At 65.0% G+C, this 227,622-nt stretch carries 197 protein-coding genes, 3 tRNA genes and 1 pseudogene (2 of these 201 only partly in view); 100 read left to right on the top strand and 101 right to left on the bottom strand.

Features of this window, described 5'->3' with window-relative positions; genetic code table 11:
- Positions 1-304, bottom strand: the 5' portion of a protein-coding gene (locus tag AC3ANW_RS04080; protein WP_488343927.1) for a VOC family protein. The gene continues 110 nt to the left of window position 1, outside the view; only the first 304 of its 414 coding nucleotides appear in the window; the start codon lies at positions 302-304; the stop codon falls past the left edge of the window.
- A gap of 41 nt (positions 305-345) precedes the next feature.
- A complete protein-coding gene (locus AC3ANW_RS04085) occupies positions 346-1,302 on the bottom strand; it encodes a 2-hydroxyacid dehydrogenase (RefSeq protein ID WP_488343928.1) in 957 nt (318 codons plus the stop codon).
- 91 nt (positions 1,303-1,393) lie between these two features.
- Here AC3ANW_RS04085 and AC3ANW_RS04090 point away from each other — a divergent pair, with 91 nt between their 5' ends.
- The 17 genes from AC3ANW_RS04090 to AC3ANW_RS04170 all read left to right on the top strand — a co-directional run bounded on the left by AC3ANW_RS04090 (position 1,394) and on the right by AC3ANW_RS04170 (position 23,644).
- Positions 1,394-2,263 carry a LysR family transcriptional regulator gene (locus AC3ANW_RS04090; RefSeq protein ID WP_488343929.1) on the top strand — a complete coding sequence of 290 codons (870 nt, stop codon included), beginning with the start codon at positions 1,394-1,396 and terminating at the stop codon, positions 2,261-2,263.
- A gap of 393 nt (positions 2,264-2,656) precedes the next feature.
- A complete protein-coding gene (gene tssB, locus AC3ANW_RS04095; protein ID WP_488345352.1) occupies positions 2,657-3,169 on the top strand; it encodes a type VI secretion system contractile sheath small subunit in 513 nt (170 codons plus the stop codon).
- Between the two features lie 22 nt (positions 3,170-3,191).
- A complete protein-coding gene (tssC, locus tag AC3ANW_RS04100) occupies positions 3,192-4,694 on the top strand; it encodes a type VI secretion system contractile sheath large subunit (protein ID WP_488343930.1) in 1,503 nt (500 codons plus the stop codon).
- A gap of 61 nt (positions 4,695-4,755) precedes the next feature.
- Positions 4,756-5,241: an Hcp family type VI secretion system effector gene (locus AC3ANW_RS04105; protein ID WP_488343931.1), complete on the top strand. Its 486-nt coding sequence runs from the start codon at positions 4,756-4,758 to the stop codon at positions 5,239-5,241.
- A 53-nt stretch (positions 5,242-5,294) separates the two neighbouring features.
- Positions 5,295-6,650: a type VI secretion system baseplate subunit TssK gene (gene tssK, locus AC3ANW_RS04110; RefSeq protein ID WP_488343932.1), complete on the top strand. Its 1,356-nt coding sequence runs from the start codon at positions 5,295-5,297 to the stop codon at positions 6,648-6,650.
- A complete protein-coding gene (gene tssL, locus AC3ANW_RS04115) occupies positions 6,647-7,897 on the top strand; it encodes a type VI secretion system protein TssL, long form (RefSeq protein WP_488343933.1) in 1,251 nt (416 codons plus the stop codon). Before tssK ends, tssL begins: the two co-directional genes overlap by 4 nt.
- A gap of 42 nt (positions 7,898-7,939) precedes the next feature.
- Complete coding sequence (gene tssM / locus AC3ANW_RS04120) at positions 7,940-11,995, top strand: type VI secretion system membrane subunit TssM (protein ID WP_488343934.1); 4,056 nt, start codon at positions 7,940-7,942, stop codon at positions 11,993-11,995.
- Between the two features lie 3 nt (positions 11,996-11,998).
- The gene (locus tag AC3ANW_RS04125; protein WP_488343935.1) at positions 11,999-12,610 is read left to right on the top strand and encodes a TagK domain-containing protein; all 612 of its coding nucleotides are present in this window, start codon (positions 11,999-12,001) and stop codon (positions 12,608-12,610) included.
- Positions 12,585-15,239: a type VI secretion system Vgr family protein gene (locus tag AC3ANW_RS04130; protein WP_488343936.1), complete on the top strand. Its 2,655-nt coding sequence runs from the start codon at positions 12,585-12,587 to the stop codon at positions 15,237-15,239. The genes AC3ANW_RS04125 and AC3ANW_RS04130 overlap by 26 nt, the downstream gene beginning before the upstream one ends.
- 12 nt (positions 15,240-15,251) lie before the next feature.
- Complete coding sequence (locus AC3ANW_RS04135) at positions 15,252-17,579, top strand: hypothetical protein (RefSeq protein ID WP_488343937.1); 2,328 nt, start codon at positions 15,252-15,254, stop codon at positions 17,577-17,579.
- Positions 17,576-18,106, top strand: a complete 531-nt coding sequence (locus tag AC3ANW_RS04140) for a hypothetical protein (RefSeq protein WP_488343938.1) — start codon at positions 17,576-17,578, stop codon at positions 18,104-18,106. The genes AC3ANW_RS04135 and AC3ANW_RS04140 overlap by 4 nt, the downstream gene beginning before the upstream one ends.
- 438 nt (positions 18,107-18,544) lie before the next feature.
- Complete coding sequence (locus tag AC3ANW_RS04145; RefSeq protein ID WP_488343939.1) at positions 18,545-18,862, top strand: hypothetical protein; 318 nt, start codon at positions 18,545-18,547, stop codon at positions 18,860-18,862.
- A 14-nt stretch (positions 18,863-18,876) separates the two neighbouring features.
- A complete protein-coding gene (gene tssE, locus AC3ANW_RS04150) occupies positions 18,877-19,413 on the top strand; it encodes a type VI secretion system baseplate subunit TssE (RefSeq protein WP_488343940.1) in 537 nt (178 codons plus the stop codon).
- Between the two features lie 73 nt (positions 19,414-19,486).
- Entirely contained in the window at positions 19,487-21,370 is a 1,884-nt protein-coding gene (tssF, locus tag AC3ANW_RS04155; protein WP_488343941.1) for a type VI secretion system baseplate subunit TssF, read from the top strand.
- A gap of 65 nt (positions 21,371-21,435) precedes the next feature.
- A complete protein-coding gene (gene tssG, locus AC3ANW_RS04160) occupies positions 21,436-22,515 on the top strand; it encodes a type VI secretion system baseplate subunit TssG (RefSeq protein WP_488343942.1) in 1,080 nt (359 codons plus the stop codon).
- The gene (locus AC3ANW_RS04165) at positions 22,512-23,372 is read left to right on the top strand and encodes a type VI secretion system protein TssA (RefSeq protein ID WP_488343943.1); all 861 of its coding nucleotides are present in this window, start codon (positions 22,512-22,514) and stop codon (positions 23,370-23,372) included. The genes tssG and AC3ANW_RS04165 overlap by 4 nt, the downstream gene beginning before the upstream one ends.
- 116 nt (positions 23,373-23,488) lie before the next feature.
- Positions 23,489-23,644, top strand: coding sequence for a hypothetical protein (locus tag AC3ANW_RS04170; RefSeq protein ID WP_488343944.1), 156 nt, complete (start codon positions 23,489-23,491; stop codon positions 23,642-23,644).
- Here AC3ANW_RS04170 and tssJ read toward each other — a convergent pair.
- Entirely contained in the window at positions 23,634-24,314 is a 681-nt protein-coding gene (tssJ, locus tag AC3ANW_RS04175) for a type VI secretion system lipoprotein TssJ (protein ID WP_488343945.1), read from the bottom strand. The two genes, AC3ANW_RS04170 and tssJ, sit on opposite strands and share 11 nt — an antisense overlap.
- 226 nt (positions 24,315-24,540) lie before the next feature.
- Between tssJ and AC3ANW_RS04180 the strand changes: the two genes are divergently transcribed.
- Complete coding sequence (locus AC3ANW_RS04180) at positions 24,541-25,515, top strand: 3-hydroxyacyl-CoA dehydrogenase (protein ID WP_488343946.1); 975 nt, start codon at positions 24,541-24,543, stop codon at positions 25,513-25,515.
- 16 nt (positions 25,516-25,531) lie between these two features.
- On the opposite strand, the gene AC3ANW_RS04185 is transcribed toward AC3ANW_RS04180, so the two are convergent.
- Complete coding sequence (locus tag AC3ANW_RS04185; protein ID WP_488343947.1) at positions 25,532-26,395, bottom strand: metal-dependent hydrolase; 864 nt, start codon at positions 26,393-26,395, stop codon at positions 25,532-25,534.
- 69 nt (positions 26,396-26,464) lie between these two features.
- Between AC3ANW_RS04185 and AC3ANW_RS04190 the strand changes: the two genes are divergently transcribed.
- Positions 26,465-27,115, top strand: a complete 651-nt coding sequence (locus AC3ANW_RS04190; RefSeq protein WP_488343948.1) for a TetR/AcrR family transcriptional regulator — start codon at positions 26,465-26,467, stop codon at positions 27,113-27,115.
- A gap of 18 nt (positions 27,116-27,133) precedes the next feature.
- On the opposite strand, the gene AC3ANW_RS04195 is transcribed toward AC3ANW_RS04190, so the two are convergent.
- The 8 genes from AC3ANW_RS04195 to AC3ANW_RS04230 form a co-directional block, all read right to left on the bottom strand.
- Positions 27,134-27,322: a hypothetical protein gene (locus tag AC3ANW_RS04195; protein ID WP_488343949.1), complete on the bottom strand. Its 189-nt coding sequence runs from the start codon at positions 27,320-27,322 to the stop codon at positions 27,134-27,136.
- Positions 27,323-27,547: 225 nt separating this feature from the next.
- Entirely contained in the window at positions 27,548-28,852 is a 1,305-nt protein-coding gene (locus AC3ANW_RS04200; protein ID WP_488343950.1) for a tryptophan--tRNA ligase, read from the bottom strand.
- Between the two features lie 53 nt (positions 28,853-28,905).
- Complete coding sequence (locus AC3ANW_RS04205) at positions 28,906-29,574, bottom strand: site-2 protease family protein (protein WP_488343951.1); 669 nt, start codon at positions 29,572-29,574, stop codon at positions 28,906-28,908.
- A 12-nt stretch (positions 29,575-29,586) separates the two neighbouring features.
- Entirely contained in the window at positions 29,587-30,228 is a 642-nt protein-coding gene (locus AC3ANW_RS04210; RefSeq protein ID WP_488343952.1) for an L-threonylcarbamoyladenylate synthase, read from the bottom strand.
- 44 nt (positions 30,229-30,272) lie between these two features.
- Positions 30,273-31,157: a DMT family transporter gene (locus tag AC3ANW_RS04215; RefSeq protein WP_488343953.1), complete on the bottom strand. Its 885-nt coding sequence runs from the start codon at positions 31,155-31,157 to the stop codon at positions 30,273-30,275.
- Positions 31,154-32,008: a 3',5'-nucleoside bisphosphate phosphatase gene (locus tag AC3ANW_RS04220; RefSeq protein ID WP_488343954.1), complete on the bottom strand. Its 855-nt coding sequence runs from the start codon at positions 32,006-32,008 to the stop codon at positions 31,154-31,156. Before AC3ANW_RS04220 ends, AC3ANW_RS04215 begins: the two co-directional genes overlap by 4 nt.
- A 9-nt stretch (positions 32,009-32,017) precedes the next feature.
- The gene (gene recJ / locus AC3ANW_RS04225; protein ID WP_488343955.1) at positions 32,018-33,745 is read right to left on the bottom strand and encodes a single-stranded-DNA-specific exonuclease RecJ; all 1,728 of its coding nucleotides are present in this window, start codon (positions 33,743-33,745) and stop codon (positions 32,018-32,020) included.
- Positions 33,742-34,683 carry a phosphoglycerate mutase gene (locus AC3ANW_RS04230; protein WP_488343956.1) on the bottom strand — a complete coding sequence of 314 codons (942 nt, stop codon included), beginning with the start codon at positions 34,681-34,683 and terminating at the stop codon, positions 33,742-33,744. The genes recJ and AC3ANW_RS04230 overlap by 4 nt, the downstream gene beginning before the upstream one ends.
- 138 nt (positions 34,684-34,821) lie before the next feature.
- On the opposite strand from AC3ANW_RS04230, the gene AC3ANW_RS04235 reads away from it, so the two are divergent.
- Together AC3ANW_RS04235 and lolD are read left to right on the top strand one after the other, a co-directional pair.
- The gene (locus AC3ANW_RS04235) at positions 34,822-36,078 is read left to right on the top strand and encodes a lipoprotein-releasing ABC transporter permease subunit (protein WP_488343957.1); all 1,257 of its coding nucleotides are present in this window, start codon (positions 34,822-34,824) and stop codon (positions 36,076-36,078) included.
- Positions 36,071-36,781, top strand: coding sequence for a lipoprotein-releasing ABC transporter ATP-binding protein LolD (lolD, locus tag AC3ANW_RS04240; protein ID WP_488343958.1), 711 nt, complete (start codon positions 36,071-36,073; stop codon positions 36,779-36,781). The genes AC3ANW_RS04235 and lolD overlap by 8 nt, the downstream gene beginning before the upstream one ends.
- Before the next feature lie 4 nt (positions 36,782-36,785).
- Here lolD and AC3ANW_RS04245 read toward each other — a convergent pair whose 3' ends face one another.
- From AC3ANW_RS04245 to AC3ANW_RS04255, 3 genes are all read right to left on the bottom strand, one after another.
- On the bottom strand, positions 36,786-38,147 hold the full coding sequence (locus AC3ANW_RS04245) for a HipA domain-containing protein (RefSeq protein WP_488343959.1): 1,362 nt from the start codon (positions 38,145-38,147) through the stop codon (positions 36,786-36,788).
- On the bottom strand, positions 38,144-38,434 hold the full coding sequence (locus AC3ANW_RS04250; RefSeq protein ID WP_488343960.1) for a helix-turn-helix domain-containing protein: 291 nt from the start codon (positions 38,432-38,434) through the stop codon (positions 38,144-38,146). Before AC3ANW_RS04250 ends, AC3ANW_RS04245 begins: the two co-directional genes overlap by 4 nt.
- Positions 38,435-38,571: 137 nt before the next feature.
- Positions 38,572-38,787, bottom strand: a complete 216-nt coding sequence (locus tag AC3ANW_RS04255) for a hypothetical protein (protein WP_488343961.1) — start codon at positions 38,785-38,787, stop codon at positions 38,572-38,574.
- A 384-nt stretch (positions 38,788-39,171) separates the two neighbouring features.
- On the opposite strand from AC3ANW_RS04255, the gene AC3ANW_RS04260 reads away from it, so the two are divergent.
- Complete coding sequence (locus tag AC3ANW_RS04260) at positions 39,172-39,324, top strand: hypothetical protein (RefSeq protein WP_488343962.1); 153 nt, start codon at positions 39,172-39,174, stop codon at positions 39,322-39,324.
- Positions 39,325-39,390: 66 nt separating this feature from the next.
- Positions 39,391-41,991: an ATP-binding protein gene (locus AC3ANW_RS04265; protein WP_488343963.1), complete on the top strand. Its 2,601-nt coding sequence runs from the start codon at positions 39,391-39,393 to the stop codon at positions 41,989-41,991.
- Here the strand turns inward: AC3ANW_RS04265 and AC3ANW_RS04270 are convergent.
- The 3 genes from AC3ANW_RS04270 to AC3ANW_RS04280 are packed head-to-tail and all read right to left on the bottom strand — an operon-like array spanning position 41,988 to position 43,965.
- Complete coding sequence (locus AC3ANW_RS04270; protein WP_488343964.1) at positions 41,988-42,965, bottom strand: CAP domain-containing protein; 978 nt, start codon at positions 42,963-42,965, stop codon at positions 41,988-41,990. The two genes, AC3ANW_RS04265 and AC3ANW_RS04270, sit on opposite strands and share 4 nt — an antisense overlap.
- A 12-nt stretch (positions 42,966-42,977) precedes the next feature.
- Positions 42,978-43,523, bottom strand: coding sequence for a DUF924 family protein (locus AC3ANW_RS04275; protein ID WP_488343965.1), 546 nt, complete (start codon positions 43,521-43,523; stop codon positions 42,978-42,980).
- Between the two features lie 49 nt (positions 43,524-43,572).
- Complete coding sequence (locus AC3ANW_RS04280) at positions 43,573-43,965, bottom strand: response regulator transcription factor (protein ID WP_488343966.1); 393 nt, start codon at positions 43,963-43,965, stop codon at positions 43,573-43,575.
- Between the two features lie 289 nt (positions 43,966-44,254).
- On the opposite strand from AC3ANW_RS04280, the gene AC3ANW_RS04285 reads away from it, so the two are divergent.
- Positions 44,255-45,355, top strand: coding sequence for an NADH:flavin oxidoreductase/NADH oxidase (locus AC3ANW_RS04285; RefSeq protein ID WP_488343967.1), 1,101 nt, complete (start codon positions 44,255-44,257; stop codon positions 45,353-45,355).
- A gap of 16 nt (positions 45,356-45,371) precedes the next feature.
- On the opposite strand, the gene AC3ANW_RS04290 is transcribed toward AC3ANW_RS04285, so the two are convergent.
- The 6 genes from AC3ANW_RS04290 to AC3ANW_RS04315 are packed head-to-tail and all read right to left on the bottom strand — an operon-like array spanning position 45,372 to position 50,983.
- On the bottom strand, positions 45,372-46,367 hold the full coding sequence (locus tag AC3ANW_RS04290; RefSeq protein WP_488343968.1) for a Bug family tripartite tricarboxylate transporter substrate binding protein: 996 nt from the start codon (positions 46,365-46,367) through the stop codon (positions 45,372-45,374).
- A 12-nt stretch (positions 46,368-46,379) separates the two neighbouring features.
- A complete protein-coding gene (locus tag AC3ANW_RS04295) occupies positions 46,380-47,159 on the bottom strand; it encodes an HpcH/HpaI aldolase family protein (RefSeq protein WP_488343969.1) in 780 nt (259 codons plus the stop codon).
- A 39-nt stretch (positions 47,160-47,198) separates the two neighbouring features.
- Positions 47,199-47,978 carry an SDR family NAD(P)-dependent oxidoreductase gene (locus AC3ANW_RS04300; RefSeq protein WP_488343970.1) on the bottom strand — a complete coding sequence of 260 codons (780 nt, stop codon included), beginning with the start codon at positions 47,976-47,978 and terminating at the stop codon, positions 47,199-47,201.
- Between the two features lie 38 nt (positions 47,979-48,016).
- Positions 48,017-49,060 carry a 4-hydroxythreonine-4-phosphate dehydrogenase PdxA gene (gene pdxA, locus AC3ANW_RS04305; protein WP_488343971.1) on the bottom strand — a complete coding sequence of 348 codons (1,044 nt, stop codon included), beginning with the start codon at positions 49,058-49,060 and terminating at the stop codon, positions 48,017-48,019.
- Positions 49,057-50,187, bottom strand: coding sequence for a four-carbon acid sugar kinase family protein (locus tag AC3ANW_RS04310; protein ID WP_488343972.1), 1,131 nt, complete (start codon positions 50,185-50,187; stop codon positions 49,057-49,059). Before AC3ANW_RS04310 ends, pdxA begins: the two co-directional genes overlap by 4 nt.
- Positions 50,177-50,983, bottom strand: a complete 807-nt coding sequence (locus AC3ANW_RS04315) for a DeoR/GlpR family DNA-binding transcription regulator (RefSeq protein ID WP_488343973.1) — start codon at positions 50,981-50,983, stop codon at positions 50,177-50,179. The genes AC3ANW_RS04310 and AC3ANW_RS04315 overlap by 11 nt, the downstream gene beginning before the upstream one ends.
- Before the next feature lie 156 nt (positions 50,984-51,139).
- Here AC3ANW_RS04315 and AC3ANW_RS04320 point away from each other — a divergent pair, with 156 nt between their 5' ends.
- Positions 51,140-52,141, top strand: a complete 1,002-nt coding sequence (locus AC3ANW_RS04320; RefSeq protein WP_488343974.1) for a Bug family tripartite tricarboxylate transporter substrate binding protein — start codon at positions 51,140-51,142, stop codon at positions 52,139-52,141.
- 5 nt (positions 52,142-52,146) lie between these two features.
- Here AC3ANW_RS04320 and yccS read toward each other — a convergent pair whose 3' ends face one another.
- The 4 genes from yccS to AC3ANW_RS04340 form a co-directional block, all read right to left on the bottom strand.
- Positions 52,147-54,384 carry a YccS family putative transporter gene (gene yccS / locus AC3ANW_RS04325; protein WP_488343975.1) on the bottom strand — a complete coding sequence of 746 codons (2,238 nt, stop codon included), beginning with the start codon at positions 54,382-54,384 and terminating at the stop codon, positions 52,147-52,149.
- A 54-nt stretch (positions 54,385-54,438) separates the two neighbouring features.
- Complete coding sequence (nrdR, locus tag AC3ANW_RS04330; RefSeq protein WP_488343976.1) at positions 54,439-54,891, bottom strand: transcriptional regulator NrdR; 453 nt, start codon at positions 54,889-54,891, stop codon at positions 54,439-54,441.
- 12 nt (positions 54,892-54,903) lie between these two features.
- Positions 54,904-56,148, bottom strand: coding sequence for a serine hydroxymethyltransferase (gene glyA / locus AC3ANW_RS04335; RefSeq protein ID WP_488343977.1), 1,245 nt, complete (start codon positions 56,146-56,148; stop codon positions 54,904-54,906).
- Between the two features lie 260 nt (positions 56,149-56,408).
- Positions 56,409-57,281, bottom strand: coding sequence for a transglycosylase SLT domain-containing protein (locus AC3ANW_RS04340; RefSeq protein WP_488343978.1), 873 nt, complete (start codon positions 57,279-57,281; stop codon positions 56,409-56,411).
- A gap of 396 nt (positions 57,282-57,677) precedes the next feature.
- Here AC3ANW_RS04340 and AC3ANW_RS04345 point away from each other — a divergent pair, with 396 nt between their 5' ends.
- Both AC3ANW_RS04345 and AC3ANW_RS04350 read left to right on the top strand, forming a co-directional pair.
- Positions 57,678-61,358, top strand: coding sequence for a DUF748 domain-containing protein (locus tag AC3ANW_RS04345; protein WP_488343979.1), 3,681 nt, complete (start codon positions 57,678-57,680; stop codon positions 61,356-61,358).
- Between the two features lie 159 nt (positions 61,359-61,517).
- Complete coding sequence (locus AC3ANW_RS04350) at positions 61,518-64,259, top strand: DUF349 domain-containing protein (RefSeq protein WP_488343980.1); 2,742 nt, start codon at positions 61,518-61,520, stop codon at positions 64,257-64,259.
- Positions 64,260-64,357: 98 nt separating this feature from the next.
- Here AC3ANW_RS04350 and efp read toward each other — a convergent pair whose 3' ends face one another.
- Positions 64,358-64,912, bottom strand: a complete 555-nt coding sequence (gene efp, locus AC3ANW_RS04355) for an elongation factor P (protein WP_488343981.1) — start codon at positions 64,910-64,912, stop codon at positions 64,358-64,360.
- 168 nt (positions 64,913-65,080) lie between these two features.
- On the opposite strand from efp, the gene AC3ANW_RS04360 reads away from it, so the two are divergent.
- A complete protein-coding gene (locus AC3ANW_RS04360; protein WP_488343982.1) occupies positions 65,081-65,869 on the top strand; it encodes a fumarylacetoacetate hydrolase family protein in 789 nt (262 codons plus the stop codon).
- 12 nt (positions 65,870-65,881) lie between these two features.
- On the opposite strand, the gene AC3ANW_RS04365 is transcribed toward AC3ANW_RS04360, so the two are convergent.
- Complete coding sequence (locus AC3ANW_RS04365; RefSeq protein ID WP_488343983.1) at positions 65,882-67,276, bottom strand: glycosyltransferase family 4 protein; 1,395 nt, start codon at positions 67,274-67,276, stop codon at positions 65,882-65,884.
- Positions 67,277-67,304: 28 nt separating this feature from the next.
- Here AC3ANW_RS04365 and AC3ANW_RS04370 point away from each other — a divergent pair, with 28 nt between their 5' ends.
- Positions 67,305-67,913 carry a hypothetical protein gene (locus tag AC3ANW_RS04370; protein ID WP_488343984.1) on the top strand — a complete coding sequence of 203 codons (609 nt, stop codon included), beginning with the start codon at positions 67,305-67,307 and terminating at the stop codon, positions 67,911-67,913.
- On the opposite strand, the gene AC3ANW_RS04375 is transcribed toward AC3ANW_RS04370, so the two are convergent.
- Entirely contained in the window at positions 67,834-69,570 is a 1,737-nt protein-coding gene (locus AC3ANW_RS04375; protein ID WP_488343985.1) for an aminotransferase class III-fold pyridoxal phosphate-dependent enzyme, read from the bottom strand. The genes AC3ANW_RS04370 and AC3ANW_RS04375 overlap by 80 nt on opposite strands.
- A gap of 69 nt (positions 69,571-69,639) precedes the next feature.
- Here AC3ANW_RS04375 and asd point away from each other — a divergent pair, with 69 nt between their 5' ends.
- Together asd and AC3ANW_RS04385 are read left to right on the top strand one after the other, a co-directional pair.
- Positions 69,640-70,515 carry an archaetidylserine decarboxylase gene (asd, locus tag AC3ANW_RS04380; protein ID WP_488343986.1) on the top strand — a complete coding sequence of 292 codons (876 nt, stop codon included), beginning with the start codon at positions 69,640-69,642 and terminating at the stop codon, positions 70,513-70,515.
- A gap of 82 nt (positions 70,516-70,597) precedes the next feature.
- A pseudogene (locus tag AC3ANW_RS04385) lies at positions 70,598-71,098 on the top strand (hypothetical protein); the annotation flags it as partial.
- 98 nt (positions 71,099-71,196) lie between these two features.
- Here AC3ANW_RS04385 and AC3ANW_RS04390 read toward each other — a convergent pair.
- Together AC3ANW_RS04390 and AC3ANW_RS04395 are read right to left on the bottom strand one after the other, a co-directional pair.
- Positions 71,197-71,679: a GreA/GreB family elongation factor gene (locus AC3ANW_RS04390; RefSeq protein ID WP_488343987.1), complete on the bottom strand. Its 483-nt coding sequence runs from the start codon at positions 71,677-71,679 to the stop codon at positions 71,197-71,199.
- Between the two features lie 57 nt (positions 71,680-71,736).
- On the bottom strand, positions 71,737-72,903 hold the full coding sequence (locus AC3ANW_RS04395; RefSeq protein ID WP_488343988.1) for a GGDEF domain-containing protein: 1,167 nt from the start codon (positions 72,901-72,903) through the stop codon (positions 71,737-71,739).
- Between the two features lie 402 nt (positions 72,904-73,305).
- Between AC3ANW_RS04395 and AC3ANW_RS04400 the strand changes: the two genes are divergently transcribed.
- Positions 73,306-74,472, top strand: coding sequence for a glycosyltransferase (locus AC3ANW_RS04400; RefSeq protein WP_488343989.1), 1,167 nt, complete (start codon positions 73,306-73,308; stop codon positions 74,470-74,472).
- Positions 74,473-74,489: 17 nt separating this feature from the next.
- Here the strand turns inward: AC3ANW_RS04400 and AC3ANW_RS04405 are convergent, their stop codons facing one another.
- The 11 genes from AC3ANW_RS04405 to earP all read right to left on the bottom strand — a co-directional run bounded on the left by AC3ANW_RS04405 (position 74,490) and on the right by earP (position 87,090).
- On the bottom strand, positions 74,490-75,365 hold the full coding sequence (locus AC3ANW_RS04405) for a UDP-2,3-diacylglucosamine diphosphatase (RefSeq protein WP_488343990.1): 876 nt from the start codon (positions 75,363-75,365) through the stop codon (positions 74,490-74,492).
- Between the two features lie 87 nt (positions 75,366-75,452).
- Positions 75,453-76,232 (bottom strand): SDR family oxidoreductase, encoded by a 780-nt coding sequence (locus AC3ANW_RS04410; protein ID WP_488343991.1) that lies wholly within the window; start codon positions 76,230-76,232, stop codon positions 75,453-75,455.
- Between the two features lie 8 nt (positions 76,233-76,240).
- Positions 76,241-77,707 (bottom strand): FAD/NAD(P)-binding protein, encoded by a 1,467-nt coding sequence (locus AC3ANW_RS04415; protein ID WP_488343992.1) that lies wholly within the window; start codon positions 77,705-77,707, stop codon positions 76,241-76,243.
- A gap of 13 nt (positions 77,708-77,720) precedes the next feature.
- Positions 77,721-78,491, bottom strand: coding sequence for an SDR family oxidoreductase (locus AC3ANW_RS04420; protein WP_488343993.1), 771 nt, complete (start codon positions 78,489-78,491; stop codon positions 77,721-77,723).
- Positions 78,488-79,477 carry an NAD-dependent epimerase/dehydratase family protein gene (locus AC3ANW_RS04425; protein WP_488343994.1) on the bottom strand — a complete coding sequence of 330 codons (990 nt, stop codon included), beginning with the start codon at positions 79,475-79,477 and terminating at the stop codon, positions 78,488-78,490. Before AC3ANW_RS04425 ends, AC3ANW_RS04420 begins: the two co-directional genes overlap by 4 nt.
- Positions 79,474-81,162 (bottom strand): dipeptide ABC transporter ATP-binding protein, encoded by a 1,689-nt coding sequence (locus AC3ANW_RS04430; RefSeq protein ID WP_488343995.1) that lies wholly within the window; start codon positions 81,160-81,162, stop codon positions 79,474-79,476. Before AC3ANW_RS04430 ends, AC3ANW_RS04425 begins: the two co-directional genes overlap by 4 nt.
- Positions 81,159-82,007, bottom strand: coding sequence for an ABC transporter permease (locus AC3ANW_RS04435; protein ID WP_488343996.1), 849 nt, complete (start codon positions 82,005-82,007; stop codon positions 81,159-81,161). The genes AC3ANW_RS04430 and AC3ANW_RS04435 overlap by 4 nt, the downstream gene beginning before the upstream one ends.
- Positions 82,004-83,035, bottom strand: a complete 1,032-nt coding sequence (locus AC3ANW_RS04440; RefSeq protein WP_488343997.1) for an ABC transporter permease — start codon at positions 83,033-83,035, stop codon at positions 82,004-82,006. Before AC3ANW_RS04440 ends, AC3ANW_RS04435 begins: the two co-directional genes overlap by 4 nt.
- A 127-nt stretch (positions 83,036-83,162) precedes the next feature.
- Complete coding sequence (locus tag AC3ANW_RS04445; RefSeq protein ID WP_488343998.1) at positions 83,163-84,776, bottom strand: ABC transporter substrate-binding protein; 1,614 nt, start codon at positions 84,774-84,776, stop codon at positions 83,163-83,165.
- 220 nt (positions 84,777-84,996) lie between these two features.
- On the bottom strand, positions 84,997-85,938 hold the full coding sequence (locus AC3ANW_RS04450; protein WP_488343999.1) for a LysR family transcriptional regulator: 942 nt from the start codon (positions 85,936-85,938) through the stop codon (positions 84,997-84,999).
- An 81-nt stretch (positions 85,939-86,019) separates the two neighbouring features.
- A complete protein-coding gene (gene earP, locus AC3ANW_RS04455) occupies positions 86,020-87,090 on the bottom strand; it encodes an elongation factor P maturation arginine rhamnosyltransferase EarP (protein WP_488344000.1) in 1,071 nt (356 codons plus the stop codon).
- 62 nt (positions 87,091-87,152) lie between these two features.
- Between earP and uvrC the strand changes: the two genes are divergently transcribed.
- The 8 genes from uvrC (at position 87,153) to AC3ANW_RS04495 (ending at position 97,725) form a co-directional block, all read left to right on the top strand.
- The gene (gene uvrC / locus AC3ANW_RS04460) at positions 87,153-89,096 is read left to right on the top strand and encodes an excinuclease ABC subunit UvrC (RefSeq protein WP_488344001.1); all 1,944 of its coding nucleotides are present in this window, start codon (positions 87,153-87,155) and stop codon (positions 89,094-89,096) included.
- Between the two features lie 34 nt (positions 89,097-89,130).
- Positions 89,131-89,697 (top strand): CDP-diacylglycerol--glycerol-3-phosphate 3-phosphatidyltransferase, encoded by a 567-nt coding sequence (gene pgsA / locus AC3ANW_RS04465; protein ID WP_488344002.1) that lies wholly within the window; start codon positions 89,131-89,133, stop codon positions 89,695-89,697.
- Between the two features lie 296 nt (positions 89,698-89,993).
- Complete coding sequence (locus AC3ANW_RS04470) at positions 89,994-90,266, top strand: HU family DNA-binding protein (RefSeq protein WP_488344003.1); 273 nt, start codon at positions 89,994-89,996, stop codon at positions 90,264-90,266.
- A gap of 16 nt (positions 90,267-90,282) precedes the next feature.
- Positions 90,283-90,358: transfer RNA gene (locus tag AC3ANW_RS04475), tRNA-Val, on the top strand.
- 96 nt (positions 90,359-90,454) lie between these two features.
- A complete protein-coding gene (locus tag AC3ANW_RS04480; protein ID WP_488344004.1) occupies positions 90,455-92,380 on the top strand; it encodes a SurA N-terminal domain-containing protein in 1,926 nt (641 codons plus the stop codon).
- Between the two features lie 41 nt (positions 92,381-92,421).
- Positions 92,422-92,497, top strand: a tRNA-His gene (locus AC3ANW_RS04485).
- Positions 92,498-92,944: 447 nt separating this feature from the next.
- Complete coding sequence (putA, locus tag AC3ANW_RS04490) at positions 92,945-96,772, top strand: trifunctional transcriptional regulator/proline dehydrogenase/L-glutamate gamma-semialdehyde dehydrogenase (protein ID WP_488344005.1); 3,828 nt, start codon at positions 92,945-92,947, stop codon at positions 96,770-96,772.
- Positions 96,773-96,933: 161 nt separating this feature from the next.
- Positions 96,934-97,725, top strand: a complete 792-nt coding sequence (locus tag AC3ANW_RS04495; protein WP_488344006.1) for an acid phosphatase — start codon at positions 96,934-96,936, stop codon at positions 97,723-97,725.
- Positions 97,726-97,752: 27 nt separating this feature from the next.
- Here AC3ANW_RS04495 and AC3ANW_RS04500 read toward each other — a convergent pair whose 3' ends face one another.
- Positions 97,753-98,145: a RidA family protein gene (locus AC3ANW_RS04500; RefSeq protein ID WP_488344007.1), complete on the bottom strand. Its 393-nt coding sequence runs from the start codon at positions 98,143-98,145 to the stop codon at positions 97,753-97,755.
- A gap of 157 nt (positions 98,146-98,302) precedes the next feature.
- Between AC3ANW_RS04500 and AC3ANW_RS04505 the strand changes: the two genes are divergently transcribed.
- From AC3ANW_RS04505 to AC3ANW_RS04545, 9 genes are all read left to right on the top strand, one after another.
- Complete coding sequence (locus tag AC3ANW_RS04505; protein ID WP_488344008.1) at positions 98,303-99,865, top strand: ABC transporter substrate-binding protein; 1,563 nt, start codon at positions 98,303-98,305, stop codon at positions 99,863-99,865.
- Between the two features lie 10 nt (positions 99,866-99,875).
- A complete protein-coding gene (locus AC3ANW_RS04510) occupies positions 99,876-100,817 on the top strand; it encodes an ABC transporter permease (protein ID WP_488344009.1) in 942 nt (313 codons plus the stop codon).
- A 3-nt stretch (positions 100,818-100,820) separates the two neighbouring features.
- On the top strand, positions 100,821-101,669 hold the full coding sequence (locus AC3ANW_RS04515; protein ID WP_488344010.1) for an ABC transporter permease: 849 nt from the start codon (positions 100,821-100,823) through the stop codon (positions 101,667-101,669).
- Positions 101,670-101,672: 3 nt separating this feature from the next.
- Positions 101,673-102,701 carry an ABC transporter ATP-binding protein gene (locus AC3ANW_RS04520; RefSeq protein WP_488344011.1) on the top strand — a complete coding sequence of 343 codons (1,029 nt, stop codon included), beginning with the start codon at positions 101,673-101,675 and terminating at the stop codon, positions 102,699-102,701.
- Positions 102,698-103,672 carry an ABC transporter ATP-binding protein gene (locus AC3ANW_RS04525; protein WP_488344012.1) on the top strand — a complete coding sequence of 325 codons (975 nt, stop codon included), beginning with the start codon at positions 102,698-102,700 and terminating at the stop codon, positions 103,670-103,672. Before AC3ANW_RS04520 ends, AC3ANW_RS04525 begins: the two co-directional genes overlap by 4 nt.
- 42 nt (positions 103,673-103,714) lie before the next feature.
- A complete protein-coding gene (locus AC3ANW_RS04530; protein WP_488345353.1) occupies positions 103,715-104,974 on the top strand; it encodes an amino acid deaminase in 1,260 nt (419 codons plus the stop codon).
- Positions 104,975-105,005: 31 nt separating this feature from the next.
- Positions 105,006-105,905, top strand: coding sequence for a MurR/RpiR family transcriptional regulator (locus tag AC3ANW_RS04535; RefSeq protein WP_488344013.1), 900 nt, complete (start codon positions 105,006-105,008; stop codon positions 105,903-105,905).
- The gene (locus AC3ANW_RS04540; protein ID WP_488344014.1) at positions 105,898-107,388 is read left to right on the top strand and encodes an N-acyl-D-amino-acid deacylase family protein; all 1,491 of its coding nucleotides are present in this window, start codon (positions 105,898-105,900) and stop codon (positions 107,386-107,388) included. The genes AC3ANW_RS04535 and AC3ANW_RS04540 overlap by 8 nt, the downstream gene beginning before the upstream one ends.
- 89 nt (positions 107,389-107,477) lie before the next feature.
- Entirely contained in the window at positions 107,478-108,635 is a 1,158-nt protein-coding gene (locus AC3ANW_RS04545; RefSeq protein ID WP_488344015.1) for a GNAT family N-acetyltransferase, read from the top strand.
- A 61-nt stretch (positions 108,636-108,696) separates the two neighbouring features.
- Here AC3ANW_RS04545 and AC3ANW_RS04550 read toward each other — a convergent pair whose 3' ends face one another.
- From AC3ANW_RS04550 to AC3ANW_RS04590, 9 genes are all read right to left on the bottom strand, one after another.
- A complete protein-coding gene (locus tag AC3ANW_RS04550; RefSeq protein ID WP_488344016.1) occupies positions 108,697-110,088 on the bottom strand; it encodes an MFS transporter in 1,392 nt (463 codons plus the stop codon).
- 42 nt (positions 110,089-110,130) lie between these two features.
- Positions 110,131-111,519, bottom strand: coding sequence for an amidase (locus AC3ANW_RS04555; RefSeq protein ID WP_488344017.1), 1,389 nt, complete (start codon positions 111,517-111,519; stop codon positions 110,131-110,133).
- Positions 111,516-111,767 carry a hypothetical protein gene (locus tag AC3ANW_RS04560; RefSeq protein WP_488344018.1) on the bottom strand — a complete coding sequence of 84 codons (252 nt, stop codon included), beginning with the start codon at positions 111,765-111,767 and terminating at the stop codon, positions 111,516-111,518. Before AC3ANW_RS04560 ends, AC3ANW_RS04555 begins: the two co-directional genes overlap by 4 nt.
- A gap of 9 nt (positions 111,768-111,776) precedes the next feature.
- Complete coding sequence (locus AC3ANW_RS04565; protein WP_488344019.1) at positions 111,777-113,546, bottom strand: acyl-CoA dehydrogenase; 1,770 nt, start codon at positions 113,544-113,546, stop codon at positions 111,777-111,779.
- On the bottom strand, positions 113,543-114,775 hold the full coding sequence (locus AC3ANW_RS04570) for an MFS transporter (RefSeq protein ID WP_488344020.1): 1,233 nt from the start codon (positions 114,773-114,775) through the stop codon (positions 113,543-113,545). The genes AC3ANW_RS04565 and AC3ANW_RS04570 overlap by 4 nt, the downstream gene beginning before the upstream one ends.
- Positions 114,759-116,018: a CaiB/BaiF CoA transferase family protein gene (locus tag AC3ANW_RS04575; RefSeq protein WP_488344021.1), complete on the bottom strand. Its 1,260-nt coding sequence runs from the start codon at positions 116,016-116,018 to the stop codon at positions 114,759-114,761. The genes AC3ANW_RS04570 and AC3ANW_RS04575 overlap by 17 nt, the downstream gene beginning before the upstream one ends.
- A 12-nt stretch (positions 116,019-116,030) precedes the next feature.
- Positions 116,031-117,530, bottom strand: a complete 1,500-nt coding sequence (locus AC3ANW_RS04580; protein ID WP_488344022.1) for an MmgE/PrpD family protein — start codon at positions 117,528-117,530, stop codon at positions 116,031-116,033.
- A gap of 14 nt (positions 117,531-117,544) precedes the next feature.
- Positions 117,545-118,549 (bottom strand): Bug family tripartite tricarboxylate transporter substrate binding protein, encoded by a 1,005-nt coding sequence (locus AC3ANW_RS04585; RefSeq protein WP_488344023.1) that lies wholly within the window; start codon positions 118,547-118,549, stop codon positions 117,545-117,547.
- Positions 118,550-118,621: 72 nt separating this feature from the next.
- The gene (locus AC3ANW_RS04590) at positions 118,622-119,377 is read right to left on the bottom strand and encodes a GntR family transcriptional regulator (protein ID WP_488344024.1); all 756 of its coding nucleotides are present in this window, start codon (positions 119,375-119,377) and stop codon (positions 118,622-118,624) included.
- A gap of 94 nt (positions 119,378-119,471) precedes the next feature.
- On the opposite strand from AC3ANW_RS04590, the gene AC3ANW_RS04595 reads away from it, so the two are divergent.
- From AC3ANW_RS04595 to AC3ANW_RS04605, 3 genes are read left to right on the top strand one after another with little or no spacing between them, the layout of a single operon-like run.
- On the top strand, positions 119,472-120,320 hold the full coding sequence (locus AC3ANW_RS04595) for an HpcH/HpaI aldolase/citrate lyase family protein (RefSeq protein ID WP_488344025.1): 849 nt from the start codon (positions 119,472-119,474) through the stop codon (positions 120,318-120,320).
- Between the two features lie 29 nt (positions 120,321-120,349).
- Positions 120,350-120,868: a MaoC family dehydratase gene (locus tag AC3ANW_RS04600; protein ID WP_488344026.1), complete on the top strand. Its 519-nt coding sequence runs from the start codon at positions 120,350-120,352 to the stop codon at positions 120,866-120,868.
- Position 120,869: 1 nt separating this feature from the next.
- Positions 120,870-122,042 (top strand): acyl-CoA dehydrogenase family protein, encoded by a 1,173-nt coding sequence (locus AC3ANW_RS04605; RefSeq protein WP_488344027.1) that lies wholly within the window; start codon positions 120,870-120,872, stop codon positions 122,040-122,042.
- 118 nt (positions 122,043-122,160) lie between these two features.
- Here the strand turns inward: AC3ANW_RS04605 and kce are convergent, their stop codons facing one another.
- Genes kce through AC3ANW_RS04640 form a run of 7 tightly spaced genes read right to left on the bottom strand, consistent with a single transcriptional unit; the run spans position 122,161 to position 128,914 of the window.
- Complete coding sequence (gene kce / locus AC3ANW_RS04610; RefSeq protein ID WP_488344028.1) at positions 122,161-123,108, bottom strand: 3,5-dioxohexanoate:acetyl-CoA acetone transferase; 948 nt, start codon at positions 123,106-123,108, stop codon at positions 122,161-122,163.
- Positions 123,109-123,143: 35 nt separating this feature from the next.
- A complete protein-coding gene (locus tag AC3ANW_RS04615) occupies positions 123,144-123,863 on the bottom strand; it encodes an ABC transporter ATP-binding protein (protein WP_488344029.1) in 720 nt (239 codons plus the stop codon).
- Positions 123,860-124,615 (bottom strand): ABC transporter ATP-binding protein, encoded by a 756-nt coding sequence (locus AC3ANW_RS04620; protein ID WP_488344030.1) that lies wholly within the window; start codon positions 124,613-124,615, stop codon positions 123,860-123,862. The genes AC3ANW_RS04615 and AC3ANW_RS04620 overlap by 4 nt, the downstream gene beginning before the upstream one ends.
- Complete coding sequence (locus AC3ANW_RS04625; protein ID WP_488345354.1) at positions 124,612-125,889, bottom strand: branched-chain amino acid ABC transporter permease; 1,278 nt, start codon at positions 125,887-125,889, stop codon at positions 124,612-124,614. The genes AC3ANW_RS04620 and AC3ANW_RS04625 overlap by 4 nt, the downstream gene beginning before the upstream one ends.
- Before the next feature lie 5 nt (positions 125,890-125,894).
- Positions 125,895-126,836, bottom strand: coding sequence for a branched-chain amino acid ABC transporter permease (locus AC3ANW_RS04630; protein ID WP_488344031.1), 942 nt, complete (start codon positions 126,834-126,836; stop codon positions 125,895-125,897).
- A 19-nt stretch (positions 126,837-126,855) separates the two neighbouring features.
- Positions 126,856-128,103, bottom strand: a complete 1,248-nt coding sequence (locus AC3ANW_RS04635) for a branched-chain amino acid ABC transporter substrate-binding protein (protein WP_488344032.1) — start codon at positions 128,101-128,103, stop codon at positions 126,856-126,858.
- A gap of 22 nt (positions 128,104-128,125) precedes the next feature.
- Positions 128,126-128,914 carry an SDR family oxidoreductase gene (locus AC3ANW_RS04640; RefSeq protein WP_488344033.1) on the bottom strand — a complete coding sequence of 263 codons (789 nt, stop codon included), beginning with the start codon at positions 128,912-128,914 and terminating at the stop codon, positions 128,126-128,128.
- Between the two features lie 192 nt (positions 128,915-129,106).
- Here AC3ANW_RS04640 and AC3ANW_RS04645 point away from each other — a divergent pair, with 192 nt between their 5' ends.
- Positions 129,107-131,083 carry a helix-turn-helix domain-containing protein gene (locus AC3ANW_RS04645; protein WP_488344034.1) on the top strand — a complete coding sequence of 659 codons (1,977 nt, stop codon included), beginning with the start codon at positions 129,107-129,109 and terminating at the stop codon, positions 131,081-131,083.
- A 55-nt stretch (positions 131,084-131,138) separates the two neighbouring features.
- Here AC3ANW_RS04645 and AC3ANW_RS04650 read toward each other — a convergent pair whose 3' ends face one another.
- The 8 genes from AC3ANW_RS04650 to AC3ANW_RS04685 all read right to left on the bottom strand — a co-directional run bounded on the left by AC3ANW_RS04650 (position 131,139) and on the right by AC3ANW_RS04685 (position 139,264).
- Positions 131,139-132,251 carry a catalase family protein gene (locus tag AC3ANW_RS04650; protein ID WP_488344035.1) on the bottom strand — a complete coding sequence of 371 codons (1,113 nt, stop codon included), beginning with the start codon at positions 132,249-132,251 and terminating at the stop codon, positions 131,139-131,141.
- A 57-nt stretch (positions 132,252-132,308) separates the two neighbouring features.
- Entirely contained in the window at positions 132,309-134,573 is a 2,265-nt protein-coding gene (locus tag AC3ANW_RS04655; RefSeq protein ID WP_488344036.1) for a xanthine dehydrogenase family protein molybdopterin-binding subunit, read from the bottom strand.
- Positions 134,574-134,575: 2 nt separating this feature from the next.
- On the bottom strand, positions 134,576-135,592 hold the full coding sequence (locus tag AC3ANW_RS04660; RefSeq protein ID WP_488344037.1) for an FAD binding domain-containing protein: 1,017 nt from the start codon (positions 135,590-135,592) through the stop codon (positions 134,576-134,578).
- Positions 135,589-136,116, bottom strand: coding sequence for a (2Fe-2S)-binding protein (locus AC3ANW_RS04665; protein WP_488344038.1), 528 nt, complete (start codon positions 136,114-136,116; stop codon positions 135,589-135,591). Before AC3ANW_RS04665 ends, AC3ANW_RS04660 begins: the two co-directional genes overlap by 4 nt.
- Positions 136,117-136,281: 165 nt before the next feature.
- Positions 136,282-136,536: a hypothetical protein gene (locus AC3ANW_RS04670; RefSeq protein WP_488344039.1), complete on the bottom strand. Its 255-nt coding sequence runs from the start codon at positions 136,534-136,536 to the stop codon at positions 136,282-136,284.
- 213 nt (positions 136,537-136,749) lie between these two features.
- Positions 136,750-137,703, bottom strand: coding sequence for an AraC family transcriptional regulator (locus AC3ANW_RS04675; RefSeq protein ID WP_488344040.1), 954 nt, complete (start codon positions 137,701-137,703; stop codon positions 136,750-136,752).
- Positions 137,704-137,706: 3 nt separating this feature from the next.
- Positions 137,707-138,558 carry an oxidoreductase gene (locus tag AC3ANW_RS04680; RefSeq protein WP_488344041.1) on the bottom strand — a complete coding sequence of 284 codons (852 nt, stop codon included), beginning with the start codon at positions 138,556-138,558 and terminating at the stop codon, positions 137,707-137,709.
- A gap of 100 nt (positions 138,559-138,658) precedes the next feature.
- Positions 138,659-139,264, bottom strand: a complete 606-nt coding sequence (locus tag AC3ANW_RS04685) for a DUF2242 domain-containing protein (RefSeq protein ID WP_488344042.1) — start codon at positions 139,262-139,264, stop codon at positions 138,659-138,661.
- A gap of 205 nt (positions 139,265-139,469) precedes the next feature.
- Between AC3ANW_RS04685 and AC3ANW_RS04690 the strand changes: the two genes are divergently transcribed.
- On the top strand, positions 139,470-139,904 hold the full coding sequence (locus AC3ANW_RS04690) for a hypothetical protein (RefSeq protein WP_488344043.1): 435 nt from the start codon (positions 139,470-139,472) through the stop codon (positions 139,902-139,904).
- Between the two features lie 12 nt (positions 139,905-139,916).
- Here the strand turns inward: AC3ANW_RS04690 and AC3ANW_RS04695 are convergent, their stop codons facing one another.
- The 7 genes from AC3ANW_RS04695 to AC3ANW_RS04725 form a co-directional block, all read right to left on the bottom strand.
- Positions 139,917-140,231, bottom strand: a complete 315-nt coding sequence (locus tag AC3ANW_RS04695; protein WP_488344044.1) for a hypothetical protein — start codon at positions 140,229-140,231, stop codon at positions 139,917-139,919.
- Positions 140,232-140,234: 3 nt separating this feature from the next.
- Positions 140,235-140,810: a potassium-transporting ATPase subunit KdpC gene (gene kdpC, locus AC3ANW_RS04700; RefSeq protein ID WP_488344045.1), complete on the bottom strand. Its 576-nt coding sequence runs from the start codon at positions 140,808-140,810 to the stop codon at positions 140,235-140,237.
- A 20-nt stretch (positions 140,811-140,830) separates the two neighbouring features.
- Complete coding sequence (gene kdpB / locus AC3ANW_RS04705; protein ID WP_488344046.1) at positions 140,831-142,945, bottom strand: potassium-transporting ATPase subunit KdpB; 2,115 nt, start codon at positions 142,943-142,945, stop codon at positions 140,831-140,833.
- A 17-nt stretch (positions 142,946-142,962) separates the two neighbouring features.
- Positions 142,963-144,741: a potassium-transporting ATPase subunit KdpA gene (kdpA, locus tag AC3ANW_RS04710; RefSeq protein ID WP_488344047.1), complete on the bottom strand. Its 1,779-nt coding sequence runs from the start codon at positions 144,739-144,741 to the stop codon at positions 142,963-142,965.
- Between the two features lies 1 nt (position 144,742).
- Positions 144,743-144,841: a K(+)-transporting ATPase subunit F gene (gene kdpF, locus AC3ANW_RS04715; RefSeq protein WP_488344048.1), complete on the bottom strand. Its 99-nt coding sequence runs from the start codon at positions 144,839-144,841 to the stop codon at positions 144,743-144,745.
- A 225-nt stretch (positions 144,842-145,066) separates the two neighbouring features.
- Positions 145,067-145,429: a hypothetical protein gene (locus AC3ANW_RS04720; protein WP_488344049.1), complete on the bottom strand. Its 363-nt coding sequence runs from the start codon at positions 145,427-145,429 to the stop codon at positions 145,067-145,069.
- Positions 145,430-145,511: 82 nt separating this feature from the next.
- Complete coding sequence (locus AC3ANW_RS04725; RefSeq protein ID WP_488344050.1) at positions 145,512-145,820, bottom strand: hypothetical protein; 309 nt, start codon at positions 145,818-145,820, stop codon at positions 145,512-145,514.
- Positions 145,821-145,939: 119 nt separating this feature from the next.
- On the opposite strand from AC3ANW_RS04725, the gene AC3ANW_RS04730 reads away from it, so the two are divergent.
- The 5 genes from AC3ANW_RS04730 (at position 145,940) to AC3ANW_RS04750 (ending at position 151,295) form a co-directional block, all read left to right on the top strand.
- A complete protein-coding gene (locus AC3ANW_RS04730; protein WP_488344051.1) occupies positions 145,940-146,143 on the top strand; it encodes a hypothetical protein in 204 nt (67 codons plus the stop codon).
- Between the two features lie 145 nt (positions 146,144-146,288).
- Complete coding sequence (locus AC3ANW_RS04735; RefSeq protein WP_488344052.1) at positions 146,289-148,775, top strand: putative bifunctional diguanylate cyclase/phosphodiesterase; 2,487 nt, start codon at positions 146,289-146,291, stop codon at positions 148,773-148,775.
- Positions 148,776-148,827: 52 nt separating this feature from the next.
- Entirely contained in the window at positions 148,828-149,643 is an 816-nt protein-coding gene (gene surE, locus AC3ANW_RS04740) for a 5'/3'-nucleotidase SurE (RefSeq protein WP_488345355.1), read from the top strand.
- 76 nt (positions 149,644-149,719) lie between these two features.
- Entirely contained in the window at positions 149,720-150,433 is a 714-nt protein-coding gene (locus AC3ANW_RS04745; RefSeq protein ID WP_488345356.1) for a protein-L-isoaspartate(D-aspartate) O-methyltransferase, read from the top strand.
- Positions 150,434-150,443: 10 nt separating this feature from the next.
- Positions 150,444-151,295, top strand: a complete 852-nt coding sequence (locus AC3ANW_RS04750; RefSeq protein ID WP_488344053.1) for a peptidoglycan DD-metalloendopeptidase family protein — start codon at positions 150,444-150,446, stop codon at positions 151,293-151,295.
- On the opposite strand, the gene AC3ANW_RS04755 is transcribed toward AC3ANW_RS04750, so the two are convergent.
- Positions 151,292-152,200, bottom strand: coding sequence for a LysR substrate-binding domain-containing protein (locus AC3ANW_RS04755; RefSeq protein ID WP_488344054.1), 909 nt, complete (start codon positions 152,198-152,200; stop codon positions 151,292-151,294). The genes AC3ANW_RS04750 and AC3ANW_RS04755 overlap by 4 nt on opposite strands.
- A gap of 190 nt (positions 152,201-152,390) precedes the next feature.
- Here AC3ANW_RS04755 and AC3ANW_RS04760 point away from each other — a divergent pair, with 190 nt between their 5' ends.
- From AC3ANW_RS04760 to AC3ANW_RS04770, 3 genes are all read left to right on the top strand, one after another.
- Complete coding sequence (locus AC3ANW_RS04760) at positions 152,391-153,590, top strand: acyl-CoA dehydrogenase (RefSeq protein ID WP_488344055.1); 1,200 nt, start codon at positions 152,391-152,393, stop codon at positions 153,588-153,590.
- Positions 153,591-153,662: 72 nt separating this feature from the next.
- On the top strand, positions 153,663-154,910 hold the full coding sequence (locus AC3ANW_RS04765) for a CaiB/BaiF CoA transferase family protein (protein WP_488344056.1): 1,248 nt from the start codon (positions 153,663-153,665) through the stop codon (positions 154,908-154,910).
- A gap of 124 nt (positions 154,911-155,034) precedes the next feature.
- Complete coding sequence (locus AC3ANW_RS04770) at positions 155,035-155,448, top strand: DUF2177 family protein (protein WP_488344057.1); 414 nt, start codon at positions 155,035-155,037, stop codon at positions 155,446-155,448.
- An 18-nt stretch (positions 155,449-155,466) separates the two neighbouring features.
- Here AC3ANW_RS04770 and AC3ANW_RS04775 read toward each other — a convergent pair whose 3' ends face one another.
- Positions 155,467-156,552, bottom strand: coding sequence for a YihY/virulence factor BrkB family protein (locus AC3ANW_RS04775; RefSeq protein WP_488344058.1), 1,086 nt, complete (start codon positions 156,550-156,552; stop codon positions 155,467-155,469).
- Positions 156,553-156,775: 223 nt separating this feature from the next.
- On the opposite strand from AC3ANW_RS04775, the gene AC3ANW_RS04780 reads away from it, so the two are divergent.
- Positions 156,776-157,153 carry a hypothetical protein gene (locus AC3ANW_RS04780; protein WP_488344059.1) on the top strand — a complete coding sequence of 126 codons (378 nt, stop codon included), beginning with the start codon at positions 156,776-156,778 and terminating at the stop codon, positions 157,151-157,153.
- 46 nt (positions 157,154-157,199) lie between these two features.
- Positions 157,200-157,400: a hypothetical protein gene (locus tag AC3ANW_RS04785; protein WP_488344060.1), complete on the top strand. Its 201-nt coding sequence runs from the start codon at positions 157,200-157,202 to the stop codon at positions 157,398-157,400.
- Positions 157,401-157,422: 22 nt separating this feature from the next.
- Here AC3ANW_RS04785 and AC3ANW_RS04790 read toward each other — a convergent pair whose 3' ends face one another.
- The 5 genes from AC3ANW_RS04790 to AC3ANW_RS04810 all read right to left on the bottom strand — a co-directional run bounded on the left by AC3ANW_RS04790 (position 157,423) and on the right by AC3ANW_RS04810 (position 162,062).
- Positions 157,423-157,863, bottom strand: a complete 441-nt coding sequence (locus AC3ANW_RS04790; protein ID WP_488344061.1) for a surface-adhesin E family protein — start codon at positions 157,861-157,863, stop codon at positions 157,423-157,425.
- 79 nt (positions 157,864-157,942) lie between these two features.
- Positions 157,943-159,550 (bottom strand): methyl-accepting chemotaxis protein, encoded by a 1,608-nt coding sequence (locus tag AC3ANW_RS04795; RefSeq protein ID WP_488344062.1) that lies wholly within the window; start codon positions 159,548-159,550, stop codon positions 157,943-157,945.
- Between the two features lie 354 nt (positions 159,551-159,904).
- Positions 159,905-160,621, bottom strand: a complete 717-nt coding sequence (locus tag AC3ANW_RS04800; protein ID WP_488344063.1) for a queuosine precursor transporter — start codon at positions 160,619-160,621, stop codon at positions 159,905-159,907.
- A 46-nt stretch (positions 160,622-160,667) separates the two neighbouring features.
- Complete coding sequence (locus AC3ANW_RS04805) at positions 160,668-161,894, bottom strand: NAD(P)/FAD-dependent oxidoreductase (RefSeq protein WP_488344064.1); 1,227 nt, start codon at positions 161,892-161,894, stop codon at positions 160,668-160,670.
- An 83-nt stretch (positions 161,895-161,977) separates the two neighbouring features.
- A tRNA-Leu gene (locus tag AC3ANW_RS04810) sits at positions 161,978-162,062 on the bottom strand.
- 41 nt (positions 162,063-162,103) lie between these two features.
- Here AC3ANW_RS04810 and cysM point away from each other — a divergent pair.
- The 3 genes from cysM to AC3ANW_RS04825 are packed head-to-tail and all read left to right on the top strand — an operon-like array spanning position 162,104 to position 163,811.
- Positions 162,104-163,006 carry a cysteine synthase CysM gene (gene cysM / locus AC3ANW_RS04815; protein WP_488344065.1) on the top strand — a complete coding sequence of 301 codons (903 nt, stop codon included), beginning with the start codon at positions 162,104-162,106 and terminating at the stop codon, positions 163,004-163,006.
- 10 nt (positions 163,007-163,016) lie between these two features.
- Entirely contained in the window at positions 163,017-163,556 is a 540-nt protein-coding gene (locus tag AC3ANW_RS04820) for an NUDIX domain-containing protein (RefSeq protein WP_488344066.1), read from the top strand.
- Positions 163,557-163,583: 27 nt separating this feature from the next.
- Positions 163,584-163,811: a sulfurtransferase TusA family protein gene (locus AC3ANW_RS04825; protein WP_488344067.1), complete on the top strand. Its 228-nt coding sequence runs from the start codon at positions 163,584-163,586 to the stop codon at positions 163,809-163,811.
- 78 nt (positions 163,812-163,889) lie between these two features.
- On the opposite strand, the gene galU is transcribed toward AC3ANW_RS04825, so the two are convergent.
- From galU to hemC, 6 genes are all read right to left on the bottom strand, one after another.
- The gene (gene galU, locus AC3ANW_RS04830) at positions 163,890-164,771 is read right to left on the bottom strand and encodes a UTP--glucose-1-phosphate uridylyltransferase GalU (protein ID WP_488344068.1); all 882 of its coding nucleotides are present in this window, start codon (positions 164,769-164,771) and stop codon (positions 163,890-163,892) included.
- Positions 164,772-164,874: 103 nt separating this feature from the next.
- The gene (locus AC3ANW_RS04835; protein WP_488344069.1) at positions 164,875-167,775 is read right to left on the bottom strand and encodes a valine--tRNA ligase; all 2,901 of its coding nucleotides are present in this window, start codon (positions 167,773-167,775) and stop codon (positions 164,875-164,877) included.
- A gap of 101 nt (positions 167,776-167,876) precedes the next feature.
- Entirely contained in the window at positions 167,877-169,157 is a 1,281-nt protein-coding gene (locus tag AC3ANW_RS04840; protein WP_488344070.1) for a heme biosynthesis HemY N-terminal domain-containing protein, read from the bottom strand.
- A gap of 3 nt (positions 169,158-169,160) precedes the next feature.
- Positions 169,161-170,243 carry a uroporphyrinogen-III C-methyltransferase gene (locus AC3ANW_RS04845; protein ID WP_488344071.1) on the bottom strand — a complete coding sequence of 361 codons (1,083 nt, stop codon included), beginning with the start codon at positions 170,241-170,243 and terminating at the stop codon, positions 169,161-169,163.
- Positions 170,244-170,253: 10 nt separating this feature from the next.
- Positions 170,254-171,063, bottom strand: coding sequence for a uroporphyrinogen-III synthase (locus tag AC3ANW_RS04850; RefSeq protein ID WP_488344072.1), 810 nt, complete (start codon positions 171,061-171,063; stop codon positions 170,254-170,256).
- Between the two features lie 22 nt (positions 171,064-171,085).
- Entirely contained in the window at positions 171,086-172,003 is a 918-nt protein-coding gene (gene hemC, locus AC3ANW_RS04855) for a hydroxymethylbilane synthase (protein ID WP_488344073.1), read from the bottom strand.
- Between hemC and ppc the strand changes: the two genes are divergently transcribed.
- Positions 171,932-174,982, top strand: a complete 3,051-nt coding sequence (gene ppc, locus AC3ANW_RS04860; protein WP_488344074.1) for a phosphoenolpyruvate carboxylase — start codon at positions 171,932-171,934, stop codon at positions 174,980-174,982. The genes hemC and ppc overlap by 72 nt on opposite strands.
- Positions 174,983-175,001: 19 nt before the next feature.
- Here ppc and AC3ANW_RS04865 read toward each other — a convergent pair whose 3' ends face one another.
- Together AC3ANW_RS04865 and AC3ANW_RS04870 are read right to left on the bottom strand one after the other, a co-directional pair.
- Positions 175,002-175,475 carry a hypothetical protein gene (locus tag AC3ANW_RS04865; RefSeq protein WP_488344075.1) on the bottom strand — a complete coding sequence of 158 codons (474 nt, stop codon included), beginning with the start codon at positions 175,473-175,475 and terminating at the stop codon, positions 175,002-175,004.
- Positions 175,475-178,135, bottom strand: coding sequence for a GAF domain-containing protein (locus AC3ANW_RS04870; RefSeq protein WP_488344076.1), 2,661 nt, complete (start codon positions 178,133-178,135; stop codon positions 175,475-175,477). Before AC3ANW_RS04870 ends, AC3ANW_RS04865 begins: the two co-directional genes overlap by 1 nt.
- A gap of 219 nt (positions 178,136-178,354) precedes the next feature.
- Between AC3ANW_RS04870 and AC3ANW_RS04875 the strand changes: the two genes are divergently transcribed.
- Together AC3ANW_RS04875 and AC3ANW_RS04880 are read left to right on the top strand one after the other, a co-directional pair.
- Positions 178,355-179,680, top strand: coding sequence for an MFS family transporter (locus AC3ANW_RS04875; RefSeq protein WP_488344077.1), 1,326 nt, complete (start codon positions 178,355-178,357; stop codon positions 179,678-179,680).
- A 74-nt stretch (positions 179,681-179,754) separates the two neighbouring features.
- Entirely contained in the window at positions 179,755-181,167 is a 1,413-nt protein-coding gene (locus tag AC3ANW_RS04880; RefSeq protein ID WP_488344078.1) for a mannose-1-phosphate guanylyltransferase/mannose-6-phosphate isomerase, read from the top strand.
- On the opposite strand, the gene AC3ANW_RS04885 is transcribed toward AC3ANW_RS04880, so the two are convergent.
- Positions 181,152-182,102, bottom strand: a complete 951-nt coding sequence (locus AC3ANW_RS04885) for a LysR family transcriptional regulator (RefSeq protein ID WP_488344079.1) — start codon at positions 182,100-182,102, stop codon at positions 181,152-181,154. The genes AC3ANW_RS04880 and AC3ANW_RS04885 overlap by 16 nt on opposite strands.
- A gap of 123 nt (positions 182,103-182,225) precedes the next feature.
- On the opposite strand from AC3ANW_RS04885, the gene AC3ANW_RS04890 reads away from it, so the two are divergent.
- From AC3ANW_RS04890 to AC3ANW_RS04900, 3 genes are all read left to right on the top strand, one after another.
- Positions 182,226-183,182, top strand: a complete 957-nt coding sequence (locus AC3ANW_RS04890) for a hydroxymethylglutaryl-CoA lyase (RefSeq protein ID WP_488344080.1) — start codon at positions 182,226-182,228, stop codon at positions 183,180-183,182.
- On the top strand, positions 183,179-184,411 hold the full coding sequence (locus AC3ANW_RS04895) for a CaiB/BaiF CoA transferase family protein (protein ID WP_488344081.1): 1,233 nt from the start codon (positions 183,179-183,181) through the stop codon (positions 184,409-184,411). Before AC3ANW_RS04890 ends, AC3ANW_RS04895 begins: the two co-directional genes overlap by 4 nt.
- Positions 184,412-184,500: 89 nt before the next feature.
- Positions 184,501-185,487: a Bug family tripartite tricarboxylate transporter substrate binding protein gene (locus tag AC3ANW_RS04900; protein WP_488344082.1), complete on the top strand. Its 987-nt coding sequence runs from the start codon at positions 184,501-184,503 to the stop codon at positions 185,485-185,487.
- Between the two features lie 56 nt (positions 185,488-185,543).
- On the opposite strand, the gene rpoD is transcribed toward AC3ANW_RS04900, so the two are convergent.
- Positions 185,544-187,943: an RNA polymerase sigma factor RpoD gene (rpoD, locus tag AC3ANW_RS04905; protein WP_488344083.1), complete on the bottom strand. Its 2,400-nt coding sequence runs from the start codon at positions 187,941-187,943 to the stop codon at positions 185,544-185,546.
- 326 nt (positions 187,944-188,269) lie between these two features.
- Positions 188,270-190,333: a DNA primase gene (gene dnaG, locus AC3ANW_RS04910; RefSeq protein ID WP_488344084.1), complete on the bottom strand. Its 2,064-nt coding sequence runs from the start codon at positions 190,331-190,333 to the stop codon at positions 188,270-188,272.
- Positions 190,334-190,611: 278 nt separating this feature from the next.
- Here dnaG and uppS point away from each other — a divergent pair, with 278 nt between their 5' ends.
- From uppS to AC3ANW_RS04975, 13 genes are all read left to right on the top strand, one after another.
- Complete coding sequence (uppS, locus tag AC3ANW_RS04915) at positions 190,612-191,313, top strand: polyprenyl diphosphate synthase (RefSeq protein ID WP_488344085.1); 702 nt, start codon at positions 190,612-190,614, stop codon at positions 191,311-191,313.
- A 305-nt stretch (positions 191,314-191,618) separates the two neighbouring features.
- Positions 191,619-193,889: an SLBB domain-containing protein gene (locus AC3ANW_RS04920; RefSeq protein WP_488344086.1), complete on the top strand. Its 2,271-nt coding sequence runs from the start codon at positions 191,619-191,621 to the stop codon at positions 193,887-193,889.
- Positions 193,889-195,082, top strand: a complete 1,194-nt coding sequence (locus tag AC3ANW_RS04925; RefSeq protein ID WP_488344087.1) for a Wzz/FepE/Etk N-terminal domain-containing protein — start codon at positions 193,889-193,891, stop codon at positions 195,080-195,082. The genes AC3ANW_RS04920 and AC3ANW_RS04925 overlap by 1 nt, the downstream gene beginning before the upstream one ends.
- A 26-nt stretch (positions 195,083-195,108) precedes the next feature.
- Positions 195,109-196,389, top strand: coding sequence for an oligosaccharide flippase family protein (locus tag AC3ANW_RS04930; RefSeq protein WP_488344088.1), 1,281 nt, complete (start codon positions 195,109-195,111; stop codon positions 196,387-196,389).
- Between the two features lie 136 nt (positions 196,390-196,525).
- Positions 196,526-197,515: a hypothetical protein gene (locus AC3ANW_RS04935; protein ID WP_488344089.1), complete on the top strand. Its 990-nt coding sequence runs from the start codon at positions 196,526-196,528 to the stop codon at positions 197,513-197,515.
- The gene (locus AC3ANW_RS04940; protein WP_488344090.1) at positions 197,502-198,269 is read left to right on the top strand and encodes a glycosyltransferase; all 768 of its coding nucleotides are present in this window, start codon (positions 197,502-197,504) and stop codon (positions 198,267-198,269) included. The genes AC3ANW_RS04935 and AC3ANW_RS04940 overlap by 14 nt, the downstream gene beginning before the upstream one ends.
- A complete protein-coding gene (locus AC3ANW_RS04945) occupies positions 198,266-199,300 on the top strand; it encodes a polysaccharide biosynthesis protein (protein ID WP_488344091.1) in 1,035 nt (344 codons plus the stop codon). Before AC3ANW_RS04940 ends, AC3ANW_RS04945 begins: the two co-directional genes overlap by 4 nt.
- Positions 199,301-199,302: 2 nt before the next feature.
- On the top strand, positions 199,303-200,415 hold the full coding sequence (gene wbjC, locus AC3ANW_RS04950; RefSeq protein ID WP_488344092.1) for a UDP-2-acetamido-2,6-beta-L-arabino-hexul-4-ose reductase: 1,113 nt from the start codon (positions 199,303-199,305) through the stop codon (positions 200,413-200,415).
- A complete protein-coding gene (wecB, locus tag AC3ANW_RS04955) occupies positions 200,412-201,554 on the top strand; it encodes a non-hydrolyzing UDP-N-acetylglucosamine 2-epimerase (RefSeq protein ID WP_488344093.1) in 1,143 nt (380 codons plus the stop codon). The genes wbjC and wecB overlap by 4 nt, the downstream gene beginning before the upstream one ends.
- 3 nt (positions 201,555-201,557) lie before the next feature.
- Positions 201,558-202,781: a glycosyltransferase family 4 protein gene (locus AC3ANW_RS04960; protein WP_488344094.1), complete on the top strand. Its 1,224-nt coding sequence runs from the start codon at positions 201,558-201,560 to the stop codon at positions 202,779-202,781.
- Positions 202,778-203,389 carry a sugar transferase gene (locus AC3ANW_RS04965; RefSeq protein ID WP_488344095.1) on the top strand — a complete coding sequence of 204 codons (612 nt, stop codon included), beginning with the start codon at positions 202,778-202,780 and terminating at the stop codon, positions 203,387-203,389. The genes AC3ANW_RS04960 and AC3ANW_RS04965 overlap by 4 nt, the downstream gene beginning before the upstream one ends.
- Positions 203,390-203,492: 103 nt before the next feature.
- A complete protein-coding gene (locus AC3ANW_RS04970; RefSeq protein ID WP_488344096.1) occupies positions 203,493-204,668 on the top strand; it encodes a DegT/DnrJ/EryC1/StrS family aminotransferase in 1,176 nt (391 codons plus the stop codon).
- Between the two features lie 20 nt (positions 204,669-204,688).
- Complete coding sequence (locus AC3ANW_RS04975) at positions 204,689-206,653, top strand: polysaccharide biosynthesis protein (protein WP_488344097.1); 1,965 nt, start codon at positions 204,689-204,691, stop codon at positions 206,651-206,653.
- Positions 206,654-206,700: 47 nt separating this feature from the next.
- On the opposite strand, the gene AC3ANW_RS04980 is transcribed toward AC3ANW_RS04975, so the two are convergent.
- From AC3ANW_RS04980 to AC3ANW_RS04990, 3 genes are all read right to left on the bottom strand, one after another.
- Positions 206,701-209,556, bottom strand: coding sequence for a YjbH domain-containing protein (locus AC3ANW_RS04980; RefSeq protein WP_488344098.1), 2,856 nt, complete (start codon positions 209,554-209,556; stop codon positions 206,701-206,703).
- Between the two features lie 55 nt (positions 209,557-209,611).
- A complete protein-coding gene (locus AC3ANW_RS04985) occupies positions 209,612-210,274 on the bottom strand; it encodes a YjbF family lipoprotein (RefSeq protein WP_488344099.1) in 663 nt (220 codons plus the stop codon).
- An 83-nt stretch (positions 210,275-210,357) separates the two neighbouring features.
- Positions 210,358-210,621: a hypothetical protein gene (locus AC3ANW_RS04990; RefSeq protein WP_488344100.1), complete on the bottom strand. Its 264-nt coding sequence runs from the start codon at positions 210,619-210,621 to the stop codon at positions 210,358-210,360.
- Between the two features lie 246 nt (positions 210,622-210,867).
- Between AC3ANW_RS04990 and galE the strand changes: the two genes are divergently transcribed.
- Both galE and AC3ANW_RS05000 read left to right on the top strand, forming a co-directional pair.
- Entirely contained in the window at positions 210,868-211,887 is a 1,020-nt protein-coding gene (gene galE / locus AC3ANW_RS04995) for a UDP-glucose 4-epimerase GalE (RefSeq protein WP_488344101.1), read from the top strand.
- Between the two features lie 4 nt (positions 211,888-211,891).
- Complete coding sequence (locus AC3ANW_RS05000; protein ID WP_488344102.1) at positions 211,892-212,671, top strand: YdcF family protein; 780 nt, start codon at positions 211,892-211,894, stop codon at positions 212,669-212,671.
- Positions 212,672-212,678: 7 nt separating this feature from the next.
- Here AC3ANW_RS05000 and AC3ANW_RS05005 read toward each other — a convergent pair whose 3' ends face one another.
- Complete coding sequence (locus AC3ANW_RS05005) at positions 212,679-214,268, bottom strand: alkaline phosphatase D family protein (protein ID WP_488344103.1); 1,590 nt, start codon at positions 214,266-214,268, stop codon at positions 212,679-212,681.
- A 134-nt stretch (positions 214,269-214,402) separates the two neighbouring features.
- Between AC3ANW_RS05005 and AC3ANW_RS05010 the strand changes: the two genes are divergently transcribed.
- From AC3ANW_RS05010 to AC3ANW_RS05040, 7 genes are all read left to right on the top strand, one after another.
- On the top strand, positions 214,403-214,549 hold the full coding sequence (locus tag AC3ANW_RS05010) for a hypothetical protein (protein WP_488344104.1): 147 nt from the start codon (positions 214,403-214,405) through the stop codon (positions 214,547-214,549).
- A gap of 92 nt (positions 214,550-214,641) precedes the next feature.
- The gene (rfbB, locus tag AC3ANW_RS05015) at positions 214,642-215,721 is read left to right on the top strand and encodes a dTDP-glucose 4,6-dehydratase (RefSeq protein ID WP_488344105.1); all 1,080 of its coding nucleotides are present in this window, start codon (positions 214,642-214,644) and stop codon (positions 215,719-215,721) included.
- The gene (gene rfbD / locus AC3ANW_RS05020) at positions 215,718-216,605 is read left to right on the top strand and encodes a dTDP-4-dehydrorhamnose reductase (RefSeq protein ID WP_488344106.1); all 888 of its coding nucleotides are present in this window, start codon (positions 215,718-215,720) and stop codon (positions 216,603-216,605) included. The genes rfbB and rfbD overlap by 4 nt, the downstream gene beginning before the upstream one ends.
- 14 nt (positions 216,606-216,619) lie before the next feature.
- Positions 216,620-217,507 (top strand): glucose-1-phosphate thymidylyltransferase RfbA, encoded by an 888-nt coding sequence (gene rfbA, locus AC3ANW_RS05025; RefSeq protein ID WP_488344107.1) that lies wholly within the window; start codon positions 216,620-216,622, stop codon positions 217,505-217,507.
- Positions 217,504-218,052, top strand: a complete 549-nt coding sequence (rfbC, locus tag AC3ANW_RS05030; protein WP_488344108.1) for a dTDP-4-dehydrorhamnose 3,5-epimerase — start codon at positions 217,504-217,506, stop codon at positions 218,050-218,052. Before rfbA ends, rfbC begins: the two co-directional genes overlap by 4 nt.
- A 271-nt stretch (positions 218,053-218,323) precedes the next feature.
- On the top strand, positions 218,324-218,605 hold the full coding sequence (locus AC3ANW_RS05035; protein ID WP_488344109.1) for a hypothetical protein: 282 nt from the start codon (positions 218,324-218,326) through the stop codon (positions 218,603-218,605).
- A gap of 108 nt (positions 218,606-218,713) precedes the next feature.
- Positions 218,714-219,493, top strand: a complete 780-nt coding sequence (locus AC3ANW_RS05040; protein WP_488344110.1) for a TerC family protein — start codon at positions 218,714-218,716, stop codon at positions 219,491-219,493.
- Between the two features lie 19 nt (positions 219,494-219,512).
- Here the strand turns inward: AC3ANW_RS05040 and AC3ANW_RS05045 are convergent, their stop codons facing one another.
- A complete protein-coding gene (locus AC3ANW_RS05045) occupies positions 219,513-220,619 on the bottom strand; it encodes an aromatic ring-hydroxylating oxygenase subunit alpha (RefSeq protein ID WP_488344111.1) in 1,107 nt (368 codons plus the stop codon).
- Between the two features lie 742 nt (positions 220,620-221,361).
- Here AC3ANW_RS05045 and AC3ANW_RS05050 point away from each other — a divergent pair.
- From AC3ANW_RS05050 to AC3ANW_RS05070, 5 genes are read left to right on the top strand one after another with little or no spacing between them, the layout of a single operon-like run.
- Entirely contained in the window at positions 221,362-222,411 is a 1,050-nt protein-coding gene (locus AC3ANW_RS05050; RefSeq protein ID WP_488344112.1) for a 3-oxoacyl-ACP synthase III family protein, read from the top strand.
- Complete coding sequence (locus tag AC3ANW_RS05055; protein WP_488344113.1) at positions 222,404-222,625, top strand: acyl carrier protein; 222 nt, start codon at positions 222,404-222,406, stop codon at positions 222,623-222,625. The genes AC3ANW_RS05050 and AC3ANW_RS05055 overlap by 8 nt, the downstream gene beginning before the upstream one ends.
- A gap of 4 nt (positions 222,626-222,629) precedes the next feature.
- Positions 222,630-223,697, top strand: a complete 1,068-nt coding sequence (locus tag AC3ANW_RS05060) for a 3-oxoacyl-ACP synthase III family protein (RefSeq protein WP_488344114.1) — start codon at positions 222,630-222,632, stop codon at positions 223,695-223,697.
- Positions 223,694-224,482 (top strand): SDR family NAD(P)-dependent oxidoreductase, encoded by a 789-nt coding sequence (locus AC3ANW_RS05065; RefSeq protein ID WP_488344115.1) that lies wholly within the window; start codon positions 223,694-223,696, stop codon positions 224,480-224,482. Before AC3ANW_RS05060 ends, AC3ANW_RS05065 begins: the two co-directional genes overlap by 4 nt.
- A gap of 5 nt (positions 224,483-224,487) precedes the next feature.
- Complete coding sequence (locus AC3ANW_RS05070) at positions 224,488-225,144, top strand: acetyltransferase (RefSeq protein WP_488344116.1); 657 nt, start codon at positions 224,488-224,490, stop codon at positions 225,142-225,144.
- A 48-nt stretch (positions 225,145-225,192) separates the two neighbouring features.
- Here the strand turns inward: AC3ANW_RS05070 and AC3ANW_RS05075 are convergent, their stop codons facing one another.
- Together AC3ANW_RS05075 and AC3ANW_RS05080 are read right to left on the bottom strand one after the other, a co-directional pair.
- Complete coding sequence (locus AC3ANW_RS05075; protein ID WP_488344117.1) at positions 225,193-226,626, bottom strand: NAD-dependent succinate-semialdehyde dehydrogenase; 1,434 nt, start codon at positions 226,624-226,626, stop codon at positions 225,193-225,195.
- Positions 226,627-226,714: 88 nt separating this feature from the next.
- A protein-coding gene (locus AC3ANW_RS05080; RefSeq protein ID WP_488344118.1) for an SMP-30/gluconolactonase/LRE family protein crosses the window boundary here: on the bottom strand, positions 226,715-227,622 show its 3' portion. It continues 238 nt past the right edge of the window; the window shows 908 of its 1,146 coding nt (coding positions 239-1,146); the start codon falls outside the window, past its right edge — the gene reads right to left on this strand; its stop codon occupies positions 226,715-226,717.

The following is a 227,622-nucleotide window of genomic DNA, read 5'->3' on the forward strand; positions in this document are numbered from 1 at the left end:
GGCCTTGCGGCTTCAGCACGAAATCGGTGCCGGCGGCGGTCAGCCGGTCGGCCATGGCCTGCCATTCGGGCAGCGCCATGATCAGGCCGAAATGCGGCATCGGCACCATCTTGTCTCCCACCTTGCCGGTGGCGGCCGTGCTGAAGGGCTGGCCCAGATGCAGCGAGATCTGGTGGCCGAAGAAGTCGAAATCGACCCAGGTATCGGTGCTGCGGCCTTCCTTGCAGCCGAGCACGTTTCCATAGAAGGCGCGCGCCTGGTCGAGGTCGGTGATGTTGAAGGCGAAATGGAAGATGGCTTGCATGGTGTGGTTCTTCTGGTTGTTCGGTGTCGGTTCGGGATTTTTCAGTAGCCGCGGGCGGTGTCGACCACGCCGCGCAGCGGTTCGCCGGCCAGCGCGGCACGCACCTTTTCGCTGATCTGAGCGATGGATTCGTGCACCAGCGTCTGGGCCGACACATGGGGTGTCAGCACGATCTGCGGGGTCGTCCAGAAGGCGTGCTCCGGCGGCAGCGGCTCCTGCCGGGTGACGTCCAGCGCGGCGCCTGCCATGTGGCCTTCGTCGATCAGCCGGAGCAGGTCTTCTTCGACCAGTTGCGAGCCGCGTGCCACGTTGATCAGGTAGCCGCCGGGTTTCAGTTTCGACAGCGACCGGTAGTTCAAAATGTCCCGCGTGGCATCCGTCAGCGGCAGCAGGCAGACCAGCACCCGGGTCTCCGACAGGAACTCGTCGAACTGCCCGGCACCCGACAGGCACTGCACGCCCTCGATGGACTTGGCCGACTGGCTCCAGCCGAACACCGGAAAGTCGAAGGCCGCCACGCTGCGTGCCACCCGCTGGCCCAGGGCACCCAGGCCCATCACGCCGACCGGGAAATCCTGGCGCCTGCGGGGGCCACGCGGCGCCCATTTCTGTTGGGCCGCGCTCTGCGCATACACATCGAATTCGCGGAAGTGGCGCAACAGGGCATGGCATACGTAGTCGGCCATCTGCACCGCCATGCCGCCGTCCTCGATACGCACGACCTGGGCGTTCGCGGGCAAGCGCAGGCGCATCAGCGCATCGACGCCGGCGCCCATGTTGAAAATCAGTTTCAGGTCCGGATGGGCATCCATGAAAGCCTGCGACGGCGACCAGACCACGGCGGTCTGCGCCCGGGCCGAAGCCGCCGGCCACACGCTGACCTCGGCATTTGGCAGGGCGGCGTGCAGGCCGTGTTGCCAGGCCTCGGTATCGGCAGGGTTGCAGCAAAGGGCGATGGGGAGCGGCTGCGAAGTCTGGAAAGGCGTTGGCGCGTTCATGCATTTGATCTTAAAAAGATTAATTCATGAAAACACGAAAAATCATGGGGTAAAACATAAAAGTTATTCATGATCTTCTGAAGGCCGACCCATGATCCGCTACCTGGAAACCCTCTCTGCCGTCGCCCGCCACGGCACATTCTCGGCAGCCGGCGATCGGCTGGGGCTGACGCAGTCGGCGGTCAGCATCCAGATGCGCAAGCTGGAGGAAACGCTGGGCATCGAACTTTTCGACCGCAGCGGCCGCACCGCAGTGCTCAGCGAAGCCGGCCGGCGTGCGCTGGTGCATGCGGAGCAGATCGTGCAACTGTTCGGTCAGATGACCCACGGCGTAGCAGATGCCGATGTGACCGGCACCCTGCGTGCCGGAGCCATCGGCACGGAATTGCTGGGCCGGGTGGTCGATGCGCTGGTGCTGTTCGGCCAGCGATTCCCGAATGTGGATGTGCACCTGACGCCGGGCAGTTCTCTGGAACTGATGGCGCTGGTGGAAAAGCAGCAGCTCGATTGCGCGCTCATCGTCAAGCCGGCCTATCCGCTGGAAGGTGTGCTGCAGTGGCGCACCTTGCGGCGTGAACCTTTCGTGCTCATCGTGCCGGCGGACGAAACGTCGAGCGAAGTGGCGTGGCTGCTGGCGCACCGGCCGTTCGTCCGCTACGAACGCCATTCGCACGGCGGCAGCCTGGTGGAGCGGTTTCTGCGGCGGCGTAAATACACGGTGCGTGAATCGGTGGAAACAGACTCCATCGAGGCCATCGCCCTGCTGGTGGCGCGCGGCGCGGGCGTGGCCATATTGCCCACCACACCCGCCTTGGTGGTGATCGGTGCGAAGGTCCGCGCCATTCCGCTGGAAACGGACACCTTCTATCGCGAGATCGGCATGGTCGAAAGAATCGATAACCCGCATGCCCACCTGAATGGCGACTGGTGGCGGGCGGTAGCCGATATTCATGCCGAATAGTTGAAAGTCCTTTTTATCCTGTGTGATCAGGTTTCAACCCGTATAAAAGGAAATTATTTTCAGCTAAAGGAAACTCTAATAATTAATCAGGAAGCGGGTCCCAACTATTCATACACTCCGCGGTCTTAAACATTTGTTTCAACACCGCGCATGAAAATAATAAGGGTCGACGTCAGCTTGCCGCACCGGCGGTGCAAGTCTGTCCGCCTGGGGTCGATTATCCAAAGCCAGGTAATCGAATCTTTTCCTCCGCATTCGCCGGAATCTTGTCTTTTATTGCCCTCGCGTCGTCAGCCGAGGCACAAATCAACGTAATGAAACCCCGCGGTCGCCACACCGCCGGCCTGTTTCGTCGTCCTCCCATCCCGGCCCCTTCTTTCCAAACCCACAGGAATATCCGTGAGCAACGCCAGCAGCCAGAAATTCATCGCCCGCAACCGCGCACCGCGGGTCCAGATCGAATACGACGTGGAGGTCTACGGCTCGGAGAAAAAAGTCGAACTGCCTTTCGTGATGGGTGTCATGGCCGACCTTTCCGGCCGCCCCGCCGAGGCGCTGCCGCCGGTCGCCGACCGCAAGTTCCTGGCCATCGACGCCGACAACTTCGACGAACGCATGAAGGCGGTGCGGCCCCGCGTGTCCTTCGCCATACCCAACACCCTGGGCGGAGGCGGACAGCTGGCGGTCGACATGAGCTTCGACAGCATGGACGACTTCTCGCCGGCACAGGTCGCCCGCAAGGTGCTTCCGCTCGCGCGCCTGCTCCAGGCCCGCAGCGAACTGGCCAACCTGCTGACCTACATGGACGGCAAGGCAGGTGCCGAAAGCCTGCTCAACCAGCTGCTGCAGCAACCGGCGCTGATGCGTCTGCTGGCCGACCCACAGGCCGCCGCCGGCGCCGCCTGACCCCCCATCACCTGAGACACCCATGAACGTCCTGCAGCAAAACGCCGTCCTGCCCGTCCTGCCACCGGCCGTCGCCGACCGTGACCAGTTTTCCAACCTGCTCGACCGCGAGTTCAAGCCCCGCACCGACGAAGCCCGCGGCGCCGTCGAAGCCGCCGTATGCACCCTGGCCCAACAGGCCCTGCTGCACGGCACCACCATGACCGACGACGCCTACAGCACCATCGAAGCCATCCTGGCGGAAATCGACCGCAAACTGTCCGAGCAGGTCAACCTGATCCTGCACCACCCGGATTTCCAGCAGATGGAGTCCGCCTGGCGAGGCCTGCAGCACCTGGTCTTCAACACCGAGACGGACGAGAAACTCAAGATTCGTTTCATGAACATCTCGAAGGACGAGATGCGCCGCACGGTGCGCCGCCACCGCGGCGTGGCCTGGGACCAGAGCCCCATCTTCAAACGCATCTACGAAGAGGAGTACGGGCAGCTGGGCGGCGAGCCCTACGGCTGCCTGGTGGCCGACTACAGCTTCGACCACTCTCCGGCCGACGTCGAACTGCTGGCGGCCCTGGCCCGTATCGCGGCTGCCGCACATGCGCCGTTCATCGCCGGCGCGTCGCCTTACCTGCTGGGCATGGAGTCGTGGCAGGAACTGGCCAATCCGCGTGACCTGGCCCGCATCACCGCCAACCTGGAACACGCCACCTGGTCGGCTTTGCGCGAAACCGACGACGCCCGCTATGTGGGCCTGGCCATGCCGCGTTTCCTGGCGCGCCTGCCTTATGGCGCCAAGACCCATCCGGTGGACGAATTCGACTTCGAGGAAGAAACCGACGGCGCCGACCACCGCAACTTCGTCTGGACCAACGCGGCCTATGCCATGGCGGTCAACATCAATCGCAGTTTCAAGCAATTCGGCTGGTGCACCATGATCCGCGGCGTCGAATCGGGCGGTACGGTCGAGAACCTGCCTTGTCACACCTTCCCCACCGACGACGGCGGTCTCGACATCAAGTGTCCCACCGAAATCGCCATTTCGGACCGGCGTGAATCCGAGCTGGCCCGGGCCGGCCTGATACCGCTGGTGCACCGCAAGAACACCGGCCATGCGGCTTTCATCGGCGCCCAGTCGATCCAGAAACCCCAGGCCTACACCGACCCCGATGCCACCGCCAATGCCCAGCTGGCGGCACGCCTGCCCTATCTTTTTGCCAGCACCCGGTTTGCGCATTACCTGAAATGCATCGTGCGCGACAAGGTCGGCAGCTTCGCAGAACGCGAGGACATGCAGCGCTGGCTCAACGAATGGATCATGTTCTACGTCGATGCCGACCCCGCCAACTCCTCGCAGGAAACCAAGGCGCGGCGCCCGCTGGCGGCTGCCGAAGTGGTGGTCGAGGAACTCGCCAGCGACCCCGGTTTCTACAGCGCCAAGTTCTTCCTGCGGCCGCATTTCCAGCTCGAGGGCCTGACGGTCTCGCTGCGACTGGTCACCAAGCTGCCGTCTCTCAAGCAACTCGCCTGAACGCCTTGCGTTTGCCTTCTGCCGCCTTTCCTTTCCCTTCTTCCTAACAAACGGAGCCACCATGGCACAAGACATCTTCCTCAAGATCGACGGCATCGACGGTGAATCGCCCGACACCGGCCACAAGAACGAAATCGACGTGCTGTCGTTCAACTGGAAAGTGCTGCAGTCGTCTTCCATGCATGCCGGCTCCGGCGGCGGTGCGGGCAAGGCCACGGTCGAAGATTTCGAGTTCGAGCATTACATCGACCGCTCCAGCCCCAATCTCATGAAGTACTGCCTCACGGGCAAACACGTGGCCGAGGCGAAGCTCACGGTCCGCAAGGCCGGCGGCAATCCCCTCGAATACCTGCGGCTGGTCTTCACCGACGTCATCGTGACCTCGGTGGCGCCTTACGGTGGCAGCGCCGACGAACTGCGCATCCGCGAAAAGGTCCGGCTCTCTTTCTCGAAGATCCAGCAGGAATACGCGGTGCAGAACGCGCAGGGCGGCAGCGGCGGCGCGGTGACGGCCAGCTACGACATCAAGGGCAACAAGGAGTCCTGAAACCGCATGCCGTAACGCCATCAGCACACAAGCACCATCGGAAATCCGTCGCCATGACCAGGTTCAACAAGATCGTCTGGAGCGAAGGCCTGTTCCTGCGGCCCCAGCTTTTCCAGCAACAGGAACGGTACCTGGAGCAATATGCCCACCGGCGGGCGTTGGCCGGTGGTCCCTTCTTCTGGGGTTTCCGCCACCAGCAGATCCAGCTTCATCTGCTGGCGCTCGGCATGGTCGGACTGGACGCCTGCAAGGGGATTTTCCAGGACGGCACCCCATTCGAACTGCCGGCCGACGGGCCCTTGCCCGCGCCCCTCAAGGTGGGGGCGCTGGATGTGGGCAAGGTGGTCTGCCTGGCCTTGAGCGTGCCCGGCGGCACCGGCGAGGAAACCACTTTCGAGGGCTTCGACGCGGCGCCGGCATCGCTCGCCCGCTTCGCGGTGTTCGATGCAGAACTGCGGGATTCCAACTCTGTCGGCCAGGGGCCGCAGCCGGTGCAGATGTCGCAGTTGCGCACGCGTCTCATGGTGGGCGACCAGAAAGACGATTCGTGGCTGGCCTTGCCCCTGGCCCGCATCCACAGGGTCTCCCAGGATGGCTGCGTCGAGCTGGATCCCGACTTCATACCGTCCGTCAGCGGATTCGGTGCCAGCGAGGTGCTGGTCCGCTGGCTGAAGAACCTGCATGAAACCTGCCACATGCGGGCCGAATCGCTGGCGACCCGCCTGAGCGCAAGCGACGGCCAGGCGCAGGACACCGCCGAAATATCCGACTTCCTGCTGCTGCAGATACTCAACCGCAACGAACCGCTGCTGGAGCATCTGCTGCAGGTGGCCGCCACGCCGCCCGAACAGGTCTACACCCTGCTGCGCGGCTTCTGCGGAGAGCTCTCCAGCCTGGTGCGGTCCGAGTCCCGCCGACCCTTGTCGCATACGGCTTACCAGCATGGGGATCTCCAGCGCTCTTTTCAGGCGCTGATGGTTGACGTGTCCGCCTTGCTGAACGATGTGCTGGTCCGCAGCGCCCGTCGCATTCCGCTGCAGCCACGTGCCAACAATGTGCTGTTCGGCAGCATCGAACCCGACGAGTTGCGCAATTTCGGCAGCCTGGTCCTGACGGTAACGGCCCATTGGCCGGTGGCGCAGATCGCCAGCGAATTTCCGGCGCGCTGCAAGCTGAGCCCGGTGGACCGGCTGGGCGATGTCATCCGCGCCCACATCCCCGGCATCGGCCTGCTGCTGCTGCCGGTGCCGCCGCGACAACTGCCTTTCCAGGCCGGCCGTGTGTATTTCCAGCTGGAGCCGCTTGGCCTGCAGTGGGAACACCTGCTGACGCATGGCGGCCTGGCCATGCACATCGGCGGTGACATACCCGGCATGCGGGTCGAGTTGTGGGGAGTGCAGCGCACATGAGTCCTCTACCCCCGGACAGCGGGAGCGGGGACGACGTCGTGCTGCCCCCGGGCCTGCCCCAGGCGCAGCGCCTGGCATCCGTGCTGGCGGCGGCCAACCCGCTGTTCGAGGCTGCCATGCCCTTGCTGCGACTGAGGGCCGAACTTCCGCCTGAACTGGATCCGCGCGGTGTGTCGGTACTGAACCGGCTGCTCGAGCGGGAGGTGCAGAACTTCCAGGCCCTGTGCACCGGCGCGCAGATCCGCCATGAATACCTGGTGGCCGCCAGTTATGCCTTGTGCACTGCCATCGACGAGGCCGCCACCAGCACCCGCTGGGGTGGTGGCAATGGCGGCGAACAGGTGGGGGTGTGGTCCAACCACCAGCTCGCCATGCGTTTCCATGGCGACAACCGGGGCGGTGACAAGGTCTTCCTTCTGATCGGCAAGCTGGCGGCCAGTCCGCAGCAGCACATGGACCTGATCGAGCTGGTTCACGCCATCCTTTGCCTGGGTTTCGAAGGGCGTTACGGCGCAGCCCTGGCCAGCGAAGGACGGCGCCAGCTTGAAACCATCCGACACCGGCTCTTCGTGCTGCTGTCCGCCGCCCGGGGCGAGGTGCCCGCCCGGCTTTCACCCCATGCGCAGGCCGCCACCAAGGGGCGCTTCAGGCCGCTGCACATCATTCCGCTGCGCGGTGTCTGCGGCCTGCTGCTGCTGGTGCTGGCCGGTCTGTTCTGCAACTACAAGATCCAGCTGGTGCGGCGTGGTGCGGAAGTGCTGGAGCAGTTGAAGGCCCTGGGTACGCTGCAGGCGCCGGTGCTGGTGTCCCGGGTCCGGCCGATGCGCCTGAAATCCCTGCTGGAGGCCGAGATGGAACGCGGCACCGTCACGGTGGACGAAGACGAGACCCGCAGCGCCGTCAGTTTCCGGGGCGACGACATGTTCGCGCCCGGCCAGGCACGGCTCAATCCCCGCACCGTGCCCTTGATCGGCAAAGTGGCGCGCGAGCTCAACGAGCTTCCCGGTCGTCTGCTCGTCAACGGCCATTCGGACGACCAGCCGATACGCACCCCCGAATTTCCCGACAACCAGCACCTCAGCGCGGCCCGGGCGAACGCCGTTGCCGTGGCGCTTCAGGCCGAGGGTGTCGAGAAGTCACGCATCCAGGTCCAGGGCATGGGCGCCACCCAGCCGCTGGCCGACAACCGTACCGCGGCCGGGCGTGCACGCAACCGGCGTGTCGACCTGATCCTCAGCGCCGACTAGGCACGGATTGCCGATTGCCACCTCCGATTTGCCGAGTTCCCCATGCCAATGCTCGTTTCATTCCTGAACCTCGTCTTCTCCCGCATCACGCTGCTGCTATGCGGCCTTCTGCTGGTCGGCATGGCCGTGTGGTTCGGCGGCCCACTGGTCGCGCTGGATGGCGTACAGCCGCTGGCTTCGGGTTCAGCCCGGCTGGTGGTGCTGATGCTGCTGCTGGCCACCGCGCTGCTGTCGCTCACCGGCGGACCCTTCGGCCTGCTGGTGGTGATCGGCCTTTGCCTGTGCATCTGGATGGCGGGCCCCTTGTTGTCTCTGGGCAGCCTGAAGCCACTGGTTTCGCGAGAAGTGCGCATCCTCTGCATCGTGGGACTGCTGTTGGTGTATGCCGGCTACTGGCTCCACCGGCTGCTGGGCAAGGTTTCGGAAGACCCGCAATTCCTGTCCAGGTTCTTCCGTTTCCGAAAAATCGACGAAGACGGCGCGGCACGGAAACGTGCCTTGGTGCAGATCGACCTGAAGCTCCAGCGCGCACTGTTCCGGTTGCGGGCCATGCGCGACGGCGGCCTGTGGCGCCGCTGGTTCCAAAACCGCCGCCATCTGTATGCCTTGCCGTGGTTCATGGTCATCGGGCCGACAGGTGCGGGCAAGACGGCGCTGCTGCGGCAGTGCGGACTGCAGTTTCCCCTCACACGAGACAGCAGCAACCCGGTCCAGGACGCGCACCCGACCGAGGATTGCGACTGGTGGCTGAGCAACCAGGCGGTCATGCTGGACACCTCGGGTCGTTATGTCGAGACAGGTCACTCCGCGCCCACCGATCCAGCGGAAACCGCCGAGCTGCGATTGCAACCGCAATGGCAGTGGCAAGGCCTGCTGGGGCTGCTGCGCAAGCACCGGCCGCGTGCACCGGTCAACGGCGTGCTGCTGGTCGTGAGTGTTGCCGAACTGGTCGAGACCGATGCCTCGGAAAGGGCCCGGCAGGCGAGCGTCCTGCGTGACCGGCTGGCCGAACTGCGGCGCGGACTGGGCATCGCCTTCCCCGTCTACCTGGTGGTATCCAAGGCCGACCAGATGCGGGGGTTCCGCGAATTCTTCCAGTCCCTCACGAGCGAGGGCCGTACCCAGGTCTGGGGCTTCACCCTGGCGACGCCGAGGCCCGCAGTGCCTTGGCGACGCGCCGGTCTGCCGGATGGTGATCGCCACAGCGTGAAGCGCCAGGTCGGCGAGCAGCTGGACCGGCTGAAACAACGGCTGGAAGCGGGCCTGCGGATCCGCCTGAACGAGGAATTCGAACTCGACCGCCGGCAGCAGCTGTTCACGCTACCCCTGGAAATGGCGGGGGTGAGCGAGTCGGTGGCGCGTCTGGTCGACGACGTCTTCCTCGATTCCCGTTTCGACGAAACCCCTGACCCCCACACCCTGCGCGGCGTGTATTTCTGCAGTGCCGAACAGGGCGATGTCCCGCGGTCGATGCAGACCGCCACGGTGCTGCAGCAACTCGCCGAGGCGACGAACCAGCCGCCGCCGCCTGCCAAGCCCCAGCCGGCGGAGCACCAGTCCTTTTTCCTGCACGACCTGCTGACCCGGATCGTCATCCCCGAGGCGCATCTTGTACGACCCAATCGCCATTGGGAGTTCAGGTTCCGCATGCTGCGCCTGCTGGGGCACAGCCTCGCCTTGCTGATATTCGGCTGGCTGGCATTGGCTTTCACCACCAGCTGGCGCAACAACCTGGCCTACCTGGACACGGTGCAGGCCCGCACCGTCGAACTGCGCGGCAAGGTGATGCAACTGCTGGCCGAACCCACCCGCGCCAACGTGCCGGCGGTGCTCGACTCGGCCCGACGGGTTCCGGTCCATCCCGCGCTGGGCGAGGGTGGCCCGCCCGCCAGCTTCGCGTATGGCCTGTTCGTGGCCGAGCCGGTGATGGCCGCATCGGCGCAGGTCTATTCCGGACTGCAGGAGCACCTGCTCCTGCCCGTCGTACTGCAGCGGCTGCAGGTGGTGCTCGCCGCCCGCCTGCGCGAGCAGGATGCGCCCGGTGTCTATGCCGCCTTGCGGGTCTACAAGCTGCTGCACGACCAGGACCGCTACATGGCCGAAGGCGCGGCGCGGGATGTGCGTGAATGGGTGCTGGCCGACATCACCACCGGGCAGGGCGCCGCGGCGCTGGGCGTGGGCGACGCCACCGCCGCCCATCTCCGCTCTTTGTTTTCGGGTGCCCGGCCCATGCAGGCGGCGTCGCCACCCAGCCAGACGCTGATCCGCGAGGCGCAGGCTTTCCTGGACAGCCGCACCGCCGGTCAAAGGCTGTACGAGCGGGCGCGCACGGCCTTCCAGAAAGACGCGCCACCCGACTTCACCCTGGTACGGGCGGTAGGCCCCCAGGCCGGCACCGTGTTCTCGCGCGAAGGCGGGCTCTCGCTCGAATCCGGCGTGCCCGGCCTCTTCACCTACGACGGTTATCACGGCCTGTTCGACAAACGCCTGGCAGCCTTCGTGGGCCGAGCATTCCCGGAAGATGCCTGGGTCATGGACCGCAGCGATTCGGAGCAGGCACTGGCCGGCCGGTCGGCGCCCGATCCAGGCATTTCAGCCTCGCCGGCCGCCGATGCGATGGTGGAGGAAGTGAGGCGGCAATACCTGTCGGAATACGTCGAACACTGGGACCGTTTCCTGGGGTCGATCCGCGCCGTCGGCACCGCCAGGGCCCATCCGCCGATCCCGTCGAACACTTCCGCCGAGCTGGTCGGTCCGGCAGGTGGCAGCCTGGGTTTCGACCTGAGTGTGCTGCGCCAGTTCGCCGCACCCGATTCGCCGCTCATCCGGCTGGCCCGTGCCGCAGCGCGTGAAACCACGCTGGCGCAGGCGGCGCCCGGCCGCTCGCTGGAGATCGTCCCCGCAGCGATTCCGTCCTCGGCCCCGGCGCCCGTCGCCCGGCGTAGCGACTTACCGGAACGAACCCTGGTCGATCAGCATTTCGCAGCCCTGCACGAACTCGTCACCGGCCAGGCCGACACCGCACCTGCCGGCGACGGGGGCCTGGTCGCGGCGGCCGCCGCCAGGCCCGGGCTGGACGCGGTATCGGTGGTGGTCAACGATTTCTACAACCAGCTGGTGGTGGCCGACACGGCCCTGGCGGCCGGTTCGCTGCCACCCGCCGGCGGCGATGCCGGAGCCCGTCTGTTGCTCGAAGCCGGCAAGCTGCCACCACCCCTGCGGGAAGTCCTGCTGGCGCTGGCGCGCAATGGCAGCAGCCGGGTGGGCGAGGGCGCCGGCACCATCCTGCGCCGCCAGGCCCAGCAGCAACTCGACCGGCTGCTCGGCCTGCTGGCGCAGAACGTGGGCGAGCCCTGCCGGCGCGGCATCGAAGGCCGCTACCCCTTTGCAGCTTCCAGCCAGGACGCCGCCGTCGAAGATGTCACCCAGCTCTTCGCTGCAGGCGGCGCCACGGACGAATTCTTCCAGCGCCACCTGGCCATGTTCGTGGACACCAGCGCTCGTCCCTGGCGATACCGCGCGGCCGGCGGCGTCCTGCCTTCCATGCTGGCCGCGCTCGACAACGCAGCCCCTGCCGGCACCGGCCCCACGCTGGCGGGCGAGTGGCTCAAGCTGCTGGCGCAGGGCGGCCCCGACCTCGACACCTTCTACCGTGCGCAAAGGATCCGCGAGCTTCTTTTCCGCGAAAACGGCGGCAAGAAGCTCGGCTGGAAGGTCGAGGTCACCGTGCTCGACCTCGACCCGACCATCACCGACCTGGTCATCGACATCGACGGCCAGGCGCTGCGTTACCGGCACGGGCCGCCGCAGCCGCTGAAGGTCGAATGGCCCGGACCGCGCGGCGGGTCGACAGCGGCGCTGACGGCCAACCCGCAGATTTCCGGCGCCACCTCGGTCCTGTCGGTGGACGGTCCGTGGGCCTTGCTGCACCTGCTGGAAAAAGGCCGTGTGCTGACCAGCGCCACCGCTGGCCGGGTCAGCGTCGAATTCGGCTTCGACGGCCGCAAGGCCTTGCTCGGCATCAGCGCCGGCAGCCAGCCCCATCCGTTGAACAGCGACGTGCTGCGCGGGTTTCACTGCCCCGGAACGGCGACCTGAGCCATGGCGGACAACGCTTCCTATTCGCCGGGCCTGGATGCCGACATCCTGTCCGCCCTCGGCATCACCGGACCGGTCGACCCGACGGTCGCGGGCGGCTTCGGCGATGCATTCTCCGATCTGCCGCGAAGCCTGCCATCCCTGCACCGGGCAGCGCCGGACGAACACCTCGTCGACGCCTTGCGCCGCGAGTTCGACCGGGTCGTCGCCGACCCCTCGCAACTGCTGGGCACCACCGACTGGCCGGCCCACAAGGCCAGACGCCATGAGCCGGCGCCCGACTTCGAGGCCCTGGGTGCGCTGGCCAAGCCTTTTGTGCATCTGCGTGACATGGTGCTGCCGCCGCTGAGCATCGACACCTGCATCGCCGGTTTCGATTCCGACGAACCGGCCGGCGCGCCAGGTCTGCTGAGCATGCCCGTGCCACCCGAAGTCCTGCGCCTGTTCGCGCCCGAAACACCGTTGATCGGCGCCATGTTCGGCCTGCCCGCCGAAACCCGCCGCGACCACCACCAGTTGACGACCGGCACCGTCATGAGACCCGGGCGTTTCACCAGTCCGGCACCCATCACAGCACCACAGGCCCGCCATGATCCAGATGCAGCGACCCCTTGAAGTCACCTGTCCGGCCATCCCGCTGTTCCTCGGGCAGCCGGCGCTGGAACCCGTCAGCCTCTCGGGCACCGAAGGCCTGAACAGCCTGTTCCGTTATGAGCTGGTGGTGCAGACGCTCGAAGGCATGAGCCACCACGCCGCAGGCATCACCGACTGGTCGCTGCACACCTTCATCGGCGCAGAAGTCCAGTGCCGCATCCAGCTCGACGGCTCCGGCCGATTCGAACCCGGCACCGTCGGGTCCGCAGTCGACCGCATCGGTGCCGGCGTGCGGCAGATCAATGCCATCGTCACCCACATGGAACTGGCCGGCGACGACGGCCGGGACCTGCAATTCCGGCTCACGCTGGAGCCCTGGCTGCACCGAGCCACCCTCAACAGCGACTGCCGCATCTTCCAGGACCTGAGCGTCATCGAGATCCTTGGCGAACTGCTGGCCGCCTACCCGTTCGAGGTGCAGCAGCGCCTCATCCACACCTACCCCCGGCGCGACTTCCAGGTCCAGTTCAACGAAAGCGACTTCGCATTCTTCTGCCGCCTCACCCAGGAATACGGCATCCACTACGGCTTCGAACATGAAGACGGCCGGCATCGCCTGGTGCTGGCCGACCACATCGCCGCGTACACAAGCAGTCCCAGGGACAACCCGGGACACAGGCCCGGCGCCTACGACCGCATCGACTACCGCCCCGCCGGCTGGAAGGCCGATGCCGAGTACTTCCACCGCTTCGCCCCCGCGCGCGCGATGACCGGCAACCACTACAGCACCACCGACCACGACTACCACCAGCCGGAAGCCGACATGCGCCGCTCCAGCGGCGAGCCGGCAGCCGACCGGCCATCCGACCCGCGCGCCTGGCGGCCGGCAAGACCGCTGCTGGACACCTACCAGTGGCACCACCCGCTGGGCGGCAGCCACTTCGCCCAACCCGCGGCAGGCACCGACGATCCCGCGGCCAATGCGGCCTACGACCAGGGCGCCGCCTTCGCCCGGGTGCGGCTGGAGGCCCTGACCAGCCACGCAGCCCTCGCTACCGCCAGCGGCAACCTGCGTGGTGTAGTCCCCGGCCGAGTCTTCCGCCTGGCCAACCATCCCCTGCGCTCGGCCGAAGGCGACTACCTGGTGCTCGACACCCGGTTCGCCATCGAGAACCCGGCCTATGCCAGCCAGTCGGTGCCGTTACACGGAAGAGCGCAAAACACGGGCGCCGACAAAAAAGGGCAGTGGCGTGTCCAGGTCGACATCACCGCGCACCCCGTGTCCCAGCCGCTGCGGCCTGCACTCACGCAGCCCAAACCCCAGGCCAACGGCGTCCACACCGCGCTGGTCGTCGGCCCGACCGGCGCCAACGTCTGGACCGACGACCTGGGCCGTATCAAGCTGCAGTTTCCGTGGGACCGGCTGGGGCACAAGAACGAACGGTCCAGCTGCTGGATCCGTGTGCGCAACGACTGGGCCGGCTGCCAGATGGGCCAGGTCCACATCCCCCGCATCGGCCAGGAAGTGCAGGTCGCCTTTACCAGCGGGGACCCCGACCTGCCGGTGTGTATCGGCAGTGTCCACAACCCGCAGAACGCACCGCCGTGGATGCTGCCCAGCCAGAACGCGCTGTCCGGCATACGCAGCCGCGAACTCGGCCACGACCGCAATGGCGAGGGCACCGGCAACCGTGCCTGGGGCCGCAGCAACCACATCGTGCTGGACGACACCGAGGGTGCCATCCAGGCCCAGATCAAGAGCGACCACCAGCACAGCCAGCTGAGCCTGGGCGCCATCTGCCGCATCGAGGACCATCAGGGCCGCAAGGATGCAAGAGGCGAGGGTTTCGACTTGCGAACCGACGGTCACGGCGTGATGCGGGCCGGTGCGGGTCTGCTGATCACCTCCGAAAAACGCCAGGCCGCACGCAGCCATGCGAAGGACATGCCGGAGACCACGCAGCGCCTGCAGCGGGCGCAGGAACAGCACACGGTGCTGGGCCGGTCGGCCCGCCAAGGCACGGCGCAACCCGCAGGCGAACAGGAGTCCGTGGCAGCCGACCTGAAGACACAGAACCGGGAGATCCAGGGAAGCCAGGGAAGCCAGGGAAGCCAGGGAAAAGGCAAACCATCCGGCGAACTGACCCAGCCCCATGTCGTCATCGCCAGCGCCGCCGGCATCGCCAGCACCAGCGTCGGGCCGACCCACCTTGCGAGCGAGGAAGCCATCGCGCTGACCAGTAGGGCCGACACCAGCATCAGTGCCTTCGGGCACTTGCTGGCCAGCGCGCAGGAAGCCATCCGGCTGTTCGCCTTCCGGGCCGGCATGAAGCTGGTGGCGGCCGCCGGCGACATCGAGATATCGGCCCTGCAGCACAGCATCAGGCTGCTGGCGCAGCTGGATATCCGCATGGAAGGCGACCGCATCGAACTGCGGGGCCGCAAGGAGGTGGTGATCAACGGCGGCGGCAGTTACCTGCGGCTGGATGCTGCCGGTGTGACGGTGGGGACGGCCGGGACTTGGAGCGTGCGTGCGGGCAAGCATGGGGTGACGCCGGAGCACAACGTGCCTGTAGAGACCACGCTCTTGCCGCGAGTTGATTTGAAGCTTGGGGATGCTGCAGACGGCAGCGTGTCGATATCGAACTAACAGAGGAATCTCATGGTCATCAGCCCCCCCTTTCTTCCTGTCCGCGACTCAAATGAAACCGAAACCCAATGGATAGATCGGGCAATGGAGCAACAGAAGGCGCTAGCAAACGGCGTTGACACGCAAGAAGGATCATTCCCAATCGGTGGCCGTTTCATGTGGCACACCGGATTGCACTTGTCAGCCCCTTACGTCAACAGTCACCACCTGCCTGCGCGCGCTGTCGCGGATGGCACTGTGATCTACATACGCCAAGCCACAAAATACACAGAGGATCCCAACCACGCGTTGAATTACTCGCCCAGCAACGATGGCCCGAAATGGACGGACGACGGTTGCGTGATCATCCGGCACAGTACCGAAATCGGGGCCAAAGGTGACGTAGTAACCAGCTTTACCTACTTCACGCTGACTATGCATCTGTGTGAGGTGGACCTCGCCGTAACGCTTGGCAAATCAGTCTACAGAAAAGACGTTATTGGCAGGCCAGGAAAAATCTATGCCGCACCGGCTGACATCCACTTCGAAGTTTGTTGCGACGAGGCGCAACTTATCAACCTGACAGGTAAAAAGCCAGAGTGGCAACCGCCTTATGACATCGGCAGGCCGAACACCCCGACTGCTGATGGTCGTATAGACGCTGTCTTTGGAGACCTCTACATCTATCTGCCGGCTGGGACCGCAACCGCATCGTATCTACCCAAGAACCACTTGCGTTCTGGCAGCCACACAAGTCAAACGCTGGGTTCAGCGCAATGGGTCCGTATCCGTTACGAGTTAGGTCAGGGTTATCTCACAAGCTTGGATCTTTCGGGAAAAATCATTGGCGCGGTGAAGAAAGCTGACGACTTTGAATATCAACTGTACGAACATGCTTGTGCTATCCATAAACAAGTCAGTTCACAGACCTTTGTAGGCCTGAGTAGCCCCAGCGGCTGGTACGATTTGCTGCGCTTCGGCAGGAATTTGGGACCAGACCCGTTGCCGATTGATGCAGCTCACTGGCGAGAAATTCCAACTGCCAGTGGGACCGTTTGGGCGGATCTGAATTCATCCGGAACCTTCAAGCTGAGCGAAGCTGATTTTCCATATATAGGCGAATGGAACTTTTTCTCTGACGATGCCGCGCATCATGATCAGCGATGCCAGTCGGAAAATATGAAACGCTGGATCGCAAATTCCAAATTAAAACAGGAGGAACGATTCGAGTCCGAGGAGTTGGCGAAACGAATTGGCGTTGAAGACGTAAAAACGCGATTGAGGCGCGCCATATGTTTTTTTCCTACGGAATGGGACCGTTCCACCATTGAAGCCCGACATGGTTGGCTGCGGCATCCGATAAATGCTGAAAAACCTATCAGCGAAAAGAAGTGGGCCGAGGTCAAGCGTCATGCGGAAGCAATTTCAGTGGGAGATCTGCCTGAGGAGTATAAGAGTGCCAAATGGAGATTTCATCCGCAGGAGTTTTTGGCGACAATGCGGCGGGTGGGATGGTTAAGTAAGCGCGAATTTTTACAAACCATTCCGCGTCATCCGAATTATGAGACGAAGAATAATCCGATGGTGGCGAGCGAAATCGGAGTGGAGAATATCATTACCGTAAAAATGGCTGAAGACCGTCTCGGTTTATATCACATTCCATTGAATCGCGTAGCGCGAAAGTACTCAATCAATACCGCTGCGCGATGGGTGAATTTTTTAGCGCAGGTCATGTTGGAGACGGCGCAGTGGAGACCATCTTCAGGTCCAATGAGACAAAAAATGGAAGAGTGGTTTTTTGGTAAGGCCCAAAGTGGTAATGCGTTGGTGGAGAAGTATTCCGCATTTTATGGCCGTGGGGTCATGCAGTTGACATGGGCGGGAAACTACGAAGAGTACGGCAGATTTCGATCAAAGCTTTCGCTGCCAGATCATTTTGGACCCTATGTCGAGAAGTTGACGCCAACTCGGCCGCGAATTACTGAAGTGTCCAAGCATTGGACTGGAAATCCTGCTTCCAAAGCAAGTCAACAAACACAGTGGTCACCCAAATACGATCCAGACATTGTGGCATCAGATCCATACTGTGCATGTGACTCGGGTGGTTTTTATTGGGTGTCAAAACATCATGAAGGCCATATTAATATAAATCGAAAGTCAGACTGGGGCGTTGGTATCGATATTGTTAATCGCGTTAGCGTTTTGGTGAACGGAGGGGGAAATGGAAAATTTGAGCGACTGGCATATGCAGCCTATATAAATCATGTTTTGGGTGACACGCTTTCCCTCTCCATTGAACTTAATATTTCACTTTCGCCCGATAAACTAATACGGGTTAATTTGCTAAGGCCGAAGCAATGACTTTCAATTTAAATTTCTTCGTATGGATATTGGTTGTTTCCTCTGCTTCATTCATGCCCGCGTTCGCGGGGCAACGTGGTCCTGTAGATTCAGACTTGACGCGCCAAATGATTGACGCACGGCGTTATGAGCACTCATTCATCTTTGCCAAATACGATTTAAAAGTTGTTCGTGCTTTCGATTGGTATTATAAAAGTGCGCATGGAACGGTTTTACTCGCGCAACCGCGTGGCCCAGCTGATGATATGGCATGCATTGTTTTTAACGATTTTAAAAATAAAATTCGTTATGTAGATGAAAGCCAGCCGCGAACACTTTGCCGCTGGGGTTCCGAAATGGCGCGTGCTGAAGTTAAAAATGGACGCTTGACGATGAGAGTCGCACATGAAATTAATTTTGGGTCGTCGCCTGACAGCTTTGTAAAAGCAAACTTCACCCTAATTTATGATCGGGCGCGAGGGATCTTTTGTGCGATAAGTGAAAATCCCAAAGTGGCGTGCCCAGTGAGTTTCCAGTCAAATCATTGATTTGTGCTGAGTATGATATTGATATCTTTGGTGTTCCGATCCGTTCGTTGGGATTGTAGTCATGGGGGAAAAGGTTAAACATTCTTGTGCCGCCGTTACGCTCACACAATCCTTGTTAAGTATATCCTAGAGCCGCCTGCGGGTTCACATAAATAAGGCGCGATAATGAAGACTGAAAGCGTATTGATGGCGTCAAGTGGGATTTTGATTTTTCGGTGGTGTTTGCATTTATCGAGAATGAAGTTTCGAGCAAAAGTGTCGGGAATAATCTTGTTGGGCGGGATGCATGGGATGGAGGTTTTCGCGGCGTCACCAGCCGAAGCACCGACCCACTGTATAGCTTCCGAATACACTTATTTCTCTTGCCGCCTGCGAGGGTCGGAGACTGTTATTTCGCTCTGCGGGTCAGCAGTTAATCCTCAATCTGAGGATGCCGACATGCTTTTGAACTACAGGTCGGGTCCTTTGGGTAAGGTGAATATAAGATTTCCGGAAACTGCGGTCTCTGCAAAGAGCGGAATATTCCTTGGCACTTTCCTCAAGCCTTACGGCGGCGCTATTGTTTTGGAGTCGATCGAGTTTTCTGGCAAGGGAGTACTTCGCGTCTTGACAGATATGGACGGTGAAAGCAAGTTTGTTGGATTGAATACACGAGTCGGAAAAAACGTGAGGGAATATAAATGTTTGTCAAAAACCACCACTAGCGCGATGCAGAGTTTGATTCTTCGGTATTTACCTGAAGCTCCTCGGAGTTAGACGTTAACCTGTTAATGACCTACCTCCCCACAACCTCCATAGGCACCTCTCCCCGCCGAGGCCGGCAATCCCTTCTCCCGACCCTTTTCGACCGCCTCCAGGACGACAACCCCTCCCAACCCGCCGAACCCCCATCCGACTACGCCCACACCGCCGACACCCTCCGCCAGTCGATCCGTCGTGACCTGTCCTTCCTCCTCAACACCCTGAACGCCGACGGCCTGATCCACCCAGCAACCTATCCGCACGCCGCCGGTTCCTGCCTCAATTTCGGTATCCCACCCCTGGCCGGCCAGCATGTGCAGGAGGGTCAGTGGGAGCAGGTCGAAATCCTGATCCGGGAAGCCGTGAAACAGTTCGAACCGCGGCTGGACGAGCGGTCGATCGCGGTCACTCCCTTGCCCACGCGCGAGCAATCGGCAGGGCAGGGCGGTGGCCATTTGTTGCGCTTCGAAATCCGTGCACAGATCAACGCCAGGCCCTATCCGCTGGCGTTTTTGGTGCAGAGCGCGGTCGATCTCGAAACCAGCCGGCTGGGCGAGTTCGCCTGACCTCGGGTCGCCCCAAAAAGCAGCCATTCCAGCCATCCCGAGCCCACCCCGATCTAACTGACACACCGACCCCATGGACCCGCAACTCCTCGAATACTTCAACCGCGAACTGGCTTACATGCGCGAGGCCGGCGGTGAGTTCGCGGCGGCCCATCCCAAGATCGCGCGCCGGCTCGGCATGCACGGCACCGAGGTCGACGACCCTTATGTCGAACGGCTGATCGAATCCTTCAGCTTCATGTCCGCCCGGGTGCAGATCAAGCTGGACGCAGAATTTCCCCGCTTCACCGAGCGCCTGCTGGAAACTCTCTACCCCAACTACCTCTGCCCCACGCCGTCGATGGCGGTGGCACGTCTCCAGCCCAAGGGCGGCCTGTCCAATGACATGACGGCTTATCCGGTGCCTCGGCATTCGGTCTTCACCGCACGGCCGGCGCCGGGCGAAAAGACCGCATGTCGGTTCCGCTCCAGCCAGCCGGTGGTTCTGTGGCCCATCGAGATCGTCGAGGCCCGACTCACCGCCGCGCCGCCGGACCTGGCGGGCATCCACCGGTTTTTGCCAGCCCACGTGCAGCTGGCCGGCGCCTTGCGGCTGCGGTTGCGGCTGACGACGGAGACCGGCAGCTTTGCCGGCCTGAAGGGTCTCGACGAACTGCCGGTCTACCTGAGCGGCAGTGAAGAGGTGGCTTCCCACCTGTTCGAATTGCTGCATGCCTCGGCAGTCGGCACGGTGATCGGCACGCCCGGCAAGCTGACGGCGCAATCGTCGCTGGCGACCGAGGGTGCGCTGGTGCACGAGGCGCTGGAGCCGGGCCAGGGGCTGCTGCCGCTGCAATGGAACACCTTCCACGGCCACAATCTGCTGCACGAGTTCTTTGCCTGCCCGCAGCGGTTCTGGTTTTTCAGGCTGACGCAGTTGCGCGCCGGCCTGGCGACCATCGACGGACCGGAAGCCGAGATCGTGGTGCTGCTGAGCCGGCCGCCGGGCGCATTGCAGCCGCTGGTGGACGCGGCGCAGTTCGCCTTGTTCTGCACGCCTGTCATCAATCTCTTCGAACACCAGGGCGCACCGGTGATGTTGAATCCGGCCCAGTCCGAATTCCATCTGGTGCCTGACACGAACCGACCGCTCGACTTCGAAGTGCATTCCGTCCAGGCCTTGTCCCAGCCGATCGACAAGGACCTGAGCCCGGCGGTCTTTCGCCCCATCTACGAGACACGCAACGAGGACGAAGGCAATCACGGCCGGTACTTCTCGGTGCGGCGCGAGGCGCGGCTGCCTTCCGACAATGCGCGGCGGTACGGCACACGAATGCCTTATGTCGGCAGCGAGTTGTTCGCGTCGCTGGTGGACCAGGACGAGGCGCCTTATCCGGAATCGCTGGCGTCCCTGTCGATGACGGCGCTGCTGACCAACCGCGACCTGCCTGGCCTGGTGCCGCGCAACGGGGTGTCCGACCTGACGTTCGAAGGGGGCGCGCCGCTGTCCGGCGTCGGCCTGATCCGCGCGCCGTCCACCCCGCGGCCGCCTTTCGCCCGAAAGGAATTGTCGTGGCGCCTGATCCGGCAACTGGGTTTCAACCATCTTCCGCTGCAGGACCTGCCGCAGCGCGAGGGAGCATCGGCCTTGCGCGACATGCTCAAGCTGTTCGTCGACCCCGGCGATGGCGCGGCCTTGCGGCAGATCGACGGCCTGGTCGCATCCTCGGTGAAGCCGGTCACACGCCGCCTGCCCGGCAAGGGGCCGCTGTTGTACGGGCGCGGCGTGGAGTGCACTCTGACGGTGGACGAAACCGGTTTCTCCGGTGCCAGTCCCTACCTCTTCGGCCTGGTGCTGGAGCGTTACCTGGCGCGCCACGTCAGCCTGAATGTATTTACCGAAACCGTGCTGGTGTCGGTACAGCGGGGCACGGTCGCCCGCTGGTCGACCCGGATGGGCGGCAGGGGCATCGTGTGAAACGCAGCACCCGGTTTTTTCTCGATGCCGGGCCACGGCAACCATTGCTGCATCAGGTGCGCGCCATGCCATGGCGCTTTGGCTTCCTGCCCCTGCTGCGCCGGTTGATGGCCCGGCAGGGCGGCGCGGTGCCCATCGGCCAGGCGCGCCGCCCGCAGCAGGAGACGACGTTTCGGCTCGGGCAGGCCGCCGACCTGGCGTTCGCTCCGCGAGAAATCGCCGAAGTCGTGTTGCCGGAGGACCAGGCTTCGCCCGAGCTCGCCGCCCAGCCCTTGCGCGGCAACCAGCCCGCGCTGCCGCTGATCCGTTTGTTCGGCCTGGGTTTGCTGGGTCCCCAGGGTCCGTTGCCGCTGCATTACACCGAATGGGTACGGGAGCGCAGCCATCAGCACCGCGACGGAACGCTGGCCAATTTTCTGGACCTGTTCCATCACCGGTATCTCACCCATTTCTACCGGGCCTGGTCACAGGCCCAGGCCGCCGCCGGGTTGGACAGCAAGGACGACGAACGTTTCAGTGCCTACATCGCCCGCCTGACCGGGCACGACCCGCTGGAGATCCGCGACTCGGTCTTGCCGAGCCATGCCCGGCTGTCCGCCGCCGCACACCTGGCGCCCGACACACGCCACGCCGACGGCCTGCTGCAGACGCTGCGCCATTTTTTCGGTGTGCCGGTGCAGTTGCGCGAGTTCATGCTGCACTGGATCGCCATCGATCCCGCCGACCAGTGCCGGCTGGCGCGTGCACAGTCGGCGAATTCGCTGGGGCAGGGCGCCATGCTGGGCGCCAGGGTGGCCGACCGACAGAGCCGCTTCCGCCTGGTGCTGGGTCCGCTGCCGCTGGACCGTTACCTGCGTTTCACGCCCGAAGGTGTCGACCTGCCCTTGCTGGTTGCCTGGGTCCGCGCCTTCGTGGGACATGAATTCTTCTGGGACCTGGAACTGCAGGTCCAGGCCGAAAGCGTCCCGCCGACCCGGCTGCTGGCACAAGCCCAGCCGGGGCCCCGCCTCGGCTGGTCGACCTGGCTGGCGGCACCGGGCCGGGCGCAGCCGCATGCCACCGGCATGGTGTTCGAGCCGGAAATGCTGAGCCGTGATGTCGAACGATCTCCCGAACGCCCTCCCGAACGCCCTCCCGTCCCATGAACACTGAAAACCCATCCTCCAGACCGCCGGATGTCATGGCTTGCGGCCCGAGCCTGGAATACGAACCCGACTACCTCTTGCTGCTGGCGCGGCTGGCGCCCGGTGTCGAGGTGCAGTACGGCGACTTTGTCGGCAGCGGTGAGGCACCCGACTGGACGGCCATCGAGCGGGAGGCCAGGCGATTGCTGGCGCGCAGCCAGGACATCGTGTTGTGGAACTGTGTCTGCCGTGCGGCGGTCCGGCTGCGGCATGCGGCTGGTCTGGCCGACGCACTGGCCGAGTTGTATTCGGTGCTTCTGACCTGGCCGGATGCGGTGCACCCGCAAGCCTGGACCGATGGCGAGTTCGACCCGGTGCCGCGCGCCAATGCGCTGGCGATGCTGTGTGATCCGCTGGGTTTGCTGGGTGACGTAGGCGCCATGCTTGCTTTTCCGGTGAAAAACGAACATCTGCCGGCCCTGGTGGAAGCAGCAGAAAACTGGTCCTGCATCGTCGATTGGGTCGATCGCCAGCTTCTGGAAGAAGCGCCGGACCTGCAGCGCATGTCGCGTTTGCTCAATGATTTCCTTGTCGAACCGACGGCCGATCAACCAGAGTCTTTTCCTGCGATGACACAAGCCACGGAAACCGCCACGGCCAGCGGGCCGATCGCTGTCAGCCGGGCCGACATGCGTGCCGTGCTGGCACAGGCCCGCCAATGGTTCGAACACCACGAACCCAGCAGCCCGGTCGCCCTGTTGCTTCTGTATGCCGAGCATCTGATTGGCAAACCCTTCGCCGACCTGGTCGATGCGATACCGCCGGACTGCCTGCGCAAGTGGCACGCGGTGGCAGGGCGCGGCGGGGTGCCGGTTTGAGACCGGCGCTTTTGCTGGCCGGTGTGGGAGTAGCTGCCGCGGTGGGCGCCGGATGGTGGTTTGCGCGGCGTGTCGGCAGGGTCAAGCGATTCGAATGCGCCGCACGGTCTGCTGCCATGTCCCCCGTTTCGGCTTTTTCGCCGGTTTCGTTCTCGGGTACCGCGCACGAGACCGAGCTTTCCGACGCCGAGATCGATGCGCTGCCACCGGAGCTTCCAACCGCTCCGGCCCGGGGGCGGGGCAAACCGGCGATCCCCAGCGTCAAGGTTTGAGGTCGGGCACCGCAGGAAGCTGCGGCATATTCGGCGGCGGCGGCATCGCTGACACGGCTGGCGGATCCCGGAGTGGCATCGACGGCGTCGGTGGCGATACTGCCGACTCGCGGGCACGGTGGGCCAGGGCGGGATCTGACAAGTCGTCCGCGTCTTTCACCAGAAGCCCCCGCGCCTGGACCGAGACAGCCAGCCGCAGCCTGGCGGCCTTGCGGTACCAGTGCGCATCTGCAGCGGGCGCCAACGCATGGCTGACACGCCAGACCGAGGCCGGCAAGTCGCGGTAGGCGGCGAACACGCCGATGGCGGTTGCGCCGGCCTGGGCCTTGCGGCGGATGCTGCGGGTCTCGCCCGGCCGAAGCATGAAGACGTCGGTCGATAACAAGTCACTGCCGAGCGTGATTTTCTCGCGGTCCTGTATCGAGAAAAAATCTGCTTCCAGAAAACCCACGTCAGATGCCAGTTCGTATATTCGAAGCAATATCGGTGCGCCGCGTTCATGGATATCGATATTGGCGTTGCTGTCGGCCGCAAGGGAAATCTCCAGCAGGCGCGGCTGTTTGGGGTTCGGTTCGTCGCTTCCGCCGAGGACGCTGCAGGCGGAGGGCAGCACGGACAAGAGTGGCGGGGCGGCAGATCGGAGTATCCAGTCGCGTCGGGAAAATGTCATGGGTTAATGCTTCAGTGGATTATTGAAGGCGTCCATTAGAGCATCGATCCGATAATCTGGCGGACAAGATTTCCGAGTCGAAATAATCAGCGATCGACTAATATCCATGCGGATTTTTGCGATTTGATGCATCAAACCCAAGCTTTGCAGCCGCAGGTCGGCTGCCAGCGGTCGATAATCAGCGGTTTCCACCTGTCCATCCGCTCTCATGACATCCGTTCCCGATATGCCCACCACCCCTGACTCCGCCGCCGCCCCGTCGCCGAAGACCGCCGCTGTCATCGGCGGTGGCAGCATTGGCGTTGCCTTTGCCCTGGTGCTGGCGCGTGCCGGCTGGACGGTGCGAGTGCAGGATCCATCGGCTGAGCGTCGTCGGGTGGCGCCGGCCGAATTGCACGAACGGGCCGAAATGCTGCAGCGGTACACATTGCTGCGGGAACCCGTCGACACCCTGACGGCGCGGGTTTCCATGGTCGAGACCATCGAGATCGCCGCGGCCGGCGTGGCGCTGGCCATCGAATGCGCACCCGAGCGGGTCGAGGTGAAGCAGGCGGTTTTCGCCGCGCTCGATGCCGCCGCGCCGGCCGATGCCGTGCTGTGCAGTGCATCGTCGGCACTGCCCATATCGCAGGTTTGCGCCGACCTGCCGGGCCGGGCCCGCTGCCTGGTGGCGCATCCGGGCAATCCGCCGTACCTGATTCCGGTCATCGAGCTGGCGCCTGCGGACTTCACCAGCCCGCAAGCCGTGGAGCGCTGCCGCGCCCAGTTCACCTCGATGGGCATGAAACCGGTGGTGGTGCGCAAGGAGATCGAGGGTTTCCTGTTCAACCGCATCCAGGGTGCCGTGCTGCGCGAGGCCTACTGCCTGGTGCGCGACGGCATCGCATCGGTAGAAGACATCGACACGGTGGTGCGCGACGGCCTGGGCCTGCGCTGGTCGTTCATCGGCCCGTTCGAAACGGTGGACCTGAACACCCGTGGCGGCATCGAGTCGCATGCGTCGAAGATGGGCCCCGCCTATGCCCGCATGGGCGCCCAGCGCGGCCAGAACGATCCCTGGACCCCCGAGCTGGTCGGCGAAGTTGCCGCACAACGCCGTGCCTTGTTGCCCCTGGAAGAGTGGGAGCAGCGGGTGCAGTGGCGCGACTCCCAGCTGATGGCGATGGCGCAATTCCGCCAGCAGGACCACGAGAAATCCTGAAAAAGCGGCAGCCGGTTCAGCGTATCACCCGGTATTGCCCGGCATTCGCTGCCAGCCAGCCGGCGGCCAGATGTCGGGCCGTTTCGACATGGCGGTCCTGCGACGGGTGGAAGTCGCGCCTCAGGTAGTCCGCCACTGGGCGCGCGCAACGCCACACCAGGCCGTCGGCTCCCAGCAGAAGGCGGGCTGCATTCCACCAGGTCGACGGCCGCCACAGGCTGCCGTCGTGGTGCAGGTTCAGAACGGTCTGGCCGGTGGCGTCGCGCAAAAAGCTGAAACATACGTAGAGGTACCAGCGCAGGCGCATGCCGTAGCTGCCGCCGAGGGCGTTGTACAGGTCGAAGGCGACCGCGTTGTGTTCGGTTTCTTCGGCTGCGTGCCAGCGCCACACGGTCTGCATGTCGGCCTCCGCACCGTCGAGCCAGCGCGGATAACGCAGTGTTCCGTCGGCCAGCAGTGCGGTGAGATGCTCGAACGCGCAGGTGGCGGCCAGCGCATGGCGCGCATCCAGCGCGGGGCGGCGGGCGCGCAGACGGGCCAGGCGTGCTTCCGCCCAGTGCTGCCAGCGGTTCACCAGGCCCTGTTTTTCCAGCTGGATGTTGTACAGGCCGTGGATATGGCGGTGGGTCGCTTCCTGGCCGATGAAACCGGCAATGGTCTGGCGCAGCGCCGCGTTATGCGGTGTATCGGGCAGCAGCCGTGCGGCGTCTCGGACCGAGTCGATGAAAAATTGCTCGCCCACTGGGAAACTCATCGACAGGGCGTTGAAGAACTGGGTGCGGAATGCATCCCCGGCAAACCAGCGGCGGCCGAACCCGCGGCGCAGATCGACTTCGAGCTTGCGGATAAGCAAGGGCGGCGAGGCATGGACTGGGTTCATACCTGAGCATTATTCAGTTTCAAGTGCTGACCGCCACTCGCCTTAAGCTCAGTTTTACAGGAGCCTTCCATGAAACCTGCAAACGAAGCCAAGTCCGCGTCCGCCATGAGAAAAGCGCCTTCCCAGGCGCGTGCGCAGGCGACGGTAGAGACGATTTTCGACGCCACTGCTCGCATTGTGGAAAACGAAGGCGAAACCGCCTTGACCACCAACCGCATCGCCGCCGAGGCCGGTTTTTCCATCGGCACGCTCTATCAGTACTTTCCTTCGAAGGAAGCTGTGGTGCTGGCGATGATCCAGCGCCAGCGGGTCCGCGCACAGGTGGACATCCAGTCCCTGCTGGACAAGGCGCTTGCCGAAAACCTGCCGGTACAAGAGGTGGTGCGCCAGTTGGTCCGGCTGATGGTGAAGGTGTTCGGCGGCGAATCCAGCAACCGTCGGCGATTCATTCGTTTGGGATGGCGACTGGACCACCATGACAACGTGACGCAGGCATTGAGAGAGGGCGCCGAGCGTCATGCCGTAGCGCTGGCGCAACTGGTGGAAAAGGGCGGTGCGACCGATGTGCGACCGCCGCATCCGGCCATGATCTTTGTGGTGACGCGGGCGGTAATGGGCACCATCCGCAGTGCCTGCTTGGAAGATTCTTCCCTGTTGGGAAGCGCCGCCTTCGAGGACGAGTTGGTACGGCTGGTGTGGGGAATGCTGAGAACGGACTGAGGGGCCGAGGCCAGGAAATCAGGGCTCGAAGGTGCCGGCACCAAAAATCTGGTCGATCTGGATGATGCCCAGATCGGTCGCTTCTGCCGCCTGGTCCGGCAGCAGCACTGCGGCCGCTGCCGTCACGGCGACCAGCACCGTGGCGGAAAAGAAGGCAAATGCCTGCCGGAGAGAACGGCGTGAGGGTCGGCGTAGAGATCGGCGCATGGTGGGCTCCTTACCGGGCGATACGGCATTGGAGCTCAACTGGATGCAGGGTGTTGCAGGACATCGCGCCGCTGCCCTTGGGCTGGGCACCTACGAAACCTGAAGGCCTGTATGTTCATTCCGGGCCAAGTGCTTGTCGGCGCAGACGTTTGTCGGCCGTCGGCGCCCTTTTGCAGGTATGGGGCGGGGCGGGCAGCTCAGGGAATATCCTGAGCCGTCCGGGCATCAGGATTCGCGAGCGGCGACCAGCAATGCCATGGCACCGGCGATGGTTGCGGCGTCGGCGGTGAATCCGGTTTCCGCCGCGTCCGTCAGCAGCGCTGCCACATCGGCACCGGGCGCCTGCAGGGCCGCGATGGCTTGTGCAGCGTCGCGCGGTGCGGTGTAGCCCCGGCTCTGCAGCAACAACTGGCCCCTGGCATCCTGCAGCTTGAAGCGGAACTGGCCGTCTGAATCGCGGTATTGCTTGAAGCTCGGCAAGGCGGCGCGGCTGGCTTTTTGCTGCACCTGAGGTGTGGTGGGCGTGGCCAGGCGGCGCAGGCCGACGGCCTGACGCGCTTCGGCGATCAGCGGCGTGGCGATGCGGCGGGCCTTGGCCGCACCGGCCAGCAGCATTTCTTCGAGCCGGGCCGGGTTGTCGATCAGCGACTGGTAGGTGTCGCGCATCGGCGCGACTTCATGGTCGATGCGCTCGAAGAGTTTCTGCTTGGCATCGCCCCAGGAAATGCCGTCGGCATAGGCCTGGCGCAATTCGGCGGTTTCTTCGGCCGATGCGAACGCCTGGAAGATCTGGAACAATGCCGACCCTTCGGTTTCCTTGGCCTCACCCGGCGCGCGTGAATCGGTCACGATGCCGCCGATACGCCGCTTGAGTTCGGCCGGCGGCAGGAACAGCGGAATGGTGTTGTCGTAGCTCTTGCTCATCTTGCGGCCGTCGAGGCCGGGCAAGGTGGCGACCGACGCCTCGATCACCGCTTCTGGCAGCACCAGGTGTTCGCCATACAGGTGGTTGAAGCTGGAAGCGATGTCGCGGGCGATCTCGATGTGCTGCACCTGGTCGCGGCCGACGGGAACCTTGTGCGCCTTGAACATCAGGATGTCCGCCGCCATCAGCACTGGGTACATGTACAGGCCCACGCTCACGTCCGCGTCCGGGTCGTTGCCGGCGGCGGTGTTCTTGTCGACCTGCGCCTTGTAGGCGTGGGCCCGGTTCAGCAGGCCCTTGCCGGCCACGCAGCCCAGGATCCAGTTGAGCTCGGGGATTTCCGGAATGTCCGACTGGCGGTAGAAGGTGACCTTTTCCGGGTCCAGTCCGGCCGCTACCCAGGTCGCAGCGATCTCCAGCGTGGAGCGGTTGATGCGCTCAGGTTCGCCGCAGCCGATCAGTGCGTGGTAGTCGGCCAGGAAATAGAAGCTCTCGACACCCGGCTGGCGGCTGGCGGCGATGGCCGGCCGGACGGCGCCGACGTAGTTGCCCAGGTGGGGAGTGCCGGTCGGCTTGATGCCGGTGAGAACGCGTTGAATGCTCATGGGAAGAAATCGACAGGGACAGGAAAGACAGAAGAAGGCGGCTCGGCTGGCGGTCAGCGCAGCAGGGCGGCGATCGGCATCAGCAGCGTCGCCAGCACCTCGTTGCCGACGGTGATCAGCGGGAGCATCCAGTAGCTGGCCACCACACCGGCCAGCACCAGCGCCATCACGATGTAGAAACCAAACGGCTCGATGCGGTCGAGCACCTGCGATGCGCGCGGCGGCAGCAGGCCGGCCAGCACCCGGCCGCCATCCAGCGGCGGCAGCGGGAACAGGTTGAAGGCCCACATCACCAGGTTCCAGCGGATGCCCGACTGCGCCATCTCGACGAAGAAGCGCTCGCGCCAACCCAGGCTCAGCATCACCACCAGGAGCGCCGCCCACAGAAAAGCCTGCAGGAAATTGGAGGCGGGTCCGGCCAGCGCCACCAGCACCATGTCGCGCCGCGGTTGGCGCAGCCGCCCGAAATTGACCGGCACCGGTTTGGCATAACCGAACGCGAAGGCGCCGCTGGTGGCGAAGAACATCAATGCCGGCATCAGCAGCGTGCCGACCGGATCGATGTGTTTGATGGGGTTGAGCGTGAGCCGGCCCATGCGCCAGGCGGTGTCGTCGCCCAGGCGCCGTGCGGCATAACCGTGGGCCGCTTCGTGCACCGTGATCGCGAAGAGCAGCGGCAGCGCGTTGACCAGGACGGTCTGTATCAGTTGGGAGATATCCACCGGTGGATTGTCTCAGTCCGACAGGCCGAGCACATCGAGCGGTCCCTGGCCCTTGCGCACCAGTTGCGGGTCGCCGCCTTCGTCCATGGGTGTCAGGTCGACCACCGTGGTGGGCTGCTGCGAACAGGCGCCGGCATCGACCACCGCGGCCAGCACTTTTTCGTAGCGGGTGCGGATTTCGGCAGCGTCGTTCAGCGGCTCGTCTTCACCCGGAGGGATGAAGGTGGTGGCCAGCAGCGGCGCGCCGTATTCGGCCAGCAGCGCCTGCAGCACCTTGTGGTCGGGCACCCGCAGGCCGATGGTCTTGCGCTGCGGATGGCTGACCCGGCGCGGCACTTCCTTCGTCGCTTCGAGCAGGAAGGTGTAGGCGCCGGGCGTGGCGGCTTTCAGCAACCGGTATTGCCGGTTGTCCACCTTGGCGTAGCTCGACAGCTCGCTCAGGTCGCGGCAGAGCAGGGTGAGGTGGTGTTTGTCGTCCACCTGGCGGATGCGCCGCATCAGCTCGACCGCATCGCGGTCGTCCAGGCGGCAGGCCAGCGCGTAGCTGGAATCGGTGGGAATGGCGGCCACGCCGCCGCGTTGCAACAAGGCGACCGCCTGTTTGATGAGGCGCGGCTGCGGGTTGTCGGGATGAAGTTCGAAATACTGGGCCATCCCTTATTGTCCCCCGGCCCGCGACATGGCCGGGAGCCGCGGCCTCAAGCCTCTGCCGGCTGTACGACTATCCGGCTTTCGCGCACCGTCAGCCAGGCTCCGAGTGCGCTGGACACCGCGATCATCACGATGCCCGCCAACGCGATGGCGTCCGGCACATGGCTGAACACGATGAAGCCGGCCATCATGGCGAAGCCGATCTGCGCATAAAGAAAGGGCATCAGCGTGGCAGCCGGGGTGCGGCGGTAGGCGATGGTCAGCAGATGGTGGCCCAGGGTGCCGGCCAGCCCCATGCCGATGAGCTTGGCCCAGGTGAGTGCATCCGCCGGCATCTGCCAGCCGAACGGCAGCAGCAGCGCCAGCAGCAGCGTGCCCACCCAGCCGCCGTAGAACTGCATGGCCATCGGACTTTCGGTGCGTGCCAGACGGCTGGTCAGCACTTGAAACCACGCATTGCAGGCCACTAGCGCCAGCGGCAGCAGGGTCGCCCACTGGAAGGCGTCGCTGCCGGGCCGCAACACCACCAGCGTGCCGCCGAAACCCAATGCCACCAGCACCCAGCGCAGGCCCGACACCTGCTCCTTCAGCACCACCGATGCCAGCACGGTGATGGCCAGCGGCGTGACCATCACCACCGCGGTGAACTCGCCGACCGGCATGTGGCGCAGGCTGAAGAAACCCAGCACGCTGGTCGACAGCAGCAGAACGCCGCGCAGCAACTGGAAACGCGGGTGGTCGGTACGCAGCGCCGCCAGGCCGCGGGTGGGCAACAGGGCGGCGCTGACCACCACGGCCTGCACCAGGTAACGGATCCAGATGATGGTGACGATGGGCAGCGTCGCGCCCATCAGCTTGACGCTGCTGTCGAGAGTGGCAAAACAGGCGGTGGCCAGCACCGCGCAGCCGATCCCGACCAGTGCCGGACTCACTGGACGCGCTCTGCGACCAGGTCCCATACGGTCGGCAGGTCGACCGGCAGGAACGGCAACTTGCCCAGGTCGGTATGGGATTCGTCCGGGCTGTGGAAGTCGCTGCCGCGCGATGCGGCCAGGCCGAATTCGCGTGCCATGTCGGCATACACCAGGTATTCGGGCGGCGTGTGGCTGCCGGTCACCACCTCGACGCCCTGGCCGCCGTGCGCCTTGAATTCACTGAACAGCGCGTATTCGGCGGTGGCCGAAAACTTATATCGCCCCGGGTGGGCGATGACCGCCACGCCACCGGCCCGGGTGATCCAGCCTACCGCGTTGGCCAGCGTCGCCCAGCGGTGGGGCACGTAGCCGGGTTTGTTGTCGGTGAGGTATTTGCGGAAGACTTCGCTGGTGTCGCGGCAGTAGCCGGCTTCGACGAGGTATCGCGCGAAATGGGTGCGGGAGATGAGTTCGGGGTTGCCGACGTAGCGCAGCGCGCCGTCGTACGCATCCTTGATGCCGACCTTGGCCAGCTGGTCGCTCATTTCGCGGGCTCGTTGGCCACGACCGCCGCGGGTGGCGGCAAGGCCGGCCTTGATGGCCTGGTCATCGGCATCGAAACCCAGGCCGACGATGTGCACCGTCTCGTCGGCGAAGGTGACGGAAATCTCGACGCCGGTGAGGTAGGGCAGGCCGATTGCCCGGGCCGCTGCGGCTGCGCGGTGACAGCCGCCGATCTCGTCATGGTCCGTCAGGGCCCACAACTCGACGCCGTTGGCCTTGGCGCGCGCCGCCAGGACCTCGGGTGTCAGGGTGCCGTCCGAAACAACGGAATGGCAATGCAGATCGGCGTTTTGGTAGGTGGGCACCGGACCATTTTAGGCCGAAGGCAGCTCTGCGGCCTCCACCAGGAACTGAACCTTGCGTTCTCCGCGCCATTCGTTGACGTCCAGCCGGAAGGCCAGTGTCACCCGGGCGGGCAGCATTTCGGTATGTCCGAACCAGATGCCGTCCACCGGATGGCCCTGGTGCAGCAGCTTCAGCGACAGGTGGCGGTCCTCGCCCACCAGGCGCTGGTTAAGCACCTCCACCTCTTCGCTGAAGGTGGGCGCGGCAAAACCCTGGCCCCACACGGCGCTGTGCAGCGCGTCGATCATTTCGGCGCGCCGGTATTCCGCGGCCAGCGGTCCGTCGGTCTCGATGCGGCGGGTGAGTGTGGCTTCGTCCAGCCATTCATCGGCGACTTTCGCCAGCGCGTCGCGGAAGGTCTCGAACCGGTCGCGGGCGATGGTGCAGCCGGCCGCCATGGCGTGGCCACCGAACTTCAGCAGCACCCCCGGGTGGCGTTTGGCCACCAGGTCGAGCGCGTCGCGCAGATGGAAACCGGGTATGGACCGGCCCGAGCCCTTGAGTTCCGTCTCCTTGCCCGGCGCGGCACTGGCGGCGAACACGAAGGTCGGCCGGTGCATGCGGTCCTTCAGGCGCGAGGCCACGATGCCGACCACACCTTCGTGGAAGTCCGGGCCGAACACGCAGATGGCGGACGGCGGGCCTTCGTCGCTGCCGTCCAGGCACAGCGCTTCGGCCATCGCCATGGCGTCGTCGCGCATGCCGCCCTCGATGTCGCGGCGCTCCCGGTTGATGGTGTCCAGCATCCGCGCCAGTTCGTCGGCCCGGGCCGGGTCGTCGGTCAGCAGGCATTCGATGCCGAGCGTCATGTCGGCCAGCCGGCCGGCGGCGTTGATGCGCGGGCCGAGGGCGAAACCGAAGTCGAAGGCAGTGGCCATTGCGGGCTTGCGGCCGGCAGCGGTGAACAGCGCCGCGATGCCCGGCTGCATGGCGCCGCGCCGGATGCGCTGCAGGCCCTGCGCCACCAGGCGGCGGTTGTTGGCGTCCAGCCTGACCACGTCGGCCACGGTGCCCAGTGCGACCAGCGGCAGCAGCGTGTCGAGCTTGGGCTGCGGCGCATCCGCGTACAAGCCGCGCGCCCGCTGTTCTGCGCGCAGGGCCAGCAGTACATAGAACATCACGCCGCAGCCGGCGATGCATTTGCTGTCGAAACCGCAGGCCGGCTGGTTGGGGTTGACCAGGACGTCGGCCGTCGGCAGTACCGGGCCGGGCAGGTGGTGATCGGTCACCAGCACCTTCAGGCCCAGTGCATGCGCGGCGGCCACGCCTTCGACGCTGGCGATGCCGTTGTCTACCGTCACCAGCAGGTCGCAGCCCAGTTCGGCGACCCGGCGGGAGATCGGCGGTGTCAGGCCGTAGCCGTCGACGACCCGGTCGGGCACCAGGTAATCGACATGTCTCGCACCCAGCAGACGCAGGCCGCGCACGGCGACCGCACAGGCCGTGGCGCCGTCGCAGTCGTAGTCGGCCACCACGCAGATGCGCTGGTCGGCGGCTATGGCGTCTGCCAGCAGACGCGCCGCTTCCGCCGCGCCCAACAGGCCGGCGGGCGGCAGCAGACGGGCCAGTCCGTCGTCGAGTTCTTCATGCGAACGCACGCCGCGCGCCGCATACAGCTGCGCCAGCAGCGGATGAACGCCGGCCTGCGTCAGCGCCCAGGCCGAACGCGGCGGCACGTCGCGGGGGACGATCTTCATAAGCTGGCAGCCCAGTCCTGCAGGCGGGGTTTGCTGCCGAACAGGCCGCGCAGCCTGTCCATCAGCCCGGTCTTGCGGGCGGTGAAGTCGAAGGCCGAACGTTCGCCGCACAGCGTCAGCATGACCGGCTGGCCGTCGTCCAGCGCCTTCAGTGCAGCGGCACATTCACGCCGGTCGATGGCCTGCCAGGCCTCGCGCCAGGCCGACCAGTCGTCATGCAGCGCCGCTTCGCGCAGGCCTTGCGGCGCGAGCAGGTCGGCCGGCATCGGTTTCACGCCTTCGGGCAGGACACCGGTGCCGCTGATCCAGAACGCATTGACGGCGGGCAGGCCGCGCGCGTTGCGTTCGTCGGTCATGGCGTGGGTGTAGAGCAGCATCTGGAACTCGGTCTGCAAACGGCGCAGCGGCCGGGCGGCCGGGCCGTCGGGCATCCACAGGTCGAGGCTGCGGCCGTTCACCCGGTCGAGCGAGGCGCTGGCCATGTCCCTGAAGATATCGCCGCGCGCCCGCCAGGTGGTGGGCGCGACATATTCGAGAAAGATCCCGTCCTCGGTGAAGTAGGGGTCGACCAGCGCCAGCACCGCACGTGATTCGGCCTCGGTCAGACCCAGCGCTGCCGGGTCGGTCAGGGCGATGTGATCGGGCGCGATGTTCCAGTGGCAGGGCGTCACCCAGGCCCAGCCGTCGGTGCCGGGCCGGCCGCCGCCGTCGGCCAGCGCGACGGCGGCCCAGGGTTGCCGGCCGTGCTGCGCAGGCAGGCCGCGCAGACGGGCCAGGGCGCGTTCGTGCGGCGGCGTCAGGACGAATTCGTCGGCTTCGTCGGCGCCGGCGGGGCTCAGCCGGGACAGCAGGCGTTGCAGGTTGGGCAGTTCCAGGTCGCGCTGGGCGGCCTCGCAACCCGGGGCCAGGGCGCTGGCGTACGGAACAAGAAGATGCATCGCCGGATTGTCCCATTCCGCCCCCGGCCGCGCCTGCGGGGCCGGCCGCTACCGTTGGACACCAGGGCCATTGCTCCATCGCGCACAATCCCTGCGCCTCGCCACACCGGCCGGGCACTGATGACGAGCACTCTCTACATGCAACTCCCCTACGAGCTGGTCCTGGGCTGGCGCTACACCCGGGCCGGCCGCGCCACCCGGCGCAACGGTTTCATCAACTTCATTTCCGGCGTATCCATGCTGGGCATCGCCCTCGGCGTGGCGGCGCTGATCATCGTGCTGTCGGTGATGAACGGGTTCCAGAAGGAAGTGCGCGACCGCATGTTGTCGGTGGTCTCGCACATCGAGATCTTCGCGCCCAACGGCGGCGCCTTGCCCGATGCCCGCAAGACCATGGAAGAAGCGCGCCGCAACCCCGAGGTCGTCGGTGCCGCCACCTTCATCTCGGCCCAGGCGCTGATCGCCCGCGGCGAGGACATGCGCGGCGCCCTCATCCGCGGCATCGACCCGGCGCACGAAAGCGAGGTCACCGACCTCGGCAGCGCCACCCAGCCCGGGGTGCTCGAAAAACTCAGGCCCGGCGAATTCGGCGTGATCCTCGGCATCGAACTGGCGCGTGCACTGGGCGTGCGCGCCGGCGACCCGGTCACCCTGGTGTCGCCCAACGGCCAGGTGACACCGGCCGGTGTGGTGCCCCGCCTGAAGCAGATGACCGTGGTAGGCACCTTCGACTCCGGTCATTTCGAATACGACTCCTCGCTGGCGCTGGTGCACGAGGAAGACGCGGCCCGCATCTTCCGGCTGGAAGGCCCGAGCGGGGTGCGCCTGCGCCTGCGAGACCTGCACGAAGCCCCGCGGGTGGCGCAGGAACTCGCCAACAGCCTGAGCGGCGACGTCTTCGTGCGCGACTGGACCCAGCAGAACAAGACCTGGTTCGCGGCAGTGCAGGTTGAGAAACGCATGATGTTCATCATCCTCACCCTGATCGTGGCCGTGGCCGCATTCAACCTGGTGTCCACGCTGGTGATGACGGTGACCGACAAACGCGCCGACATCGCCATCCTGCGCACCCTGGGCGCCAGCCCGAAAAGCATCATGGGGATCTTCGTGGTGCAGGGCGCCATGGTGGGTGTCATCGGCACCCTGGCCGGGCTGGGCCTGGGCCTGCTGGTCGCCTTCAACATCGACGTCATCGTGCCGGCGCTGGAGCATCTGTTCCATGCCAGTTTCCTGCCGAAGGACGTCTACCTCATCAGCCGCATGCCCAGCGAACCGCAAGAGGCCGACATCGTGCCCATCGCCGTCATTTCCCTGGTGCTGTCCTTCGTGGCAACCCTCTACCCCAGCTGGCGCGCCAGCCGTGTGAACCCGGCCGAGGCGCTGCGTTATGAGTGATCTGAATCTTCAAGAAAAGCCGCCTGCCGGCGTGGTGCTGTCCGCCCGCGGACTGTCCAAACGTTTCATCGACGGCCGCATCGACCTGACCGTGCTGCACGGCGTCGACCTCGACATCCGGGCCGGCGAAACCCTGGCCATCGTCGGCGCCAGCGGATCGGGCAAAAGCACGCTGCTGCACCTGCTCGGCGGGCTCGATGCGCCCACCGCCGGCCATGTCACCTTGCTCGGCCAGCCGATGGACAGGATGAGCCAGGCCGAACAGGGCCGCATGCGCAACAAGAGCCTGGGTTTCATCTACCAGTTCCACCACCTGCTGCCGGAATTCTCGGCGCTCGACAACGTCGGCATGCCGCTGCGCATCCGGCGGGACTCGAAGGAAGCCTGCGATGCGGCGGCGACCGAGACACTGAAGTCCGTGGGCCTGGGCGAGCGGCTGCTGCACCGGCCGGCCGAGCTGTCCGGCGGCGAGCGCCAGCGTGTGGCCATCGCCCGGGCGCTGGTGACCAAACCGGCCTGCGTGCTGGCCGACGAGCCGACCGGCAACCTGGACCGGTCCACCGCCGACGGGGTTTTCGACCTGATGCTCAAGCTGGCGCGCGACCGCAACACCGCCTTCGTGATGGTCACCCACGACGATGCGCTGGCGCAACGGTGCGACCGCAAGATGCGGCTGGTGTCGGGGCGCTTCGTCGAAGGCTGAAGGCTCAGAACGAATCGCGTGTGAACCGGGCGATGTCTGCGACCTGCACCAGCAGCCGATCGGCCCGGTCCACCGTGTAGTCGGCCAGCGTGCGCACGAAAGCGCGCTCTTCGTCGACGTAGTCGGGCGCTTCGGCCTGCGAGCGCGCCTCTTCCCGTGCCCATTCGCACAACTGCTTCAACTCCCGGGCAAACGCAGCTCGTGGAAAGCCCAGCCGCTCGCAGAAATCGGCCAGCGCGAACGACTTCACCGCCGCCAGGCTGAACTCGTCTCCAAATGCCATCGCCAGTTCGTGGTCGATGTGCTGGCCGTCGTAGACCGAGACGCTGACCAGGTCGTAGAAGGGCGCGACCGCCAAGGTGTCATTGCCGCCGAAGAACGAGATGTTCTTGCCGTGGGCATCGCTATTGCCCAGCAGCAGCGTGGTGATGGCCCAGAAGCCCAGTTGCCGGATACCGGTCGCCGGGTTGGACAGCCGTGCCCGCAAGGTGGCCAGCGCCTCGAAGCTGGCGCCGTCGCGCATGTGCCGCACATCCTCGCCATTGCCCAGCGAGCGTTCGTATTTGGCCGCGACCGGCAGGTTGAGCGCCTGGCAGCCGTCGATCACATGGAGGCGTTGCACCTGGTCGCCGATCCGGCGCCGGTCGAACCGCGTGATGCACAGGACCGGCGAGGGCACCCGCAGGATTTCAACCTCGGCGGCCCAGTCCTGCTTCATGCGTCGCTGCCCGAGGCGATTGGCAAGACACATGCAGAAGTGCTCGTTCGCCACCATGTACCGGAGCCTGTCGTTCAGCGGTTCCGGCTTGAGGATATGGGTGGACGACAGCGCACCGTCGACCAGGAAAAGGTCTTCGTTTTCCTTCAGTACCAGCAGCTTGTCCTGGTAGCCGGCGACCGACGTGCGCACCTTGCCGTCCCACACCGTGAACGGCATGCGGTTGCGGTCGCCGATGCGTTGCTGCAGTTCGGCCGGGGACACCGCGCGGCGTTGTTCCGGCAGTTGCTGCGGTCGTTCGCCGGCAGGCAGGAAACTCAATGCGCCGGCCGTGTCGCGGCCCAGCACGCGGATCAGGCCGAAGAGATTGGTTTTCTGGACATTGGTGAAGCTGCAAACGATGTCCAGCGCCCGGCCTTCCGGCAGCAGGTTGTCGATGAAACGCCGTACCGCCACCGGGGAAATCTCACCCCTGAACGGCAGGTGCGGGGACAGCTGGAACCGATTCCTGTTGGTCAGCCATTGCGGGTGGTACTGGAAGTCGATCCGGTCGGCCGCGGTATCGAAGTCGAGCCTTCCGACCGTCTGGTCTGCACAGAAAACGTCCAGTGAACGGCCGACGTTTGCGGTGGCTGCGGTGGCTGTCACGCTGCGTCTTCCTGCGCCAGGTCACGCAGTTTCAGGGCCTGGCTTCGCGGCACCACCAGCAATTCCAGCCCAAGCCCGGACAGCACTTTCAGCAACCGGTCGGTGGTGACCGGCTTGCCGTTTTCCAGCCTCGACAACATGTCGGCGGAGACTCCGACGAAAGCGGCCGCGTCATCGATCCGGAGTTGCGCGTGGGCGCGGGCGTTGCGTACCGCCACGCCCAGGCCGGACAGGTCCTGGACCTGCGGGTCGGCTTTTGCGTTTGCCGGAGGAAGGTTGCGTGCCATGGCTGTTTGTTCCGTTATGACGGAATTATCCGGCCATCAGCTTGTTTTATCCAATTGTTTCGGTATGTCGAAAGAATCGCCTCGATGGAGATTTACGGCGCTTTGTTCCGTTATGGCGGAACTATGCTTTCTTCACTTCAGGCAAACACATCCAGCAACCGACCGGCGGCGGCCTGCCCGGCCAGCACGGCGACACCGGTACCGACCGGCATGGATCCGGTCATGACGGCGGCTCCGACCACCACCTTGGCGATGTCGGCAGCGTCGCCATCGGTAGCCCCGCGCACGGTGTCCTTCACCACATTCCAGGCGGAGGCGGCGGTATGGCTGGCAATGGATCCGATGCTGGACATGACTATTTCCTGAAGACTGAAAAACGGCGCGTGGCTACAAACCGGCGCGAAATGCAAAAACTGTAGCGGCTTCAGAGCGGTTTGGTAAAGGTCGAATGACGCCGCTTTACCGTTCGGCTAAAGTCCGCCGTCGCGCAAAAAAAGCGCGGCCGGGATTGGCGTCCTGGACATTTTTCTGGCTTAGGCCGCAAGACCGCAATTGGAAATGCGGCCTTCTTGTTCGAACCGTTTTCTGGCGGCTCGGATGGGAGGGCTCGCGCCCTGCCGGTTTTTCGCCAGAAAAATGTACGGTACGCCAACCTGTTCGAGCCGCCGCCACTTCATCACCCTCAATGACGGAGCGCCGGTTTCTCTTTGCAGAGCCGAACCCTCAGGAAGGCCAGCATGAATACTCCCCCGCAATCCCCGGTCCCCGGCACCCGCGCCATCACCGCGCTTGCCATCGAACAGGCATGTGGCCTGCTGCGTGAACTGGGGTCCATCGCCAGCGCCTGCCGGAGTGACCCGCGGGATACCTCCGAATGCTGTCTGCGCTGACATCCCGGTGACAGGAGGTCTGTTAACTTGCGGCGGAAATCGACGCCGCTGCCGCAAGTTCCGTCCATGCCAACTGCCTTGCCGACCGACCTTCCTCCGTTTCTCGACTGCGCCTCGGCAATGGCCGGGCGCATCGCGGCCTTCGACTGGTCGCAAACCCCGCTCGGCCCGATCGAGTCCTGGCCCGACGCGCTGACCGTTCCCGTCGGCAACATGCTGCGGGCGGAGGTGCCGATGACCATCGTATGGGGCGAGGAAGGTGTGCTTCTCTACAACGACGGTTATGCCGACTTTTCAGGTTCGAGGCATCCGGACATGCTCGGCCAGGACATCCGGCAGGCCTGGCCCGAGATTGCCGAGTTCAATGAATTTGTCATCCGCACCGTGCTGGACGGCAAGACCCTGCGATACCAGGACCGGCCTTTCGTGCTGGACCGCAACGGTACGGCCGAGCCGCTGTGGGTCGACCTGCATTTTTCGCCGCTGGTCGATGCAAGCGGCCGGCCGGCCGGCGTGCTTGCCCTGGTGCTGGACGTGAGTGCGGGTGTGTCGGCCCGGCGCACCCTGGTCGCAGAACGTGAGCGGTTTGCCAAGCTGTTCGACCAGTCACCCAGTTTCATGGCCATGCTGGAAGGGCCGGAACACCGCATTGCCTTGGCCAACCCCAATTACCTGCGGCTGGTGGGACATCGGCCGGTGCTGGGCCGCACGGTGGCCGATGCGCTTCCGGATGCGCTGGAGCAGGGGTATGTCGAATTGCTCGATTCGGTCTTCACCACCGGCGAATCGTTCAGCACCTACGGATCCCTTTACGAGATGCAGGCCGAGCCGGGCGGGCCGGTGCAGGAACGTTATATCGACGTCGTCTTACAGCCGATCCGCGACGCGGCGGGCGCCATGTCGGGCATCTTCGTCGAGGGCGTGGACGTCACCGAACGGATGGTGGCCGAGCTGCGGCGCGAAGGGCTGGCGGTGTTTACCAACGCGCTGCGTTCACTGGATTCCGTAGAGGACATCAGCCACGCCGCCGCAACACTGCTGGGCCAGACCCTGAAGGTGGGCCGCGCCGGTTACGGCACGGTGGACGCCGCCAGCGAAACGTTGAGCATCGCCCGCGACTGGACGCTTCCCGGCGTGCCGTCCCAGGCCGGCACGGTGCAGCTGCGCGACTACGGCTCCTTCATCGACGACCTGAAACGCGATGAACTCGTGCAGGTCGACGACATGCGGCTGGACCCCCGCACCGCCCGCGCCGCACGGGCGCTGGCATCGCGCGGTTCCATGTCGTTCATGCTGGTGCCGGTGACCGAACGCGGTGAACTGGTGGCGGTGCTGTTTGTCAGCCACGGCGAACCGCGGCCCTGGATGCCGGAAGACGTGGCCTTCATGCGCGAGGTCGGCGGGCGCACCCGCACGGCGGTGGAGCGAGCCCGCTCCCAGCAGGCACTGCGCGACGCCAACGATCGGCTGGAAGCCCGCATCCAGGAACGCACCCGCGAGCTGATGGAAGTGGAAGCCAAGCTGCGCCAGTCGCAGAAGATGGAAGCCATCGGCCAGCTGACCGGCGGCATCGCGCACGACTTCAACAACCTGCTGGGCAGCATGAGCGCCAGTCTGCAGGTGCTGGAAAAACGGGTGGCGGCGAAGAAGCTCGACGGACTGGAACGCTACACCGGCATGGCCCAGGATTCGCTGCGCCGGGCGGCATCGCTGACCCAGCGGCTGCTGGCGTTTTCACGCAGGCAGACGCTCGACCCCAGGCCATGCGACGTCAACCGGCTGATCGCCGGCATCGAGGACATGGTGCGGCGCACGGTCGGACCGTCGGTAGCGGTCGAAGTGGTGGGCGCTGGCGGGCTGTGGCCGACACGTGTGGATGCCTCGCAACTTGAAAACGCGCTGCTCAATCTCTGCATCAACGCTCGCGACGCGATGGCGCCGGACGGTGGCCTGCTGACGCTCGAAACCTCCAACAAATGGTTCGATGAAGGCATGGCGGCACAGCGGGAAATGACGCCCGGCCACTACATGGCGGTCTGCGTGACCGACACCGGCGCCGGCATGTCGCCGGAGGTGGCAGAGCGTGCGTTCGATCCCTTCTTCACCACCAAACCCATGGGGCAGGGCACGGGGCTGGGGCTGTCGATGGTCTATGGATTCGTGCGCCAGTCGGGCGGCCAGGTGCGCATCCATTCGGAGCCGGGCCAGGGCACGACGGTGTGCCTGTACCTGCCGCGGTTCGTGGGCGAAACGCCGCCTGACGAACCGCCGCCGGCCGCCTTCGGCGATGTCCGTGGCGATGGCGAGGTGGTGCTGTTCATCGAGGATGAAACCACCATCCGGCAGCTGGTCGCCGAACAACTGGAAGACGCCGGCTATACCGTCATCGCAGTGGCCGACGGGCCGGCCGGCCTTCAGGTGCTGGAGGGCGGGCAACGCATCGATCTCCTGCTGACCGACGTGGGCCTGCCTGGTGGATTGAACGGCCGTCAGGTGGCCGATGCGGCGCGGGTCACGCGCTCCGCGCTCAAGGTTCTCTTCGTCACGGGTTATGCCGAAAACGCGGCGGTGGGCAACGGCCTGCTGGCGCACGACATGGAGGTGATCACCAAACCCTTCGACGTGACGGCGCTGGTCGAGAAGGTGCGGTCGATGCTGGACCGCTAGTTGCGGAACAGCTGGGTGACCATCAGCCCGCGCCGGCCGCCGTCCACGATGCCGATGCCGAGCCGGCCGAACGCCGGGTTGAGGATGTTGTCGCGGTGGCCGGGGGATTTCATCAGGCCTTCATGAGCGCTTTCGAGCGTGGGCGACAGCGCCAGGTTTTCTCCGGCGGTGCGGTAGCGGATGCCTGCGGCGCGCAGGCGGTCGAAAGGACTGGCGCCCTCGGGCGTCTCGTGCGAGAAATAGCCGCGGGCGAACATGTCACGGCCGTGGGCACGGGCGACATCCACGGTTTCGGCGTCGGCCACCAGCGGGCGGCCGCCGGCACGCACACGTTCGGCGTTGACCAGGGCGAGCATGGCGGCTTCGAGTTCGGGTCGCGCGGCGGCCTTGGCGACCGTGAAGGGCAGCTTGACGGCGCCGTGGCCGGGCGCACCCGCGGGCCTGGCAGGCGGTGTCATCAGCCGAACCATGCGCTGAAACGCCGGGCTGAAGACAGGCGTCAGCTGCGCATCCGCCCAGTCGATGGGTTCGGCCAGGGCTGCCACCACCACGCTTTCCTGCGCCGCCCGGTTGAGGTTCTTTTCGAGCGGCAGCGTGGTCAGCAGCACGACGAGAACCATCACCGCGACAGCGCCTTTGACCAGGCCGGGCAACACGCCGAAGGCATGGTCGACGGCCCGCGCGGCATTGCTGCGGGGCCGGCCGGCGACGGCCCGGGACAGCATGCCGCTGACCGGCACCAGCACCACGAACAAAATCAGCAGGAAGGCGGCAGGCGATACCCAGGGTTCCGGCAGCCAGCCCAGCCGGGCGGCCGGTTCTGCCAGGTAAGGCGTGCCGGCCCATGCTGCGGCCAGTGCCGCAGCCACGCTGCCGACGCTGGCGGCACCGACCAGAAAACCGGTGCGCCAGCCCTTGAAAAGCGCCAGCGCGAAGATCAGCGCCAGCAGTACATCGACCAGGTTGAAACCCATGTTGTGTTCCGGTCAGCCGGCGAATCCGCCTGATGCCAGGAAGCGCCTTTCAGCTTCGGTGGACAGGCGCGCCAGGGCTTCGTTGCGGTGCGGGAAACGACCGAAGCGCTGGATGATGTCTGCATGCAGCCGGGCGAAACGTGCGGTTTCCGGGTCCAGCGCATCGCAGAGCTGCACCGCCATACGCTGGTCGTCGGCGTCTTCGGAATGTTCGAACGGCAGATAGCAGAAGGCGCGCAGTGCGATGTCGACCTGCCGGTCCAGGCCGCGCTCGATCATCTGGCGGGCGTACAGGCGGGCCAGCGGATCGGTGGCGAACATGTGGGCGGTGTCGCGGAAAGCGTTACGGGGATATTGGTCCAGCAGCAGCAACAGGCCCAGTGCGCCGTCGGCGTCGTCCATCCAGTGGGCGAGCTCGCGCCGGGCGGCGGACTGGTGGGCTTCGAAGAACCGGTCGCGGAAGGCGGCGTCGAAGGCCGGGTCTTTCTTGAACCATTTCTGCGGGCCGGCGTCACGCCAGAACTGGAGGATGGCTTGCGGCTGGGCGGGTTCGGGCATGGTGGACCGGTGGTGAAGATGGGGGCGCCATCGTCCCACAGCCATCGGCTCAATGTCGGGAAGGGGCGTCGCCGGCCGGTTCGAACATGTGGCGGCAGTGGTCCAGGAAATCTTCCAGATTGTCGGCCTTGTCATACACCGCCTCGGCACCCAGCAGCAGGCAGCTGCGGCGCAGCAGGCTGGTGGCGCTGTTGGTCAGCACGATCACCCGCAGGCCCAGCGACAGCTGTCGGATGCGGGCCAACACACCCAGTCCGGTGCCTGCGTTCAGGAACAGGTCGAGCACCACCACGTCGGGCAGCTCGTGGTGGCGCAGCCACTCGACAGCGTCGAGCTCCGACTCGGCGAAACCCACCGTCACGATGCCGGCCGACTCGGCAAGTGCCACGGTCAGGGTTTCGCGGGCGGGGGGACTGTCTTCGACGAGAAATGCTGAGTGCATCGGGCGGGGATCCTGGAACGGAAGAGGCAGCCCGGGCGGCTGCATCGAACAAAAGTCTGGGAGCATGCCACCGGATGGACTAGCACTCGGTCGGACGGAGTGGGTGCCGACTGTAGGGCGATGACCGACTCTCGGCAGGCGGCGGGTGCCAGCACGATTTTCGATGGACCTGGCACGGAGCCGCGGGAAAACCCTGGTGTCGCGGGGCGATCCTTGCAGCGCGCTACCGCTGTCATCTGCAGTGCCTAGACTCGCGCCTCCTTTGCACATTGCCTGCCGCATCCACAACATGTCCGATCTCTTTTCCGTCTTCAAGCTCAAGGACGCCACGCTGCGCAACCGCATTGCCGTGCCGCCCATGTGCCAGTACAGCGCCGTCGACGGCCTGGTCAACGACTGGCACCTGTCGCATTACGCCAGCCTGGCGCGCGGCGGTGCCGGCCTGGTGATCGTCGAGGCGACGGGCGTGTCGCCCGAAGGCCGCATCACCCCCGGCTGCCTGGGCCTGTGGAACGACACCCAGGCCGACGGGCTGGCGGACATCGCAGCTGCCATCAAGGCCGGCGGCGCGGTGGCCGGTATCCAGATCGGCCATGCCGGCCGCAAGGCCAGCGCCAACCTGCCGTGGGAAGGCGACGACCACATCGCGGCCGGCGACCCGCGCGGCTGGGACACCATTTCTCCCTCGGCCGTGGCTTTCGGCGCCAACCTGCCCAAGGTGCCGAAAGAGATGACGCTGGACGACATCGCCCGGGTGAAGGCCGATTTCGTGGCGGCCGCAAAACGCGCGCTGGCCGCCGGCTTCGAATGGCTCGAACTGCATTTCGCCCACGGTTACCTGGCGCAGAGTTTCTTCTCGGTGCATGCCAACCAGCGCACCGATGCTTATGGTGGCGACTTCGTCGGCCGCAGCCGTTTCCTGATCGAGGCCCTGGCCGCGGTGCGTGAGGTGTGGCCCGAGAACCTGCCGCTGACGGCCCGTTTCGGCGTCATCGAATACGACGGCCGCGACGAACAGACGCTCGAAGAATCCATCGCCCTGACCCAGGCCTTCAGGCGCGGCGGGCTGGACATGCTGAACGTCAGCGTGGGTTTTTCGACGCCGGCCGCCAACATTCCCTGGGGCCCGTCCTTCCTGGCGCCCGTCGCGGAACGGGTGCGCACCGAAACCGGCCTGCCGGTGGCGTCTTCGTGGGGCATCGATTCGCCGGCGCTCGCCAACGCCGCGATCGAAAAGGAGCAGATCGACCTGGTGATGATCGGACGCGCCCACCTCGCTAATCCGCACTGGTCGTACCACGCTGCCCTGGCGCTGAAGAAGGACCGTCCTTCGTGGGTGCTGCCGGCGCCTTACGCCCACTGGCTGGAGCGTTATCGCCTCAACCAGTGAACCTGTGCGGCCTGGCCTAACCGGCCTGAATGCTGTTCTGTCGCGCGACGGCTTCCCAGCGTTTGCGTTCGGACGCGAAGAAGGCGTTCATCTCGGCCGGCGACTTGACCGAAACCTGGGCGCCCTGGGCCAGCACCCGGGCACGAAGGTCGGTGTCGAGCATCACGCCGGCAAGCGCTGCGTGGATACGCGCCACCACAGCGGCGGGCACGGCCGACGAGGCCATCACGCCCTGCCACGATCCGGATGAAAAACCCGGCGCGCCGCTTTCGTCCAGCGTCGGAATCTGCGAGACCAGTGCCATGCGTCCGCGGTTGGACAGGGCGATGGGCCGCAGGCGGCCGCTCTGCACATAGGGCAGGGTGGGCGCCAGGCTGTTGATGATCATCTGGGTCTGGCCCGAGATGGTGTCGGTCATGGCCTGCGAGCCGCCCTTGTAGGGCACGTATTCCCACTGTGCGCCCATCAGCTTCTGCAGCTGGACGCAGGCCAGGTGCGGCGGGCTGCCGACGGCCGAAATGGCGCAGCTGACCTGCTGACGTTTCGACAGCGCCACCAGTTCGGCCAGGTTCTGCGCCGGCAGGTCCGGGTGCACCGCGATCAGGTGCGGCGCATAGGTCAGCATGCAGACGCCCTGCAGGTCGGTCGAGGGGTCGAATCCCAGTTTGCCGTAGACGGCCGGGCTGGCCGCCTGGCCGACGACGTCGGTGACCAGCAGCGTGTGCCCGTCGGATCCGGACTTGGTGACGATGTCCGCGCCCAGGTTGCCGTTGGCGCCGGGTTTGTAGTCGACGATGACCGGCTGGCCGATGGCCTGCTGGAGCGCGGTGCTGACAGTGCGGGCTGCGACGTCCGATGCGCCACCGGGCGTGAAAGGCACGATCAGCCGGACCGGTTTTGTGGGCCATCCGGACGACGGTGCGGCGGCAAAAACCTGGCTTCCGTAGCTGCCCAGGCCGGCCAGTGAACCGGCGGCCAGCCACTGGCGGCGGGAGAGTTTGAAGTGGTCCATGTCCGTTGCTCCTCAGGCCGCAGCAGTCTTGAAACGAGCCGCCAGCGCATCGGCCGCTGCCACCAGCAGGTGCAGGTCGCTGCCCACGCCGACCATGGTCGCGCCCTGTTCCAGGTAGGGCTCGCCCTTGCCGTCCACCGTCAGGATGCCGACTGCCTTGCCGCAGGAGATCGCGGTGGCGATGGCCTTGCCGATGGCCGCCTGCACATCAGGATGGCCGGGCTGGCCGCGATGGCCCAGGTCGGCCGCCAGGTCCGAAGGGCCGATGAAGACGGCGTCGACGCCCGGCACCGCGCAGATGGCTTCGAGTTCGGCCAGCGCCTGGCGCGACTCGATCTGCAGGATGACCGCGATCTCGTCGTTGGCGCGCGCCATGTAGTCCTTGAATCGCGTATAGCCGCCGGCCCGGGTGCTGCCGGCCACGCCGCGCAAGCCCTGAGGCGGGAAGCGGGTCCACGAGACGATCTCGGCCGCCTCGGCCGCGGTGCGGACGTTGGGCACCATCAGGTTCGAGGTGCCGGTGTCCAGCGCGCGTTTGATGGTGCCCATGTCTGCGATGGGCACCCGCACCACCGCGGCCGACGGTGTGCCGCGCAGGGCCAGCAACTGGCTGCCGATGATCTGCAGGTCGGTGGGGGTGTGCTCCATGTCCAGCAGCAGCCAGTCGAAGCCGGCGTGGGCCAGCGACTCGACGGTCGGCAGCGCCGCGTAGTTGCACCACAGGCCGATCAGCCGTTCGCCGGCGACCAGTGCGGAGCGGAAGGTGTTGTGGGGAAAGCTCGGTGTCGTCATGTCTGTCTCCTGTCTTCTTGTCGATATGCGTTGCCGCGTTCAAGGCATCAATTGGCCGCCATTGACCTCGATCACCTGGCCGGTGATGTAGCCGGCCAGCAAGTCGTCGGCCAGGAAGAGGTAGGCGCCCACGCAGTCGTCGGATGTGCCGGTGCGGCCCATGGGAATGCTCTTGCGGGCGCCTTCCAGCTGTTCGGGCGTGGAGTTGCGCACATGGAAGTCGGTCAGGATCACGCCCGGTGCCACCGCGTTGACCCGGATGCCGTGCGGCGCCATTTCGCGGGCGAAGACCCTGGTCATGGTGCTGGTGAAGGCCTTGGCCGCGCCGTACAGGCCTACGCCCTCGCCGCCGCCGGTGCGGGCTGCGATGGAGGTGGTGTTGATCATGGTTCCGCCGCCGGCAGCGCGCATCAGCGGTGCGGCGGCGCGGCACACAGCGAATGCGGCGTGCACGTTGAGCTGAACCACCCGGTCGAAGTCTTCGTCGGTGGCGGCTTCGAGCGGACGGCGGCCGAACATGTCGCCCGCGTTGTTGACGAGTATGTCCAGCCCGCCCAGCGCCTTGGCGGCATCGCCGACCAGGCTGCCGGCGACGGCGCGGTCGAGCAGGTCGCCGCCCAGCACATGGGTCTGGCCGCCCAGCTGCGCGATCTGGTCGGCCACGGATTGCGCGCCTTCGCGGTTGCGCGAGTAATGCACCGCCACGTGGGCGCCGGCCGCACCGAATGCCAGCGCCACCGCCGCGCCGATGCCCGAGCCGCCGCCGGTGACCAGCACCTTCCTGCCCGCGAAGTTGAGTGCCTTTTTCGTATCGATCATGGTGAAACGTCTCCTGTCCTGTTCTGGATAAAACCGGGTCAGCCGGCCACGGGCTCGGCCTGCGCTGCCTGTTCGGCCGCCACGCGCCGCAGCCCCTCGACCAGGTTCATGGCGTATTCGGCGGCGTCCACCATCGACGCCGGATTGGCCAGGCCCTTGCCGGCGATGTCGAAGGCGGTGCCGTGGTCGACCGAGGTGCGCAGGATCGGCAGGCCCAGGGTGACGTTGACGCCGCTGACCGATTTCCAGCGGCCGGTGGCGGGGTCGATCTCGAAACCCAGCAACTTGACCGGGATGTGGCCCTGGTCGTGGAACATGGCCACCACCGCGTCGAACTGGCCGGCGCGCAGCTTGATGAACACCGTGTCGCCGGGCCAGGGGCCGGTGATGTCGTGACCGGCGGCAATGTATTCCTCGATCACGGGGCGGATCACCGCGCCGTCTTCCTTGCCCAGGATGCCGCCTTCGCCGGCATGCGGATTGAGGCCGCAGACGGCGACGCGCGGCTTTTCGATGCCGAGCGCGCGCAGGGCGGCGATGGTCACGTCCAGCACCCGGTGCAGGCGCACCGGGGTGACGCGGCCGGGCACTTCCGACAACGGGCAGTGGGTGGAGACATGGCTGACCCGCAGCCCGCCGTGGGCGAGCATCATCACGCCGTCGCGCATGCCGCTGAGGTGGGCCAGCAGCTCGGTGTGGCCGTCGAAATGGTGGCCTGCCATGTGCAGGGCTTCCTTGCACAGCGGGGCGGTGACGATGGCGTCGGCCTTGCCGCCCATCACCATGTTCACCGCCTCGACCACCGCCCGGTAGCTCCATTCACCGCCAGCGGCGGAAATCTCGCCCATCACGATGTCGCCCTCGACCGGGCCGACATCGACGATGGTCAGGGGCACATCTGCGGTCGTCAGTCCCAGCTGCTCGGTGGCGCGGTTCAGTGCCTTGGCACTGCCCAGGGCCAGCAGTTCGATGCGGCCGGCGTCGATCAGCGAACGCATCTGGCGGGCGGCCTGGACGATGATTTCCGGGCCGATGCCGGCAGGGTCGCCGACGGTCATGGCAAGGCGGATGGCTTGGGTCATACGGTGCTTTCCTTGGGGTGCGGGTTACTGGCGTGGACGGCTTGTGCGGCGTGTTCCGGCATGAGTCGGGAGGTCAGTTCGACGAGGTCGTGCGGCGAGCCGAAGGCGCCGGAGCGCGAAAGGCAGGTGACGCCGTTCCAGGCTCCGCCCTCGATGACCGCCTGGCCCCAGCCGGGCCGGGCGCAGGCGCCGGCCGTCAGGGCGCTGGCGCCGCCGGCCCGGCACAGGGCCAGCAGGGTGTCGCCACCCACCACCAGCAACAGGCCGGGGCGCGGCAGACGGGTCACCAGGTCGTGCGCACGGTGCTGCAACAGCGCGTCGGCATGTTCGGCAGACAGGGTCCGGGATGCGGAAAGGTCGTGCAGGTCCAGGCCGTCGGGCAACTGGTTCTGCAGCCGGCCGAGCTGGTCGCGGAGCACCGGATGGCGGCTGCAGGTGACCAGCAGCAGGCCTTGCCCGGCGGGGCAGTGCGGCAGCACCGCGGCGGATTCGGCCGGCTCGTGCTGGCGGGCCAGGGCCTGCGCCAGGCCGGCGCTGCCGGCCCACAACCAGTCGTCGGTCTGCGGCTGGTGCGACCAGGCGGCGATGCGGTCGAGCGCGGCGTCGTCCGCGACGTCGGGGATCAGCACCGTGGGGCCTTCGCCGGCAGCCGAGAGGCAGTCGTCGAGCGTGCTGCCGACAACGGCGCGCAGCCCGTGTGCGGCAAAGGCCTGGCTCAGATTCTCGACGACGGTGTCGCCCGCCCGGTGACGATCGCCGCCGGTGAAACGTCCCTGGGCCGGATAGGCCGGTGCGAAGACGATGCGGCGAAAACGCCGGGGCCGCTGCGTCTGCAGCCAGGCCAGTTCGGCGACGGTGTTGCCGCGCAGCAGGCTGTCCACTTTCTTATAGGCCAGGTCGCCGTCGGCCAGCCAGTCGATGCAGGGCGACAGACCTTCGGGCAGTGCCTGCGGCGATGTGTCGCGGGTGGCGGTGGCCACCGCGGAAAGCTGAGCGCCGCCGTCACCCGGCCGACCGATGAACACCGGCACCGGCATGCCGCCGCCCATGACCGCAGCGGTATCCAGCGCGCCGGTCAGGTCGTCGGCCAGCACCCGCCAGCGGGCCTTTTGCAGCTCAGCCGACATGGACCCGCTCCACCGACAGGCCGGCCTGCCGCATGGTTTCGGCCTGGTCTTCCGGCAGTCCGCTGTCGGTGACCAGCTGGTGGATGTCGGCCAGCGCGCAGAACTGCATGAAGGCGCGCGGCCGGAACTTGGAACTGTCCACCAACAGGCGATGCGCAGTGCTGGCACGAAGGAAGGACCGCTTGACTGCGGCGACTTCGGCATCGGTTTCCGACAGCACGTCGCCGGTGACCGCATGCGCGCCCAGCAGCAGCACGTCCGCATGCAGGCTGGCGGCACCATGGAGCACGCCCTCGCCGATGAGCGTGTTGCTGCCCGGGCGCAGCTGGCCGCCCAGCACATGCACCCGCACCGACGAACCGGTGCCCAGCAACTGCGCGATGGCCAGGTCGTTGGTGGCCGCCACCAGCGGGATGCGGCGCTCCAGCGCGGCGCGGGCCGCTTCCAGCACGGTGCTGCCACTGTCGAACAGCACGCTCTGGCCGGGCAGCAGCGCAGCGGCGGCGGCGGTGCCGATGGCGCGTTTTTCGCGCGGCGACAGTTCGCCCGCTGCGGCCGCGTCGGGTTCGAAGGTGGCGTATTGCTGTTGCCGCAGGATGGCGCCGCCGTGGGTGCGGTCGAGCACGCCTTCGGCTTCCAGGCCGTCGAGGTCGCGCCGGAGGGTGGAAACCGATGCGTCCAGTGCTTGCGCCAGCTGCTGCAGGGTGACCGCACCGTGGCGCTGCAGGAACTGCACGATTCGTTCGCGCCGCTGGGCCGGAAGCAGGGCGATGGAAATCAGGTTGGTGCTTGTCATTGGTAGATTTTGATAGATATTGAAATAGTTGGCTAGTCGAAATTGATAGGTGAAAGCGCTCTTGGTAGAAACGCCAGCAAGTTTTCGTGGAATACCGTGAAAGAATTTGATCGAGTCTGGAAAGCAAGCATCGATCACTATTAGGAGACATGAGCCATGGTGGATTTCACAGGTCGTTTTGGCCGCCGCGCGGTGCTGGGTGCCACCGCCGCACTGCTGGTTTGCGGAACTGCGCTGGCGCAGGGGCCGGCAGCCGGCGCGTACCCGCAGCGGCCGGTGACGCTGATCGTCCCGTACCCTGCGGGCGGTGCCAACGACGCCATCGCGCGGCTCATCGGCCAGAAGCTGTCGGACGGCCTGGGTCAGCCGGTGATCATCGACAACCGGCCCGGCGCCGGCACCACCATCGGCACCGCATTGGCGGCCCGTGCGCCGGCCGACGGCTACACGCTGGTGCTGGGTTCGCTTGCCAGCCATGCCGTGGGTCCGCACCTCATCCCCAAGGCGGGTTACGACCCGGTGAAGGACTTCGCGCCCATCGGCCTGATCGGCACCGCGCCCATCGTCGCCACCGTCGCCAAGGACTCCAAATACACCAGTCTCAAGGGTTTGGTGGACGACGCCCGTGCCCATCCCGGCGACGTGATGTACGGCTCGTCCGGCAACGGCTCGCCGCTGCACCTTGCGGGTGAACTTTTCAACCAGGATGCCGGTGTGAAGATGGTGCACGTCCCCTACAAGGGCGGCAATGCACACACCATGGACCTGATCGGCGGCCGGCTGGCGGTGATCTTCGATACCAGCACGGCGGCGCTGCCGATGATCCGCGGCGACAAGATCCGTGCGCTGGCGGTGGCCGCGCCGCAGCGGCTGGCCGACCTGCCCAACGTGCCGACCTTCGCCGAACTGGGCTACCCCAAGTTCGACGTCAACGGCTGGTACGCGTTGTATGCGCCGGCGCGCACGCCGCAACCGGTGCTGGCCCGACTGGGCGCCGAACTGAACAAGGCGATGGCGCTGCCGGACGTGCAGGAAAAGCTGCGCGGATTCGCGGTGCGTCCGGCCGGTGGCAGTTCGCAGGAACTGGCCAAATTCACGCAGTCCGAATACGAGCGCTACGGCCAGGTGATCCATTCGGCCGGCATCACCGCCGACTGAAAATCTCAGGCGGAGGTCGCCTCTGCAGGCGCAGGCAGCTGCGTCGGCACCAGCTTGCGCACCGCCTTCTGCAGCAGCGGCAGCTGGCGGCTGACCAGGGCCAGCTGGGCCAGGGCATTGGCGTCGTCGTGCAGTTCGAGTTCGGCCGCCACCGTGAGGGCCACGCTGTCGTCGCCCTCTGCGCCCAGGGCGTCCAGGTCTTTTTCACGCAGGGCGTAGGCCATCTTGTCGAGCTGGCCGCCGAGCTTGGCCGATGCCTGCTGGAAGATCGCCTGTTCTTCGGCGCTGCCGCCTTCGCCGCGGTGGGCGCCCAGCGCCGAAAGATAGTTGAGCAGCGTGTGCGATTGCACCAGCACCCGGATGCCGGCGTCGATGCCGCCTCGCACCAGGCCGGGCTCCTGCAGCACCAGTGAAACGGCGGTCGACAGGGCTGCGTCGGCATCGTGTGCGTTGCGCCTTGCCACCCGGTAGGCCAGATCGTCACGTTTGCCGCCGCCCACCTGCGCGCCGATGGCCTGCAGGTAACGCGCGGCCGTGGTCATGGCGGCAGCCGCAGCGGGCCGCAGCCGGCGAGCACGCCAGTCGGGCAGGATGCCGATGACAGCCGCCGAGGCGATCAGCGCGCCCAGCACCGTATCGACCATGCGAGGCAGGATCAGCTCGGCGGCATTGCTGGTCTGGTTGTTGCCCATCAACACGACCAGCGTCACTGCGGCGGTGGCAAAACCATAACGCGTCTTGTTGAAGGCGAAAAACACCATGCCCGCGGCCACCGCCACCGCCGACTGGATCAGCAGGTCGGGGAACAGCACCAGCAATGCCCAGCCGGCGACCAGTCCGCAGAAGGTGCCGATGACCCGTTCCAGCACCCGTCGGCGGGTGGCGCCGAAACTCGGCTGGCAGACGAAGAGCGTGGTCAACAGCACCCAGTAGCCGTGGTCGGCGTGCAGCAGGCTCAGGCCGACGAAACCGGCAGCCAGCGCCAGCGACAGCCGCACCGCGTGGCGGAAGATGGGCGCTTCCAGCCGGCACTGCCCGCGCACCCTGGCGAAGGCTTCGCGCAGGGTGCGGGGCGTGGAATCGAACAGGGTTTCGCCCAGGCTGGCGGGCTGCGGTTCACCGGCGCCGGCCAGTTGCTGGTCGAGCGACTGCAGGTTCTGCCTGAGCGCCTGCAGCGAACGTAGCTGCCGCGCACGTTTGGACAGGCGGCCCGGACCTGCGCTGTTCAGCTGTTCGTCCTCCAGATGCGCCAGAGCGCCGGTCAGGTCGGCCAGTGCCTGGGTGGTGGCGCCGTCGTCCTGCCATCCACGGCGCAGGCGGATGGCCTGCGCCAGCTCGGCGCAGACACTGCCCTGCAGCGCCAGGGTGCGCTGGCAGCGGAACATCACGTCGCTGTGAAAGAAGGCATCGGCCAGTTCGGCATACGCCACGTGCGACGAGCTGGCGCGTTCGTGCACGTCCTGCGCGATGAAGTACTGGGCCAGCAGCAGCCGGCTTTGTTCGTTACCTTCGTCGGGCGGCACACCGGTGGCCGGATCGACGGGCGGCAGACGTCGCAGCAGCGCGTCCTTGGCCAGGTTGAGCGCCTGCACCACGTCGACATTGCGATGGGCCAGGGCGATGCGGCGGCGTTCCATGTCCACGCCGCGGATCGGTTCGAACATGGCGGCCTTCAGCCACAGGTACTGCGCCAGCATGTCGTAGACCTGGGCGATGCGGCGGCGCACCGGGTTCAGTTCGAAGATGCGGGCCCATGCGACCGACACCACGCCATAGGCCGTGGCCCCCGACAGCAGCAGCGCCGGCTGAAGCCACAGCAGTTCGCTATGGCCGTGGGTCTCGATGCCGGTGGCGCTGTAGAGCGAAAGCACCAGCGTGGACCAGGCGATGGCCCGGTAGCGTTCGCTGATGGCGCCCAGCATGGTCAGCACGAAGGCGGCAAGGCAAAGCGCGGCAGCAAATGCCCAGTGGCGGTCGAACAGCAACTGCACCGTCAGGGATGCGACCGAAAAACTCAGCAATGTCACCAGCACGGTGCGCAACCGTCCGCGCCAGCCGTCGTCGGTCTCGCCGATGCCGCCAGCGATCACTCCGAGGAACATCGGCATCACGTAGTCGAGCCGGTCGTAGTGCCAGCAGGCCGCCATGATGGCGGCGAGGACGATGCCCACCCGAGCCCCGGCTACACCGGAATCGTGGGCCCACAGTCGCTTGAGCAGCGTGTGGGGAGCGGTACGGAACATCGGAGGCGTCACAGGGTAAACCCTAGTTGTACGCAAGAACCGTGCGCGCGGGTTTCAGGTTCGCACCACCTCATCGACCAGCGTCTTGAACTCGTCGATGTCTTCGAAACTTCGGTAAACGCTGGCAAACCGCACATAGGCCACCTTGTCGAGACGGCGCAGTTCGCGCATCACCAGTTCACCGAGGCGGTTGGATGCGATTTCGCGCAGGCCGGTGGTCAGCAGCGCTTCTTCGATGCGTTCGACCGCACTGTCGACCTGCTCGACGCCGACCGGCCGCTTGCGCAGGGCGAGGTCCATCGAGGCACGCAGTTTTTCAGGCTTGAAGTCGACCCGCCGGCCGTCCTTCTTGACGATGGCCGGAAAGCTGAGGTCCGGCCGCTCGTAGGTGGTGAAACGTTTATCGCAGGCGCCGCAGCGGCGCCTGCGCCGGATGAAGGTCGCGTCCTCGGCCACCCGGGTGTCGATCACCTGGGTGTCCGCGTGGGCGCAGAAGGGGCACTTCATCCGGGCAGCCGATTACTTGTAGACCGGGAAACGCGAGGTCAGCGCGTGCACCTTGGCGCGGACCGCTTCGATGTTCGCGGCATCGCGCGGGTTGTCCAGCACGTCGGCCACCAGGTGGGCGGTGGCGCGGGCTTCCTCGTCCTTGAAACCACGGGTGGTCATGGCCGGAGTGCCGATCCGCACGCCGCTGGTCACGAAGGGCTTTTCGGGGTCGTTCGGAATGGCGTTCTTGTTGATCGTCATGTGGGCGCTGCCCAGCACGGCTTCGGCTTCCTTGCCGGTGATGCCCTTGCTGCGCAGGTCGACCAGCATGACGTGGCTCTGCGTGCCGCCGCTCACGATACGCAGGCCGCGGGCAGTCAGCGTTTCGGCCACGATGCGGGCATTGGCCACCACCTGCTGCTGGTAGGCCTTGAACTCGGGTGTCAGGGCTTCCTTGAACGCCACTGCCTTGGCGGCGATGACATGCATCAGCGGGCCGCCCTGCAGGCCGGGGAAGATCGCGCTGTTGATGGCTTTCTCGTGCTCGGCCTTCATCAGGATGATGCCGCCGCGCGGGCCACGCAGGCTCTTGTGGGTGGTCGAGGTGACGATGTCGGCGTAAGGCACCGGGTTGGGATACACACCCGCGGCGATGAGGCCGGCGTAGTGGGCCATGTCGACCATGAAGATCGCGCCGACTTCCTTGGCGATTTTTGCGAAGCGCTCGAAATCGATGTGCAGCGAATAGGCCGAGGCGCCGGCGACGATCAGCTTGGGCTTGTGTTCGCGGGCCTTGGCTTCCATCGCGTCGTAGTCGATGGCTTCGTTCTTGTCGAGGCCGTAGGAAACCACGTTGAACCACTTGCCGGACATGTTCAGCGGCATGCCGTGGGTCAGGTGACCGCCCTCGGCCAGGCTCATGCCCATGATGGTGTCGCCGGGCTTCAGGAAAGCCAGAAACACGGCTTCGTTGGCCGAAGCGCCGCAATGCGGCTGCACGTTGGCGGCATCGGCGCCGAACAGCTGCTTGACGCGGTCGATGGCCAGTTGCTCGGCGATGTCGACGAATTCGCAGCCACCGTAATAACGCTTGCCCGGATAACCTTCGGCGTACTTGTTGGTCAACTGGGTGCCCTGGGCCCACATCACGGCCGGCGAAGCGTAGTTTTCGCTGGCGATCAGCTCGATGTGCTGTTCCTGGCGCAGGTTCTCGGCCTGGATGGCGGCAAAGATTTCGGGGTCGGCTTGTTCGACAAGAATGGAACGGTCGTACATGGCGTGGCAGTCCTTCAGACGAATGAAAGTCCCTGTGTGGAAACGAGGGCTGCCCAGGCGAACGGCTGAAACACACCGGTCATCAGCCAAAGGGCCGCTGTTCCGGGCGGTACGCTTCCCAGTGGTTGTCGGGGCGTTGCCCCGCATGGATTCCACGTCAGCGGCAGCGGAGCCAGCGGCCCGCCGCGCCTATCGCCAGTCGCGTACGGCGGCTATTTTAACGGTTTCGAAAGAGACGTCCGCCGTCCGCCTGCATCAACTTATTGCGCAGCCGCGATTTCCAGGTGCGACAGGGTGGCGGTCGCTACCTTTTCCGGCGTGGCGGCGGGGCCTTCGGCCGGAGCCGCCACCGGGATCGGACGGATCGGCAGAACCTGCATCGGTGCCGGCGTGATGATGGCCGGCGGCAGCACCGGCACCTGGCGGCCGGCGGCGACCTGCTGCAGGCGGCTGTGTTCGGCCAGCACCTTGGCGGCATAACCGCCGTCCTCGATGTTGGCGGCGCCGACGTAATAACGCAGGCCGCCCTCGAGCGAACCGGCGCGTGCGATGCATTCCTGCAGCACCCGGACGCCCACCCGCAGGTTGCTCACCGGATCGAAGGCCGCGAAATGGCCGCCGAAGGTTTCGTACTTGTCGCTGTGCACCGTGGTCATGACCTGCATCAGGCCTTGCGCGCCGACGGGGCTCTGGGCAAACGGGTTGAAGCTGGATTCGACCGCCATCACCGCCAGGATGATGGTCGGATCGAGCTTGTTCTTGGCGCCCAGCGTAAAGGCCTCGGCCACCAGCGCACTGATGGGTTCCGGCGCCACGCGGTACTTGCGGCTCAGCCAGTACGCCACCGCGGCCTGCGCCTTGGGCAGTTCCTTCGGATTGGCGGCCGTGGCCCGGTCGACCGCGTCGAGCTGGATCGGCAGGCCGATCAGGGCGACCTGGCGTTCCTGCAGCCAGCCGCGGAGCTGGTCCTCTCCGGCGGTGCGCAGGTCCGGGCGGGCGCCCAGGATGGCCACGGCTATGACCATGAACAAGCCCAGCAGGGCAAAACTGTTGTGGGTGACTTCGAAGAGACCTTCGGCGACATCGGATGCGAAGGTTCGCAGGGCCGAAGTCGTCTGTCCTAACACTGTCATCGCGGTGTTCCTTTTCTACGCGGGGTCCGCCGTGCGGCACGTCTCCGGTTAGGAAGTCGCGATGCCTGGAAGATTGCCTCGGTTGGATTGGATTCGCCATCGGATCTGCGCGTTCGCCGATGGCTCGATGGCCCGGTGGCGATGGTGAGGCTGCAGATCCGACTGTGCCGTTGGGTCGGCAAGCGCTACGTGTGGCTCCCGGTTGAATAGGGGAGCGGGGCGGATTCTAGGGTGTCGAAATATCGCGTCAAGTATAAGGAAATGCTTTTATATGCAAAAAATTGTGAGTAAAGATCAAAAAACAGGCGCTCACTAAGCTGTCGCACGGCGTCAGGCGCTGCGGTCGGGCCCGGTCCCGTTCATCGCCCGCACGGTTTTTATGGTTACCCTCGGTCCATGCCTTCCGCGCCTTCCACATCCCGCCCGTCCTGGCTTCGCGCTTCCGTCGCAACGGCCTGGCTTCTGGGCGGCCTGGTCTTGCTATTGACATTGGCCTGGATGGGCGTTCCGCCCCTGGCGCGCTGGCAAATCGAAACACGCGGAACCGAGAAGCTGGGTAGGGCGGTAACCGTCGCCAGGGTCGGTTTCACGCCCTGGAATCTGCGCACCACCCTGGAAGGCCTGGAGGTAGCCGGCTTGCCGGATGCCAGGGTGCCGCAACTGCGGATTGGGCGGGTGAGTTTCCGCACGGCCCTGTCGTCCCTGTGGCAGGGCGCGCCCGTGGTGGAAGAACTACAGATCGATGCACCGCAGGTTCACCTTGCCCGGCTGGCGGCCGGCCGCTACGACATCGACGACCTCGTCACCCGGTTGTCGACGCCGACCTTGCCGGACCGTCCGCCGGCCCGTTATGTATTACGCAACTTCCGGCTTTCCTCGGGCAGCGTCGATTTCGAGGACCGCGCCGTCGCCGGACAACCAGCACGACACACGGTGCGCGACCTGCAACTCGCGCTGCCGGCGCTCAGCAGCCTGAACGCCGACCGCGACAGCGAAGTCGCCCCCACGCTGGCTTTCACTCTCGACGGCAGCCGGTTCGACAGCAGCGTCGAAGCCCTGCCGTATGCCGAACTGCGTAAGGGGGAAGCCAGCCTTCACGTGGACGGGCTCGACCTGGAGCGGCTGCAAGGCTACTGGCCGGCAACGCTGCCACTGCGTCCGCAATCCGGTTTGCTGGACGCGCGGCTGAAGGTGGCCTTCGTGCAGAACCCCCGACCCGCCGATGCGGTGTTCGATATTTCCGGCGACCTGGTGTTCAGGGGGCTGTCGCTGCAGGCGGCCGACGGCCACGAGGCGCTGGCTGCGGATTCGTTGTCCGTGCAGATCGCCCAGTTGGCGCCGCTTCGGCAAAAGGTGCAGCTCGGCCACATCGAGCTGGTGAAACCGCGGCTGAAAGTCGCACGTGATGCCGCCGGGCGTATCGACCTGCTGCCCGCCGCCGCGCCGCCTGCCGCCGGACCCGAGGCCGCATCGCAGCCCTGGACGGTCGATGTCGCCCGTTTTGTCGTGAAGGGCGGCCAAGTCGACTGGCTCGATGCCATGGCGGCCAGTCCGGTTCAGATGACGCTGCGATCCCTCGAGCTGGACGCTGCCGCCATCGCCTGGCCGATGAAGAAGCCCGCCGAAGTGCGTGGCAGCGCCGAACTGCCGGGTTCAGGCGGCCCGGCGCGGCTGGATTGGTCCGGCAGCGCAGGTCTGGAAAGCGGCCGGATGAAACTGCAGGCCAAGGGCGTGCAACTGGCCTGGGCGCAGCCTTATCTGCAAGGCCGTCTCAAACCTGCGCTGCAGGGAGCCCTGGGTGCGGACGCCACCGTCGCCTGGTCGCCGGCCGGCGTTCGGATTCAGGCGTCGGCCGTCACGCTGGAAAAATTCGCGCTGGTGCAGGCCGGCAAGGCGCTGGTCGGCGCAAGCCGGGTGGCACTGAAAGACCTGGTGCTGGACACCGCCCAACGCAGCGTGGACATGGGCCGGCTCGACGTCACCGCGCCGACAGGTCTGGTCGCGCGTGACGCCAAGGGCGGCTTCATGTTCGCGGACTGGCTGGCATCGCCCAGGGCGACTGCGGCGAACGCAGCAACCGCATCGAACAGCGAAAAAGCCGGCGCGCCCTGGCGCATCGCCCTGAAGGCGCTGCAGTTGCAAGGCGGACAGCTCGGCTGGCGTGATGCGCGGACCAGCCGCCCGGTGGCGCTCGACCTGTCGTCCTTCAACCTGCGGGCGGCCGATCTCGCCTGGCCGCTGCCGGCCGGCAACCGCGGTTATGCGGTGCAGCTCGAAACCCAGGTCGCAGCCGGCCAGACGTCGCCGGGGACCCTGAAATTCAAGGGCACGGTCGCGCCCGACCCGCTGCTGCTCGATGGCCGGCTGGACACCACTCGCCTGCCCGTCCAGCTGCTCGAACCGTATTTCGGCGACACGTTGAACGTGCAGCTGGTGCGCGCCGACCTGGGTTTTGCCGGCACGTTGCGGCTGGCGCTGCCGCCCGCCGGCATGCAACTGCTGGTGAAGGGCAATATCGACATCGACAACGGCCGGGTCGACAACGCCACACCCGACACGCCGGCCGCCTCGCCCGGTCCGGTGGTCCGGGCCGGCGGCGTGCTGACCCCCGGCGCCCGCCGGGCCGCCAGCCTCTTCACCTGGAAGACGCTGCAGTTCCGCACCGCCACCATGAAGATCGCGCCCGGCCAGCCGCTGTTCTGGGGTGTCTACGAAACCTCGCTGGGCGACTTCTTCGCACGCCTGGCCATCGACGAGAACGGTCGGCTCAACCTGCGCCAACTGACCCGCGCGCCGGCCGGTAAACCCGTCGGAACGCCTGCGCCGGCATCGAAACCGGCAAGGGAAGTCGGCCCGCCGGAACTGCATTTCGGCGAGATCCACCTGGCCAACGGACGGGTGCAGTTCACCGACAACTTCATCAAGCCTTCCTATTCGCTCTCCCTGAGCGAACTCGAGGGTGTGCTGGGCGCCTTCGATTCGGTGGGCGCGGTCTATCTTGAACCCGCCATGGCCACGCTGGACCTGCGCGGCAAGGCCGAGGGTTCGGCCAGCCTGGAGATCAAGGGAAAACTCAACCCGCTGGCCAATCCGCTGGCGGTCGACGTGGTGGCCAGGGTGAACGACCTCGACCTGCCCGCGCTGTCTCCTTATTCGGTGAAATACGCCGGCTACGGCATCCAGCGCGGCAAGCTGAGCATGGAAGCGCATTACCAGATCCAGCCCGATGGCCGGCTCACCGCCACCAATTCGCTGCTGCTGCGCCAACTGGTGTTCGACGAACAGGCCGACGGCGCAAAAAGCAATCTGCCGGTGCGGCTGGCCGCGGCGCTGCTGGCCGACAGCAATGGCGTGATCGACCTCGACCTGCCCATCAGCGGATCGCTCAACGACCCGCAGTTCAGCCTGGGGCCGGTGATCGGCAAGGCCTTGCTGAACCTGTTCACCCGCATCCTCACATCGCCGTTTTCGCTGTTGAAGAGCGCTTTCGCCGGTTCGTCGGCCGCGACGGAAACCGTCGCCGTGCCCTTCGCCGTCGGCAGCGCCGAGCTTTCGGTCGATGCGCAGAAGGGGTTGGACGGCATCGCCCGGTCGCTGGCCGCCAAACCGGTGCTGCAGCTGACCGTGTCCGGCACTGCCAGCAGCGAAACCGAGGCCGACGGTTTCCGCCGCGAGCGCCTGCGCCAACTGGCCCGGTTCGAGAAACGCCGCGCCCTGATCGCCGCCGCGCCCACGGCCACGCCGCCCGCCGTCGCCCAGGTAACGATGACACCGGCCGAATATCCGGCGCTACTGAAGAAGGTCTACGCTGCCACCGACATGCCCAAGCCGCGCAATCTGGTCGGTCTGGCCAAGGATGTGCCGGTCGAAGAGATGGAGCGCCTTCTATATGAGCAGATCGACGTGACCGACGAATCGCTGCGCGGGCTGGCCCTGCAGCGCAGCGTGGCGGTGCGCGATTACCTGTCGGCGCACGGCGTTCCGGTGTCGCGGGTTTTTCTCGGGGCCGTTCGGCTCAACGAAAAAACCGGCGACGGATGGTCGCCCAGCGCGCAGCTGCGCCTGTCGCTGCCCTGAAACCAACTCCTGGCGGGGTCGTTTTTTTGCATGCCGGAACGTCGGTTGCAGAGCGTCATCCCCAGGCTTTGAAATAACAGCGAAAATAGACGGTTCCGCGTAATGGCTTAGCCGCCATCTACGACCGAGTTTTGGCTCCCTTTCCCCTCTCGAATCATCATGTCCGACGCATCCGACGCCAATCAGGCCCAGGCCAAGAACACCGAGGCGCATCCTCTCGACGCGCTGACCGGCGGGGCGTTTTCCGCGCCCACGTCCGGCGAACGCGCCGCCCGCGTGCGCGAATGGCTGGCCGGCAATCCGTCCACCGAACAGATCCAGGAAGTCTTCAAGGAACTGAGCGTGCGCGACAAGGGCGCCGCCCGCGCACTGCGCGAACGCCTGGACGAACTCAAGCGTGCCAAGGGCCAGGAAGCCATCGCTGCCGAATGGGCCGAAAAAGCCCACGCGCTGCTGGCCGCTCCCAAGCTCAACATCGCCGACGCCATGGGCTGGCAGCGTGACGCCGCCAAGGCCGGAGCGCCGCTGAGCCGCGAACCGCTGGCTGCTCTCAAGGCCCAGGTGGCCGAACGCATCCGCACCATCGAAGACCTTCAGCACCGTGTGCAGGTGCAGCGCGAAGCGGCCGTGCTGCTGTCGCAGCGCATCGACGTGCTGTCGACCAAGCCCTGGCGCGATGCGCAGACGGCCATGGAAACCCTGCGCAACGACGTTGCCCACTGGCAGCAGCAGGCCGAAGGCCTGACCGGCGACGCCAGCTGGGCCAGCGTCGAAGCACGTTTCCCGCCGCTGCTCGACAGCTCCAAGGCCCAACTGCTGGTGGTGTGGGATGCGTTCCAGGGTGCCGTCACCGCCACCGAAACCGCCGCGGCAGATGCCGCCGCGCCGCTGCCGCCGGTGCCGGTCTGGGCCGATGAAATCACCGTCGCCCGTGGCGGCGTGCCGGTCGCGCTGCAGTCCGCAACGCCTGGCGATGCCCCCGCCGCCCGCGAACCGCGTGAACCCCGCGAGCCGCGCGCCCCGCGTGCGCCCCGTGGTGAAACCGACCCGGCCGTGCGCGAAAAAGCCGAGACCGCCGTGCGCGAAGCCCTGGTCAAGCTTGAAAAAGAAACCGCCGAAGGCCACGGCAAGGCCAGCGTCGGCGCTGCCACCGCCCTGCGTGCGGTGCTGAAGGAACACGGCCGCCATGTCGGCGACGCCATCGAGGCGCAGGTGCATGCGGCGCTGACGGCGGCAGGCGAACTCGAAGGCTGGTCGCGCTGGCGTTCGGACCAGCTGCGCGAGGAGCTGGTGACCAAGGCCGAAGGCCTGATCAACCGTCCTGAAGGCCAGGCCCTGGGCGGCCGCAAGATGCAGGAAACCCTGCGCACCCTGCGCGAGCAGTGGAAACAGACCGACCAGACCGGCCCGGCCAACCACGCGCTGTGGAAACGTTTCGACCACGCCTGCAACGAAGCCCACAAGGTGGTCGAAGGATGGCTGGACAAGGTCAAGGCCGACGCCGCCGAACATCGTTCGCAACGCCTGGCCCTGATCGAGGAGTTGAAGGCCTGGGGCGCCGAGCAGGCTTCCGGCACCGACTGGAAATCGCTGCAACGCGGCCTGCACCAGTTCGCCGACCGCTGGCGCGATGCCGGCCATCTCAGCGAGAAGGCCTTCGGTGAAATCATGCCGCAGTGGAAGCAGGCTTTCGCCGCCGCCGCTGCCCCGCTGGAAACCGCGCAGAAGCAGAGCAACGAACGCCGTCAGGCGCTGATCGAGGAAGCCGTTGCACTGGGCGCTGCGCCCATGCTGCGTATCGACGCGGTGCGCGCGCTGCAGCAGCGCTGGCAAGCCGAGGCCCAGGCCGTGCCGCTGGACCGTCGCCACGAGCAGAAGCTGTGGGACGCCTTCCGCAAGCCGCTGGACGAAGCCTTCCAGCGCAAGGGTGCGGAACGTGAAAAGGCGCAGGGAGCCGTCAGCGACCACGACCGCATCGTGCTGCAGGCGTCCGACGCCCTGCGCGCCGCCAACGACAGCGGTGACGTGCAGCAGATCCGCACCGCCATGGCGGCGCTCGAAGCCGCCATCAAGGGCCAGCAGGCCGCAGTGGCCGCTGCCGGTCCTGCGCCAGTCGCTGCCGCTGCCGCTGCTGCCGTTCCGGCAGAAGACGCAACACCTGCCGAAACATCGGGTGAGGCATCGGCAGAAGGTGGCGAAGCACCGGCCGAGGCCGCTGCGCCGGCACCCGCAGCCAAGGCCGCACCCAAGCCGGTGGTGGCCGTGCGCCGCGCCGACGACCGTCCGGGCGGCCCGCGCGCCGAGCCCGCAGCCGCTGCGCGTGGCGGCAAGTTCGGCAGCCGTGATGGCGGACGACCGGGTGGCCGTGACGACCGTGGTGGTCCGCGTTCCGGCTCCGACCGTCCGGGCCGTTTCGGCGACGCACCGCGTGAAGACCGTGGTCCGCGGCTGGGCGACGCCGCCTTCCGCGCACAACGCGACGCCATCGAAAGCGCCCAGGCGGCCCTCCGCAAGCTGGCTGCCCAGGCGCACGGCGAAGCCCTGACACAACTGCTGTCGGCATGGGAACAGCGCGACGCAGCCCAGTTGCCGGGCGTCCAGGCCTTCGGCAACCGCGTCAGCCCGGCGGCCCGTGCGGCCTGGGCCCAGGCGGTCGCTGCCGAACCCAAGGCTGTCGCCAAGGAAGCGCTGCTGCGCCTCGAAATGGCGGCCGAAGTGCCGACTCCGGCCGACCAGCTGGAAGCCCGTCGCATGCTGCAACTGCAACTGCTGACCCGCCGCAACGACCCGCCGCCGGCCCAGACCTGGGCCGTGGACACCACCGCGGTGTTGTCCGGCGCCAGCGATGCGGCCACCGCTCGTCGCCTGCAGAACGCACTGAAGGCGCTGCTGCGCAGCTGAGGCGAAGCCGGTCCGAAACCCCTGTGAAAGGGGTTGCTGGATCCGCCAAACAAAAAGGGCTCCCTCGGGAGCCCTTTTTTGTTGCCGAAGCAGACGTCTTAGACGCGCTTGCGGTATTCGCCGGTGCGGGTGTCGATTTCGATGCGGTCGCCCTGGGCGACGAACAGCGGCACGGGGATTTCGAAGCCGGTGGCGATCTTGGCGGGCTTCAGCACCTTGCCCGACGTGTCGCCCTTGACGGCGGGTTCGGTCCAGGTGATTTCACGTTCGATGCTGGTCGGCAGTTCGACCGAGATGGCCTTGCCGTCATAGAACACCACTTCGACAGCCATGCCGTCTTCCAGGTAGTTCAGCGCGTCGCCCATGTTTTCGGCTTCGACTTCGTACTGGTTGTAGTCGGTGTCCATGCAGACATACATCGGGTCGGCGAAGTAGGAATAGGTGCATTCCTTCTTGTCGAGGATGACCTGGTCCATCTTGTCGTCGGCCTTGAAGACCACTTCGGTGCCGAAGTTGGCGATCAGGCTCTTGAGTTTCATGCGGACGGTGGCCGAATTGCGGCCGCCGCGGCTGTACTCGGTCTTCAGGACGACCATCGGGTCCTTGCCGTGCATGATGACGTTGCCGGCGCGGATTTCTTGAGCGATTTTCATAACGTTGTCTGCTGGTTGGCCGCAGGGCGGCAGGCCCTGAGAACCGTCACGGCACCGGTTGGTCACCGGGTCGAACAGCGGGCTGAATTTAGAAAAGCCTCTGATTTTACCGCTTTCACGCGTTGAGGTCATTTCGGGCAGACTGTCGGGCGTTTCCTTGACTCCCGCATGGATTTCATCTTGACCCAGACAGCACTCGAAGACATTGCCGCAGCCCTGGTTGCGGCCCGCCGCAGCGGCATCCCCGCCGACGAAGCCCCCTGGTCCGCCACATTGCTCCCGCAGTCGGATGTGTACCGCATCCAGGATCTTGTTTCGCAAGCCATGGGCTGGAATGCCGACTCCGGTCAGCCCACGCAGTGGAAGGGCGGCGGCCCCGGCCCGGGTTCGGTCGCAGCATTCGCCCAGGTTCCTCCGCCGTGGACGGCAGCGTCACCGGCCACCCTGAAAGCCACCGACTTCAACCGGCTCGGCATCGAGATCGAAGTGGCCTTCCGCCTGGCCCGCGACATCGGCCCGGAAGACCTGGCCCTGCGCACCGCACACGACCCGGCGGCCTTCCTGGACGCCATGGCGGTCAGCATCGAGCTGGTCGATTTCCGCTGGAAGGGCCAGCAAGAGGTGCGCGCCGAATTGCGTTCCAGCGACCTGCAGTCCAATGCCGCCCTGGTGGTCGGCGAATGGACGCCTTTCCGCCCGGTCGACTGGGCCGCCCAGGTCGCCACGCTCGAGGTGAACGGCCGGCAGGTCGGCCGATACCGGGGTGCGCATGCGGCCGGCGACCCGCTGTGGTTCGCGCCGCAGTGGCTGGAACACGTGGTCGCCCGCCACGGCAGCCTACGTGAAGGCAGCGTGCTGACCACCGGTTCGTGGTGCGGCATGGTCTGGCTCGACGGGCCTTCGGTCGTCAAGGCCGGCTTCGACGGCATCGGCGAAGCGCAGCTGACGCTCGCCTGATCGCCCGGGCTGCTAGCCGACCGTCTGCCGGGACGACCGAAAACTGCCTTCGGTCGCGGTCTGCGCCGCGCCGGCAACGGTGGACAGCACACCTTCGAAACGGACGATCACGCTGTCCCAGTCCAGCGCCTGGGCGCTGGTGCGTGCGGCCAGGCCCATGTGCAGACGCAGGCCGGCGTCGGCTGCCAGGGCCCGCGCGGCCGACACGAAGGCGGCGCGGTCACCCATCGGCGCCAGCAAGCCGTTGTGACCGGATCGAATGAGTTGCGCCGCGGCCGCGTAATCGAAGGCCACCAGGGGCAGGCCGCTGGCCATGGCCTCGGTGGTCACGTTGCCGAAGGTCTCGGTCAGGCTGGGGAACAGGAACATGTCGGCCGACGCGTAATGTGCCGCCAGGTCTTCGCCGTGGCGCTGGCCCACGAAGATGGCGGCCGGGCAGCGCGCCTGTACCTCGGCGCGTTGCGGCCCGTCGCCCACCATCAGTAGCCGGGCGCGGGGCTGGTCGCCACGGATCGTCCCGAACGCGGCCAGCAGCGTGTCGAGGTTCTTTTCCTGGGCGATGCGGCCGACGTGCGCCACCACCAGGTCGTGCGGCGCCACACCCCATGCACCGCGCTGCGCGGCGCTGCGGCGCTGCGGCTGGAACTGCCGGGTATCGACCCCGCGTGTGACCACCATCAGGTTGCGGAAACCTTCTGCCTGCAGTTCGCGCCGCAACGCCTCGGTCGGCACCATGGTGCAGGCGCACAGGTTATGGAACTTGCGCAGGTACGCCATGATGGGTTTGCGCAACCAGCCCACGCCGTAGTGGCTGCTGTAGGCGTGGAAATTGGTGCGGAAGTCCGAACACACCGGCAGCTTCAGGTGCAGCGCAGCCTGCAATGCGGACCAGCCCAGCGCACCCTCGGTGGCGATGTGCACCACGTCCGGCCGGTTGCGCGACCACAGCTGCACCAGCGCCCGTTTGGACGGCACACCCATGCGCAGGTCCGGGTAACGCGGGATCGGCAAGCCGCGCATCAGCACCTCGTGATAACCGGCATGGCTGGCAGCGGCATCCACCCGGTCCTGACGAGGGCGGATCAGCTGCACGTCGTGGTTGCGGCCGTGCATGCCGCGCACGATGCGCGCCACCGTCATCGCCACGCCGTTGACCTCGGGCGGGTAGGTCTCGCTGACAAACGCCACCCGCAACGAGCGCTGAGCCGCCGGATAGTGTTCGACGACGAGTCCCCCGGGCGCGGTGGCTGTGGCGATGTCGAATGCGGGCGGCATGCCACGAATGCTGCGCGGCTTGTGCAACAGAACGGTGACGTTCGCGCGTCTTTTGCTCAAAACCGCCGTCACGCCGCTTTCATCCGGGCTGGCCATCATTTCGTCACGTCGGCCGCGCCGGTCGGCGGCCATCCAACCGTTCCATCCATCGAGGTGTGCCGTGAACGAATTCTTCAAGACAGTCGCCGTGCAGCGCTGGGACGACCACCGCTTCTATCACCACAGCCGCATCAACCAGAGCCTGCATCTGCTCAGCGCCGTGTGTTTCGTCATCGCCTATGCATTGCTGTTCGTGCACCCGGCCTGGGCCGCGTTACTGGCCTGGTGTGTGTCGATGACCAGCCGCCAGGCCGGCCATTTCTTTTTCGAGCCGCGCGGCTACGACCATGTGAACCAGGCCACCGACGCCCACAAGGAAGACATCAAGATCGGCTACAACATCCGCCGCAAGGTGGTGCTGATGGCCATCTGGGTGTTGATCCCGGCTGTCGTCTGGTGGCAGCCCACGCTGTTCGGCCTGATCGAGCCGGGCGCCGATCTGATGGCTTACCTGGACCACGTCGGCCTGGCCTGGCTCACCCTGGGTGTCGCCGGCCTGGTCTTCCGGATGCTGCAGTTGTGGATGCAGCAGGGCCTGATGACCGGCCTGGCCTGGGGCTACAAGATCGTCACCGATCCGTTTCATGACATCAGGATGTACCACCGCGCACCGCTGCACCTGATGCGCGGCGAACTGATCGACCCCATGCTGCACGTGCGGCATGGGTGAGAGGTTTCAGGAACCGTTCCTTCAGCATTTCCTTCAGCAGGCCGCGGCGGATGCCGCGGTTGCTGAGCCCGGCGTCCTGCCACCACCAGCCGTCCTGCTGCATGCGCGTGGCGGCAGCGACGAAACGCTGCAATACCGCGTCGAAATCGGCATCGCTGTAGTTCAGGCTGAAGATCAGCCGGCCGGTGCCCACCCAGCTCAGCGCCAGGCCTTGCTCCCGCAGGTAGTACTGCAGCATCCAGTTGTAGCGAGAGGGTTCGGTATAGAGCACCGTCCAGATGGACGACAGGTTGGCCACCCGCACCGGCAGGTCCGCCGCCGACATGGCCTGGTTGAAACGCGCGGCCCGGCCATCCCAGCGGGCATCGAGGCCTTCGTAGATCTGCCGGACGGCCGGCGTCTCGATGCGGTCCAGAAAAGCCTTCATCGCCCCCATCACATACGGATGCGCATTGAAGGTGCCTCGGGCAAAACAAATGTCGACCGGCCGGTCTTCGCGGAACCTTCTCATCAGCGCCCCCCGGCCGCACACGACACCCACCGGCAGCCCGCCACCCAGCGTCTTGCCGTAGGTGACCATGTCGGCCTGCACACCGAAATATTGCTGCGCGCCGCCTGCAGCCAGCCGGAAGCCCACGAACACCTCGTCGAAGATCAGCACGATGCCGCGCTCGGTGCAGACCTGGCGCAACCGGTGCAGCCAGGCGGTGTAGGCCGCGCGGTCGAAGGCCGCTTTTCGGCTGCTGTCCAGCAGCGAGGAATCACCGGGCGCGCCGATGTTGGGATGCAGCGCCTGCAGCGGGTTGACCAGCACGCAGGCGATGTCGCGCCGGCTGCGCAGCACCTGCAGACTGCGCTCTTCCATGTCCTTGAGTGTGTAGGTCTCGCGCGGCGGCAGCGGGTTGCCGGGGCCTGGCTGAACGTCTTCCCACCAGCCGTGGTACGCACCGCAAAAACGCACCAGGTGTTTGCGCCGGGTGTGGTACCGGGCAAGGCGCACCGCCTGCATCACCGCCTCGGTGCCGGACATGTGGAAAGACACCTCGTCCAGCCCCGAAATCGCCTGCAGCCGCTCGACGTTTTCCGCCACGCAGGGGTGATAGGCGCCCAGCACCGGCCCCAGCGGCGCAGCCAGGGCAGATCCTTCGGCGATGCAGTCGCGGTAGAAGTCCACGCCGAACACGTTGACGCCGTAAGAGCCGGTCAGGTCATGAAAACGCCGGCCGTCCAGGTCTTCCACCATCACGCCGTCGGCCGCCTGCAGAAAGCTCCCGGTCGGCAGCTGTTCGCGGAGGTAGGGGCTGTATTGGAAGGGCACGCGGTAGCTGCCGGTGAACTGCAGGTCCGAAATGCCTGCGCGGGCCCGGGCCGTCATCGCGATGCTGCGTTTGTGGCGGTCGGTCAGCACGGCCGACAGCCGGTTGAAACCGGCCAGCCGCTGCTGCTGCACCGCCAACGGCGCGCCGTCCGATCCAAAAAATCGAGCCTCGTCGTAGGCATATCCGGGAATCCATCCCGCCAGCCGCTTGGCCATGCGCGAATGCCCGCCCAGCGAACGGTGTTTGGCACGCGAAAGCTGCAGGCGCCGGCGCGCGGCAGGCAATGCCCAGGCCATGGCGGCGAGGGCGACGGCAGAGAGAGCGAATGTTTCGTTCATGGCTTCGAGTGGCCTCTTTGTTCAGCGATCTCCCACATGTATCCGTATTGATTGACAGGACCGTGAAAAATGAATGCCTTGCGTCGAATCCTCCAGCAGGAAGACCTCAACTTCCTGCTGACCAATCGGGTGCCGCGCCTGCTGATCACCCGCTGGATGGGCTGGTTCAGCCAGATCCGCAACCCGCTGGTCTGCCGGATTTCGATCGCCGTGTGGCGGGTGTTCACCGACCTGGATCTGTCGGACGCCCGCAAGAAGAAGTTCAGCAGCCTGCACGACTGCTTCATCCGTGAACTGGTTCCAGGCGCGCGGCCGGTGGACGCCGACGCCGATGTGTTGACCAGCCCCTGCGACGCCATCGTCGGCGCCTGCGGTTCCGTGCAGGCAGGCCAGGTCTTTCAGGCCAAGGGTTTCCCGTATGCGATGCAGGACCTGTTCGGCAGCAGCCAGGACAGTCGCGTTTTCGAGGGCGGCCGCTACGTCACCCTGCGGCTGACATCCGCCATGTACCACCGATTCCACGCGCCGGCCGACTGCACCGTGGACCATGTGACTTTCATCCACGGCGACACCTGGAACGTCAACCCCGTCGCCCTGGCACGTGTCGAACGGCTGTTCTGCCGCAACGAAAGAGCGGTGCTGCGGGCACGTCTGGAGAAGGGAGGGCACACCATCGCCATCGTGCCGGTCGCTGCGATTCTGGTAGCCAGCCTGCGCCTGCATTTTCTGGATCTGCTGCTGCACCAGCGTTATCGCGGCGCCGACGAACTCCCCTGCAAGGCCCGCTTCGCCAAGGGAGAGGAGATGGGCTGGTTCCAGCACGGCTCGACCATCCTGGTGTTCGTGCCTGCCGGGTTCAGCCTGTGCGATGGCATCGAGCCCGGCGCCCGCATCCGCATGGGGCAGGCGTTGCTGAAGGCCGCGGCGCTTCGGCAGACGTACTGAAACAAGTCCCCGGAAGTTGCGGTGAACAATTCCGGTTGCTCCCGCCGCCGGCGTCCTGGAGCGACTCCGAACCGAGGTCCGCTTGAAACTTCTGATGCGCCTGTTTTCCGTGATGCATGGGCTGATGGCCCTGCTGTTCGCCTGTGCCAGTTTCGTGCTGGTCGCCATCGCCGCACATGTGGGATGGGGCGCCGTCTCCGCCGGCTGGGACGAGACCGCCGCGCAGACCATCATCGAAGCCCTCGGCCTGCTGGCGGCCGCCGTCGTGGCGCTGCAGGTGGCAGAGACCATCGTGGAAGAAGAGGTCGTCCGCGAGGCCGACATCAGCGCGCCGACGCGTGTGCGGCGCTATCTGTCGCGGTTCTTTGTGGTGCTGCTGGTGGCGCTTGCGGTCGAAGGCCTGGTGGCCACCTTTCAGGCGCTGCATGAAGACGTCGCGCAGCTTCCGTACGCTGCCGCCCTCATCGCCGCCACCGCGCTCCTGTTGGCCGCCTGGGGTGTGTTCGTCTACTTCAACCGTGCGGCCGAAGAGCTGGAGCCGGAGGCGATGGCCGATGCGAAGGAAGAGGACGACGAACTGGAAAGCGATGAGTCCGCAAAGCAGCCGGCCGAGGTGCCGGAGCGTACCCGGCCTGAGACGTCGAAGCGCGGCACCGGCGGCTGACGCTGCGAGGCAGCGGCTCAAAGAACCCGCAGCACCTCGAACTGATGACGGTTCGGCGGGATCTGTATCCATACCTCGTCGCCCTCGCATTTGCCCAGCAGGGCCCTGCCCAGAGGCGCATCGCTGCTGATGACCTGAACCGGATGGTCGGCGCTCACCAGCTTCATGCTGCCCCCGTCCGGACCAATGAAAAGCCGCTGCTGCCGGTCGTCGCAATCGACCAGGCAGACCAGCGCGCCGACTTGTATGCCCAGGCTGGCGTCGTACGGACGCGGGCGGAACTGCCGCCACTCGGTCATTACCTGCCGGATGGCTTCGGCTCGCCGGGCCTGGGCGGTGGCCAGATAGGCGGCTTCGAGTCCCAGTGTGTCGTACTTGTTTTCGGCGATGTTCTCTTCGTGGGTCGCGGTTTCGTGGGCAGCCAATGCGGCCTGTTCGACTTGCAGCAGGTCTTCGGCAAGCCGTTGCAGCACCTGCTGCTGCAGCAGGAATTTATCCATGGTGAAAGGTGGGGTGGGCATCGTGATCCGGGCGGAATACCTATCGGGTGGAACGCATCATCCGTGCGCCCGCTCCGCCGGATACGGGACGAGTTCCATCCGGTCCCTTCCGGTGCGCTTCGATGCGTAGAGGGCTTCGTCGGCCCGCTTGAGCCAGTGCGAAAGCTCCAGCTCGGGCTGGTCGAACATGGTCGCGCCGATGCTCAGGGTCACCGGCTCAGGCGTCGCGAACATCGAGCGCGCCTGCAGTGCGAACGCCTCGCGCAACTTTCGGCCCAGCGCCTGCACCGCCGTGGCGGTGACGCTGGGCAGCAGCACCACGAATTCGTCGCCGCCCAGCCGCGCGGCCAGGGCGCCGCCGGGCAGGGAGTCGCGGACCAGGTCGCTCAATGTCACCAGCAGGCGGTCGCCGGCATCGTGACCGTGCAGGTCGTTGACCTGCTTGAAATGGTCGATGTCGATCAGCAGCAGCGCGCCGGGGCTGGCAGGCGAGGCCTGGCGCAGCAGATCCGGTGCGCGCTGATGGAGCGCGCGGCGGTTGTCCAGGGCGGTGAGCGGGTCCCGGGCGGCGATCTCCGCGATGCGTTCCTCGCGGCGATGGCGCTCGGTGCCGACCATGGACATCGCGAGCAGCATGACTGCCAGCGCGCCTTCCACCAGCGAGACCAGGATCACCGCGCCACGGAAGCTGGCCAGGTTGACAAAGGCGTCCAGCGCCACGGTCGAGCCCGCCTTAGCGAGGTAGAACAGGCCGTGCGCCAGCAGGACGAAACGCAACTGCGCCGCGCCCAGACTCAGCGCGCCGCCGTGCGGCCGCAGCAGAAGCCCGGCGCGCAAGGTCGTCCCTGCGATCAGCAGCGACTGGATGCCCAGCATCGCCTTGGACCACCAGGGACCGGCGGGCAGAAACAGCATCGCCAGCCAGACGGCGGCCAGCAGCCACCAGGCGCGGGCCAGCCGAACGCGCACGAACCCGGCAACGCCGGCCAGGAACAGCCAGTGGGCGGCGATCAGCAGGCCGTTGGGAAACCAGATGCCGAACAGCACATAACCACGCGAACGCAGCAGGGCCAGAACACAGCCCACGGCAATGATGGCAAACCCGCCGCTCCAGAGCAGCAGCGAGCGTTCGCGAACGCCGTTCCATTCCGCGGCCAGGTACAGCGCCGATGCGGCGGCCATGGCCGAGGTGAGGACGAGCAGGGTAAAGGGGTTGAGAACCATGGTCGATGGATGAAAAAATGTGCTGCGCGCCGGTCTTGGATGGTGGGCGCTGGCCATGATCAGCCACGCTGATCGTATTTATCTCACCGGAATATCCGCAGCCAGTCCGCCATGAAGTCAGGAATGCCGGCGGCGATGGCCTCGGTCTGCCGCTGCAGTGCTTCGTTCAGGAACTGGAGCAGGCAACCGGGTTCGCAGGGCTCCGGATATCTATCAAGACATGGTTTGCCAATAAAGCTTCTGGACGGGGAGCACTGCTACGACCGCCGCCTCTCGAAAACGAGGGGTGGCAGCCCGATCGGGTGGGAAGACCGGAGGGAAATGGCGAGCGGATTCTAAGGCTCCGCCACTCCACGAAGCCGTGTCACGCCCGGGTCATCCAAACCACCGATGCTGGCCTCCATGAGGCGCACCGTTGACCTGATCTATTTCAATGCCGGTGGCGGCCATCGTGCAGCGGCTCAGGCGCTGCAGGAAGTCATCCGCAACCAGGGCCGGCCCTGGGACGTCCGGCTGGTCGACCTCTTCGAAGTGCTCGACGGCAAGGGCCTGTTCCGCAAGGTGACCGGCGCGGCGCCGGAGGCCTATTACAACCAGCGCCTGGCGCGCGGCTGGACGATGGGCCTGGCGCAGGAACTCAAGCTTCTGCAACGCCTGATCCGCTTCTTTCATCCCGCGCTGGTGACCCGGCTCCGCCGGCATTGGTCCGAGCACGAAGCGCCGGATTTGGTCGTCTCGCTGATCCCCAATTTCAACCGCGCGCTTTACGACTCGGTGCAGGCCCAGCTACCCGGCGTGCCCTACGCCACGGTGCTGACCGACCTGGCCGACTTTCCGCCGCATTTCTGGATCGAGCGCGACCAGCGGCAGCACATCGTCTGCGGCACGCCTCGCGCGCTGTCGCAGGCCAGGGCGGCGGGTTATGCCGACGACCGGTTGTCGTTGACCTCGGGCATGCTGCTGAGGCCATCGTTCTATCTCCCGCCTTTGGCCGACCGAACCATCGCCCGCCAGGCGCTGGGCCTGCACCCCGCACGGCCGACCGGCATCGTGATGTTCGGCGGTCACGGTTCCATGCAGATGCTGCGCATCGCCCAGGACCTGCGCGAGCGGCAGCTGATCTTTCTGTGTGGCCACAACCAGGCGCTGGCCGAACGGCTGCGGGCCCTGGATCCGGCAGCGCCGCACGCGGTGGTGGGTTTCACCCACGCGGTGGCGCAGCACCTGCAACTGGCCGATTATTTCATTGGCAAACCGGGCCCGGGCAGCCTGAGCGAAGCGCTGCAGCAGGGCCTGCCGGTCATCACCAGTTCGGGGCCGGGCACCATGCCGCAAGAGCGCTACAACGCCGAGTGGGTGAAGGAAAACGGTGTCGGCCTCGTCCTGCCGTCGCTGCGCTGCATCGCGCCGGCCGTGGCGGACATGGAAGCGCGGCTGGCGCACTTCCAGGCGCGGGTGAAGCGGTTCGAAAACCGCGCGATCTTCGAAGTGCCGGAGATCTTCTCCCGCCTGATGGACCGTGCACCGGTGCCCGCACGGCCTGCCCAAAGCTGGTTGATGCCGGCCTGATCCGGCCGGCCGGGTGGTCAGGCCGGCTGGGTTTCTTCCGCCGGTTCTTTTACCGTCATCGGCTCGGGCAGGACGACCGGCAGCTTGCCATCGGCGGCGTTCGCAGCTGCTTTCCTGCGAAACGGCTTGTGTTGCAGCCGCGCGCTGAAATCCAGGATTTCCAGCCGCCCGTCCGGGTGCTCGACCAGGGCGGTCAGGCTTTCCACCCAGTCGCCGTCGTTGCAATACAGGATGCCGTCGATGTCGCGCATCTCGGCGTGGTGGATATGGCCGCAGACGACGCCGTGCACGCCCCGTTTGCGGGCCTCGCGGGCGACGGCGGCCTCGAAGTCGCCGACGTAGCTGACGGCCCGCTTGACCTTCAACTTGAGGTAACCCGACAGGCTCCAGTAAGACAGGCCCATCCGCGCCCGCAGCCGGTTGAAGTGCCGGTTCACCTTCAGCGTGAATTCATAGGCCGAGTCGCCGACATAGGCCAGCCACTTGGCGCACTGGATGACGCCGTCGAACAGATCGCCGTGGGTGATCCACAGGCGGCGGCCGTCGGCGGTGACGTGGATGCAGTCTTCCACCACGTCGACGCCGCCGAAGTTGTGGGCGACGTAGTGGCGGGCGAATTCGTCATGGTTGCCGGGCACGAAGATGACCCGGGTGCCCTTGCGCGCCTTGCGCAGCAGCTTCTGCACGACGTCGTTGTGGCTTTGCGGCCAGTACCAGTTTCGGCGCAGCTGCCAGCCGTCGATGATGTCGCCGACCAGGTAGAGCGTCTCGCACTCCACGTCCCGCAGGAAGTCCAGCAGGGCGGCGGCCTGGCAGCCGGGGGTTCCGAGGTGCAGGTCGGAGATCCAGACCGTACGCACCTTCAGGGGGTTTGGGGCAGCGAGATCGTCCATGCGCTAAATCCTCACAACAGCATGGAAGCCGATCGTGACAACGCCGCATGACCGTGGCGTGAACCCCTGCGAGACCGTGTCAGGCCTTCAGAAGGTGCCCGGGTAATTGCCGCCGTCCATCAGCAGGTTCTGGCCAGTGATGAAACCCGCTTGCGCGCTGCACAGGTAGGCGCAGGCGTCGCCGAATTCCGCGATGGTGCCGAAGCGGCCGGCAGGGTTGGCGGCGCGGCGTTCGGCCAGCACGACGTCCTCGGGTTTGCCGCTCTGCTTCGACCACTGGCGGGCAGTGTCGCGCAGGCGGTCGGTCTCGAAGGGGCCGGGCAGCAGGTTGTTGATGGTGACGTTGCGGGCCACCGTCTTGCGCGCCAGGCCGGCGACGAAACCGGTCAGGCCCGAACGTGCGCCGTTGGACAGGCCGAGGATGTCGATGGGCGCCTTCACCGCGCCCGAAGTGATGTTGATCACCCGGCCGAAACCGCGTTCCATCATGCCGTCCACCGTCGCCTTGATGAGGGCGATGGGGGTGAGCATGTTGGCGTCCAGCGCTGCGATCCAGTGCTCGCGGTCCCAGTCGCGGAAGTCGCCCGGTTTGGGGCCGCCGGCGTTGGTGACCAGGATGTCCGGGGCCGGGCAGGCAGCGAGCGCTGCGGTGCGGCCTTCGGGGGTCGTGATGTCGGCTGCGATGGCGGTCACCGGCATGCCGGTCTCCGCGCGGATGGCGGCTGCAGCCGCTTCCAGCGCCTCCGCACCGCGCGCGACGATGGTCACGGCCACGCCTTCGCGCGCCAGCGACAGCGCGCAGCCGAAACCCAGTCCCTTGCTGGCGCCGCAGACCAGTGCGCTGCGGCCTTTCAATCCGAGGTCCATGTGTCGCCTTAAACCTTGTCGGCCGCACGGGCCTTGTTCTTGAAGTTCTCGGGGATGACCGCCTGCGGCACGTCGTAGGCGAGCAGGGATTCCCAGTGCGATTCGATGTCGTCGCGGAACAGGCCGCGAGTCAGGCCTGAAACCAGCTTGGGCACGGCGGTGGTCAGCGCGTTGATCGACGAACCGGACGCGCCGAAACTGACGGTCGAGCCGATGGCGAACAGGTGCACATGGGCCAGCCACGGCGTGCGGCCGGGCGAACGTTCGGCGAAGCTGTAGTCGTCGTTCAGGTAGGGGAACGTGCCCAGGCGCGGGTCCTGTTCATCTGCCGGCGGGCAATAACGATCGGCCCAGGTGGCGATGTTGTCGGCGAAGCCCGCCAGCTCGGGCCGGGCCTTGAAGTCGACCTCGATGCCGGTGGCGCTGATGACGAAGTCGGCCGTCATGAGGCCCTGGCTGGTGTCCAGCTCCACCGTTCGCCCGTCCGCGCCCATGCGGCTGGCGAGCACGCTGCAGCCGCTGTGCAGGTGGAAGTTGTCATGGCGGGCGCAACGCTCCCAGGTCTGCTGGGTGAATCCCTCGCGCAGGCCCAGGATGTGGCGCATGAAACGCCAGCGCCACGGGTCGTCCAGGTCGGACAGGTGGCGCAGGAAACCCCGGAAGGTGAGCCATCGATAGGGCTGGACGACCTGGATGTCCATGCGCCGGCAGAGCAGGTGCACCGACGAAGCGCCGGCCTCCAGCGCGCTGGCCACGTTGTCGAAGGCCGAGGCACCGGCGCCGATCACCACCACTCGTCTGCCACGCAGCGCATTGAAGTCCACCGGCGCGGCGGAGTTGACGCAGCGTTCGGCCGGCAGGCCGGCCAGGGTGGACGGAATCGCCCAGCGACCCACGCCTTCCTGGCCGGTCGCCAGCACCACCTTGCGGGCATACAGCAAACGGCGGCCGCTGGCGGATTCGATTTCGGCCTGCAGCAGTTCGCCGTCGGGCGCCTGGCGCAGGTCGATCAGCCGGGTGTCGTTCTGCACCGGTACACCGGTCACGCGGCGCACCCACAGCAGGTATTCGGCCCACAGTTCCTTGGGCAGCATGTCCAGCGCCTGCCAGGCGGCTTCGCCGAACTTCGCGCCGAACCAGGATTCGCAGGTCAGGCTGGGGATGTCCAGGTCGGGCCCGGTGTAGCTCTTGGGGTTGCGCAGCGTGTGCATGCGCGCATAGGTGTTCCACGGGCCTTCCTTTGCCAGCGGCGCGGCGTCGATGGCCAGGATGTTGTCCACCCTGGAGCGCAGCAGGCCGAAGGCGGTGGCGCTGCCCGATTGGCCTGCACCGACGATCAGCACGTCGAGCGCGGGTTTGCCGTCCGGGCCGGTGCGGGGTTCCAGCCATGGCTGGGCGGGGTGGGAGATGCTCTGCAACTCGCGGCGGACGCGGGCTTCCAGGGCTTCGAGAGGCGTTTCTGTCATGGCGTTCATGGGTTGAGCCGGTTCAGCCCGCCAGCCATCCGCCGTCGACCACCATGGCGGTGCCGGTGGTGAAGGCCGATGCGTCGCTGGCCAGGTGCAGGACGGATTGCGCCAGGTCTTCGACCCGGCCGAAACGGCCCAGTGCGTGGCGCTGCAGCGAAGCCGCGCGGGCGGTTTCGGGGTCGGCGGCGCGCTGGAAACCGCGCGCCAGCATCGGGGTGTCGATGGCGCCGGGCACGATGGTGTTGACCCGGATGTGGTCCGCCGCGAAGTCCAGCGCCATGGTGCGGGTCAGGCTGAGGATTGCGCCCTTGGCCGCGATGTAGGCGCTGTTGTTGCGTCCGCCGGCCAGGGCCAGTTGCGAGCTGAAATTGACGATGGAGCCGCCGCCCTGCTTCTGCATGGCCGGTATCACCGCCCGCGCCCACAGCCAGGTGCCGCCGACGTTGGTGCGCCACACGGCGTCGAAGTCTTCCGGCGCGGTGGTCAGCACGGTGCCGCCGCAGCTGAAACCTGCTGCGCACACCAGCACGTCGATGCGTCCCCAGCGGGCCAGCACGGCGGCGGCGTCCGCATCGGCAGCGCCGGTTGCGCCCACGTCCGAGCCGAAAGCCATCGCTTCGCCGCCGGACGCGGTGATCAGCGCGGCGGTTTCTCCGGCGGCTGCCAGGTCGCGGTCGACCACCGCGACCCGGGCGCCTTCGGTGGCGAACAGCAGTGCGGTCGCGCGGCCGATGCCCGACGCGCCGCCGGTCACGACGGCGACCTTGTTTTCCATTCTCGAGACGCTCAAGACGATTCCTTCGATGCGGGGTTGAAACGGCTGCACCAGTCGGCCAGGTGCGCCGCTGAACGGGCCAGGTCGTAGCTGGCGGACCAGTCGAGTTCGTCGCGCAGCCGGGAGGTGGAAAGCGATGCACGGTCGGCAGCGGAATGCAGGGCGATGGTGGCTGTTTCTCCATCGTTCGCCAGCCGGCATTCGAAGCCCGGGCGCGTGGCGGCATAGGCCTGACCCCAGGCCAGCGCCGACCAGCGCCAGGGCGACGAAACGTTGTAGACCCGGTGCCGCGGCAAGTGCGCCTGCAGCACCCGCGAAACCGCGTCGGCCACGTCGCTGGCATAGACCCAGTCGCGTTCGCCCGGCCGATCGAGCAGGGCAGGTTCGCCGAGCCGAGCGGCTTCAGTGATCTGGAACGGGGCGCTGATCGTGTCGCGCCGGCCGGTCGCCCGTTCCCAGGGCCCGAAGACCGCGCTCAGGCGCAGGCTGACGAAGTCCAACGACCAGAGCTGCGCCAGGCGCTCGCCGATCATCTCGGAGCCGAACTTGGTGATCCCGTAAAGGCCGGCGGGCCGGGGTGCGGTACCTTCGTCGACCTCGGCATCACCCATCGCGGCATGGCCGTAGACCGCCGCCGAACTGAGGTTGACGATGCGCGCGACACCCGCATCGCGGCAGGCTTCCAGCACCGGCGACAACGCCATCAGGTTGACCTGGAGGATGCCTTGCGGATCGCGTGTCTCGCGGGCCGCGTCGGCGGTGACGGCCGCGCCCAGCACCACGGCATCCACGCCCGGCGCGATGGCCAGCCGGATGGCGATGGTGTCGCCTACGTCGCCTTTCGTCAGCAAGTATTTGCCGGGCAGCGCGGCGAATGCTTCGGCCGCTCCGGGCGGCAGGTCGATGCGGTCGAACAGATGGACATCGTGGCCCTCGGCCAGCAGCTTTTCGGCGATGTTCATGCCGACAAAACCGGCACCGCCCAGTACGACGACTTTCATGCCGGCATCACTTCGAGCGGCACCGGTTCGCCATGCGGATCGAAATGCGGAATGGCGTCCAGCAGTGCGCGGGTGTAGTCGGACTTCGGCGCGCGGAACAGGTCGACGCTGCGGCCTTCTTCCACCACTTCGCCGTTGCGCAGCACGATGGTCCGGTCGCACATCATGCGGACCACGTTCAGGTCGTGGCTGACGAACAGGAAGGCCAGGTCTTCCTCGCGCCGCAGCCGGTCGAGCAGCTGCAGGATGACGGCCTGCACCGACACGTCCAGCGCGGCGGTCGGTTCGTCCAGCACCAGCAGGCGCGGTTTGCAGGCGATGGCACGGGCGATGCCGATGCGGGCCTTCTGGCCACCCGAGAGTTGATGGGGGAAACGTTCCAGCAACTCCAACGGCAGGCCGACGCGCAGGGCGCAGTCGTTCACCGCCTGGTCCAGCGCGGCGCCGGGTTTCATGCCCATCAGCCGGACCAGCGGATGCGCGATGCAGTCATAGGCGCTGAAACGCGGGTTCAGGCTGTCGTGCGGATCCTGGAAGACGATCTGGATATCGCGGCGGAAAGGCGACTTGTGGAAGTCCTTGGCGGGTATGTTGCTCACGCCTTCGCCGTCGAAAATGATCTCGCCTTCGCTGTTGTCGATCAGCCGGCAGAGCATGCGCGACAGCGTGCTTTTGCCGGAGCCCGATTCACCCACCAGGCCCAGGCTTTCACCTCGCTGCAGGCGGAAGGAAACGTTTTTCACCGCGGTGATGCCGCCCGGGTAGAACTTGCTGACCTTCTGCAACTCCAGCAGCGGCGGCGTGCCGGCCGGCAGGGGCGCGGCGGGTTTGTCCACCGGCTGGTAGCTGCCGTCGGCCACCAGGTCGGCGATGGTCGACGTGAGGGTGGGCGAGGCCGCCACCAGGCGTTTGGTGTACGGGTGTTCGGGCGAACGGAACAGCTTGACCGGTTCGGCGTCTTCCACCACCTGGCCGCGTTCCATTACCACCACCCGGCTGCAATAACGGGCGGCCAGGCCCAGGTCGTGGGTGATGAGGATGGTCGCCATGCCGCGGCGGCGGGTGATGTCGGCCAGCAGGTCCATCACCGTCTTCTGGGTGGTGACGTCCAGGCCGGTGGTGGGCTCGTCGGCGATCAGCAGGTCGGGTTCGCTGGCGACGGCCATGGCGATCATGATGCGCTGGCACATGCCGCCGGACAGTTCGTGCGGGTAGGCGTCCAGGCGTTTTTCCGGTTCGCGGATCATCACGTCCTTCAGCAGCGCCAGCGCCTTGGCGCGGGCTTCTGCCGGCGTCAGGCGCGAATGCACACCCAGTGCGTCGGCGATCTGCAGGCCCACGGTGCGGATGGGGTTCAGGGCCGCACGCGGGTTCTGGAAGATCATGCTGATGGCAGCGCCGTGGGTGCTGCGCAGCGTCTTCCAGCTGGCCTTGGTGATGTCCTGCCCTCGGTAGGAAATCTTGCCGCCGACGATGCGGCCGGCGGCTTCGAGCAGGTGGGTGATGGCGAAGGCGGTGACCGACTTGCCCGAGCCGCTTTCACCGACGATGCCCAGCGTCTGGCCGACGTCCAGCGACAGGCTGACGCCACGCACCGCCTCGACCATGCCCTTGCGGGTGGAGAAGCTGACCCGCAGGTCTTCGAGCTTCAGGAGTTGTTCGCTCTTCATGGAAAGGTCGCTCATGTGCGCATCCTCGGGTCCAGGATGTCGCGCAGACCGTCCCCCAGCAGGTTGAAGAAAAGCACCGCGATCATCAGCGCGAAGCCCGGGCAGGCCACCAGCCACCAGTTGCCGGTGGAGATGAAACGGGCGCCCTCGGCGACCATGATTCCCCACTCGGGCGTGGGCTGTTGCACGCCCAAGCCGATGAACGACAAACCGGCCGCGTTGAGCACCGCCCAACCCAGGTTCAGCGAGATCTGCACCGCCATCGCCGGCAGGATGTTGGGCAGCAGGAACCGCAGGATCACCGACAGGTGAGAGTCTCCGCAGGCCCGCGCCGATTCGACCCAGCCCGCATTGCGCCGCACGTTCACTTCGGCCCGCGCGAAACGTATGTAGAAGGGCAGGTTGATGAAGGCGGTGGCGATGACGATGTTCTCGACCCGGTTGCCCAGCGCGGCCACCATGGCCATCGCCAGCACGAACAGCGGGAAGGCCATCAGCACGTCGACGAACCGGCCGACGATGCGGTCGAGCCGGCCGCCGGCATAACCGCAGATGCTGCCGATGACGGCGCCGACGACGAACGAAAGGCTGACGGCCGAGGCGGCGATCATCAGGTCCAGCCCGGCGGCCACCACGGTGCGGCTGAATACGTCGCGGCCCAGCTGGTCGGTGCCGGCCCAGTGCGCCGCGCTGGGCGCCTGCAGGGCGATGGAAACGTCGGATGCGGTCGGGTTGTAGGGCACGATCCACGGCCCGATGCAGGCCAGGATGATCAGGATGGCGACGCCAGCGGCGGCCACTGCGGTCAGCGGATTGCCGCGCAGCACCCAGCCGACATGGTTGAGGGTGTTGGAACTCATTCGATGGAAATCCGTGGGTCGGAGACGCTGTACAAAATATCGACCACCAGGTTGACCAGCACGAAGATGGACGCCATCAGCAGCACGAAACCCTGCACCGGCGCGTAGTCGGAAGCCAGCAGCGCGTCGAGTGCGTAACTCGCCACGCCGGGCCAAGAGAACACCTTCTCGACCAGCACGTTGGCGCCCAGCATGGTCGAGAACACGATGCCCAGGATGGTCAGCACCGGCAGCACCGCGTTGCGCAGCGCGTAGGTCACCACGATGCGCCAGTTCGGCAGGCCGATGGAGCGGGCGGTGCGCACGAAGTCGCTGCCCAGGGCGGTCAGCATCGATGCGCGGGTGATGCGGGCGATGGGCGCCAGCACGAACAGCGCCATCGTCAGCGCGGGCAACATCAGTTGCCGGGCGGCTGCCCACCAGCCGGCCAGGTCACCGGCGGCCAGGAAGTCGATCAGCAGGAAACCGGTGACGTGCGGCGGCTGGCTGGTGAAGACGTCCAGCCGGCCGGTGGGGTCGGGCGCGATGCCGAACATGTAATAGAAGACGTAGACCAACAGGAGCCCGGACACGAAGGTCGGCACACACACGCCGACCACGCAGAAAAGCCGCACCGCATGGTCGATGAGACTGCCCGCCTTCAGCGCTGCCAGGATGCCCAGCGGCACCGCGCTGACCAGGGCGATGAGCAGGGCGGTGAAGGTCAGTTCGAGCGATGCCGGCAGCCGCTGGCGGATGTCGGCGGTGACCGGCTGGCCGGTGGTCAGCGACCGGCCCAGCTGGCCGGTGCCGACGTCCTTCAGGTAAAGGAAGAGCTGCTCGGGGATGGGTTTGTCCAGCCCCATCTGCTTGCGCACCATCTCGATTTCTTCCTTGCCCGAATTGGCCCCGGAGGCGAAGAACACCGCCGGGTCGCCGGGCAGCACCCGCATCAGCAGGAAGGTGAAGACCAGCACGCCGAAGAGCGCTGGCAGGGAGGAAACGAAGCGCCGCCCGGTGCGGCGCAAGGTGGTGGCAAGCAGGCTCATGGACTAGGACTCAAGCCTTGATGTGCAGGTGTCTGACAGGGGAATGCCGCGGAACCGGCTTTGCCGGGCCGCCAGCATTGCCCCCTGGAAGGGGTTGGCGGCCACACGAAGTGGGCAAGATTGGGGGTCATTTCCTGGAGACATCGCGGAAATCGACCTGGCGGTGGAACTGATACACGTAGCCATCGAGGGAAGACACCATCACCGCATCCTGGCTGGCCTGCCAGATGGGGATCTGCGGCATCAGGTCGAAGGCCATGGCGTTGAGCTGCCTGGCATAGGCCGCGTACTTGGACGGGTCGGCTTCGAAACGGGCCTTCTCGGCGATCTCGACCAGCTTGGGATCGTTCAGAGAGCTGTAGTTCCAGCGCTGGTTGCCGGTATAGAAGTTACGGTAGAAATAATCGTTGGACGGCAGCCAGGCGACGATGTTCTCGGTGAAGAAGGGCGCTTTCTTCTCGTTGATCAGGGTGGACATCTGGGCGTCGGGCAGCTTCTGGATGTCGACCTTGATGTTGATCTTGGCCAGCGATTCCTTGATCAGCGCGGCCATGGGTTCGGCGATGTTGGCCTGGCCCAGGTTGAAACTGAAGGTGGTCTCGAAACCGTTGGGCATTCCGGCTTCGGCCAGCAGCGCCTTTGCCTTGGCCAGGTCGAGCCTGACCGGCTGGGCGATGGGGAAGTCGGCGCTCGGCGGGCCGTCCTTCCAGGTGGCGTTGAACAACGGTTTGCCGCGTCCGAACAGGGCCGCCTTGAACATGTCGTCGTAGGGCAGCGCATAGGCGATGGCCTGGCGCACCTTGACGTTGTCGAACGGTTTCATCTGCGTGTTGAAGCTGATGAAACTCACCGCGTTGTATTGCGGTGTGGAGATGACTTTCACCTTGCCCTTGCCGGCCAGCGATGCGGCGTCGTTGGCCTGCAGGTCGATGGCCAGGTCGGCATCGCCGCGCTCGACCAGGTTGGCGCGGGTGGCGGCTTCGGGGATGGTCTGGGCGATGACCCGCTTGAAGGCGGCGGGTTTGCCGTCGGCGCTGCGGTTCCAGGCGTCGTTGCGCTTGAGCACGATCTGTTCGCCGGGCTTGAAGCTCTCGACCACATAGGCGCCGCTGCCGGCGGTGTGTTCCTTCAGCCAGCCCTGTGCCCACGGGTCCTCTGGCGTGGCGTGTTGTTTGGCGACCTTGCTGTTGATGATGATCGGATAGACGGTGGCCAGGTTGGACAGGGCGAGCCGGTCGGCCTTGGGCAGGGTGACCTCGATGGTGGTCGGGTCGATGACCTTGAACTGGTCGGCGCTGGTCATGGAGCCAGTCAGCAGTTGCGCCGCGCCCAGCGACTTGGCGGTGACGGCGCGGTCGAGCGACCATTTGACGTCTTCGGCGGTGACGGGTGCGCCGTCCTGGAACTTCGCGTCCTTGCGCAGGTAGAAAGTGATCTTCAGGCCGTCCGGGCTGACGGTCCAGCGCTCGGCCAGTTCGCCGCGGATCTTCTCCAGGTCGAACACCCAGTTGTCGCCCTGCTTCTTCTTGCCGAAGGACACCAGCCGGTCATAGGTGCTCATGCCGATGGTGAAGGACTCGCGGGTGGAGCCGAGCATGGTCGGGTCGAGTGTGTTGACGTTGCCGCCGGTGACGAAACGGATGGTCTCCGCGCGGCTTTGCGCAGAGGCCGGCAGGCTGGCCAGCATGGCGGCCATGGCAACGGCACTGGCGATGAAGAAGGGGGCACGCAGGGTCTTCATGGGTCGCTCTCGATCAGGGTTGGATGGAATGAATCGATCAGGGAAAACGCGGTTCTCGGTCCATTCTTGATGGGGGCCGCCGCCGATGTCGCGTGCCTTTTTGTCGGGCGTCCTTAACCTCTTGTTAATCGTTTCGGGAAAGCGCCGAAGGGGTGCGCCACACGCACCAAGTCGGCGTGACAACATCGGGTTTTGAACGATTGCGGTGCGATAAGCCGCTTCAGGCGGCGGCTGCCAATGCGGGAAAGAGGCGCTCATGCGCCGGCTCGAAGCCCTGTTTTTCCATCAGCTCGCGCAGTACCCCTACAAAGGCCTGTGCCAATTTGGAAAGCGGGTCGAAACGTGAATGGACCAGGCTGGCCTGCAAGACCGGCGCATGGGCCACCGGGCGCACGACCAGTTGGTGGGCCGGCCAGTTGCGCACCGAGAATTCGTCGACCAGCGCGATGCCCGCGCCCGCCTGCACCAGCGAGCAGGCGTTCTGCGGCGAGCCGACCTCGATGGCCGCCCGCAGGGTCTCGCCGTTGCGCTGATAAAGCTGCTCGACCACCAGGCCGAAGGGCGAGGTGCGGTCATACGAGATGAGCGGGTACGGCCGCATGTCGGCCAGCGTGAGGGTGCCCAGGCGGGCCAGCGGATGGTTGTAGGGGCAGATGCACACCAGCTGACCCTGGCTGAGCGGTGTGGCCTGCAGATTGGGGTGTTCCACCGGCATGATGGTCACGCCCAGGTCGGCCTGATGGTTGAGCAGCCGTTCCTTCAGCGGGCCATGGTTGAGGTACTGGAAGGTCAGCTTGACCTGCGGATGCAGCTCGCGGAAGGCGGTGATGGCCTGCGGGATCATCATCTGCCCGATGCTCGGGCTGGAGACGATGCCCAGCATGCCCTGGCGGTTTTCGGCCAGTTCGTGGGCGAGTTCGTTGACCCGCTGCACGCCCTGGTACATGCGCTCGATCTCGTGGAAGAGCTTCTTGCCTTCGGGCGTGGCGTAGAGCCGGCCCTTGATGCGCTCGAACAGCGAAAAACCGACGCGGATTTCGGTATGCGACAGCAGCCGGCTGACCGCCGGCTGCGACACGAACAGCAGTTGTGACGCGCCACGGATCGAGCCGGTGGTCATCACCGCGCGAAACACCTCGATCTGGCGAAGGTTCAGGGACATAGAAGGTCTTGGGGCCGGCTGCTGCCTTAACCAAACGTTAAGGACGCATCCGGAAAAGCAAGGACCATGCCCCTGGCCGTATCAGCCGTCGGCTCGAAGCCGTTCGACGAAGCCGCGCAGCTGGCCCAGCAGGTCGGGCTGGCGCAGCAGCCGGTCGCGGGCAGGGCCCAGCGCGGCCTGCCATTCGGCCAGGGTTTCGATGGTCGGCGCGGTCACTCCCGCCGCGATGCCGTTCCAGCCGGCATGGAAACGCCGCAAGGATTCGGGGGCCTCGATGGTGTCCAGCCAGGCGTCGAGTTTGTCGTGGTGGGCGTTGTCGTCCTGCGGGTAGATCTGCCAGGCCATCGGCCGGCCGGCCCACAGGGCTCGTACGAAGGAATCTTCGCCACGGACCAGGTTCAGGTCGCAGGCCCATAGCAGTTCGTCGAATTGCAGTTGCGTCAGCGCACGCAGGTAATGGATACGCAGGCGGCCCCGGCTGCCGTTCGGCAGGGCCTGGTGAACCGCCTGGGTGGCCCGGCCGGGGGTGACCAGCAACAGGACGGGCAGGTTGCCGTCGGCCCAGGTGTCCAGCAGTCCGGGAAGCGCCGCCGGCTCGTAGCAGAAAAGCGAGACCAGTCTTTCGCGTTGCCAGGCGATGCCTTGCGACCGCAGCCATCCGTCGCGGTCGAAAAGCGACAAGCGCTGCAGCAAGTCGGGTTCGCGCAGCAGGCCGCCGGTAGCGTCGGTGAATCCGGGGTAGAAGAAATGTTTGGTCAGCCCGGCGCCCGGTCCGTGAAACATCGGAGAGGGCAGCCGGTGCATGCGTTCGACGTAGGTTTCGGCCGAAAGGTACTCGAGGTTGATCCAAGGTCGCGGCCCGGGCGATGCGGCGAACCGTTCGACCAGCGCGGGTTCGGGGTCGCAGCCGAATGCCTCGACCAGCACCTCGGGCGGCGGAGCCCCGACGGCAGCGCCGACGGCATGCCGATCCGACCAGTCGATCACCTGCACGCCGGCATGGCCTTGCGGCGCCATCCACGCCAGGGCCGAGCCGTCGTCCACCCACAGCCTGGCCGCGTCGCCGCCGGCCGCCAACTGCGCCGCCAGCCGCCAGCAGACGCCAAGGTCGCCGTGGTTGTCGATGACCTTGCAGAAGATGTCCCAGCGCATGTGTGTGCCCGATGCCGATTTGCCTTACAGCCGGCGATTGTCGCGGCGCGACAATAGGCCGCATGTCAGACGTGCATTCAGAACAACTGCTTTCGGAGGTCGCGGCGCTGCCGCAATTGCCGGGGGTGTATCGATACTTCGACGCCGAGGGCGCGCTGCTGTATGTGGGCAAGGCCCGCAACCTGAAGCGCCGGGTCGCCAACTATTTCCAGAAGAGCCACGGTGCCACCCGCATCGGCCACATGATCGCCCGCATCGCGCGCATGGAAACCACGGTGGTCCGGTCGGAAGCCGAGGCGCTGCTGCTTGAAAACAACCTCATCAAGACGCTGAACCCGCGCTACAACATCGTTTTCCGGGACGACAAGAGCTATCCGTACCTGAAGATCACCGGCGTCGGCGCCGGCCATTCGCAGCAGTTTCCGCGCATGGCCTATTACCGCGGAGCGGTTGAAAAGCGCCACCGTTATTTCGGGCCTTTCCCCAGCGCCTGGGCCGTGAAGGAATCCATCCAGCTGATCCAGAAGGTGTTCCGCCTGCGGACCTGCGAGGACACCGTGTTCAACAACCGTACCCGGCCCTGCCTGCTGTACCAGATCAAGCGTTGCTCGGGGCCCTGCGTGGACCTGGTCTCGCCCGAGGCCTACGGCGTGGACGTGGCGCATGCCGAACGGTTCCTGCTGGGCGAGACCCATGAAGTGGTCGAGACGCTGAACCAGCGCATGCTGGCCCACGCCGAGCGGCTGGAGTTCGAACAGGCCGCCGAATTGCGCAACCAGGTATCGGCGCTGTCGAAGGTGCTGCACCAGCAGACCATCGAGACCGCTTCCGACAAGGACGTCGACATCCTGGCGGTGAAGGTGCAGGGCGGCCGCGCCTGTGTCAACCTGGCGATGGTGCGGGGCGGCCGGCACCTGGGCGACCGGGCCTATTTCCCGGTGCATGTGGAAGACGCTGCCGCCATCGAATCGGCGGCGCTGGATGAGCTCGAGGGTGAGAAGGCGGTGTCGACCGCTTCCATCGAACAACAGGTGCTGGACGCCTTCCTGGCCCAGCACTACACCGGCGCGGCCGTACCGCCGGCGCTGGTGACCGGCGTGGCGGCTTCGGCCGACCTGGTCGAGGCGCTGTCCGAGACGGCGGGTTTCCGCATTTCGGCGGTGCACAACCCGCGCGGCCAGCGCCGCATCTGGATGGAAATGGCGCAGAAGGGCGCCGACCTGCAGCTCGCGCGCCTGCTGGCCGAAGAAGGCTCGCAACAGGCCCGCACCCGCGCGCTGAGCGATGCCCTGGACCTGGCGCCAGACGACCTGGACAAGTTGCGCATCGAGTGTTTCGACATCTCGCATACCGCCGGCGAGGCCACCCAGGCCTCGTGTGTCGTGTTCCAGCACCACAAGATGCAGAACGCCGAATACCGCCGCTACAACATCGAGGGAATCATCGGCGGGGACGATTACGCCGCCATGCGCCAGGTGCTGACCCGGCGCTACGGCAAGCTGGCCGAGGCGGCGCGGATGTCGGCCGACCCCGACCAGCCGAAGGTCGGCACGGCGCGCATGCCCGACCTGGTGCTGGTCGACGGCGGCAAGGGCCAGGTGTCGATGGCACGGGGCGTGTTCGAGGAACTAGGGCTCGACCTGGCGCTGATCGTCGGTGTCGAGAAGGGCGAGGGCCGCAAGGTCGGGCTGGAAGAACTGGTGTTCGCCGACGGCCGCGAAAAGGTCTGGCTGGGACGCGATTCGGCGGCGTTGATGCTGGTCGCGCAGATCCGCGACGAGGCCCACCGTTTCGCCATTACCGGCATGCGGGCCAAACGCGCCAAGGTACGCACCGGAGGCAGCCGGCTGGAAGACATCGCCGGCATCGGGCCCAAGAAACGGGCGCGGCTGCTGCAGCACTTCGGCGGCGTGCGCGGCGTGGCCGCCGCGGGTGTCGAGGACATCATGCGGGTCGAGGGCATTTCGAAAGAGCTGGCGGAAGAGATCTACCGGGCACTGCATTGACGGGAAGCCCGGTTCCGCGAGCCATAATGCCCCGATGTTCTGGACCCTGCCGACCATCTTGACCTGGACGCGGATCGTTGCGATTCCGCTGATCGCCGGCGTCTTCTACCTGCCTCTCACACCGGCTGCCTGCAACCTCATCGCCACGGTGATGTTCATTGTCTTCGCGCTCACCGACTGGCTCGACGGCTGGCTGGCACGAAAGCTGGGACAGACCTCTTCCTTCGGCGCTTTTCTGGACCCCGTCGCGGACAAGTTCCTGGTGTGCGCATCCCTGCTGGTGCTGGTGCACTTGGGGCGCGCCGATGTCTTCGTGGCGCTGATCATCATCGGCCGCGAGATCGCCATTTCCGCCCTGCGCGAGTGGATGGCGCAGATCGGCGCATCGCGCAGCGTGGCGGTCCACATGCTGGGCAAGGTGAAGACCACGGTGCAGATGGTGGCCATTCCATTCCTGCTCTACCAGGCGACCATCTTCGGCGTGGTCGACACCGGCCTCTGGGGCCGCGTCCTGATCTGGGCCGCCGCGGTCCTGACGGTCTGGTCGATGGTCTATTACCTGCAAAAAGCGCTCCCCGAGATCCGCGCCCGGGTGAAGTAACCGGACGCTGTTTCGAATGCGACTAGAATCTCGCCCTTTCGCGGTGGTTCCATCCGCCGGGCGCGAGTCGCTTTCGAGGTTCTGCAGCTGGTTCTCCGGCCATCGCCGGTCATCACCGGTCACCTGGCACCTCTTGTTGACACCCCCGGTGTCACTGGTTTTAATCAGTGTCCCGGCCTGCCTGCCGCCCCTTTGGGGCCGCCTGGTCTTCCACTTGTGGACCGACCCCGGCAGCGACCCGCGAACCATCCGCGAACCACCGCACACGTCTACCCCCGCAATTTAAGAGGCTATTTGTGAACAAGACCGAATTGATCGAGCACATCGCCAAGAACGCCGACATTTCCAAGGCCGCTGCCACCCGCGCGCTCGAGTCCACCATCGATGCAGTCAAGCTCACCCTGAAGAAGGACGGCACGGTTTCGCTGGTCGGTTTTGGCACCTTTGCCGTCGGTACCCGGGCTGCTCGCAGCGGTCGCAATCCCCGTACGGGAGAGACCATCAAGATCGAGGCTGCTAAAGTACCGAAATTCCGTCCGGGCAAAGCCCTGAAGGACGCCCTGAATTAAGGTTTTGTTGAATGTGGGGTGCTTAGCTCAGTTGGTAGAGCGGCGCCTTTACACGGCGTAGGTCGGCGGTTCGAGACCGTCAGCACCCACCACCCACAGCACTAAAAAGGCGAACGCTCTGTTCGCCTTTTTTCTTGGCAATTTTGTTTTAGCCACGGCGCACCCTGGGTGCCCATTGAGAGCCCGCCATGTTCGAATTCATCCGCAAGCACTCCAAGATCGTGATGGTGTTGCTTTTCTTGCTGATCATTCCGTCCTTCGTGATGTTCGGTGTCGACGGTTACCGCCGCTCGATGGAAGAAGGCAAGGCCGTGGCCGTGGTGGATGGCAGCGATGTCACCCAGGCCGAATGGGACGAGGCCCACCGCATCACCGTCGAACGTGCCCGTTCGCAGTCGCCCAACATCGACGCCAAGTTCTTCGATTCGCCTGAAGCCAAGTACGCCACGCTGGAGCGCCTGGTGCGCGAACGTGTTCTGCGCGCCGCTGCGGACAAATTTCACCTGGCGCCCAGCGAATCGCGCCTGGCCAGCACCTTGCAGCAAGACCCGTCCATCGCCCAGTTGCGTGGTGCCGACGGCAAGCTCGACATCGCCCAGTACCGCCAGATCCTGGCTGCCCAGGGCATGACCCCCGAAGGCTACGAGGCCCGCCTGGCGAGCGAGATGGCCATGCGCCAGGTGCTGGAAGGCGTGTCGTCCACCAGCATCGCCACCCAGGCCCAGGCCGATGCGGTGCTGTCGTCCTTCTTCCAGCAGCGCAACATCCAGGTGGCGTTGTTCAAGGCGGCCGACTACGTTGCCAAGGCGGTGCCGACCGACGACGACCTGCAGAAGTATTACGACGCCCACCAGGCTCGTTTCCGCCGCGCCGAGCAGGCCGACGTCGAATACGTGGTGCTCGATATCGACGCCATCAAGCAAGGCATCGCACCGGCCGAGGCCGATCTGCGCGCCTTCTACGAACAGAACCAGGCCCGGCTGGTCGGCCAGGAAGAGCGCCGTGCCAGCCACATCCTCCTCACCGTGCCAAAGGATGCGCCGCAAGCCGAGCGCGACAAGATCAAGGCCCATGCAGAACAACTGCTGGCTGCCGTCCGCAAGAACCCCGGCAGCTTTGCCGACGTGGCCCGCAAGGAATCGCAAGACCCGGGCTCGGCCACGCAAGGCGGCGACCTGAACTTCTTTGCCCGTGGCGCCATGGTGAAGCCGTTCGAGGACGCAGCCTTCTCCATGAAGAAGGGCGACATCAGCGACGTCATCACCACCGACTTCGGCTACCACATTCTCCAGCTGACCGACATCAAGTCGCAACGCCAACGCAGCTTCGAGGAAGTGCGTCCCGAACTCGAAGCCCAGTTCCGCCAGCAGGAAGCCCAGAAACGTTTTGCCGAAGTGGCCGAGACGTTTACCAACACCGTCTACGAACAGGCGGACAGCCTGAAGCCGGTGGCCGACAAACTCAAGCTGCCGCTGCGCACCGCCACCAACGTCGGCCGTGTGCCAACCGGCAGCCAAAACGGCGCGCTGGCCAACCCGCGCCTGCTGACCGCGCTTTTCGCACCGGACGCGGTCGAGAAGAAACGCAACACCGAAGCCGTCGAGACCGGCCCTAGCCAACTGGCTTCGGCCCGTATCGTCAAATACACCCCCGCCCGCACCCCGCCGTTCGCCGACGTGCGCGACGAGGTCCGTGCCCTGTGGGTTTCCGAGAAATCCATCGCTCTTGCCAAGCAGGACGGCGAAGCCAAGCTGGCCGCCTGGAAAGCCGCACCGGCCAGCGCAGCGCTGGCTGCTGCCGTCAATGTGTCGCGGACCGAAGGCGCGCAGCAGGCACCAGCCGTAGTGGCCGCCGCCATGCGTGCGCCGTCGGCCAGCCTGCCTGCGTGGGTGGGTGCCGAAACCGGCACTGGCGCCTACGCCGTCATCCGCGTGAACAAGATCGAGGCACGTGTGGCGACACCGGCCAACGATCCGGTGGTCGAGCGGGCACAGGTAGCGCAGGCCTGGGGTTCGGCTGAAAGCAACGCCTACTACGACTGGCTGCGTGCCCGCATGAAGGTGCAGATCAAGGTGCCGAAACCACTTTCGATCACGATCGGCGGCGCAGGCTGATTTTTCACCCAATTTTCGGGCTATAATTCGAGGCTTCTACGGTGGCTGTAGCTCAGTTGGTAGAGTCCAGGATTGTGATTCCTGTTGTCGTGGGTTCGAGCCCCATCAGCCACCCCAAAATCTAAAAAACCGGCCTTGAAGGGCCGGTTTTTGTTTTGGAGCCTGCGATCAGGTGGCTGGCGCCTGAGCCAATAGCCACGCGGTCTGTCACACAAGCTGTACAGGCGGTGAAGCAGGTATCCGAATGCCTTGTGCGCCGATGAAGGCGCAATAGCCTTCGGTTCCGGGCCTTCGGCTGCGCGCCCCGACCCCCGTTCCAGCCGCGAATCCCGCCTTCCGCCCTGAGACCGTCAAGAGCCTGGCTACGTTTGCCGAGGAAGAAGATGGCCTGAGCGGTTACCGGTCTGTCGGGCATGTCCACGGCACCCGGCGTGGGGCGGGTCGTTCCGCTGGCGCCGGCGCGATGGCGAGGTGCTGTGGTTGCACCTCATGCAGAAACTGCGCACCTCCGTGTCATAGTCGCTCCGGCCCGCACCGGACCGTCCGATTCGGAAAATCACTGATATGGCTTTCACCACGCTGGGCGTCAAGGTCGACGACACCTTCAAGGCGCGCCTCAGGGCGGCTGCAGACACGCTCGGGCGCACGCCGCACTGGTTCATCAAACAGGCGGTGCTGGTGATGATGGATAAGGTCGAACGCGGAACGACGCCGCGCGAAATGCTGCCGGCCGGCGAATCCGAGGCGGAAAACAATCCTGACATGGGTGCAACCCGCGTCGAAGACGGCCAGGCACCGGTGCAACCGTTCCTGGAGTTCGCTCAATCCGTCGCACCCCAGTCCATATTGCGTGCGGCCATTACCGCTGCCGGCCGGCGCCCCGAGCCGGAATGTGTCCCGATGCTGATCAGCCAGGCCCGCATGCCCGCCCCCACTGCACAAAAAGCCCAGGATTTGGCGCGCAAGCTGGTGACCGCCTTGCGCGCCAAACGGTTGGGCGGCGGTGTGGACGGCCTGCTTCAGGAGTTTTCCCTGTCGAGCCAGGAAGGCGTCGCGCTCATGTGCCTGGCCGAGGCCCTGCTGCGCATACCCGACCGCGCCACCCGCGACGTGCTCATTCGCGACAAGATCAGCCAGGGCGACTGGAAAGCCCACATCGGCCATTCGCCGTCCGTGTTCGTCAATGCCGCCACCTGGGGACTGATGCTCACCGGCCGGCTGGTTTCCACCAGCAGCGAAAAATCGCTTTCGTCCGCGCTGTCCCGCCTGATCGGCCAGGGTGGCGAGCCGCTGATCCGCAAGGGCGTGGACATGGCGATGCGCTTGATGGGCGAGCAGTTCGTCACAGGCGAGACCATCGCCGCCGCGCTCGCCAACAGCCGACGTCATGAAGCCAAGGGTTTTCGTTATTCCTACGACATGCTGGGCGAGGCTGCCACCTCGGCCGACGATGCACGCCGCTATTTCGCGCTGTACGAACAGGCCATCCATGCCATCGGCAAGTCCAGCGCCGGCCGCGGCATCTATGAAGGTCCGGGCATTTCCATCAAGCTTTCGGCCCTGCACCCGCGCTACAGCCGGGCGCAGCAGCAAAGGGTCATGGCCGAGCTGCTGCCCCGCGTGCGCGAACTGGCGCTGCTGGCTCGCCGCTACGAAATCGGCCTGAACATCGACGCGGAAGAAGCCGACCGGCTCGAGATTTCCCTCGACCTGCTCGAAGCGCTGTGTTTCGATCCGGAGCTGCAAGGCTGGAACGGCATCGGTTTTGTGGTGCAGGCCTACCAGAAGCGCTGCCCCTTCGTGATCGACTACCTGATCGACCTCGCCCAGCGCAGCCGCCATCGGCTGATGGTCCGGTTGGTGAAGGGCGCCTATTGGGACAGCGAGATCAAGCGTGCCCAGGTGGACGGTCTGGAGGGTTATCCGGTATACACCCGCAAGGTCTACACCGACGTTTCCTTCCTGGCCTGCGCCCGCCGCCTGCTGGCCGCGCCGCAGGCGGTGTACCCGCAGTTCGCCACCCACAACGCCTACACGCTGGCGGCCATCCACGAGATGGCGGGGCAGGACTTCTATCCGGGCCAGTACGAGTTCCAGTGCCTGCATGGCATGGGCGAGCCGCTGTACGAGGAAGTCACCGGCCCGCTGGCTGCCGGCAAGCTCAACCGTCCCTGCCGCATCTACGCGCCGGTCGGCACGCACGAAACGCTGCTGGCCTACCTGGTAAGGCGGCTGCTGGAGAACGGGGCCAACACCTCTTTCGTCAACCTGATCGCGGACAGCCGTGTCAGCGTCGATACGCTGGTGGCCGATCCGGTCGTCGGTGCCGAAGCCATCACCCCAGCCGGGGCGCCGCACGAACGCATCGCCTTGCCGGTGGATCTGTATCGCGATGCCGGCGGTGCGGGCCGGCCCAATTCGGCCGGCCTGGACCTGGCCAACGAACATCGCCTGGCCTCGCTGTCGGCCGCCTTGCTGGGCACGGCCGCCCGTGAAGCCCGTGCCGCTCCGCTGCTCGACGCGGCCGGCGCGGTCGACGCCCCCTGGGATGCAGGCCGCGCCGTGCCTGTACGCAATCCGGCCGACCTCCGCGATGTGGTCGGCCATGTGATCGAGGCGAACGCTGCCGAGGTCGAACAGGCCCTGCTGCAGGCAGCCGACACGGCGCCGATCTGGCAGGCCACGCCGGTGCAAGAGCGCGCCCGCTGCCTGCAGCAGGCCGCGCACGCACTCGAAGCCCAGATGCAGCCGCTGCTGGGCCTGATCGTGCGCGAGGCCGGCAAGACCCTGTCGAACGCCGTGTCCGAAGTCCGCGAGGCGGTCGATTTCCTGCGGTACTACGCCGCTCAGGCGCGCGACGAACTGGCCAACGACACCCATCGTCCGCTGGGTCCGGTAGCCTGTATCAGTCCCTGGAACTTCCCGCTGGCGATCTTCACCGGGCAGGTGGCGGCGGCGCTGGCCGCGGGCAACACCGTGCTGGCCAAACCGGCGGAACAGACGCCGCTGATCGCCGCCGTGATGGTTCGCCTGCTACACGCCGCCGGCGTTCCCGCCGGAGCGTTGCAACTGCTGCCGGGACATGGGGAAACCGTCGGCGCCGCCCTGGTGGCGGACCCCCGGGTGCGGGGCGTCGTGTTCACCGGCTCGATGGCCGTGGCGCGCGCCATCGCCCGGACGCTGGCCGAGCGGCTCGACAACAACGGCCATTCGATACCGCTGATCGCCGAGACCGGCGGGCAGAACGCCATGGTGGTCGACTCTTCCGCACTGGCCGAACAGGTGGTGGTCGATGTTCTGCAGTCCGCTTTCGACTCCGCCGGCCAGCGCTGCTCCGCACTGCGGTTGCTGTGCCTGCAGGAGGACATCGCCGACGCCACGCTGGCGATGCTCAAGGGTGCGATGCAGGAGCTTGCGGTGGGCAACCCGGACCGCCTCGGCACCGATGTCGGGCCGGTGATCGACGAAGAGGCCCGCACCGGCATCGAGCGCCACATCGCCGCGCTACGCACCGCCGGCTGCAAGGTCGAGCAGGCGACCCTGGCGGAGGACTGCCGGCAAGGCACTTTCGTGGCACCCACGCTGATCGAGCTCGACAGCGTGGGCCAGCTCGAGCGCGAGGTCTTCGGCCCGGTCCTGCATGTGGTGCGGTTCCGGCCCGGCGACCTGGACCAGCTGGTGGACGCGATCAACGCCACCGGCTACGGCCTGACCTTCGGCCTGCACACCCGTATCGACGAGACGGTGGCACGCATCGTGCGGCGCATCCGCGCGGGCAATGTCTACGTCAACCGCAACGTGGTGGGCGCTGTCGTGGGTGTGCAGCCTTTCGGCGGAGAAGGGCTGTCGGGCACCGGCCCGAAGGCCGGTGGTCCGCTCTACCTGCACCGACTGCTGGCCAGCGGCCCAGCGCCGCGGCTCGTGATGGACGAGCCCCGGACGCTCGCCGGCCCGACCGGTGAGCGCAACACCTATTGCCTCCTGCCGCGCGGCACGGTTCTGTGCGTGCCGGCTTCCCGGGCCGGCGCCGCCGCCCAGTGGGAGGCGGTGTTGGCCACCGGCAATCGTGCGCTTTGGGCCGACACGCCGGCCGCCCGCGCCCATGCGACCAGCCTCGAAGGCGCCGCGCCGGCCCGTTTCGTGGACCCCGCCGCCATGCCGGAGGCAGAGTTCGACGCCGTGCTGTTCGAGGGTGACGGCGATGCGCTGCGTGACCTCAATCGCCGTCTCGCCCTGCGGGACGGCCCCATCCTGGCGGTGCAGGGCCTGCTGCCCGACGAGATCGCCAGCGGCCGTGGCCGTTACGCGCTCGAGCGCCTGGTGCTGGAGCGGTCCGTCAGCACCAACACGGCGGCGGCGGGCGGCAACGCGTCATTGATGACCATCGGCTGAGGGAGGTACCCATGTCGGAGCGAATAAGGAAACCGGCTCGATTCGCAGCCGAAGCCGCTGCGGCGGCTGCAGCGGCTGCGGGCGCTGCGTGCGTTACGGGTAATCGCGGCGGGCGCGCCATCTGCGTGGCTGCATTCGCGGCTTGCCTCTCGGCATGCGCGATGCAGCCGGCTCCGGCTTCCGCTCCCGTCGACCCGCGCGAGATCGGCGAAATCTGGCCCGGCTACGGCGTGTTGAAAGGCTATCTTGCGCCGTCTGACCTGCCCGACAGCCTGGCTCTGCTGCCGGCACCTCCGGTGGAGGGCAGTGCGGCATTCGCCGACGACCGCGCCAGTTTCGAGGAGCTGACCGCGCTGCAGCCGACAGCGCGCGGCGGGATCGCCATCCGCGATGCGGCCCAGGCGTTTCCGGCTGGCCCGAACGCTTTCTCCTGCGCGCTGGGCATCGATATTTCAATGCGCGGCACACCCAACCTGGCGATGCTCATGCGCCGCACCCAGGGCGATGCCAGCCTGGCCCCCTATGCCGCCAAGGACCATTACAAACGCATGCGGCCATTCGCTTTCATGCACGCACCGAGCTGCGTTCCGGCCGAGGAAGCAGCGCTGGCGGCCGATGGCTCCTATCCCTCGGGCCATGCGTCCGTCGGCTGGGCCTGGGCGCTGGTGCTCGCCGAAATCGCACCCGAACGTGCCGACGCCATCCTGCAGCGTGGCCGCTCCTTCTCGCAGAGCCGCGCCATCTGCGGTGTGCACTGGAAGAGCGACATCGAAGCCGGCCGTCTGGTCGGCGCCGCCACCGTCGCAAGGCTGCACGCCGAGCCGATGTTCCTGTCCCAGTTGCAGGCCGCGCGCTCGGAGGTGTCGGATGCCCGGGCCGAAGGTGCGTTGCCTTCGGCCGATTGCGCAGCCGACGTCCAGCCTCTTGCGACCACTCGGCAGCTGCGACCCTGACATCTCTTTCGCGCAGCCTCCAGCGTCTCAGCTGCGCGCCGGGCAATAGGCGATCACGTCGATTTCGACCTTGGCATCGATCATCAGCCGCGCCTCGGTGGTGGAACGCGCCGGTTTGCCACCGGGAAAGAACGACATGTAGATGCGGTTGAAGGCACCGAAGTCACGGGCGTCCGACAGCCAGCAGTTGGTCTTGCAGACGTCGTCGAAAGTGGCGCCGGCCAGTGCCAGGGCGGCCTTCACGTTCTCCATGACCTGTCGTGTCTGCACCTCGACGCTGCCGGAGACCAGCTCGCCGTTGGCATCCACGGGCACCTGGCCCGACACGTAGACGAAGTCACCGGCGCGAACTGCCGGCGAAAGGGGCCGCGCCTGGCGGTCGGATGCGGTGGGAGGTACGCCGAGGTATTCGATAGGCATGACTGTGGTCCTGAAAAGGGGTGATCTGAAAGTATATTTCAGAGAAATGCGTAAATCCGGGAAATCACGGGCCTGAAGATTGCATTGCTTCGGCGATATTCGTCAAAAGTGAAAATTAATTTCACCCATCTGGTGCAACCCGTTGCTGGAGATCCCCATGCTGAAACCCGCTTTCTTCCATCGCCGTACTTTGGTGCACGGTGTCTTTGCCCTGGGCGCGGGCGTTGCGCTGCTGTCCGGCGCCGCCCGGGCGCAGGCACCGGCACCACGCAACTACGCCACGCTGGCGATGGTGGGCGAGCCGCAGACGCTGGACCCGATGGCGTCCACCGCCGACCTGGTGGGCACGATCATGCAGCACGTCTTCGAGACGCTCTACACCTTCGATTCCCGCTGGAACGTGGTGCCGATGCTGGCTGAATCGCAGCCCAGGGTGTCGGCCGACGCACGCACCTACGACATCACCCTGCGCAGGGGCATCCACCTTCACAACGGCCGCGACCTGACACCCGACGACGTGGTGGCCAGCCTGAAGCGCTGGATGGAACAGTCGCCGCGCGGCAAGGCGACCGGTGAACAGATCGAACGCATCGGCACCAAGGGCGCGCTGGGCATCGAGATCGTGTTGAAGCAGCCCTACGCACCGCTGCTGGCGCAGCTGGCGTTGCCCAGCGGCATGGCGGCGATCATGGCCAGGGAGTCGATCGCCTCGCCGCTGGCCAGCTTTGTCGGCACCGGTCCTTATCGCTTCAAGGAGCGCAAGCCCGATGCCTACGTGCTGCTGACCCGCTTCGACAAGTACAGCCCGCGCACCGACGCCGCCAACGGTTACGGCGGCAAACGCGAGGCCTTGATCGAGGAACTGCGTTTCGTGCCGGTGCCCAACACCAGCACCCGCGTCGAGGGCGCGCTGGCCGGCCAGTACGACTTCGCCGACCTGCTGCCGGTCGAGGCCTATTCGCGGCTCGAGAAGAGCGGCGGCAAGACGGTGCCGTCGCTGACGCCTTCGTTCGGTTTCCCCTACCTGGTGCTCAACACCAAGGAGGGCGTGGCGGCCAACCCGGCGGTGCGCCAGGCAATGCAGATGGCCATCGGCGAAGGCGAGATGCTGGCGGCCGGTTTCGGCGACACCCGCTTCTTCGTGGCCGAAGGCAACCACTTTCCGAAGGGCTCGCCTTTCTATTCGACCGCCGGTACCGAGCGCTACAACCAGCGTGATGCCAAGGCCGCCAGGGCTGCCGCCGAAAAGGCCGGCTACAAGGGCGAACCGGTCCGCGTGATGGCCAGCCGGCAATACGACTTCCACTACAACATGGCGCTGCTGCTGGCCGAGCAGCTCAAGCGCGCGGGTTTCAAGGTCGAACTGAACGTGGTCGACTGGGCCACGCTGGTGCAGCGCCGCAACGATGCCCGCCTGTGGGACATCTACGTGACCCACAGCGGCCAGTTCCCCGAGCCGATGCTGTCGCCGCCGCAACTGGGCGACGGCGCGCCGGGCTGGTGGTCCACGCCCGCCAAGCAGGCCGCGCTGGCGGCCTTCAACCGCGAGGCCGATCCGGCAAAACGCGGTGCGCTGTGGGGCAAGGTGCAGCAGGTGGTCTACGAGGAAGTGCCCTACATCAATGTCGGCAAGTTCAACGGGCTGTCGGCCGCCAGCCCCGCACTGGTGAACTACAAGCCGTCGACCTGGCCGTTCTTCTGGAACGCTCGTATCCAGTGAAGCTGCGACCATGTTGAAGTTTCTGTTGTCGAAGCTGGCCGGCATGGTGCTGGTGCTGGCCCTGGTGGCGGTGATCGTGTTCGCGTTGACGCGGGCGGCGTCGGGCGACCCGGTGTCGGTGCTGCTGGGCGACCAGGCCACTTCCGCCGACGTGGAGCGGGTGAAGAAGGAATACGGCCTGGACAAGCCCCTGCCGGTTCAGTTCGGCTACTGGCTGCGCCAGGTGGCGCACGGCAACCTGGGCGATTCCATCTTCCTGCAGCGCCCGGTGACCCAGGCGCTGGCCGAGCGGGCCGAACCCACCGCCTTGCTGGCGCTGATGGCGGTGGCCATCGCGGCGGCCATCGGCATACCGTGCGGCATCCTTTCCGCCGTGTACCGGGGCCGGATGCTCGACCAGGTGGTGACCGGCCTGGCGATGCTGGGCGCGAGCATTCCCAGCTTCTGGCTGGGACTGGTGCTGATCCAGATGTTCGCGGTGTCGCTCGGCTGGTTCCCGGTGTCGGGCTACGGCGCACCGGATGCGACGCTGGCGCAGCGTTTGCACACGCTGGTGCTGCCGGCGGCGGTGCTGGGGCTGCTGAACTCCGCGCTCATCATCCGTTTCACCCGGGCATCCATGCTCGACATATTGGGTGAGGACTATGTGCGCACCGCCCGTTCCAAGGGCCTGCCCGAACGTGTGGTGGTGTTGAAGCACGGGCTGCGCAATGCGCTGGTGCCCATCGTGACCGTGCTGGGGCTGACGGTGGCCCTGATGATCGGCGGCGCAGTCGTCACCGAAACCGTGTTCGGCCTGCCCGGCGTCGGCAACCTGGTGGTGGGCGCGGTGCTGCGCCGCGACTATCCGGTCATCCAGGGCGCGCTGCTGGTGATCGCCGGCATCTACGTGCTCATCAATTTCGCGGTGGACCTGCTGTATGCGGTGGTCGATCCGCGCATCAAGGCCTAAGCCATGCGTTCCCTGACTTCCATGCGTTTCCTGCGACAGCTCATGCACCGCCGCATCGTGATGGCGGCGAGCCTGCTGCTGCTGCTCATCACCGTCGCGGCCCTGGCCGCGCCGTGGCTGAGCGGCTTCGACCCCAACGACACGGCGGTGCTGGAGCGCCTGCGGAGCCCCGGCGGCGAACACCTGCTGGGCACCGACGAACTGGGCCGCGACCTGTTCGCCCGCATCATGTTCGGCGCCCGCTATTCATTGGCCATCGCCGCGCTGACCGCGTCTGGCGCGGTGGTGCTGGGTACGCTGATCGGCCTGTTCGCGGGTTTCTTCCGGCGGCTCGACACACCGCTGATGCGCATCGTCGACGCCATGATGTCCTTCCCCGACATCCTGCTGGCCATCGCGCTGGTGGCCATCCTCGGGCCGACGCTGTTCAACGTGGTGCTGGCGCTGGTACTGGTCTACACGCCGCGGGTGGCGCGAGTGGTGCGGGCGCAGACGCTGGTGGTGCGCGAGCTGCTTTTCGTGGAGGCGGTCAGGGCGCTGGGCGTGCGTACCTCGCGCATCCTGTGGCGGCACATATTGCCCAACCTCATGTCGCCGATCCTGGTGCAGCTGTCCTTCATCTTCGCCTACGCCATCCTGGCCGAGGCGTCGCTCTCGTTCCTGGGAGTGGGCGTGCCGCCGGAGGTGCCGACCTGGGGAACCATGGTCGCCGGTAGCCAGCAATATGCCCACCAGGCATTCTGGGTGGTGCTGTTCCCGGGCCTGGCCATCATCCTTACCGCACTGTCGCTGCAACTGCTGGGCGACGGCGTGCGCGACCTGCTCGATCCCAAGCTGCAGAAGGCGGGCTGAACCATGGCACCACGCCTTGTCGTAGAGAACCTTTCCACCTCGTTTCCCACCCCGGCCGGCCTGGTGCGGTCGGTGGCCGATGTCAGTTTTGCGATCCAGCCCGGCAAGACCACCGCGCTGGTGGGCGAGTCCGGCTCGGGCAAGTCGGTCACCAGCCTGACGCTGATGCGGCTGTTGCCGAAGACGGCCCAGGCCAGGGTCAGCGGGCGGGCGCTTTTCACCACCCGCGAGGGCCGTACGGTCGACCTGCTGGCTTTGCCGGAACCGCAGATGCGCGATCTGCGCGGCAACCAGTTGTCGATGATTTTCCAGGAGCCGATGACCAGCCTGAACCCGGTGTTCACCATCGGCGAGCAGATCGCCGAAGGTGTTCGGCAGCACAAGGGGCTGGGCCGCGCCGCTGCCCTGGCCGAGGCGCGCCGCATGCTCGACCTGGTGGAGATTCCGGCCGCCGGCCAGCGCCTGCACGAATATCCGCACCAGCTTTCCGGCGGCATGCGGCAGCGGGTGATGATCGCCCTGGCCATGGCCTGCGACCCCACGCTGCTGATCGCAGACGAGCCCACCACCGCGCTGGACGTGACCATCCAGGCGCAAATCCTGGCGCTGATGCGCCGCCTGCAGGCCGAGACCGGCATGAGCATCCTGTTCATCACCCACAACCTGGGGGTGGTCGCCCACCATGCGGATGACGTCGTGGTGCTGTATGCCGGACGGGTGGTCGAGACGGCGCCGGTGCTGCCGCTGTTCGGCCAGCCGGCGCATCCTTACACCCGGGGTTTGCTGCAGTGCCTGCCGGCACGGGCGCGCCAGCCGGGCCAGCCCCGGCCCGGACGCCTGTTTGCCATTCGCGGCCAGGTGTCCAGCCCGCTGTCGCCGCCGCCGGGTTGTGCGTTCGAGCCACGCTGCGACCTGGCCGAAGACGCCTGCCGCGCCGCAATGCCTCCCCTGATCGAAACCGGGCCGGGCCTGCAGGCGCGCTGCATCAGGGTGCCGGGCGTGACGACCGCAAACGTCGAGGAGGCGGCATGAACACCCCGCTGATCGAAGTGCGAAACCTCAAGAAATATTTCGGCAGGAGCGACCGGCCGGTGCGCGCGGTGGACGACGTTTCGTTTGCCATCCAGCCCGGCGAAATGCTCGGCCTGGTCGGCGAGTCGGGCTCGGGCAAGAGCACCATCGGCCGCACGCTGCTGCGGCTGATCGAACGCAGCGACGGCCAGGTGCTGTACCGCGGCGAGGACATCGGCGCGCTGTCGGACGAAAAGATGCGCAAGCTGCGCAGCAAGCTCCAGATCATTTTCCAGGACCCCTATGCAAGCCTGAACCCGAAGATGCGGATTTCGGCCATCCTGGGCGAGGCGCTGTCGACCCACGGGCTGCACAAGGGCCGTGGCGAACGCGCCCGGCGCATCGCCGAACTGCTGGAGCTGGTGGGCCTGCGCGCCGAACACGCCGACCGGTTCCCGCACGAATTCTCGGGCGGCCAGCGGCAGCGCATCGGCGTGGCGCGGGCGCTGGCGGTCGAGCCGGAATTCATCGTGGCCGACGAACCGCTGTCGGCCCTCGACGTCTCCATCCAGTCGCAGGTGATCAACCTGCTGGCCGACCTGCGGGAACGGCTGCAGCTGACCATGCTGTTCATTTCGCACGACCTCGACGTGGTCGAATACCTGTGCGACCGGGTGGTGGTCCTGTACCTGGGGCGGGTGATGGAAGTGGCCCGCACCGACGCACTTTTCGAACGGCCGCTGCACCCCTATACGCGCGCGCTGCTGGCCGCCAGCCCGCGCCCCGACCCCACCGCCGCGTTTGCGCCGGTGCCGCTGGCGGGCGACATCCCCAGCCCCGTCTCGCCGCCATCCGGCTGCGTGTTCCGCACCCGCTGCCCGTTCGCCATCGAGGTGTGCGCGCAGCAGGTTCCGGTGCCCGAAGAAGTGCTTCCCGGCCGCTGGGCCGCCTGCCTGCGCAAGGACGTGATGCTGGAAGGCGCAAGCGCCTAACCGACCGACCGAGAAAGATAGACCGATATGACCCAAGACACCATGCTCGCCGCCGGCCTGAAGGGCTTTCCCCTGGACCACGCACCGGTCGCCCGCGACGCCGTGGCGGCCGCTGGCTGGAACGTGCTGGCCGGCGACCTGCCCATGCCGATCGCGTTGCTGAAGCGTGAGGCGCTGGAACACAACCTGGCCTGGATGCAGGACCGAGCCCGTGGCTGGAACGTCGATCTCGCGCCGCACGGCAAGACGACCATGTCGCCGCAGCTCTTCAAGCGCCAGCTGGACGCCGGCGCCTGGGGCATCAGTTTCGCCACGGTGAATCAGTTATCGGTCGGCGTGGCGGCCGGTGTGCGGCGGGCGCTCATCGCCAACCAGGTTGTCAATCCGCACGACTTCGCCGCGCTGCAGTCGTTACTGGCGGCCCACGACGGCCTGCGGGTGGTTTTCCTGGTGGATTCCCAGGCGCAGCTCGGCCTGATCGACGCCTGGTCTGCCGCCCATGCCGGGAGCCAGCCCTTCGAGGTGCTGCTGGAGATCGGCGTGGACGGCGGACGTTCCGGCTGCCGCACCCACGGCGAGGCGGTGGCGCTGGCGCGAGCGCTGAATGCCAGCCCGGCGGTGCGGCTGGCAGGCATCGAATGCTACGAAGGCCTGGGCGCCACCGGCGATTCGACGGCCGACAAGGACTTCGCAAATGCCCTGATGGACCGGGTGGCGGCAGTGGCCCGCCAAGCCGACGCAGAGGGGCTGTTCGAGGCCGACGAAGTGCTGGTGTCGGCCGGTGGCTCGGCCATCTTCGACCTGGTGGCGGTCCGGCTGAGGCCCAGCCTGACGCGGCCGACGCGCGGCATCATCCGCCCCGGTTGCTACCTGACGCACGACCACGGCTTCTACACCCGCATGCTGGCCGAGGTGGAACGCCGCTGCGGCTGCACCGACAGTCTGCGACCGGCGATGGAAGTGTGGGCCATGGTGCAGTCCCGCCCCGAGCCCGGCCTGGCCATCCTGGCAGTGGGCAAACGCGACATTTCCTTCGACCTGTCGCTGCCGATGCCCATCGCCCGGGCGGCGGCCGGAGACCAGGTCGCCGCGACGGTGCCGGCAGGCTGGAAGATCACCGCGCTGAACGACCAGCACGCGTACCTGCGCTGGGACGCGACCGAAGAAGTCGATGCACCCCGTGTCGGCGACCGGGTGGGCCTGGGCATTTCCCACCCCTGCACCACCTTCGACAAATGGCACTGGATGCCGGTGGTGGAAAACGACTATTCGGTCACGGACGCGGTGACGCTGCACTTCTGAAGCTGCCTTCGAGAACCCTGAGATCCGTGCCATGACACAAACCCTGCTTCAACGTATCGCCCAGGCCCGGGAGGGCGCACCCCGCACCCGCCGGGCGATCCTCGACGCCATTCTCGAAGACCCCGATCGTGCGCTGGCCGAGAGCTTCGAACAGCTGGCCGAACGCTCGCGAAGTTCGGTGCCCACCATCATGCGCACCTGCCGCGACCTGGGCCTCGTGGGACTTCGCGAATTCAAGCTGGCACTGGCACAGGAACTCGCAGTGGGCGGCTCGCCGCTGCACCGACGGGTGGACATCGCCGACGCAGCCGAGGACGTGGTCGCCAAGATATCCCGCAGCGCGGCCGCCTCGGTCGCCGGCGTGCGCAGCCAGCTCGACCTGAAAATGCTCGCGGAGGTGGTGGACGCCATCGCTACGGCGTCGCACATCGACATCTACGGCGCCGGCAACACCTCCTGGTTCATGGCGACCGATCTGCAGGCGCGGCTGTTCCGGCTGGGCCTTTCGACCACCGCCTGGGCCGACTACCACCTGCAGCAGGTGGCCGCGGGCGCGCAGCGGGCCGGCGGCGTGGTGATCGCCATCACCCATGTCGGCGGCATGCCCTCGTTGCTGGACGCGGTGGAAATCGCGCGTGCGCAGGGTGCGAAGGTGATCGCCATCACCCGTCCGGACACCCCGCTGGCCGAACGCGCCGACTGGGTGCTCGGCTTGCGGGTGCCGGACGATGCGGTGATGCACGTCGGCATCGATGCCTACCTGGCGCACCTGACGCTGATCGAGATTCTTACCGTGCTGGTGGCCCAGCGGGTCGGCGAACCGGCGGTGCGGCGGCTGCGCGGCGTCCGGCAGGCGCTGCAGAAACACGGCATCGACACCGTGACGCACCCGCTGCAAAGCTGGGACGGCGGAGGAGTCGCCCATGGCTGACAAGGCGATATTGTTCGAGCGCGGGCTGGTGGTGGACGGCTCCGGCGGGCCTTCTTGGCCGGGCGACGTGCTGGTCGTCGGCGAGCGCATCGTGGCACTGGGCGAAGGCCTGCGTGCACGCCTGGCTGCACACCTGCCTGACGGCGCGGTCGTGGGGGATGTGGAAGTCGTCGAATGCCAGGGCCAGGTCATCGCCCCGGGTTTCATCGACTGCCACACCCACGACGACGCCATCGTGCTGCGGGACCCGGCTTATCTTGCCAAGCTGTCGCAGGGCATCACCACCCTGGTCACCGGCAACTGCGGCATTTCGCTGGCGCCGTACCGCACCGACACCGCCCGGCCGCCACTCAGCCTGCTGGGGGCCGATTCTTTCCGTTACCCCAGCATGGCCGCGTATCGCGAAGCCGTGACGGCCGCACGGCCGGCGCTCAACGTGGCGGCGCTCGTCGGCCACACCACGCTGCGTTTCGCGGTGATGGCCGACCTGACGCGCCCCGCGACCGCCGCCGAAAACGAACACATGGCCGCGCTGCTGGACGAATGCATGTCGGCCGGCGCGCACGGCATGTCGTCCGGTCTTTTCTATGCAGAAGCATTTGCCGCGCCGGCAGAGGAAGTGACCGCCCTGGCTCGGGTGGTGGCGCGACACGGCGGCGTCTATGCCACGCACCTGCGCAGCGAGATGCAGACCATCCTGGAGGCGATGCACGAAGCCGCCGACACCGCGTTCGACGCCGGCCTGCCGCTGGTGCTGTCGCACCACAAGTGCGCCGGACCCGCGCAATGGGGCCGCACCCGCGAAACCCTGCCTCTGATCGACGCACTGGCCGGGCGCCAGGCCATTGCACTCGACGTCTACCCCTACGTGGCCGGTTCGACGGTTCTGCGCGAAGACCTGGTGGACGGTGTCATCGACGTGATGCTGACCTGGAGCGATCCCTATCCTTCGTTCACCGGCAGGCTCCTGTCGGACATCGCGGCCGAATGGGGCGTGGACCAGAAGCAGGCCTGCCTGCGGCTGATGCCGGGCGGGGCCTGTTATTTCCAGATGCACGAGGAAGACGTGGAGCGTGTGATTTCGCATCCGCGCAGCATGATCGGCTCGGACGGCCTGCCACACGACCGCCATCCGCATCCCCGGCTGTGGGGTGCCTTCCCCCGCGTGCTGGCACGCTACTGGCGCGAGCGAGGCCTGCTGACGCTGGAGCAGGCGGTGCACAAGATGACCGGCCTGACCGCCCGCAACTTCCGCATCGTCGATCGCGGTCTGCTCCGGGTCGGATCGTTCGCGGACATCGTGGTGTTCGACCCGAAACGCATTGCCGATACCGCCACCTACGACGTGCCGGTGAGCCCGAGCGTCGGTGTCGGCCGGGTCTACGTCAACGGGATCTGCAGTTTTACCGAGCGTGGAGCCCGGCCTGAGAGAGCCGGGAAGATGTTGCGTCGCCTTGAATCGAATGCTGCGCCGATGTCCTGAGTTTCATTTCGATGTGCGGCTACCTGACGGGACCCTGATCCGCATCGCATCCCGTGCGATGATTACGATTTTTACACGCGCGAAACAATGTGTCGTTCCAGGAGTCCTTTCATTGTCATGGCCGCCCGCAAGACATCGAGATCCGCCAGCTGACGACGCTGAAAGAGGTTCTGCTTCTGGAGGACGCCTGGCGAGGCCTGGAGGACGAAGTCGGCGACGGACTTCTGCCTTTTCAGACATTTGCGTGGAATCTTGCCTGGTGGACCGTTTTTGCCAGTCGGAAGTGGGTCAGACGAGACGTCTTGCGTGTCCTGGCATTTTTCGATGCCGGCCGGCTGGTCGCGGTATTTCCCTTGTTCGAAACGCATGTCGGACTGAAAAAATACCTGACTCTGCGTTATCTCCGGCCGTTTGGCGCGGACCGGAATCTGTCCGAAATTCGCACGCCATTGGCTTTGCCCGAGTATGTTCCGCTGGTACTCGACAGCGTGCTGCGTTTTCTGGCGAATCGGGAAAACGCGCCCACGATGGTGCAACTGATCGGGCCGGCTGCTCAGGTTGAGGCTGTCAGCGCAAAACACGGGCACCTCAAGGCGATTCGAAGCCGGCAGATTTCCAATTACGTGCTGCCGCTGCGAGGCGACTGGGACCTGTTCCGCAGTGGCCTCAAACGCAATATCAAGGAATCGCTGAGGCATTGCTACAACTCGCTCGCGCGGCTCGACTTGCAGCATGAGCTGGTCGTCTTCGATCAGGTGGAGGACATCAGGAATATTCTTCCGGAGTTTTATCGCCTGCATTCGCTGCGCGCCGCTGGCATGCAATCCTCGGTAACGCACCCCGATTATTTCGCCTCGCCAGCGCATCGGCGGTTTATCGGAGCCGCGATAGAGGGAATGGGCGTCGGCGGCAAGCGTTGTCCGCATTTGTTCTGCCTGCGCGTCGATGGCCGGTTCGTCGCCATGCGGCTGGGTTTTTACTGCGGCACGGACATGTATCTGTATTACTCGGGATACGACCCCGATTACGCCCGCCTCAGCGTCATGACGACCTTGCTGGCCGAGACATTCAAATGGTGCATTGCCAACGGCGTGGTCAATGCCAACCTGTCCATCGGCACCGACGTGTCGAAAACCCGCTGGGGTCCGTTTTCAGTGACCTACCAGGACAGCCACTTCGCACGCGCATCGCGTCGCGGCCGTCTGGTCGAGTGGGCGGTCAAGACGCGGAAGCGATATGCGGGCTGAAGGGCTGTTTCAGGCCGCCGGCCGACTGGCGAAAGGTGGCAACTGAAGCGGTCCTGGGGCGTCACGTGTTCGCTGCCGCGCCTTGGAGGGCGCGAGGCCGGTTCGGCGTTGTCTCCAGCGCTTCCAGCGTCTCCTGGTTGGTCTCCACGCCCAGCAGCAGCATGGCGGCGACGAGCACCAGCAGCACGCCGATCACCATGCCCAGCACGCCGGTCACGCCGAAAAGGCCGTGCAGCACCACCACCAGGTAAGGCGTGGCCATGGCCGAGGCCCGGCCGCACATGCTGGCGAAGCCGGTGGCGCGCAGGCGCAGGCGGGTCGGGAACATCTCGGGAATGTAGCCGTACAGGCCCAGGGTCACGATGGTGTACAGGCTCGTCACCAGGGCGAAACCGGTGATGGTGATGCCGGTGGCGGTCGACATCTGGGTGTAGACCATGCCCAGCAGGGCCGAGAGCACGGCGAAGCCGATGATGCCGCGACGCCGGCCGACGCGGTCGCCCAGCAGGTAACCCAGCAGCGCGCCTGCCGGGCCGCCGATGGCCATCAAGGTGGTGAAGCCGAGCGACTTCACCACGGTCAGGCCCTGCGCCACGAAGAAGGTCGGCAGCCACGCCACAAAACCGTAGATGGAGATGTTGATGGCCATGCAGATGAGGGAAGCCACCACGATGCGGCCGCGTGTTCCGGCGACGAACAGCGCCGAAAGCGGCACCGCGTCAACGGCCGCCGGCAGGGCCGGACCGGGCGGCGGCAAGGGGAGGCCGCCCCGGCCGGCCTGCACTTCGGCCTCGATCCCGGCCAGTGTCTGTTTTGCCTCTTCGGTCTTGCCGACCGCTTCCAGCCAGCGCGGCGACTCGGGCATTCGTTTGCGCATGGCCCAGATCAGCAGTGCGCCCAGGCCGGCGATGGCGAACATCCACCGCCATCCCAGGTTCGGGATCACGAAATAACCGACGCCGGTCGCCAGCAGCAGACCCGAGTTGATGATCATGCCCAGCAGCGAAATCCAGCGGCCCCGGTAAGCCGGCGGGATGAACTCGCACAACGTGCCTGCGGCCACCACCAGCTCGGCGCCCAGGCCGATGCCCATCAAGAAACGCAAGAACACCAGGCTGGCCATGTTGGGCGCAAACACCGCCAGCAGTGAAGCCGCACCGAACAACGCCAGGTTGGTCTGGTAGGAGACCCGCCGGCCGTAGCGGTCGCCGACCCAGCCGGCCAGGCCGGCGCCGATCAGCATGCCCAGGAAGCCTGCCGAGATGAAGAGGGCGTTGGTCTCCAGCGTGGAGAAGCCCTCGGCCAGGGTCGCGGCCAGCACTCCGCCGGCCAGGTAGACGTCGAACGCGTCCAGCAGGGCGCCGGCGCCGATCAGGCCGAGGATTTTCCAGTGGAATCTGCCGATAGGCAGGCGGTCCAGGCGGGGGCCCGCGTTGGCGGATGGGGTTGTCATGATTTTTGTCTCCTTGTGATCGGTCTGGTCGTCGTGGCGCGCCTAAGCGGCTCTTCTCAGGTGCCAGGCGGTCCGTTGCTGATAGGCGTGGCCGAGCTGGAAAAGCGCTGCCTCGCCGCAGGGCCGGCCGACCAGCTGCAGGCCATTCGGCAAGCCGTTTCCGGTGACACCCACCGGCACGGCCAGGGCCGGCAGGCCCAGGTAATTGATGGCGCGTGTCCAGTACGAAAAATTGCCGAACCGCGCTTCCACTTCCGCCTCGCTGCCGAGCGTGGTTTCCGCGATGCCGGGCACCGCGTAGGGCAGCACCGGCAACACCAGCGCGGCGGTATCGCCCGGCAGGCAGGCGTCCAGGAACTGGCGCAGCAGAACCGGCCGCAGGCGCAGCGCATCGACATAACGCACCGCCGGGTACAGCAGGCCGCGCTCGATGCGTCTTCGTACCTGGTCGCCGTAGTCCTGGGGACGAGAGGCCAGCCAGTGCCGGTGCACCGACGCGGCCTCGGCGCCCAGCACCAGGGAACACAGGGCGCCGAGTTCGGCCAGGTCGGGCAGCGGCACGCGCCGCACCGTCACCCCGGCGGCGCGCAGCACTTCGACCGCCTCGGCCAGTTGCGCACGCACCTCGTCGCTGGCCGGCGCGTTGTCCGGCAACTCGGGCACGGCGATGGCGGTTCCGGCCGCCAGCGGCGCATCGAGACCGGCCTCGAAATCTTCGGGTGGCAGTGCCAGGCAGGACGGGTCCAGCGGGTCGGCGCCCGCCACCACCGACAGCAGCCGGGCGCAATCGCGGGCGCTGGGCGCCAGGAAGCCGACGCAGTCCAGGCTGGGCGACAAGGGCATCACGCCGTGTACCGACACCCGGTGCTGCGTCGGCTTGATGCCGGTGACGCCGCAGATGGCGGCCGGCAGGCGCACCGAGCCGCCGGTGTCCGAGCCGAGCGCCGCGCACACCAATCCCGCCGCGACCGCCACGCCGCTGCCGCTGGACGAGCCGCCGCTGACGTGCGCCGCCGACCAGGGGTTTCGGCCGTGGCCCAGTTGCGCGTTGAAGCCGGTCGGGCTCATGGCGAACTCGGCCATGTGCAGTGCACCGATGTCGACCGCGCCGGCCGCATCCAGCCGTGCCAGCACGGTGGCGGTGGTGTCGGGCCGAAAGCCTTTCAGGATCCGGCTGCCGCATTCGCTGAGTTCGCCCTGGCGGTGGAACATGTCCTTGTGGGCTATCGGTATGCCGCGCAGCGCGGTGCCGGTCGTAGTTTGTGCTTCGGCGGCCTGGGCCAGTGCACGGTCGCGGCGCAGGCGCACGAAGGCGGTGCCCTCGAACTGCTCGGCGGCATCCAGGCACGACCCGGCCACGGCGGTGGGAGACAGGTCGCCGTCGGCGATCTTCCGCGCCGTGTCGGCAAGGGTGGTGGCGATCACGTTCATGGCGTGGATCCGGTGTGCGCGGCACCCTGTAGCACGGCACCGATGGGAAGCAGCGGCGTATTCCACTGCAAGGCGCGCGCGGCACTGGCATCGGCGGCGGCGAGGACGCGGGCGGCGCCGTGCACGGCGTCCGCCCGGGCGGCCTCGCCGATGGCGGCGCCCGTGGTGCCGGCGGCGGCCGCGCACCAGACGTCGATCTCCGAGGGCGCCCGTTCGTGGGGCACTTCGAGTTTGTTCGTTCCGTTCATGGTGACTCCTCAGACGAGCACATCCGGGCGAACGCTGTCGGCGCCCTCCAGGATGGCCAGGGACCAGGCGCTGCAGCGCGGCAGGATGTGAGCGGCGTAGAACAGCGCGGTGTCCGACCGGGCCTGCATGAAGGCCGTCTCCTCGCCGCGCGCCAGTGCCGCCTGCGCGGCCAGCAGCCCGCGCGCCAGTTGCCAGCCGGCGACGGTGCAGCCCGCCAGCATCAGGTAGGGGACGGCGCCGGCATACACCGCGCCGGGGTCGGACTTGCCGTTTTGCAGCACGAAGCCGACGACTTCCGCCAGCGCTTCCCGGGCGCGCTTCAGTCCGCGCAGCATGGCGGTGCAGGGCCCGCCGGCAGCGGCCAGTTCGTCCTCGGTGGCGGCGATGGCGTCCAGCACGCGGCGCGCCACCGCGCCTCCGTCGCGCAGGGTCTTGCGACCCACGAGGTCATTGGCCTGGATGGCGGTGGTGCCTTCATAGATGGTGAGGATGCGGGCGTCGCGGAAGTGCTGCGCTGCGCCGGTCTCTTCGATGAAGCCCATGCCGCCGTGCACCTGCACCCCCAGCGATGCGACCTCGTTGCCGGACTCGGTGCAGAAGCCCTTGACCAGCGGCACCAGGAACTCGTGCAGCGCCTGGGCCTGCGAGTCGCCTTGGCGGGCCGCACGATCGGCCGCGGCGGCAGCGCAGACGGCAATGGCCCTGCCGCCTTCGGTCAGCGCGCGCATCGTCATCAGCATGCGGCGCACGTCCGGGTGGTGGACGATGGGCACGGCGCCCGCCTGCGTTGCATCCACCGGGCGTCCCTGGACTCGCTCCCGGGCGAAGGCCAGGGCCTGTTGGGTGGCCCGCTCGCCGATGGCGATGCCCTGGATGCCGACCGCGAAACGGGCCGCGTTCATCATGATGAACATGGTCTCCAGGCCGCGCCGCTCTTCGCCGACCAGCCAGCCGACCGCCCCGCCGTCGTCGCCGAATTGCAGCACGGCGGTCGGCGACGCGTGGATGCCCAGCTTGTGCTCCAGGCTGACGCAGCGCACGTCGTTGCGGGCGCCGACGGCACCGTCAGCAGTCGGCAGGAATTTCGGCACCAGGAACAGGCTGATGCCCTTCACGCCCTCGGGCGCGCCGGGCGTGCGGGCCAACACCAGGTGGACGATGTTGGCGGCCATGTCGTGGTCGCCGTAGGTGATGTAGATCTTGGTGCCGAAGATGCGATAGCTGCCGTCGGCCCGGGGCTCGGCCCGGGTCCGGACCTGCGACAGGTCGCTGCCGGCCTGCGGCTCGGTCAGGTTCATGGTGCCGGTCCAGCGGCCGGCGATGAGCGCGGGCAGGTAGGCCTCGCGCTGCTCTTCGTTGCCGGCCACCAGCAACGCCTCGATGGCGCCGTCCGACAGCATCGGGCACAGGGCGAAGCTCAGGCTGGCGCCGTGGAACATCTCGGCGCAGGCGGCGGCCAGCGTGCGTGGCAGCCCCTGGCCGCCGTAGGCCTCCGGGTGCTGCAGCCCCTGCCAGCCCCCGTCGGCGAAGGCGCTGTAGGCGGCGGCGAAACCCGGCGAGGCGGTGACCCGGCCGTCGGTGCAGGCGGCGGGCTTCAGGTCGCCGGACCGGTTCAGCGGGGCGATGACCCCTTCGCTGAAGCGCGCGCATTCCTCCAATACGGCGCGGGCGGTGTCGAGATCGACATCCTCGCCGCCGGGTGCGGCGGCCAGGGCATCGGGGCCGGCGATATGTTCGATCGCGAAAAGCATGTCGCGCACGGGCGCGTGGTAAGTCATGGTGTGTGTCCTTGGATGAGTGCTTCCGGCGCGGGGCGCAGCAGCCAGGCGCCTGCGGCCAGGGGTATCGCCAGCAGGCCGAAAGACAGGCCGATGGAGTCGGTGAGCGTGGCCACGGCGCCGAACAGCGGCGGCGCCATGACCACGCCCAGATAGGTGAAGAACAGGCTGCCGCCGGTGGCCATGGCGGCTTGCGGCCGTGGCACGGCGCGCGCCACCATCGCCAGGTAGACGCCGTTCCAGCCGATGGCGGTAGCGCCGAACGCGGTCATCAGCGCCATCACCAGCCACTGCGGCGCACCCGGCTTCAGGAGGGCCACGGCCACGCCGCAGGCCAGCGTGGCCACGCACAGCAGCTGCAGCATGCGGCGCGCGCCGTCGTTCAGCAGGTCGGCCACCATGCCCCAGGCGATGCGTCCGACCATGCCGGCGGTCTGGGCCACCGTCAGGCCGACGCCCGCCGCCACCAGCGTCCAGCCGAGGTCGTGGTGCAGGAAGGCGACCGCGTAGGTGCCCAGGCTCAGTTGGGCGCCCGAAAGCGCGATGGTGCACAGGGCGATGCGACGCAGCAGCGGGTCGGCCAGCACGAAGCGGATCGGCACCAGCACGCCGGCCAGCGTGGGCAGCGGCGCGTCGGCCTGGCGAAAGGCATCGACCTGCCGGCGCAGCAGCGCCGCCAGCAGGATGCCCAGCAGGCACAGCAGCCCGATCTGCCCCAGCGCCCAGCCCGGCCCGGCCAGGCCCAGCACGCCAGGCACGGTCATGCCGGTGATGGCGCCGCCCAGCGGCACGCCGGTCTGCTTGAGTGAGAAGACCAGCGCGAAACGGTGCGGCGGCGTGGTGCGGGCCAGCATTTCCGAGCTGGCCGGCGTGACCGGCCCGTAGCCCAGGCCGAGCAATGCGGCACCGGTGACGGCGGCCCATGCGTGGGGCTGGGCGACCACCGCCAGGCCGAACGCGCACAGCGCCAGCGCGATCTGGCTGGTGCGGATGGGCCCCAGCCGCCGCACCATGGGCACGGCCCACTGGCTCGACAGCATGGCTGCGGCATAGACGATGGCGATGAAGATGCCGACCGCCGACGGCCCCACGCGCTGCGCCACCGGCAGGCCGCTGGCGGCGACCGCCGGCGCCACGATGGCGGCCGAGGCGGCGGCCTGCACCAGCAGGGTGATAGGCAGCGTCGCCCGCTCGACGAAGCGGGTCGGTTGTTCAGGCGTTGGCTGCATCTTCCAGCGCGGCGGTTTCGGCTTCGGGAGCGCGATCCGCGATCACGCCCAGGCTGCGCAGGCGGGCGATGGCCGTGTCGTCCAGGCCGGCTTCACGCAGCAACACGTCGTTGTCGGCGCCCATGCGCGGTGCGGCGCGCATCGGCAGCGTCATGCCCGGCACGCGGATGGGGTTGGCGACCATGCGCGCGGCCTTCCCGTCGCCGTAGGCGTAGTCGAGAACGCCGGAGCGTTCGTGCACGAAAGGGTTGTCCAGCGCCTGCGCCACGTCGAACACCGGCGACACCGGCACCGAACCCGCGAGGCGCTCGATCCAGGTAGCGGTGGGCGCCTGCATGAGCGCGTCGTCCAGCAGTTGGGTGACCCTGGCGCGGTTTTTCAGGCGTACCTTGAAGTTCTCCAGTTCCGGGTCGGTGATCCATTCCGGATGCCCCAGGGCCCGCGCCAGGATGGGCCAGAACTTCTCCTTGTTGCACATGATGAAGAGCCAGCCGTCCTGCGTGCGGTAGAGCTGGCTGGGCACCAGGCTCGGGTGGCCGCTGCGCTCGGTCCGGCCGGTGACGGTGCCGCCGTTGAGGTACCAGGTGCCGGGGTAGTTGAGGTTGTGCAGGGCCACGTCGAAAAGCGAGGTGTCCATGTCCAGGCCGAGACCGGTCTGGCGGGCGCGCGTCACGCCGGCCAGCAGCGCGAAGGCGGCGGCCAGGCCGGTCATCAGGTCGACGATGGACAGGCCGTAGCGGGTCGGCGGGCCGTCGGGTTCGCCGGTCAGGGTCATGTGGCCGGCTTCGGCCTGCATCAGGTAGTCGTAGCCCGGCCAGGCGGTGCGCGAGCCTTCGCGGCCGTAGGCCGAGAGATGGGTGCAGACCAGCTTGGGATTGACGTCCTTCAGCGCGGCGTAGGTCAGGCCCAGGCGGGCCGGCAAGTCGCCGCGCAGGTTGTCCAGCACCGCGTCCGCGCCGGCCGCCAGCGCCCGGAATGCGGCCATGCCCTCGGGGTGCTTCAGGTCCAGCGTCACGCTGCGCTTGTTGCGGTTGAAGGTCTGGAAGAAGTGGCTGTCCTGCTCGCCGAAGAAATGCGGACCGACACCCCGGCCGACGTCGCCGCCGTCCTTGTGGTTCTCGATCTTGATGACTTCTGCGCCGAGGTCGGCCAGGTAGGAGGTGCCGAAGGGGCCGGCGCCGTATTGCTCGACGGCCAGCACGCGCAGGCCGGCCAGCGGAAGGGTTTGGGAAGGCGTGGACATCGGGTGGTTCCTTCAGGCGTGTTGTGCTGCGGCGGGGCTGCTGCTGCGTTGGGTGGGCTCGGTGGCCAGCAGCGTTTCCAGGCTCGCGACGGACGCGATGCGGTCCAGCGCCAGGATCTGCTCGCAGACGGCTTCGGCATGTGCACGGGGGAAATGCAGGGTGGCGTTGTCGAAGAACTTCTCGCGGATTTCCGCATTGCTTAAGGGCCGTTCGGCATGGCCGCGGTTGACCGCTTCGCGGTGCACGCGGCGGCTGCCGTCCTGCATCAGCAGGCGCACCTCGCCGCTGTAATGGCGCGGGAAGGTGGAAGCCGGGTCTTCGACGTAGTCGATCCGGTCCATCAGCGCGCGGGCCTGCGGGTCGCCGAAAGCCTGCGGCTCCAGTTCCCTCAGCCCCAGCTTTCCGCGCAGGAGCCCGCTGGCGACCGCGTAGGGCAGGCTGAACTTGGCGTCGTAGTCGCTGGCCGGGCGGCGCTTTCCGGAGATCGGCTCGCACACCGCCTGCACCACGCCCGCCGGCACCGCCACTTCCACCGACTGCACCTGCGACAGGTCGAGTCCGGCCCGGTGCAGGGCGATGGCCGCGTCGGCGCTGGCATGCACGAAGTGGCACATCGGAAAGGGCTTGATCGCGATGTTCTCCAGCTCCCAGGTGGTGGCGCGGCCATCAGCGCCGATGCCGGCGGTGCCCAGCGCCAGGTCGATCACCGCCTGTCGACTCTTGTCGAGGTAGCTGTTGTACAGGCCGTATCGGCCGGTGTAGGGCGCCTTCGGGGCGGGAATGCCTTGCTGCGCGTAGGTGGCGGCGGCAATGCCGCCCTGCGAAGCCCAGCCGGGGTGGATGCGTTTGGTCCAGCTGCCGTCTTCGATGAACTGCAGGCTGCCGCTGGCCAGCGACAGGGCGATGCCCTGTGCGTCGACCAGCCGGTCGGCATCCAGCCCCATCAGGCGGCCCACGGCGAGGGCACTGGAAAAGGTGCCGACGACGGCGGTCGGATGGAAACCCTGCCCGTGGAAGCCGCTCTTCACCACGCTGGCGATGCGTGCGCCGGATTCGACTCCGCAGATGTACGCGGCCAGGAAGTCGGCGCCGCTGTCGCCGCGCGCGGCGGCCATGCCGAGCAGCGCAGGCAGAACCCCCACGGTGAGGTGGATGACACCTGCCATGTGGGTGTCGTCGTAGTCCAGGCCGTGGGTCAGCACGCCGTTCAGCTGCACCGCGTCGCGCAGCGGCAGGCGGCGGCCGAAGCCGATGGCCGCCGAGGTGCAGGCGGCCGGCACGTCGGCTCCGGGCATGGCGCGCGCCGCTTTCTCGAACTTCAGGGCGAAGTCTTCATGGCGCGCTGCCAGGGCGCAGCCGATGGTGTCCAGGATGAGGTGGCGGGCACGTTCGGCGACCTCGGCCGGCACTTCGGAGAGGCGCAGGCGGTGGGTGAAACCCGCCAGCGTGGCAGCGATGTGGTCCGGGGTTTCGGTGGTTTCGGTGGTTTCGGGGGTGTCCGGATGGCTCATGGGTGATGTCTCCTTCAGTCGGCCTTGGCGCCGGAATCCTTGACCGCCTTGGTCCATTTGGTGATTTCGGTCTTGACGAATGCGCCCAGCTCGGGCGGCGTCATGACGAGCGGCTCGACGCCCTGTGCGGTGAAGGAGTCGCGCACCTCCTTGCTGGCCAGGACGCGGTTCATCTCGGTATTGAGCTTGGCGACGATGGCGGGCGGAGTGCCGGCCGGCGCCATGATGGCGATCCAGGGCACGCCGCTGAAGCCGGGGTAGCCCAGCTCGGCGATGGTCGGCAGTTCGGGCGCCGCAGCGACCCGGGCCGGGCTGCTGACGGCGAGTGCCCGCATGCGGCCCTGCTTCACGAAGGGCAGGGTGGCGACGGTGGTCTCGAACATCATCTGCACCCGGCCGCCGATGAGGTCGGTCAGGGCCGGGGGGCCGCCCTTGTACGGAATGTGGTTGACCTCGATGCCGGCTGTCGAGCGGAACATCTCCATCACCAGGTGGTTGGTCACGCCGACGCCGCCGGAGGCGTAGTTCAACTTGCCTGGCTGCGACTTCGCCAGGGCGACCAGTTCCTTGACGTCCTTGGCGGGGAGGTCGTTGGTCACCACCAGCACCTCCGGCACGATCGCGATACCGCCGACCGGCACGAAGTCCTTTACCGGGTCATAGGGCAGCTTGGTGTAGAGGCCGGGGTTCACCGCCAGCGGGCCCGAAGAGGTCAGCAGCAGGGTGTAGCCGTCGGGCGGTGCGCCGGCCGCCTGCTGCGTGGCGATGATGCCGGCGGCACCCGGCTTGTTGTCCACGTAGAACTGCTCCTTGAGCGACTCCTGCAGCTTGACGGCAATGATGCGTCCCAGCGTGTCGGTGGCCTGGCCGGGCGGAAAGCCGGTCAGGATGCGCACCGGCTTGTTGGGGTAGTCGGGACCTTGCGCCAGGGCCGGCAGGGCCGCGAGGGCCGCCAGCCCCATCGCGGTGGTGGCGAGTACGGGAACGCAGCGCCGTAGCGCGCATGAAATCAGCCGCATGGTGTCTCCTTATTTGTATGGACAAATATAAGGAGCCGATGGCCCGGCTGTCAATCGTGGTTTGTCGGAGCGCTACTTCTTGAGATGCATCCGGTAGCTGAAGCGGTCGCTCGGATGCACGTTGTCCGCCACCTCCAGCAACCTGTCGTCGCGGTCGAAATAGCGCCGCAGGATGCGCAGGGCCGGCGCTCCCGCCGGGCATCCGAGGTTGCCGGCGTCTTCGGCGCTCAGCACGGTGCCGCTCAGTTCCTGTTCGACCCGCTGGATGCCGACGCCGTACTTGCGTTCGATCACGTCGTACACGGCGGTATGGCGTTCGCGCAGCAGCGCGCCGATGCCTTCCAGCGACGGGTTCAGGAAAAGCCGGGTGATGCAGATGGGACGACCGCGGCCGGCCTCGTCGGACGCCGTGCGGATGCCGAGCGCGAAAGTCCATTCCTCCTCGGCGGAGACGCCGAATTCCCGGGCCTGGTCACGACCCAGCGCAACCTTGCCGATATAGACGAAACGCAGTTCGGTATCGAGCGCGTACTGCAGCAGATCGGGCAGTGAATTGGCATCCTGGGCATAACGCGTGGTGTCGGGCTTGGCGATGACGACCGTGCCGACCCGCTGGCGCCGTGTGACCAGCCCGGCGTCGAGCAGCGTCCGGATCGCTTCGCGGGCGGTGAAACGGCTGATGTCGAACTGGGCGCACAGCTCTGCTTCGGTCGGCAGGCGCGCACCGATGGGGTAGCTGTCGTCCTGGATGCCGGCTCGCAGCTGGCGGGCGATCTGCGCGTAACGCGGCAGGCCGCTTTCGGTGGGGAGGGTGGTCGGTTCGCTCACCCGCGGATCATCGCACTGACGGTGAACCGTATTGACAATTGGCCGGTCGAAGCCTTAATGTACGGACAAATAGAACCGAGAGACAAGGCAATTCATGTCCCCGAATCCATCGCTTCGCATGGCGCCGCCGCGCTCCATGCTCTTCGTTTCCGGCGAAAAGCCGGAGCGTTTCGACAAGGCCGTGGCCGCCGGTGCCGACCTGGTCTGCATCGACCTCGAAGACGCGGTCGCGCCCGGCCGCAAGGCGGCGGCCCGCGCCGATGCGCTGGCCTGGATCTCGGCGCGAAAGGACGACACGCCGGTGGCCCTTCGCATCAACGCCGTGCGCACGCTCGAGGGTCTGCAGGACTTGTTGGCCCTGGCCTCGGCGTCCGCCATGCCCCGCTGGCTGCTGTTGCCCAAGGTGGAGGCCGCCGCCGAGTTGCCCTGCGTATCGTCGTGGCTCGGCGAGCGTTGCCCGGCGCTGGTCGCGCTGCTAGAGACGCCGGGCGCCATCGAGGACGTCCGTGAAATCGCCCGCGCGAGTGGCGCGCTGCGCGCCCTGATGCTGGGCGGGGCCGACCTTTCGGCCGAACTCGGCGCCGAGTTCGGCTGGGACGGCCTGCTGCATGCGCGCGGCGCTCTCGTCAATGCGGCCCGCGCCGCAGGCCTGCAGGCCTGGGACGTGCCGCACATCGGCCTGCAGGACCTGCCCGGCCTGGACGCCGAGACCCGCCGGGTGCTGGCCCTCGGCTTCGACTGCAAGACCGCCATCCATCCGAGCCAGATCGCCACCATTCACCAGGCTTTCATGCCGCCCGCCGAACAGGTCGAGTGGGCGACGGCGCTGCTGGCCGGTGTCGGCGCGTCGCCTGCCGGCGCCTATCTTTTCCGGGGCGCCATGGTCGATGCGCCCGTGTTGCGCAAGGCACGCGGAATCGCCGCCCGTGCCGGCGCCCTTTGAATCCAAACCCTTTCACAGGAGACATAAAAATGGTTCAGGTCATCAAGGAAATCGGCAAGCAACGCTATCGCGAGAGCTTCGGCCGCCATTACGAGGAATTCGCCGTCGGCGACGTGTACGAGCACCGGCCCGGCCGCACCATCACCGAGACCGACAACACCTGGTTCACCCTGCTGACGATGAACACCCATCCGATGCACTTCGACGCCGAATACGCCAAGGCCAGCGAATTCGGCCGGTGCATCGTCTGCAGTCCCTTCACCGTGGCGTTGATGGTCGGCATGAGCGTCACCGATGTCAGCCAGAAGGCGATCGCCAACCTCGGCTGGAGCGACATCAAGCTGACCTTCCCGCTGTACGCCGGCGACACCCTCTATGCCACCTCGGAAGTGCTGGACAAGCGCGAGTCTTCCTCGCGGCCGGGCGCCGGCATCGTCACCGTGCGCACCGTGGGCACCAACCAGGACGACAAGGTGGTCTGCACCTTCAGCCGGACCATGCTGATCGCCCGCCAGGGCCATAGCGTCGAAGACAAGGTGGGGTACTGAAATGAACGACATCGCACACCAGAACGTTGCGGATACCGACGACCAGCTGGCCTTTGTCGATGCGGTGGAAGCCTGGACCGAAAAGGAGCTGCGCCCGGTCGCCCGCAAGTTCGACCAGGCCGACGAGTACCCGCACGAGATCGTCGAGCAGATGAAGGAACTCGGCCTGTTCGGCGCCACCATCGGCGAGGAATACGGCGGGCTCGGCCTTTCGGCCTGGACCTATGCGCAGATCGTCGTCAAAGTGGCTTCGGTGTGGATGGCTCCGTCGGGCATCTTCAATTCGCACCTCATCATGGCCGCCGCCATCGAGCGCTCCGGCACCGAGGAACAGAAACGCAAATACCTGCCCATCATGGCCACCGGCGAGTTCCGCGGCAGCATCGGCCTGACCGAGCCCAACGCCGGCTCGGACCTGCAGGCCATCCGCACCGTGGCAAGGCTGGACGGCGACGATTACGTGGTGAACGGCAACAAGACCTGGATCACCAACAGCATGTACGGCCACGGCACGCTGCTGCTGGTCAAGACCGATCCGGCGGCCCAGCCGCGCCACAAGGGCATCAGCCTGCTGATCGCCGAGAAGGGCCCGGGTTTCAATGTCGTCGGCAAGCTCAAGAAGATGGGCTACCGGTCCATCGACACCTGCGAGTTGAACTTCGAAGACTTCCGGGTGCCGCGCGACCGCCTGCTGGGGGGCGTCGAAGGGCAGGGCTTCTACCAGACGGCCGGCGGCCTGGAACTGGGGCGGATCAATGTCGCCGCGCGCGGTGCCGGCATCGCCGAAGGCGCATTGAAGCTCTCGCTGCGTTATGCGCAGGAGCGCAGCGCCTTCGGCAAACCCATCTGCGAACACCAGGCGGTGCAGTTGAAGCTGGCCGACATGGCGACGCAGGTGGAAGGCGCCAAGCGGCTCATCGAGCAGGCTGCGCGCAAGTACGACGCCGGCACCCGCTGCGACCTGGAGGCGGCCATGGCCAAGCTCGCGGGCTCGGAAGCCGGCGCCTTCTGCGCGCAGGAGGCCATGCGCATCTTCGGCGGCTACAGCTACTCGGTGGAGTACGAGATCGAGCGTTACTACCGCGACGCCATGCTGATGTGCATCGGCGAGGGAACCAACGAAATCCTCCGCACCGTGATCGCCAGGCAGCTGGTGGACCGGTACCGCATCTGAGCCAGGTATCCGGCAAAGGCCAAGCCGCTTTCGGAGAACGAGGCCTTTCCCGCTTCCCCCCGTGTTGCCGGCAGTGTTGCGGGTTTAGACGATGCCGGGTCAGGCCGGGGGGCCGGCTTCATGCCGGCGCAGACGCTCCGCTGCGCCCTTTCAGCCCCAGCATCTCGCGAGCTTCGTCCGGTGTCGCAATCTCGAGCGAGAGTTCACCGAGGATGCGGCGTATCTTGCGGACCTGGTCTGCGCACGAGCGGGCCAGCTCGCCCTTGCCCAGATACAGGCTGTCTTCGAGCCCGACCCGCACGTTGCCGCCCATCACCGCGCCCATGGTCAGCAGCGGCATCTGGTGCCGGCCGGCGCCGAGCACCGAGAAGCGGTAACCGTCGCGGCCGAACAGCCGGTCGGCTGTGCTGCGCATGGTCACCAGGTTTTCCGGATCGGCACCGATGCCGCCCAGGATGCCGAAGATCGACTGGATGAACAGCGGACCCTCGATCAGCCCTTCGTCGACGAAATGCGCCAGCGTGTAGAGATGGCCGACGTCGTAGCACTCGAACTCGAACCGTGTGCCACAGCCGTCCCCCAGGGTCTGCAGGATGTGCTTGATGTCCTTGAAGGTGTTGCGGAAGATCAGGTCTTCCATGCCCTCGATATAGGGCTGCTCCCAGGGGTGCCGCCATTCGCTGATGCGGCGCGCGGCCGGGTGGATCGAGAAGTTCATCGACCCCATGTTCAGCGAACACATCTCCGGCTGAAGCTGCAGCGGGTAGGCCAGCCGCTGTTCCAGTGTCATGCGGGTGCTGCCGCCGGTGGTGATGTTGATCACCGCGTCGGTCGCCGCCTGGATGCGCGGCACGAACTGGTCGAATACCGCCGGATCGTAGGTGGGGCTGCCATCCTGCGGATTGCGCGCATGCAGGTGCAGGATGGCCGCGCCGGCCTCGGCCGCGGCGATGGACTGCTCGGCGATCTGCTCGGGCGTGATCGGCAGCCAGGGCGACATGGTGGGCGTGTGCACCGAACCGGTGACCGCGCACGAGATGATGACTTTGTCTTGTTTCTTGGCCATGGGAATGTTCTCAGGAGGAAAGATTGCCGGCTCGCTCAGACGGCGAGCCAGTCGGACAGCAGCTGCGGGTCGGCCATCAGTTGCTGGGGCGAACCCTCGAAGACGATGCGGCCGTGGCCCATCACGCAGACACGGGTGGACACCTTCAGGGCGATGGCCAGCTTCTGTTCCACCAGCACCACAGACACACCCCTGGCGTGCATGTCGCGGATGCATTCGCCCACCTGCACCACGATCTTCGGCGCGAGGCCCTCGGTGGGTTCGTCGATCAGCATCACCAGCGGATTGCCCAGCAACGAACGGCACATCGTCAGCATCTGCTGCTCGCCGCCCGACAGGTTGCCGGCGCTGGTGTTGCGGCGTTCCTTCAGGCGCGGGAAATAGTCGAACATGTGTTCGACGGTCCACTGCACGGCGCCGGGCTGGGCAGGTTGTTCGCCCATGCGCAGGTTCTCGTCCACCGTGAGGTTGGCGAACACCTCGCGCTCTTCCGGCACGTAGGCGATGCCGGCGCGGCAGATGGCGTAGGGCCGGGCACCGGCCAGCGGGCGGCCCTGGAGCGCCACCTCGCCGGCGGTGGGCGGCACCAGTCCCATGATGGATTTCATGGTGGTCGAGCGGCCCGAGCCGTTGCGCCCCAGCAGGCTGATCACCTCGCGGGAGCCGACCTCGAAACTCACCCCGTGCAGGATGTGGCTCTTGCCGTAATGCGCATGCAGGTCGCGCACGGCGAGCAGGGCTGGGCTTGCGTTCATGCGGCGGCCTCCTCGCCCAGGTAGGCTTCCTTGACGGCGGCATCGGCCCGGATCTCGGCTGGCGTGCCGGTGGCGATGGGCTGGCCGTAGACCAGCACCGTCACCCGGTCGCTCAGCGAGAACACCACCTCCATGTCGTGCTCGACGATCAGCAGCGCCCGGCCGCGGGTCACCTCGCGGATGAGCTGCGCCGTATAGGCGGTCTCCTCGTGGTTCATGCCGGCCATGGGTTCGTCCAGCAGGATCAGCTTGGGGTCCGATGCCAGCGTCATGGCGATCTCCAGCGAACGTTGCTCGGCATAGGCCATTTCGCCGGCGATGGTGAAAGCGCGTTTTTCCAGGCGCACCAGCGCCAGCAGGCGTTCGGTCTGGCGGCGTGTCTCGGCGTCGCCGTCGATGAACTTCCAGAAGGTGTAGGCCAGCCCGCGCGGTCGCATCACCGCCAGCCGCAGGTTCTCGTACACGGTGAGCCTGGGGAAGATGTTGGTGATCTGGAACGAGCGCGACAGGCCAAGATGGTTGATGGCCTGGGGTGTCTTGCCGGTGATGTCGCGGTCTTCGAACCGGATGGTGCCGGCGGTGGCCGACAGGTTTCCGGATATCAGGTGGAACAGCGTCGACTTGCCGGCGCCGTTGGGGCCGATGACCGCATGGCGCTCGTCGGCGAGGATGTCCAGGTCGACGCCGCGGATGATTTCGGTCGGGCCGAAGGACTTGCGCAAGCCGCGCAGGCTGAGGATGGCTTCGCTCATGCGGGGCTCCGTCGGGCGGGGGTGGTACACGCCGCTGGTCGTTCTTCACGGGTTTCCAGGCCGCGCATCCGCGCACCGGCCCGCCAGCCCAGCAGCCCTCCGACGACCAGCAGCGCAGCCGGCAGCAACCAGGTGCCCGCGGCCTGGGGCGACCACGGCCGGCCGAGCAGGGTGACCGGCGGCCAGGCGACGGCGCCGGGCAGCGCGGCCATGGCGCGGTAGTCCTGCGAGAAGACCCGCTGCAGAAGTTCGACCACGAAGACCCCGCCGGCGCTCAGCAGCAGGGCCGCGCCCAGCGACAGCAGCACCAGCGGCAGCAGCGCGGCCAGGCCGAAGCGCCGCCGCAGCGGGCCCAGCAGTCCGAAAAGGCCGGCCAGTCCGGTGGGCATGAACATCATCACCAGCACGAAGAGCGTGCCCTGGTAGAGCAGCCAGGACTGGGTCAGGTCGGAGATGGCGTAGCCGAAGAAGGTCATCAAGGCCGCGCCGAGCGCCGGCCCGAGGAACACCTTCACCCCGCCGATGTAGGTGTTGAGCACCACGGCGGCGGACAGGGCAGGGTCGAACACCGCGTAGTTGGCGGACTCGTTGTTCATCACCTGCAGGCCGCCTGCGACCCCCGAGAACATGGCGGAGACGGCGAACACGATCACGCTCAGCCGGTGGGTGTCGTAGCCCAGGAAACGCAGGCGATGCGCGTTCTCGCGCAGGCCCAGCGTCAGCCGGCCCAGCGGCGTGCGGGTGAACAGGAACAGCAGGGCCAGCGACATCAGCACCCAGGCCAGCGTCAGGTAGTACACCTGGTTGGTGCTGCCGAAGTCCAGTCCCCACGCCGGCATGCGGGTGGACGACACGCCGGCCTCGCCGCCGAAAACGTCCTTGAGATGGGGCGCCAGCGAATGCACCAGCTCGGCGATGGCCAGCGTGATCATCGCGAAGTAGGTGCCCGAGCGTTTGGTGGCGAAATAGCCGGCCAGGGTGCCGAAGCACAGGCCGCCCGCGGCGCCGGCCAGCGGCAGCAGCGGTGTCGGCAGCAGGCCGGTGCCGCCCAGCGCGTTCATGGCATGGACCGTGGCGAACGCGCCCACGCCGAAGTAGGCGGCATGGCCGAAGGACAGCATGCCGCCCTGGCCGCACAGCAGGTTGTAGGCGCAGGCGAACAGCGCGGCGATCAGCATCTGGATGGCCGCATTCACCAGGCCCTGGGACAGCAGCCAGGGCAGGGCGACCAGCAGCGCCACGCCGGCGACGAGAAGGGAAAGATGGCGTCTCATGCGGTTCATGCTTTCTCGCCTAGCAGGCCGTTGGGCCGCAACAGCAGCACCAGCAGCATCAGGGCGAAGGGAAGGGTGGCCGACAGGCTCGAAACCTTCAGCGTCAGGAGGCCGCCGACACCTTCGGCCCAGGCGCGGCCGCCGAAGGGTGCCAGCAGGTCGGCAAAACTCGCGTCGATCGACACCGCCAGCGAAGTGAGCACGCCGATCAGCAGCGATGCCAGCATGGCGCCGCCGAGCGAGCCCAGGCCGCCGACCACCACCACCACGAACACCATCACCCCGAGCTCCAGCGCCATGTTGGGGTTGGTGGTGTAGAAGGCGCCCGCCACCGCACCGGCCAGGCCGGCCATCGCCGCCCCCACGCCGAAGACACCCATGAAAACCAGCGGCACGTTGTGGCCCAGCGCCTCGACCATGCGCGGCCGGTAGATGGCCGAACGCACCACGATGCCCACCCGCGTGCGGGTGAGCAGCAGGTAGATGGCGACAAACATCGCGATGGCCACCACGCCCATCAGGATGCGGTAGGCCGGATAGCTCGCACCGCCGAGCGTGAAGGCAGAGAAGTCGAGCGCCTTGGGCACCCGATAGTTGACCGGGAAATTGCCGTAGAACAGCTTGACCAGCTCCGCGATGATGAAAGACAGCCCGAAGGTCAGCAGCAGCTCGTGCGCATGGCCGTGGTGGTGCACCCGGCGCAGGAAGAAACGTTCGACCACCATACCCACCAGCCCCACCGCCAGCGGCGACAGCAACACCGCCAAGCCGAAACCGACGATGCCCTGCAGCGTGTACGCGAAGTACGCGCCCAGCATGTAGAACGAGGCATGCGCAAAATTCAGCACGCCCATCATCCCGAAGATGAGCGTGAGCCCAGCGGACACCATGAACAGCAGCAAGCCATAGATGGTGCCGTTCAACAGCGAGATCAGGAACTGGTCCATGGCCGGCTCGCGATCTGCTTCAGGACGGGCGCTGCATGCGGCACGAAGCCTGCGCCGGTGCGGCGGCTTCGTCGGCGGTGAACAGGCGTGCCGGCTTGAAACCCATGTCGGTGCCGTCGACCTTGAACCTCGCATCCTTGGTGACCGAAGACACGACGATGGGCAGCAGCGCCTGGTGGTCGGCCGCACGCATGCTCAGCTCGCCCATCGGCGTCTTGATGCGGGTGGCTTCCAGCGCGGTGGCAAAGGCCTTGACGTTGAGCGCGCCGTTCTCGGGTTTGACGCGTTTCAGGGCGTCGCCCACCATCGCCAGGCCGAAGGCGGTATGCGCCTCGACGAACACCGGCACATGCCCGGTCCTGGCGCGGTAGTCGGCCACGAACTCCTCGCCCGCGGCACCGCCGGCCTCGGCGTTGAAGGTCTGAGCGACATAGTGGCCCACCGCCAGGTCGCCGGCGTTGGCCAGGTTGCCCGGCTGGTCGAGGTATACCGTGCCGAAGCGGGTGGTGAGCCCGGCGGCCTTGGCTGCCTTCATGAGCAGCAGCAGGTCGTTGGACCAGTTGCCGGTCAGCACCGAGTCGGCCTTCGATGCGCTGATCTTGGCGACGTAGGGCGCAAAGTCCTGGATCTTGTTGACGTCGTGCAGCGTCTTTTCCACCACTTGATAGCCGCCGAGCGAAGCGTCCTCGACGATGGCCTTTTCCATGTCCTGGCCCCAGGAATAGTTCTGGTTGATGGAATACACACGCGTGCCCAGCACGTTGGCCTGTTTCATCGCCACCACCAGCGTCTTGGTGCGCACCTGCGAATTGGCGGCAAAACGGAAGTGATAGAACTGGCACTTGTCGCCGGTGAGCTCCTGGGCTTCCGCGCCCATGTTGAAGAACACCAGTTCCTTGCCCGGGTTGCGCACGTTGTGCTTGCGGATGTCGTCGGTGATCTGGCCGGCGATGGCCGACGACGCTCCCTGGACCACCATCTGCACGCCGTCGGCGATGGCCGCCTTGAGCTTGTCGGCCGCGCCGGTCGGACCGCCCTGGTTGTCGTACTCCACCAGTTGCAGCGGCTCGCCGTTCCAGCCGCCGGCGGCGTTGATCTTCTCGACGCCATAACGCGCCGCGTTGCGGTAGATGAGGCCGGTGGCAGCCTGCGGGCCGGACAACGATTCGATCACCGCGATCTTGATGGGCGCGGCCGAGGCTGCGGTGGCCGCCAGGCAGGCGGCGAGGGCGATGACACGGGTGGGGCAGGATGGGATGGTCTTCATGGTTTCGTCTCGTTCGTTGTGCTTACAGGTATTCCATGTTTCCGTCGACGCTGATCGCCTGCCCGGTGATGTTGCGTGCCGCCGGCGCGCTCAAAAACAGCGCCATCGCGGCGACGTCTTCGGCGTCGACCATGCGGCGCAGGGAGATCTTGCGAAGGTAGGTCGCGCGCATCTCGTCTTCTCCGACGCCGGCCACCGCGGCGCGGGCCGCGATCACGCCGCGCATGCGTTCGCCTTCCACGGTGCCCGGCAGGATCGCGTTGACCCGGATGCCGCGCGGCCCCAGTTCGATGGCCAGCGATTTCATCAGCCCGACGATGGCCCACTTGCTGGATGCGTAGGGCGTGCGCAACTCATAGCCGAGGCGGCCGGCGACCGAACTCATCGCCACGATGCCGGCGTTGCCCGACCCGGCCAGCAAGGGAACGGCGCGGCGCGCGAAGTAGTACTGGCTGTGCAGGTTGACCGCGATGGTCCTTTCCCAATCCGCCGCCTCCAGCGATTCGATAGGGCCGGTCGGGCCGGCGATGCCGGCGTTGTTGACCAGTACGTCCAGCCCGCCGAGCGTGCCGCGCAGGTCGTCGAACACCTTGTCGACGTCCTGTGAAACCGAGGCGTCCGCGGTGCTGGTGGTGATGCGGGGCGCGTCGGCGTTCAGGCGGTCGAGCGCCGCTCGGTCGATGTCGCAGACGTGAACATGGGCGCCGGCTTCGTAGAAGGCCCGGGCCACCGCTGCGCCGATGCCGCTGGCGCCTGCCGTGACCAGCACCCGGAGGCCGGGTGCCGGGCGAAGGGAATCGAGAATACCCATCGGGTGTCTTTCGTGTCTGGTGCCGTCCCTGGACCGGGACGACGGGGTGCACGCAGTATGTTTTTGACGCGGCCCGGATCCAATGTGCAGGGTGCACACCGGAAGCCGGATGGCGATGTGTGCCCCGCACGCCGTGTAAACCCTCGGCAGGGCTGGCTTACAGTGCCGCCAGACACGCAGTGGAGAGAAGAGATGAACGGCGACACCCGGGTGGAAACATTGCTCGCGGAACTGATCGGCCTGCTGAACACCGGCGCCCCGGCCGAGGAATTCTCCAGGCGGCTGTTGCAGGCAGAAAACCTGCCCGACCCGGCCCGGCGGTCCGGCGTGGTCGAACTGGTGCGCATGGCGATGGCGGTGCGCAACCGGCAGGAGGTGCAGCAGCAGCGCGAGCGCGGCATGCTCGCGGTCAGCGAATCGGCGCAGGACCTGTCGAGCCGCCTGGACCTCGACGGCCTGCTGCACGCCATCGTCGTGCGGGCGCGCAAACTGCTGGGCGCGCACCTGGCGTGGCTGTCGATCTACGACCCGGAGGTCGGCGAGTTCCGCGCCGTATCCACCGACGGGGCGCTGGTGCTGGGCACCGCCCGCATGACCGCCGCGCGCAGCCTGGGCGTGGCCGGCGTGGTGATGTCCACCCGCATGCCCTTCGTCACGCCCAACTACCTGCAGGACAACCGGTTCACCCACGATGCGTCGCTCGACGACACCTTTCGTGCCGAGGGCATCGCTGCGCTGGTCGGCGTGCCGCTGATCTGGGACGGGCAGGTGATCGGGCTGCTGTTCGTCGCCGACCGTTACCACCGCACGCACGACGCCCTGAATGTTTCCATCCTCAGCACCCTTGCCACCCACGGCGCGGTCGCCATCCGCAATGCCCGTGCCTTCGAGGACGCGACCGTGGCGCTACACAACGCCGAGGCCGCGCGGGCCCAGCTGGAACACCACACCCGCAACGTGCAGGCCGCGGCCGAAGCGCACGAACAGCTGACCTCGCTGCTGGCCCGCGGCGCGTCGCTTTCGGCCCTGTGCGAGCTGGTCGCACGGCTGCTCGGCGGCAGCGTGCTGATCGTGGACGAGGCCTCGCAGGTCATCAGCCGGGGCGCCGCGCCGGGATACACCGGGCCGGCTGCCGCCGCTTACGAGCCGTACGGCCCCCACAGCGACGCGATACGCCGTTCGCTCGGCGCCAGCCGCGTCAGCGGAAGGTCCGTCCTGGCTTTCGGATCGGCCGGCGAGACATGCCGCGTGGTCGCCGTGATCGGCGGCGACGATCTGCTCGGCGCCATCCTGCTCTACCGCGAAGGCGACCTGGACGAGCTGTCGGTCCGTACCCTGGAGCGCAGCGCCAGCGTGATCGGTGTGGTGCTGCTGTCGCAGGAACGGGTGGCCGCATCGCAGACGCGGGATGCCGCAGCCCTGCTGCGCAACGTGCTGTCGTTCCGCCAGGACGACACCATGACGCTGCGTGACCGGGCCGAGCGTTTCGGCATCCAGACCGGCCAGCCCATGTCGCTGCTCCTGATCGACCCGGGAGCGCTCGAGGCCGGCTACGTGACACGCCGGCTGCGGGATCGGTCGACCCTGGCGGACGCGGTGTTCGACGAGATGGACGGCTTCGTCGGGATCCTTTGCAACACCACGCGCGCCGACAGGGTGATCGCAGCGTTCGGCGCACTGGCCGGCCACGATTTCGACGGTCGTTATTGCGGGATCCAGTCCAGGCCGATCAAGGCGGTGGAAGAGTTGCCGGCGCTCTATCCGGTGTTGCGACGTGCGCTGGGTTTGCTGCGGCGAATGGGCGTGAGAGCGAAGTTCGTCGGCCAGAACGAGATGGCGCTGTATTCGGTGCTGTTCGAAACCCAGGACGCCGCCAGCCTCGATGCGTTCCTGGCTTCGACGATCGGTCCGCTGGTCTCGATCGATGAGAAAAAAGGGTCCGAACTCACCTCGACCCTGCTGTGTTATTTCGAACGGAACCAGAACGCCAGGGAAACGGCGTCAGCGCTGGGCATTCACGTGAACACCGTCCGCCAGCGCCTGGCTACCGCCGAAGGCATTCTCGGGGCCTGGCACAAGGCGGTCAGGGCGCAGGAGCTTTACATGGCGCTGCGCCTGTGGATGCTGAAAGGTCACGATGAACCCGGCTTCCGGCGCGACAACGACTGAGACCGCGGGTGCTTCGGGCGCCCGGCGGTATTGGCGCCGGGCCGCATCTGGCGGGTCAGTTCGGTAGGGGCGGCATCCCGGACGGCTCATGCATCGGGCAACCATTGGCAGCGCCTCGGAATGCCACGGATGAGGGATAGGCCTCCTTGCGCGCCCGCATCACGTTGCCGAGCGGTCGGTGCGCCTCGACGCCGTGCCAGGGGCTGAAAGCCAGGCCGTCGTCGACCAGTTTGGAGCGTTCCTCGCTCCAGCCGGTCTGGCTGCCAATACGCACACGTGCGATGGCCACGTAGGGGCTGAGTTCTTCCGGCCATTCGACCGACGCGTCCTCGATGGGCATCTTTTCGAGGTCGGTGTTGAGCTGCACGCGCAGTTCCCATTCGCCATCGTTACCAGCGAAGAAATCGTTGGCGGCGCGGCGCAGGCCGTCCCGGTCGTCGGCCAGTTCGTCGGGCAGGGGCTGGTCCTTCAGCGCCGTCAGTGCCGGCGACACCGGAGCCAGCGAAAGCTTGCCGATGTAGTCACCGAAACGCAGTGGCACCTGGGTAAAGAAGGTTTCGCCCAGCGGATGGGTCTGCCTGTGGCCGCCCATCGAGGTCAGTTTCGGGCTTTCGACGCCCACCGCGCCGAGCGCCTTCACCGTTCCACGCAGCAGGACCGACAGCGCGCGTTTGCCGCCTTCGGCCTTGTCGGTGGTGGATGCCAGCGCTTTCAGGCTGCGCAGGAAATGCTTGGCATCGGGTGCATTGAAGACCGGGCCGTCGACCATCAGGAAATCCTGCGTGGTGTCGGCTTCCGAGCCCGGCAGGCGTTCGCCTTCCACGCCCATGATCTTCAAGGACATGCCTCGCGGCAGCGAAACACGGTCGTCCAGTTCTTCGGCTGGCGGGGTGGAAAGACGGGCGATCAGGTCGTAGGTTCCGGGTGTGGCGAAGATGCCCTGCGCCAGCGTCGCAGGCAGGCCTGGCAGCACTTCCAGGGAGCCGCGCAGCAGACCGAAACTCTTGGCATGAACGCTGCGTAACGCATGGCCGGTGTCTTCCACCATGATCTTCTGCATCTTCAGCATGGTCTCTCGCAGTTCGGCGATGACTTCTGCCTCGTCGTCCTCGATGGTCTCGACCGACGGCGAATAGGGAACGGGTCGGGGTGTGGGGTTGGTGTTCATTTCTGGCTTCTCGTCGTTGATGTGGGAAAACGAAATCCGGTCGTCGGCGACTGCTTTTCAGAGCAGTTTGTCGATGGTCACGGGCAGCTCGCGAACCCGTTTGCCGGTGGCATGGAAGATGGCGTTGGCGACCGCTGCGGCGGTGCCGACGATGCCGATCTCGCCCAGGCCCTTGACACCCAGCGGCGTCACTTCCGGGTCGGGTTCGTCGACGAAGATCACCTCGATGGCGTCGATGTCGGCGTTCACCGGCACGTGGTATTCGGCGAAGCTGTGGTTCATCACCCGTCCCAGGCGATGGTCGGTCAGGGCTTCTTCGTGCAACGCCATGCCGATGCCCATCACCACGCCGCCCAGGATCTGGCTGCGTGCGGTCTTGGGGTTGATGATTCGGCCCGCCGCCACCGCGCAGACGATGCGGGTCACGCGCACCACCCCCAGCTCTTCATCGACCTTCACCTCTGCAAAAATGGCGCTGTGGGTATTGCGGGCTTTCTGCATCTGGCTGACCAGGTCGGCCACGCCGGGTTTGGCGGTTTCTTCGGCTTCCAGCGCTTCCTTGCCCGAAGCCGCCAGCACGGCGGCGATGGCGACAGAGCGCGACGGGTCTTCCTTCACCGACAGCTGACCGTCGCTGAAAACCAGTTCGTCGTACCCGGCCTTGCCCAGAGGCTTGCCCGGCATGTCTTCTGCAATCTTCAGCAATTGCTTCCCGATGGCCTGGCAGGCGAGCTGCACCGCAGCGCCGGCCGATGCGGCCATCCAGGAACCGCCTTCCACCGGCGATGCCGGCAGGCGGCTGTCGCCCAGCTGCGGGCGGATCCTGTCCAACGGCAGGCCCAGTGTGTCGGACGCCACCTGCGCCATCACCGTGTAGGTACCGGTGCCGATGTCCGATCCGGCGGATGCGATCTCCAGTTCGCCTTCGGAAGTCAGCCGCGCGCTGGCGGTGGTCTTCATGAACATGGCGTCCCACATGCCGGTGGCCATGCCCCAGCCGATGAGTTCGCTGCCCTGCTGCATGGAGCGTGGTTCCGCCGTGCGGTCGGCCCAGCCGAAGCTTTCGGCGCCCTGGTCGTAGGCCTGGCGCAGCGCCTTCGAGGTAAAGGGCTTTTCGTTCATCGCGTCGATGTCGGAATAGTTCAGCCGACGGAAAGCCAGTGGGTCCAGTCCGGCGCGGTAGGCCATTTCGTCCACCGCGATCTCGAACAGCGTCATGCCGGTCGCAGCACCCGGTGCCCGCATGTCGCCGGGTGTATAGGTGTCCATGGCGGCGAGGGTGTATTCGGCCGACGCGTTCTGGCAGCGGTAATTCATCAGGCCCCAGTTGCAGACCACTTCCATGTAGTCCTCGAATTGCGAAGTGGCGGTAGTGGCGTCGTTGACGATGGCCTGCAGCAGCCCGCTGTCGTCGGTGCCCAGCGACACCGTCTGCACCGCCTCGGGCCGGTGCACGTGGGTGAACATCTGCTGCCGGGTCAGCACCACCCGCACCGAACGTTCCAGCATCTTCGCGGCCAGGGTGGCCAGGTACACCTGGTATTGCGGGCGCAGGCCGGAGCCGAAGGCGCCGCCGACATAGGGGTTCAGCACCCGGACGTCTTCCTTCGAGAAACCGAATACCGACGCCAGGTAGGCCTGGACGTTCTGCGAACCCTGTGTCTTGTCGTGCACGGTGATCTTGCCGCCGCCTTCCCACACGACGGTGGTGGCGTGCATTTCCATCGGATTGTGGAAATGCGCCGACAGGCGGTATTCGGCGGAATGCTTGAGCGGAGCCGAGTCGTAGGCGGCGGGCGCGTCGCCGCGTGCCTTCGGCGGCAGGAAGGTGCTGCGTTTCTTCTTCGGTTCGTACTTGCTGGAAAGGGCGATGCGCATGTCGGTGTTGTGCGCCTGCCGTTCGTACTGCAAGGTGAGCAGCGCGGCGCCATCGCGGGCGGCCTCCAGGCTGGTGCCGATCACCAGCGCCAGTGGCTGGCCGCTGAAGGCGATGCTGTCGTCGTACAGCGCCCGGAATGGCGAACCGGGCACCGAGACTTCGTCCGCATAACTTCGATCGAACCAGGCCAGGTGGGGGCGGTTCTTGTGGCTGATGACCTCCACCACGCCGGGCAATGCGCGTGCGGCGGATTCGTCGATGGAAAGCAGGCGCCCCTTGGCGATGTCGCTTGAAACCACCCAGCCGTATAGCAGGTCCGGAGCCGCGTATTCGGCGGCGTAACGGGCACGGCCGGTCACCTTGACGAAACCGTCCACCCGGTTGAATGCGTCGCCGATACGGACGCTGGTAGAGCTGGAAGAGCTGTAAGAAGAATTTTTCATGTTCATGCCACCCGCTTGTCGGTCTGCGATTGAGGGGTGCCGGCAGCGGCCTGGCGCAAGGCGCGCACGATGGCGCGGCGGCCGAGCTCGATCTTGAAATCATTGCCGCTACGGCCTTCCGCGCCCAGCAGCAACCGGTCGGCCACGTTCAGGAAAAGCGCCTGTGATGGCTTCTGCCCTTCGAGCAGGGCTTCCGCCTCCGGCAAGCGCCATGGCTTGTGGGCGACGCCGCCCATGGCCACGCGGCCCTGTTTGATCACGCCGCTTTCGTCCATCTGCAAGGCAGCGGCCACCGACACCAGCGCGAAGGCATACGAGAGCCGGTCGCGCAGCTTGAGGTAGCTGTAGTGCGTGCTGAAGTCTTCCGCCGGCAGATCGACCGACAGGACCAGTTCGCCCTTTTCCAGGTTGTTGTCGCGAGACGGGTCATCGCCCGGCAGGCGGTGGTAATCGGCGAACGCGATCTCCCTTTCGCCGGCGGCGCCCTGCACCCGTACCGTGGCGCCGAGCGCTGCGAGTGCAACGCACATGTCCGACGGATGGGTGGCAATGCATTCGGAGCTGGTGCCCAGGATCGCGTGGATGCGGGTCACACCGCCGATGGCGGAGCAGCCCGCACCGGGCTGGCGTTTGTTGCATGCAGCGGCGGTGTCGTAGAAGTAATAACAGCGGGTGCGCTGGTTGAGGTTGCCGCCGTTGGTTGCGGCATTGCGCAGTTGCGGGCTTGCACCGGCCAGGATGGCGGAAGACAGCAAGGGGTAGCGCGCTTCCACCTGCGGATGCCAGGCCGTGTCGGCGTTGCTGGCCAATGCACCGAGCCGCAGTCCGCCGCCTTCCAGTTCGGTGATGGCCGAAAGCGGCAGCCGGCGGATGTCGATGACTTTCGCCGGCCGTTCCACGTTTTCCTTCAGCAGATCGACCAGGTTGGTGCCGCCTGCCAGAAAACGCACACCGCCGGCCGAAGCCAGCTGCACCGCTTCGGATGCGTCGCCGGCCCGGGAATATTCGAAGCGGTTCATTTGGCAACCCCTTCGAGCTTGATCACCGACATCACGGCGTCGGTGATGTTGGTGTAAGCGCCGCAGCGGCACAGGTTGCCGCTCATCAGTTCACGCACCTCTTCGCGGGTGCAGGCCTTGCCTTCCCTGATAAGGCCGCGGGCCGAACAGATCTGGCCCGGCGTGCAGTAGCCGCACTGGAACGCGTCGTGGTCCATGAAAGCCTGCTGCAGGGGGTCGACTCCCAGTGCGTCGTCGCCGTCCGACAAGCCTTCGATGGTCTGCACCGAGCAACCGTCGAGGCTTACCGCCAGCTGCAGACAGCTGTTCACCCGCTTGCCATCGAGCAGCACGGTGCAGGCGCCGCATTGACCGTGGTCGCAGCCTTTTTTGGTGCCGGTCAGATGCGCGTCTTCACGCAGCAGGTCGAGCAGGGTGACCCAGGGTTCTGCATGGGTGGAATAGGGCAGCCCGTTGAGTTGAAGCGTAATCGCAAGCTCGGTAGTGGGCGGTGCTTCGTTCGAGGATGGAATACGGGTGTCCATTGGCGTTCTCTCTGGAGTTCATTCGTGGGACCTCCCGTGGACTGCAAGGACAGAAACGCGAAAGGTTGTCTGCGAACCTAAATAAAGTTTCGTGATGTCGATGTAGGAGGCCGCGAACTTCGTGCGGGCGAACCAGGCGCGAACGATCCGCCGGTGCTCTTCAAGTCAGTCGCCTTGTGGGACCTGGTCGGTCTGGTTCTTCTTGACGCCCCGAAGATTCAACGCCGCCAGGCCCACCTGCAGCAATACCAGCGCCCAGCCGCCGGTGGACACGCCCCAGGTCACCCACAGCACGTTGCTCATCAGGAATACCCAGAAGCCCGCCTTTCGGTGCCAACTGCGCCGCGACGCCACCATCCAGGCGGCGAGCAGGGAACAGCCCATTGCAGGCCATTGCAGAAAATCGATCAGTCCAGCCATGCCGGGGTCAATCTCGTGCCGCGGTCAGCCGATGGTGACGTTCCAGCAGACAGCGCCGCCTTCCGGCGGTGCGGCGTGCCGTGGTTCGGGTGTCCTGCGAAGTTGGCATCCTGGGTTCTCCTGGTGTGTCGCCACTCTGGGAGCGGTCGCGCCAGGGGGTACGTCAGTCGAATGCCGGAGAGGCTGTCGGCGCGTCGATGGTCAGCAGCTTATTCAATGGGACGACACCCACTGCTCTGCCCACGGCATGGTGGGCAGTGCATAGGCAGAGCGCAGCCGAGCGACTTCCAAACCCGGGCTGGAGCCGAAAAGACGCTTGAACTCCCGGTTGAATTGCGAAGCGCTCTCGTATCCGACCCGTGCGGCGGCTGCAGCGGCGGTCATGTTTTCGCGCACCATGATCAACCTCGCCTTGTGCAGCCGTATCGACTTGAGGTACTGCAGCGGCGAGGTCTGGGTCACCTGCTTGAAGTGCGTGTGGAAAGTCGAAACACTCATGCCGGCGACGCGGGCCAGGTCGTCGATTGCCAGCGGCTCGAAATACGCCGAATGAATCCTCTGGACCGCCCGGCCGATGCGAGCGACCCGGCCGCTGCCGGCCAGCGCCGCCCGAAGAGCCGGCCCCTGGTCGCCGCTCAGCACCAGGAAGCAGATCTCGCGGATGATCGCCGGTGCCAGGATGCTCGACTCGACGACCGATCCCAGCGTCTTCAGCAAACGCAGGATGCCATCCGACAGGCGATCGTCCATCGGTGTCGAGAGCAGGGTGACGGCCGCTGCCGCTGGAGCGCCCAGCAGTCCGTCCAGTTGCGCCGTCAGGTCGGCGATCACGGCGAGGTCGAGGCTCAGGTAGAGCGCCAGCAGCGGCTCGTCCGCCGTCGCCTCCGTCTCCATGGTGAAAGGGACCGGCATGGCGACGGCAAGGTAGTGCCGGGCGTCGTAGACGAAGCGCTGGTCACCCCAAAGACCTGTCTTGCGGCCCTGGCAGACGAAAACGATGCCAGGCTCGTAAAGCACCGGTGTGCTCTTGAGCGGCCTGTCGGACCGGAGCAGGCGGATGCCGCGCACCCGTGTCGCGGTGTAGCCCTCCACCGGTGCGAGCGTCGCCAGCAATTCGATTATCTGCAGGTGCGCAGTGCGTGCGCATCGGGCCGGTTCACGGGTCATGGGTCATCGACAGGAAGCCTGTTCGAAGTCGGTGGAGCGGGTCAGTGTTTCATGCATGGCGATCTGCTGTTCCATGTCCTTCAGCTTGCTCCGGACCAAGGCCAGCGCGTCACTGCCCAGCAGCAGATGCGTGGGCGGGTTGGCCATGGCCACCAGTTGGAGGATCGCGGCAGCGGCCTTTGCCGGATCGCCCAGCTGCTTTCCGTTTTTTGCCTGGCGAGCCTCTCGCACCGGCTCGAACAAGGCGTCGTAGTCGGGGATGCTGCGATTCGACCGCACCATGGAACGGCCTGCCCAATCGGTGCGAAACGAGCCCGGGGCGACCGCGGTGACGGCGACGCCGAAAGGCGCGAGCTCCTTCGAAAGCACCTCGGAAATGCCTTCCAGGGCAAATTTGCTGCCGCAGTAGTAGGCAATGCCCGGCATGGTGATGAAACCGCCCATCGAGGTGATGTTGACCACGTGCCCGCTACGGCGTGAACGCATTCCGGGAACAACCGCCTTGGTGAGCGCCACTGCACCGAATACGTTGACGTCGAATTGCCGCCGCATTTCTTCGAGTGGCGACTCCTCCATGATTCCTTCGTGTCCGTATCCGGCGTTGTTGACCAGCACGTCGATGGGGCCGACGGTTGTCGTTATCTCTTCTATTAGCGGCGCCATGGCATCGAACTGCCGCACATCCAGCAGGCGGGCATGGGCGCGTCCGGGCGAGAGGGCCTCGAAATCCGCTATCTGGTCGATGCTTCTGACGGTGCCCACGACCTGGTGCCCCTGGGCGAGGGCTTCCACGGCGAGCGCTTTGCCGAAGCCGCTGCTGACACCGCTGACAAGAAAGATTCTGGATGAGTTCATTGCCCGATCCTAGGATCGCCTGCCGCACGCCGCCAGTGGAAATGCTCCTGCGTTGTTGCCCGATTCTCCGATATGACCGCCGGGTGCCCCGGTCTTGCGGTCAGAACCCCTGGAAACCGGTGACCGGCCGCGTCTCTGCGGGCGGTCCTTCCTGTACCTCCTGGGCTTTCTGCTCTGACATGGCCAGGTAGCGCAAGCTCAGGTCGAAGAAGCGGTCGTACATGCTCACGGTCGGGATGGTGGCGCTGGCCACTTTCACCATCGAATCGCTGATGCTGCTGATCGGCATGGACAAGGAACCGATGGCGCTCACGCCCAGGCTGGCCGAATTGTTGGTTTTCTTCAACGCATAGGTGTCCTGCAAGGCGGTGGCGAACATGGTGCTGTGGCCGTCGGCGTTGGCGGTGCACACCACATGGAATTCGACCTCGATGTGCTGGTCGGCGTTCTGCTGGAAGTTCTTGCGTGCCACCACGTCCGAAAGTGTGTTGGTCGCATTCACGATGTAGCCCTGGCTCAGCAGCGCCCGCCGGGCCGCCGCGCAGGCCCGTTCGGCGGATGCCGGCACTTCGCGTGAATAGGTGCCGACGGTGTCGAAGGCCTCGTGTTCGAATTCGAAGGGCTTGGGCGAGCCCAGCGATGAACAGCCTCCCAGGACACCGAGGCAAAGGCAGGAGGCGAGCAGGGGACGCAGGTTCGGCAGCATGGGGTCGATGTTGGACGGCTAAGGTCAGATTGTTGCTGTCGGGGCGCAAAGCTTTGTGAAGTGTTGATTACAAAAAATCACAGGAATCGATCCGGCGTCCTACAGACGGTCGATGACCGTCAATGCAGGTCGCGCCAGCGCCGGTGTCCGCGCGGGCCGGATCAGAAGTTAGACTTCTGGTTCCTTCGCATGGAGCGTTCCGAGCGTGTCGCATCTTTCCCATCTTCGTCCGCCGATCCGCACCGGCCTTGTCCGGGCGGCATCGGGTCTGGCCCTGGCGTGCATCACCCAGGCCGCCTTCGCCGCCGGCCCCGACATCGTCGGCCGCTACGTAGCCAAGGACGCCGAGTTCATCATCGAAAAAGGCGCGGGCACCGAATACAAGATGCAGTATTTCGGACGCTGCATTCGTGAAGGTGAACCCTTCGAGTTCTTCACCAACGGCAAGGCGAAGAAGTTGAACGACAAGTCTTTCGTCATTTCGGTGACGGCCTCGCGTGTACCCAGCTGCGCCCGCTTCGCGCCGCTGGACGGCCAGGACCACACCCTGGAGATTTCGCCGGACAGCCCCGACATCTGGCATTTCAAGAAGTCCGAACCCAACTGGCTGACCAAACAGGCGTTCGTCCGGCAGAAATAACGCAAGCCGGACTCAACCGTAGCGGGCCTCCTGATAGCGGGCCAGATGGTCCGACCAGCAGGCCAGCCGGCCGAATTCCGCGGCCACGGTCAGCCGCATCACCTGTTGCATCAGATGCTCGATCTCACACCGCGGGCAACGCACCTGCAGCCGCACCCGGCCGTCCTGCTGCAGGGGAATGCAGCGCAACACACCCGCGCCTGCGCAGGCGCTGGCCGCATGCCGCACATGGGCGGCCTCGTTGACTTCCGCAATCACGTCGAGCACCACGAAGGCGGTGGCAGCCTGGCGGGGTGATGACGCATATCGGTAGGCGGCGTAGCCCATGGTTCATTTCTCCAGTGCGTCGAGCGCCAGGTTCAGTTCCAGCACGTTCACCCTGGCCTCGCCGAACCAGCCCATCACCGGATAGCGGGTGTGGCTTTCGACCAGGCGCGCCAACGCTTCGGCGGGCAGCTTGCGGACACGCGCCACGCGCTCCAGCTGGTAGGCAGCCGCGGCCGGGCTGATGTGCGGATCGAGTCCGCTGGCCGAGGCGGTGACCAGGTCGACCGGCACGGCCGCCAGGTTGCCGGGGTCGGCCGCCTGCAGGGCCTCGACCCGGCCCCTGACCGCTTCGACCAGCGCCGGATTCAGCGGTCCCTGGTTGGAACCGCTGGACGCCTGTGCGTTGTAGGCGGTGGGGCCGGTGGCCGACGGGCGTCCCCAGAAATGCCCGGGGTCGGAAAACGCCTGGCCGATCAGCGCCGAGCCGACCGGCTGGCCGTTGCGCAGCAGCAGGCTGCCGGCGGCCTGTTCCGGAAACAGCAGCTGCGCGGCGCCGGTGACGACCAGCGGATAGGCCGCGCCGGTGACCAGGGTGAGGGCGGTGAAAAGCACCAGGGTGGGGCGGATGACGGAATTCATGAGGGTGTTTCCTTGGACGTTCAGACCAGGCCGCAGACGACCAGCAGCAGGTCGATGGCCTTGATGCCGATGAAGGGGACGACCAGTCCGCCCAGGCCGTAGATCAGCAGGTTGCGGCGCAGCAGTGCGGCAGCGCCGACCGGGCGGTAGGCCACCCCTTTGAGCGCCAGCGGAATCAGCACCACGATGATCAGCGCGTTGAAGATCACGGCCGACAGGATGGCGGACGACGGGCTGCCCAACCGCATCACGTTGAGTGCCGACAGCTGCGGATACGTCGACACGAAGATCGCCGGAATGATGGCGAAATACTTCGCGACGTCGTTGGCGATGGAAAACGTGGTGAGCGAGCCGCGGGTCATCAGCAACGCCTTGCCGGTCTCGACGATTTCCAGCAGCTTGGTCGGGTTGGAATCCAGGTCGACCATGTTGCCGGCCTCTTTCGCAGCCTGGGTGCCGGAGTTCATGGCCACCGCCACGTCGGCCTGGGCGAGGGCGGGCGCGTCGTTGGTGCCGTCGCCGGTCATGGCAACCAGCCGGCCCTCGGCCTGGTACTGGCGGATCAGCCTGAGTTTGTCTTCCGGTGTGGCTTCGGCGAGGAAGTCGTCCACACCGGCCTCGGCGGCGATGGCCGCGGCGGTCAGTTTGTTGTCGCCGGTGATCATCACCGTCTTGATGCCCATGCGGCGCAGTTCGCCGAACCGTTCCTTGATGCCGGCTTTGACGATGTCCTTCAACTCGACCACACCGACCACCGTGGCGCCGTCGGCCACCGCCAGCGGCGTGCCGCCGCGGCGGGCGATGTCGTCGGCTGCGCGCTGCAGTTCGGCCGGCATCTGGCCGCCGAGCGATTCGACATGGGCACCCACCGCCAGCACTGCGCCCTTGCGAAGGATGCGGCCGGGCAGGTCCAGGCCGCTCATGCGGGTCTGGGCGGTGAAGGGCACGGCGACCGCATCGACCGGCGCGGCTGCGGTGCCGAAACCGAGGCGCGAAGCGAGTGTCACGATGCTGCGGCCTTCGGGCGTTTCGTCAGCCGACGAAGCCAGGCTGGCGGTGGTGGCGACGGCGTGTTCGGTCATGCCCGGCGCGGCGACGAAAGCGGTGGCCTGACGGTTGCCGTGGGTGATGGTGCCGGTCTTGTCGAGTAGCAGCACATCGACGTCGCCGGCGGCTTCGACCGCCCGGCCCGATGTGGCGATCACGTTGGCCTGCAACATGCGGCTCATGCCGGCGACACCCACTGCCGACAGCAGGCCGCCGATGGTGGTGGGGATCAGGCAGACCAGCAGCGCGACCAGTGCGGTCAGGCTGACGACCGTGCCGGCGCCGGCTGCCTGCACGCTGAACAGCGAATAAGGCAGGAGCGTGGCGGTGACCCCCAGAAACACGAGCGTGAGGGCCACCAGCAGGATGGTCAGCGCGATCTCGTTGGGTGTCTTCTGGCGTTTGGCGCCTTCGACCATGCCGATCATCCGGTCCAGGAAGGACTCGCCCGGGTTGACCGTGATGCGCACCACCAGCCAGTCGGACAGGACCCGGGTGCCTCCGGTGACGGACGAAAAATCGCCGCCGGATTCACGCACCACCGGTGCGGATTCGCCGGTGATGGCGCTTTCGTCGACCGAGGCCACGCCTTCGATCACTTCGCCGTCGAGCGGAATCAGGTCGCCGGCGTCGATCAGCACGACGTCGCCCTTGCGCAGGTTCTCGGCCTGTTCGGGCAGCCAGTCGGAGCCGTGCACCGGGCGTTTCAGTTTCTTGGCCCAGGTGCTTTTTTTCAGTCCCCTCAAGGATGCTGCCTGCGCCTTGCTACGGCCTTCGGCCAGGGCTTCGGCGAAGTTGGCGAACAGCACGGTGAACCACAGCCACACCGCCACCGAAAGAATGAACCACGGTGGCGAAGACAGGTCGGCCGGCGCCTGAAGCGCATGCAGCCAGAGCAGGGTGGTGAGGATGCTGCCGACGTAGACGACGAACATCACCGGATTGCGCCACTGCACACGCGGGTCGAGTTTGGCGAATGCGCTTTGGAGGGCCGGGCCCATCAGGCTGCGGTCGAGCAGGGCCAGCGAGTGGGGAGCCGGTGCGTCGGCTGCAGCTTCGACGGGCAGGGTTGGGGTTTGTTGTTTCATTTTTCTCGACGCCGCGTTCAGCGGGCGCTCCACAACATCAGGTGTTCGACCATCGGGCCCAGGGCCAGGGCGGGAACGTAGTTCAGCAATCCGACCAGCAGCACGGTGCCGATCAGCAGCACCACGAACAGCGGCCCGTGGGTGGGCATGGTTCCGGCGTTGGCCGGCAGGCGGCTCTTGGATGCCAGTGCGCCGGCGATGGCCAGCACCGGCACGATCACGCCGAAGCGCCCGAACCAGATGGCGATGGCGAGCAGCGTGTTGTAGAACGGCGTGTTGGCCGAAAGCCCCGCGAAGGCGCTGCCGTTGTTGTTGGCGGCGGATGTGAATGCGTAGAGGATTTCGGAGAAACCGTGCGCAGCCGGGTTGGCGATGCCGGCGCGGCCGGCACTGGTCGCCAACGCCACAGCGGTGCCCACCAGCACCAGCAGGGGTGTCACCAGGATGGCGATGGAGGCGAGTTTCATCTCGTGCGCCTCGATCTTCTTGCCCAGGTATTCGGGGGTGCGGCCGATCATCAGGCCGGCGATGAAAACCGCCAGGATGGCGAAGATCAGCATGCCGTAGAGCCCGCTGCCGACGCCGCCGAACACAACCTCGCCCAGCTGCATCAGCACCATCGGCACCATGCCGCCGAGCGGGGTGAACGAGTCGTGCATGGCGTTGACCGCGCCGCAGGATGCCGCCGTGGTGATGGCTGCGAACAGCGCCGACGCATCGATGCCGAAGCGGGTTTCCTTGCCCTCCATGTTGCCCAGCGCCTGGTCCACGCCCAGCGGCTGCAGCAGCGGGTTGCCGGCGTGTTCGGCAGGTATGACGGCTGCCACCGCCACCACGAACAGCACCGTCATGGTGGCCAGGATGGCCCAGCCCTGACGGCTGTCGCCGACCACCCGGCCGAAGGCGAAACAAAGGGCGGCCGGTATCACGAACATCGCCAGCATCTGCAGGAAGTTGCTCAGTGCGCCCGGGTTTTCGTAGGGGTGTGCCGAGTTGGCGTTGAAGAACCCGCCGCCGTTGGTGCCCAGCATCTTGATGGCCTCCTGCGAAGCCACCGGCCCCATGGCGAGCGTCTGGGTCTGGCTGGTCGCAGTGTCGGTCACCGGCGTGCCGTCGGCGCCGACCACCGGCTGACCGGCGGCGTCGACGCGCGGTTTCTGCCAGGTCTGGACTTCCAGTGTCTGCACTTCCTTCGAGGGCTGGAAATTCTGGATGACACCCTGGCCGGCAAGGGCGACGGCCAGCACCAGCGACAGCGGCAGCAGCAGCCAGGCGGTGATGCGGGTCAGGTCGACCCAGAAGTTGCCGACCTGGCCCGAGGAACGCGCCGAAAATCCGCGGAACAGGGCGAACACGACGGCGATGCCGGTAGCGGCCGAGAAGAAGTTCTGGCCGGCCAGCGCCACCATCTGCGTCAGGTGCGCCATGGTGGCTTCGCCCACGTAACCCTGCCAGTTGGTGTTGCCGACAAAACTTACCGCTGTGTTGAAGGCGGAGTCCGTCGACACCGCGGGCAGGGCGTCCGGATTGAGCGGCAGCAGGGCCTGCAAGCGTTGCAGGCCGTAGACGAAGAACACCCCGAGCGTGTTGAAGGCCAGCAGCGCCAGGGCGTAAGGTTTCCAGCCGGTGGAAGTGTCGCTGACACCTGCCAGCTTCAGCAGCGGTGCTTCGGCACGCTGCATCCAGACGGGATGATGGCCCTGGCAAAGAGCGGCGATCCAGCGCCCCAGCGGCCAGCCGAGCAGCAGCAGGCTCAGCAGGAAGACGACCAGCAGCGTCCAGGCAGAGGCGTTCATCTCAGAACTCCTCGGCGCGCAGCAGCGCGTAGACCAGATAGGCGAACAGCAGCACGACCAGCAAGCCGGCGCCCCCGTAGAGCACTTGGAGATCGATCACGACCGTTCTCCCCGGCGGGGTTGCAGGCGCTCGAGCCCTACGACCAGGCCAGCGATCGCGGCCCACAAGAGGGCGATGCCCCCGACAAAAACCAAGTCCATGACGACTCCTCGACAAACGATGCGCAAGGCTAGGTCCGGAGGCGTAAAACCGTCGTCAAGAATGCCGCGGGGGCTATAAAGATTTCATAAAGACAGCCTGCCGCAGCTGTCGGCAGCCGTCGTTTCAGCGAGCCCGAACCGGGCTGCGCTGGCCGGTCGAACGCACGAAGTCCGCGAGGTTGTTCATGACACCGCGGCGGTGGTTGTTGACGAATTCCAGGGTCTGTGTGGTGCCGGGGTTTTCAAGTGCGAACTGGCCCGCCAGCGTCATGCGCTCTGCGTGGCACGCATCCACAGCGATGGCCACCGTGTGCTGCACATCCTTGATGGTGGCGAAGTTGTCCGGCAGGTGCAGCTGTGCGCACAACTGGTAGGCGTCGAGCGCAATGCGCTGGCCGCTGGTGTCGGTCAGCGGTGGTGCGGCCAGCACCGGCGACGCCAGGAAGATGCCGGCGAGCAAAGATGGAAGTGCAGCGAAGCGTTTCACCAGAACCCCTGTGTCGACCAGATCGTGGATGCGGAAACCGGCGTCCGACGCGGATTCTACGGCCGGGAAAAACAGGCCGAAATCAGTGCAGCCGCACCTCGAAAAACGCACCGCCGTCTTCGCCGAGGTCGCGCATGCCGGCCTGCCGCGCCAGGTCGGAAGCCTTCATCCACTGCGTCGCCAGATTGGCGGTTTCCTTGTCGATCGATGCCTCGTCGCTGTCGGCAGCGGTTTGCCAGGCGCGGCAGGCACGCGCGATGCCATCGGCATCTCCCAATGCCTTTTCCAGCGCCTTGGCATAACGTTTTTCGGCCAGCTGCCGCTGGACCGTGGGCAGACCTTCGAAATCCTCGAGGTTGACCGTAAAAATAGGCTCGATGATGCTTTCCATGGGGGGCTCCAAAGTACTGTTGAAATATACAGTAAATAGTGTGTCGGCCGAGTGTCGGTCGGTGACTGCCCGGCGCCGGCAAGGTTTGCTGACACTGTGCGCCCGATGGGTGCGCTAGCGTGATCGACATGAAAAATGAAATTGTCGATCTGCCAAGCCTGGACCCGGCCCATCTGCACGAGGTTCCGGTTTCCGACCCCGTCCCGCCGACGCAGCCTCCCGCCGCGCCGCCCTCCGTTCCCGATCCGGAAGACCCCGCAGCGCCGGCCATTCCGGTGCGTGAACCGCCCTCGCAACAGCCGCCGATGCGCATGAGGCAGTGAGTAAGTGGTTGCAAAACCAGTTAGCGAATTTCAATCGGTCAGACCCCCATGCCCACCTATAATTTTTGACTAGCTGTGGCGCACATCCGTGCCGGGCCGACGCGCGATAACGGCGCTGCGGCATCGCCGCAGAACGGGAGTGGGGATGCGAGGTCGTCTGACAGCGAGTGCGGGTTTACAGGCTGAAGTCGGCCTGGTCGAAGCCTTGCGCCAGCTCGACGGCCTGCACGGAACCGCATTCGCGGTGGTGGTCGTCGATATGGAAGACAGTCACCGCATCGTTTACTGGAGCGGCGGCTGCCAGGCGTTGCTGGGGCACGCATCGGCCGCGATGGTCGATGACGCGATGGCATGGTCCTTCCTGTGTTCCGATCCGGCACGGCTGCCCGACCTGTTTACACGCCTGGCGGATGCGCGCTCCAGCTTCGTGATCGACGAAGCCCTCACCGCCAGCGGCCAGCGCCGCCGCGTGGCCTGGTGGCCGGGCTCCGCGACCGGCACCGAAGGACAGCGCCTCAGGCTCTTCCTGTTGAGCGAAGCGCCGGCCGACGGAGAGGCTCCAGCATCCATCCCGCTGATGGCGCCAGCGGCCGACCGCGCCGCCCTTCATGCACTGTTCACCTACCTGCCCGACATCGCCTACCTGAAGGATGGCGACGGGCGCTGGCTGCTGGCCAGCCCTGCCATGCGGCGGCACCTGCAGCTGGGTCGGCTGAGCCACGGTTTCACCGACAGCGACCTGATCGCGCAGAACCACCCGTCCGCCGATTTCCTGCGCGAGTCGGCGCTGCACGAAGAAGCCGTCTGGCTGTCGGGCGTGCCGCTGCGAACCGAAGAAATCTTCATCGACCAGCAGCAGGCCACACGCCTGCACGATGTGCTGCGTGCCCCTTCCTTCGACGCCGACGGAAGCCGGCGCCACATTCTGGTGGTGCGGCGTGACGTGACCGAACTGCGCAGTGCCTCGTCCAAGCTCGAACTCGCCGGCCGCGTGCTCGACCAGAGTACCGACGGCATCCTGATCGCCGATGCCTCGCACCGGGTCGTGATGGTGAATGCAGCGTTCACCCAGATCACCGGTTACGAACAGGACGAAGCGCTGGCGCTGGACCCCATGCTGCTCACCGCCGGCCAGCAGGACGAGTCGCTCAACCGCGCCATCTGGCAATTGCTCGACACCCAGGACGAATGGCGCGGCGAGGTCTGGAACCGGCGCCGCAGCGGCCATGTGTTTCCGCAGCGGCTGAGCCTTTCGGTGCTGCGCCAGCGCGGCACCGGCACCATCACCCATTACGTGGCAGCGCTGTCGGACCTCAGTTCGACCAAGGCCGCCGAAGAACGCATCGCCACCCTGTCGACGCTGGACGTGGTGACGGGCCTGTCCAACCGCACCCAGGCCGCCCTGCATGCCACCACCTTGCTGGACGAGGCGAGGGCGCTCAACGAGCAGGTCGCCCTGATGGTGATCGACATCGACAACTTCAAGGTGCTCAACGATTCGCTGGGTCACAAGTCGGGCGATCAGTTGCTGCGCACCGTCGGCGAGCGTCTAGTGACCGCCGGCGGCGTGCGTGCGGTGGTCGGCCGGCTGGGCGGAGACGAATTCCTGCTGGCCCTGCCGGGCTTGCGCCACACGGCCGATGCGGCCCAGGTGGCGCGCAACATCATGACCGCGGTGGCCGAACCGCTGACCTTCGCCGAGATGCCGATCAATGTCTCCATCTCGATCGGCATCGCCATGTGCCCCGGCGATGGCGATACCTTCGATGCGCTGTTCCGCCGGGCCGATGCCGCGCTGCACGTGGCCAAGCGCGGTGGTCGGGCGGGCTACGAGTTCGCCATGGCGTCCACCAACGACGCATCGCTGGAGCGGCTGCAACTGGAATCTTCGCTGCGCCATGCGCTCGACCACGGCGGATTGCGGCTCGAATACCAGCCGCTGGTCGAACTCGCGACCGGCCGGATCGTCGGCATCGAGGCCCTTTGCCGCTGGGACGACCCGCAGCGCGGCGCTGTGCCGCCGAACACCTTCATCCCGCTGGCAGAAGAGAGCGGGATGATCGAGCAACTGGGCGGTTGGGTGCTGATCACCGCCGCCCGACAGCTGAAGGCGTTTCATGACGCCGGCCATCCGCAGTTGTTCATGGCGGTCAACCTGTCGGCCCGCCAGTTCCAGCGCGGCGTGGTGCTGGAGCAGGTCGAGCAGGCGCTGGTGCAGTCCGGCATCACGCCCGACAAGCTCGAACTCGAGCTCACCGAAAGCGTGCTGCTGCACGACGGCGAAGCGGTGATGAGCACGCTGAAGCAGCTGAAGGCGCTGGGCGTCAAGCTGTCCATCGACGACTTCGGCACCGGCTATTCCAGTTTTGCCTACCTGCGCCGGTTCAAGTTCGACAAGATCAAGATCGACCAGTCCTTCGTGCGCGACCTGATCGACGACCCGGACAACGCCGCCATCGTGCGGGGCATCATCTCGCTGGCGCTCAGCCTGGGGCTGGACGTGCTGGCCGAAGGGGTCGAGACCGACGCCATCGCCCAGCGCCTGCGCCACCTGCACTGCACCTTCGCGCAGGGTTACCATTTCGCCCGACCGCTACGGCCCGAAGCCCTGCTCGACAGGCTGAGCCGCTGAATCTCCCACCCCTTGCGCCGGACCCCGCGGCCTAGAATCGCCGCTGTTCATGATGAAGATCCTGCTTTCCAACGACGACGGTTTCCAGGCGCCGGGAATCGTCGCCCTGTACCGGGCGCTGATCGAAATCGCCGATGTCGAAGTCATCGCTCCGGAACATAACAACAGCGCCAAGTCGAACGCCCTGACATTGAATGCGCCGCTCTATGTGCACCAGGGTTCGAACGGCTTCCGTTATGTCAACGGGACGCCGGCCGACTGCATGCATGTCGCGCTGACCGGCCTGCTGGATTACCGGCCCGACCTGGTGGTGTCAGGCATCAACAACGGCGCCAACATGGGTGATGACACCCTGTATTCGGGCACCGTCGGCGCGGCCATGGAAGGTTTTCTGTTCGGCGTGCCGTCCATCGCTTTCTCGCAGGTCGAAAAAGGCTGGGGCGAACTGGAATCCGCGGCCCGCAAGGCACGCGAGATCGTCCAGGAACTCACCCGCGACTTGAAGGTGCAGGACGCGCCCTGGCTGTTGAACGTCAACATTCCCAACCGCCCCTACGACCGGTTGAACGAAGTGCGACTCTGCCGCCTGGGCCGCCGGCATGCGGCCGAACGGGTCATCACCCAGGTCAGCCCGCGCGGCGAGACCATGTACTGGATAGGCGCTGCCGGGCCGGCCAAGGACGATTCCGACGGCACCGATTTCCACGCCACCGCCAACGGCCATGTCGCCATGACGCCGCTGAAGGTCGACCTCACCGACCACGACAACCTGTCGTACTGGATCGACGCCACCCAGCGCATGGGCGGCGCGCTCGAACCCATGGCCGACCGGGATCCCGATGAAGGCCTGATCCGGGCTCCGGCCTGACACCAGCCCGGTTCCCGTCTTGAGCAACCGCCCTTCCTTCCCTGCGCGCCTGCCGACACGTGACGGCCAGTCGGCGATGCCGTCGCTTTTGCCGGTATCGACCGGCCCGGTGCCGAAGATTCCGGTGGTCGGCCGCGGACTCGACTCCATCGCCGTGCGGGCCAACATGGTCCGCAAGATCGAGGCGCAGGGCGTACGTTCGCCGCTGGTGCTGGAAGCCCTGGCCGGCGTCGAGCGGCATCGCTTCGTGGACTCCGCGCTGGCCGGCCAGGCCTATGAAGACACCAGCCTGCCGATCGGTCTGGGCCAGACGATTTCGAAGCCCGGCGTGGTGGCACGCATGTGCGAACTGCTGCTGGGCGCCGAGATCGCCCAGGGCGGCCGGCTGGGGCGGGTGCTCGAGATCGGGACCGGCTGCGGTTACCAGGCAGCGGTGCTGGGCCAGATCTCGCGCGAGGTGTATTCCATCGAACGCCTGCGCGGCCTGCATGAAAAGGCCCGCGCGAACCTGCGGCCCTTCCGTATCGCCAACGTGCATCTGCTGTTCGGCGACGGCATGGTCGGTTACGAGCGCGGTGCGCCCTACGCTGGCATCATCGCCGCGGCTGGCGGGGACGCCATTCCGGACGCGTGGTGCATACAACTGGCGGTCGGCGGCAGGCTGGTGGCGCCGATGGTCACGCAAGGTGGGCGGCAGGCGCTGGTGGTGGTCGACCGAACCCGTCACGGCCTGCAACAAAGCGTGCTCGAGGACGTTCTTTTTGTCCCCCTAAAATCCGGTATTGCTTAAAGGAATTTCTATGCAGGCGACGCGTGTACGGTTGGGGTGGATGACGGGAGCGCTGATGGCACTTTCGGTGCTGTCGGGGTGCGCGCCGCAAACCCCTCTGCGCGCTCCGCCGGTCGAGGACCGTGGACTGGGTGCCAACTCGTTCGGTACCGGCAACGGCAGTGTTGCGGCGGCGGCTCCGCTGGTGGCGGTCAAGCCTTTGCCGGGCGCCGAGAATGCCGGAAAGCCGGGTTACTACACGGTCAAGCCCGGCGACACCGTGCGCAAGGTGGCCCAGGAGACTGGCCAGAACTGGCGCGACATCACCCGCTGGAACGATCTGTCGAACGCCGACCTGATCGAAGTCGGCCAGGTGTTGCGGGTCGCTCCGCCCACCGCAGCGGCCGCTACCGCCGCGGCTGGCGCCCCGGTCGCCCCCGCCGTCGTCGGCACACCGCTGCCGCCGGTGGCCGCGACACCGGCACGGCCGGTGGCGCCGGCTGGCGGCGCCGAAGAAGAACTCGCCTTCATCTGGCCGGCTCCCGGTCCGCTCCTGGCGGGTTTCGACGAACAGAAGAACAAGGGCTACGACATCGGTGGCAAGGCCGGCGAACCCATCCTGGCGTCCGCCGACGGCCGGGTGGTGTATGCCGGCGCCGGCCTGCGCGGCTACGGCAACCTGATCATCCTCAAGCACAACAACACCTACCTGACGGCGTATGCCCACAACCGCACGCTGCTGGTCAAGGAAGACCAGACGGTGCGCAAGGGCCAGAAGATCGCCGAGATGGGTTCCAGCGATGCGGAACGTGTGATGCTGCACTTCGAGATCCGTCGCCAGGGCAAGCCGGTAGATCCTTCCAAATACCTGGCGGCGCGTTAAGGGCGTTCGGAAATCACCGTTTCCAACACCCATTCCTTGAACAGCGAAACCGCCGGGGTCTGGCCCTCGGTGGCGGGTGTCACCAGGTAATAAGCGCGCTCGACCGGGGGCGCGTCGATGCAGGCGACCACCAGCGACCGGCTATCGAGTTCGTCCTGCACCAGCATGCGCGGCACCAGTGCCACGCCCATGCCGTGCGCCGCGGCCACCACGGCCATCGAGAAAAGTTCATAGCGCGGACCGTCCAGCGCATGGGCCGCAGACACCTCCATCGCACCGAACCAGCGGCGCCACGCGGCCGGCCGGGTGCTTTGCTGGAGCAGCGGAAACTTGGACAGCGCCAGCGGCGAAATCGGCGCCTGTTCCGGCAACAGGCACGGACTGCAGACCGGCACCACGTCTTCGTCCATCAAATGCACCGCCTCGATGCCCGGCCAGTGGGTGACCTGTTCTGCGGTGCCGGCGAACAGCGCGGCGTCGAAGCCGGAGTCCTCGAAGATGAAGGGCCGGGTGCGCGTCTCGATGTGCACGGTGATGCCAGGATGGCGCAGGGCCAGCGCCGGCAGCCGCGGCAGCAGCCAGCGGGTCGCGAAAGTGGGAACGGCCGCCAGCGCAACGCCGCCGCCGCGTCCCTGGCCGGCCATCAGGTCGAGGGTGTCGCGCTCCAGCCCCTGCAGGCTGCGGCCCACCTGCCGGCTGTATTGCTCGCCGGCCGGCGTGAGCGCCACGCCGTGCCGGGTGCGCTGGAACATGCGCACGCCGACGAAGGCTTCCAGCGCCAGGATCTGCCGCGACACCGCGCTCTGCGTGAGGGACAGTTCTTCCGCTGCGCGGGTGTAGCTGCGATGGCGTGCGGCGGCCTCGAAACAGGCCAGTGCCGTGGTGGATGGAATCTTGCGTCGCATGCTGGAATGGAATTGCCTGTGCCTTTTTCTTGATGATTATCTGGCGCTCAGGGTATTAAGTATTCTATTTTTTCATTTCTGGACCCTGATTTATCGTTTGTCGCCATCCATCGTGCGACGCTAATATCCGGCTTTCGCGTGCGCAGCCCGGTATTCAAAGGGCTGCGCGCCTAACGACCGGAGACCGAACATGACCGCCAGCCGCGCCACCTTCCACTGGGAAGACCCTTTCCTGCTCGACCAGCAACTGACGGACGAAGAGCGCATGGTGCGCGACGCCGCCGCCGCCTACTGCCAGGACAAGCTGGCACCACGGGTGCTCGACGCCTTCCGCCACGAAAAGACCGACCCGGCGATCTTTCGCGAAATGGGCGAACTCGGCCTGCTCGGCCCGACCATTCCGGAACAGTACGGCGGCCCCGGCCTGAACTACGTTGCCTACGGTCTGATCGGCCGCGAGGTCGAACGTGTCGATTCCGGCTATCGCTCGATGATGAGTGTTCAGAGTTCGCTGGTGATGGTCCCGATCTATGAATTCGGCACCGAAGCCCAGCGCCAGAAATATCTGCCCAAGCTGGCCACCGGAGAATGGATCGGCTGTTTCGGCCTGACCGAACCGGACCACGGCTCCGACCCCGGCAGCATGGCCACCCGCGCCAGGAAGGTCGCTGGCGGCTACGAGTTGCGCGGCAGCAAGATGTGGATCAGCAACAGCCCCATCGCCGACGTTTTCGTCGTGTGGGCCAAGGAAGTCAGCGAAGGCGGCGCGGTCGGTCCGATCCGCGGTTTCGTGCTCGAAAAAGGCATGAAGGGCCTGACCGCCCCGGCCATCCACGGCAAGGTCGGCCTGCGTGCATCGATCACCGGTGAGATCGTCATGGACGGCGTGTTCGTGCCGGAAGAAAACGCCTTCCCGGAAGTGCAGGGCCTGAAGGGTCCGTTCACCTGCCTGAACAGCGCCCGCTACGGCATCGCCTGGGGTGCCCTGGGCGCCGCTGAAGACTGCTGGTTCCGCGCCCGCCAATATGTGCTCGACCGCAAGCAGTTCGGCCGCCCGCTCGCCGCCAATCAGCTGATCCAGAAGAAGCTGGCCGACATGCAGACCGAGATCGCATTGGGCCTGCAAGGCTGCCTGCGCCTGGGCCGCATGAAGGACGAGGGCACGGCTGCTGTCGAGATCACCTCCATCCTCAAGCGCAACTCCTGCGGCAAGTCGCTGGACATCGCCCGCATGGCGCGCGACATGATGGGCGGCAACGGCATCAGCGACGAATTCGGCGTGGCCCGCCATTTGGTCAACCTCGAAGTGGTCAACACCTACGAAGGCACCCACGACGTGCACGCCCTGATCCTGGGCCGCGCGCAGACCGGCATCGCCGCATTCTCCTGATCGGCCGACCCCGAACACGGCGCGCTCTCTTCGCAAGGGAGCGCGCTTTTTGCATTTTGAGGAAGAGACGACATGACCGACATGACGACCCATGAGGGCGCGCTTTCCGGCATCAAGGTGCTGGACCTATCCCGTGTGCTGGCCGGCCCCTGGTGCACCCAGACCCTGGCCGACCTGGGCGCGGACGTAGTGAAGATAGAGCGCCCGGTGGACGGCGACGACACCCGCCACTGGGGTCCTCCGTTCCTGCCGGATGCGCAGGGCGAGCCGACCGGGCAGGGCGCCTATTTCGCCTGCTGCAATCGCAACAAACGCTCGGTCACCATCGACATGGCGACGCCGGACGGCCAGGCCTTGCTGCGCCGCATGGCGGCGGAGGCCGATGTGGTGGTCGAGAACTTCAAGGTCGGCGGACTGGCCGCCTACGGCCTGGACTACGCCAGCCTGTCGGCGCTCAACCCGCGCCTCATCTACTGTTCGGTGACGGGTTTCGGGCAGGACGGCCCCTACGCCAAAAGGGCCGGCTACGACCTGATGGTGCAGGCCATGAGCGGCATGATGAGCATCACCGGCCGGGGCGACGACGTGCCCGGCGGCGGTCCCCAGCGGGTGGGCGTGGCGCTGACCGACACCTTTACCGGCATGTATGCCGCCACCGGCATCCTCGCGGCCCTGCATGCCCGCCACCGCACCGGCCGTGGGCAGTACATCGACATGTCGCTGCTGGACGTCGGCATGGCGATCCTGGCCAACCAGAGCACCGGTTACCTCAATTCGGGCAAGGTGCCGCAGCGGCAGGGCAACACCCATCCCAGCCTGGCGCCTTATCAGGACTTTCCGACTGCGGACGGCTCGATGCTGCTCGCCATCGGCAACGACGGCCAGTTCGCGCGTTTCTGTGCGGCGATCGGCCAGGGGGAATGGAGCACCGACCCGCGCTACGCCACCAATGTGGCGCGTGTGCAGAACCGCGCCACGCTCATTCCGGCGATGGAGGCGGTGACCCGCACCCGTTCGACGGCCGAATGGATCACGCTGTTCGAAGACAAGGCCGTGCCCTGCGGCCCGATCAACGACATCGGCCAGGCCTTTGCCGATCCGCAGGTCGAAGCGCGCGGGCTGGCGATGAAACTCCCGCGCGCGGCGGGCGACGGCATCGAGCATGTCGCCGTGGTGGCGAGTCCCCTTCGGCTGTCCGAGCACCCTCCGGTGCTGCGCCATGCACCGCCGGCCCTGGGCGAGCATACCGACGAAGTGCTGACGGAAATGGGCTTGCCGGTCGCGGAGATCGAGCGATTGCGCGTCGCGCGCGTACTTTGATCGCGCAAAAAGGAGCAAGTCGCGCCAATCGCCTACCGTCGGTAGAGGAAATTCCCATCGCATGCTCACCGGTCGATCGGAGCGAGATTCAGGCTCGTTTCATCCAACCACCCTCGGGAGTCCCATGCAGAACGATCTCACCTTCGGCCAGTCCGCCATCGCCTACGTGTCGGCGCTTGTGGTCATCCTGGTGCTCGACGGCCTTTGGCTCGGATTCATCGCCAAGAACCTCTACCAGATGGAAATGGGCCTGCTGATGAACGAAAGCCCCCGCTGGGGGCCTGCGCTAGCCTTCTACCTGCTGTATCCGGTGGGCCTGGTGTTCCTGGTAACGGCAGGCGGCGTTCCGGAAATCGGCACTGCCGCCGTGCGTGGTGCCGTAGTGGGTGCCATGGCTTATGGCGCCTACAACGCGACCAACCTGTCGGTCATCCGCGGCTTTTCGGGCAAGCTGGCCATCATCGATTTTTGCTGGGGCACGGTGCTGACTGCGGTTGCCGGAGCGGCCATCGGCTTGGCCGTCAGGCGTTTCCGCTAATCAGGCATGCGGCCCGGGTCAGCGGCGGCGCCGTCGGCGGGCTTCGGCCCGTCCCATGGCGAATCGCACGGCGATCTGCAGCACGGTCAGCGTCCCGTACACCAGCACCTTCTGCTGCCAGGTCGGACCCTGCTGAATCGCCTGTGGCTGCTGGACCGCCACTGGACGCCGTGCCTGTTGCGGTGCCTTTGCATCGGCTGATTTCTGCGGTACGGCCGGCGGCTGATTGGCTGCAGGCGAGGCCGCAGGCGCCGAGGGATTCGATCTCGACCCATGTTCATTGGCGAACACCCAGGTGAATTCCGCGCCCAGCAAGAAGATCTGGGCGGAGTAATACACCCAGACCAACAGCACGATGACCGAACCCGCAGCCGCATAGGAAGATGCAACGCTGGTCTTGCCGACATAAAGGCCGATCAGCAACTTGCCTATTTCGAACAGTACGGCCGTGACGCCGGCACCCACCCACACATCGCGCCAGTCGATGCGCGCCTGCGGCATGAGCTTGTAGATCATGGCGAACAGCACCGTGGTGATGCCGAGCGAGATGCAGAGGTTGAGCAGCTGCAGGCCGATCTCCCAGCCCGGCACGATGCCGCCGGCCCAGCGGCCTATGACTGCCACGCCGGCACTCACCACCAGCGAAACCATCAGCAGGAACGCCAGGCCCAGAATCAGCCCGAAGGACAGAAGCCGGGTCTTCAGCGTGCCGATGACACCCGACTTGGTCTGCTGAGGCACCTGCCAGATGCGATCGAGTGCCGACTGCAGCTCACCGAAAACTGTGGTTGCGCCGACGATCAGCACCACCACGCTGATGGCGCCCGCCAGCAGACCCTCGGACGGTTTGCTCGCGCTCTTGATCAGCCCCTGGATGGCCAGCGCGCCGTCGCGTCCGATCAGCCCCTGCAACTGGGCGACGATTTCACCCTGCACCGCATCACGCCCGAAAACCGCGCCCGCCACCGCGATCACGATCAGCAGCAGCGGCGCCAGCGAGAACACGGTGTAGTAGGCAATGGCCGCACCCATGCTGGGAGCGTAGTCGTCCGACCAGGCCGACACCGACTTGCGGGCCAGCTCGAAAAAGCGTTTGAAATCCATGAATCTCCTCCAGGAGCCTGATTGTTCCGCCTGATCGCCTGTCACGTGATGCGCTGTTTTTGTTTCATCGTGTAGGCGGTTGGCGACGGCCTGCAGCGGGCGCATGTGCAGGCACGGCGTCGGCATGCTTTCCTACAGGTCTGCTCGGACCGGCTCGGTACCGTGAATCCACAGGCGGGTCACACCGCCGGTCACAGATCCACAACCATCTTCAGGAGCCGACATGAGCCAATGGACCATCCAGATTCAACCCACCGCCGACGGACGTTTCCAGTGGAGCCACGTGCCTGTGGAGGGCACCGGCAACACGCACATCAGCCCCGAGCATTACGACAGCGTCGAGGAAGCGCAGAAGGCCGGTGAAGAGGCCCTCGTACGCCATCATGAGACCGCCGCGCACGGGACCGATGCCGAAGGTTATGCCAGGCCGGAGACGCCCGCGCATGACGAGGACACGCGCCTCGGCGAATCGCAGGCCGCACTGGAAGACCAGGAAGACCCCCGGCTGCGGGGCACCGCGCCGGTTTCGATGTCTTCCTTGCCGGTCGAAGCCGAGGTGCGTGCTTCCGATGAGGAGGGCGCCGGGCTGCGCCGTAGCTGAGTGTCGTGGCCGACGACCCATACAACCTCAACGACAGGAGACGAACATGACCATCCGCCCCGACGACACCGACAAGATGCGCAAGGCATTGGGCTTGCCCGACGCTATGAGCAAGGCGACCGGTTCCGACATCGATCCGGACAAAGCCGCCGAACTGCGCCGCAAGGCCGATGCCGAGGAAGCTGCAGACCGTGCACAAGCCGATGACTGGGACCGCAAGGGAAACATGCCTCACGCGGGCAGTTGAGGCAGCGCAGCAGATCGCCTGGTCAGCGGGTTGCCGCGCAGGCGGCGTTGACCAGGCGTTCGGCAGGTTTGCCCGGAATGTCGGAGAACACCATGGGTGCCTCTTCCGGTTTGAAACTGGCCGACATGGTGGCCGTGCCCTCCCAGTTGGGCTTCGCGTAAAAAGCAAGCGTCAAGAACCAGCCCTTTCGCTGCGCACAATCGACTGCTGCCAAGCCTGTGTAAGAGCGGTACCGGGTGGATCCATAACCCGTACGTTCCGATTTGCGGGTGGTCCTCACTTCGAGCGTCACCTGCTGCTGCCAGGTGGTCAGCACCGGGCTGATCTGGACAACATCCGTGTCTGGAATCTCCGGATAACCTGAAATAGTGAGCCAATCCTGCGCCATGGCCGGTGAGGCCTTGATCATCAGCGCGCCCAGCACGGTCACGATCTTCAAATAAGTGGGAACGGTGGAACGCATGGGATTCGCCAGCTAGCCATTGCGCCGGTCGGCGCGAAAACGGCCCCGCATCATAACGACCGGTACATTCAGGAGGGTGTCAGTTGGCGATGCGTACGGCATTTGAACCGTGGCCACGCACCTGCAATGCCATTTCGTTGGACGCCAGCCGGAAGACCGATACCGCCTGCACCAGCTGATGGGCCTGCGACTTCAGGCTCGATGCAGCCGCAGCGCTTTCTTCCACCAGCGCTGCGTTCTGCTGGGTGACCTGGTCCATCTGCGTGACGGTTTCGCCGACCTGGGTCACGCCGGTGCTCTGTTCGCGGCTGGCGATGCTGATTTCGGCCACGATGTCGGCCACCCGCTGGATGGACTGGACCACGTCCTGCATGGTGGTGCCGGCCCGCGCCACCTGGGCACTGCCTTCGCCCACACGTTCGACGCTGGTAGCGATGAGGCCCTTGATTTCCTTGGCAGCGTCCGCACTGCGGCCGGCGAGGTTGCGCACTTCGGTGGCGACCACTGCGAAACCGCGGCCCTGTTCACCTGCTCGCGCGGCTTCGACAGCAGCGTTAAGCGCCAGGATGTTGGTCTGGAAGGCGATGCTGTCGATCACGCCGATGATGTCGGAGATGCGGCGCGATGCCTCGTCGATGCCCTTCATGGTGGCGACCACTTCTCCTACCACGTCGCCGCCGCGGACAGCCACGGTCGACGCCTGCGTAGCCAGCTGGCTGGCCTGTTGGGCGTTGTCGGAGTTCTGGCGCACGGTCGAGCTCAGCTCTTCCATCGAGGCAGCGGTTTCTTCCAGTGCCGCTGCCTGCTGTTCGGTGCGGGACGACAGGTCGTGGTTGCCCTGCTCGATCTGCGCGCTGGCGGTGGCGACGCCTTCTGCATTGCTGCGCACTTCGCCCACCACCCGGGCCAGGCTCACCCGCATGTCGCTCAGCGCGCGCATCAGTTGCGCCGGTTCGTCCGAGCCCGACACGGTCAGCTGCATCGACAGGTCGCCTTGTGCCACGCGGCTTGCCATGTCGACGGCGACGGCCAGCGGCACGGTGATGAGCCGGGTGATCCACCAGGCTAGCAGCACCGAGATGACGACCACCGCGACCATCAGCACGATGACCAGCGTGCGTGCCTGCTGGAACACCGCCGTCGCAACATCGTGTGCGGCATCGGCCGACTTGCGGTTGAAGTCGATGAGGGTGCTGACCGATGCGGTCATGGTGCTGTACATCTTGGCCGACTCACCGAAATACACACCCAGCAAGTCGTTCTGCGGCGTGTTGGCCGCCAGCATGCCCAGGAGCTTGGCCTGTTCATCCAGGTAGATTTTGCGATTGGCCTGGAATTCGGTGAAGAGCTCGCGTTCCTTGCCTTCGGTCACCATGGGTGCGTAGACGCCTTCGGCCTTTTCGAGATCGACGCGCCGCGCTGCCAGATCGGCCTTGTACTTCTCGAGGTCAGGCTTGTTTTCGGGGACGAACAGCTCGCTTTCGACACGCCGCATGCGATTGACCGCTACCCGCAGGTTGCCGATGGCCTGGACGCTGGGCAACCAGTTCTCGGCAAGGTCGTCGGCGCTTGCTGCCACCCTCGAAAGCTGGCCCCAAGCCATGATGCCCAGCACGATGGTGAGCAGGGTGGTCAGCGAAAACGCCAGCGCGAGCTTGGCGCCGATCCGCAAGTTGTCGAGTTTCATGGAGGCAGAGAGGATGGAGTTGGCCTGAACAGTGGACACCGGCCCAACTGACCGGCGGCTGAATTGTCGGTTACGTGGTGTTTCACCTACGCCACAGTTGTCACGTTCGTCAGTTTGACTTGCCGTGTAGGCCAATGCCTATCGAGGAATAGGGTGCGCGCCTGCTTCCGGTCAGGCCGGTCGAAGGAAGGCTGTGCGCACCATGAAACTCATCACCAAACGCGGAACGAAACGCGAGCCCCAGATGGGCGAATTCGAGTCGCTCGAGTCTTCGGACCGAGCCGACCAGGCTGGAGAACGCCGGCGAGCCGAGTCCTTGTGCCCGGAAAGCCCGATAGGCCGCCGGGTCAGAGGTCAGGGTTTCAGCCGGAACGGGTTGAAGTCGGTCGTGCGGTCATAAAAGTCTTCGTTTTCTTGACGCTTCAAAAACGCCACGACCCGATATGTCACGGGAGTCATGACGACTTCCCAACTCGTCTTCAGCAAGTATTGGGCGACGATCACCGCCATCAGTTGTTCGTGCGGCCAGATCCCGCCGAACGCGATCACATAAAACAGACCTGAATCGACCAGCTCACCGCAGACGGTGGAAGTGATGGTCCGCATCCACAACGCCCGGCCTTGCATGGCGACCTTCATGCGAGCCATCACGTAGCTATTGACGAAACTTCCGCACCAGAAGGCCGTGACCGAACCCAGCACGATGCGAGGCGTATTGCCGAATACACCCTCAAGGTGCGCCTGGTATGCGGTATTGAATTCCCCGCCGGCCGGACGGAGGGCCAGCACTACAGCCGACATGAGGGCGGCAAACACCAGGGCGGCGAAACCGGCCCAGATCACGCGGCGATCCCGTCCATAGCCATATACCTCTGTCAGCACGTCTCCGAAGATGTACGAGATGGGGAAGAACAGCACACCCGCACCGAAAGTGACCGTGCCCAGCACCGGCAGCGTGACTTCGGCTGCCTTGGCCGCGCCGATCAGGTTGGAGCACAGCAGCACCGTCACGAAAGCCGCCATCACGAAGTCGTAATAGCGGAAATGAGGGCGGTGCGGCTCCTTGTCCATTGGCGGCTTTCGTCGGCGACAGGCCTCGATTATCCAGCGCTGGCGGTCACGCGGCCGGCGTCAACAGACCTTTGAGTTCGAACGATTCGTCGGCCAGTTGGGCGGCGGTCGGCGTGGCTCCGGCAGCGATCAGGCGGCGCGCCGTCATGTGTTCGCTCGCCTTGTTGACGCCATGGGTTGCCACCAGCACACCGTGGCGCAGGTAGAAAACGCTGAATTTTTCGCTGGCCGTGTCGCCGCGCAGCACGACCTCGTCCCCTGCCGCATGCAGGCCGGCCATCTGGATCTTCAGGTCGAACTGGTCGCTCCAGAACCAGGGCAATGCGGTGTTCGGTGTTGCCTTGCCGACCAGCAGGCCTGCGGCAGCACGGGCGCCGTCGTTGGCGGCCTGGATGGATTCCAGCCGCACCAGGGAGCCGTCGGCCTGGGTCACGTTGGCGACGTCGCCCACGGCCAGGATGCGTTCCACCGAGGTTCGTCCGCAGAGGTCGGTGACGATGCCGCGGTCTACACGCACACCGGCCGCAGCGGCGATTTCGCTGTTGGGCAATACGCCGATGCCCAGCACCACCAGATCGCATTCGATGCGGGTGCCGTCGTCGAGTTCGACGGAGCTGACCTGCCCGCCGGTGCCGTGCAGCGCCTGCACACCGTGGCCGGTGCGCAGGTCTATGCCGCGGCTCCGGTGGGCGTTCTCGACAAAAGCCGACATGGCGGGCGGGAACGTGCGGGTCAGAAGGTGCGGTTGAGCTTCGATCACGGTCACTTCGGCCCCGCGGGTGCGCAGGGCCGACGCCACTTCCAGTCCGATGAATCCGCCGCCGATAACGACCGCACGCTGACAACGGTCGGCGGCGGCGGCCACCTTTAGCGCGTCGTCCAGGGTGCGCAGGTCGTGGACACCTTGCAGATCACGCCCCGGCAGCGCCAGCGGTCGGCAACGTGCGCCGGTGGCCAGCATGAGCCAGCCGAACTCCAGGGTATCGCCGCCTTCCAGCGTCAGGGTGCGGCCTCCGCAATCCAGCGATGCGGCACGGCGTCCGAGTCGCAGATCGATACGGTTCTTCTCGAAGAAGTCGGCCGCGCGCAGACCCAGCTTGTCGGCGGTCGTCTTGCCGGCCAGCAAGGCCTTGGACAATGGCGGCCGCTGGTAAGGCGTGTGGGTTTCGTCGCCGACGATGACGATGGGCTCTTCGAAGCCGAGTTCACGGGCGCTGGCCGCCATTTGCACGCCCGCATAGGACGCGCCGACGATGACGAGGGATTGCTTCATGGATGCTTGTGTTGAGTCCGGAGAGGCCGAATGGTGCCAATAACCGATGCGCGTCAATCTTGAAACCAAAGCCATTGCGGCCGTGGTGCCCGGGGCCGGAATCGAACCGGCACGCCTTGCGGCGGGGGATTTTGAGTCCCCTGCGTCTACCAATTTCACCACCCGGGCGACGCTAAGAAGTCAGCCTCAAATTATGGCACAGTGCGAGCATGCAATACCCCACCATTGAAGACACGATCGGACGCACGCCGCTCGTCGCGCTGCAGCGCATCGGTGCCGCCGAAGCGGCTGTTTCGGGCAACGTGGTGCTCGGCAAGCTCGAGGGCAACAACCCGGCTGGGTCGGTCAAAGACCGGCCCGCGCTGTCGATGATCAAACGCGCCGAGGAGCGCGGCGACATTCGTCCGGGCGATACGCTGATCGAAGCCACATCGGGCAACACCGGCATCGCGCTGGCGATGGCCGCGGCCATCAAGGGCTATCGCATGGTGCTGATCATGCCGGAGGACCTTTCGGTGGAAAGGGCCCAGACCATGAAGGCCTTCGGTGCGGAGTTCATTCTCACCCCCAAGAGCGGTGGCATGGAATACGCGCGCGACCTGGCCGAACAGATGCAGCGGGACGGCAAGGGCCGGGTCCTCGACCAGTTCGCCAACCAGGACAATCCCCGCATCCATTACGAGACCACCGGGCCCGAACTGTGGGAGCAGACCCACGGTCACATCACGCATTTCGTGAGTGCCATGGGCACCACCGGCACCATCACCGGCGTGGCGCGTTACCTGAAGGAAAAGAAACCTTCGGTGCAGATCATCGGGGCGCAGCCGGCAGAAGGCTCGCGCATTCCGGGTATCCGCAAGTGGCCGGCCGAATACATGCCGGAGATCTACGATGGTTCGCTGGTCGATGAAACCATCAACGTCTCGCAGGCCGACGCCGAACACATGTGCCGCCGGCTTGCGCGCGAAGAAGGCATCTTTGCCGGCATCTCGGCCGCAGGTGCCTGCTGGGTGGCCCAGCAGATCTCGCTGCGCGAACAGAATGCCACCATTGCCTTCATCGTTTGCGATCGCGGCGACCGCTACCTGTCGACCGGCGTGTTCCCCGCCTGATCCGGCCGCCATGCACGAAAATTTTCGGTTCTGCCCGCTTTGCGCCACTGCGCTGGCGGATATCGCCGTAATGGAAGACAGCGGAGAAACCGTGCGCGTCCGCTGTCCGGCATGCGGCTGGACGCACTGGAACAACCCGACTCCGGTGCTGGCGGCGGTGGTGGAATACCGCGGCAAGGTGCTTCTTGCGCGTAACGCGGCGTGGGCCAACCCCGAGATGTATGCGCTGATCACCGGTTTCATGGAAGCCGGGGAATCGCCCGAAGAGGGCATCACCCGCGAGGTTTTCGAAGAGACCGGGCTGGTGGTCGGTGCGACGAGTCTGCTGGGGGTATGGGACTTCCAGAAACGCAATGAGGTGCTGATCTGTTACCACGTCGTGGCTGACGGCGAGGTGCGCCTTTCACCCGAATTGGCGGACTATCGGTTGCTCGACCCGGTCGACGTGCGGTGCTGGCCCGCCGGCACCGGTCACGCCCTGGCCGCATGGCTGCGCAGCAGGGGTATCGGGCCGCAATACCGCGAATGGCCGCCGATCGTGCCGGCCTAGAAATGCCGCTTGGCAAAGGATGAATCAATGGAAGTGAACAAGGAAATCGACACGCGCGGACTCAACTGCCCGCTGCCCATCCTCAAGGCGAAGAAGGCGTTGGCGGACATGCAGAGCGGACAGCTGCTCAAGGTCGTGTCCACCGATGGCGGGTCTTTGCGCGACTTCCAGGCATTTGCCCGGCAGACCGGCAACGAACTGGTGGGGCAGGACACTGTGGGCGTGGAATACATCCACGTGCTGCGCCGTCGCTGAGCGGGCTGGCCGGCTGTTTGCGGGCACCATGAAAAAAGGCCTGCACGCGCGCAGGCCTTTTTGCTGGAACAAAAGCGCTTAAAGCGACAGTCCCTTGAGGTATTCGCGAAAACCGGCACCCAGTTCGGGGTGGGCCAGCGCAAGCTCGACGTTTGCCTCCAGGAAACCTTCCTTGCTGCCGCAGTCGTAACGGCGACCTTCGTAACGGTAGGCGAACACCTTCTCGCGGCGCATCAGCGCGGCGATGCCGTCGGTCAGCTGGATCTCGTTGCCCACACCACGCGGCTGGGCTGCGATTTCACGGAACACGCCCGGCGTCAGGATGTAGCGGCCGGCCACGCCGAGGCGCGAGGGCGCGTCTTTCGGAGCAGGCTTTTCGACCATGTGGGTCAGGTCCATCAGGCGATCGCTGATGGCGGTGCCCGCCACGATGCCGTAGCGTCTTGTCTGCTCTTCAGGTACTTCCTGCACGGCCAGGATCGACGCCTGCAGGTCGTCGAACTGCTCGACCATCTGCTGCAGCACCGGTGGCTTGCCGACCATCAGGTCGTCGGCCAGCAACACGGCGAAGGGCTCGTTGACCACCACGCTCTTGGCGCACAACACCGCATGACCCAGGCCCTGGGCCTTGGCTTGGCGGATGTAGATGCACTCCATGTCGTCGGGCTTGATGGAATGGACCAGCGCCAGCAGTTCCTTCTTGCCGGCGGCTTCGAGCTCGGCTTCGAGTTCGTAGGCAGTGTCGAAATGATCCGGAATGGAACGCTTGCTGCGGCCGTTGACGAAGATCATCTGCCGGATGCCGGCGGCATAGGCCTCCTCGACGGCGTACTGGATCAGTGGTTTGTCGACGACCGGCAGCATTTCCTTCGGCTGGGCCTTGGTTGCGGGCAAAAAGCGCGTGCCAAGGCCGGCAACGGGAAAAACCGCCTTGGTAATGCGGGTGCGCGAGTGGCTCATGCGGTCGAATCCTTTGTTTAAATGCCGCGAGAAAATACGTATTCAAACGTAAGCGGCATCATGCTAATCGATGATCAGGCTCAACCCAAACTTAATAACTTTATTACCCGAGTCTGGTGAGTTGGGCCTGCAAACGTTCGATGGTCGCAGTGAAATCGGCCACACGTGTGTGTTCTTGTTCGATCACTTCCGGCTTGGCCTTGGCCACGAAAGCCTGGTTCGACAGCTTGACGCGGGCCTTGGCCACCTGGTCCTGCAGGCGGGTGACTTCCTTGCCCAGCCGGGCCTTCTCGGCGTCGACATCGACTTCCATGTGCAGGCACAGGCGAGATTCGTCCACCACCGCGACCGGCGCTGCCTGGGCCGCATCGCTCCAGGCCGCCTCGTCGTCGAAGACCCGCACTTCGGACAGCTTGGCCAGCGACTGCAGCACCGGCGCGGCATTGCGCAGGAAGTCTCCATCTCCCACGGCGAACAGCGGTAGCCGGGTCGAAGGCGACACGTTCATTTCGCCGCGCAGGTTACGACAGGCGTCGACGACAGCCTTGAGCCGCACCACGTAGGCCTCTGCGGCCGGGTCAAGGCGGTCGGGCATGGAAACCGGGTATTCGGCTACGCTGATCGATGCGCCGCCTTCGGGCAATCGAGCGGCGACCGGCGCGACCTTCTGCCACAGCTCTTCGGTGATGAACGGAATCAGCGGATGCGCCAGGCGCAGCACCGTCTCGAGCGTGCGGATCAGGGTGCGGCGCGTGCCGCGCTGAGTGGCTTCGTCGCCGGTCTGGATCTGCACCTTGGCAATTTCCAGGTACCAGTCGCAGAACTCGTTCCAGATGAATTCATAGACGGCGGTGGCGACGTTGTCGAGGCGGTATTCGGCAAAGCCCTTGGCGACCTCGGCTTCGACACGCTGCAGGGCCGACACGATCCAGCGGTCGGGCTGGCTGAACTTCAGGTAGCCGTGCGCGCTGCCTCCCGGCTGGCAGTCGGCCTTGGTGTGCGGTTTCAGGCCGCAGTCCTGGCCTTCGCAGTTCATCAGCACGAACCGTGTGGCGTTCCAGAGCTTGTTGCAGAAGTTGCGGTAACCCTCGCAGCGTTTGCTGTCGAAGTTGATGCTGCGGCCCAGCGACGCCAGCGCGGCGAAGGTGAACCGCAGGGCATCGGCGCCATAGGCCGGGATGCCCGCCGGGAATTCCTTCTCGGTGTTCTTGCGGACCTGCGGCGCGGTCTCGGGCTTGCGCAGGCCGGTGGTGCGTTTGCCCAGCAACGGCTCCAGGGCGATGCCGTCGATCAGGTCGACCGGGTCGAGCACATTGCCTTCGGACTTGCTCATCTTCTTGCCCTGCGCGTCACGCACCAGGCCATGGATGTAGACATCGCGGAAGGGCACGCGGCCGGTGAAATGGCTGGTCATCATGATCATCCGGGCGACCCAGAAGAAGATGATGTCGTAGCCGGTCACCAGCACCGAAGACGGCAGGTACAGGTCATAGTCGCTGGTGCCGCCTTCCTGCGCCGAGTCCGCTGCAGCGGGCCATCCCATCGTGGAGAAAGGCACCAGCGCCGACGAGTACCAGGTGTCCAGCACGTCTTCGTCGCGGGTCAGGGCCTTGCCGGGAGCCATGGCCTGGGCCTCGGCCTCGTCCTTGGCCACGTAGACCTTGCCGTCCTCGTCGTACCAGGCGGGAATCTGGTGGCCCCACCACAGCTGGCGGCTGATGCACCAGTCCTGGATGTTGTGCATCCACTGGTTGTAGGTGTTGACCCAGTTCTCGGGGATGAAACGCACCTGGCCCGAATCGACCGCGTCGATGGCCTTCTGGGCGATGGACTTGCCGGTCGGGTCACCATCGCCGACCTTGTTGACGGCCACGAACCACTGGTCGGTCAGCATGGGCTCGACCACCTGGCCGGTACGGGCGCAGCGCGGGACCATCAGCTTGTGTTTCTTCACCTCGACCAGCAGCCCCAGTGCTTCGAGGTCGGCAACGATCTTCTTGCGGGCGACAAAACGGTCCAGGCCGCGATAGGGCTCCGGCGCGTTGTCGTTGACGGTGGCGTCCAGCGTCAGGATGCCGATCATCGGCAGCTTGTGGCGCTGGCCGACGGCATAGTCGTTGTAGTCGTGGGCGGGCGTGACCTTGACCACGCCGGTGCCGAAATCCTTGTCGACGTAGTCGTCGGCAATGACCGGGATGGTGCGGTCGCACAGCGGCAGGGCCACCTGCTTTCCGATGAGATGGGCGTAGCGTTGGTCTTCCGGATGCACCATCACGGCGGTGTCGCCCAGCATGGTTTCGGGACGGGTGGTGGCGACCACCACCGATTCACCCGAGCCATCTGCCAGCGGGTAGCGGATGTGCCAGAGCGAACCGTCTTCTTCCTCGCTTTCGACTTCCAGGTCGGAGACGGCGGTCTTCAGCGTCGGATCCCAGTTGACCAGCCGTTTGCCGCGGTAGATGAGGCCTTGCTGGTACAGGCGCACGAAGGTGTCGGTCACCACGGTCGACAGCTTGTCGTCCATGGTGAAGTACTCGTGTTTCCAGTCCACGCTGTCGCCCATGCGGCGCATCTGGGTGGTGATGGTGTTGCCCGACTGTTCCTTCCATTCCCAGATCTTGGCGACGAAGTTCTTGCGGCCCAGGTCGTGCCGGTTCTGGCCCTGCGCCTGCAGCTGGCGCTCCACCACGATCTGGGTGGCGATGCCGGCGTGGTCGGTGCCCGGCACCCACAGCGTGTTTTCGCCCGACATGCGGTGGTAACGCACCAGGCTGTCCATCACCGTCTGGTTGAAGGCGTGGCCCATGTGCAGGGTGCCGGTGACATTGGGCGGCGGCAGTTGCACCGAGAAGGCGCTGGCGCCGGCCCTGGCTTCACCGGTGCCGCGGAAGCCGGCACGGCCGTAGCCGCGCCGTTCCCACTCGGGGCCCCAGTGCGCCTCCAGGGCGGCAGGCTCGAAGGACTTGGAAAGGCTGTTCAGGCCGGGTTGCTGGATGTCGCTCATGGCGTGTTCTTCAAATGAAAACGGCACCGCGCGGTGCCGTCTGGGCGTAGAGAAAAAATAAGGCGATCTGCGAGGATTTTAAAGGCCTGCCCGATCGACGTTCAGTCGACCATCTCGGCGGCCTTGCGCCAGGCATGGGCAGTGGCTTCGACATCGCCGCGTTGCTCGGCCAGCACGGCCAGTGCGCGCCAGGCGCGGCAGCGAAGGGCATCGTGCGGCAATTGCACGGCGGCCTGTTCCAGCAGTTTCTGCGCCTTGCCCCAGAGCTGGAGCCGCAGGCAGGCGATGCCGGCCAGGTATTTGAGCAAGGGGTCGCGCGGGTTCTGCTGCTGCGCCGATTCGATCCGGGCCAGCCACTGGGGTTCGACGTCGGACAGGCTGCCTTCCAGCGCCCGCACCAGCTTGACCTGGAGCGTGTCGGCCAGGCTTTCGGGCTGGGTGGTGAGGCTTTCCCACGCCGGCAGCAGCCAGGTGCGCGCCAGGGTGGCATCGCCGCCCAGCAGGCGCAGGCGCTCGGCCGCATGCACGGCCAGCTCGGGTTTGCTGCGTTCGTTATGGTCCAGCGACTGCCACACCGCCAGCAACTGGCTCACGTCGTGCGCCTGGTTGATGAGCTCGACCGCCAGACCGCGCACGATGCTGTGCGCCGCCGATGCCGCGAACGCGCGGTGCTTGATGAGCAGGCGGGCAGTTTCCAGCGCAGCCTGCGTCTGATGCGCCAGGCGGGTGGCGCGCAGCCGGGTGCGCAGCGCCATGGTGCGTCGGGCAGCACCCTGCGGCAGCTGTTCCAGCCAGGCCAGGGCGGCAGCGGCATCACGGTCGTGCATGGCCCAGCTGGCAGCGCGCAGCTGGGCGCCTTCACGGGCTTCCTGTGCGGGTGCCGAGGGGTTGGTGGCGGTCTGTTCGAGCGCCTGCTGCAGATGTTTGTCCCGGGCGTTGCGGTCCTGCAGCGAATGCGCGCTTTCGGCCGCGATCAGGTGGGCCAGTGCCCGCACCTGCACCGCATGGGCCAGTGGTTCCGAAGTGCCGACCAGGGCCTTTTCATGGGCGATGGCGGCTTCGGCCGCCTTTCGGGCGCGGATGAAACGACCGGCGGTGAGGTGCGACAGGCCGTCCAGCAGCGCCACGTGCATGGCGCGTTCCTTTTGCTGGCTGCGCCACCGGCCGGCCTGCACCGGCAGGTCGATCAACGCGGCCAGCGCGCGCAGCGCCAGGTGCACCAGCGTGAAGCCGCCCAGGAGGATGAGCAGCACCATGTTCAGCGACAGGTCGATGCGGTAGGGCGGCCAGAACACGGTGATCGTGCCCTGGTTGTTGCCCGCGAAAAGCGCCAGTGCGACGGCGATGCCGAAGAGGGCGATGAACCAGAGAGCAGCGCGCATCGGTCAGCGTCCTGCTGCAGCCGTCGCCAGCGCGGAGAAGGTTTCTTCCGGCTGCGGCATGGTGGCGCCGTCGATCTGGGCCTGGGCCTGCTTCAGCAGTTCTCCAGCGGCCGTCACGCGGCGCGAACCGGGTTCGAAATATTGCTGCAACGCCAGTGATGCGCCCGCTAGGTCGGACCGGGCCGCGCTCGACTGCCGGGCCAGCACACCCAGCCGGGCGTTGACCAGCTTGAGCTTCAGGTTTTCGCGCAGGAAGAAAGCCTGGTCGGGCGCCAGCAGCACCGCCTCGGGCTGGTCGATGCGGCTGACCCGCACCAGGCCGCGTGCTTCGTCGCGCACCGCGAACCAGACGTTGCGCAGGGCGGCGCGCCACCAGGGATCCGCCGCGACATTCGGCGCAGTGCCCGGTACGGCGGCTCCGTGCATGGCCGACGCTATCGCCACCGCGTTCAGCAGCGGCAGTTCGTCGACGCTGCGCACCAGTTCGTCGAGCCGCGACAGCAGGCCGGGAACGTCGGTCACGTTGGCGCCGCGGATACGGTTGATGTCGTGGGCGATGGCACGCTGCACCGGCGCCAGCCGGGGCTGGGCTGCCCGCACGATACGCTGGTCGGCGCTGCGCAGGGCGGCCAGCAGGGGTTCTGAACTGCCGGTCAGCTCGGCTTGTTGCTGTGCCAGGCGCAGGGTGGATTCGATGTCGACGACCAGCGTGTCGTCACGCGACCGCGACAGGCTCTGCATCAGCTCCTCGAGTTGCGAGCGTTGCAACGAAACCTCGGCCAGGCGGGCTTCCATCACGCCGACCCTGGAGACGGCGTCCTGCGCTGTTTCCTGGGCCTGCCGGGCCATGGCGCGGGCCTCGATCGACTGGCTGCCGGCATCGGCGCTCTGGCGGGCCAGCTGTTCCTGGATGGCCGACAGGCGTTGCCACAGGGTGACCGACGCCACCAGGGCCAGGGCCGCGACGACGCCTACCCCCAGCAGCAACGGACGCGACAGTGAAACCGGGGCGTGGACCACGGCATGGGCTTGGGTCGGCGAAACGGGTGTCGCCAGGGGCGGATCTGACAGGGGCGCGGAACTCATCCGGTCGATTCTATCGACCGCTTTCGTCTTGCAGCTGATGCAGCGTGTGGGCCAGACCCTCGAATCCGGCCGCTGCCAGTTCGACCCGCGCAAAGCCCGCAGCCCGCGCGGTCTCGGCGATGCGCGGATGGGTGGCGACGGCGGTGCCCTGCAGCAGGCCCGGGCCGCTCACCGCCAGCAGGCCGATCAGGTGTGCGACGGCTTCCGAATTGCTGAAGATCCAGATGCTGGAAACCACCGCGAGTCGGGCCGCGGCATCGGCTTGCGACGGACTCCAGCGGGGGGCGCCGCGGCGGTAGGCGGCCAATTGGGTTGTCGATGCGCCGGCGCGGGCCAGGCGCTCGGCCATCCACCCCCGGCCGTGCCCGGTCTGCGAAGGGTCGTCTTGGTCCCGCTGGGCGCCTCGCACGATCAGCACCGCGTCGCCGGGCGCGATGCGATGGCCGGCGGCGGCCCAGAGGGATTCGGAATCCAGTTGCGGGGCGTCGGTCGCCGGCGTGTCGATGGCTCCGGACGGCACCCCGTGGCGATGCAGCACCGCAGCGGTTCCCGGCCCGGGGGCCCAGGCACGTGTGTTTTCGGGCCAGAAGTGACCGGCCGGCGCTTCGGCAAAAAAATGCTGCACGGCGGCGGCGCTGACGAACATCACGGCCTTGTGTCGGCCCAGGGTCGCCCAGGTCTCGCGTAATACGGTGCGGCCGGCTTCGTGCAGCGGCCCGACAGCCAGCAGGGGCAGGGCGACGGTGTCGAAACCAGCGGCCTGCAGGGCCTGACGCCACGCCTCGGCCTCGGGCGCCGGGCGGGTCACGACGACACGCATGGCGATGCTGTGGCGACGTGCCTCAGTGCGCGCCGCCGGCGCGCAACTGGCGGGCAGCCTCTTCACCGAGCAGGGCGGCGTCATCGGGTGACCTCACTGCGCCAGAAACTTCCACCTGGATCAGGCTGCCGTCACCTTCAGGGTCGCCCCAGGCCGCCCGCAGTCGCAACTGGTCGCCGGCCAGGGTCGCGAAGGCCGCCAGCGGCATCGAGCAGCTGCCGCCCATGGCGCGGCTCACCGCGCGTTCGGCGCTGCTGGTGAGCCAGGTGGGTGCATGGTCGAGGGGTGCCAGCGCGGCGCTCAGGTCGTGGCGCCCGATGCGGATCTCGATGCCCAGCGCGCCCTGGCCGGCGGCCGGCAACATCTCGTGGTCCGGCGAAAAGGCGAAGCGGATGCGTGACTGCAGGCCGAGCCGGATCAGCCCGGCCGCGGCCAGCACGATGGCGTCGTATCCGCCTTCATCGAGCTTGCGCAGCCGGGTGTCCAGATTGCCGCGCAGCGGTTCCACCTTCAGGTCGGGCCGCAAAGCCCGCAGCAGCACCTGGCGGCGCAGGCTGGAAGTGCCGACCACCGCGCCCTGCGGCAGGGCGTCGAGAGACTCGTACCGGTTGGAGACGAAAGCATCGCGCGGATCCTCGCGGTCCATCACGCAGGCCATCTCGAAGCCTTCCGGCAGGTCCATCGGCACATCCTTGAGGCAATGCACGGCGATGTCGGCCCGGCCGTCTTCCAGCGCGGTTTCCAGTTCCTTCACGAACAGCCCCTTGCCGCCCACCTTGCTGAGCGATCGGTCGAGGATTCTGTCGCCCTGGGTGGTCATGCCCAGCAGGCTGACCGTGTGGCCGAGCTTGCGCAGCAGGTCGGCCACATGGTCGGCCTGCCACAGCGCGAGGCGGCTTTCGCGGGTGGCGATGACGATGGAAAGCGGGTTCTGGCTCACGGCGAAAAGGGGTCCGGCGGCAAAGCCGGCGATGCTAGCATTGCTGCAGCGCATCAAAACCAGACCGTCCCCATACCGAGGAGAACAGCCGTGCAGCCCACCGACAAGGCCGAAACCGTGACGCCCACCCGGCGCCGCAAGGACATCGAGCAACCGCTGGTGGACGACATTCGCCTGCTGGGCCGGATCCTCGGTGACGTGATCCGCGAGACCGACGGCCAACCCGCCTACGAATTGATCGAGCTGGTGCGCAAGCTGTCGGTGGCCTTTCGCCGCGATGCCGACCAGGACGCCGACCGGGCGCTCAAGAAACTGCTGAAGTCGCTCAGCGCTGACCAGACGGTGAGCGTGATCCGCGCCTTCACCTACTTCAGCCACCTGGCCAACCTGGCCGAAGACCGCCACTACATCCGCCGCCGCGTCGAACACGAACGCGCCGGCGACACACAAGAGGGCAGCATCGATGTCGCCCTGGCGCGCCTGCGCTGGGCCGGCGTCTCGCCGCGCGCCCTTTCGCAGACACTGGCCCACAGCTACGTGTCGCCGGTGCTGACCGCCCACCCGACCGAGGTGCAGCGAAAGAGCATCCTGGACGCCGAGCGCGGCATCGCCCAACTGCTTACCGCGCGTGACGAGATCAAGGCCCGCGCCCAGTTCTCGGGTTCGGTCAAGGACGCCCTGGCGCCCCGCGAGCTGGCCGCCAACGAAGCCCAGTTGCGCGCCCGTGTCATGCAGCTGTGGCATACCCGGCTGCTGCGCTACAGCCGGCTGACGGTGAGCGACGAGATCGAAAATGCGCTGTCGTACTACGAAGCCACCTTCCTGCGCGAGGTACCGCGCCTGTACGCAGGCCTGGAGCGCGAACTGGGCGCCTACCCGGTCGCCAGTTTTTTCCGCATGGGCCAGTGGATCGGCGGCGACCGCGACGGCAACCCCAACGTCACCGCCGAGACGCTCGAATACGCGCTGCGACGCCAGAGCGAGGTCTCCATCCGCCACATGCTGACCGAACTGCACCGCCTGGGCGCGGAGTTGTCGCTGTCGGCCCGGCTGGTGGATTTCAGCCCCGAGATGCAGGCACTGGCCGAGCGCAGCCCCGACCAGAGCGAACACCGCCAGGACGAGCCCTACCGCCGCGCACTCACCGGCATGTACGCCCGGCTGGCCGCCACGCTGAAGAGCCTGACCGGTGGCGAGGCTGCCCGTCACGCCGTCGCACCGCAGAACCCCTACCTGCTGGCCGAAGAGCTGGTGGCCGACCTGCGCATCATCGAAACATCCTTGCTGGCCCAGCACGGCGAAGCCATCGCCCAGCAGCGCCTGAAACCGCTGATCCGGACGGCGGAAGTGTTCGGTTTCCACCTGGCCACGGTGGACCTGCGGCAGAGTTCGGACAAACACGAAGCGGTGGTCGCCGAACTGCTGATGACCGCGCGCATCGAGGCCGATTATTCGAAGCTGGACGAAGCCGCCAGACGCAAGCTGCTGATGTCGCTGCTGAACGATGCACGCACCCTGCGGGTCAACGGCATCGAATATTCCGACCTGGCGCGCAGCGAGATCGCCATCTTCGAAGCGGCCCGCCGCATGCGCGAGCGCTACGGCAAGAACGCCATCCGCCACTACATCATCAGCCACACCGAGGCGGTCAGCGACCTGCTGGAAGTGCTGCTGCTGCAGAAGGAAGTGGGCCTGATGCGCGGCACGCTGGATGCCGGCGCGGTCAACGACCTGATCGTCGTGCCGCTGTTCGAGACCATCGGCGACCTGCGAAGCTCGACACCCATCATGCGGGACTTCTACCGCCTGCCCGGCATTGCCGCGCTGGTGCAGCGCAGCGGCGGCGAACAGGACGTGATGCTGGGTTATTCCGACAGCAACAAGGACGGCGGCATCTTCACCAGCAACTGGGAGCTTTACCGTACCGGCGGCGCGCTGGTCGAGTTCTTCGACGCCATGGCGCTCGAGGGCCTGCCCGCCGATCCGAAATCGGACGCGCCCGCCGTGCCGCCCACGCCCATCCAGCTGCGCATGTTCCACGGCCGGGGCGGCACCGTGGGCCGCGGCGGCGGCCCCAGCTACCAGGCCATCCTGGCGCAGCCGGCCGGCACGGTGCGCGGGCAGATCCGCCTGACCGAGCAGGGCGAGGTCATCGGCTCCAAATATGCCAATCCCGAGATCGGCCGGCGCAACCTCGAAACCCTGGTGGCGGCCACACTCGAAGCCACGCTGCTGCAGCCGGCCAAACCGGCGACCAGGCAGTTCCTGCAGATCGCCGATGCGCTGTCGCAGGCGAGCATGGATGCGTACCGCCGCCTGGTCTACGAAACGCCGGGTTTCACCGATTACTTCTTCGGCTCCACGCCCATCCGCGAGATCGCCGAACTCAACCTCGGCTCTCGCCCCGCATCCCGCAAGGCCCAGCAGAACATCGAGGACCTGCGTGCCGTGCCCTGGTCCTTCAGCTGGGGCCAGTGCCGGCTGACATTGCCGGGCTGGTACGGTTTCGGCGCGGCGGTCGAAGCCTTCCTGGCCGAGGGCGCATCGCCCGCCACCAAGGCCGAACGCACCGGCCGCGTCGCGCTGCTGCAGAAGATGTACAAGCAATGGCCGTTCTTCAAGACCCTGCTGTCCAACATGGACATGGTGCTGGCCAAGAGCGATCCGGCGCTGGCCGGGCGTTATTCCGAACTGGTCACCGACACCCGGCTGCGCAAGAAGGTCTTCGGCATGATCGAGGCCGAATGGAAACGCACCAACGACGCGCTGGCGCTGATCACCGGCGACAAGCAGCGGCTGGCGCACAACAGCTCGCTGTCACGCTCCATCCGCCACCGTTTCCCCTACATCGACCCGCTGCACCACCTGCAGATCGAGCTGATGCGGCGCTATCGGGCCGGGCAGGGCGACGAAAGGGTGCAGACCGGTATCCACATCTCCATCAACGGCATCGCAGCGGGGCTGCGCAACACGGGTTGAACCTGCCCGCCGAATCGGCTCACAGCGCCCGGTCGTCGCGTGGCGGGCGGGCGCTGGTCACCAGGCTGAGTCCCGGGCGGGACGAGGTCATCAGGCGCAGATAGATGTCGGTGTCCGGCGTGCTCCAGGCCGCGTAACGGCTGACGGCGTCCTGGGCCGGGCGTTCGGGGCCGTACTGCTGGCGGCCCCAGTCCAGCAGTTGCTGGAAGGCGGCATCGCTGGCCGGCTCTACCTGGAACTCGACACGGCGCAGTTGCCCGCCGGCAAAAAAGAAGACCTGTGCACCGGTCAATCCGGCCAGTGCCGAATGGTCCAGCCGCCAGCTTCCGGCCAGGCCGCCGGCCAGCCGTTCCGGCCGGCGCACCCGTTCGATGGCGGGCAGGACCCGCAGCAGTTCCGCGACGCTCATGCCCAGCTGCACTCCGGGCGGCAGGGGCTGGGCGCCGAGGTGCATGCCCAGGCACAGCAATCCCGCAAGGAACCAGCGGTGCATCAACGCCCGCCTTTCACCATCGACCGCAGGCGTGCTGCCAGCACGTCCATGGTGAAGGGTTTGGTCAGCAGCTCCATGCCCGGCTCCAGGAAACCCTGGGCGGCGGCGGCGGTCTCGGCATAACCGGTCATGAAAAGCACCCGCAGGTCGGGCCGCTGCAGGCGGGCGGCATTGGCCACCTGGCGGCCGTTGAGACCGGGCAAGCCGATGTCGGTCACCAGCAGATCGATGTGTGCGTCCGATTGGAGGACCGCCAGCCCGGACGGCCCGTCGGCAGCCTCCAGCGCGTGATAGCCGAGTTCATGCAGCACCTCGACGATGAGGCTGCGCACCACGGTTTCGTCTTCCACCACCAGCACGGTTTCGCCGCGCCGGGCGGGAAGCTGCGGCTCCGGCGGCGCCAGGGTTTCATCGGCATCCGCGTCGCCGGCATGGCGCGGCAACAGCAGCCGGACGGTGGTTCCGCGCCCGGCTTCGCTGGTAATGCCGACATGGCCTTCGGACTGCCGCACGAAGCCGTAGATCATCGACAGGCCCAGGCCGGTGCCCTGGCCGATGGCCTTGGTGGTGAAGAAGGGGTCGAATGCCTTGGACAGCACTTCGGGGCTCATGCCGGTGCCGGTGTCGGCAACCTGCACGCAGATGTAGTCGCCCGGCGCGATATCGCCCAGCGCTGCCGCGGCAGCCGGGTCCAGCGAGACATTGCCGGTGCGGATACCCAGGTCGCCCCCGTGCGGCATGGCGTCCCGGGCGTTGATGCACAGGTTGAGGATGGCGTTTTCCAGCTGGTTGACGTCGCAGCGGGTGGTCCACAACTGCGGCTGCAGGTCCAGTCGCAGGGCGATGCGTTCGCCCAGCGTGCGGCGCAGCAGTTCTTCCATCGACGTCACCAGCGGGTTGACCAGCACCGCCCGCGGCGCCAGCGGTTGCCGGCGCGAAAACGCCAGCAACCGATGGGTGAGGGCCGCAGCGCGGCGCGCCGACTGGATGGCGCCGTCGATGAAACGCGACAGGTCGTCGTGGCGACCGGCGGCAATGCGGCGGCGCACGATCTCCAACGATCCGGTGATGCCCTGCAGCAGGTTGTTGAAGTCGTGCGCGATGCCGCCGGTGAGCTGGCCCACCGCTTCCATCTTCTGGGCCTGGCGCAGTTGCTCGTGCGCTCGTTCCAGTTCGGCGCCACGCTCGGCCACCCGCTGCTGCAGGGTTTCCTGGGCGCGCTGGGCGGCCCGGAACAGCCGCGCATTGTCGATGGCGATGGCCGCCTGCGACGCCATGCCGGTGGCGATGCGTTCGGCGCGGGCCGTAAACACGTCCGGCTGCGGATGACCCAGGAACAAGGTGCCGATCACTTCGTCGGCCCGTGTCACCACCGGCACCGCCAGGTAGCTGCGCACCGGCAGGTGGCCGGCCGGCATGCCGGAATGCGGTCTGTTCTGGCCATAGCGCGGATCACGGCTGATGTCGGCCGACCGCACGATGGCCTCGCCCCGGAATGTCGGACCGAAGAGCGCGGTGGCGCGCGGCATGGGGAAGTCGGCGAACGCCGAGCGCTCGACCCCCGACAGCGCATACAGCTGGTAGCTGCCGCCGTCGTCGTCAGGCACGGTGTAGAAAAACGCGCCGAACTGCGCGCCGGTCAGTTCACGGCAGGCGTCCACCACCCGCTGCACCACGCTGTCCAGGCCCAATTCGCCGGCCAGCAGGGCTCCGGTGTGGTTGAGGGTTTCCAGCGCCAGGCTTTCGTCGCGCAGGGCCTGTTCGGCGCGGGCCCGTTCGGCCGCGTCCCAGGTGCGTGAGGCGACGTCTTCCACCAGCGCGATTTCCTCGGCGTGCCAGCGGCGCGGCGATGCGCTGTGCACATACAGCGCCGCGCGCAGTCGACCGTCCTTCAAGAAGGGAACGGCGATCTGCCCGTGGATCTGCATGGTCTCCAGATGGAAGTCGACGTTTCCGGCCGCTTGCGCGGCGTCGTCGAAGACGGCGGTGATGCCTTGTTCGAGCAGTGCGATATTGCCGTCGCCGAAGCTGCGCAGCGGGTATTGGCCGGCAAGCGAAGGAACGCCCGACACATCGTCGATGTCGAGCACGGCGGTCTGTTCGTGGTCGCGTATTTCGGCATATCCGACCCGGCTCGCGCCCAGATGCTGGCGCAATCGGCGTACCGACTCGAACAGCATGTCGCGCGGATCGGACAGGGGTCGCAGGGCATCGACGAACCCCAGCAGAAACGCCTGGCGGGCGGCGGCGGCGCGGTGTGCGCTGATGTCGATGGCGGTGCCCAGGGCGCGGACGCAGTTGCCTTCTTCGTCGAAGACACCACGGCCCTTGGCGGCCACCCAGCGGACCAGGCCGTCTTCCTTGCCGACGGTGCGGTATTCCACGTCGTAGGTGGCGCGGCGTTCGGGGTCCAGGGCAGACGCGAAGGCTTCGGCGGTGGCAGCGCGGTCGTCCGGATGCAGGCCGGCGTAGAAGTCGTTCATGTCGCACGGCACGTCTGGCGAAATGCCGAACATGGCCTTGGTGCGCGGCGGCCAGCTGAGCACCTGTGTACGGAGGTCGAGGTCCCAGGTTCCGACCTCGGCCACCTCGATGGCGAGCAGCAGCGATTCGCGGCTGGCATGCACCTGCAGGGCCAGGTCGTCGAGGACCTGGGACATCGGTGGTTCGGTTGTGTCCGGGAGCATGCTGGAAAGGGTGGTGTGCCGAAAGGCGAAATGGACCCGATGTTAGCGTTACGAGCGTTAACACAAGGGCGTGCGGCGACGCGGCGCCCCTCGGTGAAACCATCCGGTAGTTTTACGGGGTTACCCTAGGTAACTTCGCCTGCACCGTGCTTGCGGATGATGAGGACGAACAAACAAAACAACAGATCCGACATGACCTCCAACGCATCCACGTCCGCGCCCGCTGTCGCGGCGCCTCGCCCCTATACACCCAAGGAAGTCCGCGAACGGGTTTTCGCCATCGTCGCCGCCTCGTCCGGCAACCTGGTCGAGTGGTTCGATTTCTATGTGTATGCCTTCAGCGCGCTGTACTTCGCGGCGTCGTTCTTTCCCAAGGCCGACCCGACGGTGCAACTGCTCAGCACCGCGGGCGTGTTCGCTGCGGGTTTCCTGATGCGGCCCATCGGCGGCTGGCTGTTCGGCCTGATCGGTGACAAGTACGGCCGCAAGCTGTCGATGGTCATTTCGGTGGTGATGATGGGAGGGGGGTCGTTGCTCATCGCCTGCCTGCCGACCTACGATTCCATCGGCGTCGCGGCGCCCGCGCTGCTGCTGCTGGCCCGCCTGCTGCAAGGCTTGTCGGTCGGCGGCGAATACGGCGCATCGGCCACCTACATGAGCGAGGTCGCATTGCGCGGCCGGCGCGGTTTCTTCGCCTCTTTCCAGTACGTCACGCTGATCGGCGGCCAGTTGTTGGCAGCGCTGGTAATCGTGGTGATGCAGGGTTTCCTGTCGGACGCCGAACTGCATGCCTGGGGCTGGCGCATTCCCTTCGTCATCGGCGCGGTCACCGCCGTGGTTGCCATGCTGCTGCGCCGCACGCTGAAGGAAACCTCGACCGCCGAGACCCGAGCGAACAAGGAAGCCGGAAGCCTGAAAGCGCTGTTCCGCAACCACACGCCCGCGTTCCTGACGGTGCTGGGCTACACCGCCGGCGGCTCTTTGATCTTCTATACCTTCACCACTTACATGCAGAAGTACCTGGTGAACTCGGCCGGCATGTCGGCGCGCACCGCCACCGAAATCATGACCTGGGCGCTTTTCGCCTACATGCTCATGCAGCCGCTGTTCGGTGCACTGGCCGACCGCATCGGCCGCCGCAATTCGATGATGCTTTTCGGCGCGCTCGGCACCGTGGCCACCGTGCCCATCCTGCTGGCGCTGCAGACGGTCAGGAGCCCCATCGCCGCCTTCGGCCTGATCGTGCTGGCGTTGGCCATCGTGAGTTTCTACACCTCCATCAGCGGCCTGGTGAAGGCCGAGATGTTCCCGCCGCAGGTGCGTGCGCTCGGTGTCGGTTTTGCCTATGCCATCGCCAATGCGGTGTTCGGTGGCACGGCTGAATACGTGGCGTTGTATTTGAAGGATGCCGGCCACCAGCAAAGCTTCTACTGGTATGTGACGGTGATGATGGCCATCTCCTTCCTGGTCAGCCTGCGTCTGCCGAAACAGCCGGATTACCTGCATCACGACCACTGAGACAGACAGCTACCCGACAGAGGGCGCTGGCTATACTCGATAGCAGTTTGTATCGGTTTGTCAGGGAGAATTAGATGTTGGTTCCAGTCATCCTGTCCGGCGGTTCCGGCACCCGTCTTTGGCCCTTGTCGAGGTCGTCCTATCCGAAGCAGTTCATCGGCGTGACAGAAGAACGCACCATGTTCCAGCTCACGCTGTCTCGGCTGAAGGGCCTGCCTGGTGTGGAAGCTCCCATCGTGGTGGGTAACGAGAACCACCGTTTCATCCTCGGCGAGCAGCTGAACGTACTGGGCATCAAGGCACAGGCCATCCTGCTCGAACCCGTCGGCCGCAACACCGCTCCGGCCATCGCCGCCGCCGCCGCCGCCGCCATGGCCCACGGCGCCGACCCGCTGCTGCTGGTGTTGGCTGCGGACCATGTCATCGCCGACACGGCCGCCTTCCAGAAGGCCGTCGAAGCCGGCGTACCCGCCGCCGAGGCCGGCGCGCTGGTCACCTTCGGCATCGTGCCGACCGCACCTGAAACCGGTTACGGCTACATCCAGGTCGAGGCGCGTGTCGACGGCCTGCAGGCCATTCCCGTCACCGCCTTCGTCGAGAAACCCGACCTGGCCACCGCGCAGCAATATGTCGCCGGAGGCCGTCACCTGTGGAACAGCGGCATGTTCCTGTTCAAGGCCTCGGTGCTCCTGGCCGAACTGGACAAGTTCAGCCCCGCGGTGGCCAATGCCGCACGCGAAGCGGTCGGCAAGGCCAGGTCCGACCTGGACTTCCTGCGGCTGGACAAGGAGGCTTTTTCCGCATCGCCGGAAGATTCCATCGACTACGCGGTGATGGAGAAGTCCGACAAGGTCCAGGTCGTGCCCCTGTCGGCCGGCTGGAGCGATGTCGGCGCCTGGGGCGCGGTGTGGGATGTCGCCGCCAAGGACGCCGACGGCAACGCGGCGCGCGGCGACGTGATGCTGCAGGGCGTCAAGAACAGTTATGTGCACGCCGGCCACCGCCTGGTCGCCGCCATCGGTCTCGAGAACGTGATGATCGTCGAGACATCGGACGCGGTGCTGGTCGCCTCCAAGGATTCGGTGCAGGACGTCAAGAAGATCGTCGACCGCCTGAAGGCCGGCAAACGCCCCGAGGCCAGCCTGCACCGCGAGGTGTTCCGCCCCTGGGGGTCGTACGATTCCATCGACCACGCCGACCGTTACCAGGTCAAGCGCATCACCGTCAAACCCGGCCACAAGCTGTCGGTGCAGATGCACCACCACCGCGCCGAGCACTGGGTGGTGGTGTCGGGCACGGCCAAGGTGCTGCTGGGCGAGAAGGAAGTGCTGCTGACCGAAAACCAGTCCGTATACATCCCGGTGGGTGTGGTCCATGCGCTGGAGAACCCCGGCAAGATCCCGCTGGAACTCATCGAGGTGCAGTCGGGCGCCTACCTGGGCGAAGACGACATCGTGCGGTTCGAGGACCGCTACGGCCGCGCCTGATTCTGTCCAGCCGCTTCGGCGGCGGCCTCGTCTTCCATCGCCCCTGCCGCCGCCAGGTGTTCCAGCAAGGCCGCCGCCGCGGGCTGCAGGCTTCTCGGGTCCCGGCTGCAGATGCCGAACCGGCGCCGCGCCCAGTCGTCCGTCAGGGGAATCACCCGCAGCCCGTAGGCACGCGCTGGCAGGTCCGCCGCTTCGGCCGGCACCACGCTGATCGCCAGGCCTGCTCGCACGACCTTCAGCGCGGTCTCGAAATTGGCCACGAGCACCCGGTAGACCAGCGGCTGGCCGGCCAGCGCCGCCGCACGCTGCAACATGCGCTGCACCGCACTCGCCAGCGGCAGTCCCACCTGTTCGTAACCCAGCACTTCGGTGAATGCCAGGCTCGCCCGCCCGGCCACCGGGTGCGATGGGTGCGCCACGATGGCCAGCCGGTCGCTGCGGTAGCCGCGCCAGTGCAGATCGCCCTTGTCGACCGCGTCCCAGCACACGCCCAGCGATGCCGAGCCTTCGGCGATGCCCTGCACGATGTCCTGGCTGACCCGTTCCTCCATGTCGATGCGGATGTCGCGGTGTGCCGGTTGCTGCAGGAAATCCGCCACGTCGTCCGCCAGCGATTCGGCCAGTGCCGACGCCGAGGCCAGCAGCCGCACATGGCCGCGGATGCCGCCCGCGTAGGCCTGCATGTCGCGGGCGATCCGGTCCACGCTGGCCAGCATGGCGCGGGCGTGTTCCAGCAGCGTCTCGCCCGCGACGGTCGGCACCACACCATGGCGCCGCCGTTGCAGCAGGGGTGTGCCCATGGTCTGCTCCAGCGCCGCCAGCCGCTTGCTCACCGCGGATGCCACCAGCGCGTGCGACTCGGCGGCGCGGGTGATGCTGCGAGCATCGCAGACGGCTGCGAACAGACGCAGGCTGGTGAGGTCGGGGTCACGCAAGGTGTGGTCTCCGTGAACATGCCGGGTGGTTTTAGATATTCCATTCGGGCGCGTTGTGGCTTCCAAATGATCAGGATCGGCATCATAGGGAACTCCTAGACTCGGCGTCACTGGAGACAAACCATGCAACGACTACCTGATAAGCCCGGTCGCGCCGTGATCCGCGAGGTCGGCCTGCGGGACGGCCTGCAAAGCATTGCGCGTGTGCTGCCGACCGAAGACAAGCTGCGCTGGCTGCGTGCCGCGTATGCCGCCGGCCAGCGTGAAATCGAGGTGGGTTCCTTCGTGCCGGCCCACCGCCTGCCGCAGCTGGCCGACACCGCCGAAGTGCTGGCCGTCGCACGCACCCTGCCGGGGCTGGCCGCATCGGTGCTGGTTCCCAACCTGCGTGGCGCCGAATCGGCTTTCGCGGCCGGTGCCGACGCCATCATCGTGCCGCTGTCCGCCAGCCATGCGCACAGCCTGGCCAACCTGCGCAAGACACCCGACGAAGTCGTCGCCGATGTCGCCCGCATGCGGGCCGCACGTGATGCATCCGGCGTTCGCACCTTCATCGAAGGCGGCGTGGGCACGGCTTTCGGCTGCACCCTGCAGGGCGCGGTGGCCCCCGCCGAAGTGCTGCGCCTGATGCAGGCCCTGCTGGACGCCGGCTGCGACCGCGTCAGCCTGGCCGACACCGTCGGTTATGCCGACCCCGCCATGGTCGGCAGCCTGTTCGCCCGGGCCCGGCACATCGCCGGAGACCGGCTCTGGTCCGCCCATTTCCACGACACCCGTGGACTGGGACTGGCCAACTGCCATGCGGCCTTGCAGGTCGGCATGCGCCGTTTCGACGCGTCGCTGGCCGGCATCGGCGGCTGCCCGCATGCGCCCGGCGCCAGCGGCAACGTCACCACCGAAGACCTGGCCTATCTGCTGGAGAGCATGGGTTTCGATACTGGCCTGGACCTGCAGGCGCTGCTGGCGCTGCGGGGCGAGGTGGCGACCATGCTCGACGGCGAAACCCTGCACGGCACGCTCTGGCGCGCCGGTTTTCCCAAGACCCTCCAGCTGCGCCAGCCGTCGGAGACCACCGCATGACCACCGAATCCACCCGTGTTCCCGATCCCCTTGCGGCAGCGTCGCCACCGGCGTTGCCGCTGGCCGGCATCCGGGTCGTCGAATTCACCCACATGGTGATGGGGCCCACCTGCGGCCTGGTGCTGGCCGACATGGGGGCCGAAGTCATCAAGGTCGAGCCCATCGACGGCGACCGCACACGCCACCTGCTGGGTGCCGGTGCGGGTTTCTTTCCCATGTTCAACCGCAACAAGAAAAGCATTTCGCTGGACCTGCGCAGCCCCGGCGGGCTCGAGGTGGCCCACCGCCTCTGCGGCACCGCCGACGTGGTGGCGGAGAACTTCAAGCCCGGCACCATGGGCAAGTACGGCCTGGACTACGCAGCGCTTTCGCAGGTCAACCCGCGGGTGGTGTATGTCAGCCACAAGGGATTTCTGCCTGGCCCCTACGAGCACCGCACCGCTCTCGACGAGGTGGTGCAGATGATGGGCGGCCTGGCCTACATGACCGGCCGGCCGGGTGATCCGCTGCGGGCCGGCACCAGCGTCAACGACATCATGGGCGGCATGTTCGGCGCCATCGGTGCGCTGGGTGCGCTGATGCAGCGCATGCACACCGGCCGGGGCCAGGAAGTGCAGTCGGCGCTGTTCGAAAACAACGTCTTCCTGGTCGGCCAGCACATGCTGCAGTACGCCATCACCGGGCAGGCCGCGGCGCCCATGCCGGAACGCATCTCGGCCTGGGCGGTGTACGACGTGTTCACCGTGGCCGACGGCCAGATCTTTTTGGCGGCGGTCAGCGACGCCCAGTGGGCGGTGTTCTGCAGGATCTTCGGTTTCGACGACCTGCTGGCCGATCCGGCCCTGGCCAGCAACAACCTGCGGGTGCAGGCGCGTCCCACGCTGATGCCGGATCTCCGTCGCCGCCTGGCAGCCCATACCGTGGCCGACCTGTCGTCCCGCTTCGAGGCCCACGGCCTGCCTTTTGCGCCCATCGCCAGGCCGGAAGACCTTTTCGACGACGAGCACCTGAAGGCCACCGGCACCCTGGCCGACGTCACCTTACCGGACGGCGAACGTGCCGGGCAGACCGCGCAGGCCGCGCTGTTCCCCTTCACCATGGACGGCCAGCGGCTGGGTGTGCGATTGCAGCCGCCCAGACGCGGCCAGCACACCACCGAACTACTGGCCAGCCTGGGTTATGGCGCCGACGACATCCGGCGGCTGGAAGGCGAGGGCGCGGTGGGCTGAGCACAGGCCCACGCCCAGGCCCACGCCGTTTCAGACAGGAAGTCCGGCAGCAAATCAGGCAGGAAAACAAAAGAGAAAAGAGACAGACCATGCACACCCCAAACACCTTGCGGCTCGACCGCCGCCGTTTCACCGGCTGGGCCGCCACGGCGCTTGCCGTTCCGGGCGGCGTCTTCGCCCAGCCCGCCGACCGACCATTGCGGGTGATCCTGCCGCTGTCCGCCGGCTCCGGTGCCGACGGCGCGATCCGTGCCATCAGCGCCAGCATGGCCAGATCGTTCGGCCGCCCAGTCGTCATCGAGAACCTGCCCGGTGCCGGCGGCCTCACCGGCACGCTGCAGATCGTGCGGGCGCCCAAGGACGGCCTGACCATCGGCGTGGTGTCCAACAACCATGTGGTGAACCCCAGCGTCTATAAAAACGTCCCCTTCGACGCCATCGCCGACATCACGCCGATCAGCGTGCTGGGTGCCACGCCCTTCGTGCTGGTGACCAACCCGGCAGTGCCTGCGCGCAACGTGCAGGAACTGATCGCGCTGGCCAGGAGCAAACCCGGCGCTCTCAACTATGGCTCGTCGGGCAACGGCACCATTCTCCATCTGGGCGCCCACATGTTCGTCAGCCAGGCCAGGGTCGACATCCACCACATTCCCTACCGCGGCATGGGGCCGCTGATGGCCGACGTGCTGGGCGGCCAGGTGCAGATGGCGGTAGTCGCCGTCGCGCCCGCCGCGCCGCACATAAAAAGCGGCGCGCTGCGGGCCATCGGCGTGACCACCACCAGCCGTGCACCGCAGCTGCCCGATGTGCCCACCATCGCCGAGCAGGGCCTGCCGGACTATGCCCTCGAAGGCTGGATCGCCGCCATCGGCCCGGCGGGCCTGCCGGCCGCTGAAACCGAGCACCTCTACGAAGCCCTGAAGGCCGCCATCGACATGCCCGAGGCCCGCAACGCGCTCATCGCCCAGGGCTACACCATCCGCTGCACTCCGCCCGATGCCAGCAAGGCTTTCTTCCGCACCGAACTCGCGCGCATGACGGCGCTGACCCGGCAGGCCAACGTCACGCTGGAATAGAAAAAGCCCCGCGCATCGCTGCACGGGGCTTCTGTCTTGATGTCGACGCGGCTGGCTTACAGCGTGTCGATGAAGGAACGCAGCTTGTCCGAACGCGAAGGGTGCTTCAGCTTGCGAAGAGCCTTGGCTTCGATCTGGCGGATGCGTTCGCGGGTCACGTCGAACTGCTTGCCGACTTCTTCCAGCGTGTGGTCGGTGGACATCTCGATCCCGAAACGCATGCGCAGCACCTTGGCTTCGCGTGGCGTCAGGCCGTCGAGGATGTCCTTGACGACGTCACGCAGGCCGGCCTGCATCGCGGCCTCGATCGGCGCAGTGTTGGCCTGGTCTTCGATGAAGTCGCCCAGGTGGCTGTCGTCGTCGTCGCCGATCGGCGTTTCCATGGAGATCGGCTCCTTGGCGATCTTCATGATCTTGCGGATCTTGTCCTCCGGGATCTCCATCTTGGCCGCCAGGATGGACGCATCGGGCTCGAAACCAAACTCTTGCAAGTGCTGGCGCGAGATGCGGTTCATCTTGTTGATCGTCTCGATCATGTGCACCGGGATGCGGATGGTGCGCGCCTGGTCGGCGATCGACCGGGTGATGGCCTGGCGGATCCACCAGGTGGCGTAGGTCGAGAACTTGTAGCCGCGACGGTATTCGAACTTGTCCACCGCCTTCATCAGGCCGATGTTGCCTTCCTGGATCAGGTCCAGGAACTGCAGGCCGCGGTTGGTGTACTTCTTGGCGATGGAGATCACCAGGCGCAGGTTGGCCTCGATCATTTCCTTCTTGGCGTCACGCGAAGAAGACTCGCCGGCATTCATGCGGCGGTTGATGTCCTTCAGCTGCGTCAGCGGCACCACCACACGCGACTGCAGGTCCATCAGCTTCTGCTGCAGTTCCTGCACCGGCGGGATGTTGCGGGCCAGCACGGTGCTCCAGGGCTTGCCCGAAGCCGCCTGCTTTTCGACCCACTTGAGGTTCAGCAGGTTGGGCGGGAAATCCTTCACGAAGGTTTCCTGCGGCATGCCGCACTTCTCGACAATGATGCGGCGCAGTTCACGTTCCTTCTTGCGGACGTCTTCCACCTGCGCACGCACCAGGTCGCACAGCTTCTCGATGGTCTTCGCGGTGAAACGAATGGTCATCAGCTCTTCGGAAATGCCGGCCTGCGTTTCCATGTACTTGGCGCCGCCGTAGCCATCCTTGTCGTAGATGCCGTGCATCTTCTCGAACAGGGCGCGCAGGCGGTCGAAGCGGGTGAGGGCTTCGCGCTTGAGTTCTTCGAGCTTCTTGGTCAGCGCCTTGGAGCCGCCCTTGCCGTCGTCGTCGTCTTCTTCGTCGAACTCGTCGAAGTCTTCTTCGGCCACGTAATCGTCGGCTTCGTTGGGGTTGGCGAAACCGTCGACCACGGTCGAGATGACGACCTTGCCTTCGCGGATTTCTTCACCCATGGCCAGGATGGCGGCGATGGTGGCGGGCGATGCGGAAATCGCTTCCATCATGGCCATCAGGCCGCCTTCGATGCGTTTGGCGATCTCGATTTCGCCTTCGCGGGTCAGCAGTTCGACCGTGCCCATTTCACGCATGTACATGCGCACCGGGTCGGTGGTGCGGCCGAATTCGCTGTCCACGGTGGACAGTGCGGCTTCGGCGGCTTCTTCGGCTTCCTCTTCGGTGGCGCCGGTCTGTGCGGTGTTGGTCACCAGCAGGGTTTCGGCGTCGGGGGTCTGTTCGTACACCGCCACGCCGAGGTCGTTCAGCATGGTGATCACGACTTCCAGGGTTTCCTGGTCGATCAGCTTGTCGGGCAAGTGATCGGAGATTTCGCTGTGGGTCAGGAAACCGCGGGTCTTGCCCAGCTTGATCAGCGTCTTCAGGCGCGAACGGCGCTTGGCCATGTCTTCTTCGGACAGGACGGTTTCGTCCAGGCCGAATTCCTTCATCAGCGCGCGTTCTTTCGCCTTGCTGATCTTCATGCGCAGCGGCTTAACCTTTTCGACCACTTCGGTGGTGGAGGCAGCTGGCGTGGTGGCTTCCTCGATTTCGCCTTCGAGGTCGGATTCGATGTCCGACATGTCGGTATCGTCCACCGAAGCGCTGGATGCGGTCGACGACGAAGCGGCTGCCTTCGGCTTGCGGCCGCGTTTTGCCGGCGCGGCGGCGGTGGTTTCGCCGTCAGCTGCAGCGGCAGCCTTGGGAGGGCGGCCCGGCTTTTTCTTGGCGGTGGCAGGAGCGGCGGCAGCGCTTGCAGCCTTCAGGATTTCGTCGGCGGCAGCCTTGAGCGAAGCTTTGGTGGACACGGATTGAGGGGCTTTCTTGGCGGCAGCGGCAGCAGACGGCTTCGTGGCGGAAGCCTTGGGTGCGGCACTGGCAGCGGGTTTCACCGAGGTCGTTGACGACTTCTGTAGTTTGGTGGCTTGGGCCGAAGCAACAGGCTTGGAAGACTTCGCGGGCTTTTGAACAGGCATGAACACCTCAACTCAAAAAAAACTCAACACAAAGAAAAACAACGTGGCGCCACGACCCGGCGCGAGAAAGGCAAACCACGAACCAGTGGCGGAAACCGATGGTTCTAGGTGCCGTGCACATCACATGCAAAACACCCGGCTGCCGGTAGATGGGGGAGTCTTCCCCCGACGACAAGATGTAGGGCGATCATTTGGAATGCAGCCCTTGCGGTGGATGTGGCCGGTTGCGCGCGGTGGCGTCGGTGGGCCTGTTTCCGGAGGTACTGCTGTCGCTCTTGCCGTCAGCAACCTGACATTATAGCTTTTTGCCAGAAATCAAGAGGCCGTCAAGCAGGTTTCGGCGTTGATTCCAATGACTTTCTTCGTAGCTGCAGCGCGCGCCACCGATCGCCGGCTTCGGGGTCGGTGCCGATGGCGGCCAGCGCCGCGTTTTCCTGCGCCTTCAGCTGTTCGACCAGCATGCGGTTCAGCACATCACGCAGTTCGCCCAGCAGGTCGCGCGGCTCGGCTTCCAGTTCGGCCTGCGGTCCGGTCATCACCCGCAGCGCGGTTTCTTCGCCCGGATGCCCGGTCAGGCCTTCGCGCAGCGCCGCCCAGGGCTGCGGGCCGTGTTCGTGCAGCTGGCCTTCCAGCCAGGTGAACAGCGGCCCGTGAGGCGGGGGCAGGGCGCTGAGCAGTTGCTGGTCTTCGTGCGACAGGCTGTCCAGTGCGTCGTGGTGCAGCAGCAGCAGGCGCGCCGCAGTGTCGGCCCGGGTGATGCCGGGCGTGCGCGGGCCGCGCGATGGCGGCTCGGCATAACGGTCCAGCGGCTCGGGTTTCTTCCACTTGCCGTCCGGCCCCCTGGTCCAGCGACCGCCATCGCCGAAGCCGTTGCCGCCCCCGCCACCGATGCGTTTGCGCGGCGTGAACGGCTGTCGTGGCGCATGGTGGTCTGCCACGACGTCGCCGTAATCGGGCGGTTCGGCCATGAACACGAAGTCGTCGTCCAGCGGCGGAAACGAAGGCGGCTGGCCGTACGGCGGATAACCCTGGTGCGGCGCTTGCGATTCGACCGGCCGTTTGTCTCCGCGCTGCGGAACGCCCCACATCTGCACCAGTTGCTGCACATCGATCTGCACCGCGGCCGCGATGTCGGCCTGGATCTGCAGGCGCAACACGCCCTGCGGCATGGCCATCCACAAGGGCCGCGCCTGGTTGGCCATGCGGGCCCGGCCTTCCGCCGTGCCGGTGTCGCAGTCTTCCCGCGCGGCATCGACCATGAAACGGCTGAGCGGCACGGCTTCGTCGATCTGTCTGGCGAAGGCTTCCTGTCCTTCGGCGCGGATGAAACTGTCCGGATCGTGTTCTGCCGGCAGGAACAGGAAACGTACCGAGCGGGTGTCGCTGGCAAAGGGCAGGGCGGCTTCCAGCGCCTTGCGCGCTGCGCGCCGCCCGGCGTTATCGCCGTCGAAACTGAACACCACCGTGTCGGTGAACCGGAACAGCTTCTGCACATGGTCGGCGGTGCAAGCCGTGCCCAGCGTGGCCACCGCATTGGCAAAGCCCAGCTGGGCCAGCGCCACCACGTCCATATAACCTTCGGTAACCAGCGCAAAACCTTTCTCGCGCAAGGCGTTGCGGGCTTCGAACAGGCCGTAGAGCTCACGGCCCTTGCTGAAAACCGGGGTCTCCGGCGAGTTGAGGTACTTGGGTTTTTCATCGCCCAGCACCCGGCCGCCGAAACCGATGCATTCGCCCTTCACGTTGCGGATGGGGAACATCACCCGGTCGCGGAACCGGTCGTAGCGCTTGCGCTGCGATTCAGGAACATCTTCGGCCGCCTCGCCTGCGATCACCAGGCCGCTTTCGACCAGCAGCGGGTCGTCGTACTGCGGGAAGGTGCTGGCCAGCGACCGCCAGCCCTCGGGCGCGTAACCCAGGCCGAAACGCTGGGCCACCACGCCCGAAACCCCGCGGCCCTTGAAATATTGCACCGCCTTCGGTGACGCTCGCAGGTGTTTGCGGAAGGCCTCGCCAGCTTTTTCGAGCACGTCCGACAGCGTCGCCTGTTTCTGCCGCTGGGCGGCGGCGCGTTCACGTTCCTGCGGCGAAACATCGTCTTGCGGCACCACCAGGCCAGCCTGCTGGGCCAGGTCCTGCACGGCTTCCACAAAGGTGGCGCCGGTGTATTCGGTGAGGAACTTGATGGCGTCGCCGCTCGCTCCGCAGCCGAAGCAGTGATAGAACTGCTTGACCGGGCTGACGGAGAAGGATGGCGACCTTTCATCATGAAAGGGACACAATCCCATGAAGTTGGCGCCGCCCTTGCGCAGGGTGACGTGACGGCCCACTACCTCGACCACGTCGGTGCGTGCGATGAGCTCCTGGATGAACGATGCTGGTATGGCCACGGCAGATTATCGATGGGTGCCTGCTGTCACGAGAAGAGCGGTAACCAACAAGTAAATTAGACTATGACCCATGCAAGTGTGAGAATTTGCAATCTCCACGATAGCTTTTCAAATTGCGGGCACACTGCCCGCCCACTTCCCCGCGCGTCTGGCGCCGCCATCAGAAAGCTTGTGACGAGATGAAGCCCAAAGGGGTTGATGACGCCCTGGCGTTACAAAAAGATGCGTCTGGCGCCCGTCCGCCGGACACGTCAATACCGCGCCACGTCGCCATCATCATGGATGGCAATCGGCGCTGGGCGCGCCAGCGCGGGCTGCCCCAGATGATGGGTCACGCCAGCGGTGCACGCCGTATCCGCCCGCTGGTCGAACGTTGCATGGCGGCGGGCGTCGAGTGCCTCACCCTGTTTGCATTCAGCACCGAAAACTGGCGCCGCCCCGAACAGGAAGTGTCCGGCCTTACCAAGCTGTTCCTGCGTTATCTGCGCAAGGAAGCCGGCGACCTGCATTCCCGCGGCATCCGCCTGAAAATCATCGGCGACGTCAGCGCCTTCGACCAGCCGCTGTGCCAGCTGTTCGAAGAAGTCGAATCGCTAACCCAGGGAAACAGCCGCATGACCCTGTGCGTCGCCGTCAACTACGGCGGCCGCTGGGACATGCTGCGCGCCACCCGCAGCTGGATGCTGGCCAACCCCGGCGTCTCGCCCGACCTGCTGGACGAGACCGCCCTCGAGCCCTACCTGAGCACCGCCGGCCTGCCCGACCCCGACCTGCTCATCCGCACCGGTGGCGAGGTGCGTGTCAGCAACTTCATGCTGTGGCAGATGGCCTATACCGAGATGTATTTCACGGAGACGCTGTTTCCGGCGTTCACCGTCCAGAGGCTGGACGAATCGCTCGTATGGTTCGCCGGCCGCAACCGGCGTTTTGGTGCGTCCGACCCACCGCCCAAAGAGCCGGACCTGCGCGCCTCGGCCTGATGCCGAGGCCGTTGCCGGCCTGCCCCGATCCTTACGCCCCGCCTACCTCCGTTTTCTGTTCAGCCCGTGCCGAACGATGACTTCTTGAAGATCCCATGACCGTTAAACATCCCTTGCTTCGCATGGTGAGCCGCTTGCTGGCCGCCGGTTTGTGTGTCGCCCTGGCCACCGGCCCGGCCCAGGCGCAATTCTTTCTAGGCAACATCGGCTCGACCGGCCCGGCCACCGCGACCAGCGGAAGCACCTCGAGCAGCAGCGGCCTCGGCGGAACGGCGGGCGCAGCGGGCGGCACCGGCACGGGCGGCGTGGGCGGCCTGGGCGGCAATGGCGCAACCGGCGGCGGCGTCAACGCCAACGGCAATACCAATACGAACGACAGCGGGAACCCGGCCAGCGGCGGCAACCGCCTCGACGCCAACCGCAACTCGCTGAACCGTGGCGGCGGCAACCGGGCTGCCAACGCAGCGGACGGCGACACCACCAACCCCGAAGCCACCGCGGACCGGCCAAATAACCGTTCGCGCAGCCGTGCACCGGCCAGCGTCAGCCAGTTCCAGCAGTTCGTCCAGCAAGCCACCGGCCGCCTGTTGCCGATCTACGGCAGCGAGCTGTTCGGCGCACCGCAAGTGGCCTACACGCCTGATTCCAGTTCGCCTGCACCGTCCGACTATGTCCTCGGCCCCGGCGACGAGGTCAAGCTTCAGGTATGGGGCGGCGTCGACTACGACGGCACCCTGACCATCGACCGCAACGGCCAGGTCGCCATCCCGCGCGCCGGAGTCGTCAACCTGGCAGGCGTGAAGGAAAAGGACGTCGAAAACGCGCTGCGCTCGCAGCTCGGCAAGACCTTCACCAACTTCAACCTCAACGCCAACCTCGGTCGCCTGCGCACCATCCAGATCTATGTGGTCGGCCAGGCACAGCAACCGGGCACCTTCACCCTGTCGAGCCTGAGCACCCTGGTCAACGCGGTGTTCGCCAGCGGCGGCCCCAACGCCAACGGCAGCATGCGCAACATCGAATTGCGTCGTGGCGGAGCCAAGGTCACCACGCTGGACCTGTACAACTTCATCGGCACCGGCAGCAAGAGCGGCGATGTTGCCCTGCAGCCGGGCGACGTCATCGTCATCCCACCGGTCGGCCCGCGTGTGGCCATCACCGGCGCGCTGGACCAGGCGGCCATTTATGAACTGAAGGGCAATGAAAGCTCGCTGAGCAGCATCCTCGCCCTGAGCGGCGGTGTGCCGACCCTGGCCGCGACGGGCAAGGCATTGGTCGAACGTGTGGTGCCGGGAATGGTGCCGCCACGCCAGGTGCAGGACGTGGCGCTGGACCAGGCCGGCCTGCAACTGCCTTTGCGTGACGGCGACATCATTACCCTGCTGGGCATCAGCCCGGCCTTCAACAATGCAGTCACGCTGCAAGGCAATGTGGCGGCCCCGCTGCGTTATCGCTGGTTCCCCGGCATGAAACTGCGAGACCTGATCCCGGAGCGGGATGCGTTGATTACTGCAGATTATTACCAGCGCAAGAACCTGCTGGTGCAGAGCGTGGATACGTCCAAGGCGGCGGGCAACACCATCGACACCCGTGTTCGCAGCATGGTGGACCAGATCAACTGGGACTATGCGGTCATCGAGCGGCTGGATCGGCAGGAGCTGCGGACGGTGTTGATTCCGTTCAGCCCCGGAAAGTTGCTGATGCAGGGCGACGATACGCAGAACCTGCCTCTCCAATCGGGTGATGTGGTCACCATCCTCAGCCAGAAAGATCTGCAACTGCCGGTGCTGCGCCAGACGCGCATGGTTCGGCTGGAAGGGGAGGTTGCAGCTGCCGGCTTGTACGAGGTGCGCCCAGGAGAAACCTTGCGCCAGTTGGTCGAACGCGTCGGTGGCTTGACGCCGCAAGCCTATGTATTCGGCACCAATATCGACCGCGAATCGGTTCGCAAGAAACAACAAGAGAATCTGGATCAGTTGATTCGGCGGCTGGAGCAGCAGCAGCAAAGCCAGATTTCGTTCCTTCTGGCTAACCGGACCAATGTTGATGCTGTCGTACTGCAGCAGCAGCAAATCCTGGCTCGTAGCCAAGTTGAAAGCCTGCGCAAGTTGCGTAGTGATGGTCGTATTGCGCTGGAACTGAATCCCAAACAACAGACGGTCGCCGCATTGCCGGACTTACCGCTGGAAGATGGCGATCACATCCTTGTGCCCGCAACGCCTGGATTCGTCAGTGTGGTCGGCGCTGTGAACAACGAGAACGTATTTATCTATAAGGCCGGCAAGACAGTGGCTGAAGTTGCCCAGTCGGCGGGTGTGCGTGAAGAGGCAGATAAGGATCAGATGTTCGTGCTGCGCGCAGACGGAAGCATCGTGGCGCGGCGGGACTCGGGTGGATTCTTTGGTGGCGGGTTTGATGGTTTGAATTTGATGCCTGGCGATACGGTCGTTGTGCCGGAGAAGCTTGATCGAGAAACTACGCGGAATTTCGTGGTGCGACAGTTGAAGGATTTCACGCAGATTCTTTCGCAGTTTGGTTTGGGTGTGGCAGCAATCAAGGTGATTAAGGACCTGTAATGGAGCACCTCGATAAAAATTATGCGATATCCGAAACTGAAGCAATTGCAAAAGACGAAATTCATTTGCTCGACCTTTTGATAGTAATATTTGAGAATATTCGGCTGTTGATTTTGGGGCCTTTGCTGGCCGGCCTAGCGGCCGTTGCGATTTCATTCGGGATTACGCCAAAATTTACTGCATCGACAAGATTTTTGCCTCCGCAGCAACAACAAAGCGCTGCGTTGAGTATGTTGCAGTCACTAGGTTCTCTAGGCGGACTCGCAGGTGCCGCCACAGGCATAAAAAATCCGAACGATCAATTCATTGCTCTGCTTCAATCGAAAGCAGTTGGTAATTCGCTGGTTGATCAATTTGATCTTTTGCGGCGGTACGGGGAGGATTTTCGACAGGATGCATTGGGCGAGTTGAAGAAAAATACCAACATTCAAAGCGGTAAAGATAATCTCATCGCTATCGATTTTGATGATGTGGATCCCAAGGTGGCCGCTGCCATCGCGAACGCTTACGTTCATGAACTGGAAAAACTTCTTGGGCGGCTTTCCCTAACAGAGGCACAGCAGCGTCGGACGTTTTTTGAAAAGAAGATGGTTTCGGCAAAAGATGCACTTGTTAAGGCAGAACAAAATTTAATAGCGAGCGGCGTCAGCGTATCCGTTCTTAATGCAACTCCTCAGACGGCACTTGGTGCACTCGCTCAATTGAAAGCTCAGGTCACGGCGCAGGAAGTCAGAATTGCTTCATTGCGGAGCTACCTGACTGACTCGGCTCAGAAGTTGCAACAAGCTGTTGCAGAGTTGACGGCATTGAGAGCGCAATTAAAGGCCGCAGAGCGTGAGCAACCGGCCATTTCGGGAAATAGTGATGCTTATATTGCAAAACTTCGGGAGTTCAAATATCAAGAGGTTTTGTTTGATTTGTTTGCTAAGCAATATGAGATAGCTCGAGTTGATGAAAGCAGGGAGGGCTCTACCATTCAAGTTATCGATGCGGCAACTCCTCCTGAAAAAAAGAGCAAGCCGAAGCGGGCAATTATTGGTGTGATTGCAGTGTTCACGGCTGAATTTGCATTGCTTGTGTTCGTGTTTCTTCGCTATGGTTTTCGCAACGCGAGCGGAAATCCACTCTCTGCGCAAAAGCTGTTTAGGCTAAAAGTTTTGATCAGGCAAGCTCTTGGTCGTCGGTTGAATTAAAAATTGCCGCAAGTATTTGCTGACCAATGAACCCGCATCGTTCTGTGTCTCAGAGTAGCTACGCCCGAAATGTTATTACATTAATGACGGGGACAGGCATTGCGCAGGCCATCCCTATTGCAATTAGCCCTATCCTCACGCGGCTTTACAGTCCTAGTGAATTCGGTATGTTTGCGGTCTATATGGCATTGGCAGCAGTGCTTTCCGAGTTGGTTACCGGGCGTTATGAAATGGCGATTTTATTGCCAAAACATGACAGCGAGGCTATTAATATTGCGGTACTTGCTGCTGCATTAAGTGTCGGTATAAGCACGCTGTTGTTCGCTTTTATTTTCCTTTTTAATTTGCAAATCGCAGAGCTTCTCGGCGAGCCAAAGTTGGCGGTATGGTTGTATTGGATACCCTTATCTACTATGTTGATGGGTGTTTATCAAAGTCTGAATTATTGGAGTAACCGAAAGTCCCATTATCGATTGCTCGCAGTGAGTAGGACGCTCCAAAGTGGGGCAACGTGCGCGACCCAGTTAACGGCCGCATATGCAGGGGCAGGTGCTGCTGGATTAGTCAGTGGACAAATTGCTGGTCAAGCAATTTTGACGGTTGTGCTAGGCGCTTCATTTAAACGTGAAAATTACCATTTGTTTCGTCGCATTAAATGGCAACGGATATTTAAATTGGCGAGACAGTATAGAAAATTTCCACAGTTCCTTGTCGCTGCTCATGCTTTTAGCGCTGCATCTAGGAATTTGCCGGTGATGCTTATGAGCATTTTTGTCGGTGCGGCTGCGTCCGGATTTTATATGCTTGTGCAACGGGTTCTAAGCACGCCGATGGTCTTGATTGCTGGCGCGCTGAATGACGTCTTCCGGCAAGAAGCTAGTCAAATTTATATAACTACAGGTGACTGTCGAGTGGTATATCGTAAAACGTTTCGGAACTTGGCTTTGATCTCCGTGGTCCCATTTGCGCTCTTTTTTTTACTGGCGCCGGTAATCTTTTCTTTTGTCTTTGGAGAAAACTGGCGAGTGGCGGGTGAGTATGCGCGAATATTGACTCCAATGTTTTTTCTTCAGTTTTTGACAAATCCGTTGAGTTCGATGTACATGATTGCGGGCAAGCAAAAAAATGACCTTGTCTGGCAACTCAGTCTTTTTGTCCTTGCCGGCGCATCTTTCTACATTGGAAATTGGTTTGGAGGTGTAAAGATAGCATTAATGGCATTTTCTCTTGCATATTGCTTTATGTATGTGCTGAATGGGGTTGCTTCATATAAATTTGCCTGTGGCAACGCGGCGGTTGCCAATTGAAGTGCCTATCTTTAAATAAGAAGTACCCATCTCGAATGGCGGGTATAAGTTTCATACAGCTGCGTTTTTTCCATGGCACTAGGCACTTATATGGTTGCCGTCAGACGCATAGGCGACCGAAGAGGAACAGCGTTGTATGAATACCATCTCACTCAAATCTGAGCGCTTATATGGAAATCGTTGGGCCTTAACATTTCCGGCTCCGGCATCCAAAGCCATAGTGTTGGCGATAATCGGTTTTGTTTTTAGCCTTATTCTCTCGCCATATTATTATCGTGGTGATCAGGAGTTTTATCATATTCTATATGAGAATATTCGAGGATACGACTCGTGGGCCGAAAAATTTGTTTATTACAAGCTGACGATTGACGCGGCTGAGCCTGCTTATTTGTTTATTGTTAATTACGCAAGTTTGTTTTTTGAAAAAAACTTCTTTTTTTCAATGATAAACGGTTCATTTTTTGGGATTGTTTGTTATTTCTTCGCCAAAAATCGAAGAAGTATTCTTTTTTGTCTTCTTCTTCTTCTGAACTTTTATTTAATTACCCTCGGTTTTTCTGCGGAAAGATTGAAGATGGGGTTATTTATTTTCTTTGCGGCGTTTCTTTTTACTGGGTACAAAAGATACGTGTTGGTGACCCTGGCTTGCTTATGTCAGTTTCAGTTGACTGTTTTGGCTGCCTCGGTAATTCTGGCACATGTGCCAAAAATTGATATCAAGAAAGAGCACGTGGCTGGATTGCTTGTGTTTTTGATATTTTTGGTATTCCTATTGACTAGGGTCGATTTTGGTGCCATCGCGGCGCATTTGGAAGGTAAGTCGGCGGCCTACGCTGATGAGGGATGGGGCGGTTTTGGCGCTTTGATAAAGCCGTTGATTTTTATGCTTGGCGCGCTCATATGCCGCAAGGAGAAGATTCAGGTTTTCTTAGGCTTTTTACCAATTTTGGTCGGGGCTTATCTCTTTGGGTCTGAGCGTTTTGCCATATTTGCTTTTGTGGCAATGATGTATTGTGCCGGGCCAAGATCGCTAAAATGCAATCTTGTGGCCATCCCTGCCATGATGTATTTTGCTTATGGTGGATTAGAATTTATTATGGAGTTCTTGAAAAATGGTACCGTCTAAGACTGTGCCGGGCACCACGGCGGGTGTTTGTCTCGCGTCGTACAACGGCGAAAGATTCATCAGGCAGCAACTCGAATCCATTGTTCAACAAATACATCCGGTCGATAGCATTGTTGTTTCTGATGATGCTTCGAAAGACTCTACGGTTTTCATTGTTCAGTGTCTGGATTCTCCAAAAATTAATCTAATTGAGAACACGATTAACTTGAGGCATGTCAGGAATTTCGAGCGTGCGTTGGTTAATAATTTTTCTGATATCGTTTTCTTATCTGATCAAGACGATTTGTGGGCGGTAGAAAAGGTTCAACATGTGATGGATGTCTTTCAAAAAAATCCAGATGTTGTCTTGATCCACCACGATCTGGACCTGATTGACGAGGCAGGTGGAGCTATTTCTAACGGATATATTCCTCTGTCTCCGGGCGTGCAGAATTCCTTTAATTTTTTACTGCAGGAAGTCACTAGGCCACGTGTGTTTGGTTGTGCAATGGCTTTTCGGAAATCACTTCTGCCTATTCTTTTGCCATTTCCTTCGGCTGCGTATGCGCATGACCACTGGATTGCTGCTGCTGCTGCCTGTGCAGGGAGAATCTATTTTCTCGATGAGGGTTTGGTAAAATATCGCCAACACGCTAATAATTTAACGCCAAAATCACGCAGAACGGTATTCGCAATTGTGAAGAGCCGGATTTTGTTTTTGAAGATGATTGCGATTGCTTTTGTTCGCAGTCGTCAAGTTAGGAGGTCAAAATGAATCACAACGATACTTTGCTCATTACCGGCGGCACCGGGTCTTTCGGAAACGCAGTTCTGAGGCGTTTTCTTTCCACGGATATCGGTGAAATCCGTATTTTCAGCCGCGACGAGAAAAAGCAGGACGACATGCGGAAGCTCTACCGCAGTCCCAAGCTCAAGTTCTATATCGGTGATGTGCGGGAATCTCGCTCCATCGCCGACGCGATGCGCAACGTCGATTACGTTTTTCATGCCGCTGCGCTGAAGCAGGTGCCGTCCTGCGAGTTCCACCCGATGGAAGCCGTCCGCACCAACGTCTACGGCACTGACAACGTGTTGACCGCCGCAATCGACGCCGGCGTCAAGCGGGTGGTTTGCCTCAGCACCGACAAGGCCGTGTATCCCATTAACGCCATGGGTATCTCCAAGGCCATGATGGAAAAGGTAATGGTGGCCAAGTCCCGCAATCTGGAGGGCACCGGCACCACTATTTGTGGCACCCGCTACGGCAATGTGATGGCCTCGCGTGGCTCTGTCATTCCGCTGTTCGTGAACCAGGTCCTTAAGGGCGAGACGATCACGGTGACCGACCCCGCCATGACGCGTTTCATGATGACGCTGGACGATGCGGTCGAACTGGTGCTGTATGCGTTCGAGCACGGCAACAACGGCGACATCTTTGTTCAGAAGGCTCCCGCCGCCACTGTCGAAGTACTGACCCAAGCGATTCTTCAACTGATGAAGAAGCCCGATCACGAGGTCCGCGAAATCGGCACCCGCCACGGCGAGAAGCTTTATGAAGCGCTGTTGAGCCGCGAGGAGATGGCCTCGGCGGTGGACATGGGTGACTACTACCGCGTGCCGCCAGACGGCCGGGATCTCAACTATTCCAAATTCGTGGAGCAGGGCGAAGAAAAAATCAGCCATGCCGACGACTACAACTCCCACAACACCCATCGGCTGGATGTCGAGGGCATGAAGACGCTTCTGCTGAAGCTGAACTTCATGCAGCGCATCGCCAGGGGCGAACACGCTGTCGCAGAGGACTGATCGTGGCCAATATCGTTGTTACCGGGGCCGACGGTTTTGTTGGCAAGAACCTTTGCCTGCGCGCACGCGAGTCCGGGCATGTGGTGGCCCCCATCGTGCGTACCAGCACCGACGCCGAACGGGCGGTTGCGTTGGCGTCGGCCGACATCGTGTTCCATCTGGCGGGCGTAAACCGCCCGGAGACCGAAGACGAGTTCGCCACCGGCAATACCGACAGCACACGCCAGCTGTGCGAGCAACTGCAGGCCACCCGGCGTCCGGTGGCGGTGGTGTTGTCCTCTTCCACCCAGGCCGCGCTGGACAACGCCTATGGCCGCAGCAAGAAGGCCGCCGAAGACGTGGTGCTGGCTTACGGTCAGCAGACCGGCGCGCCGGTGCATGTGTTCCGGTTGCCCAATGTGTTCGGCAAGTGGTGCCGGCCGCAGTACAACTCGGCAGTCGCGACCTTCTGCCACAACATCGCCCGCGACCTTCCGGTAAAGATCAACGATCCGGCTTCTGCCCTACGGCTTGTGTATATCGACGATGTGGTCGATACCTTTTTAGGTCTGATCTCATCGCCGGCATCGGAAACTGGTTTTGCTGAAGTGGCAACGGTTTATGAAACGACTGTCGGCGAAGTGGTGGACATATTGCGCAGCTTCTCCGAGATGAGGCAAACGTTGGTGACGCCAGCGGTTGGCACAGGCTTTGTCCGAGCCCTCTATTCCAGCTACATCAGCTATTTGCCGCCGGACCGATTCGCCTATGAGGTGCCTCGTCACGGCGACCCGCGCGGTACTTTCGTCGAAATGCTCAAGACGAAAGACAGCGGCCAGTTCTCCTATTTCACCGCGCACCCAGGTATTACCCGTGGCGGCCACTACCACCACAGCAAGACAGAGAAGTTTCTGGTCATCAAGGGCAAGGCGAGATTCGGTTTCCGGCATGTGATCACAGGAGAGTTGTACGAGGTCTTTACCGAGGGCGGCGCGGCACAGATCGTCGAGACGGTGCCCGGCTGGACCCATGACATCACCAATATCGGCGAAGACGAAATGATCGTCATGCTCTGGGCCAACGAGATCTTTGATCGAGAACGGCCCGACACCATCGCCATGAAAGTTGCACCATGAGCACCCTCGTCAAGAAACTCAAAGTGGTGACCGTTGTCGGCACCCGTCCCGAGATCATTCGTCTCTCCCGTGTGATGGCACGCCTGGACGAGCATTGCGAACATGTGCTGGTGCATACCGGCCAGAACTACGACTACGAGCTGAACCAGGTCTTCTTCGACGACCTGGGTGTTCGCAAGCCGGATTATTTTCTGGGTGCCGTTGGCGAGTCCGCCGCGCAGACCATCGGCAACCTGATTTCGCTGGTCGACAAGGTATTGGTGGACGAGAAACCCGAAGCCATGCTGGTTCTGGGTGACACCAACAGCTGTCTTTCTGTCATCCCGGCCAAGCGCCGCAAGATTCCCATCTTCCATATGGAAGCGGGCAATCGCTGTTTCGACCAGCGTGTGCCAGAAGAAACCAATCGTCGCATCGTCGACCACACGGCTGACATCAACCTCACCTACAGCAGCATCGCCCGTGAATACCTGCTGCGTGAAGGTCTGCCGCCCGACATGGTGATCAAGACCGGCAGCCCGATGTTCGAGGTGCTGACGCATTACCGTCCGCACATCGATGCGTCCGACGTGCTTTCGCGCCTGGGTCTGGAAGCGGGCAAGTTCTACGTGGTCAGCGCGCATCGAGAAGAAAACATCGATTCCGAATTGAATTTCGGCAAGCTGGTTTCCGTGCTGAATGCCGTGGCTGAAGACAGCGGTTTGCCGGTCATCGTCTCGACCCATCCACGCACCATGAAACGGGTCGAGGCGACGGGTGCCAAGTTTCATGCCAACGTTCGTTTGCTGAAGCCGTTGGGGTTTCACGATTACGTGCATCTGCAGTTGTCCGCCAAGGCTTCCTTGTCCGACAGCGGCACCATCAACGAGGAATCATCCATTCTCAACTTCCCGGCGCTCAACCTGCGTGAAGCGCATGAAAGGCCGGAAGGCATGGAAGAGGCGGCCGTGATGATGGTCGGCCTGAATGTCGAGCGTGTGCGCCAGGCCTTGGCGGTGCTCGACGGCCAGCCGCGTGGCAATGAGCGTCTGCTGCGACAGGTGGCCGACTACAGCATGCCGAATGTTTCGGACAAGGTGCTTCGCGTGATTTTAAGCTATACGGATTATGTGAACCGGATAGTTTGGCGGAAATACTGATTAATGAAAAAACGTGTTCTTCTTCTGACGCAATGGTTTGATCCAGAACCGACTTTCAAGGGTATTGTTTTCGCGCGAGAACTGGTGCGACAGGGTTTTGATGTCGAAGTGGTTACTGGATTCCCCAATTACCCTGGTGGCAAGGTCTATCCGGGTTACCGAATCAGAGCCCTGCGGCGAGAACTTATCGATGGCGTGCAGGTGACCCGTGTGGCCCTTTACCCTGATCATGGCCAGTCCGCAATTAAAAGAATAATGAATTACGCAAGCTTCGCGGCATCTGCGTTTTTTTACATCATGTTTTTTGCGAAAAAAGCCGATGTGATGTATGCATACCACCCACCGTTAACGGTGGGTGTGACTGCGGGCGCCATTCGTCTATTAAAGAGAATTCCCGTGGTCTACGATATCCAGGACATGTGGCCAGATACGTTGCGGGCGACCGGCATGATCAAAAACCAACGTGTACTCGGAGTGGTTGCGCGAGTATGCGACTGGGTCTACAAGAGGATGGATCATCTGGTAGTTCTGTCTCCAGGGTTCAAGAAGTTGCTGATGCAGCGCGGCGTACCTGCAGACAAGATAGAAATTATCTATAACTGGGCAGATCAAAAATCTTTAGGCTCGCCGACCGGAACGCTTCCGACAGGATTTCCAGGTAAAGAATATTTTCGTATCCTGTTTGCTGGAAATATTGGAAAGGCACAAGGGCTTGATGCTGTTCTGGATGCGGCTGCCATTTTGCAGGCACGAGGCTCGAATGTCTGTTTTGTCTTTTTGGGCGGCGGAGTCGAGGTCGAGAGATTGAACAAACGTGCTGGGCAAATGACGCTAGGAAATGTGGTTTTTCTCCCGCCGGTTTCGATGGGAGAGGTCGGTACATTTCTGAATGCGGCCGAAGCCTTGCTGGTACATCTTAGGGCAGACCCCCTTTTTACGATAACCATACCGTCCAAAACGCAGGCGTACATGGCTGCAGGCAAACCCATATTAATGGCGGTCGACGGTGATGCTGCCGACCTCGTAGCAGAGTCCGGTGCCGGTTTTCTTGCAAAGTCGGAGGATGCCGAGGCCATAGCGACCAGTGCAGAAAATCTTTCGAATTTGAGTGCGGCGGAGCTAGGGAAAATGGGCTCTAGAGCGGCATCTTTTTACAAGGAAAAACTTGCGCTGGACGTCGGGGCGGCAAAGTTCGCTGCAGCTTTTAATCGCTTGGTGGAAAAATGAAGCGCGTGTTCGATTTCGTGATGGCTTTGTTGGCCCTGACGTTTTTTTTCATTCCGCTGGTGCTGCTCGCTTGGCTGGTGCGAAAGAAATTGGGTAGTCCAGTCTTTTTTCGACAAACGCGACCGGGGCTGCACGGCAAGCCGTTTCAGATGATCAAGTTTCGCTCCATGACGGATGAGAAAGACGCGGATGGTGCGCTGCTGCCCGACGCTGTCCGCTTGACCGCCTTCGGGAAAATGCTGCGTTCCAGCAGCCTCGACGAATTGCCTGGACTTTGGAGCGTATTGAAAGGCGACATGAGCATCGTGGGTCCACGCCCACTCTTGATGAGCTATTTGCCGCTTTATTCGCCCGAGCAAGGGCGCCGTCACGATGTGCGTCCGGGCATTACTGGCTGGGCGCAAGTAAATGGCAGGAATGCCCTGAGCTGGGAACAAAAATTTGACTTCGATGTTTGGTACGTCGATCACCAATCCTTTCTTCTGGATTTGAAAATTATTGCGCTTACCATAAAGAAAGTTTTTGTCCGCGAAGGGATCAGCGCAACAGGCGAGGCAACAATGCCGATGTTCCGCGGAACCAAAACAAGTGCGAATACGGACGAGTAAGCGGCCCGCTGTCGCATGGGAAGAATGCGATGGTTGGTGCGCGCGGGTTATTGCGAAGAATTTCGCAAACTCGGTGTTGGAATTAAAGAGATAAAGGTTTTTTATGTTGAACGAAAAGATTTCGCCGTGGCCTAGCTTCACCATGAAGGAAGCCCAAGCGGTGCAACGCGTGTTACTTTCCAATAAGGTGAATTACTGGACAGGCACCGAATGCCGCGATTTCGAAAAAGAATTCGCCAAATGGACTGGCGCGAAATACGCCGTGGCCCTGGCGAACGGCACGCTGGCCCTCGATGTTGCGTTGAAGGCCCTGGGCGTCGGCCCCGGTGATGAGGTCATCGTGACGCCACGCACCTTCATGGCAAGCGTTTCCTGTGTCGTGAATGCAGGCGCAATTCCGGTTTTTGCCGATGTGGAAGAAGCCAGCGGCAATTTATCGGCAGAGACCATCGCAAAGGTGATGACGTCCCGCACGAAGGCCGTGATCTGTGTCCATCTCGCAGGCTGGCCATGCGACATGGATCCGATCATGGCGTTGGCTGAGTCAAACGGCTTCAAGGTCATAGAGGATTGCGCACAGGCACACGGCGCTTCCTACAAGGGTCGCCCGGTCGGATCCATTGGCCATATCGGAGCCTGGTCTTTCTGCCAGGACAAGATCATGACGACGGGCGGTGAGGGCGGTATGGTCACCACCAGCGATGAATCATGGTGGCGCGCGATGTGGGAATACAAAGACCACGGCAAAAGTTACCAGGCCGTTTACGAACGTGCCCACCCTCCTGGTTTTCGCTGGGTGATCGAGAGCTTCGGCACCAACTGGCGCATGCTGGAGATGCAGGCCGTTATCGGCCGGATCCAATTGGGATACATGCCTGACTGGACCGCTGCCCGAAAGAAGAATGCCGATGCCATTTTTGACGCCGCACGCTCTCACTCGGTTGTGGCGGTGCCCTCCGTTCCCGAGGGTTCGGTGCACGCCAATTACAAGGCTTATCTCTACGTAAAGCCTGAACGTCTTGCCGAAGGCTGGACTCGGGATCGGATTGCGGAAGAAATTCAGGCTAAGGGTGTTCCCTGCTTCCAGGGTTCCTGTTCCGAGGTTTATCTTGAAAAGGCTTTCGACGGTACCGGTTGGGCGCCGGAAGAGCGTCTGCCTGTCGCGCGCCAATTGGGTGAGACCAGCCTGATGTTCCTGGTACATCCAACCTTGATGCAGGCAGAAATCGACAGGACATGCGCTGTCATCCATGAGGTTCTCGCCAGGGCCGCCGCCTGACGCTGTTTCTTGGTTTTCATATGCTCCGTTCCTATCTTCTCAGCCGGCCGCGCAGGGTTAAACAGTCATTTGTCGTATTCGTCGATGTTGTGACCAGCCTGATCGCGGTCTGGTTGGCTTTTTCATTGCGACTCGACCAGTGGCATCAACCGCATGGTCAGCAATGGATCGCTTACGCGATTGCGCCGGTGCTCATGTCCGCGGTATTCATTCCTCTTGGTTTATACCGGGCAGTGTTTCGTTATACCGGCATGGTGGCGATGCAGACCGTGGCCGTGGCAGTCTTCTATTTCTGTGTGCTTTATGCGCTCGCGCTGTTCACGCTGAGATTGGGCGGCATGGCAAGCGGCATACCTCGCTCATTGCCCTACGTCACGTTTTTTGTCCTGCTCGGGCTTATCGGGATGGTTCGCTCGAGCGCGCGGGTTTGGCTCAGCGATTTGTCGGGTACCAAACGCAACGGCCTGCATGCGCAGCGGGTCATCATCTACGGCGCGGGTTCGTCGGGTGTTCAGACCGCACGCGCAATGGCTGCGGCGCCTGAGTTTGCGGTCAAGGGTTTCGTAGACGACGAAGCGGGGCTTCAGGGCCGCAGCATCAACGGCTTGCCCGTATATGCACCGTCGCAGATGAGCGAGGTACTGCGCATTCACAAGGTCGAAAGCGTTGTGCTGGCAATGCCATCGGTCAGCCGGCTGATTCGAAATCAGATTATCGAAAGGCTCCGTGCACATCCGGTGCATGTGATGACGTTGCCGGGTCTGGGTGATCTGGCGAGTGGCCGGGTACGCCTCAGCGACCTGAGGGAACTGGACATCGAGGACTTGTTGGGGCGAGACCCGGTTGAACCCGATCACGCCCTGCTGACTGCCAACAACTTCGGCAAGGTGGTCTTGGTAACCGGTGCGGGGGGATCCATCGGCAGCGAGTTATGCCGTCAATTGATCCGGGTTCGGCCCCGCACACTGCTGCTGGTAGATACGAGTGAATTCGCCATGTATGCGATTCACCGTGAACTTGAAGGCCTTGCGCGGCTGGATACCGAACATTCGGTTCAGCTGGTTCCTTTGCTGGCATCGGTACGCGATCGCGATTTGATGCGCAAGATCATGGATGCCTGGCGACCTGACACGGTTTACCACGCGGCTGCCTATAAACATGTTCCGCTGGTTGAACATAATCCGGCGCAGGGCATCGAGAATAATGTTTTCGGTACTTTACGGACTGCGCTGGCGGCGCGTGAGTTCGGGGTTGCCAATTTTGTATTGGTGAGTACCGATAAAGCGGTGCGCCCGACCAACATCATGGGCGCCAGCAAACGCCTTGCAGAGCTTGCATTACAAGCGCTGGCGGACGATGAAGCCCACCATGCGGCCCGCACGCATCAAGGAAGTGGGGTTTCTACCCGTTTCAGCATGGTGCGGTTTGGTAATGTTTTGGGGTCGTCGGGTTCGGTGGTTCCGCTGTTCCGCGAACAGATCAAGATCGGTGGGCCGATTACCCTGACGCATCCGGATATCACCCGTTATTTCATGACCATTCCAGAAGCCGCGCAGCTGGTGATTCAAGCCGGCGCGATGGCCACGGGTGGCGATGTATTTGTGCTGGACATGGGCGAGCCGGTCCGAATTATCGATCTGGCCAGCAAGATGGTCGAACTGGCCGGTTTATCGGTCAAGAGCGACTCAAATCCGAATGGCGATATTGCCGTTCTGGTAACCGGCTTGCGTCCTGGCGAAAAGCTTTATGAAGAACTGCTGATCGGCGACAACCCGATGCCGACCAGCCATCCTCGCATCATGAAGGCGCGAGAAGATTTTCTGACCTGGGAAGATCTGCGGTTGCAGCTGGATCTGCTGGATGCAGCTTTGGTGTCTAACGACGTGGCAGCGCTGCGCGGCCTGCTGCAGCGCCTGGTGTCCGGGTATCGGGCTGCGGATTCGATCGTGGATTGGCTGCACTGCCAAAACCGCTTGAAGGCCTGAAAAAACGCCGGCCGTCAGGCCGGCCACAGTGGCTTAGCAGAACCCGATCAGTTCCCGGTGCGGGGTTTAGGCATGTCGCCTGCATAGGGCGCAATGCGGAATGCCGACCGGTCCATCTGGTCGGTCATGTTGTAGAGCGACTGCGCACGTGCGAGTTTTGCGCCGCCGTCACGCAACAAGGGTTGCCATAGGATCGTGCCGCTGCTGCTGCTGGACCTCGGCAATATCGCGTCGAACGGAAAGCTGACGTAGATGCCCTTGTCGAAACTGCCTTCGCCGAACTGCGCGGCCGAAACATTGGTCTTGGTGGCATAAGCACCCACCACCACCCCGTTTGAGAATCGGCGGCTGATATCCACGGTCACGCCGCGGTCTCCTGCAAGATATTGCCCGGCGCTGATCTTGGCGCTGACATCGTTCCAGCCGGTGTCCCAATAGAGCGTGCCGTGGCCGGTATTGACTTCATAGTCACGGAAACTGAAGTCCTGGCTGAATCCGCGCTGCCGGACACGATTGGCATCCACGCCGAAAGCCATCGAACTGCCGCGCGGCCGATAAAGATATTCACCACCCACACCACCGAACATCGATTCGAGCAAGCCGCCATAAACCATCGCGAAATGGCTGTCGCCGAGTTGTTCGGCATGGGTCAGCTGCAGGTTGCTGATGGTGAAACGCGATGTGGTCGCATATTCACGCACAAAGGTTCGTACGCGAGGCAGTTCGCTGCTCGCGGTGAATTTGAACTTGTCGTAGTTATCCAGTACCCGCAAGTTGGCCGACCCGTTGATAAAGGTCCGGTTGGTAATCTTGTATTGGAACCCGCCCCGCACTCCCAGCTGGTACAGCAAAAAGCTGTCCGGGCCGCCGAGTGACTGCCACAGGCTCGGGCTGATGCTGGTCGTCAGGTCACCCGTGCGGTTGACCCAATCCAGCTTGCCGGCGGGCCGCACCACGGCATCCGGGTCCAGCGGGCCGGTGAGGAATTCGCCGTTGCGTCGGCGCCGCAGTTCAGGCGACAGGCCTTCGTTGTGCAGTGCCACCCAATCCTGCCGATTGATTTCCTTGGAGCCCAGCCGCAGCCCGCGGTTGCGGAAGTGAATGGCAAAGCGGCCCACGGTGTCGGGTGCATCGCGATTGAGGACGGCGACCAAACGGTCGAGACGCGTCGATGCATACCGGGGGCCGGTGCTGTCGACCTCGACGTGCAGCGTTCCGCCCTGTCGCCAGAGGCTCTCGATGCTCCAGCCGGTCAGGCGCTCCATGTCGACGACGCTGGATTGCCATTCGGGGTCTCCACTGGGAGCTTTCGAGTTGGCCGATGGCATCGGCGGGTCGAATAATTTGGGTGAACCAAGCGTGTCCAGGCCGCCATGCAGCGTGATGCCGAACATGGCCCGATTGCCGCGTTCGATGCCGGCGCTCAGGTCGATGGCCTTCGAATATCGGTACACCACACCGACGTTGAACGGGCTTTTCTGCTCGATGGGGTTGGCGAAAGGCTCGTTCTTGTAGTTGTTGCCGTCGTACTCCAGTTTCATCACCAGCGGATCCCAGGGCGTTTGCCACTGGACGCCGCCGAACAGGCTGGTAGGACCGCGGAAGTAGTTGTTGCCGGTCGTACCGCCGCTGCCAAAACTCTGTGTGCCGCGATTGGTGAACCGGTCGCTGATCAGCGAAAGCGGGTTTTTGATATTGCCTCGCGCGCCTGAATAGCCCCAGCCGAGTCCCAGACTCATGTCGAAATCGCCTGCGCGTTTGCTGGCGACGACATATTCGCCGGAAAACAGGCCGGTGCCGCCCAAATCGCGCGCGCCGACGGCTAACTGGGGTACCCAGCGGCTTTCCTTCAGCAAGCGGACCTTCACGTCCACGCTCTTGTCTTTATAGGACTGACTGGTGATGGTCTGGGTGCCGTCGTATTCCTGGTTGCTGATCTGTGTATAGCGAAAGCCGCCCTCCAGCCATTCCAGAGGCTGCAGCATTACCGTTGCCTGGGTATAGGGCTGCGTCCGACTGTAGGTAAACCGAACATCACCCGCAGGCCCCATGCGCGCAGACGGCGTCTGCATCAGGCCGATCTCGCCCCAGTCGCTGGCCGTCAACGGCAGGTCTCGGTTGCGGGATTTCGCCACGTTGCGCTCCGCCTCGGCCGGCGCGCCGACCGGCCGGCCGCCGCCATCCGCAGCCACGCCCTGGGTCGCCAGCAGCTTGATCAGGTCGTCCGAAAACGCTTCCGGAATGCCGCTGCTGCGCCCCGGTGCCCAGATCCAGGCGCCGGCCGCAGGTGCCTCTTGTGCCTGCGCGTTCCAGATGCCGGTGCCGTACCTGAAGCTGCGACCATCGGGTTGGGCGATCCAGACGACGTCGGGCAGTGTCTCGTCGGACGAACAGGCCCGCACATAGTCCAGCGCCAGCACGCCCGCTCGGTAAGGCACCTGGCACAGGGCGCCATCGGTGCGCACCACGGTCGCGGTGAGCGGGCGGCGCGGCAGGTCCACGGTTTGTCCCAGCTGCAGCACCGGGTCGTCCTGCGGATTGACTTCGAGCCAGCGCTCGTCCGGGTTGGCCAGCACGCTTCGGCCGGTGACCGGCAGTGCGCGCAACCAGTGGGCCAGCGATTCTCCATCGGGGACATCCCTGGCAGGCAGGCGGCCCAGCAGCGCCGACAGCTTGAGCTTCAGTGCTTCTTGCGCCGCGCGTTCTTCCGGCACGTTCCAGCGCAGGCCTGTGGGGTACACATCCGCGGATGCCGGTTGCCGTTTCAGCCAGGCGCTCAGGCGTTCGCCGGCCACCACGGGAACGGACGAGCCCGTGACCGCCGCCTGAGCAGTGAAGGCCACGCTGCCGGCGACCAGCAGGCAGGCAGTGTTGCGGCAAGCCTTGCCGACCGGCGAAAGCACGAATGGAAAAGAGAACCGGGACAAGCTCACCTCGCGGCGTACGAAAGCGGATGACCTACAGCGACGCGGGCGTAGGGGAGGGGGCCGGGATGGCCGCAGGCCAGGCCTGCAAGGTGAGGCACAGGCTGCTGGACAGGCACTGTTCGGAATACACGACACGTTCGCCCTGGCCCGACATGTCCACGGCAAAAATGGCGGTCGGCAGGCCTGGCACATGGCCTTGCGCTGCGGTGCGTTCCTCGAACCATTGCAGCCGGTCGGGCGGGATACCGACCAATGCGGAATTCTTCGGCGGGGCGACCGGCACGATGCTCACATCGTCGCGGGTATCGACCTGGTAGCCCGGCATCACGTCACGTCTGCGCTGGTAACGGCCATTGCCTGCGAGCGCGGCGCGCCAGGAAGGCACTTCGCCGAACCGCACCGAGCGCCAGTCGGTGCCCAGACCCGCAGTGCCGGCGAGCCGTCCGTTCCACAGGCGCAGGGTTTCTTTTTCTGCGCTGTACCAGACCTGGGTGCCGGGCTGGGGCGTGGCATCCACATAACCCAGCACCATCAAGACGACGTTCTTGTTTCCCGTGACCCGCAGATATCGCAGGTTGGGGTTCAGCCGGGCGGTGTCGGCTTCGGGCGCCCTGACCATCTGCCGGACCGAATCGGTGAGCGCCGTGGTGCTGGCGCTGCAACCTGCGACTAACGCGCCGACGGTCGCGGACAAAACCGCGAGCACCAATGACAACGGGGGCAAAAACCGGCTTTCGCCGGTCTTTGCCCCCGCAGGCGCAGAAGCGCGATGCACTCTTAGCGGGTGCCGGTAGCGGTGGTAGCGGTGTTGCCGTCCGAAGAAGACGACGAAGCGGCAGCAGCCACGGCAGCGGCAGCGACCACACCAGCGGCAACGACGCCGACCGACAGGCCGCCGATGGCGCCTGCGGTAGCAGCACCTGCACCTGCACCGGCACCGCCGCCAGCGGCAGCGCCGGTTTGGGCTTGAGCCTGCGACAGCAGGGGTGCGGCCACGAGGCCGGCAGACAGAACAATAGCGAGCAATTTGCTGGACTTCATGGCGCTTTCCTTTAGAGGTGCTGGTAGGGAGTATTGACCACGATCGTAACACGGGTCCACAAGCACTGGTCAGTAGTTACAAACGACTCGGATCGTATGTTGATTTTTTTAGTGCTGCTGCCGGGCCGGCCACCCCGAATTCATTCCGGGCTGCCGCTAGACTGCTGGCAATTCCGAATTGTCACAACCCGTAATCGTGTTCGCCATGACCCACGGCCCACGTGTGCGAATCTTCAGAAAGACATCGTGAGCTCTTCTGTTTTGCTGACCGGCGGCGCCGGTTATATCGGCAGCCACACCTTGCTGGCCCTGCATGCCGTCGGGCTGCGCCCTGTGGTGCTGGACGACTTTTCCAACAGCCAGCCCGAAGTGCTGCACCGTCTGGCCGAATTGACGGGCGAGCCGGTCGTTTTCGAGCAGGGCAGCATTTTCGACAGCGCCACGGTGGAGCGCCTGGTGCGCCAGCACGATGTGCGTTCGGTCATCCATTTCGCCGGATTCAAGGCGGTCGGCGAAAGCGTGGCCGACCCGCTGAAGTACTACACCAACAACGTCGCCGGCCTTACTGCCCTGCTGCGCACGCTGCAGAACACCGACTGCCGCACCCTGGTGTTTTCATCCAGCGCCACGGTGTACGGCGATCCGGCCACGGTGCCGATCACCGAAGACTTTCCGCGCCAGGCGACCAACCCCTACGGCCACACCAAGCTGGTGTGCGAGGACATCCTGGCGGCGGTCACTACCTCCGATCCGGCCTGGCGTTTCGCGGTGCTGCGTTATTTCAATCCAGTGGGCGCGCACCCCAGCGGCCGCATCGGCGAAAGCCCGCGTGGCATTCCCAACAACCTGATGCCTTTCGTGTCGCAGGTAGCGGTGGGGCGCCGGCCTTTCCTGCAGGTGTTCGGCGACGACTATCCGACACCCGACGGCACCGGGGTGCGTGACTACATCCACGTCTGCGACCTGGCCGACGGACATGTCGCAGCGGTGCGGCATCTGCTGGATGGCGGCGCGGGTTTCACCGTCAACCTCGGCACCGGCAGGGGCAGCAGCGTGCTGGACATCGTGAAGGCCTTCGAGGCCGCCAGCGGCAGGCCCATTCCCTACGAGGTCGCGCCGCGTCGCGCGGGCGATGTTCCGGCCTATTACGCAGACCCCTCCATGGCGCAAAGCCTGCTCGGCTGGACTGCCACCCGCACGCTGCACGACATGTGCCTGGACACCTGGCGCTGGCAGGAGGCCAATCCGCAGGGTTACGAGGACTGAGCCGGTGTTTGTCGTTTCCAAGCTGCTCGGTGCGCTGACGCAGCCGCTGACCTGGGTTTTTCTGCTGATGCTGTTCGGCCTGCTGCTGGGCCGGCGCAATCCGGCTCGTGGGCGCGGGCTCTTGTGGTTTTGTTTGCTGGTCGTGTTGGCGCTGGGCTGGCGACCTTTGCCCGACCTCTGGGTGCGCGCGATCGAACGGCAGACTGAGGCACCAGCCGTGCCTTCGGACCCCAAATGGTCGGGTTACGCCGGCGTGGTCGTGCTGGGTGGCGCGCTGGAGAACTCGTACGTGCGTGACGGCAACGGCCAGGTGGGCCTCAACCGGGCGGCCGAACGCATGACCATGGCGGTCGCCCTGGCAAGAGCGCATCCGAACCTGAAACTCGTCTTCACTGGCGGGGACGGCAACCTGCTGCGGCAGTCGGAAACCGAAGCCGCGCAGGCGCGCCAGTTCTTCACCGAAATGGGTGTCGCGCCCGAAAGGCTGGTTTTCGAAGGGGTGTCACGCACCACCTATGAAAACGCGATCTATGCCGCACGATTGCCGGGTGTGGACATCCACCAGAAGTGGATTTTGCTGACGTCGGCCTGGCACATGCCGCGCTCCCTGGCGACCTTCGAAAAAGCCGGCTGGCAGGTCACGCCCTATTCGGTGGACTACCTGACCGGCGAGAGGACTCCGTGGAACGAATACGCCATGGCGAGCTCGCTGCTGCAGTGGCAGACCGGCATCCACGAGACGCTGGGCCTGATGGCTTACCGCCTCAAGGGCTACGCCCGGTAGGCGGCGTTCATTTCGCCGAGATGCCCGGCCGGCCGTCCCGCACCTCGAACCGGGCCAGCGTCGACACCGCGCTGTCGGCGCGTTCGATTTCGTCCACCGTCCGCAGCGTGGTCTGCCAGAGGCCGGCGGTCAGTTCCACCAGCCCGTAACCGCGGCGTTCGCTGTTGGCGAAAACGATCTGGGGGTTGCGCTGCATCAGCGTGGCGATGCGCGCCTGCGACGCGCCGGACTGCGAGCTGATCGACGTTCCGCAGAACTCCGATGCGATCACGGGGGCATCGGGCCGGTCCTGCGCATGGATGTCGCACACATAGTTCTGATGGATGTCGCCACCGACCAGCACCGTGTTGCGCGGCCGGTGTGCGGCCACCGAATCCAGCAGGCGTTGCCTGGCGGCCGGGTAGCCGTCCCAGGTGTCGGTCGGCACCGGGCTGTTGGCGCCGCCGTAATGTCGCGGTGAAAACAGGGTTTGCTGGGCCACGATGGTCCAGCGCACCCTGCCGTCGCGGGCGTCGGCGGCAATGCCCTGGTCCAGCCAGTTTTCCTGGGCCGCGCCCAGCAGGGTGCGCGCCGGGTCTTGCAGCGCCGCGCAGTCTGCGGGTTTGACGGTGCCGGTGCTGGCGCCGGTCCCGTTGGCCGAGGTTTCCCGGCAGGCCTGCAGGTCTCGAAACTGCCGGGTGTCGAGCAGGTGAAAGTTGGCCAGCCGCCCGAAACCCTGCCGCTGATGCACCCGCAAGGCGTCGTTGCCACCCAGGCCGGCCAGGCCGCGCACCAGCGCGCTGGCTGGCAACGGCATGTTTTCATAAAAAGCCTGATAGGCGGCTGCGCGCTGGGCGGCAAAGCGGGCCGGGTCGGCGCGGCCGTGGTCGCCGGCGTAGTCGTTTTCGACTTCGTGGTCGTCCCAGGTGACGATCCACGGGCAGGCGCGGTGCGCGGCCTGCAGGTCTGCATCGCTTTTGTGCAGGGCGTATCGGTCCCGGTAGTCCGCCAGCGAAACGGCACGCGCCAGCTGATGGCTGCGCGGCATCGGCGTTTTCGGCTCACGCGGCGATGCGTATTCGTAGATGTAGTCGCCCAGAAACACCACCAGGTCGGGCGATTGGGCCGCCACGTCGCGCCACGCGGCATAGAAACCGTGTTCCCAGCGTTGGCAGGATGCGAAGACAAAACGCAGGCGGTCGGGCAGGGTGTCGGCACCCGGCGCGGTTCGGGTGCGGCCGGTTCCACTTGCCGCGTCGCCCAGCAGGAAGCGGTAGAAATACCAGCGTCCGGGCTGCAGGCCCTGCACTTCCACATGCACTGCATGGCCGAGTTGAGGCAAGGCGTTTGCATCCCCTGAAGCCACGATGCGGCGGAACCCTTCGTCATGCGCGATCTGCCAGTGCAGCACGACGCTGGCGAGCGGCGAGGGCAGGGCGGCGGCTGCGATACGGGTCCACAGCACGACGCCGGTTTCGGTGGGGGCGCCGCTGGCGACGCCCATCGCGAACGGGTCGGCCTGCGCGCCTTTGCCGGCCCAGGCATGGCTGATCGGCAGCGGGCCGGCGGCGGCGACGAGTGCTTGCCGGAGTAGAAGTCTTCTGTCCATCGGCGGCATTCTGTCCTCGGCAATGGATCGGCATTTGCCGTTCGTCGTCGGACAAGGCCGTTTGATCCATTGCGTCCACCAAAAACGTCGAGACATCGGCTTTAATGTTTCATCGCATCGCCACCACGACTAAGACACGACCTATGTCCAAGACGTATCGCCACGATCCGGAGCCCCGTGTGAAACCCCGCGCCCTCAAGCGGCTGCGACAACGCGAGGCGATGCAGCAGTCGCGGTCGCTCGAATATCCCCAGCCGGAACCTCCGCCGACCTGGAAGCCGATGGGCTGATATGCCGACTTGGTGCTTCGGCGCTATGCAGCTGTTGCAAATTCCCTTCATGTGTATGGAACAATCCAGGTTCTACACACAGAGGACGACCCATGATTTTGGTGACGGGCGGAGCGGGTTTCATCGGCTCCAATTTTGTTCTGGACTGGCTCGCAGGCAGCACCGAAGGTGTCGTCAACGTCGACAAGCTGACCTACGCCGGCAACCTGCAGAACCTGGCTGAAGTCTCGGCCAACCCCGGCCACGTGTTCGTCCAGGCCGACATCGGCGACAGCGCGGTGCTGAGCGGTCTGCTGGCCAAATACCAGCCACGCGCCGTCGTCAACTTCGCTGCCGAATCGCACGTCGACCGCTCCATCAGCGGCCCGGCGGCCTTTATCGAGACCAATGTTCTCGGCACCTTCCATCTGCTGGAAGCGGTGCGCGCCTATTGGTCGGGCCTGGCAGAAGCCGACAAGTCGGCCTTCCGCTTTTTGCATGTGTCCACCGATGAGGTCTACGGCACGCTCAGCAAGACCGACCCTGCCTTTGCCGAGACCAAGGCCTACGAACCCAACAGCCCGTATTCCGCCAGCAAGGCCGCCAGCGACCATCTGGTGCGCGCCTGGCACCACACCTACGGCCTGCCGGTGCTGACCACCAACTGCTCCAACAACTACGGCCCGTTCCATTTCCCCGAAAAACTGATCCCGCTGATGATCGTCAACGCCCTGGCCGGCAAGTCGCTGCCGGTGTACGGCGACGGCATGCAGGTGCGCGACTGGCTCTATGTCAAGGACCATTGCAGCGCCATCCGCCGGGTGCTCGAAGCCGGCACGCTCGGCGAGACCTACAACGTCGGCGGCTGGAACGAGATGCCCAACATCGACATCGTCAACCATGTCTGCGGCCTTCTCGACGAAATGCGCCCGCGCGCCGACGGCGTCAGCTACAGCACCCAGATCACCTATGTGAAGGACCGGCCCGGCCACGACCGCCGCTACGCCATCGACGCTCGCAAGATCGAGCGCGAACTTGGCTGGAAACCGGCCGAGACCTTCGACACCGGCATCCGCAAGACGGTGGCCTGGTACCTCGCCAACGGCGAATGGCTGGCCAACGTGCAGAGCGGCGGTTACCGCGACTGGGTCGCAGCCCAATACGAGAACACCACCGAGCAGGCGTCGGCATGAAGATCCTGCTGCTGGGCAAAGGCGGCCAGGTCGGCTGGGAACTGCAGCGCGCCCTGGCGCCGCTGGGTGAACTGGTGGCGCTGGATTTCGACAGCACCGAACACCATGCCGATTTCAGCCAGCCGCAAAAGCTGGCCGAGACGGTGGCCGCATTGCGGCCTGATGTCATCGTCAATGCCGCCGCACACACCGCCGTCGACAAGGCCGAAAGCGAAAGCGACCTGGTCCGCGCCATCAACGCCGAAGCTCCGGCCGTGCTGGCCAAGGCCGCCGCTCAAATCGGCGCCTTGCTGGTGCATTACTCCACCGACTACGTGTTCGACGGCAGCGGCGACCAGCCCCGCGCCGAAGACGCAGCCACCGGCCCGCTGAGCGTTTATGGCCAGACCAAGCTGGAGGGCGAACAAGCCATCCAGCAGTCTGGCGCCAAACACCTCATCTTCCGCACCAGTTGGGTGTTTGCAGCCCGCGGCGGCAATTTCGCCAAGACCATGCTGCGCCTGGCCGTCGACCGCGAACGCCTGACCGTCATCGACGACCAGCACGGTGCGCCGACCGGTGCCGAACTGCTGGCCGACTGCACCGCCCATGCCATCCGCGCCACCCTGGCCGATGCCTCCAAGGCGGGCCTGTACCACCTGGTGGCCGGCGGCGAAGTGACCTGGAACGGCTACGCCCGGTTCGTCATCGAGCAGGCCCGCGCCCTGGGTGTCGAGCTGAAGACGACCGAGGTCGCCCCGGTGCCGACCAGCGCTTTCCCCACCCCCGCCGCACGCCCGCTCAACTCGCGCCTGGATACCCGCAAGTTCCAGCAGTCCTTCGGCCTGGTGCTGCCCCACTGGCAGGCCGGCGTGGCACGCATGCTGCGCGAAATCCACCCCTGAAAAAGCAGAAGAACATGACCAATCGCAAAGGCATCATCCTGGCCGGGGGTTCGGGCACCCGCCTGCACCCGGCCACCCTGGCCATCAGCAAACAGCTGCTGCCGGTGTATGACAAGCCGATGATCTATTACCCGCTCAGCACGCTGCTGCTGGCCGGCATCCGCGACATCCTGATCATCAGCACACCGCAAGACACGCCGCGTTTCCAGCAACTGCTGGGCGACGGATCGCAATGGGGCATCAACCTGCAGTACGAAGTGCAGGCCAGCCCGGACGGCCTGGCGCAGGCCTTCCTGATCGGCGAGAAGTTCCTGGACGGCGCTCCCAGCGCGCTGGTGCTGGGCGACAACATCTTCTACGGCCACGACCTGCACAACCTGCTCGACGCGGCCGATACCAGCCCGGCAGGCGCCACCGTGTTCGCCTATCACGTGAAGGACCCGGAGCGTTATGGCGTGGTGGCCTTCGACGAGACCGGCAAGGCCAGCAGCATCGAGGAAAAGCCCGCCGCGCCCAAGAGCAGCTACGCGGTCACCGGCCTGTATTTCTACGACTCCGACGTGGTGCGCATCGCCAAGGAAGTGAAGCCCAGCGAGCGCGGCGAACTGGAGATCACTGCCGTCAACGAGGCCTACCTGAACGCCGGAAAACTCAGCGTGCAGATCATGCAGCGCGGCTATGCCTGGCTCGACACCGGCACGCATGAAAGCCTGCTGGAAGCCGGCCAGTTCATCGCCACGCTGGAGCATCGCCAGGGCCTGAAGATCGCCTGTATCGAAGAGATCTGCTGGCGCCAGGGTTTCATCGATTCGGTGCAGCTGGAGAAGCTGGCCGCACCGCTGAAGAAGAGCGGCTACGGCAAGTACCTGCAGCATGTGCTGAACGAAGGGGTGCGCGCATGAAGGCCACCGCCACCGCCATACCCGAAGTGCTGATCATCGAACCCAGGGTGTTCGGCGACAGCCGCGGTTTCTTCTTCGAGAGCTTCAACCAGACCGCCTTCGACGAAGCCGTCGGCAACCATGTCGATTTCGTCCAGGACAACCATTCGCGTTCGGCCAAGGGCGTGCTGCGCGGCCTGCATTACCAGATCCAGAAACCGCAAGGCAAGCTGGTGCGGGTGACGCGCGGTTCCGTCTATGACGTCGCTGTCGACATCCGCCGTTCGTCGCCTACCTTCGGCCGGTGGGTGGGTGTCGAGCTGACCGAAGACAACCACCGCCAGCTGTGGGTGCCGCCGGGTTTCGCGCACGGTTTCGTGGTGACCAGCGAGTCGGCAGATTTCCTGTACAAGACCACCGAGTTCTACGCGCCCGCGCACGAGCGGGCCATTCTGTGGAACGACGCGGACCTGGGCATCACCTGGCCCGACATCGGCATGGCGCCGCTGCTTTCCGGCAAGGACGCAGTGGCGAGTCCGTTCAAGACGGCTGAGACTTTCGCCTGATAAAGTGCGGCGTCGCGTGATGAGCGCGACCGGGATTGGCGTCCCGTTTTGACACTGACGGCTAAGGCCGTAAGTAACTGACTTAAACCGCGTGGACTGCGGCCTTTTCATTCGATTCGCTTATGGCGGCTCGAGTGGGAGGGCTCGCGCCCTGCCGGCTCTTTCGTTAGTGTCACCGGTACGCCAACCTGTTCGAGCCGCCGCCAATTCATCGCTGTCGATGGCCTGGCGGCGGTTTCCCTTTGCGGAAATCGACGATCAGGACACAGCCATGAAGACCCCCGACTTTCACGTTTCGCCGGATGGGCACCCCCAGGACGACGCGATCGCATTGATGCGTGAGGTCTGCTGCCTCGCCAACACGGCGATCCGGCTTTCCCGCGACCGGCTCGGACTGGTGGACGACACCGACGACGACGATCTGCACGACCGCCTGCAACTGATGCGCCAGACCCTCGGCCGCATCGGCTGGGTGGCGGACGTGGCCATGCGCAAGCTCGGTGATACCGGCGCCTTCGCCACCGCCGAAGACTGGATGCTGCCAGGCGTCTGATCTCTGTCTTCCGGCTCGGCGGACAGCGCAAAAAGCGGGTCTGTCCGACGCCGGCCGGTCTTGCCGGTCACGCATCATCGCGGCTTCAAAAACGATTCCGTCCGCACCATGCAAAGCCTGCAAGCCCTGTTTTCCGACCCGGCCGCCTGGGCCGCTCTCCTGGCCTTGCTGGTCATGGAGATCGTGCTCGGCATCGACAACCTGATCTTCATTTCCATCCTGTCGAACAAGCTGCCCGAACACCAGCGCAAACGCGCACGCCGGCTGGGCATCGGCCTGGCGCTGGGCTTGCGGCTGGTGCTGCTGTCGATGATCGCGTGGCTGGTGGGGCTGACAGCGCCGGTGTTCGACCTGGGCTGGTCAGGTGGTTTGAATGCGGCGGGTGTGCCCAGCTTCGAGACCCAGTTCTCCTGGCGTGACCTGATCCTGATCGCCGGCGGCCTGTTCCTGATCTGGAAGGCCACCAAGGAGATTCATCACACGGTGGATCCGGTTCCCACCGGCGATGTGTTCGACACCAAGAAGGCGGTCGGCATCACCTTCGCGGGTGCGCTGGTGCAGATCATCCTGCTGGACATGGTGTTTTCGATCGACTCCATCCTGACGGCTGTGGGCATGACCGACAACCTGGCGGTGATGGTCATCGCGGTCATCGCCGCCGTGACGGTGATGATGCTGGCCGCCGACCCCCTGGCCAACTTCATCAACAGGAACCCGACGGTGGTGATGCTGGCGTTGGGTTTCCTGCTGATGATTGGCGCGGTGCTGATCGCGGACGGCTTCGGGGTGCATGTGCCCAAGGGCTACATCTATGCGGCGATGGCTTTCTCGACCGTGGTCGAGGGCCTGAACATGCTGGCGCGGAAAGGGAGATCCAATGCGGGCTGAACTTTGGATCCGCGACGTTTCATTCGCTCGCTTCTTCTTTAATGCAATGGGCGCGGTACGACGCCCGGAAATGCTGGAGCTTGCTTTCTGACGGAAGTGGGTATTCCAGAGGATCGCTGCTCCACGAGTTCGGTGCTACGACTTTGCAGATGTCGTTGTCTTCTTCAAAAACCTGCCGATTCATTTCGCCACTGGATTTGAAAAGAATGTCTGAGATGGTCGCCGGTGCCTTGGGTTTCCGTTGTGCGCCGTAAAGCCTGCTTGTGAAATTCGCCTGTCCCGCACTTTTGCCTGGGAAAAAATTCTGCAGCGACCAGGACAAGCCGTAGGTCGAAGAAAGCATCGTGAACGGGAAGAGATAGATACTCTGATAGCCTTGGTAGGCGTCCTCCACATCAAAAAAGCGGCAAGCGGTTTTCAACTGTTTTGCCATGGTGGCATCGCCGACGGGAGCAGACCAGACCGAGTTGACTCCATAGAAGTCATTGGTTCCGTCTTCCAGACGAAGTTTGCCGAGGGAGTCTGGATGAACAAAACCGATATGTTCCGGCTCCAACGCATTTTCCATCGCTATTTGCCAAGAGCAGTCGTACGTGTAGCGATTAAAATCGTAGCGTCCTGCGAGCTGGAATGAGATGTTTTCAAGCATCGGCATGGTTTCGGCCAACTGCTCGTCCAAAGGCATCTTCGGATCGGCCGACACGAACAGGAAGTCCGCGCACCACTCAGTCTGAAGCTGGCGCAGGCGGATCTTGCAATCAACCAATGACTGTGGCGCTCCACCGGTCAACTTCCCCTCGCGGTAGGTCCAGCCGTGATAGGTACACGAGGCGACTGCGTTGCCATGATCACCGGTGAACAGCCGAGCGCCTCGGTGCCGGCAAAGATTATCGAAAGCGATAAACTCGTTTGAGTCATGGTGAATCACCAACTCGTCGCCTAGCCAGTCAAAACGAACGAAATCTCCTTCATTTGGCAATTCACTGCGGTGGCAGACCAAGTGCCAGAACGTATCTCTCAAGTGCCTTGCTTCCAATTGAAAAATGTCTTCTTGGGTAAGGATTTTTTTTGCTGTCCGGCCATTATTAAAAACTTGAACCGGGGATATTTCAATTAGATTTTTCATAAGAATTTTTGCTGATCGTTAAAAAGCCAATTGATCAGGGTTCATCCGTCGCCCTGAATAAAGCGTAGTGCCTGCATTGCCAAGAACTAGACCGACTTAATAACCCGACAACGTTTGCAACTGACCAAGGTGGAATTAAATCGTAACTTTGGCCTCAGGCAGATTCGCCAATTCTACAAGTGCCCCATTGAGTCCTCTACAAGGGGTGCGCCTGATGGGTCTCTTGCTCGGGGAAGTTTGCTGCCCTACCGCGCAGGGTTGAGCGGACGACAGAAGCCAGTTGGAGGGGCGATTGTCCTGTTGGCGCACCCTCGCGTCCGGACGCCCCGTTCGTCCTCGGTCATGCGAATCCAACGCATGGAGATGAGATTCCCGAGAATTTGGTTGCAATCTGCAACAAAAACTTGAGCCTCCGCAAGCGTCAAGCACTGACCGAAAGCGTGCCTTTCGCCGACACGTCACACTCAAATGGCACTATTGGTGATCAAAGGCGCCCGGTTCAGCCTTGCACACTCAAAGTGCGTCTGTGAGCGCCATACCGAAACGAGGGACGGCCTATGTATCATGATGCCCCTGACCCGGGCTCATTGTTCGTTGAGGGATGCATTTGTGCGCGGGTGCGTTGCTGCCTTTGGTGGGGACAAATGCCGCCTCTCCTCCTGGACGAGCCTGGCGTGGGCTGATTATTTGATGGCGTTGATAGCGGCATCCGCTGATTTTGGGATCTTCATCGCCGCAGGATATGTACATGAAAATAAAACTATTGGACTTTGCTGGCTATTTGCCTGCGGCGCAGTTGAGTAATGATGAACTGGAAGGTGTGTTTCCGGACTGGACTGCAGAAAAGATATTCGAAAAGACGGGTATCAAAACCCGGCACATCGCGGCAGCCGATGAAACGGCAGCGGACATGGCCTATAAGGCCGCCGAGGCCCTTTTTGAGCAGCAGCGCTGTAGGCGGGAAGATGTCGATTTCTTGATCTTCGTCACACAGGCGTCTGACCATGTTCTTCCTACTTCTGCGTGCATATTGCAATCCAGGCTAGGCATTTCCCGTAGCGCCGGCGCCCTGGACATAAACCTGGGATGTTCGGGATATGTTTACGGTTTGGCCGTTGCGAACGGGCTACTGCAATCCGGCGCTGCAAAATGCGTATTGCTTCTGACGGCAGATACTTATTCTAAATATATCCATAAGCTAGATAAAAGCGTTCGTACGCTTTTTGGTGACGGTGCAGCGGCGACTATCGTGACCAGCCAGCATTCCGATGATCGCTCGGCGCTCGGTCCTTTTGTGTTTGGTACCGATGGCTCAGGCGCCCGTCATCTTATTGTGCCTGCGGGCGGGTTCCGTTTGCCGCATAGTGAGCAAACTGCATTGGAAGGCACCGATCAGTCCGGAAATGTCAGAAGCCAGGATAATCTGTTCATGAACGGTTCGGCGGTGATGTCATTTACCTTGAATGAAGTTCCATCAGCGCTGGACAAACTGTTGGAAGTAGGACATCTTGCAAAGGAGGATGTGGATTATTTTGTGCTGCATCAAGCGAATAGGTTCATGTTGAACGCCCTTGCAAAGAAAATGAAAGTTGATCTGGGTAAAGTTCCGATAGTGATGGAAAATATTGGAAACACCGTTTCATCTTCTATTCCTTTAGCCCTTGTTGAAATGCGGGCGAAAGGATTTCTCGATGGCCCTAGAAAATTGGCGTTGATTGGTTTTGGCGTCGGATATTCTTGGGCTGCATGTTTGTTGGATATAAATATCGATATTGGACGTAAATATGAATGAGTTTAACGAAGGTCTGGCCGAAATTCTCGAAATCGATGTCGCCAAGATTCAGGCTGAGATGGAATTGGGCGACGGCTGGAACTCCCTTGCTGTGGTTTCCACCATCGCGCTTGTCGATGACTGTTTTGGTGTCGTTCTCGAAGGCGAGGATCTTTATGAATGCGAAAAAGTCGGCGATATTCTGGCGCTAGTAGAAAAACTCAAGAAGGCTTAATTTCATGTCGGCATCGGCCTCATCTCAATCGAACAGCGTGATTACCACGCACGGCGCGCGAGTGGCTGGCGTGGTTTCCTGCGTGCCCACGAATATCGTGGGCAACGATCATTTCGAATCGCTTTTTGGAAGTGAGGCCGTTGCTGCTGTCGCCGAGATGACCGGCGTCAAAACCCGGCGATGGGTCAGCAGAGACCAGACCTCGGTCGATCTTTGCTGCGTTGCAGGCGACCGTCTTTTGGAGGCTTTGGGATGGGACGCTGCGTCGATCGACGCAATCATTTTTATCTCACAGACGCCGGATCACAGACTACCTGCCAGTGCATGCATCATGCAGGACCGTCTGGGATTGGCGCAAAGAGTCATAGCACTGGACATCAACCTGGGTTGTTCCGGATACCCCTATGGTCTATGGCTGGGTTCCATGATGATCCAGAGTGGCGCGGCATCCCGAGTGCTGCTGGCGGTGGGCGACACCATCAGCAAGATCGTCGATCCAAAAGATCGCTCTACTGCCATGCTCTTCGGCGATGCCGGAACGATGACTGCGCTGGAAAAAACCGACGGTGGCGGCGGTGAGATGACTTTTGTATTCGGGTCGGACGGCAAGGGTGCAAAACATCTGGTGGTACCTTTGGGAGGAGCACGAACGTCGACTGAAGCGGACCCGCGTCTGGCGGACCGTGACCTCAATTGTCTTTATATGGATGGTGGGCAGATATTCAATTTTACGTTGCGTACCATTCCGGGCCTGGTGAATTCTCTCACGACGGCGAGTGGCAAGGCCATCGCGGATTACGACGGATTTCTTTTCCATCAGGCCAATGTTTTCATGCTCAATCATCTTGCCAAGAAATCGAAATTGCCTGCCGACAAGGTGTTCAAGAATATCGAGAGCTATGGCAATACCAGCTGTGCGTCAATTCCTCTTCTCATGACGAGTGTGCTGGTCGACAAGCTGAAGGCCGGCCCCATGAATCTTGCGATGTTTGGTTTTGGGGTTGGCTATTCGTGGGGCGCAGTTTCGCTGACCACCGATCCCCTTTGTCATGTGGAAACCATTGAATCATGAGCATATCTTCTGACGAAATATCCGGTGTTTTTTCTAAAGATTGCCTGAAAGGCAGGAGTTTCCTTGTAACGGGAGCATCCTCCGGTATCGGACGTGCAGCCTCTCTGATGATGGCTAGCTGTGGTGCCCGCGTCATCGCAGCGGGCCGTGACGAAACACGTTTGAATGAATTGGCTGACGCTCTTGGTCCCGACAGTGGCCATGTCACAAGCCAATTCGGCCTAACTGGGGCTGACCCGACAACCGATTGGGTAAATCAATTGGCAGTCGAGCATGGGCCGTTTAATGGAATATTCCATGCCGCAGGTGCTGAATTGATCCGGCCCCTTCGAATGACAAAACAGGCGCATCTGGAGTCTTTGTTTTCCTCCAGTCTTTATGCCGCTTTCGGTTTGGCGCGTGCAGCCGCACAAAAAGGGGTCTGTATCGACGGTGCTTCCGTTGTACTGATGTCTTCGGTCGCTAGTTTGCGCGGCCAACCCGGTCTGACGGCATATTCGGCTTCGAAAGCGGGAATCGATGGCATGGTGCGCGCCGCCGCTTCTGAACTCGCGCCGAGAAAGATCCGGATCAACTCGATTGCCGCCGGCGCAGTGGAAACTCCCATGCATGGGCGTATCGTCGGAAACAGTGGTGGCGCCGCAGCGGCTGAGTATGAAAAGCAGCATCCGCTCGGATTCGGCGCTCCTATGGACGTTGCAGCTGCGGTAATATTCCTTTTGTCCGATGCATCACGCTGGATTACTGGCAGCACGATGTTAGTGGATGGCGGCTACGCGGTCTGAGTTAAATGAAAAAGAAGATTATTTTGGTAGGGGCTGGGGGATTCGGTCGCGAGGTCTTATGCTGGGCGCATAACGCCCGTTTTTCCGATCCAGATGCTGGCGGTATATACGGTTTTATCGATGCGGTCGATGCTTTGAAAGGATTCGATTACGACGTTCCATATCTCGGAACCATCCGTGACCATGTGCCGGCAGGCGATGAAGTTTTTTTAATGGGTATCGCGACATCCGCGTCCAAAAAAGCAGTTGCCGAACAGCTGAAAGCCAACGGCGCGCGCTTTGTTTCCATGGTCCATGACACGGCAGTAGTGGCTTCGACCGCAAAGATCGGTGAAGGCGTAGTGGTGCTGCCCCAGGCAATCATTTCGGCCGATGCGAAGGTGGACGACTTCGTGACCGTTAATGCCTTGTCCAGCATCGGCCACGACGTTGTAATGGGCAAGTACTCAACCCTGAGTGCGCACGTGGACGTAACAGGCGAAGTTCAGGTCGGCGATAACGTTTTTTTTGGAACCGGCGCAAAGGTCATGCCCCGAATTCGCGTAGGCGCCGGTTGTGTGATCGGTGCCGGGTGCGTCGTGGTTAGATCGGTTCCAGCTGGTGCTACCGTATACGGCTTGCCACCCAAACGACTCGCGGCACGGCCTCATAAGGCTGCGTGATCCGGGCGGAATTCTCACCTCCGCAATACGATGCGGAGGCAAGGTGCATCAAACCCCGACCTGGGTCACCAGCTTGGTATTGAGATAGGACTCGATAGCCTCGCTGCCCCCTTCGGAGCCATAGCCGGAATCCTTGATGCCGCCGAACGGCAGCTCGGGCAGGGCCAGGCCGAAATGGTTGATGGAAACCATGCCGCTCTCGATGCCCTGGCCGACCGCGGTGGCCGTCTTCAGGGACCGGGTGAAGGCATAGGCAGCCAGGCCGAAAGGCAGGCGGTTGGCTTCGGCCAGCGCGTCGTCCAGCGTGGCGAAACGGGCAATCGCAGCCAGCGGACCGAAGGGTTCGTTGTTCATCACGTCGGCGCTCAAGGGCACATCCGCCAGGATGGTCGGCGCGAAGAAGTTGCCCTTGTCGCCGATGCGGTCACCGCCGGTCACCACGCGCGCGCCGGCAGAACGCGCGTTCGAGACCAGCGCGGCCATCGCATCCACCCGGCGCGGATTCGCCAGCGGTCCCATGGTCGTGCCGGCCGCCAGGCCATCACCCACCTTCACGCCCTGGATGGCTTCGCTGAAGGCCGACACGAACTGGTCGTACACAGCGTCCTGCACCAGGAAACGGGTGGGCGAAACACACACCTGACCGGCATTGCGGAACTTGCTGCCGGCCAGCATCTTTGCCGCTGCGACCACGTCGGCGTCATCGAACACCAGCACCGGTGCGTGGCCGCCCAGTTCCATGGTGATGCGTTTCATGTGCAGCCCGGCCAGCGACGCCAGCTGCTTGCCCACCGGGGTGGAACCGGTGAAGGTGATCTTGCGGATGACCGGATGCGGGATGAGGTACGAGGAGATCTCGGCCGGGATGCCGTAGACCAGGTTCAGCACACCGGCAGGCAGGCCGGCGTCGACATAACAACGGACCAGTTCGGCACAGCTGGCCGGCGTTTCTTCCGGGCCTTTCAGGATCACCGAGCAACCGGCGGCGATGGCCGCAGATACCTTGCGGACCGCTTGGTTGATGGGGAAGTTCCAGGGCGTGAAGGCCGCCACCGGTCCGACCGGTTCCTTGATGGCCATCTGCGTGATGCCTTCGCCGCGCGCCGGGATGATGCGGCCGTAGGTGCGGCGGGCTTCTTCTGCGAACCATTCCATGATGTCCGCCGCGGCACGGGTTTCCATCAGCGCTTCGGCCAGGGGTTTGCCCTGTTCCTGGGTCATCAGCGGTGCGATGGTTTCAGCGCGTTCGCGGATCAGGGCGGCGGCTCGGCGAAGCAGTTGCGAACGTTCGTAAGCGCCGACCTTTTTCCAGGCCTTGAAGCCCCGGTCGGCGGAATCCAGTGCGCGGTCCAGGTCTTCACGGGTGGCATGGGCCAGCTGGCCGATGACGGTGCCGGTGGCGGGGCCGTGGATCGGAAGGGTCTGGCCGTTGCTCGAAGCAGTCCACTGGCCGTCGATGAAAAGGGAAACGTCTTTGTACATGGTCGGTCTCTCGAAAGAATGGGTGCGAATAACGCACAACATTATTGCGAGAGACCTGTGGCGGCGTGTGACCACGCCGTCATGTCCCTCAGGGCATGGCGATGCGGAACAGGGTGGTCGGCAGGGCGTCGGGGTTGCCGGGCTTGTACCAGCTCATGTCCTGGATGCGGGAGCTGGTGACATACAGCGCGCCGTCCGGCCCTTGCGACAGGGTGTCGGGCCAGCGCAGGCGCGGATCCTGCACCAGGGTCTTCAGGCCGCCGGCATCACGCACCTTCACCGAGTTGTCTTCCGGCGAGGTGACGTACAACCGGCCGTCCCGGCCGAAGAGCAGGCCGTCGGCCGGGCCGTTGTCGCCGACCTTCTCGACCAGCGAGGGCAGGCGCGCCGCCATGGCCGGGCTGGTGAGTGCGCCGGTCGGCACGCGGTACAGGGTCCGGCCCTTGATGGCCTGCCAATACAGCATCTGGCCGTCCGGCGACAGGGCGATGCCGTCGGCCGAGAACTCCACGCCGCGGCCGTCGGGGCGGCGCAGTACGCCGCCGTCGGCCTTCACCTGCACAGCCTTCTCAGGCTGGGTGCTGGGGTCCCCGTCGAGGACGCGGCGGGCGGTGCCGCGGCCCAGCTCGACCACCACGATGGCGCCGCGGGCACCCGAATCGGTGATGTAGGCGGTGCCGCCGTCGGGGCTGAAACGCACGTCGTTCAGATAGCTGCCCTGCGGCGCGACGGTGGGGTCGAAGGAAACGGTCTGCAGCACCTGGCTGGTCTCGATGTCGATCTTCACCAGCTTGGGGCCCATCGGCACCACCGCGCCCTGGGCCGGCGCGCCGGCGTCGAGCACCCACAGGTTGCCCTGGCGGTCGGCCACCACGCTCTGCACACACACGAAATGGTCGATGGCGGTCATCTCGTCCTTGCGGGCATTGCGCCAGGCGTTCCATTCGGCGTTGGGGAAGGCACGCATCGAGCCGTCGCTGCGCACTTCGGCGACCG

The sequence above is a fragment of the Xylophilus sp. PBN-3R genome (assembly GCF_057747805.1).

What these genes read in the sequence shown, in the direction of transcription:
- AC3ANW_RS04760 (WP_488344055.1), top strand. Translation starts at nt 152,391, where the DNA reads ATGACCGCCAGCCGCGCCACCTTCCACTGGGAAGACCCTTTCCTGCTC.
- AC3ANW_RS04880 (WP_488344078.1), top strand. Translation starts at nt 179,755, where the DNA reads ATGTTGGTTCCAGTCATCCTGTCCGGCGGTTCCGGCACCCGTCTTTGG.
- AC3ANW_RS04170 (WP_488343944.1), top strand. Translation starts at nt 23,489, where the DNA reads ATGTCCCCCGTTTCGGCTTTTTCGCCGGTTTCGTTCTCGGGTACCGCG.
- AC3ANW_RS04195 (WP_488343949.1), bottom strand. Translation starts at nt 27,322, where the DNA reads ATGCGCCGATCTCTACGCCGACCCTCACGCCGTTCTCTCCGGCAGGCA.
- AC3ANW_RS04185 (WP_488343947.1), bottom strand. Translation starts at nt 26,395, where the DNA reads ATGAACCCAGTCCATGCCTCGCCGCCCTTGCTTATCCGCAAGCTCGAA.
- AC3ANW_RS04785 (WP_488344060.1), top strand. Translation starts at nt 157,200, where the DNA reads ATGACCATCCGCCCCGACGACACCGACAAGATGCGCAAGGCATTGGGC.
- putA (WP_488344005.1), top strand. Translation starts at nt 92,945, where the DNA reads ATGGCTTTCACCACGCTGGGCGTCAAGGTCGACGACACCTTCAAGGCG.
- AC3ANW_RS04750 (WP_488344053.1), top strand. Translation starts at nt 150,444, where the DNA reads ATGCAGGCGACGCGTGTACGGTTGGGGTGGATGACGGGAGCGCTGATG.
- AC3ANW_RS04425 (WP_488343994.1), bottom strand. Translation starts at nt 79,477, where the DNA reads ATGAAAGTCGTCGTACTGGGCGGTGCCGGTTTTGTCGGCATGAACATC.
- ppc (WP_488344074.1), top strand. Translation starts at nt 171,932, where the DNA reads ATGGTCGGCCTGCCACAGCGCGAGGCGGCTTTCGCGGGTGGCGATGAC.
- AC3ANW_RS04260 (WP_488343962.1), top strand. Translation starts at nt 39,172, where the DNA reads ATGAATACTCCCCCGCAATCCCCGGTCCCCGGCACCCGCGCCATCACC.
- AC3ANW_RS04900 (WP_488344082.1), top strand. Translation starts at nt 184,501, where the DNA reads ATGCACACCCCAAACACCTTGCGGCTCGACCGCCGCCGTTTCACCGGC.
- AC3ANW_RS04520 (WP_488344011.1), top strand. Translation starts at nt 101,673, where the DNA reads ATGGCACCACGCCTTGTCGTAGAGAACCTTTCCACCTCGTTTCCCACC.
- AC3ANW_RS04555 (WP_488344017.1), bottom strand. Translation starts at nt 111,519, where the DNA reads ATGAACGTGATCGCCACCACCCTTGCCGACACGGCGCGGAAGATCGCC.
- AC3ANW_RS04250 (WP_488343960.1), bottom strand. Translation starts at nt 38,434, where the DNA reads ATGGCACGCAACCTTCCTCCGGCAAACGCAAAAGCCGACCCGCAGGTC.
- AC3ANW_RS04990 (WP_488344100.1), bottom strand. Translation starts at nt 210,621, where the DNA reads ATGAAGTCCAGCAAATTGCTCGCTATTGTTCTGTCTGCCGGCCTCGTG.
- AC3ANW_RS04135 (WP_488343937.1), top strand. Translation starts at nt 15,252, where the DNA reads ATGGTCATCAGCCCCCCCTTTCTTCCTGTCCGCGACTCAAATGAAACC.
- uvrC (WP_488344001.1), top strand. Translation starts at nt 87,153, where the DNA reads ATGTCAGACGTGCATTCAGAACAACTGCTTTCGGAGGTCGCGGCGCTG.
- AC3ANW_RS04695 (WP_488344044.1), bottom strand. Translation starts at nt 140,231, where the DNA reads ATGGGCTACGCCGCCTACCGATATGCGTCATCACCCCGCCAGGCTGCC.
- AC3ANW_RS04200 (WP_488343950.1), bottom strand. Translation starts at nt 28,852, where the DNA reads ATGAGCATTCAACGCGTTCTCACCGGCATCAAGCCGACCGGCACTCCC.
- AC3ANW_RS04735 (WP_488344052.1), top strand. Translation starts at nt 146,289, where the DNA reads ATGCGAGGTCGTCTGACAGCGAGTGCGGGTTTACAGGCTGAAGTCGGC.
- AC3ANW_RS04255 (WP_488343961.1), bottom strand. Translation starts at nt 38,787, where the DNA reads ATGTCCAGCATCGGATCCATTGCCAGCCATACCGCCGCCTCCGCCTGG.
- AC3ANW_RS04265 (WP_488343963.1), top strand. Translation starts at nt 39,391, where the DNA reads ATGCCAACTGCCTTGCCGACCGACCTTCCTCCGTTTCTCGACTGCGCC.
- AC3ANW_RS04085 (WP_488343928.1), bottom strand. Translation starts at nt 1,302, where the DNA reads ATGAACGCGCCAACGCCTTTCCAGACTTCGCAGCCGCTCCCCATCGCC.
- earP (WP_488344000.1), bottom strand. Translation starts at nt 87,090, where the DNA reads ATGCGCTGGGACATCTTCTGCAAGGTCATCGACAACCACGGCGACCTT.
- AC3ANW_RS04945 (WP_488344091.1), top strand. Translation starts at nt 198,266, where the DNA reads ATGAATCACAACGATACTTTGCTCATTACCGGCGGCACCGGGTCTTTC.
- AC3ANW_RS04890 (WP_488344080.1), top strand. Translation starts at nt 182,226, where the DNA reads ATGCAACGACTACCTGATAAGCCCGGTCGCGCCGTGATCCGCGAGGTC.
- AC3ANW_RS04130 (WP_488343936.1), top strand. Translation starts at nt 12,585, where the DNA reads ATGATCCAGATGCAGCGACCCCTTGAAGTCACCTGTCCGGCCATCCCG.
- AC3ANW_RS05055 (WP_488344113.1), top strand. Translation starts at nt 222,404, where the DNA reads ATGAATGAGTTTAACGAAGGTCTGGCCGAAATTCTCGAAATCGATGTC.
- AC3ANW_RS05075 (WP_488344117.1), bottom strand. Translation starts at nt 226,626, where the DNA reads ATGTACAAAGACGTTTCCCTTTTCATCGACGGCCAGTGGACTGCTTCG.
- AC3ANW_RS04090 (WP_488343929.1), top strand. Translation starts at nt 1,394, where the DNA reads ATGATCCGCTACCTGGAAACCCTCTCTGCCGTCGCCCGCCACGGCACA.
- AC3ANW_RS04615 (WP_488344029.1), bottom strand. Translation starts at nt 123,863, where the DNA reads ATGAACGCAAGCCCAGCCCTGCTCGCCGTGCGCGACCTGCATGCGCAT.
- AC3ANW_RS04570 (WP_488344020.1), bottom strand. Translation starts at nt 114,775, where the DNA reads ATGCAGCCAACGCCTGAACAACCGACCCGCTTCGTCGAGCGGGCGACG.
- kdpB (WP_488344046.1), bottom strand. Translation starts at nt 142,945, where the DNA reads ATGAAACAACAAACCCCAACCCTGCCCGTCGAAGCTGCAGCCGACGCA.
- rfbC (WP_488344108.1), top strand. Translation starts at nt 217,504, where the DNA reads ATGAAGGCCACCGCCACCGCCATACCCGAAGTGCTGATCATCGAACCC.
- AC3ANW_RS04645 (WP_488344034.1), top strand. Translation starts at nt 129,107, where the DNA reads ATGAACGGCGACACCCGGGTGGAAACATTGCTCGCGGAACTGATCGGC.
- AC3ANW_RS04235 (WP_488343957.1), top strand. Translation starts at nt 34,822, where the DNA reads ATGCAACTCCCCTACGAGCTGGTCCTGGGCTGGCGCTACACCCGGGCC.
- AC3ANW_RS04395 (WP_488343988.1), bottom strand. Translation starts at nt 72,903, where the DNA reads ATGGTTCTCAACCCCTTTACCCTGCTCGTCCTCACCTCGGCCATGGCC.
- AC3ANW_RS04480 (WP_488344004.1), top strand. Translation starts at nt 90,455, where the DNA reads ATGTTCGAATTCATCCGCAAGCACTCCAAGATCGTGATGGTGTTGCTT.
- AC3ANW_RS04315 (WP_488343973.1), bottom strand. Translation starts at nt 50,983, where the DNA reads ATGACAAGCACCAACCTGATTTCCATCGCCCTGCTTCCGGCCCAGCGG.
- AC3ANW_RS04580 (WP_488344022.1), bottom strand. Translation starts at nt 117,530, where the DNA reads ATGAGCCATCCGGACACCCCCGAAACCACCGAAACCACCGAAACCCCG.
- AC3ANW_RS05060 (WP_488344114.1), top strand. Translation starts at nt 222,630, where the DNA reads ATGTCGGCATCGGCCTCATCTCAATCGAACAGCGTGATTACCACGCAC.
- AC3ANW_RS04775 (WP_488344058.1), bottom strand. Translation starts at nt 156,552, where the DNA reads ATGGATTTCAAACGCTTTTTCGAGCTGGCCCGCAAGTCGGTGTCGGCC.
- AC3ANW_RS04505 (WP_488344008.1), top strand. Translation starts at nt 98,303, where the DNA reads ATGCTGAAACCCGCTTTCTTCCATCGCCGTACTTTGGTGCACGGTGTC.
- AC3ANW_RS05050 (WP_488344112.1), top strand. Translation starts at nt 221,362, where the DNA reads ATGTACATGAAAATAAAACTATTGGACTTTGCTGGCTATTTGCCTGCG.
- AC3ANW_RS04765 (WP_488344056.1), top strand. Translation starts at nt 153,663, where the DNA reads ATGACCGACATGACGACCCATGAGGGCGCGCTTTCCGGCATCAAGGTG.
- AC3ANW_RS04300 (WP_488343970.1), bottom strand. Translation starts at nt 47,978, where the DNA reads ATGATCGATACGAAAAAGGCACTCAACTTCGCGGGCAGGAAGGTGCTG.
- AC3ANW_RS04630 (WP_488344031.1), bottom strand. Translation starts at nt 126,836, where the DNA reads ATGGACCAGTTCCTGATCTCGCTGTTGAACGGCACCATCTATGGCTTG.
- AC3ANW_RS04390 (WP_488343987.1), bottom strand. Translation starts at nt 71,679, where the DNA reads ATGGATAAATTCCTGCTGCAGCAGCAGGTGCTGCAACGGCTTGCCGAA.
- AC3ANW_RS04835 (WP_488344069.1), bottom strand. Translation starts at nt 167,775, where the DNA reads ATGAGCGACATCCAGCAACCCGGCCTGAACAGCCTTTCCAAGTCCTTC.
- AC3ANW_RS04745 (WP_488345356.1), top strand. Translation starts at nt 149,720, where the DNA reads ATGCCGTCGCTTTTGCCGGTATCGACCGGCCCGGTGCCGAAGATTCCG.
- AC3ANW_RS04625 (WP_488345354.1), bottom strand. Translation starts at nt 125,889, where the DNA reads ATGAGACGCCATCTTTCCCTTCTCGTCGCCGGCGTGGCGCTGCTGGTC.
- surE (WP_488345355.1), top strand. Translation starts at nt 148,828, where the DNA reads ATGAAGATCCTGCTTTCCAACGACGACGGTTTCCAGGCGCCGGGAATC.
- AC3ANW_RS04550 (WP_488344016.1), bottom strand. Translation starts at nt 110,088, where the DNA reads ATGACAACCCCATCCGCCAACGCGGGCCCCCGCCTGGACCGCCTGCCT.
- rpoD (WP_488344083.1), bottom strand. Translation starts at nt 187,943, where the DNA reads ATGCCTGTTCAAAAGCCCGCGAAGTCTTCCAAGCCTGTTGCTTCGGCC.
- AC3ANW_RS04320 (WP_488343974.1), top strand. Translation starts at nt 51,140, where the DNA reads ATGGTGGATTTCACAGGTCGTTTTGGCCGCCGCGCGGTGCTGGGTGCC.
- AC3ANW_RS04670 (WP_488344039.1), bottom strand. Translation starts at nt 136,536, where the DNA reads ATGGCTGGACTGATCGATTTTCTGCAATGGCCTGCAATGGGCTGTTCC.
- AC3ANW_RS04680 (WP_488344041.1), bottom strand. Translation starts at nt 138,558, where the DNA reads ATGAACTCATCCAGAATCTTTCTTGTCAGCGGTGTCAGCAGCGGCTTC.
- AC3ANW_RS05005 (WP_488344103.1), bottom strand. Translation starts at nt 214,268, where the DNA reads ATGCCGCCGATGGACAGAAGACTTCTACTCCGGCAAGCACTCGTCGCC.
- AC3ANW_RS04975 (WP_488344097.1), top strand. Translation starts at nt 204,689, where the DNA reads ATGCTCCGTTCCTATCTTCTCAGCCGGCCGCGCAGGGTTAAACAGTCA.
- AC3ANW_RS04960 (WP_488344094.1), top strand. Translation starts at nt 201,558, where the DNA reads ATGAAAAAACGTGTTCTTCTTCTGACGCAATGGTTTGATCCAGAACCG.
- AC3ANW_RS05070 (WP_488344116.1), top strand. Translation starts at nt 224,488, where the DNA reads ATGAAAAAGAAGATTATTTTGGTAGGGGCTGGGGGATTCGGTCGCGAG.
- AC3ANW_RS04430 (WP_488343995.1), bottom strand. Translation starts at nt 81,162, where the DNA reads ATGAGCGACCTTTCCATGAAGAGCGAACAACTCCTGAAGCTCGAAGAC.
- AC3ANW_RS04925 (WP_488344087.1), top strand. Translation starts at nt 193,889, where the DNA reads ATGGAGCACCTCGATAAAAATTATGCGATATCCGAAACTGAAGCAATT.
- kdpA (WP_488344047.1), bottom strand. Translation starts at nt 144,741, where the DNA reads ATGAACGCCTCTGCCTGGACGCTGCTGGTCGTCTTCCTGCTGAGCCTG.
- asd (WP_488343986.1), top strand. Translation starts at nt 69,640, where the DNA reads ATGAATGCCTTGCGTCGAATCCTCCAGCAGGAAGACCTCAACTTCCTG.
- AC3ANW_RS04290 (WP_488343968.1), bottom strand. Translation starts at nt 46,367, where the DNA reads ATGGACCACTTCAAACTCTCCCGCCGCCAGTGGCTGGCCGCCGGTTCA.
- AC3ANW_RS05065 (WP_488344115.1), top strand. Translation starts at nt 223,694, where the DNA reads ATGAGCATATCTTCTGACGAAATATCCGGTGTTTTTTCTAAAGATTGC.
- AC3ANW_RS04620 (WP_488344030.1), bottom strand. Translation starts at nt 124,615, where the DNA reads ATGAGCGAAGCCATCCTCAGCCTGCGCGGCTTGCGCAAGTCCTTCGGC.
- AC3ANW_RS04350 (WP_488343980.1), top strand. Translation starts at nt 61,518, where the DNA reads ATGTCCGACGCATCCGACGCCAATCAGGCCCAGGCCAAGAACACCGAG.
- AC3ANW_RS04660 (WP_488344037.1), bottom strand. Translation starts at nt 135,592, where the DNA reads ATGAACCGCTTCGAATATTCCCGGGCCGGCGACGCATCCGAAGCGGTG.
- galU (WP_488344068.1), bottom strand. Translation starts at nt 164,771, where the DNA reads ATGAGCCACTCGCGCACCCGCATTACCAAGGCGGTTTTTCCCGTTGCC.
- AC3ANW_RS04865 (WP_488344075.1), bottom strand. Translation starts at nt 175,475, where the DNA reads ATGCACCGCTGGTTCCTTGCGGGATTGCTGTGCCTGGGCATGCACCTC.
- AC3ANW_RS04525 (WP_488344012.1), top strand. Translation starts at nt 102,698, where the DNA reads ATGAACACCCCGCTGATCGAAGTGCGAAACCTCAAGAAATATTTCGGC.
- AC3ANW_RS04450 (WP_488343999.1), bottom strand. Translation starts at nt 85,938, where the DNA reads ATGTCCCTGAACCTTCGCCAGATCGAGGTGTTTCGCGCGGTGATGACC.
- AC3ANW_RS04145 (WP_488343939.1), top strand. Translation starts at nt 18,545, where the DNA reads ATGCTTTTGAACTACAGGTCGGGTCCTTTGGGTAAGGTGAATATAAGA.
- AC3ANW_RS04840 (WP_488344070.1), bottom strand. Translation starts at nt 169,157, where the DNA reads ATGCGCGCTGCTCTCTGGTTCATCGCCCTCTTCGGCATCGCCGTCGCA.
- tssK (WP_488343932.1), top strand. Translation starts at nt 5,295, where the DNA reads ATGACCAGGTTCAACAAGATCGTCTGGAGCGAAGGCCTGTTCCTGCGG.
- AC3ANW_RS04365 (WP_488343983.1), bottom strand. Translation starts at nt 67,276, where the DNA reads ATGGCCGCCGACCGGCGCGGCCGACGTGACGAAATGATGGCCAGCCCG.
- AC3ANW_RS04410 (WP_488343991.1), bottom strand. Translation starts at nt 76,232, where the DNA reads ATGGACCTCGGATTGAAAGGCCGCAGCGCACTGGTCTGCGGCGCCAGC.
- AC3ANW_RS04605 (WP_488344027.1), top strand. Translation starts at nt 120,870, where the DNA reads ATGAACGACATCGCACACCAGAACGTTGCGGATACCGACGACCAGCTG.
- AC3ANW_RS04875 (WP_488344077.1), top strand. Translation starts at nt 178,355, where the DNA reads ATGACCTCCAACGCATCCACGTCCGCGCCCGCTGTCGCGGCGCCTCGC.
- AC3ANW_RS04500 (WP_488344007.1), bottom strand. Translation starts at nt 98,145, where the DNA reads ATGCCTATCGAATACCTCGGCGTACCTCCCACCGCATCCGACCGCCAG.
- AC3ANW_RS04190 (WP_488343948.1), top strand. Translation starts at nt 26,465, where the DNA reads ATGAAACCTGCAAACGAAGCCAAGTCCGCGTCCGCCATGAGAAAAGCG.
- nrdR (WP_488343976.1), bottom strand. Translation starts at nt 54,891, where the DNA reads ATGAAGTGCCCCTTCTGCGCCCACGCGGACACCCAGGTGATCGACACC.
- pdxA (WP_488343971.1), bottom strand. Translation starts at nt 49,060, where the DNA reads ATGACCCAAGCCATCCGCCTTGCCATGACCGTCGGCGACCCTGCCGGC.
- uppS (WP_488344085.1), top strand. Translation starts at nt 190,612, where the DNA reads ATGGATGGCAATCGGCGCTGGGCGCGCCAGCGCGGGCTGCCCCAGATG.
- rfbB (WP_488344105.1), top strand. Translation starts at nt 214,642, where the DNA reads ATGATTTTGGTGACGGGCGGAGCGGGTTTCATCGGCTCCAATTTTGTT.
- AC3ANW_RS04795 (WP_488344062.1), bottom strand. Translation starts at nt 159,550, where the DNA reads ATGAAACTCGACAACTTGCGGATCGGCGCCAAGCTCGCGCTGGCGTTT.
- AC3ANW_RS04725 (WP_488344050.1), bottom strand. Translation starts at nt 145,820, where the DNA reads ATGGAAAGCATCATCGAGCCTATTTTTACGGTCAACCTCGAGGATTTC.
- tssL (WP_488343933.1), top strand. Translation starts at nt 6,647, where the DNA reads ATGAGTCCTCTACCCCCGGACAGCGGGAGCGGGGACGACGTCGTGCTG.
- AC3ANW_RS04345 (WP_488343979.1), top strand. Translation starts at nt 57,678, where the DNA reads ATGCCTTCCGCGCCTTCCACATCCCGCCCGTCCTGGCTTCGCGCTTCC.
- AC3ANW_RS04850 (WP_488344072.1), bottom strand. Translation starts at nt 171,063, where the DNA reads ATGCGTGTCGTCGTGACCCGCCCGGCGCCCGAGGCCGAGGCGTGGCGT.
- AC3ANW_RS04270 (WP_488343964.1), bottom strand. Translation starts at nt 42,965, where the DNA reads ATGGGTTTCAACCTGGTCGATGTACTGCTGGCGCTGATCTTCGCGCTG.
- kdpC (WP_488344045.1), bottom strand. Translation starts at nt 140,810, where the DNA reads ATGAATTCCGTCATCCGCCCCACCCTGGTGCTTTTCACCGCCCTCACC.
- AC3ANW_RS04445 (WP_488343998.1), bottom strand. Translation starts at nt 84,776, where the DNA reads ATGAAGACCCTGCGTGCCCCCTTCTTCATCGCCAGTGCCGTTGCCATG.
- AC3ANW_RS04400 (WP_488343989.1), top strand. Translation starts at nt 73,306, where the DNA reads ATGAGGCGCACCGTTGACCTGATCTATTTCAATGCCGGTGGCGGCCAT.
- AC3ANW_RS04595 (WP_488344025.1), top strand. Translation starts at nt 119,472, where the DNA reads ATGTCCCCGAATCCATCGCTTCGCATGGCGCCGCCGCGCTCCATGCTC.
- AC3ANW_RS04510 (WP_488344009.1), top strand. Translation starts at nt 99,876, where the DNA reads ATGTTGAAGTTTCTGTTGTCGAAGCTGGCCGGCATGGTGCTGGTGCTG.
- AC3ANW_RS04600 (WP_488344026.1), top strand. Translation starts at nt 120,350, where the DNA reads ATGGTTCAGGTCATCAAGGAAATCGGCAAGCAACGCTATCGCGAGAGC.
- AC3ANW_RS04565 (WP_488344019.1), bottom strand. Translation starts at nt 113,546, where the DNA reads ATGACTTACCACGCGCCCGTGCGCGACATGCTTTTCGCGATCGAACAT.
- AC3ANW_RS04685 (WP_488344042.1), bottom strand. Translation starts at nt 139,264, where the DNA reads ATGCTGCCGAACCTGCGTCCCCTGCTCGCCTCCTGCCTTTGCCTCGGT.
- AC3ANW_RS04935 (WP_488344089.1), top strand. Translation starts at nt 196,526, where the DNA reads ATGAATACCATCTCACTCAAATCTGAGCGCTTATATGGAAATCGTTGG.
- AC3ANW_RS04790 (WP_488344061.1), bottom strand. Translation starts at nt 157,863, where the DNA reads ATGCGTTCCACCGTTCCCACTTATTTGAAGATCGTGACCGTGCTGGGC.
- AC3ANW_RS05040 (WP_488344110.1), top strand. Translation starts at nt 218,714, where the DNA reads ATGCAAAGCCTGCAAGCCCTGTTTTCCGACCCGGCCGCCTGGGCCGCT.
- AC3ANW_RS04820 (WP_488344066.1), top strand. Translation starts at nt 163,017, where the DNA reads ATGCACGAAAATTTTCGGTTCTGCCCGCTTTGCGCCACTGCGCTGGCG.
- AC3ANW_RS04165 (WP_488343943.1), top strand. Translation starts at nt 22,512, where the DNA reads ATGAACACTGAAAACCCATCCTCCAGACCGCCGGATGTCATGGCTTGC.
- pgsA (WP_488344002.1), top strand. Translation starts at nt 89,131, where the DNA reads ATGTTCTGGACCCTGCCGACCATCTTGACCTGGACGCGGATCGTTGCG.
- AC3ANW_RS04530 (WP_488345353.1), top strand. Translation starts at nt 103,715, where the DNA reads ATGCTCGCCGCCGGCCTGAAGGGCTTTCCCCTGGACCACGCACCGGTC.
- AC3ANW_RS04870 (WP_488344076.1), bottom strand. Translation starts at nt 178,135, where the DNA reads ATGTCCCAGGTCCTCGACGACCTGGCCCTGCAGGTGCATGCCAGCCGC.
- AC3ANW_RS04970 (WP_488344096.1), top strand. Translation starts at nt 203,493, where the DNA reads ATGTTGAACGAAAAGATTTCGCCGTGGCCTAGCTTCACCATGAAGGAA.
- AC3ANW_RS04285 (WP_488343967.1), top strand. Translation starts at nt 44,255, where the DNA reads ATGTCCGATCTCTTTTCCGTCTTCAAGCTCAAGGACGCCACGCTGCGC.
- AC3ANW_RS04275 (WP_488343965.1), bottom strand. Translation starts at nt 43,523, where the DNA reads ATGCCCGAACCCGCCCAGCCGCAAGCCATCCTCCAGTTCTGGCGTGAC.
- kce (WP_488344028.1), bottom strand. Translation starts at nt 123,108, where the DNA reads ATGGCCAAGAAACAAGACAAAGTCATCATCTCGTGCGCGGTCACCGGT.
- AC3ANW_RS04930 (WP_488344088.1), top strand. Translation starts at nt 195,109, where the DNA reads ATGAACCCGCATCGTTCTGTGTCTCAGAGTAGCTACGCCCGAAATGTT.
- AC3ANW_RS04665 (WP_488344038.1), bottom strand. Translation starts at nt 136,116, where the DNA reads ATGGACACCCGTATTCCATCCTCGAACGAAGCACCGCCCACTACCGAG.
- AC3ANW_RS04770 (WP_488344057.1), top strand. Translation starts at nt 155,035, where the DNA reads ATGCAGAACGATCTCACCTTCGGCCAGTCCGCCATCGCCTACGTGTCG.
- AC3ANW_RS04675 (WP_488344040.1), bottom strand. Translation starts at nt 137,703, where the DNA reads ATGACCCGTGAACCGGCCCGATGCGCACGCACTGCGCACCTGCAGATA.
- AC3ANW_RS04495 (WP_488344006.1), top strand. Translation starts at nt 96,934, where the DNA reads ATGCAGCCGGCTCCGGCTTCCGCTCCCGTCGACCCGCGCGAGATCGGC.
- tssC (WP_488343930.1), top strand. Translation starts at nt 3,192, where the DNA reads ATGAACGTCCTGCAGCAAAACGCCGTCCTGCCCGTCCTGCCACCGGCC.
- glyA (WP_488343977.1), bottom strand. Translation starts at nt 56,148, where the DNA reads ATGTACGACCGTTCCATTCTTGTCGAACAAGCCGACCCCGAAATCTTT.
- AC3ANW_RS04540 (WP_488344014.1), top strand. Translation starts at nt 105,898, where the DNA reads ATGGCTGACAAGGCGATATTGTTCGAGCGCGGGCTGGTGGTGGACGGC.
- AC3ANW_RS04140 (WP_488343938.1), top strand. Translation starts at nt 17,576, where the DNA reads ATGACTTTCAATTTAAATTTCTTCGTATGGATATTGGTTGTTTCCTCT.
- rfbA (WP_488344107.1), top strand. Translation starts at nt 216,620, where the DNA reads ATGACCAATCGCAAAGGCATCATCCTGGCCGGGGGTTCGGGCACCCGC.
- AC3ANW_RS05010 (WP_488344104.1), top strand. Translation starts at nt 214,403, where the DNA reads ATGTCCAAGACGTATCGCCACGATCCGGAGCCCCGTGTGAAACCCCGC.
- tssJ (WP_488343945.1), bottom strand. Translation starts at nt 24,314, where the DNA reads ATGACATTTTCCCGACGCGACTGGATACTCCGATCTGCCGCCCCGCCA.
- AC3ANW_RS04440 (WP_488343997.1), bottom strand. Translation starts at nt 83,035, where the DNA reads ATGAGCCTGCTTGCCACCACCTTGCGCCGCACCGGGCGGCGCTTCGTT.
- AC3ANW_RS04340 (WP_488343978.1), bottom strand. Translation starts at nt 57,281, where the DNA reads ATGACAGTGTTAGGACAGACGACTTCGGCCCTGCGAACCTTCGCATCC.
- AC3ANW_RS04640 (WP_488344033.1), bottom strand. Translation starts at nt 128,914, where the DNA reads ATGGGTATTCTCGATTCCCTTCGCCCGGCACCCGGCCTCCGGGTGCTG.
- AC3ANW_RS04825 (WP_488344067.1), top strand. Translation starts at nt 163,584, where the DNA reads ATGGAAGTGAACAAGGAAATCGACACGCGCGGACTCAACTGCCCGCTG.
- AC3ANW_RS04845 (WP_488344071.1), bottom strand. Translation starts at nt 170,243, where the DNA reads ATGAGTTCCGCGCCCCTGTCAGATCCGCCCCTGGCGACACCCGTTTCG.
- AC3ANW_RS04895 (WP_488344081.1), top strand. Translation starts at nt 183,179, where the DNA reads ATGACCACCGAATCCACCCGTGTTCCCGATCCCCTTGCGGCAGCGTCG.
- AC3ANW_RS04650 (WP_488344035.1), bottom strand. Translation starts at nt 132,251, where the DNA reads ATGAACACCAACCCCACACCCCGACCCGTTCCCTATTCGCCGTCGGTC.
- AC3ANW_RS04535 (WP_488344013.1), top strand. Translation starts at nt 105,006, where the DNA reads ATGACACAAACCCTGCTTCAACGTATCGCCCAGGCCCGGGAGGGCGCA.
- AC3ANW_RS04230 (WP_488343956.1), bottom strand. Translation starts at nt 34,683, where the DNA reads ATGCATCTTCTTGTTCCGTACGCCAGCGCCCTGGCCCCGGGTTGCGAG.
- AC3ANW_RS04805 (WP_488344064.1), bottom strand. Translation starts at nt 161,894, where the DNA reads ATGAAGCAATCCCTCGTCATCGTCGGCGCGTCCTATGCGGGCGTGCAA.
- AC3ANW_RS04180 (WP_488343946.1), top strand. Translation starts at nt 24,541, where the DNA reads ATGCCCACCACCCCTGACTCCGCCGCCGCCCCGTCGCCGAAGACCGCC.
- tssF (WP_488343941.1), top strand. Translation starts at nt 19,487, where the DNA reads ATGGACCCGCAACTCCTCGAATACTTCAACCGCGAACTGGCTTACATG.
- AC3ANW_RS04280 (WP_488343966.1), bottom strand. Translation starts at nt 43,965, where the DNA reads ATGCACTCAGCATTTCTCGTCGAAGACAGTCCCCCCGCCCGCGAAACC.
- AC3ANW_RS04435 (WP_488343996.1), bottom strand. Translation starts at nt 82,007, where the DNA reads ATGAGTTCCAACACCCTCAACCATGTCGGCTGGGTGCTGCGCGGCAAT.
- tssG (WP_488343942.1), top strand. Translation starts at nt 21,436, where the DNA reads ATGCCATGGCGCTTTGGCTTCCTGCCCCTGCTGCGCCGGTTGATGGCC.
- AC3ANW_RS04375 (WP_488343985.1), bottom strand. Translation starts at nt 69,570, where the DNA reads ATGAACGAAACATTCGCTCTCTCTGCCGTCGCCCTCGCCGCCATGGCC.
- AC3ANW_RS04405 (WP_488343990.1), bottom strand. Translation starts at nt 75,365, where the DNA reads ATGGACGATCTCGCTGCCCCAAACCCCCTGAAGGTGCGTACGGTCTGG.
- AC3ANW_RS04295 (WP_488343969.1), bottom strand. Translation starts at nt 47,159, where the DNA reads ATGACGACACCGAGCTTTCCCCACAACACCTTCCGCTCCGCACTGGTC.
- wecB (WP_488344093.1), top strand. Translation starts at nt 200,412, where the DNA reads ATGAGCACCCTCGTCAAGAAACTCAAAGTGGTGACCGTTGTCGGCACC.
- AC3ANW_RS04575 (WP_488344021.1), bottom strand. Translation starts at nt 116,018, where the DNA reads ATGTCCACGCCTTCCCAAACCCTTCCGCTGGCCGGCCTGCGCGTGCTG.
- efp (WP_488343981.1), bottom strand. Translation starts at nt 64,912, where the DNA reads ATGAAAATCGCTCAAGAAATCCGCGCCGGCAACGTCATCATGCACGGC.
- AC3ANW_RS04940 (WP_488344090.1), top strand. Translation starts at nt 197,502, where the DNA reads ATGGTACCGTCTAAGACTGTGCCGGGCACCACGGCGGGTGTTTGTCTC.
- recJ (WP_488343955.1), bottom strand. Translation starts at nt 33,745, where the DNA reads ATGAAGATCGTCCCCCGCGACGTGCCGCCGCGTTCGGCCTGGGCGCTG.
- AC3ANW_RS04210 (WP_488343952.1), bottom strand. Translation starts at nt 30,228, where the DNA reads ATGGCCCAGTATTTCGAACTTCATCCCGACAACCCGCAGCCGCGCCTC.
- AC3ANW_RS04755 (WP_488344054.1), bottom strand. Translation starts at nt 152,200, where the DNA reads ATGCGACGCAAGATTCCATCCACCACGGCACTGGCCTGTTTCGAGGCC.
- cysM (WP_488344065.1), top strand. Translation starts at nt 162,104, where the DNA reads ATGCAATACCCCACCATTGAAGACACGATCGGACGCACGCCGCTCGTC.
- AC3ANW_RS04360 (WP_488343982.1), top strand. Translation starts at nt 65,081, where the DNA reads ATGGATTTCATCTTGACCCAGACAGCACTCGAAGACATTGCCGCAGCC.
- AC3ANW_RS04585 (WP_488344023.1), bottom strand. Translation starts at nt 118,549, where the DNA reads ATGCGGCTGATTTCATGCGCGCTACGGCGCTGCGTTCCCGTACTCGCC.
- lolD (WP_488343958.1), top strand. Translation starts at nt 36,071, where the DNA reads ATGAGTGATCTGAATCTTCAAGAAAAGCCGCCTGCCGGCGTGGTGCTG.
- AC3ANW_RS04310 (WP_488343972.1), bottom strand. Translation starts at nt 50,187, where the DNA reads ATGTCGGCTGAGCTGCAAAAGGCCCGCTGGCGGGTGCTGGCCGACGAC.
- AC3ANW_RS05045 (WP_488344111.1), bottom strand. Translation starts at nt 220,619, where the DNA reads ATGAAAAATCTAATTGAAATATCCCCGGTTCAAGTTTTTAATAATGGC.
- AC3ANW_RS04780 (WP_488344059.1), top strand. Translation starts at nt 156,776, where the DNA reads ATGAGCCAATGGACCATCCAGATTCAACCCACCGCCGACGGACGTTTC.
- AC3ANW_RS04635 (WP_488344032.1), bottom strand. Translation starts at nt 128,103, where the DNA reads ATGAAGACCATCCCATCCTGCCCCACCCGTGTCATCGCCCTCGCCGCC.
- AC3ANW_RS04655 (WP_488344036.1), bottom strand. Translation starts at nt 134,573, where the DNA reads ATGAAAAATTCTTCTTACAGCTCTTCCAGCTCTACCAGCGTCCGTATC.
- AC3ANW_RS04800 (WP_488344063.1), bottom strand. Translation starts at nt 160,621, where the DNA reads ATGGACAAGGAGCCGCACCGCCCTCATTTCCGCTATTACGACTTCGTG.
- AC3ANW_RS04105 (WP_488343931.1), top strand. Translation starts at nt 4,756, where the DNA reads ATGGCACAAGACATCTTCCTCAAGATCGACGGCATCGACGGTGAATCG.
- AC3ANW_RS04415 (WP_488343992.1), bottom strand. Translation starts at nt 77,707, where the DNA reads ATGAACGCCATGACAGAAACGCCTCTCGAAGCCCTGGAAGCCCGCGTC.
- tssE (WP_488343940.1), top strand. Translation starts at nt 18,877, where the DNA reads ATGACCTACCTCCCCACAACCTCCATAGGCACCTCTCCCCGCCGAGGC.
- tssM (WP_488343934.1), top strand. Translation starts at nt 7,940, where the DNA reads ATGCCAATGCTCGTTTCATTCCTGAACCTCGTCTTCTCCCGCATCACG.
- AC3ANW_RS04965 (WP_488344095.1), top strand. Translation starts at nt 202,778, where the DNA reads ATGAAGCGCGTGTTCGATTTCGTGATGGCTTTGTTGGCCCTGACGTTT.
- AC3ANW_RS04125 (WP_488343935.1), top strand. Translation starts at nt 11,999, where the DNA reads ATGGCGGACAACGCTTCCTATTCGCCGGGCCTGGATGCCGACATCCTG.
- rfbD (WP_488344106.1), top strand. Translation starts at nt 215,718, where the DNA reads ATGAAGATCCTGCTGCTGGGCAAAGGCGGCCAGGTCGGCTGGGAACTG.
- AC3ANW_RS04560 (WP_488344018.1), bottom strand. Translation starts at nt 111,767, where the DNA reads ATGAACGGAACGAACAAACTCGAAGTGCCCCACGAACGGGCGCCCTCG.
- AC3ANW_RS04515 (WP_488344010.1), top strand. Translation starts at nt 100,821, where the DNA reads ATGCGTTCCCTGACTTCCATGCGTTTCCTGCGACAGCTCATGCACCGC.
- yccS (WP_488343975.1), bottom strand. Translation starts at nt 54,384, where the DNA reads ATGTTCCGTACCGCTCCCCACACGCTGCTCAAGCGACTGTGGGCCCAC.
- AC3ANW_RS05035 (WP_488344109.1), top strand. Translation starts at nt 218,324, where the DNA reads ATGAAGACCCCCGACTTTCACGTTTCGCCGGATGGGCACCCCCAGGAC.